This is a genomic window from Mycobacterium sp. ITM-2016-00318 (genome assembly GCF_002968285.2).
Lineage (GTDB): Bacteria > Actinomycetota > Actinomycetes > Mycobacteriales > Mycobacteriaceae > Mycobacterium.
On the sequence record NZ_CP134400.1, the window covers coordinates 2,901,762 to 3,127,217 of the forward strand.

Here is a 225,456-nt window from a genome sequence, read left to right on the forward strand (position 1 = left end):
AGGCGCAGATCCAGCGGGTTGATGAGCTGCTGGGCGTCGGGTGTGCGGACCTCGACGTCGGTCAGCTGCACGGTGCCGTCGACACAGGGCGTCGTCGTGATCTCCGGGAGCTCACGACCTTCCTCATTGGCGGTGACCAGTCCGTGCAGCCGGATGATGGCGGCCCGGTAGCCCGCGAAGGTGTCGTACACCTGGCGGAAGAACGAGAGGCCGTCCATGATCGCGCCGAACGCTGACGCGGACTGTGTCATTGCGCCCAACGGGATCTCGCCGTTATAGAAACGCGGGAACTGCAGCAGGTAGGGCAGCGGGACTATGAGCTGGCTCATCGACCAGTTCCAGCCGTTGAAGCCGAGCGATCGCAGCACATAGCGCTTGTAGTTGCTGACCACCGGCGCGAACAGCTTGCGCAGCCCGGTCCGCTCGGCCGCCTCTCCCCGGTAGAACGCGACGGCCTCTGACGCATCGCGCAGTCGCACAAGAGCGTACCGGAACGCCGCGTTGAACTTCTCGTTGCGGAATGACAGCCAGATGATCGGCCTGCCGATCCAGAACGCGATGACCGATGCGAAGAGCACGAAGACGATGCCGATCCAGAACATCGCCCTCGGCAACTCGTAATCCATCATCGGGATCATCATGGGTCCGGACAGGTTCCACAGGATCGCGGTGAACGAGATCATCGAGGCGACCGCGTCGATTGCGCCGAACAGCAGCGTGTTCTGAGAGTAGTAGTAGGGCACATTGGGCAGCGGACCGTTGCCCGCGGTGAAGATGTCGATGTCGGACTGAATGCGCTGGTCCGGGTTGTCGATCTTGTCGTCGATGAACCGGGCCCGGTAGTAGGCCTTGCCGTCGAGCCAGTCACCGGTGAGTCGATCGGTCAACCAGGCGCGCCAAGCCAGACAGAAGCGTTGCACCAGGAACATGTCGAGCAAGAGCCGGGCGATGAAGATGGCGGCGAGGATCGAGAAGACCGAGATGGACATGTAGAAGCCGTCCGACCCGGAGCGCTTGATCGTCTCGTCACCGGCCGCCGCCGCTTCCCGGCCCGCCTCGATGACCTGGAAGCTGGTCAACATGTCGTTGCTCTGGAAGCTGAGAAGCACGGAGAGCCGCACACCGATGAGGACCAGGAGCAGAATCACCGCCAGCCACAACCAGACCCTCACACTGTCCGCGCCGGTGAAGTAGTCGCCGGTGATGCGCCAGAACTGCCTGCCCCAGACCGTGTATCTGACAAGCAGTACACAGATGATCAACGTGGCGATCGCCGCGATCGTCCAGGCCTGGGCCAGCCACGACAATGACGCCCACAGCTCGTTGCCCCAGTCCCGCGTCGGGGTGAACCCGGCCGATTCCGATTCCATTCCGGCAAAATACCCTGACAAGCTGCGCGCAGCGCCGTGGACGTCTCAACTGCCTGTGGTCAGCGTGTCCAGCCGCCACTCGCCATCGCCGACGAGCGCGAGTTGGCGGGCGTGGAACTGCTCAACGGTGGCGCGATGACTCACACTGACCAGAATCATGCCCGGCAGCTCCGCGCGGAGGAGTTCGTAGAGCGTGAGCTCGAGACCTTCGTCGAGCGCTGAGGTCGACTCGTCGAGAAACGCGGCCTTGGGCTTGGTGAGCAGGATGCGGGCGAACGCGATGCGCTGCTGCTCTCCGACCGACAGCACCTTCGCCCAATCTCCGACATCGTTCAGCCGGATCGCCAGTTGCGGAAGAGCAACCTTGATCAGGGCCCGCTGTATCTCCCTGTCACCGATCGCGCCCTCCTCGTTCGGGTAGGACGCGACGGCGCGAAGGTCGCCGAGGGGTAGATAGGGCAGCTGCGGCACGAACATCGCGGCCTGCCTGCCCGACGGCAGCGCAACGCGTCCCGACACGAAGGGCCACAGCCCGGCGAGACTCTGCATCAGCACGGTCTTGCCGATTCCGGACGATCCGCTGACCAGCAGCGTGTCGCCCGGTTCGAGGCGCAAGTCAAGCGTCCGAACGAGATTCGCACCGTCGGGGGTTCGGACCTCGACGCCGGCCACCGTCAACGAGCCGTCGGCGGTGTCCGCCGTCGTCACCTGGCCGAACGTCCGGGCACGCGCGTTCTCCTCGACAAGACCGTCGAGCCGGATCGCCGCCGCGCGGTAGCTCGCGAACTCGTCGTAGGCCTCCCGAAAGAACGACAAGGCGTTGTGGATGGTGACGAAGGCGGTCGCCGACTGGATGACGTCACCGAAGGAGATCCTGCCCGCGAACAGGCGCGGCGCCTGAACCACGTACGGCAGCGGGTTGATCGCCTGGCTCACGGTCAGATTCCAGCCGGTGAGCCTCAGCATTCTCATCAGCCAGTTGCCGTAATTCGTCATCACCTCCGACAGGCGGCCGCCCAGCAACCGGCCTTCGACGTGCTCGCCGCGGTACAACCCGATGGCGGCGCCTGCGTCGCGCACCCGCACCAGGGCGTAGCGGAAGCCTGCGTTGCGGAGCTCGTTGAGGAAGCTCAGTTCGATCAGCGGTCTGCCGATGACGAACGCGATGACGGTGGCCGCCAGCACGTAGGCGATGACAATCCAGAACAGTGCGCGCGGAAGGGTGAGCCCGCCGAGCGTCAAGGCACCCGACAGTCGCCAGAGGATCGCGCCGAAGGCCATCACCGACAGCACTGCCCCGACGGCACCGAACAACAGTGTGTTACCCGAGCCGTACGCCGGGTTGTTCGGCTGTCCGCCGACTCCCGTGGTGAAGATGTCGATGTCCTGCTGGATCCGCTGGTCGGGGTTGTCGCCCGCCCGACGGAGGAATTGCCTGCGGTAGTAGGCGAAGTCGCCGAGCCAGTCATCGATCAGTCTACGACTCAACCATATTCGCCATCGCATGATGAACCGCTGCATCAGGTACATGTCGGCCAGGCTGAGTACGACGTGAATGACGGCGAGGATCAGGAAGATCCCGATGGTCACCCAGAAGCCGTGCACACCGGAGTCGGTGACATCGCCTCGGCCGGTGGCGATTCCCTGCAGAGCGACCTGCAACGACGTGAAGACGTCGTTGGTGTAGTAACTCAGCAGGACCGAGAGGCGAACAGCGATGATCGTCGATACCAGCAGCAGCGCGAGCATGCCCCACACCACAAGGCTCTGACCGCCGACGAAGTACGGACCGGTGATCCGCCAGAACTGGCGGCCCCACTCGGTCGTTCGTCGGATCAGCGAAAGGGTCACGATCAGGCACGGCGCGGTGATCGCGAATGCCACCAGCACCCACACGCTCGAGGTGAGAAGTTCGCGTCCCCAGTCGATCGAGGATGTGAACGTACCGGTGTCCACCGCGACACCTCCCTCCGCCGGAGCCGGCCTGCGGCGAAGCTACCGCAGGCCGGCCGCCGCAGGTGTCGACACGCTTGCGCCGAAGGTGCCCAGCAGATGGGCGACCAGGGCGGCGGTGTCGATTAAGGACGACACGAACGAGGTAGCCGTCGGGCCGCACGACGTACACGCCAGACCCGCCTGCGCCATACATCCGAGCGAAATCCCCTGCGCCGTCGCGGATGACCGGTAACACGCATGCGCTCACGTCGGCGCTCGGTGCGGCAACGAGGTAGGCCTCGATGTGCTCGCGTCTGCGATGAGCACGTCGGTGGGTCCATGGCTGAGATTATGCTGCGGCCATGACCACCGATGCTCCCTCGAGCAACAAGATAGGCGCCGGACATCTGATCGCCCGCCGGCTGCGCGCCAGTGGTATCGACACGGTATTCACCCTCTCCGGTGGGCATCTGTTCTCGATCTACGACGGCTGCCGCGCCGAGGGTGTCCGGCTGATCGACACCAGACACGAGCAGACCGCGGCCTTCGCCGCCGAAGGCTGGTCCAAGGTGACCCGGGTGCCCGGGGTGGCAGCGCTGACCGCCGGGCCCGGCGTGACCAACGGCATGAGCGCGATGGGTGCCGCCCAGCAGAACCAGTCCCCACTGCTCGTGCTCGGCGGCCGGGCGCCGGCGCTGCGCTGGGGCCAGGGTTCTCTGCAGGAGATCGATCACGTGCCCTTCGTCGCTCCGTTGACCCGCTTCGCGGCGACCGCACAGTCGGCCGACGCGGTCGGGGGACTCATCGACGATGCGTTGCGCGCCGCCGCAGGGTCAGGAGGGCAGCCGACGGGCGTGGCGTTCGTCGACTTCCCGATGGATCACGTCTTCGGCGAGACAGGCGATCGCGACGACCCCGGCGCGCTCACAGTGCCTGAGGAATTGGCGCCCGCCGACGGCGACGCACTCACGGTGGCAGCCGGTCTGCTCGCCGGGGCGAAGCGGCCGGTGATCATGGCGGGCACCAACGTGTGGTGGGGACACGCCGAGGCGGCACTGCTCGGGCTGGCAGAAACGCTGCGCATTCCGGCGCTGATGAACGGCATGGCCCGAGGGACCGTACCCGCCGATCACGAGCTCGCCTTCTCCCGCGCCCGGTCGAAAGCGTTGAAAGAGGCCGATGTCGCCTTGGTCATCGGCGTGCCGATGGACTTCCGCCTCGGCTTCGGCGGCGTGTTCGGCGAGCAGACCGAGCTGATCGTCGCCGACCGCGTCGTCCCGGAGCGGCCGCATCCGCGACCGGTCGCCGCCGAGCTGTACGGCGATCTGACGGCTTCCCTCTCGGCCCTCGCCGTCGGCAGGCCTGCCGACCACGAAAGCTGGATCGCCTATCTGCGTGCCGTCGAGTCCGCCGGCAGGGCCGCCGAGCACGGCGAGCTCACCGATGAGCGCAGCCCGCTGCACCCGATGCGGGTCTATGCGGAGCTGGAGCCGCTGCTGGACCGCGACGCCATCGTGGTGATCGATGCAGGCGACTTCGGTTCGTACGCCGGGCGGGTGATCGACAGCTACGTGCCGGGCGCATGGCTGGACAGCGGACCCTTCGGCTGCCTCGGCTCGGGTCCGGGTTACGCGCTGGCCGCCAAGCTCGCCCGGCCCGACCGGCAGGTGGTCCTGCTGCAGGGCGACGGCGCATTCGGTTTCAGCGGCATGGAGTGGGACACGTTGGTGCGCCACGGTGTTCACGTCGTCTCGGTCATCGGCAACAACGGCATCTGGGCGTTGGAGAAGCACCCGATGGAGATGCTGTACGGGTATTCCGTCGTTGCCGAACTGCGGCCGGGGACGCGCTACGACGAAGTGGTCAAGGCGCTCGGCGGACACGGCGAACTGGTGTCGGCGCCCGCGGAACTCCGCCCTGCACTCGAACGGGCCTTCGCAGCGGGAGTGCCCGCGGTGGTGAACACGTTGACCGATCCGCAGATTGCGTACCCCCGCCGCTCGAACCTCGCCTGAGCGTCGGTTCGGTGTGAAAATCCGGCTGCATCGGTCCGCCGACGACTTCCGCGACATCGCCGAACCGCTCTACCGGCGCGACCCGGTGGGCAACACGATCGAGCTGACCCTGCTGCGGTCCAACAGGTTGGGTGACGACGCGCTTCTCGTCACGATCGCCGACCACGGCACGCCCGTGGGTGCTGCGCTTCAGACACCGCCGTATCCGTTGGCGTGCAACGGTATACCGAACGCAGCCAACGGCGCACTGGCGATCGAGGTGGCACGCATCCGCCCCGAACTCAACGGCGCTCGAGGCTCGCGCGACGCGACGATGCCATTCGCCGAGGCGTGGCATGCGGTCACCGGGCAGCGCGGACGTGTCACGACCGAGGAGCGGCTGTACCGGCTGGGTGCTCTGCAACGGCCTTCGGGAGTTTCCGGCGGATACCGCGACGCCACCGATGCCGATCTCGAGGTGTTGATCGACTGGGTCGAGCGCTTCTTCGTCGAGACCTTCAGCCATCACCGCGATCGGGCCGCGGGTCGGCGGTTCGTCGAGAGCGCGAAGGCGGCCGGTGACCGCTTCGTGCTGTGGGACGACGGTGGCACGCCGGTGAGCATGGCGATGCTGCGCGCTCCCGCCGCAGGCGTGTCCCGTATCGGCCCCGTGTTCACGCCGCGCGGTTCGCGTGGGCGCGGCTACGGCTCGGCGGTGACCGCCGCCGCCTCGGAGCTGGCACGCCGCGACCGCGTCGGCGAGGTGGTGCTCTTCGCCGACCTGGCCAACCCGATCTCCAACGGCATCTATCAGGCCATCGGATTCGAAGCGGTGACCGATTCGGTGCGGGTCGAGTTCTCGACGGAACACTGACCGCACGCCGGCGGGGGAGTGGCCGCGTACCGTAGCTCTCGTGGCGAAGACGAAGACCCGCACCTCAGGTGGTGTCAGCAACCGATTCTGGAAGCTGCTCGGAGCAAGTACCGACAGGGATCAGGCGCGCTCTCTCGCGCAGGTCAGCGCGTCGGCGGAGTTCGACGAGAAGGCCGCCGACCTCGACGAAGACCAGCTGCGCAAGGCCACCCAACTGCTGCACCTCAAGAATCTCGCCGAGTCGAAGGACATCCCGCAGTTCCTGGCGATCGCTCGCGAAGCCTCGGAGCGCACCACCGGGTTGCGCCCGTTCGACGTCCAACTCCTCGGCGCGCTGCGGATGCTGGCCGGCGACGTCATCGAGATGGCCACCGGTGAGGGCAAGACGCTGTCCGGCGCGATCGCGGCCGCTGGGTACGCCCTGGCGGGGCGGCGTGTGCACGTCGTCACGATCAACGACTACCTGGCCAAGCGTGACGCCGAATGGATGGGCCCGCTGCTGAAGGCAATGGGATTCACCGTCGGCTGGGTCACCGCCGAATCGACCGCCGACGAGCGCCGCGCCGCCTACCAGTGCGACATCACCTACGCCTCGGTCAACGAGATCGGCTTCGACGTGCTGCGCGACCAGCTCGTCACCGACGTCGACGATCTCGTCTCGCCCAACCCGGACGTGGCGCTGATCGACGAGGCCGACTCCGTTCTGGTCGACGAGGCGCTGGTGCCGCTGGTGCTTGCAGGCACGTCGCACCGGGAAACCCCGAAACTCGAAATCATCCGGCTGGTCGGCGAATTGATCGCAGGCGTCGACTACGACACCGATCTCGACAGCCGCAACGTGCACCTGACCGAGACCGGCGCCCAGAAAATCGAGGCCAAGCTCGGCATAGCCGACCTGTACTCCGAGGAACACGTCGGCACGACGCTGACCGAGGTGAACGTCGCCCTGCACGCGCACGCGCTGCTGCACCGCGACGTGCACTACATCGTTCGCGACGACGCGGTTCACCTGATCAACGCCAGCCGCGGGCGCATCGCGCAGCTGCAGCGCTGGCCCGACGGGCTGCAGGCCGCCGTCGAAGCCAAGGAGGGCATCGAGCCGACCGAGACCGGCGAGGTGCTCGACACCATCACGGTGCAGGCGTTGATCAGCCGGTACCCGACGGTCTGCGGTATGACAGGCACCGCGCTGGCGGCCGGCGAGCAGCTGCGGCAGTTCTACAAGCTCGGGGTCTCGCCGATACCGCCGAATGCGCCCAACATCCGCGAGGACGAAACGGACCGCGTCTACATCACGGCCGCCGCCAAGATCGACGGCATCATCGAGCACATCGCCGAGGTGCACAAGACCAGACAGCCGATTCTCGTCGGCACCCGCGACGTCGCCGAATCCGAGGAGCTACACGAGCGGCTGGTGAAAAGCGGTGTGCCGGCCGTCGTGCTGAACGCCAAGAACGACGAAGAAGAGGCGCGGGTCATCGCCGAGGCGGGCAAGCTCGGCTCGGTGACGGTTTCGACGCAGATGGCTGGCCGTGGTACCGACATCCGGCTCGGCGGCTCCGATGAGGCAGACCACGACGAAGTCGCCGAACTGGGCGGCCTGCACGTCATCGGCACCGGCCGGCACAGCACCGACCGGCTCGACAACCAGCTGCGCGGTCGCGCCGGCCGCCAGGGCGACCCCGGTTCGTCGGTGTTCTTCTCCAGCTGGGAGGACGACGTCGTTAGGGCGCACCTCGAGGCGGAGAAGCTCAACAAACTGCCGACCGAGACCGACGAGGACGGCCTCATCGTCAACAAGAAGGCCGCCGGCTTCCTCGACCATGCGCAGCGCGTGGCCGAGGGCAGGCTGCTCGCCGTGCACGCCAACACGTGGCAGTTCAACGAACTCATCGCACAGCAACGCGCAATCCTGGTCGAGCGGCGAAACACCTTGTTACGCACCCCGACTGCCCGCGAGGAGCTGGAGAAGAAGTCGCCGGACCGCTACCGGGAACTTGCCGAGGACCTGACCGAGGAGCGGCTGGAGACGATCTGCCGGCAGATCATGCTCTACCACCTCGACCGTGGCTGGGCCGATCATCTGGCCTACCTCGCCGATATCCGCGAAAGCATCCACCTGCGCGCGCTGGGACATCAGAAGCCGATCGACGAGTTCCACCGGATGGCCGTCGACGCCTTCGCCTCGCTTGCCGCCGACGCCATCGAAGCCGCCCAGCAGACCTTCGAGACCGCGAACGTCCTCGGGGAGGAGCAGGGCCTCGACCTGTCGAAGCTGGCCCGCCCGACGTCGACGTGGACGTACATGGTGCACGACAATCCGCTGGCAGAAGACTCGATGTCGGCACTCAGCCTGCCGGGGATATTCCGCTAGGTTTAACGCCATGAACCGCGCAGCGGGGGATGTGCGCGATCGCGTGGTCACGGTGCCCAACGCGCTGTCGGTGCTGCGCCTTGTCCTGGTGCCCGTCTTCCTCTACCTGTTGTTGGTCGCCCACGCCAACGGCTGGGCCGTTGCCGTGCTGATGTTCAGCGGCTTCTCCGATTGGGCCGACGGCAAGATCGCGCGATTGGTCGACAACCAGTCGTCTCGGTTGGGTGAACTCCTCGATCCGGCGGTCGACCGGATCTACATGCTCACGGTGCCGCTCGCCTTCGGCGTCGCCGGGATCGTGCCCTGGTGGGTCGTCATCACGTTGATCGGTCGCGACGCACTCCTTGCGGCCACCCTTCCGCTGCTGCGCACCCGCGGGCTGACAGCGTTGCCCGTCACCTACATCGGCAAGGGCGCGACGTTCGCGCTCATGTCGGGCTTCCCACTGATCCTGCTCGGGCAGTGGGATGCCTTGTGGAGCCGCGTGATCCTGGCGTGGGGCTGGGCGTTCGTGATCTGGGGTCTGGCGCTTTACCTGTGGTCGGCCGTCCTGTACCTGATTCAGGTCGGGATGGTGATGCGCACGATGCCGAAGGCGCACTCCCGTGGATGACCCCGAAGCCGCACGGCCGGCGACAACGGATCGAGGTCGCGCACTGGGCGGCTACGACCCCGATGCCGGGCGCAGTCAGCACCAGGCGAACGCACCGACGCTGATCCCGGTGCCGTCGCTGCTGCGATCGCTGTTATCCGATCACCTCGACCCCGGCTACGCCGCGGCGGCCGCCGCGCGCGACGGTGGCAGATCACGCAGTCGGCTGGCCACCGCGAGCTGGCAGGTGCTCGCGGCCCTGGCCATCGCGACGGTGTTCGCGTTCGCCGTCGGGCAGGCCCAGGCCACCGCGCCCGGTGTGCGCGAATCCCAGCAGGTGCTCTCGGCCAGCGTGCTGTCCGCGGAGGAAAGGGCGAACGCCGCCACCGCCCGCCGCGATGCGCTGGCGCGAGAGCTCGACACCGAACGACGCAGCCGACTCGAAGGTGACGCGCTCGGCAGACAACTGCTCGGCGGCCTCGACGTCGCCAACTTCTCCGCCGCGGCCACCGCCGTGACCGGCCCCGGGCTGACGGTGACGGTCACCGACCCAGGAGTGACGAAGGACCTCAGCGATGTGTCGAAGGAACGCGTCGAGGGCAGCAGGCAGGTGATCCTCGATCGCGACCTGCAGCTGGTGGTGAATTCGCTGTGGGCCAGCGACGCCGAAGCGGTCTCGGTGGGGGGCGTGCGTATCGGACCCAACGTGACCATCCGACAGGCGGGCGGCGGCATCCTCGTAGACAACCAACCGATCGCCAGCCCCTACGAGATCCTGGCGATCGGTCCACCGCACGCCATGGCCGATGCATTCGACCGCAGCCCCGGTCTGCACCGGCTTCGGCTGTTGGAGGCCAGTTATGGCGTCGTGGTCACCGTCAGCGCCACCGACTCCGTGACCGTGCCCGCGGGCTCTGTGCGAGACGTCAACTTCGGCAAGGAAATCGGAGACAGATGATCGGAATCGCCGCTCTTGTCATCGGAATCGTGCTCGGCCTGGTCTTCCATCCCAGCGTGCCCGAATTAGTGGAGCCGTATCTGCCGATCGCGGTGGTCGCCGCACTGGATGCGGTGTTCGGCGGCCTCCGGGCTTATCTGGAGCGGATATTCGACTCGAAGGTCTTCGTGGTGTCGTTCGTGTTCAACGTCCTTGTGGCCGCCCTGATCGTCTACGTCGGTGATCAACTCGGCGTCGGTACCCAGCTGTCGACCGCGATCATCGTCGTCCTCGGTATCCGGATATTCGGCAACGCCGCGGCGCTGCGCCGCAGGCTCTTCGGCGCCTGACCCATGAGCGACACCCACGACACCACGGGAGCCCACGAGGCCGGCTCGGGGGGGCGCCACGAGCTGCCTCCCGACGAACCCGCGCAGCGGATCGGCGGCTTGGCGGGTGTTGGCGCGATGCTTCGGCGGGGACGGTCGCAGCTGGTGTTCGGGGCGCTCGGCGCACTGCTGTGCGTGCTGCTCGGCGTGGCCATCGTCACGCAGGTCCGGCAGAACGTTTCGGGCGACTCGCTGGAGACGGCGCGACCCGCCGATCTGCTGGTGCTGCTGGACTCCCTTCAGCAGCGGGAGGCCGCGTTGAACACCGAGGTCACCGACATGCAGCGAACGCTGGCGTCTCTTGAGGCGTCGGGAAGCAGCGACCAGGCGGCGATCGAGAACGCCCGGGCCCGGCTCGCCGCGCTCTCGATCCTGATCGGCACGGTGTCCGCGACAGGACCCGGCGTGACGCTGACCATCGCCGATGCCGCAGCGGGGGTGGCGCCGGAGACCATGCTCGACGTGATCAACGAGCTTCGCAACGCAGGCGCCGAGGCGATCGAGGTGCAGGGCGGCGCCGGCGATCCCAAGGTCTCGGTGCGGGTCGGCGTCGACACCTGGGTCGTCGGGGCGCCCGGTGCGCTAAAGATCGACGGCCAGACCCTCAATCCGCCGTATACCGTTGTCGCGATTGGCGATCCGCCGACGCTGGCCGCGGCGATGAACATCCCCGGCGGCGCGATGGACAGTGTTGAGCGCGTCGGCGGCACGATGGTGGTACAACAATCCGACCGGGTCGACATCACCGCCTTGCGGCAACCGAAAGCCCGCCAATACGCTCAGCCCGTGAAGTGAGCCCCAGATGCGAAGAGGAGCACCGTGAGCGAAATTCCGCCCGACCTGAACTACACCGCGGAGCATGAGTGGGTGCAGCGCGTCGGAGATGACACGGTGAAGGTCGGCATCACCGACTTCGCCCAGTCGTCGCTGGGCGACGTGGTGTTCGTCCAACTGCCCGACGTCGGCAGCGATGTCACGGCGGGGGAGTCGTTCGGCGAGGTGGAGTCGACGAAGTCGGTGTCCGACCTCTACTCCCCGGTCACCGCGAAAGTGGTTGCGGTCAACGGTGATCTGGAGGGCAACCCGCAGCTGGTCAACTCCGATCCCTACGGCGGGGGCTGGCTGGTCGAGCTGCAGGCAGACGCCGACGCGCTGGGCAGCGAGCTAGACGGGCTGCTGACCGCGGACGCCTACCAGGCTCTGGTGACCGAGTGAGATGTTGTTAGGGTGCCAGCGATCGGTTCCACCGTCTGACCCGGCGGTCTTCACGTTGATCCGGCGGGGGTGGACCCAACGGCGACCGCAGCGCGGTACGGTCGACGCAAGACGAAAGACGGCTGGAGAGGGGACCCACAGCGGGCCCGGCCAGATATCGCCACAGCAGCCAGTGAGGAGCAGCGGGTGACGGACAAGGATCAGAGCTCTGGGCCAGGCCAGACGTCTGACGATCTCACCGTTGAGACGACATCGGTGTTCCGCGCCGACTTCCTCAACGAGTTGGACGCGCCGCCGGCGGCAGGAGCCGAGGGGGCGGTCTCGGGCGTAGAGGGTCTGCCGGTCGGATCGGCACTTCTCGTCGTCAAGCGGGGGCCCAACGCGGGCTCGCGCTTTCTGCTGGATCAGCCCACCACATCGGCGGGGCGACATCCGGACAGCGACATCTTCCTCGACGACGTGACCGTGAGCCGTCGCCACGCAGAGTTCCGGCTGGAGAACGCGGAATTCCAGGTCGTCGACGTGGGCAGCCTCAACGGCACCTACGTCAACAGAGAACCGGTCGACTCGGCCGTGCTCGCCAACGGCGACGAAGTGCAGATCGGCAAGTTCCGCCTGGTCTTCCTGACTGGCCCCAAAACGGATGACAGCGGCCCGGGCACCTAAGTGACCGCCCCCGACACGCCCGCGCTAGCCGGGATGTCGATCGGAGCGGTGCTCGACTCGCTGCGACGAGACTTCCCGGACGTGACCATCTCCAAGATCCGTTTCCTGGAGGCCGAGGGACTGGTCACGCCGCAGCGGTCGGCGTCGGGATATCGGCGGTTCACCGCCTACGACTGTGCTCGGCTGCGATTCATCCTGACCGCGCAGCGCGACCAGTATCTGCCCCTGAAAGTGATCAAGGCGCAACTCGACGCCCAGCCCGATGGCGAGCTACCGCAGACCGGATCCGCTTACGGCGTACCGCGTTTGGTGCCGGTGTCGGGCGAGCCGGCCCAGAGCGACGCCGCCGTCGCGCCCACCCAGGCGCGGCTGAGCCGCGAGGACCTGCTGTCGCGTTCGGGCGTCGACGACATGCTTCTCACCTCATTGATCAAGGAGGGCGTGATCACGACGGGGCCCGCCGGATTCTTCGACGAGCACTCCGTGGTGATCGCCCAGTGCGCGCGTGCGCTCGCCGACTACGGGGTGGAGCCGCGCCATCTGCGCGCGTTCCGTTCGGCGGCCGACCGGCAGTCCGACCTGATCGCTCAGATCGCCGGGCCGGTGGTCAAGGCGGGTAAGGCCGGTGCGCGCGACCGTGCCGACGACCTGGCTCGCGAGGTGGCCGCGCTCGCGATCACGTTGCACACGTCGCTGATCAAGTCGGCCGTCCGCGACGTTCTCGACAGGTGAGGATTAGACTCGTCGTAAGTGGCTTCAGCGTGCGGAGGGCAGGCACAGATGGGTGAGGTTCGGGTGGTCGGCATTCGCGTGGAGCAGCCGCAGAACCAGCCAGTTCTGCTGCTGCGCGAGTCCAACGGTGACCGGTATCTGCCGATCTGGATCGGCCAGTCGGAGGCTGCGGCGATCGCGCTCGAGCAGCAGGGCGTCGAGCCCGCTCGTCCGCTGACCCACGACCTGATCCGAGATCTCATTGCCGCGCTTGGCCATTCGCTCAAAGAAGTGCGCATCGTCGACCTCCAGGAAGGCACCTTCTACGCCGATCTCATCTTCGATCGCGACATCAAGGTGTCGGCGCGGCCGTCGGACTCGGTGGCCATCGCGCTGCGGGTCGGGGTGCCGATCTACGTCGAAGAGGCCGTGCTCGCCGAGGCCGGGCTGCTGATACCCGACGAGAACGACGACGAGGCCACCGGCGCCGTTCGCGAGGACGAGGTCGAGAAGTTCAAGGAGTTCCTGGACAGCGTGTCGCCCGACGACTTCAAGGCCACCTGAACCCCGTCCTCTCAGGCTCCTCCCGCGCGTGTGCCCAACATCACGGATGCGTCTCAACTGATCGTTCCGGCTCGACACGCGGCTCCGGTTTCCCGGAACGGGGATCGGGGCAGCCATACTTTGATGGACGCGACGAGCAGTCAGGGTTCGTCGGGGAGCGTATGCTCGACACACTCGGGCTTTGGCAAACGTGCCGCGGTGCAGGTCACAGCCGCGAGTTGGATCGGCGAGAGGATTCTCAAGTGGTAGACAAGCCACGTCAGGAGCAGCTGGATCTCACGCCGAGCGACGGCGCACCGCAACCGCCCGCCACAGCTCCCAGCGAACCGGTGCAGGCCGGACTCTTCCCCGATGACTCGGTGCCGGACGAGCTCGTCGGCTACCGCGGGCCGAGCGCCTGCCAGATCGCAGGCATCACCTATCGCCAGTTGGACTACTGGGCCAGGACCTCACTGGTCGTGCCGTCGATCCGCAGCGCTGCGGGGTCCGGCAGCCAGCGGTTGTACTCGTTCAAGGACATTCTGGTCCTCAAGATCGTCAAGCGTCTGCTCGACACCGGCATCTCACTGCACAACATCCGGGTCGCGGTCGATCACCTTCGCCAGCGCGGCGTACGCGATCTGGCCAACATCACGTTGTTCTCCGACGGCACCACCGTTTACGAGTGCACCTCGGCCGAGGAGGTCGTCGACCTGCTGCAGGGCGGTCAGGGAGTGTTCGGCATCGCGGTGTCCGGCGCGATGCGGGAGCTGACCGGGGCCATCGCCGACTTCCCTGGCGAGCGGGCCGACGGGGGCGAATCGATCAGCGCCCCCGAAGACGAGCTGGCGAACCGGCGCAAGCACCGCGACCGCAAGATCGGCTGAGCACGGCTGCGCTCCGCTCCGCTACTGGATGACGGTAGAATCGGCAGCGCATCGCCCCTGTGCGGGAGAGATCCGTTGCGGCCAGCCACGGACGCCGAAGGAGCAATACCTCTCCGTCAAACTCTCAGGCACCCGGACCGCGCAGGGCCCCGAATGCCTCTGGAGCGCCCACACGGGGTTGACGACTGAGGGAGAGGAAACCTAGCGGGTTTCCTGCTTCCGACCTCAGGAGAGAGAGATGTTCTCCCACGATCAGCCGAACTTCGCCGACCGCCACATCGGGCCGGACGCGGACGCTGTCGCCGTCATGCTCAAGACCATCGGGGTGGGTTCGCTGGACGAACTCGCCGACAAGGCACTCCCCGCGGGCATCCTCGACAGTTTGTCAGCCGACGGTGTCGCGCCGGGACTCGACCGGCTGCCGCATGCTGCGACCGAGGAGCAGGCACTGGCGGAACTGCGCGCCCTCGCCGACGCCAACACCGTCGCGGTGTCGATGATCGGACAGGGCTACTACGACACGCTCACCCCGCCGGTGTTGCGCCGCAACATCCTCGAGAACCCCGCCTGGTACACCGCGTATACGCCCTATCAGCCGGAGATCAGCCAGGGCAGGCTCGAAGCGCTGCTGAACTTCCAGACCATGGTCGCCGACCTGACGGGCCTCGAGGTGGCCAACGCGTCGATGCTCGACGAGGGCACCGCCGCCGCAGAGGCGATGACGCTGATGCACCGGGCAGTGCGCGGTACCTCGAACCGGCTGGCCGTCGATGTCGACCTGTACCGGCAGACCGCCGCCGTGCTCGCCACAAGGGCCCAGCCGCTCGGCATCGAGATCATCACCGCCGACCTGCGCCAAGGTCTGCCCGACGGCGAGTTCTTCGGCGTCATCGCCCAGCTCCCCGGCGCCGGCGGGGAAGTGGTCGACTGGACCGACCTGGTGGGTCAGGCGCACGAGCGGGGCGCGCTGGTCGCGATCGGCGCCGACCTGCTGGCGCTGACGTTGATCATCCCGCCGGGTGAGGTCGGCGCGGACGTGGCCTTCGGCAGCACCCAACGCTTCGGTGTGCCAATGGGATTCGGCGGCCCGCACGCCGGATACCTTGCCGTGCACAGCAAGCAGGCACGACAGCTGCCCGGCCGGCTGGTCGGGGTGTCGGTGGACGCCGACGGCTCACCGGCCTACCGGCTGTCTCTGCAGACCCGCGAACAACACATCCGAAGGGACAAGGCGACCAGCAACATCTGCACGGCGCAGGTGCTGCTTGCCGTGATCGCCGCGATGTATGCCAGCTATCACGGGGCCGACGGGCTGACCGGCATCGCCCGCCGCGTGCACGACCGGGCCCGCGCGCTGGCGGCCGGCCTGACCGCCGCGGGCGTCGACGTGGTGCACGACAGGTTCTTCGACACCGTGCTGGCGCGGGTGCCCGGCCGGGCGGCACAGGTCAGGGACGACGCCAAGGCACGCGGCATCAACGTGTGGGTCGTCGACGACGATCACGTCTCCGTGTCGTGTGACGAGGCGAACACGCCCGAGCATGTCGCCGGTGTGCTCGCGGCGTTCGGAGCCGCACCGGCGGCGACATCCAGCAGCGGAGCCGCACCGGCGGCGACATCCAGCAGCGGAGCCGCACCGGCAGGCCAGTTCAGCGGACCGGACATCGCGACCCGGACATCGGAGTTCCTCACCCACCCCGCGTTCACCCGGTACCGCACCGAGACCGAGATGATGCGCTACCTGCGCTCGCTGGCCGACAAGGACATCGCGTTGGACCGCAGCATGATTCCGCTCGGCTCGTGCACCATGAAGCTCAACGCCGCCGCCGAGATGGAGCCGATCACCTGGCCCGAGTTCGCCCGCCAGCATCCGTTCGCCCCCCATTCCGACGCGCCTGGGCTGCGGAAGCTGATCGCCGACCTCGAGACCTGGCTGTCGCAGCTGACCGGTTACGACGCGGTGTCGCTGCAGCCCAACGCGGGCTCGCAGGGCGAGTATGCGGGGCTGCTGGCGATCCAGGCCTACCATGCCGAGCGCGGAGAAACCGATCGCGACGTGTGTCTCATCCCGTCGAGTGCGCACGGCACCAACGCGGCGTCGGCCGCGCTGGCGGGCATGCGGGTGGTGGTGGTTGCCTGCCGGGCCAACGGCGACGTCGACCTCGACGATCTGCGCGCCAAGGTCACCGAGCACGCGGACCGGTTGTCGGCCCTGATGATCACCTATCCGTCCACCCACGGCGTCTACGAGCACGACATCGCCGAGATCTGCGCGGCGGTGCACGACGTCGGTGGTCAGGTGTACGTCGACGGCGCGAACATCAACGCGCTCGTCGGGCTCGCGCGACCGGGGAAGTTCGGCGGCGACGTCAGCCACTTGAACCTGCACAAGACGTTCTGCATCCCGCACGGCGGCGGCGGACCGGGTGTCGGACCCGTCGCCGTCCGCGCGCACCTGCAGCCCTACCTGCCCGGCCATCCCATGGCCGAGGAAATGTCCGATGATCACACGGTGTCGTCGGCGCCCTACGGGTCGGCGTCGATCCTGCCGATCACCTGGGCGTACATCCGGATGATGGGTGCCGACGGGCTGCGCGCGGCATCGCTGACCGCGATCGCGTCGGCCAACTACATCGCCCGCCGCCTCGACGAGTACTACCCGGTGCTCTACACCGGGGAGAACGGCATGGTGGCCCACGAGTGCATCCTCGACCTCCGCGGCATCACGAAGTCGACCGGCGTGACCGTTGACGATGTCGCGAAGCGGTTGGCCGACTACGGCTTTCACGCGCCGACTATGAGTTTTCCTGTGGCGGGCACCCTGATGGTGGAGCCGACCGAGAGCGAGAGCATCGAGGAGGTGGATGCGTTCTGCGAGGCGATGATCGCCATCCGCGGCGAGATCGACCAGGTCGGCTCCGGCGCCTGGCCTGCCGAGGACAACCCGCTGAGGGGCGCCCCGCACACCGCGGAAAGCCTGGTCGTCGAGGACTGGTCTCATCCCTACAGCCGCGAGCAGGCGGCATATCCGCTGGGTAAGGGGTTCCGGCCGAAGGTGTGGCCACCGGTTCGACGTATCGACGGCGCGTATGGTGACAGGAACCTGATGTGCTCATGTCCACCGGTGGAGGCGTTCGCCTGATGTCCCGCATCGCTGCCGCGGCCGTACTGCTGATCGTGGGCATGTCTGCGTCGACCCCGCTGGCGTATGCCGATCCCGCACCTCCGCCACCGCCGCCAGGTCCGAAGACCAGCTTCGGCGACGGCACCTACGCGGTGGGAACCGACATCGTGCCAGGCGTGTACCAGTCCGCCGGTCCGGTCGAGGGCGGCGTCTGTTACTGGAAGCGCTCAAACGGCGACGGGACCGTCGCCAACGCGATGACGAAGAAGCCGCAGACGGTCCAAATCGAGGCGGGCGACACGACATTCAGGTCCAGCGAATGCCAGGACTGGCAGAAGACGGATGCCGCACCTCCCGCGGCTCCGAGCCCGGTGGACGTGATCGGGCAGTTGGGCAGTCTTATCGGAGTGGGCGCTGCCCCTGGCGGCAGTTGATGACGTCGGTAGCGTGACCCCCGCGAGCGTTGTCGCGTGGCGGGACGGCGGCCGCTTCCTCGAGACGAACGCCGGCTCGATCTTCGTTCGGTCCGGCGCGGGGGACGGCCCGACCATCCTTCTGCTGCACGGTTATCCGTCCAGCTCGTTCGACTACCGGCGGGTGGTGCCGCATCTGGTGGGCCGCGCCTGGCTGACGCTGGATTTCCTCGGGTTCGGCCTGTCGGACAAACCGCGGCCGCACCGCTACCGCCTTTTCGAACAGGCTGATCTGGTGCAGCGAGTGGTCGCCGATGCGGCCGAAGGGCCCGTCGAGTTGATCGCCCACGACATGGGGACGTCGGTGGCGACGGAACTGCTCGCCAGGGACCTGACCGGAGCGCTGCCCTTCGAACTGCAACGCGCCGTGCTCACCAACGGCAGCGTGCTCCTCGAACGTGCCAGCCTGCGGCCGATCCAGAAAATTCTGCGCAGCCGACTCGGCCCCCTTGTCGCACGATTCGCCAACCGCGCGATGTTCACCCGCGGCTTCGCCCGACTGTTCTCCGACGCCCATCCGCTGACGGCGGAGGAGGCCGATGCGCAGTGGGCCCTGATGTCAGCCGACGACGGCGCCAGGATTGCGCACCTGCTGATCTCCTACCTCGACGAGCGGGTGCGGAACGCGTCGAGATGGCATGGTGCCGTGCGTGATTGGCCGAAACCGCTGAGCTTTCTGTGGGGGCTGGAGGATCCGGTCGCCACCACGGAGGTGCTCGACGGCCTCCGGCAACTGCGACCTCGCGCGGAACGTCATCGAACTCCCCGGCGTCGGCCACTACCCTCAGGTCGAGGTACCGGACGAGTTCACCGCCGGTGCGCTGCGCCTGCTCGACTCGTCGCGCTAGCCGAGGAACTTGGTGAGCGCCGACGCGAGTTCAGGCGACGCCGACGTCGACAGGTTCTGGTAGGCGCCGCCGGTAGCTTGTGCGACCGCCTCCCACGTCGGGCGGTCGGGGTCGCCGCCGAAGTCGATCACGTTGATGGCGACCGGCTTTCCCGAGTCGAAGGTGCGGCGCACATAATCCTGCAGACCGCTGCCGTCCAGGCTCTGGTCGGTGTGTGGGCCCGCGGTGATCACCAGGACCGAGTTCGGCTGTCCCTGGCGGAACTTCTCGAGCGCGTCGTCGTAGATCATCCGTAACGTCGTGAACGACACCGCACCGCCGCTGGATGCGGTCTGTTCGTCCAGCGTCGCAGCGAGTGCGGCCGAACGCGGCCTGCCGTCGACGGGGTCGGCCAGCGGACCCGTCGGCACCTCGTTGCGGCCCTCGATGCCGTCGAATGTCCACAGCCCGACCGCAGCTGCCTGCGGCATCGACTGCAGCTGGGTGTCCAGGGCCGCAATGACATTGGCGAGCCGTGACTTGCCACCCTCCTGGGCGTTCATCGACTGGTCGAGCATGATGGTGACCGCTGGATTGCCGGTCGCGACGCTGCCTGCCGGAGCCGTCAGGGCGTTGGCCAGCGTCGCGCGCATCGCCGAGTCCCCGACCGAAAGAGGAGCCGAAACCGGTGCGAAGTTGGTGACGTCGCTCTTGGGGGTGTCGCCGCCATCGGTGCGGAAGCCCACCTTCGCCAACTCGCCGAGTTGTTCGGGCTTACGCAGGAACCGGGAGAATTCGCTGGCAGCGGTGATCTGCTCCTGTGACAGCCAGGTGCCCTTCAAAAGCACGGTCGGGTAATCGGCGGTGGCGGTCGGACCCGGCGGAATCCACGACGTGACGACGTTTTTCGCGTCGGGCAGCGACGTGCCGCGCTGAAACAACCGCTGCTCGGTTGTCACGACGGCGTGCACCGGCGCCGCGGCGGGGTCTGTCGCATTGAGCAGGGCATCGAGCGCGGTGGCCGACTTGTTGTCGGCGAGCTTGGGTTGAGCCGACATCAGCGTGTTGACTGCACCCGTGCCCGCACTGGCCGGCGATCCCGCCGGGGCCGACGCCGCCGCGACCGCTTCCGCGGCGAGGTAGGACGCGTCGCTGTCGCCGCTCAGCGGAAGCGCGAGCCGAAGCGACCCCCAGCCGGGCAGATTCATGGCGTTCAGCGAGTTCGGGTTGCTCTGAAGAGCGGGCAGCGTTCCCCAATTCTGCTGTCCGAGAGCACTCTTGAGTTGCGGTCGGATCGCCAGCACGACCGGCGAGCTGACCAGCGAACGACTGTCGTCGACGGTTTCCTCGCCTGCCACCGCCTCGAGCCGAGCCTGCGAGATCGAGCTGCCGGGGATCCACAGCGCAGGGCGCTCACCGAGTTCCGCGGGCCATGTGTCGACGAAGCCGTCGATCACCTGGTCTGATTCGGCCGGTTTCACGTTGAGCGCGACGCAGCTGTCGCCGACCGGGTTCGCCGTTTCGTTGAATTTTTTGGCAAGCGTGGCGATCTCGCCGGATATCGCCGGGTCGGCGATGACGGCCACCGATTTCTCGCCGTCCACGCATCGCGCGGAAGCGATTGTCGATCGGTCCGACAGCGCGTCGCCGAAGAAGCGCCACAGGATGAACGCCGCCACCACCACGACAACGGCGACAAGGGCGCCGATGACACCCCAGCTGACACCCCTGCGGCCGGTTTGGATCGCGCGGTGGCTGCCGGTCCATTCGCCGCCCTCCCAGTCACCGGAGTGCTGGGCGCGCGGCGGCGCCTTGGGCTCCGGCGTCCGTGCGCCGTAGGCCTGTCGTTCGGCGGCGGGCCGCCGATATCCGGGCTCGTCGGATTCCTGGTCGCGATAGCCGGTCTGCAGATAATCGGGCAGGTCGGACTGATCGGAACGCTCCGGGTACTCGGACTCGTAGCCCTCGTCGTAGGTCGCTCCGTACTCGGAGTCGAACTCCTGCTCACCGGCCTGCGGGTACTCGGGTTCGGAGTAACGCGGCTGCCGGTGGGTCGGTTCGTCGTAGTCGCCCTCGTCGTAGCGCGGGGAGCCGGGCTCCGGGGGAGACTGCCGATAGGCCGGGTGGTCGTAGGGCGGCACCAACGGCTGATCGAACTGCTCGGTCGCATCGCCGGCGCCGTGCGGGGGACCGCCTGAAGACTCCTCGGGGTCGGGAATGCTGTGCCTACCCACTCGTACGCCTGCGCCCTCTCAGTCTGCGGGTCATTGCTGGCCGTTCACTGCCACGCCGAAGTCTATCCAAATCGCGAAACATGCCGGTCAGCCGGCGTTGTTGGGATTCGCGGCTTTGAACTCCCTCCTGCGCCGGTGCAGGATCGGCTCGGTGTAGCCGTTCGGCTGTTGGCCGCCTGACAGGATCAGCTCCTGGGCGGCCTGAAACGCGATGCTGGCGTCGGGGTCCGTCGCCATCGGCCGGAACTCCGGGTCCGCTTCGTTCTGCTTGTCCACCACGGCGGCCATCCTGCGCAGGCTGGCCTTGACGTCCTCTTCGGTGATGACTCCGTGGCGCAGCCAGTTGGCCAGCAGCTGGCTGGAGATGCGCAGCGTGGCGCGATCCTCCATCAGCGCGACGTCGTGGATGTCGGGCACTTTGGAACACCCCACGCCCGCGTCGATCCAGCGCACGACATAACCAAGGATGGACTGGCAGTTGTTGTCGACTTCCTCGCGGATCTCCTCCGGCGCCCACGCCAGCTCCTTGGCGAGCGGAATGCTCAGCAGCTCGTCGATCGTGGTGCGGGACTTGCCCTGGAGCCCCTTCTGCACCTCGAACACGTCGACCTCGTGGTAGTGCATGGCATGCAGGGTGGCCGCCGTCGGCGACGGCACCCACGCGGTGGTGGCGCCCGCCTTCGGTTGGCCGATCTTCTGCTCGACCATGTCGGCCATCAGTTCGGTCATCGCCCACATGCCCTTGCCGATCTGCGCCTTGCCCGAGAAGCCGGTGGCAAGACCCGCGTCGACGTTGGCGTCCTCGTAGGCCTTGATCCATGTGGTGCCCTTCATCGCACCCTTGCGGATCATCGGACCGGCTTCCATCGAGGTGTGGATCTCATCGCCGGTACGGTCCAGGAAGCCGGTGTTGATGAACACCACCCGGTCGGCCGCGGCCTTGATGCAGGCCTTCAGGTTGAGGGTGGTGCGCCGCTCCTCGTCCATGATGCCGACCTTGATCGTGGTGGGCGGCAGCCCGAGAACGTCCTCGACACGGGCGAACAGCTCGGCGGTGAACGCCACCTCTTCTGGGCCGTGCATCTTCGGCTTGACGATGTAGATCGAACCCGCGCGGCTGGCGATCAGCGGCCCGTTGCCGTCGCCGGACTTCAACCCGTGCATGGCGATCACGCTGGTTAACAGCGCATCCTGGATGCCTTCCGGCACCTCGTTGCCGTCGGCGTCGACGATGGCGTCGTTGGTCATCAGGTGGCCGACATTGCGGACGAGCAGCAAGCTGCGGCCGGGTAGCGTGAGTTCCCCGCCATCCGGGGTCTTGTAGGTGCGATCGGAGTTGAGCACGCGGGTGAAGGTCTTGTCGCCCTTGCTGACGTCCTCGGACAGGTCGCCCTTGTTGAGCCCGAGCCAGTTGCGGTAACCCAACACCTTGTCCTCGGCGTCGACCGCGGCCACCGAGTCCTCGAAGTCGAAGATCGTGGTGATCGCCGACTCGACCACGACGTCCTTGATGCCCGCCTTGTCGGTCGAGCCGACTGGGGACTCGGGGTCCACGAGGATCTCGATGTGCAGGCCGTTGTTGACCAGAAGCACCGACCAGGATGGCGAGCCGAGCTCACCGGTGTAACCGATGAACTTGTCCGGGTCGGCGAGGCCGACCGACGAGCGCTCGCGAGAGTCGTCGACATCTCCGGACCCGTCGGCGGTCGACAGCGCCAGGCGGCCGTCGTCGACGCTCAACCCGGTGATGTCGGCCCACGAACCCGACTCCAGCGGCGCAGCCTTGTCGAGGAAATCCCGTGCGTAGGCGATGACCTTGTCACCGCGGACCTTGTTATAGCCCGCGGTCTTCTCGGCGCCTCCGTCCTCGGAGATGACGTCGGTGCCGTACAGCGCGTCGTACAGGGAACCCCAGCGCGCGTTCGCGGCGTTCAGCGCGAAGCGTGCGTTGAGCACCGGCACAACGAGCTGCGGGCCTGCGGTCTTGGTGATCTCGTCGTCCACGCCGGAGGTGGTGATGGTGAAGTCGCCGGGGTCGGGCTGCAGGTAGCCGATTTCGGTGAGGAACTCCTTGTAGGCCTTGAGGTCAAGCGGCTCGATGACGCGATGGCGGTGCCACCTGTCGATCTGAGCCTGCAGATCGTCCCGATGGGCCAGAAGTTCCTGGTTCTTGGGTGTCAGATCGGCGACGACCTTGTCGACTCCCGACCAGAAGGTGTCGGGAGCGATCTCGGTACCCGGCAGCGCCTCGTTGTTGACGAAGTCGTACAACGTCTGGGCGACGCGCAGGTTTCCCACCGTCACGCGATCGGTCATATTCTTCCTCCCTCGGCCACACGGCGCCGCTTGGCGCGCTGGCGTCGATCCAGTTTACCCGCGAGTAGCTGGGCTAATTCCTGGCGGCGGCCATCACCGCCACCAGCAATTCGTCGCACCGACCGGCAATCGCTGCCCGCAGCGGCACCGCCCGCCCGGCGATGTCCTGCTGCGCGCGGATATAGGCGGCCCGCCCCGCCGGGGTCTCGATGGCCATCGGTTCGAATCCGTAGTCGCGGAGATCATAGGGGCTCGCCCGCATATCGACCTCGCGGGCGTCGGCGGCCAGCCTGAGGCAGTCGAACAACAGCTCGGATTCCACGAGCGGACCCAGCTTGTAACACCACTTGTAGAGGTCCATGTTGGCGTGGACGCAGCCCGGTTGCTCCCACCCGGCCTGGTCGCGGCGCGACGGCCTGCCCGCGTTCAGCGCCGCTGCCGGCTCGGTGAAGAACCGGAACGCATCGAAGTGGGTGCAGCGCAACGGCATCGATTCCACCACCGCGTCGGTCTGCGCCGCGCCGAGCCGAAGCGGCACCTGGCCGTGGCGCACCGTCGGTGACCGGTACACCATCGCCCACTCGTGCATACCGAAGCAGTTCAAGCGGGCGGAGCGACTTGCGGTGGCCCGCAACAGCTTTCCAATGAACTCGACAGTTTCGATGCGGGCGCGCAGATGCTCGAGGGTCACCGTCACCCCGTCGGGGTGGGGGCCGTAGCCGGCGCGGTCCAGGTAGGGTCGAGCGGCTCCGCCGAGCACGACGCCGAACCCGGGATGCCAGACACGCAGTTGTCGTGGCCGCAGGCTGTAGTAGCGAAACAGGAAGTCCCACACCGGATGCGCTTCTCCGGCGCGCACGCGACGCAGATGCGGCTTCAGGAATTCCTCGACGCGGCGCCGATAGGCCTCCGCCCTGCCGGTCCAGTCGGCCTCGGGCAATAGCGCCTCAGCCGCCATGGGTCCGATGCCGCATGGCGCCGACGAGGTCCTCGACGAGGTCTTCGAGAGCCACCATCGCCGCGACATCGCCGTCGTCGCCGGTGACGAGCGCGAGGTGGCTGTTGCTGCGGCGCAGCCGGGAGAGCGCATCGGGCAGCGGCGCGGACGCGGCGACCTCCGGCAGCGGCCGGATCATCGAGAGGTCGATCACCGCGTCCGTGTCATCGACCAGCCTGAGCACGTCCTTGATGTGGATGTAGCCGATGAACCGTCCGCTGCCGTTGGTGATCGGAAAACGCGAGTAGCCGCTTTCGTCGAGCGCCTGCTGGATCGCGCGCAGCGTCGGGCCGGTGTCGTCGCCTGCCGCGGACACCGCATGCACCTCGCGCAGCGGTATGGCCACATCGGCGACGACCCGGGTGCGGATCTGCAGCGCCCGCGACAACCGGTTGTGCTCCTCGGGGTCGAGCAACCCCTCGGACAGGGACTCGGCGATCATCTCGGACAGCTCGACCGACGAAACCGTGTTCTCCAGTTCGGGTTTGGCCTTGATCCCGACGGTGCGAAGCGCCATGTGCGCGCACCAGTCGTAGACCGCGATGACCGGCCGGGCCATGCGGACCCACGCCAGATACGGCGGAACGAGCAGCATGGCCGCCGATTCCGGCCCGGCGATCGCGATGTTCTTCGGCACCATCTCGCCCAGCAACACGTGCAGCACCACCACGATCGTGATGGCGATGACGAACGACACCGTGTGCAGGAGCGCATCCGGCACGCCGACGAGTTCGAACGGTTTCTCCAGCAGGTGCGCCACCGCGGGTTCGCCTACCCGGCCGAGAAGGATCGAACAGATGGTGATGCCCAGCTGCGCACCCGCCAGCATCACCGAAAGGTTCTGACCCGCGCGGATCACCGTGACCGCGCGGCGCTTGCCCTGCTCGGCGAGTGCCTCGAGGCGGTCGCGACGCGCCGAGATCAAAGCGAACTCCGCACCGACGAAGAACGCGTTCGCCGCGAGCAGCAGCACGGTGAGCAGCACTCCGAAGATGTCACCCATCAGCGCTCACCCGTCGGGTCTTCGGACTCGCCGCGGCGGCCGAGCTTCGTCAGTTCCAGCAGGTCGATGCGACGTCCGTCCATCCGCACGACCGCGGCCAACCAGCGCACCGGATCGTCGATGGGGCCGTCGGGGTCGAACGCGGTCAGCTCGACCGCCTCACCGGGCTTCGGAATATGCCCCAGCTCCTGCATCACCAGGCCACCGATGGTCTCGTATTCGCCTTCCGGCGCCCGGAAGCCGGCATGCTCGGCGACTTCGTCGATGCGCAACAGCCCCGATACGCGCCAGCTGTCGCGGCTCATCCGCAACACGTCGGGTGTGACGTCGTCGTGCTCGTCACGAACGTCGCCGACGATCTCCTCGATCAGGTCTTCCATCGTCACCATGCCCGCGGTGCCGCCGTACTCGTCGGCGACCAGCACGGTCTGCAGCGAGCTGGCCCGCACCTGCGCCATCACATCGTCGCCGTCGAGGGTCGACGGAACGACGGGCACCCCCGACGCCAGCCCGGCCAGCGTCGTGCGCCGCCGCTCGTCGGACGCGACGTCGAAGATCTGCTTGACGTGCACCAGGCCGACGGTCTCGTCGAGGTCGCCTCGCACGATCGGGAAGCGTGAGTAGCCGGTCTCCATGGCCATCACCACCAGGTCGGCGACATTCTGGTCGGCCTGCAGGACCTCGATCTTGGAGCGCGGCGTCATCAGCTCCTCGGCCGTTCGCGAGCCGAATTGAAGCGACCGGTCGACCAGCGCGGCCGTGGTCGGGTCGAGTGCCCCCCGGCGCGCGGAGTTGCGGACCAGTGAACCGAGCTCCTGAGGCGAGCGTGCCGACCGCAGCTCCTCGGCGGGCTCGATGCCGAGTCTGCGGAGGATCCAGTTCGCGGTGCCGTTCGTCAATCTGATCAGCGGCGTGAAGAACATCGAGAACAGCACCTGGGGGCCTGCCACCATGCGGGCCGTTTCCAGCGGTTTGGCCACCGCGAGGTACTGCGCGACCAGTTCGCCGAAGACCATCGACACTGAGGTCGCGATCAGCAGCGAAAGCCCGAGGGCCAGCCCTCCCGCGATGCTCTCGGTCAACGACAGCGCCGCGAACACGGGCTCCAACAGCCGCGCGATCAGCGGCTCGGCGAGGTAGCCGGTGATCAGTGTGGTCAGCGAGATGCCGACCTGCGCTCCGGAGAGCTGGAAAGACAGCGTCTTGTGGGCGCGCTGCACCATATGGTCGCGCCGCCCGCCGGTGCGGGCGTTGGCGTCGACGGTGCTGCGCTCAAGGGCGGTCAGCGAGAACTCCGCCGCGACGAACACCGCCGTCCCCATCGTGAGGACGATGAAGGCCAGCAGGGCCAGCACGGTGTAGATGGGGCTCATCGCGTTGTCTCTAGGTGGTCGCCGGACCGCGAGCCCGGCCGACTAGAAGAGGGTTCGGCGTCGGACTCGACTTCAGTCACCTTTCCCGGCATCCCCGGGGCCGACCCCCCGGCCCGGAAGCTCGAGGCCTCAACGGGTGCCTGCGGCACGCAGTTGCCTTTCTGTGAGGGGCGTGGTCAAACCCTCATGCTAGCCGGTCGGACCGGATGGCCTGGGTCACCAGCCCGTCGGCAGCGGATGACCTTCGGCGAAGCCTGCGGCCGATTGCACCCCCAGCACGACCTTCTCGTGCAGCTCGGCGAGGTTGTCGGCCCCGACGTACGTGCACGTGCTGCGGACCCCGGAGGTGATGTGGTCGAGCAGGTCCTCCACTCCGCCACGCGACGGGTCGAGGCCCATCCTCGATGTGGAGATCCCCTCCTCGAACAGCGCCTTGCGCGCCCGGTCGAACGCGCTGTCGCCCGCGGTCCTGGCGGCGACGGCCCGTTTGGACGCCATGCCGTAGCTCTCCTTGTACGGCTGGTCCTCGCGATCGCGCATCAGGTCGCCCGGCGATTCGTATGTGCCGGCGAACCACGAGCCGATCATCACGTTGGCCGCGCCCGCCGCCAGGGCCAGCGCGACGTCACGCGGATGACGCACTCCGCCGTCCGCCCAGACGTGTGCACCGAGTTGCCTTGCCGCCGAAGCGCATTCGACTACTGCCGAGAATTGGGGTCGGCCGACTCCTGTCATCATCCTCGTCGTGCACATCGCGCCGGGTCCGACGCCGACCTTGACGATGGACGCCCCGGCGCTGATCAGGTCGCGAGTGCCCTCGGCCGACACCACGTTGCCCGCAGCCAGCGGAAGGCCGAGGTCGAGCGACGACACCGCCTTGATCGCGTCGAGCATCCTGACCTGGTGCCCGTGCGCGGTGTCGACGACGAGCACGTCGACACCGGCGTCGGCAAGCGCCCGCGCCTTGGCGCCGACATCGCCGTTGATGCCCACCGCGGCGGCGATCCGCAACCGCCCGCGGGCGTCGACGGCGGGGGAGTAGATGCCCGCCCTGATCGCGCCCGTGCGGGTCAGCACGCCGGCAAGCGCGCCGTGCGCGTCGGTCATCACAGCGACGTCGACCGGAGCATGTTCGAGCAGGTCGAAGACCTTGCGCGGGTCCGTGCCCACCGGCGCGGTGACGAAGTCGCTGATCGCGACGTCGCGCACGCGGGCGAAGCGATCGACGCCGAGGCAGTGGGCCTCGGTGACCAGCCCGATCGGCCTGCCTTCGGAAACCACGACGGCCACACCGTGGGCGCGCTTGTGGATCAGCGCCGTCGCATCGGACACCGAGTCGTCTCCGACCAGCGTCACCGGGGTGTCGACGACGAGGTCGCGGCTCTTGACGAAGTCGACGGTCTCCTCGACCGCCTCGATCGGAAGGTCCTGCGGGAGAACGACGATGCCGCCTCGACGCGCCACCGTCTCGGCCATCCGCCGACCGGCGACCGCCGTCATGTTGGCCACGACGATGGGGATCGTGGTGCCCGACCCGTCCGACGTCGAGAGGTCGACGTCGAAGCGCGATGCCACGTCCGACCGGCCAGGAACGATGAACACGTCGTTGTAGGTCAGGTCATACGGTGGCTTCTGGCCGTCGAGAAATCTCATCGCTGAACAGTCTAGGTTTCTCCCGAAACTGCGGTGAGACCGCGCAACGGCGCAATTTCACGATCTGCCCGCAGTCTCGGGGTTGGTGGGGCGCTCAGGTCGGCATTCCCTGCACGAGTTCGATGCGGGTCCCGTCCGGGTCCTTTACGACAACCAGTTTGATCGTGTCGACCAGGGTGGTCCGGGTCTCCTCGATGACGGTGCCACCCAGCGAGACGAGACGAGCCGTGGCCTCGTCAAGATCGTCCACCTGGAATGCGAGATGGGTGAGCCCGATCTGATTGCGATACCTCGAGGCCTCGCCGCGCACGCCGGGGCGCCGCCACGCGAGCAGTTCCAGACGCGTGCGGTCCTTCACGATGAACTGGGCGAGCATGTCGACCGGCGGTGTCACTTCGGCGAGCTCAGCGACCTCATCCTTGGACGGGATTTGCTCCTGTACCTCGAAGCCGAGTCCGTCGACGTAGAACCGCAATGACTTCTCAATGTTCGATACGCACAGCCCGACGTGCGAGATCCGCGTCGCCACTAGGCGGGCACTTCACTCCGGTCGCCGCTCCACAGCGTGTGGAACCGCTTGGCATGGTCGTCGTCGATGCGGCCGTAGGTGTGCGCACCGAAGAAGTCACGCAGACCCTGCGTCAGCGCGGCGGGCAGGCGCTCGGTGCGCAGCGCGTCGTAGTAGGACAGCGCAGAGCTGAAACCGGGGATGGGGATGCCGAGCCTGGTGGCCGTGACCACGACGCGGCGCCAACTGTCGATCGACGCCTCGATGGCCTCGCGGAAGTAAGGAGCGACGATCAGCGTGGCGAGGTCGGGCTCGTCGTCGAACGCCTCCTTGAGCCGGTTGAGGAACTTCGCGCGGATGATGCACCCGCCGCGCCAAATGGTCGCCATGTCACCTGGCGTGATGTCCCAGTCGTACTCGTCGCTGCCCGCCTGGATCTGGTTGAAGCCCTGCGCGTAGGCGATGATCTTCGACGCATACAGTGCCTTGCTGACATCGTCGGTGAACTGCGCTGCGTCGCCGGGCTTCTCGCCGAGCCCACCCGATGCCAACCCAGTGGTGGCCTTGCGCTGGGCGACAGATCCGGACAGCGCGCGCGCGAACACGGCTTCGGCGATGCCGGTGACGGGGACGCCCAGGTCAAGCGCCGACTTGACCGTCCAGCGACCGGTGCCCTTCTGCTCGGCCTCGTCGAGGATCACGTCCACCAACGGCTCACCGGTCTTCGCGTCGGTCTGACGCAGCACCTCCGCGGTGATCTCGATGAGGAAGCTGTCGAGGTCGCCCTTGTTCCACTCGGCGAAGATGTCCGCGATCTCGGGGGCGGTCTTGCCGAGACCGTCGCGCAGCAGCTGGTAGGCCTCGCCGATGAGCTGCATGTCGGAGTATTCGATGCCGTTGTGCACCATCTTCACGAAATGCCCTGCGCCGTCGGGGCCGATATGGGTGCAGCACGGCACACCGTCGACGTGGGCGGAGATCTCCTCGAGCAGCGGGCCGAGCGACTTGTACGACTCGACGGGCCCGCCGGGCATGATCGACGGACCTTTCAGCGCGCCTTCCTCACCACCGGAGATACCCGCCCCGACGAAGTGCAGGCCGCGTTCACGCATCGCCTTCTCGCGCCGAATGGTGTCGGTATACAGGGCGTTGCCGCCGTCGATGATGATGTCGCCCTCTTCCATCGCATCGGCGAGCTCGTTGATCACGGCGTCGGTCGGGTCGCCCGCCTTGACCATGATCAGTACACGGCGGGGCTTCTCCAGTGCGGCAAGGAATTCCGGGATGGTCTCGCTGCGCACGAAATTGCCCTCGGACCCGTGCTCGCCGAGCAGCGCATCGGTCTTGGCGACCGAACGGTTGTGCAGTGCGACGGTGTAGCCGTGGTGGGCGAAGTTGCGCGCGATGTTGGACCCCATGACGGCAAGACCGGTCACGCCGATCTGGGCGGTGCCGGAGGACTGGGAGGACTGAGCGGATTCAGACAAGTGAATGCAGCCTTTCGTTGTTTTGTTGTCGCACCGAGAGTTTCGACAGATTCGTCTACGCGATGAAGAGCCGGTGGAGTTCGGTCAGCCACGGCACCGCGAGCGCGACGGTGGGAACCATGAGCACGGCCGCGGCGGCCAGGTACGCGGTCATCGCCAGCACAAGGCTGTTGCCGCGACCGGCGAGACGGCGCACGCGCAGAACCGTGGTCGGTCCGCCGGCGGCCAGCGCGCCCGCGGGAGTCCGGCCTGCGGCACAAGCGACAAGGGCACGAGCCAGGGGAGTGGGGCCGGTCGCCCGCACCGCGGCGTCGTCGGCGAGCAGCTCGATGAGCACCCGGACCGCGTCCAGCGCGCTCGCGCTTCGGACGAAGCGGGGGAAGGCCGCGTGCACGGCGGTGAACATCTCGAGCACCAGATCGTGGCGGGCCCGCAGGTGTGCGCGCTCGTGGGACAGGATCGCCGTGACCTCCCTGCCCTCCAACGTCGTCAGCGTGCCCTCGCTGACCACGACGCGACTGCGCACGCCGGGCAGGCAGTAGGCCAGCGGCTGAGGCACATCGAGGACGCGCAGCCCATCCCCGGCTCGCGCGTGGGCCCACTTCTGCGACTTGCCGACGAGGTCGACGACCATCCGGTGATGTGCCCGGCGGCGGCGCGTCGCGATCGCGACCTGCACGACGGAGATCACGAGCCTGGCGCCGATGAGCAGCGTCAACGCGAACACCAGGACGTAGGCGACCCACAACGGCCAGCCGAGGACCTCGATTTCGCTGGTGATCGTGGCGGTCGGTCGACCGTCCGGGCCGGGGACGAACAGCCGGCTCGCGATCGCGATGCCGGCGCTGAACGCCGAAAGGACGGCGGCCAGCGCGATGGACTGCCACAGCACGATCGAGGCGCGGGGCGCCCGCATCGTCCACGTCGCGCGGGCCAGCAGTGCCGGAACCGGTCCGACCAGCAGAAGCGCCACGAGAGTGAAGGCCAGGGCTGACACCCTGTCAGTCTCCCCTAGGGAGAGCCCGGACCGCCACTGGTTGGGGGCATTTCGCCTGCTGTCCTGCTCCTCGCGTGCGCAGCGTTGGTTTCCAACTCCGCCAGCGCACGTCGAAGTGCGGCCGCCTCGCCTGCGCCGACGCGCTCGACGAAGTGCACAAGCGCGGCTTCCCGGCTGCCGGGGCCCGCTTGGTCGAGTGCGTCGACCATCAGTCCCGCGACCAGCTCGTCGCGACCGTGCGTCGGTGCGTAGCGGTGGGCCCGGTCGTCGCGATGCTGCACGACGAGGTTTTTCTTGGCCAGCCGCTGGAGCACGGTCATGATCGTGGTGTAAGCCAGGTCGCGCTGAGCCGAAAGGGCTTCGTGGACCTGGCGCACAGTCTGAGGCTCGCGGGTTGACCACAGGTGGTCCATCACCGCGCGTTCAAGGTCCCCTAGACGCGTCAACTTGGCCATTTTTCGTTCATCTCCACAACAGCGATTCACTAAGGGTACTACGGCGTTACTACGGTGCGTCGTAACCAAGCCGGAACCTCCGTTTCACGATTTCAGCATGGCGCATTCACGCCGCTCATCGGCCTCTGCATACGTCCTTGTGACTCCGGTCACAGGTTCTGGCCGCGTCGCTCCCCAATGACTATAGTAAGCCTAACCTAAGTTATTGGGAGGTGTCATGACTATAGTGGCGGACGACCCGCTGATCGCGGGCATGGCGATCGCACGGGAGCTGCCGTTGCACGAATCCAGCCGGCGTCTGCGCGAGCTGTATCCCGAATGCCCTCGGGTCTATGGCGTCGCGGTGATGTCCGATCTGACTCGGCGGCGATGGTGGCCCCTGAAGGAGGCGCTCAGCACGGACCGGTTGGCCGGGATGTTCAGCATGGGCGCACTCGAGATGGACAGCCCGGTAGCCGCCGCCCAGCAGCTCGCGGCCACCCTCGCCCATGTCGTCATCGGCCGCGTGATCCCGCTGCTGGTCCTCGAGGGCAGGGCGTGGGACACCGGCATGGAAAACCTCTGGGTCCATGTCGATTCGGAGGGTGTGATCGATTGGGTCGGTGTGGTCGATCCGACACTGCGAGCGCTGCCCGACGACGTGTTTTTCCGCGCACGTGAGGAGCAGAGAGGCGGAAGCGCACGTGAGGAGCAGGTGGGCCCAAGCGCACGTGAGGAGCGGACCGCCGCTTTCGCGAGGGACGGGATGGTTCGCCTACCGAGCGAGGCCGCGCTGACCACCTGGGTCGCCCATCGGAGCCACCGGGCGCTGCAGCCGCTGTTCGGAAAGATCCACGATGTCAGTGGGGGCGCCATTTCGATGGCGTCGATGTGGCACATCGTCGGGGCGGCCGTCGTCGGCGCCGCGACGCACGTTCCGCTGCTCGCCGGGTCCAGCGAGTTGACGAGCATGCGCCGCGGGCAGGCCGTGCTCGACGCGTTGGTGAGCTTCGGGCTGCCGGTACGGGGCGGCTCTCGGCTGGGCCAGGGGAAGGGCTTGCTTAATTAGGCAAGCCTTGCCTATTCTGACTAACAGTTGGGCCGAGTAGGAGTCCTGAGGGCTGCAGAGACCCCCGGTCCACCTCCAGGGCGGGTCCCGTGCCATCGGTGCGGGGCCCGCCCGCTGCGTTCAAGCGTCTCTAGGCCTTCTCGACCTTGCCGCCGCTGTCCGCCCAGTCGTTGAAGCCACCGAGGTTGTAGACCTCGTCGTAGCCCATCTCCTTGAGCGCGTGGCCCGACAACGCCGCTCGCCCGCCCGAAGCGCAGTACACGACGACGGGCCTGTCCTTGGCGAAGTTCTCGTCGTAGTACGGCGTATCGGGGTCGGCACGAAACTCCACCATTCCGCGCGGGATGTGAACGGCGCCCGCGATCTTGCCGCTCTGCGCGACTTCGGCGGCGTCCCGCACGTCGACGACCAGAGCACCGTTGGAGATCTTCTGCCGCGCTTCCTCCACCGTGATCCTCGGCACGACGGCGTTGGCGGCAGCCACCAGGTCCTTGACACTTTTGCCCATGTAGCGACGGTAACGCGAGGCCCACGCGGCGCGTCGGGACTTCGCCGTGTAGACACTCCTTGTGTCATCTGTGCCCATGGAGGATCTCGGTAAGGGATTCGACAGCGAACTCGGTCTCAAGTACATCGACGTCACTCCCGACGGCGGACGCGCCGAGCTGGTGATCCACGACAAGCTGCTGCAGCCGTGGGGGATCGTGCACGGCGGTGTGTACTGCTCGATCATCGAGAGCCTCGCCAGCGTGTCGGGTGCCGTCTGGTTCGCCGAAAAGAGAGAGGGCGGCACCGTCGTCGGCGTCAACAACAACACCGACTTCCTGCGCGCGATCTCCTCGGGCACCGTGACTGCCGTGTCGACGCCGATCCACCGCGGTCGGCGCCAACAGCTCTGGCTGATCGAGGTCACCGACAACGAGGGCCGCATGGTGGCGCGCGGACAGGTGCGGCTGCAGAACATTCAGGAATAGCGCGCATCGAGCGCTGCGGACACGCGCCACCCGTGGCAGCATCCCCGCTATGCGTCTGACCCCGCACGAGCAGGACAGGCTGCTGCTCTCGTACGCGGCCGAGCTTGCCCGCCGCCGGCGAGCACGCGGCCTGCGGCTGAACCACCCCGAGGCCGTCGCCGTCCTCACCGACCACCTGCTCGAAGGTGCCCGCGACGGCCGCACCGTGGCCGAGCTGATGGTCAGCGGACGCGAGGTACTCGGCCGCGACGACGTCATGGAGGGGGTGCCGGAGATGCTGCTCGACGTGCAGGTAGAAGCCACGTTCCCGGACGGCACGAAGCTCGTCACCGTCCACCATCCGATTCCATGAGCAGCGAGAATCCGGAGGCGGATCGCGCATCATGATCCCAGGGGAATTCGTGTACGGCGACGGTGAGGTCGAGATCAATGCGGGCGCGTCGCGGCTGGCCATGGATGTGGTCAACACCGGTGACCGTCCCGTCCAGGTCGGCAGCCACGTCCATCTCCCGCAGGCCAATTCGGCGCTCGACTTCGACCGCGCCGCCGCTCACGGCCACCGTCTCGACATCCCCGCAGGAACCGCCGTACGGTTCGAACCCGGTGTCGTGCAGCATGTCTCGCTGGTGCCGCTGAGTGGGAGGCGGGAAGTGCACGGGCTGAGTCTCGACGCGCCCGGAGCGCTGGACCTGCCATGACCGAACTGTCGAGGGCGCGCTACGCCGCGTTGTTCGGGCCGACCACCGGCGACCGGATCCGGCTGGCCGACACCGATCTATTCGTCGAGATCACCGAGGACCGCAGCGGAGGTCCAGGGCTGGCAGGAGACGAGGCGGTGTTCGGCGGCGGCAAGGTGCTGCGCGAGTCGATGGGGCAGGGGCGCGCCACCCGCGCCGACGGCGCGCCGGACACGGTGATCACCGGCGTGGTGATCATCGACTATTGGGGAATCATCAAGGCCGACATCGGTATTCGTGACGGCCGGATCTCCGCGATCGGCAAGGCGGGCAACCCGGACACTATGTCGGGTGTACACCGTGACCTTGTCGTCGGCCCGTCGACCGAGATCATCGCGGGTAACGGGCGGATCGTGACGGCCGGCGCCATCGACTGCCACGTGCACCTCATCTGTCCGCAGATCATGCAAGAGGCACTCGGCGGCGGAATCACGACGATCGTCGCGGGCGGCACAGGTCCCGCGGAGGGCAGCAAGGCCACCACGGTGACACCCGGCGCGTGGCATCTGGCCCGCATGCTGGAGGCCACCGACGGCTGGCCGCTGAACGTCGCGCTTCTCGGCAAGGGCAACACGGTCAGCGAAGAGGCGATGTGGGAGCAACTACGCGGCGGCGCAGCGGGTTTCAAGCTGCACGAGGACTGGGGCACCACGCCGGCAGCGATCGACGCCTGCCTGAAAGTGGCCGACGGATCGGGAGTGCAGGTCAACATCCACACCGACACCCTCAACGAGATGGGGTTCGTCGAGAACACGCTCGGCGCCATCGGTGGCAGGTCGATTCACGCGTACCACACCGAGGGGGCGGGCGGCGGCCATGCACCGGACATCATCACGGTCGCCGCCGAGTCCTATGTGCTGCCGAGTTCGACGAACCCGACCAGGCCGCACACCGTCAACACCCTCGACGAGCACCTCGACATGTTGATGGTGTGCCACCATCTCAACCCAAGCGTCCCAGAGGATCTCGCTTTCGCCGAGAGCCGGATCAGGCCGTCGACCATCGCCGCAGAAGACCTGCTGCACGACATCGGTGCCATCTCTATGATCGGCAGCGACGCCCAGGCGATGGGCCGCATCGGCGAGGTGGTGTTGCGCACCTGGCAGACCGCACACGTGATGAAACGGCGCCGCGGGGCGCTCGAAGGCGACGGCGCCGCGGACAACCACCGCGCCCGCCGCTACGTCGCGAAGTACACCATCTGCCCGGCTGTCGCGCATGGGCTGGACAACAAGATCGGCTCCATCGAGGTGGGCAAGCTGGCCGACCTGGTGCTCTGGGAACCGGCCTTCTTCGGAGTCCGGCCGCATGCCGTGGTCAAGGGCGGCATGATCGCCTGGGCCGCGATGGGGGATGCCAACGCGTCCATCCCGACACCGCAGCCCGTCCTGCCGCGGCCGATGTTCGGCGCGGCGCCTTCCGCCGCCGCGGCCACATCGGTGCATTTCGTGTCGCCGCAGGCGATCGAGGACAGGCTGGCCGATCGACTTGCGGTCAACCGCCGGCTGGTGCCGGTCGGCAACGTCCGCGACATCGGCAAGGCGGATATGCCGCTCAACGACGCCACACCGCGGATCGAGGTGGAGCCCGACACATTCACGGTGCGCATCGACGGCGACGTCTGGCAGGAACAGCCCGCGGCCGAACTGCCGATGGCTCAACGGTATTTCCTGTTCTGATGACCGGTCTGACGACGCTGCTCGCCTTGGCCGACTCCCGGTTGCCCACCGGCGGGCACGTCCATTCCGGTGGCGCCGAGGAGGCGGTGACCAGCGGAGTGGTCGTCGACCTTGCCACGCTGAGGGCGTTTCTGCGGCGGCGGATCGCGACTCAGGGTCTCGTGACGGCCTCGATCGCAGCGGCAGTGCACGCGCGGTCACTGCCGGTCGCGATGGCCGACCGCGAAACCGACGCCCGCACACCGGCTCCCGCCGCCCGGCTGGCATCGCGCGCGCAAGGGCGGGGGCTTCTGCGGCTGGCGCGCCGGGTGTGGCCCGCGCAGGACTGGGACTGCCTCGGCGCCACCCCGCACCTGGCCGTGGCCGCGGGCGCCGCGGGCGCGGCCAGCGGTGTGTCGGCGCAGCACACCGCGCTGGCCATCGTCTACACGACGATGACCGGATCGGCGACCGCCGCCCAACGGCTGCTCGCGCTCGATCCCGGCGACGTCGCGGCGCTGACGTTCGAACTGTCCGCGTTGTGCGACCAGACCGCCGAGTTGGCGGGCAAGGAACTCGCCGACCTTTCCGATCCGCTGCTCGATGTGCTGGCTCAGCGGCACAGCGACCGCGAACGCCCGCTGTTCGCTTCCTGAAGGGCCGAAACACTCACCATGGCACCGCATTTCATCGACGGCGAGCCGCACCGTCATCAGCCCGACCGGCCGAAGCGGATCCGGAAGGAGGGGGAGCCGTTACGCATCGGGGTCGGCGGTCCTGTCGGGTCAGGTAAAACCGCACTGGTGGCGGCGCTGTGCCGCGAGCTGCGCGACGAGCTGTCGCTCGCGGTGCTGACCAACGACATCTACACCACCGAGGACGCCGACTTTCTGCGCAGACATGCAGTGCTGCCCGACGACCGGATTGCGGCGGTGCAGACCGGCGGGTGTCCCCACACCGCCATCCGCGACGACATCACGGCGAACCTCGACGCGATCGAGGACCTGACAAGTGTCCACGAGGACCTCGACCTCATCCTGGTGGAGTCCGGCGGGGACAACCTGACCGCGACGTTCTCGTCGGGATTGATCGACGTGCAGATCTTCGTAGTGGATGTCGCGGGCGGCGACAAGGTGCCGCGCAAGGGCGGTCCCGGCGTGACCTATTCCGACCTGCTCGTGGTCAACAAGACCGACCTGGCACCGCTGGTCGGCGCCGATCTCGGCGTGATGCGCCGGGATGCCGCGGCGGCGCGCGGCGACCGGCCCACGGTGCTGATCTCGCTCACCGAGGACCCGTCCGCCGGACCCGTGACGTCGTGGGTGCACGATCAGCTGCGCGTCGCACAGGTGATATAGGTGCACTCCGATGTGTTGATCGTCGCGCGGCCCGACCGGCGACCGACGATCGAATCCACAGGCGGTATCGCGGCACGACTCACCGAGCCGGACACGGTGCATCTGGTGTCCACGGCGGCCACACCGCTCGGCGGCGACACCATCGCGATGCGGGTGATCGTCGAAGCCGGCGCCCGGTTGCGGATACGAAGCGCCGCCGCGACCGTCGCGCTACCCGGTCGCGGCACCACGGAGTCGACCGCGCACTGGCATCTCGAAGTCGCGGGGGACTTGGACCTCGATCCGGAGCCGACGGTGGTGGCGGGTGGATCCCGGCACTCGATGTCGACGCGACTCTCGGTCGAGGACTCGGCACGCGTCAGGCTGCGCGAACGGATCCAGATCGGCAGAACCGGTGAGCAACAGGGTTTCTGGTCGGGCGCGCTGTATGCGGACGTCAGCGGCAGGCCATTGCTGCGGCACCGGGTCGAGATCGGTCAGGGATCGGCGACTCACGACGTCATCGGTGCGCCGCTGGCGTCGGTGAGCGAACTCCGCTACCCCGACGTCGCTCACGACGCCATGGGCACCGTGCTCGCACTCGCCGACGGCGGAAGCCTCACGACGTGGCAGGGAAACCGACTCAGGTAGTCAGCTGGCCGCTTTCTCGCCTTCGACGGCCGCCGCGATCTCCTCGAGTTCCTCGATTCTGGTGCGGGCGTATGCCTGTTGCTCGGTGATGTAGAGGTTTCCGCGAGCGCGACCGAGGAAGGTCACCGTCCACGACAGCAGCGTGGCGAGCTTGCGCCGGAATCCGACGAGGTAGACCAGATGCAGCAGCAGCCACGCCAGCCAGGCGATGAACCCGCCGAACTCGAGCGGGCCGATCTGGGCCACCGCGGAGAACCGCGACACCGTGGCCATCGAGCCCTTGTCGAAGTAGTCGAACGGTTCGCGCTCGAACGGGTCGGCACCCCGCAACTCGGCCTTGATGGTGTTGGCGACGTACTTGCCGCCCTGGATCGCGCCCTGCGCCATGCCGGGGACGCCTTCGACCGCGGCCATGTCGCCGATGACGAACACGTTGGGGTTCCCGGGAACCGACAGGTCCGGCAACACCTTGACCCGGCCCGCCCGGTCGACCTCGCCACCGCACTGGTTCGCGATCTGTTTGCCAAGCGGGCTCGCTGACACGCCCGCCGACCACACCTTGGTTGCGCATTCGATGCGGCGAGTGGTGCCGTCGGAATCCTTGACCGTGATGCCGTTGCGGTCGACATCGGTGACCATGGCGTTGAGCTGGATGTCGACACCCATCTTCTCCAGCCGGGCCTGCGCCTTCTTGCCGAGTTTCTCGCCCATCGGCGGCAGCACGGCGGGCGCGGCGTCGAGCAGGATCACCCGCGCCTTGGTGGAGTCGATGTGCCGGAACGCACCCTTGAGGGTGTAGTCGGAGAGCTCGGCGATCTGGCCTGCCATTTCCACGCCGGTCGGACCCGCCCCCACCACGGTGAAGGTCAGCAGCTTCTCGCGGCGTACCGGATCGCTGGACCGCTCAGCCTGCTCGAAAGCACCGAGGATGCGGCCACGAAGCTCGAGCGCGTCGTCGATGGACTTCATGCCCGGCGCGAACTCGGCGAAGTGGTCGTTGCCGAAATAGGACTGTCCGGCGCCCGCGGCGACGATCAGCGTGTCGTAGGGGGTGACGTAGGTGTGCCCGAGCAGTTTCGACTGGACGTTTCTCTTGGCCAGGTCGACATGGGTGGCTTCGCCGAGGAGCACCTGCGCGTTCTTCTGCTTACGCAGGATCATGCGGGTGGGCGGCGCGATCTCGCCCGAGGAGATGATGCCTGTCGCCACCTGGTACAGCAGCGGCTGGAACAGGTGGTGGGTCGTCTTGGCGATGATCTTGATATCGACGTCGGCGCGTTTGAGAGCCTTGGCGGCAGTCAACCCGCCGAAGCCCGAGCCGATGATGACGACCTTGTGCCTGTCAGAGGGGGTGGCTCCGGGGTGGCTCATCAGCTGTCGCTCCTCGAAGGGCTTCACGTTTGGTACAGCGTCTACCGTAGCTGCCCACATCCCGGCAGAAGCGGGCGACTAGGTGAGATTTGCCACGTTAGAGCGTGTTCAACCGTCGAGGAGCGGCTTCAACTTTTCCGCGACCGCGGTGATGCCCCCGGGATGGTAGCCAGACAGGCTGGTGATGGGGCTGAGTATGACCCCATCGACACCCGCGTCGAGCACCTTGGTCTTGATCTGGTCCACCACCTGCTCGGGGCCGCCGAACACCGCCTGCTGTTTGAAGTCGTCGGGGATCTGGTCGGCCGTGACGGTCTCGTCGATGATCGCTATCACGAGCATGCTGGTCTCCAGCGTGCCCGGGTCGCGGTCGATCTTCTCGCAGCTCTCCTTGACGACGCGAACCTTGTGAGCCAGCTGATGGAAGCCGGCGATGATGTTGAGATGGTCGAAGTGTTCGGCCGCCAGGGGAATCGTCTTCTTCTCGCCGCTTCCGCCGATCATCAGGGGGATGTGGTCGCGGAAGCGGGGCTCAGCCATCGCTTCTTTGGTGCGGTAGTACTTGCCGGAGTATGTGGGGCGCTCGCCCGCGAGCATGGGCAGGATTATCTCGAGCGATTCGTACAGCCGGTTGAACCGGTCGGTGAAGGTGCCGAAGTCATAGCCCAGCGAGTCGTGCTCCAACTCGAACCAGCCGGTGCCGATGCCGAGGATGGCGCGGCCCTGGCTGATGACGTCCAGCGTGGTGATCGCCTTGGCCAGCAGGGTCGGATTGCGATACGTGTTGCCGGTGACCAGCGTGCCGAGCTGCACGCGCTCGGTGGCGGCGGCGAGGGCGCCCAGCGCGGTGTAGGCCTCCAGCATGGGTTGATCGGGCGTGCCGAGGCCGGGGAGTTGGTAGAAGTGGTCCATCACGAAGACCGAGTCGAACCCAGCCGCTTCGGCTTCCTTCGCCTGCGCGATGACGGTGGGGAACAGCTCCGCTACGCCGGTGCCGTAGCTGAAATTAGGTATCTGAAGTCCGAGTTTTATGGTCACGCACTCACGTAACCACAACTAAGCGGGGCGGTCACCCCGCTTTAGCTTCGGGCGAACGCGGGAATATCAGGCCGGGTGAGCGAGCGCGCCGTTGCTGACGTGCATCGTCTCCCCGGTGATGTGGCGAGCGGCGGGCGTCGCGAGGAACAGCGCCAACCTGGCGATCTCCGCGGCAACCGGCGCTGCGCTGCCTAGGCCGGCGTAGCCCTCCTGCGCGCTGCGGCCGGATGCCACCGCGTTGACGGTGATGCCCCGGGTACCGAAGTGAGTGGCCTGGCCCTGGGTCCAGTTCGACACCGCGGCCTTGATCGCGGCGTCGGCGCTGCCTTCGCGCGGGTTCTCGGGAACGACGCTGATGATCGAGCCACCGGAGCGCAGATGGTCGCCGACGACCTGGACGGTCAGCACGGTCGAGAGCATCGTCGCGTCGAGAGCGTTGCGCCACGCCGCGGCGTGGTCGGCGAGCGTGAAGGTGCGGGGATCGCCCGACTCCCACAGCGGCGCAGGCACGTTCACAATCGTGTCGAGGTGTTGGGGGAACAGGGTCCTGGCCTCTTCGAGGCTGGCCGCGTCGGTGTTGTCGCACACAATCGCATCGACGTCGAGTTCCTTGGCTGCCACCTTCAGATCCTCGCGGCGGGCGCCGGTGATGACCACTCGGTGGCCCGCGTCGCGAAAGCTTTCCGCGATCGTGCGGCCCAGATTCGTATCGCCGCCGGTGACAAGCACCTCCATCGCCATGACCTCCTGTTAGCGCGGGATCAACGCCGTCGTGGCGGCGATCCGCCGACGATGTTACTGGACGGTAGCTATTAGGCGAAACCGACGCGCATATCCGTGGCTAGGTTGATATCGACCTGCGATGCTCCGCCTAACCTAGGGTTTCGTTGGTGACGACCGCGCCCGCGCTGCCGCGCTGGATCTACCTCCCGGCCGCGGTCGGGGCGCTGTTCGTCGTGCTGCCCCTCGCGGCCATCGTCGCCAAGGTCGACTGGCCGCAGTTCTGGTCGCTGATCACCAGTGACGCCGCCCGCGCGGCCCTCGTGCTGAGCGTAAGGACGGCGACCGCAAGCACGCTGCTGTGCGTGCTGTTCGGTGTTCCGCTGGCCCTCGTGCTTGCCCGCAACGACGGCAGGACGGTGCAGATTCTGCGGCCGCTGCTGCTGCTGCCGCTCGTGCTGCCACCGGTGGTCGGCGGTATCGCTCTCCTGTACGCGTTCGGCCGGCTCGGTCTGGTCGGCCAGCACCTCGATGCCGCGGGCGTCCGGATCGCTTTCACGACGACGGCGGTCGTGCTGGCGCAGACCTTCGTGTCGCTGCCGTTTCTTGTCATCGCGCTCGAGGGCGCGGCGCGAACGTCCGGGCGCGAGTACGACGTCGTGGCGGCGACGCTGGGCGCGCGGCCGACAACGGTGTGGTGGCGGGTGTCGCTTCCGCTGCTGGCGCCCGGTCTTGTCTCGGGAGCGGTGCTCGCGTTCGCCCGCTCGCTGGGGGAGTTCGGAGCGACGCTGACGTTCGCAGGCTCACGGGAAGGGGTGACCCGGACGCTGCCGCTGGAGATCTACCTCCAACGCGAGACCGACGCCGACGCCGCCGTCGCCCTTTCGGTGTTGTTGGTCGCGGTGGCCGCTGTCGTGGTGCTCGGCCTTGGCACCAGGGCGCTGCGCTCTGGTTCGGCGATGACGGGAGGAGCGCCGTGACCGGTATGCATGTGCGCGCCGTTGTCCCCGCTCGCGGCGTCGACATCGAGTTCTCTGTCGCCGAAGGAGAAGTGCTGGCGATCCTCGGCCCCAACGGTGCGGGTAAATCGACCGCGCTTCACGCGGTCGCGGGTCTGGTGCGACCCGATCCGGGAGTGGTACGGCTCGGCGACCGAACGCTGACCGATACTGCCACGGGCGTCTTCGTGCCCACCCATGCCCGGCGGGTCGGCATGCTTCTGCAGGAAGCTCTGTTGTTCCCGCACCTGAGCGTCGTGGCCAACGTGGCGTTCGCGCCGCGCAGCGGCCATCGCAGACGCCACCGGCGGGAGGCCCGCGCAACGGCGGCGCACTGGTTGAGCCAGGTCGACGCGGGCGAGCTTGCCGACCGCAGGCCCAAAGAGCTTTCCGGCGGTCAGGCCCAGCGAGTCGCGCTCGCACGTGCCCTGGCGGCGGAACCCGATGCGTTGCTGCTCGATGAGCCGCTCGCCGGTCTCGATGTCTCGACTGCCTCAGCCATGCGAAAGCTATTGCGCCACAAGCTGACACAGGACGGACGAGCAGCGGTCCTGGTGACCCACGATGTGATCGACGTGCTGACCCTCGCCGATCGGGTTCTGATCATCGAATCCGGCCGCATCGCCGAATCCGGCTCGGCGGCATCGGTTCTGGCTGCGCCGCGAAGTCGTTTCGGCGCACGATTCGCCGGCGTGAACCTCGTCAGCGGCATCGCGGGACCAGACGGTGCGCTCGTCACCAGGTGGGGTGCCACCTGGCATGGCACGCCGGCACCCGACGTCGTCGTCGGACAAGCCGTCGTCGCGGTCTTTCCGCCGTCGGCCGTCTCGGTCTACCGGGACAAGCCGCACGGAAGCCCACGAAACACCGTCGAGGTCGTGGTGGCCGAACTGGACAGCAAGGGGCCCGCGCTTCGCGTACGCGCCGACGAACAACCCGACGGCGGGCCCGGTCTCGCCGCCGACATCACCGCCGAGTCCGCGACCGAACTTCGGGTTGTGCCGGGGGAGAATGTTCACTTCTCGGTCAAGGCGCAGGAAGTCACCGTTCACCCCGTTGCGTAACGGGAGGCGCACACGCGTCGATCAAATGAACGAACCCCGCGCGGGACCGCGCGGGGCGCTCGGCGTGCCAGCAACTTATCGCCAAGGGGCTGGCTTGCGCTTTCACTCTGCCAGCAACCTCACAGTTAACCACTTTGTGACCGCCCCGCACTTGCGTCACGGCAGCAACACTGTAGTTTCGTCTGCATGCATGAGCCGGATGCCATTCCTGAACACCGCAAGCGTCGCGCGAAGTCGTTGACGATGGCCGCGGTGGCCGGTGCCGCGGTGGTGGCCCTCGCGCTGCCGTCCGTGGCCCAGGCCGACCCGGAGCCCCCGCCGACCCCCGGGCCTCCACCGCCCTCGGGCAATACCTTCATGCAGGCTCCTCCTGGCGACCCGAATGCACCGCCGCCTCCGCCCCCCGATCCCAACGCACCGCCGCCTCCGCCCCCCGATCCCAACGCACCGCCGCCTCCGCCCCCCGATCCCAACGCACCGCCGCCTCCGCCAGCCGATCCCAACGCGCCTGCGCCTGGTCCCGCGGCCGAGCCAGGCCGCATCGACAACGCCGCGGGTGGCTTCAGTTACGTGTTGCCCGCAGGCTGGAAGGTCTCCGACGCCACGCAGCTGTCGTACGGTCAGGCGCTGCTGACCAAGGCGACTCCCGAGGGAACACCCCCGCCGCAGCCCGGACAGCAGCCCCCACCGCAGCCCGCCAATGACACCAGCGTTCTGCTCGGCAGGCTGGACATGAAACTGTTCGCGGGCGCCGAGGCCGACAACGGCAAGGCGGCTACCCGGTTGGCTTCCGATATGGGCGAGTTCTTCATGCCGTTCCCCGGTACCCGGATCAATCAGGCGAGCGGGGCGCTCGGCTCCGAGTCGATGCCCGGCGCCTTCTCCGCGTATGAGGTGAAGTTCACCGACACGAACAAGCCCACCGGCCAGATCTGGGCGGGCGTGGTCGGCAACGCGACGCCCACCGTGGCGCCGGGCCAGCCGATGACGCCCCGCGGCCAGCGCAACGAGCGGTGGTTCGTGGTGTGGCTGGGCACCGCCAACAACCCCGTCGACAAGGGTGCGGCCGTCGCGCTGGCCAACTCCATCCGGCCGTGGGCACCGCCCGCACCGCCGCCGGACGCAGTGCCGCCCGCGGATGCCGGTGCTCCGCCACCGGATGCCGGTGCTCCTCCGCCGCCGGAGAATGCACCAGGGCGCCCGCCGGTCGGCGTTGGTGTCCCGGTCGACCCGGCCACCGCACCGGGAATGACGCCCGGGGGCTGACGACACGACCGTGTTCGCGAAGCGGCCGACCCACCCGGGTCGGCCGCTTTCGTTCCATCTGCTTCTTTGATCTTGTTCGTATCCGATTCGACGATTGAATCGTTACGCTTCGGGCGTATACCGGAGGTTGACCCAGCGGCCGAGTTGGGCGCCGACAGGCAGGAGATCGCACAGATGGATGCCCTTGCAGCGGCCGAGTTGCTCGCTCGGTCAACGACTCTGACCAGCGTCGGCTGGATCGGTTACATCATCATCGGAGCAATCGCGGGTTGGATTGCAGGCAAGATCGTGAAGGGCGGCGGCTCAGGGATTTCTGATGAACATCGTCATCGGCATCATCGGTGCGCTGATCAGCGGCTTCCTGCTCAGCTTCTTCCTCGACACGGCCGGGGGCGGTTGGTGGTTCACGCTGTTCACCGCGGTCCTCGGATCGGTGATCCTGCTCTGGATCGTCGGGATGGTGCAGCGCAAGAACTGACACCGCAGACGGCTGAACACCCCTAACCGTTGACACCTGGTCGTTTTCCCGACCGGTAGAAATCGTTCGTCGCATATGAAAAGCACGTCGATGACCGCGTGGCGGGTGAGACATCCCGGTCGGATGGCCACCCACCCGCTGGAGCGTGTGACTGTGCCCGTCCCTTCGCCCGCTCCGGGCGAGCTTCTCGTCGCGGTACGCGCCTGCGGGGTGTGTCGCACGGATCTGCATGTCGCCGAAGGGGATCTGCCGGTTCATCGGCCGGGCGTGATCCCCGGGCACGAAGTGGTGGCCGAGGTCGTGGCGCTCGGCGAGGATGTCGGCGACGAATTCGGCATCGGCGATCGCGTGGGCGTCGCATGGCTGCGGCATACCTGCGGCCGATGCGTCTTCTGCGCTCGGGGCCGGGAGAATCTCTGCCCCGATTCGCTCTACACCGGTTGGGACGCTGACGGTGGATATGCCGAATACACAACGGTGCCAGCAGCTTTCGCCCATCCGCTGCCTGCGGGGTACACCGACACCGAGTTGGCTCCGCTGCTGTGCGCGGGGATCATCGGCTATCGCGCCCTGAGGCGGGCCGAGACACCGGCCCGCGGCAGGCTCGGGATCTATGGATTCGGCGGCAGCGCGCACATCACCGCGCAGGTGGCGCTGGCCGAGGGCGTCGAGGTCCACGTCATGACGCGCGGCGCGGCCGCGCGCGAGCTGGCGCTGTCGCTTGGCGTGAGTTCGGCGCAGGGGTCCGATGAGGCACCGCCGGTGAAGCTCGATGCCGCAATCCTTTTCGCGCCCGTCGGCGAGCTGGTGTTGCCCGCGTTGGAAGCCCTCGATCCCGGCGGCACGCTGGCGATCGCGGGCATCTATCTGAGCGACATCCCGGCGCTCGACTACGACCGGCATCTCTTCCTCGAGCGCCAGGTGCGCTCGGTGACGTCCAACACCCGCGCGGACGCCCGCGATTTCCTTGCCTTCGCGGGCAGTCATCGCATCGAGCTGACCACGCCGGAATATCCACTCGCCCGCGCCGATGACGCGCTCACCGACCTGGGTGCGGGGCGCGTCTCCGGCGCAGCCGTTCTGCGGTTGTAGCGGTCTACAGCGCGGCGAGGGCCGCGCCGAGCCGGCCCTCGAGGTCGCCGTGGCCGTAGCGGTACATCGGCCCGACGCCGTCGGACAGCAGCACCCGCAGGCGCGCGACTCCGCGCGGCGTGACGGGCCTCGGGGAGTGCAGCCGCAGGGTGATCTCATCGATTCGATCCTCGGCCGCGATGATGTTGGGGACGTTCAGCGGTACGGCAGATGACAGCCGGACATTGCGATTGTGCGCGTTCTCGACCGACCGGCGCAGGGAGCGCGCAAGGGCCTCACGCTCTGCCACCGCCGTCAGCCGGGCCGCGTGCACGGCGAGCGCGCTGCCGTCCGGAGCGGGAGCGCCGACGGCGAGCAATCGATCGAGCTTGTTCGCGAACAGCTTGGCCCTCACGCGCGCGCTGAGCGGTGCCCGAGGCATCGCGTTGCGCCGCGACGCGTCCTGGAACTGGGCCGATGTGAGAAAACCCATCGAAAGCCTGCTCTCGCTCATGGTTCGCACTCCCTCTTTCCATTCGACACCGTTTCAAACTAGTGACCGTCAAAAACACTACACCGGTCATGCATGACTAGTAAACTGGCTTTACCGGTCACGTCGCTCTACACTGGCTCTCATGTCGTCGCCCTCTCCGCACTGGCTCGGCGATATCGAGGCCAAACCGGCGCCCGATCCACTGCGCCGCGTTCAGGCGCTGGTCAACACCATCGAACTGCCAGAAGGCCGGGACCGTCTCGCTGACCCGACGGAGGCCGACCCCTGGCTGATCTCCGCCGGGCTGCTCGCTCCCCAGACAGATCTGCGACCCGACGACCTCGATCTGGTGCGCGGCGTCCGCGAGGGTCTGCGCGCAATGCTCGTGCAGAACGCGGGCGGACCGCCGCCGACGGATGCCGCATTCGCGCCACTACGGAAGGTCGCCGCCGTCCAGACTGCGCACGCAGATCTCACCGAAGTCGGCGAAATCCGGCTGAGGGCGGGCGGCGACTCAGTGCCTGCCCGGCTGATCGAACTGCTGCTGATCATTCGTGACGCGCAGCGCGACGGCACGTGGACGCGACTCAAGGCGTGCGGTAACGACGAATGCCATTGGGCCTTCTACGACCGCTCCCGCAACCACGGCGGCACCTGGTGCGACATGTCCTCGTGCGGAAACAAACTTAAGAACCGCGAATTTCGCGCCCGCAAACGCGGAAACTAGGTCGACAGGTGCCACACAAGCGCGGCCGCTAGCGCGCCGAGCCCGTTCAGCGACCAGTGCAAGGCGATCGGCGCCAACAGGCTGCCGCTGCGGCGCCGCAACCAGGTGAAGACGAAGCCGGCTACTCCGGTGGCGGCCACCGCCAGCACCACACCGGCGATCGTGCCGAGCAGGCCGCCGCCGAAGATGCGGGTGAACCCGACGTTGCTGCTGGTGAGACCGAGCGAGGTGGCGATATGCCAGAGACCGAAGAGCAGTGAGCCCGCCGCTGCCACGCCGCGGAAGCCCCAGGCCCGGTTCAGCGCGCCGTGCAGCACACCCCGAAACGCCAACTCCTCGGGAATCACGGTCTGCAGCGGGATGATGATCATCGATGCGATCAGCGCACCCGACACGGTCGCGTAGTTGTTGTTCATGAACATCGGCCGGGTCCACGGCAGCAAGGCGCCGATCGCGACGACCGTCATCACTACGCCCACGGCCGCCAGCGCGTAGCCCGCGCCGGACTTCCAGTGGTCGCGGCCGAGGCCGAGTTCGGTCCAGCCGAGCCCGCGCGACCTCACCAGGATCAACAGGCCCACAGCGGCCGCGGGGACGGTCGCGATGCTGGCCCACGAGGTCGTGAAGTGCGCGACGAGGTTGGTGATCGCCAGTACGACGACAACCACCGCGATATCGATGTAGGTGCGGAGATGTTGGAGGGCCGATAGCTGCCCTACCAGCGGGTCGGGGTGCGTGGCGACCTCGGCCTGCTCGGACATTCCACCGATTCTACCTGCGACGTCGAGTTACTCCGGTTCGTTGACCGGCCGCTGGTCGGAGCCGCTGCCTCGGCGGTAGTCGGCGTCCCACGTCCAGTCGGAGATCGCGGGATCGTCCTCGCCGTGTTCGCGCGTATAGCGTCGTGCCGCGAGTCGGGCGTCGGCCATCCGCTGTCGCAGCGACGCGGCCTTGGTCGCCAGACCGCCGACCCGATCGATGACATCCATTACGAGGTGGAACCGGTCGAGGTCGTTGAGCATCACCATGTCGAACGGCGTGGTGGTGGTGCCGCGTTCCTTGAATCCCCGCACGTGCATCTGCGCGTGGTTGGCCCGCCGATACGTCAACCGGTGGATGAGCCACGGATAGCCGTGGTAGGCGAAGATCACCGGCTTGTCGGCGGTGAACAGTGCGTCGAACTCGCGATCCGAAAGGCCGTGCGGATGTTCGCTATCCGGTTGCAGCCTCATGATGTCGACGACGTTGACCACCCGCACCGCCAGGTCGGGCAGTTCACGACGGAGGATGTCGGCGGCGGCTAGTGCTTCGAGCGTCGGTATGTCGCCCGCACACGCCAGCACCACGTCGGGTTCGCCTTCGGCATTGCCCGCCCAGTCCCAGATGCCGAGGCCCCTTGTGCAGTGCGCGATCGCCTGATCCATGTCCAGGTAAGTCAACGCCGGCTGCTTGCCCGCGACGACGACGTTGACGTACTGGCGACTGCGCAGACAGTGGTCGGCGACCGACAACAGCGTGTTGGCATCCGGCGGAAGGTAGACCCGCACCACTTCGGGCCGTTTGTTGGCGACGTGGTCGATGAACCCTGGATCCTGATGTGACGCACCGTTGTGGTCCTGGCGCCAGACATGCGACGTCAGAAGATAATTGAGAGACGCTATCGGCCGGCGCCACGGCAGTTCCGAGCTGCTGGTCAACCACTTCGCATGCTGGTTGAGCATCGAGTCGACGATGTGTACGAACGCCTCGTAGCAATTGAAGAGACCGTGTCTGCCAGTCAGCAGGTAGCCCTCAAGCCAGCCTTGACACAGATGCTCTGAAAGGACCTCCATCACACGGCCGTTCGGCGCGAGGTTCTCGTCACCGGGCTCACCTTCGGCGACCCACACTTTGTCGGTGGCCTCGAACACCGCGCTGAGCCTGTTGGACGCCGTCTCGTCGGGACCCATCAGACGGAATCTGTCGGGGTTTCGTGTGATGACGTCACGAAGGAAAGTGCCGAGCACCCTGGTCGCCTCAGCCGTTTTGGCGGCGGGCCTGTCGACGTCGACGGCGTAATCGCGAAAGTCCGGCAGGTCGAGGTCGCGCAGCAGCACGCCACCGTTGGCGTGCGGGTTGGCGCTCATCCGGCGGTTTCCCGCCGGCGCGAGCGCGCGCAGCTCAGGACGCAGTGCGCCGTCGTCGTCGAACAGCTCTTCCGGCCGGTAGCTGCGCAGCCATTCCTCGAGCTGCGCCAGATGCTTCTCGTTGGTCCTGGTTTCCGACAGCGGAACCTGGTGGGCCCGCCACGTGCCCTCGACCTGCTTGCCGTCGACGTCATGGGGGCCGGTCCACCCCTTCGGTGTCCGCAGCACGATCATCGGCCAGCGCGGGCGGGCCTTCTCGCCGTCGACCCGAGCCGCCTGCTGAACGGCGGCAATCTGGTCGAACGCCTCGTCGAGCGCGACGGCGAGCTGCTGGTGCACGTTCGCCGGGTCGTCGCCCGCCACCGTGATCGGCCGATAGCCGTACCCGGTCAGCAGCGATTCCAGCTCCTCCTGTGGGAGGCGGGCGAGCACGGTGGGGTTGGCGATCTTGTAGCCGTTGAGATGGAGGATCGGCAAGACCGCTCCATCGGTGACGGGGTTGAGGAACTTGTTGGAGTGCCAGCTGGTCGCCAGCGGCCCCGTCTCGGCTTCACCATCGCCGATGACGCAGGCCACCACCAGGTCCGGGTTGTCGAAGGCAGCACCGTAAGCGTGTACGAGCGCATAGCCGAGCTCACCGCCCTCATGGATTGATCCCGGTGTCTCGGCCGCGACGTGGCTTGGTATGCCCCCGGGAAACGAGAACTGCCGGAACAACTTTCGAAGCCCGGCGATATCCTCTTCGATGCCGGAGTAGACCTCGCTGTAGGTGCCCTCGAGATAGGCGTTGGCCACAAGACCGGGTCCTCCGTGACCCGGTCCGGTGATGTAGATGACGTCGGCGTCGCGGTTGCGGATGATCCGGTTGAGGTGGGCGTAGATCAGGTTGAGCCCGGGTGTGGTGCCCCAGTGCCCGAGCAATCGCGGCTTGACGTGTTCAGGGGTGAGGGCGTCCCGCAGCAGCGGATTGTCCAGCAGATAAATCTGTCCGACGGACAGGTAGTTGGCTGCCCGCCAGTATGCGTCGGTAAGGGCGAGTTCGTCGTCGGACAGTCGCGGCGCGGTCGGGGAGTTCGTGGAGGTGTCGGTGCTCATCGAAACCATTGTCGTCGTGGTGGGTGAACAGCAAGTGAGGTAGTGGTACCCGGGTCGCACCGGGCTAAGCACTAACCTGACGGGCGTGCTGCTGTCGGAACTGCGGGTGCTCGACCTGTGCGACGGCGAGGCCGACGCGGTGACCAGGCTGTTCGCCGACCTCGGCGCCGATGTGCTCAAAGTCGAATCGCCCGGCGGGAATGCGGGCCGTTCGCAGCCACCGCACGTGGCGGGGGCCAGCGTCGCCTTCGCACTGAACAACGCCAACAAGCGGACATGTGCGCTCGACCCCGGCCACACAGCCGATCGGGAGCTGTTCGTCGAGTTGGCCGCGGTCGCCGACATCGTGGTCGACAGTGGCAGCCCCGGCCGAGCGGCAGCCTTCGGAATGCCGTGTGCCGAGCTGTGGAGGCGCTACCCGCACCTTGTCGCGATGTCGGTCACGGACTTCGGTGCAGAAGGCCCACGGTCGTGGTGGACGGGCACAGATCCGGTGTTCTATGCGCTGTCCACGGCGCTGTCCCGGTCGGGCCCGACAACGGGACGGCCGGTGCTGCCACCCGACGGGATCGCCTCCGCCACTGCGGCGGCGCAGGCCGCGTGGGCGGCGTTGACCGCCTACTACCATCGAATGCGTTACGGCACAGGCGACTACATCGACTTCTCTCGGTTGGAAGCGGTCGTGCAGGCGCTCGATCCGCCGTTCGGTTCGGAAGGTCAAGCCGCCGTCGGGTTGAAGCGGTCCGGCGAATTGTGGCGGGGAAGACCCCGAAACCAACAGATCTACCCGACGTTTCCGTGTCGAGACGGTCACGTCCGCGTCTGTCTGCTCTCGCCGCGCCAATGGCGCGGCATGCGGGCCTGGCTGGGCGAGCCTGCGCAGTTCGCCGATCCGAAGTTCGACACGATCGCCGCCCGCTACGCCGCATCCGGCGAGATCAACACGTTGATGGCCGACCTGTTCGCCACGCAGACGATGGCCGAACTGGTGACGGCCGGTCAGTCGAGGGGCGTGCCCATCGCCGCTGTGCTCAGCCCGGCGCAGGCGTTGGACTCTGAGCATTTCCGTTCGGTCGGCGCACTGGCCGAAGCGGCAATCGCGCCAGGCGTCGACGTCACCGTGCCGGTCGGCCCGTTCGTCGTCAACGGGCGCCATGTCGGCTTCACTCGGCCGGCCCCGTCCGTCGACGCGCACGAAGCCCGATGGCGCTCAACACGATACGAACACCCGCCCGCATCCGACGCCGTGACGACGAATCGCCCGTTCGACGGACTGAGGATCCTGGATCTCGGCGTCATCGTCGCGGGCGGCGAACTCGGCAGGCTTTTCGCAGACCTCGGCGCGGAGGTCATCAAGATCGAGAGTGCCGCTTACCCGGACGGTCTACGTCAAACGCCGCCGGGGCAGGCGATGAGCAGGTCCTGGGCGTTGACCCATCGCAACGAGTATGCGCTCGGTCTGGATTTGCGCAGCGCCGACGGCGCAACGATCTTCGCCCGTCTGGTCGCCGATGCCGACGCGGTGTTCGCCAATTTCAAGCCGGGAACCCTTGCTTCACTGGGCTTCTCGTACGAGCGGCTGCGGGAATGCAACCCGCAGATCGTGCTGGCCGAAAGCAGTGCATTCGGCGCAACGGGACCGTGGAGCGCTCAGATGGGCTACGGGCCGCTGGTGCGCGCCACCACCGGCGTCTCCAAATTGTGGACATCCGAGGAAAGCCGAGGAGGCTTGTCCGCCAGTTTCTTCGATGCCACCACGGTCTTTCCCGATCACGTCGTCGCCCGCCTCACCGCGGTTGCGGCGTTGGCGTCGCTGCTCGGCCGGGACAGCGTCGGAGCCGGTGCGCACGTGCACATCTCGCAGGCCGAGGCGGCCGTCAACCAGCTCGCCATAAGCTACGTCGTCGACGCCGCAAGGTCCGCCGGCCTGCCCGTCGCCGACGACACGGGCCTGCACGGCGTCTACCAGTGCGCAGGCGAGGACGAATGGTGTGTGGTCTCGTTGCGTTCCGCCGCCGATCGCGCAGCGCTGGCCGCCGCGATGGGAGGTGCCGAACTGCCCGGCGACCGCCCCGGCCTCATGGCTGCGGTATCCGCGTGGACAGCCGGCCTGGACAAGACCACGGTCGCGGACATGCTCCAGCGGCTCGGGGTGCCCGCAGCACCGATGAACCGCGCCGTCGACGTGCTCGCCGACCCCACCCTCGTACACCGGAAGTTGTTCACCGACATGGTTCATCCGCTGTTCGAACACCCGATGCCAACCGAGACCAGCCCTGCACTGTTCGCCCACATCCCGCGGGCCGAACTGCGACCCGCCCCGATGGCTGGCGAGCACACCCGTGAGATCTGCCAGAAGCTCCTGGCCCTGGACACCGATGAGATCGACCGCCTGATCGCCGACGGCGTGCTGTTCACCGCCGCCGACTCCGCCGACACATCGAGGACGCAACCGTGACACCACCACCCAGAACGCCGGTGCTCGTCGGCTACGGACAGGTCAACCAACTCGAGGAGAACCCCTCAGTCGAACCCATCGGCCTGATGGCCGATGCCGCCCATGCCGCTGCGTGCCCTCGGGTGCTGCAGGCCGTCGACTCGGTGCGCATCGTCAACATCCTGTCGTGGCGCTACCGCGACCCGGGTCGGTTGCTGGCACAGCAGATCGGCGCGGACAACGCGTCGACCCGGTACACGGGGGTTGGCGGAAACGTCCCGCAGACCTTGGTGAACCAGGCGTGTCTGGACATCCAGTCGGGCCGCGCCGACGTGGTGCTGATCGCGGGCGCCGAAACATTCCGCACCAGAACCCGATTGCGTAACCGCGGCGTGAAGCCGGACTGGACTAGCGAGCCGGAATCGGTGCCGTTTGCCGAGGGCGCCAATGAGAACCTGCCGATGGTGGGACCGGCGGAGCTGCGCATCAACCTGGATCGGCCTGCCTACGTATATCCGCTCTTCGAGCAGGCGTTGCGCATCGCAGCGGGCGAGTCACCCGACGAGCACCGCCGACGCATCGGCGCGCTGTGGTCGCGGTTCAGCGAAGTGGCACAGGCGAATCCGCACGCGTGGAGTCGGTCGGCGCTGTCCGCCGACGACATCTGGCAGCCCAACGAGAGCAACCGGATGATCAGCTGGCCGTACACCAAGCTGATGAACTCCAACAACATGGTCGACCAGGGCGCGGTGGTCATCGTGGCCTCCGCCGAGAAGGCGAACCGACTGCAGATTCCCACCGAGCGCTGGGTGTTCCCATACGCGGGCACCGACGCGCACGACACCTATGCCGTGGGTGAGCGGCTGGAACTCAGCGAATCACCGGCGATACGGATCGGTGGCAGCCGGGCGCTCGAACTCGCCGGGGTAGGAGTCGACGACATCGACCTGATCGACGTCTACTCGTGCTTCCCGTCGGCGGTTCAGGTCGCCGCAGCCGAACTGGGGCTGGCGCTGAGCGACGCAAACCGTCCGCTGACCGTCACCGGCGGCCTCACGTTCGCAGGTGGCCCATGGAACAACTACGTCACGCATTCGATCGCCACGATGGCGCAACGGTTGGCAGGCAATTCCGGTCAGCTCGGCCTGATCACAGCCAACGGCGGCTATCTGACCAAGCACAGCTTCGGTGTCTACGGTTCGGAACCGCCGGCGCACCAATTCCGCTGGGAAGACGTGCAATCCACTGTCGACGCCGAGCCGACGAGGGTCGCCGAGGTCGAATGGTCCGGCGTCGGAACCGTCGAAGCGTGGACGACGCCGTTTGATCGCGACGGTGCCGCCCAGAAGGCCTTCCTCGCGGTTCGCACCCCCGACGACTCGAGGACGCTCGCGGTGATCAGCGACGCCGGACAAGCCGACGTGACCGTGCGCGAGGACATCGCGCGAGCGAAGGTGGCGGTGCATCCCGACGGCACCGCCACGCTCGAATGACGCTGCGCCGCTAGGGTGCGTCGAGCGGCACTTCGCTGTAATGCAGATCGAATCCGTCCGCGCTGAACGTGAAGCCCTTGCCGCTTGCCTCACTCAGGCACGAGACCCCCTTCGACTCCTGGAGGTTGCACCGGAAACGGGCAACGGCCAGCGTCCGGTTGAACGGCAGCACGGTGGCGGGCGACGGCGGAGCGAACGCAGCGGCGTCGACGGCCGCGAAACGGGCATCGCCCTGTGGGCCGACGACGATCGCGTTGGGCGGTGTCTGCTGACCGTCCGCGTCCGGCACGGTTTCCGGTGCACCGGTGATGGCAAGGGCGTCGGTCGTGCCTCCGCAGCCCGCCATGTCGCCCGGCAGTATCGCGCACTGCCAGCGACCGCTCGGCGTCGAGAAGTAGTAGGCCGATCGACCAGCAGTGTTCTGGGCGAAGTCGCGCCCATTGGCCAGCAGCGCGGGGTTGGTCGGCGGCAGCGGCGGCGCGGCCGGGGCGGCCTGGGCGGCGGTCGACGAGGTGTCTGTAGCCCACTCGCCGGTGTTGACGACACGTTCGGCTGTGCACCCCGTGAGAACTATCAGCGCCGCAAAGGTCAGAGTTATGGCTCGCATTTGGTTCCATAGCGTGCCAAACGCAGATTTCTCTCGACGCACCGGGGCAGCAAACGCTGAAACCACCCAGCGATGGCGATGGCCGCTTTCGCTAGCCGGATAACGGTCACCGATACGCGAGCTAGGGCGTGTCGAGCGGCACCTCGGTGTACTGCGGGCGGAACTCATCCGAGCTGAAGGTGAATCCCCTCCCGCTCTGCTCGCTCACGCACGAGACCCCCGTCTTCTCCTGAATGTTGCACCGGAACAGGGCTGCGATCAGAGTCCTGTTGAACGGCAACACCTTAGCGGTCTCCGGCGGCGCGAATCCTGGCTCCGCCAACGCGGCGAAATACGGGTCGCCCTCCGGTTCGACGACGATCGCGTTGGGCGGCACCTCTTCGCCTTCGGCGTCGCGCACCGTGTCCGGCGCACCCGCGATGCTGAGTGCGCCCCCGCCCTTGGCCTGGCATCCCGCCTTGTCGCGGGGGAGGATGGCACATTGCCAGCGACCGCTGGGTGTGGCGAAGTAATACGCGGCCTGATCCTGCGTATACCCGACGAAATCGAACGCGTTGGCCAAGTGCACGGAATCGGTCGGCGGAAGCTGTGGCGCGACCGGCCCCGCCGATGTCGGAAACGTCGCCCACTCGCCAGTGTCGACGACGCCTCCGCCCGAGCAACCCGCCACGAGCAACAGCGCCGCAGAGGTCAAAGTGATGGCACGCATTCTGACCCAACAGCGTGCCCGAACCCGATTTCGGCGGATCAACCGGGGGTCATCAACTCCTTGAGCCGACGCGCGTTGCGCACGGCGTGGCCGCCGAGATCGTTGTTGAAGTACACGTCAACGCGCCTGCCCTCCTGCTGCCACGCGACGAGGCGGTCGGCCCACCGGCGCAGGTCGTCCTCGGAGTAGGAGCCGGTGTACAGCGAGGCAGGCTCGGGGCCGTGCATGCGGACGTAGACCAGGTCGCTGGTGGCCCGGGGCACACAGGGCAATTGCGCACCGCTCATCACGACGTACGCGGCGCCGTGACGCTCGAGCAAGGAGAACACCGCGGGGTCGTTCCACGTCGGATGACGCAGCTCCATCGCCACGGGGATCGACTGCGGCATCAGGCCGAGGAAGTGATCCAGTCGCGCATCGTCGCGTTCCACCCCGGGATGGAGTTGGACCAGCAGCGCTTCGGCCCGGTCGCCGAGTGCGGTCCAGCATCGCTCGAACCGCTCGACCCACGGCTCCGCCGACTTCAGCCTGCGGTAGTGCGTCAGTCCGCGGTGCGCCTTGACCGCCATCGTGAAGCCCGCAGGCAGCCGCTGCCGCCATCCGGCGAACGCGTCGTCGCGGGGCCAGCGGTAGAAGCTTGCGTTGAGTTCGACGGTGTCGAACTCCTCGACGTAGCGGGCCAGCCGTTTCGCAACCGGCATCCCGGCGGGATACAGCACGTCGGTCCAGTGGTCATATGACCACCCCGAGGTCCCGATCCGGATCACGCCACCAGTTCGGCGCGCACGTCGTCGTCCAGCGAGACGCGCACCAGCGCCGCGGCAAGCGTCGCGGTCCTGCGCGGCGCGAGCGCGCTCAGCGAGGCGGGGTCGGCGGGCAGGCCGATTTCGCGCGCGGCGTCGGCGGCGCGCTGGTCGAAGTGTGGTCGCACCCACGTCCACACGTCCTGTATTTCGCGAAGGAAAATCTCAGCGCCGGTGTCTCCGATTCCTTTGAACCGCTTTAACAGTCGCTTCGCCTCCCCGACGTCGTGGTTGCTGGCGGCGGCCAGCCGGCGCAGGTCGCCGCCGTAGTCGTCATTCAGCATGGTGGCGATGTCAGCGAGCCGGGTGGCCGAGCTCTCGTCGTAGCGGACGTAGTGCGCCCGCCCGAACGCGGTGATCAATGTGTGGCGATCGGCGGTCAGCACCGCCTTCGGGGACCTCAGACCGGCCGCGAAAAGCTCCCGCGCAGCCCTCGTCGCGATCGTCGCGTCGATCGGCTTGCTCGCGAGCATGCACAGCGTGAGGAGCTGGAACAGCGGCATCGGCTTGTCCCGCAACGTGATGCCGGCTTCATCCGCATAGGTGGTGCCCGCGACCTTCATCAGGCGACCGACGAGGTCCTTGTTCGATGACCGTGCCACCCGATACGGCTACCCGTAGGCCGGCAACGGAAACGTCACTTCGGCGGCAGCGACTTGGCGTAGTCCACGCCTCGGGCCACCCACGACTGCAGTTGGCGTTTGGTGTTGACGCCGTCACCGGACACCCGCAGCCATCCGCGGGTCTCCCGTCCTGCCATCACCATCGGTTCGACGTGCTCGCGAGCGAGCAGCTTCTCGGTCTCGGCCGGTGGTACCCGGACCATCAGCCCGCCGCGGCCGCTCGCTGCCACCGACATGTTGCCGTTGACCAAGAACGCCAACCCGCCGAACATCCGCTTCTCTTCCACTCCCTTCTCCGCGCCGAGGAGTTCGCGGATGCGGTCGGCGAGGTCTTGGTCGTACGCCATGGCACGACGGTAGACCGGGTTCGGATGCTTCAACGCGAACAGACGCAAAAGTCCCGACAACACCGGCGTGTCGGGAGCTTTTGCGTCTGCTCGCGCTATGTGGTTGTCAGGCCGCGCTGGTCGCCAACGCCTCCACCGGTTCCAACGCCTGGGCGACGATGTCGGCGACATCGGTCATCGGCCGCACGTCGAGCACCTCGAGCACCTCGGCAGGGACGTCGTCCAGGTCGGGTTCGTTGCGCTGCGGGATGAAAACCGTTGACAGGCCTGCACGTTGGGCGGCCAGCAGTTTCTGCTTGATCCCGCCGATCGACAGCACCCGACCGTTGAGCGTCACCTCACCGGTCATTCCGACGTCGGAGCGGACCTGACGTCCGGTGGCCATCGACACCAGGGCGGTGACCATGGTGACACCCGCCGAGGGACCGTCCTTGGGCACCGCACCCGCAGGCACGTGCACGTGGATCTTGCGGTCCAACGCCGTCGGGTCGACGCCGAGCTGGTCGGCGTGCGAGCGGACGTAGGACAGCGCGATCTGCGCCGACTCCTTCATCACATCGCCCAGCTGACCGGTCAGCTGCAGGCTCGACTCGCCCTCGGTCGACCCGGCTTCGATGTAGAGCACGTCGCCGCCGAGGCCGGTGACGGCCAGGCCGGTCGCAACGCCGGGCACCGCCGTGCGTTCCTGGGACTCCGGGGTGAACCTCGGGCGGCCAAGGTAGCCAACCAGGTCCGGCTCATCGATGGTCAACGGATCCGCGTTCTCGGCGAGCTTGGTGGTCGCCTTGCGCAGCGCCTTGGCCAGCAGCCGCTCGAACTGGCGCACACCTGGTTCGCGGGTGTAATCGGCGGCGATCTTACGCAGCGCGGCGTCGGTGACCGTGACCTCGTCGTCGGTCAACGCCGCCCGCTCGCGCTGCCTCGGCAGCAGGAAGTCGCGGGCGATGGCGACCTTGTCGTCCTCGGTGTAACCGTCGATCTGGACCAGCTCCATCCGGTCCAGCAGCGCCGACGGAATGTTCTCGATGACGTTGGCCGTCGCGAGGAACACCACGTCGGACAGGTCCAGGTCCAGATCAAGGTAGTGGTCGCGGAATGTGTGGTTCTGCGCGGGGTCGAGCACCTCGAGCAGTGCCGCACTCGGGTCCCCGCGGTAATCGGAGCCGACCTTGTCGATCTCGTCGAGCAGCACGACGGGGTTCATCGAACCTGCCTCGCCGATCGCGCGCACCAGACGACCTGGAAGTGCACCGACATACGTCCGACGGTGGCCACGGATCTCGGCCTCGTCGCGCACGCCGCCGAGGGCGACGCGAACGAACTTGCGACCCAATGCGCGTGCCACGCTCTCACCGAGCGAGGTCTTGCCGACCCCGGGAGGCCCGGCCAGCACCATCACCGCGCCGGAGCCGCGGCCGCCGACGACGGCCATGCCGCGCTGAGCCCGCCTGGCTCGCACCGCCAGGTACTCGACGATGCGGTCCTTGACGTCCTCCAGCCCGTGATGGTCGGCGTCGAGGACTTCCCTGGCGAGCGTCAAATTGGTCGAGTCCTCGGTGGTGACATTCCATGGCAGCTCCAGAACGGTGTCCAGCCAGGTGCGGATCCACCCCCCCTCCGGGCTCTGCTCGCTCGACCGTTCCAGCTTGCCGACCTCGCGAAGCGCTGCCTGGCGCACCTTCTCGGGCAGGTCGGCGGCCTCGATGCGGGCCCGATAGTCGTCGGATCCGTCGGGTTCGCCCTCGCCGAGTTCCTTCCGGATCGCGGCGAGCTGCTGGCGCAGCAGGAACTCCTTCTGCGTCTTCTCCATGCCCTCGCGGACGTCCTCGGCGATCTTGTCGTTGACCTCCGTCTCGGCGAGATGGTCACCGGTCCAGTCGATCAGCGCTCGCAGCCGCTCGGCGACGTCGGGCGTCTCCAGCAACTCGCGCTTCTGCACGTCGGTCAGATACGAGGCGTATCCGGCAGTGTCCGCCAGCTGCGACGGGTCCGTCAGCTTGTTGACGAAGTCGATGATCTGCCACGCTTCGCGCCGCTGCAGCATGGCCAGCAGCAGCTTCTTGTACTCGGCGGCGAGCGCAAGAGTCGACTCGGGGGCCGGGCTCTCATCGATGACCTCGGTCACCTCGACCCACAGCGCAGCGCCGGGGCCGGTCGTACCGGTACCGATGTGAGCGCGACGCTCGCCCCGGACCACCGCGGCCGAGCCGCCGCCACCCGGGATGCGCCCGACCTGGACTATCGAGGCGAGCACGCCGTAAGTGGGGTAGCGGTCATCGAGCCGCGGCGCGATCAGCAGCTTTCCGCTCTCGCTTGCTTGCGCGGCGTCTACAGCAGCGCGGGCGGCGTCGTCGAGCTCGATGGGCACCACCATGGTCGGCAGCACGATCGGCTCGCTGACGAACAGCACCGGCACTGAGATTGCTTCAGGCATCTAGTCCTCCAAAGTTCAGCCTGATGCGCTCAACCCTGGCGGGCGCTCCTTTGTTCCCAGCGCGCCCCCAGCCGTCGGCCGACGACGATCGTCGCCGCGATGAGCAGGCCATCGTCCCCCAGGAGATGACGGAAAACACACCGTCGGCGACGTCGACCGATACCTGGTAGATCAGGCTGACACCGGCCGACATAGAATTCGCAGCACGGAAGGGCGCTCAGTGCGCCTTCGAGCGCGAGGTCGAGTTCCGGTGTGGCGAAACCGCTCGCACCGACGACTATCTGACCGCCATCGCCGATACCCGTCCGACGTTGACTGACGCGATGCTGTCCGAGTTCGAAGAGGACATTGCCCTGCGCACTCGGCTGTGACCGTCAGCGGGGCGGCGGGGTCGTCCGTCGGGAACAAACCCTCGAGGAGATAAGCGGCGCAAAACAGTGAGCCTGCCGCCGGGGCAGGCGACAGGCTCACTGGAGGGGAGGTGCTGTTACGCGGAGGTGGGTGACGCGCCCAGCACCTGTTGGAGGTCGGGCTTCATCTGCTCGAGCTGCTGTCCCCAGTAACCCCAGCTGTGCGTCCCGTTCGGGGGGAAGTTGAACACCGCGTTCTTCCCGCCTGCGGCCACATAGGTGTCCCGGAAGGTCTCGTTCGTCCGCAACGTGAACCCTTCGAGGAACTGAGCAGCCATCAGATTGCCGCCATTGCTTCCGGCGTCGAGGTCGGCGGGAGTGCCGTTGCCGCAATAGATCCACAGCCTGGTGTTGTTGGCGACCAGCTGGTTCATGTTGACCATCGGGTCGTTGCGCTTCCAGGCCGGATCGGAGGACGGGCCCCACATGCTCTCGGCGTTGTAGCCGCCCGCGTCGTTCATCGCGAGACCGATCAGCATCGGCCACCAACCCTCAGACGGGTTGAGGAAGCCGGACAGCGACGCGGCGTAAATGAACTTCTGCGGGTAGTAGATCGAGTAGGTCAGCGCGGTGGCGCCGCCCATCGAAATACCGACCACGGCATTACCGTTCGGCGAGACGCCCTGATTAGCCTCGAGATGTGCGGGCAGTTCCTGGGTCAGGAACGTCTCCCACTTGTACGTGTAGTCCTGACCGTTGCCCGACGACGGCTGATACCAGTCGGTATAGAAGCTCGACTGGCCGCCGACCGGCATGATGGTCGACAATCCCGAACCGTAGTACCACTCGAACGCCGGGGTTTCGATGTCCCAGCCGCTGAAGTCGTCCTGCGCCCGCAGGCCGTCGAGCAGGTACACCGCGTGCGGTCCGCCGCCCTGGAACTGCACCCGGATATTGCGGTTCATCGACTGGGAGAACACATCCAGGTACTCGACGGGTAGGCCCGGCCGAGAAAAAGCGCCTGCGGTCGCCGCGCCCCCGGCGAAACCGACCAAACCGGGCAGGGCTGCCGCCACGACGGCGCCCGCCGCCAGCCGGCGTCCCCACTTGCCTCGAATCTTCTCAATCCACTTCATAACGGCAACAAACCCACCTTTCCAATTACGTGCTTTCAAGCAATTGCCGTTGCTTGTGTGCGTCAGTGAATCACCGGTCACATATGTCACACGGGTACCAACACGGCGATGGGATATCGCGAATGGCTAACGATTGCGACTCGGCGCCGATACCAACAGCTCGAGCTGGCACGACGCCCCTGACTACCCGTTGAGCCCAGACATCCGGGTGACGTGCCGCGGCGTCAGCTCCGCCAGGCTTGTCACGCCGAGAAGTCGCATGGTGCGGGCCACCTGGTCGGACAAGATCGCGATGGCGCGGTCCACACCGGCCTCGCCGCCGGCCATCAGGCCGTAGAGGTAGGCACGCCCGACGAGGGTGAAGCGCGCGCCGAGAGCTATGGCGGCGACGATGTCGGCGCCCGACATGATCCCGGTGTCCAAGACGATCTCGGTCTCACCGCCGACTTCGCGAGCGACATCGGGCAGCAGATGGAACGGAACGGGAGCTCTGTCCAGCTGGCGGCCGCCGTGATTTGACAGCACGATGCCGTCGACACCGAGGTCGACAACCGACTTGGCGTCGTCGAGGGTCTGAATCCCTTTGACCACCAGTTTGTTCGGCCACTGTGACTTGATCCAGGCCAAGTCCTCGAATGTCACCGTCGGGTCGAACATCGAATCGAGGTATTCGGCGACGGTGCCCGGCCAGCGGTCGAGCGAGGCGAACGACAGCGGTTCGGTGGTGAACAGGTCGAACCACCAACGGGGGTGGGGCACCGTGTCGAGCACCGTACGCAAGGTGAGTGCGGGGGGAATCGACATGCCGTTGCGCGTATCCCGTAGCCGGGCACCCGCGACCGGGACGTCCACCGTGACGAGCAGAGTGTCGAAGCCGGCCGCGGCAGCACGCTCGACCAACGCCATCGAACGGTCCCTGTCTTTCCACATGTATAGCTGAAACCAGTTGCGACCGTTCGGGTTCGCCGCCTTGACCTCTTCGATGGATCTGGTGCCCAGTGTCGAAAGGGAGAAGGGGATGCCCGCCCTTGCCGCCGCATGTGCACCGGCGATCTCACCCTCGGTCTGCATCAGACGCGTGAATCCCGTCGGGGCGATCCCGAACGGCTGGTCGACCCGACCTCCGAAAACGTCCCAGCCGGTGTCGATGTCGGCGACATTGCGCAGAATCGTCGGGTGGAACTGGATGTCGCGAAACGCCTGCCGCGCCCGCCCCAGCGACAGTTCTTCCTCTGCGGCACCGTCGGCGTAGTCGAAGGCGGCTTTCGGCGTGCGTCGTTTGGCGATCCGCCGCAGATCATCGATCGTCAGAGCGGCAGAGAGCCTGCGTGCCGTCGGGTTAAACCTCGGCTTCTTGAATTGGATCAGAGGGGCTAGTTCGCGCGGCCTCGGTACTCTGCGGTCCATCGGCGTTCCCTAGTCGGCCGCCGCCGAAATCGCGCGCCGGACGTCGGCCCGTCGATCGTCGATCGCACGCCCGATTTCCTGCAGCAGCACCGGCTTCCGGCCGACGAGTTCCTCGATCTGGTCGCGTTCTAGTTGAAGCACGGTCACTTCGTTGAGTGCGCGGGCCGACGCGATGACCGGCTCGCGGGTCAACGTGGTCTGGCCGAGGAAGTCACCTTTCTCGAGCGTGCGCACCGCGATGACCGCCCCGTCTTCTCCCGGTGCCTCCAGCCGAGCCCTGCCATTGACGATGAAGTTCATCCGCGTGGGCACCTCGCCGGCGGACTGGATGTACTCGTCGGCGCCATATCGCGCGAGCCGGGCGTGGGGGAGAAGCTCCTCCATATCGTCCTGGTTCAACCGCAAGGTGGGCGCGATGATGGCAAGCGAGCGGTTCATCCGCTCCGTTGTCTCGAAGTCGTCCTCCGCCTCGTCGAGGTGCAGTCCGGCACGCCGGGAGGCATACCAAACCCAGCGCAGGAAGGTGGCTTTCGCGCCGAAGTCGTCGGCGGGTGTACGCAGCGGTATGGATGTGGTGTAGTTCAGACCGCCCGCAGCGACACTCGACGGCGCCGCGTCGGGGCGCAACTGGGGCAGAGCCATTGCGACATTGGTCAACATCCGGCATACATCGTCGGGTGGGTCGTCCAAGGAGAATATCGTCTTCACGCCGAGCGAGTGACTGCCCGGCGGACGGCTGAAGTTGGTGAACGATGCGGCGGCCAACACCGAGTTCGGCATGATCTGGAGCCCACCGCCGGTATCGATATGTGTTGCGCGCCAGTTCACCTCGACCACACGCCCTTTTGCTGACGGCGTCTCGATCCAGTCGCCGATTTGAAACGGTTGCTCGAACAGCACCAGCAGGCCGGAGATGATCTGACCGACCGAGTTCTGCAGCGCAAGGCCGAGCACGATCGACGATATGCCGAGCGCCGTGAACAGTCCTCCGACGTTGGCGCCCCAGATGTAGGCGAAGATCAACGCGATGCCTACCGCGATAAGGGCAAAGCGCGCGACATCGAGGAATATCGTCGGAATGCGCTTGCGCCATGTGCCCTCCGGCGCACCCTGGAAGACAGTCGCATTCAGCCCGGACAGCAGCAAGACGAGCACCACGACGAAGAACACCGTCGACACGATGCGCACCGGGGTCGCTTCACCGGAAACCTGGATCGCACCGATGAGCAGCAGCAGCAGTGCGCCCAGCGGCAGGATATAGGTGCGGAGAAGATGAACTGGCCGCACCAGGAAACTGTTTCTGCGACGCAACGCATTCTGTAGTTCTGTCAGTGCGACCAGTGCGATCGGAAAACCGACGGCGACCCCGATTGCCCAGTAGAACCAGGGCGCGTCGAACAAGCCGGTCACGGTTCGCGCTCCGTCAACCGCCAGATCGGCTCTGCGCTGTCGTCGCCGCTCACTTCGCCGGCCGAGGTGAAGTCGCGGGTATCGCGCATGACGTCATACACCCGCGACGTGACGTAGATCCCGGCCCGCGGAGATCCGCTCTGCACCTGATACGCGACGTTGACCGCCGAACCCCACATGTCGTATGCCAGGGTCGACCGTCCGACCAGACCACTGGTGACAGTGCCGGTGTCGATCCCCGCCCGCAGGCTCAGTTCGTTACCTGTTTCGACGGTGAAGCGGTCGACGATGCGCTGCATCTCGATGGCGAAGTCGACGGTGCGACGCACGTTGTCGAGTCGCGGGACGCTCAACCCACAGCTGGCGAGATAACCGTTGTGCAGAGTCCGCACCTGCTCGACGCCGAGACTTTCTGCGGCCGCGTCGAATTGGCGGGTCAGCTTGTTGACGATGCTCAGCAGCTCGTCGGAGCTCAACTCAGCGGTGAGCTGGTCGAGGCCGACGATGTCGGCGTAGACGACGGTGACGTTCTGGTGGTCCTGCGCGATCGTCTCCTCGCCTTCGCGATAGCGCTGCACGAGCGGCTCCGGCATCAGCGACAGCATCAGGCGGTCGTTCTCGCGCCGCTGCTCGGCGATGAGGTCTTCCTTGATGGCGAGGTTTCGGCTCATGTCGTTGAAGGCCACCGTCAGATCGCCGAACTCGTCGCGGGATTGCACCGGCAACGTCACCTTGTAGTCGCCTGCGCTGATCTGTTGCGCGCCTGCCTCCAGCCGGCGGATCGGCCGCACGAACAGCCGGGCGAGCAGCATCGCGGCCAGGCAGACCACGAAGATGATTACCGCCGTCGAAAGCACCAGCGTCCTGGTGAACGCGGAGACCGGCGCGAAGGCCTCGGACGTGTCGATCTTGGCGATCACCGACCAGTTCAGCCCAGGCAGGTCAACCGGCGCGTAGGCCTGAAGCGACTCATGTCCGAGGTAGTCGGTGGCGGTCAGCGTGCCCTCCTGGCCGCGTTGCGCGCGCCGGGTCGCCTCGGTCTCGACGGGCTGGACCAGTGTGGTGCCGCCCTGCAAAAGGGACTCCTCGGCAACGGACGGCGGTGTGCCCGCCTCGATCACATCGCGCTTGAACTGCTCCGGGTCCTCTAGGAACTTCCGCGAGTCCGAGCGCATCAGGTTGTCTGGTCCGACCAGAAAAGTCTCGCCGGTCTTACCCATGCCCGCGGATTCCCATTGCTTGTCCGCGGTCATCAACCGGTTGATCTTGGAGATCGGGAACTGCAGCGCCAGCACGCCTTCGACCCGGCCCGCCTGCCCGACGGGCGACATCAACCACGCCGTGGGTTCGTCGGCGGGCTGATAGTCGCCGAAGTCGGTGACGCCGACGTAGTTGACGGCGTTGGATGACAGCGCCTTCTCATAGGCCTCGCCGAGCTCACCCTCCCGGTACGGACCGGTGAGGACGTTCGTCCCGAGGTCGACGCCCTTGTAGGCGGAGTAGACGACGTTGCCACGGGTATCGAGCAGCAACGCATCCTCGAACTCGAACCGTTTGACGATTTCCCGGAAGAAGTCGTTGTACTGCGCGTTGGCCGCCGACCACGGGCTGCCATCACGCGCATCGTCGAAGGCGAGCGCCTTGTTCCAGTCGTTGAAAGGCGCGGTGTAATACGCCTGGAGATACTTCTGCGGATTCGACCTCGGCAACAGCGCTGCGGTGTCGAGACGGTCGCCGGTCTGGTCTTCTTCTGCTTTCTGAAACTGGTTGTTGTAGTAGTCGATTATCGACTGCCACTGTGCTGGACTGATCGTCGAATCGTTGAGCTGGTCGAAAGCTCCGGTGAATGCCCTGACCGCTTCGGTCGTGGTGGCGCCGCGGGTATATATGACGAGCGAATTCTTGAGGTCGGAAAACTGCGCCTCCAACTGACGCGTCTGTGAGGCCCTTATCTCGGTGAGCCCTTCGAAAACCGAAGCGCGCAAGGACGACCGCCCCGACTGGTAACCGATCGCGCCGACGACGGCGGCCGATAACACGCTCGTCACCAGCAACATTGCCAGCAGTTTTGATTGGATGCTGAGCCGGGACAGCACTCGGCGGCGGAAACTTCTGGATTTCGCCGCGGGCGCAGAGGGCGCCGGGCCATCTGAGTCATTCGTTATCGTCATTGAAACCCGAAGACTAGCTCGCGAAACTTGCAAACGAAATGAATGTGGGCAAATTGTTGTGACGAACCGACCGGACCCATTCGACCTTCGGCGCTTCGTGGATGCGCAGGCCGGAGTCTATGACTCCGTACTCGCCGAGCTGCGCGCCGGGCGCAAGCGAAGCCACTGGATGTGGTTCGTTTTTCCGCAACTTCGCGGCTTGGGCAGGAGTCCGACAGCGGTCCGGTTTGCGATCTCCTCCATCGACGAGGCCCGCGCCTACCTTGCCCACGATGTGCTCGGCCCGCGACTCAGGGAGTGCGCCCGCCTGGTTGCCGCGATCGACGGCCGCACGGCGGAGGAGATCTTCGGCTGGCCCGACGACATGAAGCTGCGGTCCTCGATGACGCTTTTCGCCCGTGCCGCCGCCGACAACCGCGACTTCGTCGCGGTACTCGAGAAGTTCTACGGCGGCGAAGAAGACCCCGCGACGCTGACGCGGCTCTGCTGAATCAGCTGCGCTCGACGATCAACCAGCCGTGCGGCTCGACGTCGGCGGATGAGATCACGTCCTGCGGTGGCGCACCGGAGCCGGCGACGATGCGGCCTTCGCCGTGGCCGAACTGGCCCAGCTCGACCGACATCGGCACATCATCGATGTTGAGCGCCACCAACAGCGCATCCGAGTCGTGGCGGACGCGGTAGACGTACTGGGTGTTGGTCAGCTTCTCCGCCGATGTTCTCGCCGTGTGCAGCCACGGATGCCTGCGTCGCAGCCCGATCAGATACTGATGCAGTCGGTAGACGTCGCGGCCGCGCTCGTCGACGCCGACGAGCGGAGAGGTGAATTCAGGCCGGACGGCATCGTCGCCGCCGACACGGTCCTCTTTGACGCCGCGATAAGCGAATTCGTCGCCTGCGTACAGGCTCGGCGTGCCGCCGATGGTGAGCAGGATGACCAAGGCGTGCTCGAGATGCCGGGTGTTCTCCAGCTGGCTCGCGATTCTGGTCACGTCGTGGTTGCCGACGAAGGTCATCGGAACGAAGGCGTCGAGAAATGCGTCGTGTCGCTGCAGCGCGTGGTCGAGCTCGTGGAAGTTCCCGTCGTTCAGGCTGCTCCAGATCGCCTTCCACAGCTCGTACTGAGTGACCGAGTCGAATCCGGCGTCGCGGGCATGCGCGGAGTAGTCACCATGGATGACCTCGCCGACGAACCAGGCGTCACCGAACGCCTCCCGGACGCGCGGCAGCACCTGCGCCCAGAACCGGTCCGGTACCGCGTATGCGGCGTCGAGACGCCAGCCGTCGGCTCCGCGCCGGAGCCAGTGCGTCATCACGTCGACGGTGTAGTCGACGACGTCGGGGTTGTCGTGGTTCAGCGCGATGAGCTCGCCGTGGCCCTCGAATGTCTTGAACTCGCCGCCGGTTCGGCGGAACCACGATGCGTCGTGGCCGGCGACTGCGTCTCGGTAGCGGGGAAAGTCGGTCCCGACGTGGTTGAAGACACCGTCGAGTAGGACGCGCAGACCGCGGCGGTGCGCCTCGGTGACGAGTTCGTCGAAGTCGGCGTCGTCACCGAGCCTGGGGTCGATCCGGTGGTGGTCGGTGGTGTCATAACCGTGGGTTCTGGACTCGAAGATCGGCCCGAGCGCGATACCCGACGCGCCCAGTTCGACGGCTTGATCGAGCCATCCGACGATGCGCCGCATCCGGTGCTGGTCAGCACGCGGCGGCGTATCGGCCGGGAACGCGCCGACGAAGCCGAGCGGATAAACCTGCCACCAGATCGCGTGCGCGACCCACGCTGGTTCACTCATGGCCGGAACTTCTTCTCGTAGAGGGCTTTCATGGTGTCGGCCAAAGCGGGGGCGGGTCCGTCGACGACGACTCCCGGCGCAATTACGGTGATCGGCACGGGCGCCACCGGCGGTGGCGGCGCTCCCCATTCGGTGAGCCACTGGGTCAGCTGTGCACTCGAGGCGGCGTACACGATGCGCCCCAGCCCGACCCACGCGTGCGCGGCGGCACACATGGCGCAGTGCTCGCCGGAGGTGTACACGGTCGCCTCGGCGCGCTCGGCGGGCGACAGGTTCTCCGCAGCCCAGCGGGCGATCGCGAACTCGGGATGGCGGGTGGCGTCGCCGCCGGCGACGTGGTTGTGGTCTTCGAAGAGCGTGCGACCATCGGCGCCGACCAGGATCGAGCCGAAGGGCTCGTCGCCGGCTTCGAGCGCCGTTTGCGCGAGCTCCACGCAGCGGCCGAGCCGGGTCAGGTCGTCGTCGTGCAGGGCCACGGGCGGTGAGTTTACGCAGCCCGCGCGCCGATGCGTTGTGACCCGCCTGGTGGAGGTAGGTGAGGCGCCGCGCTAACCGGTCTCGAGCCGGCATGCGCACGACGCAGCGATCGGCACGTCTGCGCGCGCCATGGCCAGCGCGAGCTGCTGGCCGATGATGCCCGCCTCGGCCGTTCGGCCGAGACGATTGAGGCACTCGTGATAGCCGTGCAGGCTCCACACGTTGCCGGGATGCTGGCACGGTCTGCTCAGCGTCGGATCGAGTCCGAGATCGGCGGCGTACACCTCGGCCGCCTCCTCGACGCGCCCCTGCTCGAGCAGTAGGGCTCCGTAGGCATGGCGGGTGGGTTGCATCCAGCCCCACGGCTCGTCGTAGGGCAGCGCATCGTCGAGTTCGACGGCCCTTCGCAAGTGGACGAACGCCTCGTCGAAATTCCCTTCGCGGTAGGCGATTTCGCCGTCAAGCATCTCCGCGGCCACCGCGAGTATGTCGCGCGCGGTGTTGTTGAACAGATAGCGGGACTCCGGGATGCGGTCGTACGCGGCGGCGAAGGCCGCGCGCTCGGCATGTGCCTGCGGAAGCCGGCCTTTGGCGGCGTGCGCGACACCCCGTCCGTAGTGGATGGTGGCAGCGGTCGTGCAGTAGAGATCGGTGTCGTCGGGGATGGCGTGTGCGATTAGATCGTCCCAGCGCCCGAATCGAACCAGTACGTGAATCCGCAACGGCACGAACGCTTCCAGCCAGTCCGCCATCGGCGGCGACTCGATGGCGAGCAGTTCGGGAGTCAACTGTTCGGCGAGTTCGTCGGCGGCCGCAAGCGCGGTGGCCGAGTTGCCCTCGAACATCGCCGAATAGACGACGAAGTGGAGGTTGTGCGCGCGGTAGAGCGAGTAGAAGTTCAGCGGGCCTTCGCGTTCGACGAAAAGCCGGTCCGCAGCGACGGCAGTCAGGTTCGACACCACCGAGTTCCGGTAATCGCCGCACAGCACGTCGATGTGGCTGGCCATGTGCTGCAGGTGGCCTGCATCAGGCACAAGACCGCGCAGCAGATCGGCCGCGGGCAGGGCGTCCTGTGGGGTGGCCGACATCTCCATGGTGTGCAGATAGAGGTGCAACACGCCTGGGTGTGCGCGGCCAACGTCCGTGGCCAGCGCATCGTCGAGGATGCGTTTGGCCTCGACCACCCGCGAACCTGCCGCGGGTTCGCCTGTGCTGGTGTCCCACAACGCCCACGCCGTGACATTGACCAGGGCGTCGGCGGCGAGCGCCTGCACGTCGATGTCGTCGGGATATGCCTGGGCGAGCGCCACCATGGCGTCGGCGTAGTCCGCGTGTCCGGCGTGCAGTGCGTCGGTGTCGTCGGGGTCGTCGGTGGGGAACCGGGCCGCCAGCGCGTCGATCAGCCCGCGTTCGACCGCGGAAGCCCGCCCGTCGGTCGCCAGCCGAAGTTCCATCCGCGCCCGGGCCAACGAAACTGCCAGATCGACGGGATCGAAGGCCTCCCAGGCCTTGTTGTAGTTGGGGCCGACGGAGTATGCGATGCCCCAGCGCGCGATCGCGAGATCGCGATCCAGTTCGAGCGCGCGCTCGAAGCAGCGGATCGCCTCGTCGTGGTTGAACGCGTACGCCCACACCAAGCCGCGGTCAACCCATACCTGAGCCTGCGCCGATTGTGTGTCAATCGACCGGTGATAGGTGCCGAGGTTGTAGTACGGCTCCACTATGCCCGGCGAAACGCTCATAGAGGGCACGATAATTCACCCGTCGTGCGGTGGCGAGGACTGCGAGCAGACAGCCGGCCGCCCCCCATGCTGCGAGCGTCAGCAAGGGAGCCTGGGCGCCATTGCCGTCGAAGTAGGAGATGCTGCGCAGAAGCGAGACGCCCGAGCCCTGCGGAACAATCGCGGTGAAGGTGGAATAGAAGGGCGACAGCAACGGCCTGCCGACGGGCCCCGCAGCCGCGGCGTTGCCGACGACCACCAGAAAGAGCGTGAGCAGAGCCGACGCGGCCGTTCCCAATGCCGCTGCGGCGCCCGTCACCGCACCACCGACGGCCATGGCATAGAGCCAGAGGACGCCGAAGACCAGCCACGTGTGTCCAGTCAGGGCGCCGAGGACGGCGTCGACGTAGAGCGTCACCACCCCGGCAAGCAGCGCCGAATAAGCCGTCAACGTCATGGCGCGCAGGAAGATCGTGGCCGGCCTGTGCACGCTGCCCATCAAATAGCCGAATACGGTGGCGCCCAGCGAGGCTCCGATCGAGATGAAGATGATGGCGTAGAACTCAACGGTGCCGGACGGGTCCGCTGCCGACGTCGGCGCGACGTCTTCCACTGCCGTGGTGAAGCCGCCTTGCGCGGCAATCTCCCGACCGACGGTCTCGGACGCGCTCGCGACACTCTTCCCGCCGCCGCCTGCGACGTAGATCTTCATCTCACCGGCAGGGAGACGACGAAGGCGGCGTCGGCGGCGCGTTCGCGAACCTGTTGCCGCGCGTGCGCGTCGTCGCCAACTGCGTTGACCGACAACACTTCCTGCGCTCTGAAACCGTCCACTATCTGGTCGGGTGCTGCTACGGCGACGGTGAGGTGGTGCAATGTCGGCCTGGCGAAGGCTCCGGAGTAGCTGGCGATCATCGCGACGACGAACATCGTCAACGCCGTCATCGCGAGCACCATGTTGCGGATTGCGCTTGTCGTCACGGTAGGTGACGCGTGTCGTGCCATGGGATTGTCCTTCGGAGATCGTGGATGTGATTCAGAGCTTCGATGCCGCGGGCGAACTCAGCAGCACGTCGACGGTGTGGAGCGCGGCGATGACCCGTCCGCGCAGATCGGACGCGTTCGGGTCCTCCATCCAGGAGCGCAGCACCTCGATGAACCCGCCGAGCAGGAACCGGCCGACGGAGGCGGGGGTCAGGCCAGCGATGTCGCCGGCTGGTCCGGCCGTCTCAGCGGCGATCTGTTCGCATGCCGGGGCGAGCTCGGCGCGGAAGGCGGCGACCACACGCAGGGTGACAGCGCTCGGCACGACGTTGCGGTACATCGTGCGGTGTTCTGCGGCGAAATCGAACAGCGCAAGGATGCGGATGCGGGGCTCTCCGTCGAGGTGTGCGGTGGCCGAGGCGAACGCGACGGCGACCGCATAGGCGACCGCGTCGTCACGGTCGGTGAAGTGTTGGTAGAAGACCTGTCGGCTGACCGCGGCGCGATCGACGATGTCGCCCACCGTGAGCTGGTCCACGGGACGCTCGTGCGCGAGCGCGAACGCGGCGTCACGGAGTTTGGTGCGGACGCGCTCGGCCCGCGGGTCGACGCTGTTGATGCGTGCTGCCATACCTACACCGTACTCGCTGTCATAGACAGGTGACCACGAAAGGTTAGGTAACCTAAGACACCGCGTGGGCTCCGGTGTGACGGCCGTGACGTCAGGCGGTGCGCAACCGGGCGGTGGTGGCGCGTGGTGCGACGCCGGTCACGGTCGGAACCCGACGGCCCCCTCGGGTTGGAGCACCGTCAGTCAATCGGAATGCCCCAAGATCGGCTGGTGCTGGGCGGGTAACCGGCACACCAGGCTGGGGTTCGCGTCGGCCGGTAGCCGCGATTCGACTTCAGACTAGAAACATGTTCTAGTTCTGACGTGCTCGAGTTCACCCATATCGGCGACCTGACGTCGCAGGATGTCGATCGGATGCGCGCCGTGTACCAGCCGCTCGCCGAGTCGGTCCGCGATCTGGTCGACGCGACGATCCGGACCGAGGCCGACGCCGACGAGGTCGCCGCGATCAAGGCCGAGATCGATGCGGCCACCGCGCGGCTGCGGTCCAAGCAGATCGACGGCGCGTTCGGCGTGCGGTACACGACCGGCGGCGACCGGATGGCGTGGGGCAACCCCGTCGTCGGCATCCGCAATCCGATCGCCCCGCCACTGGAAATCAACCGCGACGAATCCGGCGGTGCATACACCGATTTCTTCGTTGGTGCGCCCTACGAGGGACCGCCGGGCCACGTGCACGGCGGGATCTCGGCCTTGGTACTCGATCACGTGTTGGGCGAGGCGGCCAGCGACGGGATCATGCCCCGGTTCACGGGGACCATCACGCTGCGGTACCTGCGCACCACGCGACTCGGCCGCCTGCACGCCGAAGCCAGAATCGACCGCACCGAGGGCGTGAAGACCTACGTCGTCGGCCACCTCGCCGACGAGGAGGGCATCACCGTGGAGGCCGAAGGCGTGTTCATCACGCCCAGATGGGCCCGCGACGAGAACTGACGCGCCCGTTCAGGACGTCGTGACATCGCGGGCGTCGGCCCCGGTGCCTGCGATACCCGCGAGGCTTCGGGTGATCGTGCCTACCTCTCCCACAAGCACCCGCACCGAGCCGTCGTCGGAGATGATGTGCGCTGCGGCGTCCCGTAACTGCTGGTCCGCTCTGGCCATTGCACCCGTGTCGATGCTCCACGGTGTGGCAGGCGTCGGCGGGTCGCCACGCAGCACCTCGACATAGTCGTCGACGGCGAGCACGAACTCGCGGCTCAACGCCGTCGACGGGTGGGGCGGCAGGCTGTGTTCCAGCGAGGTGCATGAACTGGTGACCGTGTTGAGCGCCGCGCGGAAGGACCTCAGCCAGAGCCTCAGCTCCTTGGACTCCACACGGGTCGCTCCCGTGGCGGCCTCGAACGCGGACCGCGCCCGGACCGCGCGCTGCCAGGCGGCGGCGAGCGTGTCGGAAGGGTTGTCGAGGTCGTGCACGAACGCCTTGATGACGGCAGCGGCGTAGTCGATTTCGGTTTTCAACAGCTCGCCTGCGCGCTGCCGGAGTCGGATCAGCGCGTCGTCGGGAATGACGACATGGAACAAGACTGCAAGCGCGGCGCCGATGACGACCGCGAGCAGCAGATCGCCCACCGGCGACGAGGGATCGGTGATGTCGAGAAGTAGCACGATCGTCGCGCCGAACGCCGCCGTCACCGCGATGTAGCCGAAAATCGACACCGCATAGGTGATGCCGAGCAACAGCACGGCCACAACCGCGGCCGCCAGACCGGTCGGTTGCCAAATCAGCGTCAGCGCCGAGGCCACGATGACACCTACGCAGACGCCTGCGGCGCGGCCGACACACCGCGTGTAGGTGTGCGCGGTCTCCGGTCTCATGACCAGCAACACCGTCAGCGGAATCCAGTAACCCGCAGGCACATCGGCGAAGCGCGCGATCGCGGTTCCCGAGGCGGCCGCGCCCGCGACGCGCGCGGCATGCCGCGATATCGGCGAGGTCGGATTGAGGTGGCGACTGGCCATGCCGAACGCCGTCCTGAAGGCGGCCATCCAGTCCGACACGTGGCGCCGGCCGAACCGCAGCGTGTCGGCGCGACGTAGTTGGCGGGAAAGGCGCTGCGCGACCGCGGAATCCGAGACAGCCACCGTCGTGACCGCTGCGTCGACGCGCTTGAGGGCGTACTCGGCGTCCCTGCGCGCCGTCCGGGTCTGCGTGGCGATCGCGGCGAGCATATCGGCGGCCGCCGCCAGCAGATCCGCGATCTGTTCGCTTCCGTTGGCCTTGCCGCGAAACGCCATCAACGTTTTGGCGATCTGTTCGGGCAGCGCGTGCCAGTCGCGGTAGGCGGGCGAACGACGGGCGGACGGTGTCTCGTTGCTGCTGAACGCCTCCTTGCAATCCAGCAGCTGCGATGAGTCGACCGCCGCCGCCTCCTCCGCGGCCAGCAGCCGGGCGTCGGCGCTCAGCGAGCGGTACACCTTGGTCAGAGCGTCGCGCTCGCGTTGCCACCGCCGCGGCGGCCACACCGCGATCAGCGCGGCCTGAGACAACCCGGCGACGACCGCGAAGAGCGCGGATGCCAGGGCCGCAAGGGCGGGCTGCGGATGCTGGATGACCAACAGCAGACCGGACGCTCCGGCGAGCAAACCCGCTGGCGCACCGACCGCCCACTGCATGCCCGCCATGAAGCACCACAGCGCGATCGCGATGACGAAAGCGATGCTGAAGCCGGAGGTCAGCCCGCCCACGAAGACGGCGATGCCCAGCTCAACGGACACGGCGAGCACGATCGGGATCCGGCCGATGGGGTTGTCCTGCAGTGCGATAGCACCCGCGATGGCACCCGCGGCGGCCGTCGACGTCGCCGCGCCTGCGGGACCCCACAACAGCGCAGCCGTCGTCAGCCCCAGCACGCCGAGCAGGCTCCGGGCGACGGCACCGTTGTCCGGCAGGTGCATTCGCAGGCCCAGACTCTTGCGCACCCGATCATTCTCACCCCGCCGGGGCCGCATTCGGGTCAGACGGGCACGTCGGGTGCGCGGAAAGGCGTTTCCGCTAGGTTCGGTGAGTGGAGAAAGTCATCCTCACCCTTCGGGGAGTCGACGCCGACGACGCCTGGTGCGCACGTCTGCGCGCGAAGGTGGCTGCCGACCTGCTCGACATCGGCCTGCCGGGTTTGGCGATCAATGTCCGAGATGCCGAGGTGCGGGAGTCGTTGATGACGCTGACGACGATGGACCCGCCGGTGGTGGCGCTGGTCAGCGTGTGGGCCCAGCAGTCCTACGGCCCACAGCTACAGGCTGCGACCACGCTGCTGGCAAAGGAATGCGACGAGGTCGCGGCTTATCTGGTGACGGAATCCGTGCCACTGGCACCGCCACAGACTGTGCCCGGTCAACGCACAACCGGGCTGGCCAACGTGGCGCTGCTGCGCCGACCCGCCGACCTCGACGAGCAGACGTGGTTCTCGCGCTGGCATATCGACCACACACCGGTCGCGATCGAAACGCAGTCGACGTTCGGCTACGTACAGAACGCCGTTGTGCGCGCCCTGACCTCGGACGCACCAGTCCTTTCGGCGATCGTGGAGGAGCTTTTCCCGATCGAAGCGGTCAGCGATCTGCACGCGTTCTTCGGGGCGGCAGATGATGATGATCTGCGCGACCGGATGCAGCGGATGATCGCGAGCACCTCGGCCTTCGGGGCGAACGAGAACGTCGACACCGTGCCAACCAGCCGGTTCGTCTACCGCAGTCCGTTCGACGGCCAGAAAGGAAAGGTGAGCAGATGACGACCCTCGCCGAAGCGGTGGCCCTGGCACGGGGTGAGAGCGGGCTGACGGTGGTGTCCACGCTGCGCGCCGACAACACCATCCAGGCGTCGCTGGTGAACGCCGGGGTCTTGCCTCATCCTGAAAGCGGCAGGCCGGTCCTCGCTTTCGTCACCTACGGCCGGGTCAAGCTGGCGAACCTCCGGGCCCGTCCGCAGCTTGCGGCGACGTTCCGCAACGGATGGCAGTGGGCGACCGTCGAGGGCACAGCCGAGATCGTTGGGCCCGACGATCCCCGGCCCTGGCTCTCCGACACCGAGGGGCTGCGGTTGCTGCTGCGAGAGGTGTTCACCGCGGCAGGCGGCACCCACGACGATTGGGCGGCCTACGACCGCACGATGGCCGAACAGCGCCGCGCGGCGGTGCTCGTCGAACCCACTCGCGTGTACAGCAACGGCTGAGCCTTAGTCTTGCGCGGTGACCCTCACGATCACCGACGCCAACCGGGTACGGACAGTCACCCTCGACCGCCCCGAGGCGCTCAACGCCTTCAACGAAGCGCTCTACGAGGCCACCGCACTCGCGATCCGGGAGGCCGCCGAGGACGCCGAGGTCGCGGTTCTGCTGCTGACGGGCAGCGGCAGGGCGTTCAGTGCGGGCAACGACCTCAAGGAGATGCAGTCGCGCATCAGCGACCCATCGCTCGCCGACAAGGGCAGCCATTTCACGTCGATGATCGACGCGTTGACCGACTTCCCCAAGCCGTTGATCTGCGCGGTCAACGGGCTCGGAGTGGGGATCGGCACAACCATTCTCGGGTACGCCGACCTGGTCTTCATGTCATCGGAAGCACGATTGAAGTGTCCATTCACCAGCCTTGGCGTCGCACCGGAGGCCGCGTCGTCGTACCTGTTGCCTCAGTTGATCGGCAGACAGAATGCGGCGTGGCTGCTGATGTCTTCGGAGTGGGTGTCCGCCCAAGAGGCGCTGCAGATGGGTTTGGTCTGGAAGGTCTGTGCGCCCGACGACCTACTGGCCGATGCTCATCGACACGCCGAAATCCTTGCCGCACGGCCTATTTCGAGCCTGATCGCGGTCAAGCAGACGATCGCGGAGCCGTCGCGACCGGGGATCAGGGCGGCCACCGAACGCGAGAACGCTCATTTCGCGGAGCTGATGGGCGCCGCCGCCAACGCTGACGCCCTTGCCGCATTCACCGACAAGCGGGGGAGAACGGACTAGCGGCTCGCCGCTCCAGCCGGACTAGCGGCTCGCCGCTGAAGAGGCGCCGTTGTTCGCGAAGTGCGACTCGATGATCGCCCGCACCGTCCGCCTGCACCGTCCGCAGTCGGACCCTGCCCCACAAGCCGCCGCCACTTCCTTCGATGTCGAGGCGCCCTTGGCGACGCACTCGCTCACCACGTGGCTGGTGGCTCCTGTGCAGAGGCAGACGAACATCGATCTTCCCCGTCAGTTCTTGCTGTCGATGGACATGAGATGGGCGAACTTGCCGACGAATTGCGTCGGATAGGCGCCGAGCCCGGCGTTGGACATCCACTCCGCGGCCGCGTCGGGGTGGTCGATCCACTGTCGCGCGCTGATCTCGTTGTCGATCTCCTGCAGGATCATCACTTCCTGGCCGTCGTCGAGCGCGCCGTAGACCCAGATCTTGCGCACACCGCCGCGCTTGAACCGGTCGAGTCCTTCGTGCACCTTCGCCATCAGGGACGCGACGTCGTCGACCGACGACATCACTCCGACCACGATGCGTCCGACGTGTTCTTCGGACGACGGCGGGTCCAGATCGATCTTCTCGACGACCTGACCGCCGAAGATCGGCGGAATGTCATCGAGGCCGGCGATGTCGAACCACTCGAATACGGCGGGAGAGCCGATGATGTCCCGTATCGAGCTGGAATGCCGAATTCCGATCGTCACCAGCACCCGGCCGGGTTCCCAGATCGAGGTGTACAGAACTACATGATGCGCACCGATCGATGCCAGATTGTCGCGACGACGTTTGAGCCAATTCCACATCCGGTCGACATCGTCCACACGAAAATCGCAGGCGAGAATCAGTGAGTGCAAATTGAACTCACTCATCGTGATCCTTCGTTCCGCTGCGCTCGCAATCATGTTAGCGCAGTCTAACCTTACTAAGCCTAGCCAGTCCACAGGCCGGGGGTGTTCTTAGCTTAGGCAGACCATCTGCCAACCCTCATCTTCGTCCTTGGCGCCGAAGTTCGTTGCCGCAAACCAGGAAACACGCATCGCGGCCTGCGGAAATTGTGCCGGTCATGCTGCCGCGTGCACTAGATTGAAGGGTGAAGCACAGCCCACCGACCTGATCGCGCGACCGGCGCCAAGGAGCCAGCATGCAAGGGGACCCCGACGTTCTGAAATTGCTCAATGAGCAGTTGACGAGCGAACTGACGGCAATCAACCAATATTTCCTGCACGCGAAAATGCAGGAGAATTGGGGATACACCGAATTGGCCTCTCATACGCGGGCCGAATCCTTTGATGAAATGCGGCATGCCGAGACGATCACCGACCGCATTCTCCTTCTCGACGGGCTGCCGAATTACCAACGGCTCTTCTCGCTCAGGGTCGGCCAGACGGTCAAGGAGCAGTTCGAGGCCGACCTCGCCATCGAGTACGAGGTGGTCGCGAGGTTGAGGCCGGGCATCATCATGTGCCGCGAGAAGGAAGACGCGACCTCGGCGAACATCTTCGAGGCGATCCTCGCCGACGAGGAAAACCACATCGACTACCTCGAGACTCAGCTCGAGCTGATGAACAAGCTCGGCGAAGAGCTCTACCTGGCTCAATGCGTGTCCCGGCCGCCTGGTAGCACCGCAGGCTAGGCTCATCGGACCGCGGCGCGTTTCGCCGTCGGCCACGCGTGTAACCCCTGCCGAAGTCATCCGTAACTTTTGTAGCCTGTCTAACGATATGGCTCACGGGACGGTTGTCGACGGAAGGCAGGTATGACGAGCCAGGCATCGACGGCCGCTGTCTCGGACCCCGATTCCAGCAGCGCAGGCATCAGCCTCCGGCGCCGCAACTTCATCTTCGTTGCGGTGCTGCTCGGCATGCTGCTCGCCGCACTCGACCAGACCATCGTGGCCACCGCGCTGCCCACGGTCGTCGCCGATCTCGGCGGGGCGGGCCATCAAGCCTGGGTCGTCACGAGCTATCTGTTGGCGTCGACGATCGTCACCGCGATCGTCGGCAAGCTCGGGGACCTCTTCGGCCGCAAAGTGGTCTTTCAGGTGTCGGTGTTGTTCTTCCTCGCGGGATCGGTGCTCTGCGGGCTGAGCGATTCGATGACCATGTTGGTCGCGTCCCGCGCCCTGCAGGGCATCGGTGGCGGGGCGCTCATGGTGACGGCGATGGCCGTCATCGGCGAGGTCATCCCGATGCGGGAACGGGGCCGCTATCAGGGCGCGCTGGGGGCCGTGTTCGGCGTCACCACCGTCATCGGCCCCTTGCTCGGCGGATTCTTCACCGATCACCTCACTTGGCGCTGGGCCTTCTGGATCAACATCCCGGTCGCGGTCGTGGTGCTGCTCGTCGGGGCGGCGGCCATCCCCGCCCTCGCAAGAACGACGAAACCCGTCATCGACTACGCAGGCATTCTATTCGTCGGGCTGGGCGCCTCGGGGCTGACGCTTGCCACCAGTTGGGGTGGCGGCGAGTATGCGTGGGGATCCCCGATGATCATCGGCCTGTTCGCCGCGTCGGCTCTGGCGCTCGCAGTATTCGTCTGGGTGGAATCCCGTGCGGCTGAGCCGATCCTGCCGATCCGGCTGTTCGCCAACCCGGTCTTCACGGTGTGTTGCATCCTCGGCTTCATCGTCGGCTTCGCCATGCTCGGAGCGCTGACTTTCCTGCCCACGTTCATGCAGTTCGTCGACGGTGTCTCCGCGACGACTTCGGGGCTGCGGACCTTGCCGATGGTGGCAGGCATGCTGATCACCTCGATCGGCAGCGGCAACATCGTCGGGCGCACCGGCAGGTACAAGATCTTTCCCGTCGCGGGGACCGCGATCATGGCCGTCGGGTTCGCGCTGCTCTCCACGATGGACGCCGCCACACCGACATGGCAGCAGTCGGCGTACCTGTTCGTGCTCGGCTCCGGAATCGGACTCTGCATGCAGGTGCTTGTGCTCGTCGTGCAGAACACCGCCAGCTTCGACGATCTCGGTGTTGCGACGTCGGGTGTCACCTTCTTCCGGACGATCGGAAGCTCCTTTGGCGCAGCCATTTTCGGTTCGCTGTTCGCCAACTTTCTGGCCAGCCGGATCGGGCCTGCGCTCGCCGCAGGCGGCGCGCCACCGCGTGCGGCGGAATCGCCTCAGGCACTGCACGCGCTGTCGGCCCAGGCGGCTGCGCCGATAGTCAACGCCTACGCGGAGTCGCTCGGCACGGTGTTTCTGTGCGCGGTTCCCGTCGCGGTCGTCGGCTTCATCGTTTCGCTTTTCCTCAGGGAGATGCCGCTCCGCGAGATGGAAGCGGCGTCGGCCACCGATCTGGGCGAGGGCTTCGGCATGCCGAGCAACGAGTCTCCGGACAAGATCCTCGAGGTGGCGATCGGGCGACTGATGCGCCACTCGCCGGAGATCAGACTGCGCAACATCGCGGGACAAGCCGGATGCGAATCCGATATCGCCTTGTTGTGGGGATTGATCCAAATCTACAGGCAGAGCCAGGTGTTCGGATCAGCGCGGCTGTCCGACATCGCCGAGCGACTGCGGGTGCCGCCGGAAATCCTCGAGTCGACGTTCGACCGGCTTGCCGAAAGCGGGTACGCGCTACGCACCGGCGATCAACTCTGGCTCACCCAAGCCGGAGTCGCTCAGGTGGGCTGTGCATCGGCGGCGCTCGCCAACCGCATCGTCGAAAAGCTCGCTGCGTCGTCAGCATTCGAAGGGCGACCGGATCGTGCACAGGTGGAGGAGGCGCTCGAGCGGATCGGCCTGCGCGTCCTCGTGCAACGTGAATGGGGAGATGACCGCTTCGCTCCGGCTGCAGCGGCCGCGAAGTGATCTAGCTGGAACAAAAGCGCTCTTTCTAGAACGTGTTCCACTTTTTCGGCTGTCGGCGTACGATTCCGCCCATGAGCCGCATCGGAGACTTCGCCGACGACGACGCCGCCGCCTGGGCGGTGAAATCACCCGACATCGGAACGGGCATGGCAGGCTTCGTCAACGCGGTGTACCACAAGAACCGGCTTCCGATGCGCGTCCGCGAACTGGCCAGGATGGTCATCGCACTCGACAACGAATGCATGGTGTGCCAGAACACCCGCGACTCCGAGGGCATCGCCGCAGGGGTCGACGAGGACCTCTATGACCACGCCGCGGTGTGGCGGTCGTGGTCCGGCTACAGCGATCAGGAACGAATCGCCGCGGAGTTCGCGGAACGCTTCGCCAGCGACCACACCGGCCTGCGTGACGACGACGAGTTCTGGGAGCGTGCGCGCGAGCACTTCAGCGACGAGTTGATGACCGACCTTGCGCTGTCCTGCGCGATGTGGCTGGGCATGGGCCGGATGCTGCGCACGCTCGACATCGGCCAAAGCTGCAAGATCACCCTGTAGGTCTGCGCCGCGACAGCGCAGAATGGCGGGCATGGCAGCCAAACCCCTCGCCGCAGCGGCCATCGCCCAACTCGAGTCCGACGGAGTCGCCACCCTGATCGGCACCGTCGTCAACTCAGCCGGTTTGACTCAGGCCAAGACCATTCCGCTGCGCAAGATGGGCGCCTTCGCCGATCCGGGTCTTGGTGCCAGCCCCGTATGGCACGTCTTCACGATCGACCAGACCGGCATCGCGTTCGCGGCAGGCCTCGGCGTGGTCGGCGATCAGCGGATCAGGATCGACCTGAGCGCGTTACGCATCCTCGGCGACGGATTGGCCTGGGCGCCAGGAGCTTTCTATGGCCAGGACGGTGAGCCGGATCCGTACTGCTGTCGCGGGGCGCTGTCCCGCATCGAAGCCGAGCTTGCCCAAGCCGGCATCGACGCGCTGGTCGGGCACGAGATGGAATTCCTTCTGGTGGGACCCGACGGTGCTGCGCTGCCTGCCCGCGTGTGGGCACAGTACGGCCTCGCCGGCGTGCTCGAGTACGAGGGCTTCGTGCGCGATGTGACCAACGCCGCGACGGGGTCGGGCGTGTCGATCGAGCAGTTCCATCCCGAATACGGCTTGAACCAGTTCGAGATCTCGCTGACCCCACAGCCGCCGACCGCGGCCGCGGACCAGCTGATGCTGATCAGAATGATCGTGGGCAGGGTCGCCAGGCGGTACGGGCTGCGGGTCAGCCTCTCACCGGTGCCGTTCGCCGGAAGCGTGGGTTCGGGTGCCCATCAACATTTTTCACTTCACAGAAACGGTGACGCGCTGTTCTCCGATGGATCCGGTGCCCGCGGCATGACAGCGGAGGGCGAGTCGGCGATCGCCGGTGTGCTTGCAGGCCTTCGTGAAGCGGAGGGCGTGCTCTGCGGTTCCATTCTGTCCGGTCTGCGCATGCAGCCAGGCCACTGGTCGGGTGCCTATGTCTGCTGGGGCACCGAAAACCGTGAGGCCGCAGTGCGTTTCCTCGTGGGCGGCGCCAGCAATCCGCTCGGCGCGAACGTCGAAGTCAAGGTCATCGATCCGTCGGCGAATCCGTACCTCGCGTCAGCGACGATCCTCGGGTTGGCGCTCGACGGCATCGAGCAGAAACGAAGCCTGCCGTCCGAGACCGCCGTTGACCCGTCCACGCTGACCGACGAACAGCGCGCCGGTGTCACGCTGTTATCGACCAGCCAGAGCGAAGCCGTCGACGTTCTCGACGGATCGGCTCTCCTTCGCGGCATCCTCGGCGATCCGGTGGTCGACGCCACCGTCGCGGTGCGTCGTTACGAGCAAGAGACATACGGACATCTGGGCGAAAACGAGCTGGCCGACAAGTTCCGGTTGGCCTGGAGCGTCTAGCGGTTCGTCAGCCGGCCCTGCTCAACTGGACGGGGAAGGTCCCCCTCCCGCAGCAAATCTCGCAGCTTTGCCAGCCGCTGCTTGCGATCGAAAGAACCGAAGACGTGATCACACGAGTTCGCTGGCGTCGTAGACCCAGGAAGTATCGACGGAGCCGAGCTTTTCCACATAGGACGGCGGCGCCGCGGACAACAGCGTGTTGAAGTCCGAGTAGTCCTTCCACAGGGTGATCTTGCCGTTCTCGACGCGATGGACAGACACAAACGGCAACCGGACGGATTCACCGCTGGACCAGCCCCAGGTCTCGGAATGCTCGTAGACGACGTCGGCGCCGTTGCTCAGTAGCAGCCCGTCGTGGTTGACATACGACGACAGCGAGTCGAGGCCGATTCTGAGGCGGGTAACGATGTTCTCGGGGCCGCGTGCCGATACCGCGGGCATCGGCATGTCGACGTAGAGACAGTCGTCAGACAGGTAGGTTTTCAACCTGTCCCATTCGCGATCCGACAACGCCTCCCACATGCCGAGAACGATCTGCTCAACGGACACCGGCCAACTCCTTGTCGTCGTGTGCCTGGGCAATTTTCTGAGCGGCCCGCAGGAAGCGGCCCGTGCGCTCCGCACCGACGATCTCGGTCAGCGAGCCGTCGAGGAGAACCGCACGCCCACCGACGAATACCGCACAGACGGTGTCGTCGTTGCGGTTGACCATCCGGGACAGGCCGCCGTACTGCTCGACGCTGTCCTCGGCATAGCCGACCAGGGTCTCGTCGAGCTTCTCCTGGTCGATGACGACGACGTCCGCGCGGTCCCCGATTCGGAGGTGGCCTGCGTCGATGCAGTACCAGTCGGCGAGCTCACCCGTCAGCCGGTGCACGGCATGCTCGACCGACATGAACGGCGCTCCGGCACGCTCGGCATCGCGGACATGGCGCAGCAGCCGCAGGCCCATGTTGTAGAACGCCATGTTGCGCAGATGCGCGCCCGCGTCCGAGAAACCCATCTGCACACCCGAATCCCGCGCCAGTTTCTTCAGCACCTCGGGCCGGTGATTAGAGATCGTGGTGCGCCACCGCAGCGCTCTGCCGTGCTCGAGCACCAGGTCAAGGAAGGCGTCGACCGGATGCAGGCCGCCGCGCTCGACGCCCACCTGCCCGAACGACTTGCCGATCACCGACGTGTCCGGGCAGCCGACGATCTCGGCGTCGAAGAAGTCGCGCTGCCACACCCGAAGGCCGAACCTGCTTTCGTAATGCTTGCGGAACGTGCGGCGGTAGGACTCGTCGCGCAGCATCGCCTTGCGTTCGACTTCGTCCCGCAGATGCAGCGCCGCCGCGCCAGCACCGAACTCCTCGAAGACGACGAGGTCGATTCCGTCTGCGTACACCTCGAACGGCACGGGGAGGTGCTGCCACCGGAAGTCGCCGCCGAGCCGGTTGATCAGTCGGGCCGCCGGACCCATACCCAGCACCGCATACGGGTTGGACTTCACGTCGGCGGCCGACAAGAGGCTGGTCTTCAAGGGCTTTCGCAGAATTCCGAGCGACTGGACGAGCTGCGAGCCCAGGTTGAGGGGGTTCTGAATATCTGGCCCGGACTGCAGTACCCGGCCCGCACGACGGAGCATCGATTTCAACCGGCGCAGTTCCTTCGGCTTGGCATAGGTCGACGGCAGCGTCCGCGACCGGCAGACGTCGCCGTCGAGTTTGTCGAAAAGTAGTTGCTGAGAGGACATTCCGAGGAAGCCCGCCGCCAACGCCTCGGAGAGCATGCGCTCCATGCTCTTCTGTTCGGCCTTGGTCGGGCGGACCCGCTTCTGCGTTGAACGATCCAAACCCATGACGGCTGCCCGCATATCGGAGTGTCCGATGAAGGCGGCGACGTTCGGTCCGAGCGGACGGTTCTCCAATGCCTGGATGTACTCCTCGCCGTTCGACCACGTCTTGTGTTCTTCGACAGCGGAGATGACGTGGTCGCGGGGAATGGCCTCGACGCGGCCGAAGATGTCGCCTGCATCGGCACTGTCGACGTAGACCGTCGAGAGCGAGCAGGATCCCAGCAGAACCGTGGTCACGCCGTGGCGCAGCGATTCCGACAGTGATGGACCGTTGAGCACCTCGACGTCGTAATGGGTGTGGATGTCGAGAATGCCGGGCAGTACCCACTTGCCCGACGCGTCGACAACGGCCGGACAGCCCGTCTCGTCGAGGTCCTCAGGTGTCACCGCGGCGACACGTCCGTCGCGGATGCCGAGGTTCCGCATCGCCGACGGGGCGCCTGTGCCGTCGAACCAACGCCCGTTGCGAATGATCACGTCGAATGTCACCCCGCCATAGAACAGCCCGCAACATAGAGGTGTCAATGGAAACGGTGAACAGATTCCACAATTTGTCTACCCGACGACCTCGGCGCGCTGACCTGGAATTTGTTCAGGACCACCCGTCGGGTTGCCGACCGTCGATATCGGTGAAGCCGTATTCACGCGCCAATTCGGCCGAGGTCACCGAACACTGATTCCACCGTGCGCGGTCCTCGTCGGCGGCGACCGCGGCGACACCCCGACCGACGAATCGCGGAGATTCCGACTCCACGAACGCCGGCGGCGCGGTCGGCGAGCCGTCACGGCGGTCCGGTTCGAGCGCCGTGCGCCAGTTGGCCTCGGTGACACCCCAGTTGTCGAGCATCATCTCCGAACGCAACCAGCCAGGCGTCACGGCCAGCGCGGTGGCGCCGTAGCTCTGCAACTCGTGCCCGTGGGCGAACGCCAGCCGATTCACGGCGGTTTTGGCCAGGTCGTAGAACACCGATAGGCGGAAATTCGCCTCGTTGTATTCGCGCGTACCGTCGGTCACCTCCACGAGCAACCCGCCGGGCCGTTCGATCAGCAGCGGGTGCAGGCAGTGCGACGTGATCAGGTGCGTGTCGACACCCAGCCGCAGAATCCGCAGGCCGTCGTCGAGGTCGTGCTCCCAGATCGGCCTGTTCCATGTCGGGGGTGGACCCTTGAGCACCTCCGCACCCCAAATGTCGTTGACGAGGATGTCGATACCGCCGTAGTCCCCGCGGATCCGGTGCGCCAACGCGCGCACCTCGCCCGGCTCGAGATGATCCGCCGCGATGGCGACGCCTTCACCACCCAGTTCGTCCACGAGGGCGGCGGTCTCCTCGATGGTTTCCGGCCGGTCGTAATCGGAGACCTTGGCGCCCGAGATCGAACTGCGGCCGGTGCACACCACCGTCGCGCCCGCCTCGCCGAGCGCGGCTGCGATACCGCGGCCCGCACCGCGCGTCGCTCCCGCGACCACAGCGACGCGTCCGCGCAGAGGCCGGCCGTCCGGTGTCGATTCCATTACCGTCAGTATTGCGCGAAATCACAAGCGTCTACCCGACTTCGGTATTCAGGCGCATACTCGCGAAGGTGACTCCACTACAGCGCTACATCGCAGAGGAAATCGCAACCGACCATGTCGACGGGCTGTTGTCCCGGCGCGAGGCTCTGCGCAGGCTGGCGCTCCTCGGGGTGGGCACCGCTGCGGCGACGACCTTGATCGCCGCGTGTGGCGAGAACAAGAAGCCTGCCACCGACCCTCCGGCGACCTCGACCGGCGCGGTGACGTCGACCGAATCCACCAAGGCCGAGGCGCCGGCGCCAGGGTCCGGCACGGCCTTACCGACGGCGCCGATCAAATGGCAGGGGCCGCAGGGTGAGATACAGGCGGCGTGGGCAGAGGCACCGAACGCCCGCGGCGGTGTGCTCGTCATCCATGAGAACAAGGGCCTCAACGACTGGGTCAGGTCGGTGGCCGGCCGGTTCGCGGGAATCGGCTACTCGGCCCTGGCCATCGATCTGCTGTCAGCCCAGGGAGGCAGCGCCACCTTCGCCGATCCCGCCGAGGCGACGGCGGCGCTCGGCAAGATCGGCAATGAGCAGTTCGTCGGCGATCTCAAATCGGGCATCGGCGAGCTGCAGCGGCGCGTGCCCGACAAGAAGGTCGCGGCCGTCGGATTCTGCATGGGCGGGGGACTGGTGTGGCGTCTGCTCGCCGCGGGCTCGCCCGAACTGGCGGCGGCCGTGCCGTTCTACGGCCCGACTCCTGACAATCCGGACTTCGCCGGGTCCTCCGACGTTGCGGTGCTCGGCTTCTACGGCGCGCTCGACGACCGCGTGAACAAGACGGAACCAATCGCCAAAGCCGCGTTGGAGAAGGCCGGACTCGTACACGAACTCGTCACCGAGCCCGACGCCGACCACGCATTCTTCAACGACACCAACGCCGACCGCTACAGCGCGACAGCCGCCGAGGACGCATGGCGGCGGGTACAGGACTGGCTCGGCCGCTACCTGAGCTGACCTCGTCGCGCGTCGGTGATCCTTTGGTCACGAGGCGTTAAGACACCTGACGTTGCGGCGTCGACGACGGCGGCCGGCCATGACGTCTACCTTCCTGGATCAGCAGCCGCAGACAACCGGATTCCCGTCGGGGTGTCACGCGGATTTCGCTGCCCGCCAGACTGATTCGGGTTTCGCGAACCGACGAACGGCCGCCAACTACGACGCCGTGGTGTGCACTGCCGCATTCTCGACGCGATAGGCGCGGGGTAGGAGACCGCTCGGTCCAGCCGCTACGTTTGCCTGGTGACGGATCCGGTGCGCGGTCCCCGAGGACGCCGAGCGGTCGGCCACCCTGTGGTTCGCCGTGCTGCTGACCCTGACCAACGGCTTCCTCGACGCCCATACCTATATCGCCCGCGGGCATGTGTTCGCCAACGTGCGGACCGCCAACGTCATCTTCTCCGCGATCCATGTGTCCGATCGGCAGTTCTCCGCGGCGTTGGCCCACATGTGGCCGCTGCTGGCATTCATTGCGGGCATGCTGCTGGCATCGCACATCAAATCCGGACGCGTCGAGCAGGTGGTGCCGCACTCGCTGCGCTGGACCATCGCCATCCAGTCGGTCGTGCTCGCGGCCATCGGGTTCGTGCCCGCTTGGGTGGACCACAACTTCGTCACGGTGCCGATCTCATTTCTCGCCGCGGTCCAGATCGGTCTCTTCCGCAAGATAGGCGACCTGGCGTACCTGCCCGTGGCCACGACCGGCAATCTGATGCGCTTCATGGAGTCGGGTTACGACAGCCTCGTTGACAAGCGCGCCGAGGCTCGCCGCCCCCTTGTCGTCTACGGCACGTTGATCCTGGCGTTCGCCAGCGGCGCACTCGTCGGCGCATACGCCACCGGAGCCTGGGGTGTGCACGCCATCTGGTTGCCCGCAGGCTTTCTGGCAATCACACTGTGCCTGTTCCTCGTCGAACAGCGCGAGTGGATGCGATGATAGGAATCCGATCCGCTGAAACCGATCGGCCCTCCGTTCGTGTCGGAGACAGGTCGAGAAAGTTAGGGGTCACAGTGAAGAACATTCATGCGTTGCTTGCGGCGATGGCTGTCATCGCGGCGGTCGTGACGGCTTGCGGCGGGTCGGGCAGTTCAGACGGGAACGCCACGACCGCAACCTCAGGCGAGCAGAGCTCGAGCGCTGTCGCGGGCCCGACGCTGACGATCGCGAGCATGGCGTTCGGTCAAGCACTCACCGTCGCGCCGGGAACCCGGATCGACATCGTCAACAACGACACCGTCGAGCACTCCGTAACGTCAAAAACGGAGGGCGCCTTCGACGTTCACGTCGACGGCGGAAAGCGCAAGACGCTCACCGCACCGGCTGCGCCGGGGCAATACCCGTTCTACTGCGTATATCACCCGTCCATGACGGGCACACTGACCGTCCGGTAGCCGGCGTTTAAGGGCGGCCCCGCGCGGGCATCCCCGGGCGATGGCCAAACCGCCCGCAGTGCTGTTCGACATCGATGGAACCCTCGTCGACTCCAACTATCTGCACGTGCATGCCTGGGCCACGGCCTTTGACGACGTCGGAGTCGCGGTGGAGTCGTGGCGAATTCACCGGTCGATCGGCATGGACGGTGCCCGGCTCCTCGAGTCGTTGGCCGGCGACGCCGACGACGACGTGCAGCAGCATGCCAAAGACCTGCACCTGCGTTACATGCGGGAAGCGGCACCTCTCATGCGGCGTCTTCCCGGCGCGCATGAGCTGCTTGAGCGGATCCGTTCACTCGGCCTGCAGATCGTGCTGGCGAGCTCGTCGAGCGAAGACGAGCTGGCGTTGTCGCTGCCCGTTCTCGACTGCGACGACCTGGTCTCGGCGAGGACGTCATCGAAGGACGTCGATGTCGCCAAGCCGGAACCGACGATCATCGAGATAGCGATGGATCGGGCCGGTGTCGATGCCGGGCACGCCGTGTATGTCGGTGACGCCGTATGGGACATCATCGCGTGTGGCCGTGCCGGGGTGCCCGCAATCGGCCTGCTCAGCGGCGGCGTGTCTCGAGCGGAGCTCGAAAAGGCCGGCGCTGAAGCCGTTTTCGACAATCCACGCGATCTGTGCGATCACCTAGACAGCACCGCCGTCGCCAGACGGAGCGGCTGATCACGTCACCGAATACCGAAGAATGGCGCCGACGCCGTCGGCCGGCTTGATGCGTGCCGCCGCTGGGACCAGCGATGCACCGGTCGATATCGCGACCATCGGCAGGGCCTCATCGGCGCGAAGCGTCTGACTCGGGGCCTGGCCGAGCTGTGAGAGGACGTCCGCGTTGGGAGATACCGTCGCCAGGTCGTCACCGGCCACGACGGTCGCTTCGCCCATCTCGCCGATGATCAGAGTCTCGACGGCGCCACCGCGAAGGGCCGCGGTGACCCCGGCGAGCCCCTCGGTCGCAAGCCCGGAACCTCGACCCAGTTCGGCCGTGAACCGGTCTGCGACGTCGTCGACCGCGGCGAAGTGTCTGCGCTCGATCTGATCTGAGATCGCTTGGTGCAAGTGGCGTTCGTCGATGCTCGTCCTGGCGCCGGCGTTGACCTCGATACACCGGTCGGCCACACGTTCGGGCAGGTCGGTCAGGAGGTCACTGCGCGATTGCACCTCCCCGACGATGAACACCACCTCCGGTGACAACTCGTCGACCAGAGCCGCCACTCGATGTGCCACCGAGGCAACGTTTTTCCCCCGGGCGTTCTCCGCGGCGCGTTGCGGGTCGCCGTAGCCCGACGTCTCGGCTCCCGAGGCCTTGTGGACCGGATAGCCTTCGCCGTCGACCGTCTCCTTACGGACCCGCCCATCGTGGTGGATCTCGATGTCGGCGCCCGCGTGATCGACCGCGACCACAGCGAACGCCGGGCGCTGGAAGCTGTACTCGACGATCGGTACGACGTAGGGCAGGTCCGAGACCCTGACGACGGGTGACGATGCGGGCCGAACGAGCGCCTCATCGAGCACCACCGAGTCGCTGCCAAGGACAATGGCTCGTCCACTCTTTCCGACCGGTGGGCTCGAGCCTCTGACCGCGCGCTCGAGGCGCTCGGTCACACTGGCGTCGGCGCCCTGTTCGTCCAGCTGACTGCGCAGCTCACGCAACTTGATGTCCAGTTGGGCGGCAGCGTCCTCGGTATCGTGCGAATCGTCGAAGTACACCGACGCGTACGGTCCCTTCGAGCTCAACAGCTGCCGAAAGCGATCGGCTTGCATGATCCTCCCCGTCGTCAGGCGTTCGTCGCTTACGCGCCTTGGAGTGCCCGAAACTGACGACGTCAACCGTCTAACGGGGTGTCCACGCCACCGGAAGCCGTTTGATGCCGTGGATGAAGGCGGAGTGCAGTCGATCCGGCTCCTCGGTCGCGATGAGGTCGGGCAACTGCCGGTGGAGTTCTTCGAAGGCGACGGTGATCTCGCGGCGGGCGAGGTTGGCGCCGAGGCAGAAGTGTGCGCCTCCGCCACCGAAGCCGACATGCGGATTCGGATGGCGGCGAACGTCGAACCTCCACGGATCGGCGAACTTCGTCTCGTCTCGGTTGGCCGATCCATACCAGAGCGTGACCTTGTCGCCCGCAGCCATTGTGACGCCGCCCAGTTCGACATCGCGCGTGGTCGTGCGTCGCATGTAGGCCACGGGCGACGCCCAGCGCACGATTTCCTCCACAGCCGTCGGCGCGAGCGCGTCGTAGTCGTTCCACCAGTTGTCGCGCTGCTCGGGATAACGGCTCAGCGCCAGCACGCCATGGCTTATCGCGTTACGCGTCGTCTCGTTCCCCGCGACCACCAACAGAATGAAGAACGAGGCGACTTCCGCGGAGGTGAGCCGCTCGCCGTCCAGTTCTGCCTGTACGAGGCTTGTCGTCAAATCGTCGCCGGGTGTACCCCTTCGGTCCTCGGCCAGATCCTTGGCGTATGCGCCGATGTCCACCGCCACCTGATAGAACTCGTCGAAGTCGGTGGCGATGTCGGGGTCACCGAAACCGAGAATGACATTGGTCCAGTGGAAGATTCGCTCGTGGTCCTGCTCGGGAATGCCCATCATGTCGCAGATGATCTGCAGGGGCAGGGGACCGGCGAGATCGGAGACGATTTCACCCTTACCGTCGGGATGGTCCCTGCGCATCGCGGACACGAGCCGACGGGCCCGGTCACGAACCGAATCCTCGACCAGCGCAAGCACGCGCGGGGTGAATGCGCTGCGGACGATGTTGCGCAGCCGGGTGTGCCGCGGATCGTCCATCGCGATCATCGACCCGAAGTACTCCGCCAGCTCGGGGGTCTGATCGCCGATCGTGATCCCGTCCGCGGAGCTGAAGATTTCGGGATGGCGGCTGGCGTAGAAGACGTCGTCATGCCGCGTCAATGCCCAGTGCCCGGCGCCGGGTGTGAACTCCTCGCCGACGAACGACTCGTGATACGAGATCGGCGCCTCCCGGCGCAGGGTGGCGAAGGTGCCGTCGCGTATGTCGTCGTCGAGGCCCCAGAAATCCCACGACCCGAGGTCGATGTCCGACAGCGGAATCTCGGGAGGAACGGCGCCGTTCACCCTGGTCGCAATGCCCATCTGGGCAAGTCTACGGGCGGGCCTCGTGGCCGGCCCGACCCTTGGTGCGCCGCCTCTCCTTCATCTCCGCCTCGAAGACGTGGCGCACGCCGTGCTGCAGGTCGTCGCGGATCCGTCGCTCGTGATCGTGAAGCACTTTCCAGTAGCTGTCGTCGAACTCCTCGACGATCTGAAAGGTCCATCGTCCGTACAGCACGTTGCGGCCCACCATGTCGGTTTCCAGCCGGTCGGCCTCCTCGTCGTGGCCGGCAGAGCGCAGTTTGTCGCAGGCCTCGCCCAGCAGCAGATCGGCCCGGCCCATGAGCTGATGGAACGAGTACAGGTGGCCGCGGGCCCGTTCGACGTACTCGACCGCTTCGGACATTGTGCCGACCGCGTCGACCGTCTCATCGCTCACGCCGTCGGGGCGGCGGCCGAAGTCGCCGTTCTTCTCCTCAGAATCCGTCACGGCGTGCAGATACCCAGGTTCGGCAGGCCGCAATCGCCTGCGCCGCTGAATCCGCGCGTGGTAGCACTTCAGTCGTGCGCAACCCACATGCCGGACAGCCATTTACGACGCCGGACCAGGAGATCGCCGAGGCCCTGCTCGACGTCAGCATTCCGACGCTGATGCTCTCGCTGGTGCACATGTCAGGGAACGCCGAGTTGATTCGTGGGCCTCTCAAGCCCGCCGGGCTCTTCCTCAACGAGGTCCAGGGTTACATGTCCGAGGAGGACAAGGCCGCCGTCCGCAAAATCGCACTGGACGTCATCACCGACTACCGCGACCGCGGCTGTCCGGAACCCGAGCCGGTCAGCGTGGGACTGTTGCACGAGATGATGCAGTGGCTGGTGTGCGAGCCGGTTCCCGACGAGTACGTTCCGATGCTGCTGGAGGAGATGGAACTCGACGGCCGCGACGCGCGATCGGTACCGCCTGCGAGCAATGCGGACGACTTCCCGGTCGTCGTCATCGGATGCGGCGAGTCAGGACTCCTGGCCGGAATCCGGCTCAAGGAAGCCGGCATCCCCTTCGCCATCGTCGAGAAGAACGCGGGCGTCGGCGGCACCTGGTACCAGAACACCTATCCCGGCGCGCGGGTCGACGTGCCCAACCACTTCTACTGCTACAGCTTCGAGCCGACCGATCAATGGAAACACTTCTTCGCCGAACAGCCGGAACTGCAGGCGTATTTCGAGCGCGTGATGGACAAGCACGATATCCGCCGCCACGTGCTGTGGGAAACCGAGGTCACCGAGGCGTCGTGGGACGACGACGCCTGCGCATGGACGGTTCGCACCCGCGACCGCCGCGGACAGACGGCAGAACTGCCTGCGCGCGCGGTGATCACCGCGGTGGGCCAGCTCGATCGGGCGCACATCCCGACCATCGAAGGGCACCAGGACTTCGCGGGCCCTGCGTTTCACTCCAGCGCCTGGGATCACTCCGTTGAGCTGGCCGGCAAGCGCATCGTCATGATCGGGGCGGGGGCCAGCGGTTTTCAGATCGCGCCGACGATCGCACCAGAAGTCGTGCACCTCACCGTGTTTCAACGCACGGCGCAGTGGATGTTCCCCAACCCGAGTTACCACGACGAGGTCGGCCCCGGAGTGCGGTGGGCGTTGAAACATCTGCCGTTCTACGGCCGCTGGTACCGCTTCCTGTTGTTCTGGCCGTGGTGCGACAAGGGACTCGACGTGGCCCGCGTCGACCCGGACTATCCCGACCAGCAGAGGGCGATCAACGAGATCAGCGAAGTAACCCGGATCATGTTCACGGACTGGATTCTCAGCCAGGTCGGCGATGACCCCGAGTTGCAGGCCAAGGTCGTGCCGGACTATCCCGCGACCGGTAAACGCACGCTGCAGGACAACGGGAGCTGGCTCAAGACGCTGACTCGTGACAACGTCGAACTCGTCCGCACAGGCGTCGACCGCATCGAGCCGAACGCCGTGCTGGCCGAAGACGGCACTCGGCATCCCGCCGACGTCATCGTGTACGCCACCGGGTTCGAGCACACCAAGCTGTTGTGGCCCATGACGATTCGCGGCAGGGGCGGCGAAGTCCTCAGCGAACGCTGGGGGGAGCGACCGTCGGCCTATCTGGGCATCACGATTCCCGGCTACCCAAACTTCTTCTGCATGAACGGCCCCGGCACCTGGCTGGCCAGCGGCGGCAGCTTGATCTTCCATTCCGAGTGCCAAATGCGTTACATCACACAGTGTTTGGAGATGTTGATCGCAGGCGGACACCGGACCATGGAGCCGACTGTCGAGAAGACGAAGGACTGGCACGAACGCAGCCAGGCCGAGATGGCCACCATGGTGTGGTCACAGCCGACGATCAAGCACTCGTATTTCAAGAACAGCTTCGGCGAGGTGCACACGCTGAGCCCGTGGCGGCTCGTCGACTACTGGACCTGGACCCGCGAACCCGATCCCGACGACTTCGTGTTCTCCTGAGGATCAGTCCAGCGCCCAGCCCATGTTCTTGGCGAAGGTGCGGCCGTCGTCGGACAGCGTGCCGAGTTGATGACTGCGAGTGACGTACTCCTGCACCATCACCAGGAAGTTCATCGGGTTGTACGCGTCTTCCTCATAGCTCCACTTACCGTCTCCTGCGTACTTGAGCACCGTGATCACCGGCGACTCGTGGACGCTGCCGTCGCCGGGATCCTTCATCCGGTTGGGGATTCTGGCGATGACCCAACCCTTCTCCTCGTCGATCGCATACCACTCGCAGGGGAAGGTCGGCATCTCGCTGCCGGGGAACATGTTCATGGTCGAGCTGATCCATTCGCGAATCTCTTCCCGGCCGGTCCTGTTACCCATGCCGTGCTCGACGTACTCGGCGTCCTCGGTGAAATGGTCTGCATAGCTGGCCCAGTCCCAGCTCTTGCCGATCTCGGCGACGGCCCGCTCGTAGTTGTGGAACGCCTCCTCGAGCTCTGCGCGTGACCATCGACCCTGTGAAGACCCCATCGCGCTCACTCCTTGGCTCGCCGCTGAAACGCCGACCTCGTTCTACCAAAAGCGGGCCGGTGCCGGGCCGGAATCAGAACAGGGCCAAGGTGCGCTGGTCGCGCCCGCGAAGGGGCGACCGGCCGGTCGGTCGACGTCTCGTCGACGGCGGATGGTCCGTACCGCCACGATACTGTCGGCCCATGACCCTCCGCCTTGATCCTGCGGTGAAAGCGAAGATGAGGGCGCTTTCGGACGCCCTGGGAGAGAACGAGGAAGCGCCGGTCGGTGACGTCGAGGCACGGCGAGTCAGCGGCCACCGGATGATGGACCACATCGCCGCCACCACGGCGCCGATCGACGGCGTCGACACCAAGCCGCTCACGGTGCCCGGCAGTGGTGGCGCTGAGCTCGAGGCGACCTGGTACCGCAGTTCGGCGGCGGAGCAGCCGGGCAGTGCGGTGCTCTACCTGCACGGTGGCGGCATGATTTTCAGCCTCGCCGAGATGGGGAAGATGTACGACCTCGCGGCGCGGCGGTATGTCGCGGCGTCGGCGGTGCCGATGCTCGTCGTCGACTACCGCGTCGCACCCGAGCATCCGCACCCCACCCCGGTCGAGGACTGCTACGCCGCGCTCGAATGGCTGTCCCGGCAGGCCGATGTCCTCGGCTTCGACCCGAACCGGCTCGCGGTGATGGGCGACAGCGCGGGCGGGGGGCTTGCAGCGGGCGTGTGCTTGATGGCGCGCGACCGCGGGGGACCGGCTCTCGCCGCGCAACTCTTGATCTACCCGATGCTCGACGACCGCACCGCCGCCCCCGATCCGGCCATCGAGCCCCTCCTGACTTGGACTTACGACGACAATCTCACCGGCTGGGGTGCGCTGCTCGGGCAGTCGGCCGGCCACGACGGCGTTTCACCGTACGCGGCTCCTGCACGCGCGGCCGCGCTCGCCGGACTTCCTCCCAGCTACATCGATGTGGGAGACCTGGACCTCTTCCGTGACGAGGACCTCGACTATGCGCGCAGGCTGTCGGACGCCGGGGTCCCCACCGAATTCCATCTTCACCCCGGCTGTCCGCATGCATTCGAGGCCCTGGCCTACGGAACGGACGTGGCGTCGCGCACGCTCGATGACCGCATCCGCCGACTTCGTGCGGTGTGACCGCGTCGAGGTAACGGACAGTTAGGGCCGCTCGATAACCCGCAGGGGTCATGGCTTGCCGCCTACGCCACGTCAGGCAGGCCACGGGAATGAACAGTGGCGCACCAGGCGTCGGATAGAGGGAACTTTCCGACGTCCGCGTCACCCCGACTAGGAGTTGAGGATGAAACTCGCGAGAACAGTGGTCAACGCGATGGTCGTCGCCGCGCTCGGCTTTGGAGCCGCGGGGCTGGGCACGGGTGTGGCGTCGGCCAAACCAGGGCACGACATCGACAGGCCGTGCTTCCCGTTCTGTGAGAACCAGCAGAACCACGACGAGTGGAACGACTTCGACCGCGGCGACTTCAACCGCGGTCCCGGCGGTCCCGACCATTGGGACAAGGGTCCCTGGTGGGCCAACAACCGCCACGACTGGTGGGACGACCGCCAAGGTCCGCCGCCGTGGGGGTGGGGCCCGCCGCCGGCATACCGGTGGGCAGGCGGCCCGCCGCGGCCGTTCAATTACTGGGGCTACGACGTCACTCCCGTATGGGACGACGGCTTCCGCGAGTGGGGCATCTGGTTGTTCGGCCTGTGGATCCCGATCATCGGGATCGGAGTCGGCTAGGCACACCGTGCTGTGAAGACTGCCGCCCTGCCACGTGCAGGGCGGCAGTTCTCACTTCGCCTCGACGACAGCCTTGATCCGTTCCAACGTCTTGCGCATGTCCCGCTTGTTCCGGCGCGTGCGCAGCTGACCGCCGAGGACGGCGAAGAGCTTGGTGAACGCGCTGTCGGTCATCCTGAAGGACTCGGTGACGTCGGTGCCGCCGTCAGTCGGGGTGAAGCGGTAATGCCAGTTGTTCACCGGCCTGTCGCCGACGAGCACCTCGAAGCCGAATTCCCGGCCCGGTTCGCAGGCAGTCACTCGGCAGACCGTCCAGTAGACGGGTCCGATCTCATTGCGCTTCACGTGTCCGCGGAACCGTGCGCCCAGCGCGGGTTCGGTGACGCCGTCCAGCCATTCGGCCTCCATCACCTCCGGCGAGAACTTCCCGGTGTTGCGGACGTCGGCGACGATGTTTCACATCTCGTCCGCCGGCGCCGCCATCGGAACAGTCACCGATGCCTGCATAACGACCTCCTTGAGTGGTGCCTTCACGTTAACTGTGCGGGTGGCCGACTGGAGCGGCGAGGACTACGCGAAGATCAGCAGCCTTCAACGCGCGATGATCGAGGAGGCCAAGGTCGGCCTCGACCTCGGCGCATCCGACCGGGTGCTCGACCTCGGATGCGGGGACGGCTACCTGACCCGGGCGATCGCGCGGATGGTGCCTCGCGGATACGTCGCGGGCGCGGACCCTTCGCGGCGCATGATCGCCACCGCACACGCCGCGGCGGCGCCGACGGCCTCTGGTCCGTGGTTCGTGCTGGCCGACGCGCGGCTGCTGCCGTTCGGCGAGTGCTTCGACCTCGTGGTGTCGTTCAATGCGCTGCACTGGGTGCCCGAGCAGCGGCAGGCGCTGAGTCAGATCGCGGCCGTCCTGAGACCGCGTGGGCGCGCGCTGATCCAGGTCGTCTGCGCCGGGGAGCGCAAGAGCCTGGAGACGGTGGCCATGGAAGCCTGTCGCGATCCGCGCTGGGCAGAGCGTTTCAAGGGATTCGCCGCGCCGTTCGTCCACGTCGATCCGGCCGACTACGGTGCGTTGGCGTCGTCAGCGGGCTTGACGCTGGAAAACCTCACGGTGAGCGATCGCGAATGGGATTACGGCTCCCGCAGTGCCTTTCGGCAGTGGTGTGCGGTCGGAACAACGGCGTGGACCGACCGGTTGCCCCCTGCCGACCGTGAACGGTTCGTCGACGGACTCGTCGATGCGTACCAGGATGTCGTCGGTGGGCCCGGCCTCTTCCGCTTCATGCAGATGCGGGCCGAACTGAGGCGTTAAGACGTCACGACCTCGTCGTACAGCAGCGCCATCCGATCGAGGAACCAGAGTTTGCCGAGCATCTGCACCGCGACGCCGAACGCGGTGATCCACGGGTCGAGCAGGATCAGGCCCCATACCCAGAACGGCACGCCCGCAGCACTCATCGCGCTCAACACCAACGGTGCGACAGTGTGCCGCTCGGGGATCGGCGCCTCCTTGCGAGCCGTCCAGTACTCCTCGCCGAGTACCGACCTCGACGCCCAGCTGGTGACCGCCTGCGGCGGGGGGAACACCCGCGGGTTGAGCATCGTCCACACCGCGACGGCGGCCACCGGCAGAAGCGACCACCAACCGATCCAGGTGTGCGACCATATCGCGGCGGTCAGCAGCAGAGGGATCGGAATGCGGGTGTAGACGCTCCACGGATTGGCGTGGCGCCGCCAGGCGTCCGCACCGGTGAGGCCGAATGCCTTGATCATTCGATTTCGGCCGGTCAACGCACCCCCCGTTCGGTTTGCGCTGCAATGAACCAGGGAACGACCCAGCGCGTGTAACCAGTGTCACCCAATTCGTGCGTCCGGCGTAGTCGGTCTCAGGGAGGAGCCTCATGTTCCGTCGTTTACTCCGTATGTCGAGGTCACTGACCGTCGCATTGGCCGCTGCGATCGTTGCGCTGTCGCTGAGCAGCCCGCCAGCTGCTCTCGCCGACGATCGCATCGGGTTCACCGGCACCACCTTGAGCGGCGCACCGTTCAACGGTGCATCGCTCGCGGGAAAGCCGGCCGTGTTGTGGTTCTGGACGCCCTGGTGCCCGTTCTGCAACGCCGAGGGGCCGTCGGTGAGCAACGTTGCGGCTGCGAACCCCGGGGTGACGTTCGTCGGGGTCGCCGCGCGTTCGGACGTCGCCGCGATGCAGGGATTCGTGTCGAAGTACAACCTGAACTTCACCAACCTCAATGACGCCGACGGCGCCATCTGGGCGCGCTACAACGTGCCGTGGCAGCCGGCATACGTCTTCTATCGGGCCGACGGCACATCGACGTTCGTGAACAACCCGACCTCGGCGATGTCGCAGCAGGAACTGGCCGACCGGGTCGCGGCGCTGCGCGGCTAGCCGCCACGAGCGTGCAGCAGGACCTGGTCGGGCTGGCGTTCGCCGCCGGACTGGTGGCTGCGCTCAACCCGTGCGGCTTCGCCATGCTGCCCGCCTACCTCGCGTTGGTGGTGCGCGGCAACAACGACGAGGCCAAGAGTCCACCTGCCGCAGTCGGTCGCGCCGTGGCTGCGACGGCGGCCATGACGCTGGGCTTCCTCGTCGTCTTCGGCGCCTTCGGGGTCCTGACCGTCTCCCTGGCCTCGACGGTCCAGCGGTACATGCCCTATGTGACGATCGTCATCGGCGCCGCGCTCGTGGTGGCTGGACTGTGGTTGCTAGCCGGACGCGAACTCACTCTGGCCCAACCGAATCGGCTGGCGCGCAGCACTTCGCGAGCCCCTACGCGCGGGCTCGGCTCGATGTTCGGCTACGGCGTCGGGTACGCGATCGCCTCGCTGTCCTGCACTGTGGCTCCGTTTCTCGCGGTGACGGGCGCGGGCATCGGCGGCAGATCCGCCGCCGAGCGCCTAGCGGTTTACGTCGCCTACGCCGCAGGCTTCGCCCTCATCGTCGGCGCGCTTGCCGTCGCGGTGGCGCTGGCGGGTTCGGCTCTGGTCGACCGGCTGCGCCGAATCCTGCCCTTCGCCAACCGAATCGGCGGTGCCGTGCTGACGGTGGTCGGCCTGTATGTCGCATATTACGGCTATTACGAGGTCAGGCTGTTCACCGCAGGCGGCAGCCCGGCCGACCCGGTGATCGCGGCGGCCGGGCGGCTCCAGGGCGCCATCGCGGGCTGGGTCCACCAGCACGGCGCATGGCCGTGGGTGGTGTTACTTGTCGCGCTGACGATTCCCGCGTTCACCTGGGCTTGGTTATCGAAACGGTCCCGTGCAAGTCGGGCCACGGCGGTCGGCGAACCATAGCCAGCGTGCCGAAGGTCGCCGCGATCAGACCCTTCAGCGCTCCCACCAAAGCGATCCGGGTCGAATCGAGCGCGGGCACCCAGGTCGCTTCGCCGTCCTTGATGACGAAAACGCCGACCGGTCTTGCGGCCAGCCGCAGATCGGTGTCCTGCACGCCCGGCCGCGTCCGGCCACGCACCCGCGCCACCGGCAGCACAGTCACACCGTCTGCCGTCTCGTACGGCTGGCCGTAGACCCGGGCGGCCGAAGGGTCGGGCACGATCGAGTCCAGGGCGTCTTGCAGCTTCATCGCTTCCTTTCAGTTCGTCCTCGATGACTTTCCCGACCGCGCATGGTCTGACTTCCACGTGATCGTCGAGTAGGTGGAGGAGAGCGACATGGTGATCGTGGCGGGACATCTCATTGTCGGCCGGGAGGTGCGGGATGACTACCTGGCCGGCTGTGCAGAGGTCGTCCAGCTCGCCAGGTCGGCACCCGGCTGTCGGGACTTCGCGATCTCGGCCGACCTGCTCGATCCGGCCAGAATCAACGTTTTCGAGCGATGGGACTCTGCGGTGTCGGTCGAAGCATTTCGGGGAAGCGGTCCAGGCCGGGACCAGTCGGCGATGATCATCGCGGCGTCGGTGTCCGAGTACGACGTCACGGGGCAACGCAAGCTGAGCTAACGCCGGCAATGGCCGAGACGACGCAACGACCGGTTCCTCGAATCCGCGCCCCGTGCCGGCAACCGCGCTCTACACTCAATTGACAGCGGCGTCAGACATTTACGCCACCGGGGCGCCCACGTCAGAGGACCGGAGACAGCCATGACCGTCTCGTTTTCACAGCCCGAAACCGTGAGCACGCTGCTGCGGGAACTCGGCATGTCCCACGCCTGCGTCAGGAAGACCAGGGCCGCCCTCGAGACGTGGCTGACATCCCACGAGCCTGGGCGACCGCTGCGATTGAGCCTTCGGGAGAACGGCTACGGCGGTCTGCTGCAGGGCGTCGACGACAGGCATCCGAAGCGGGACCGTCGAGTCTGACCGTCGAGCGCTCAGCGATCGAAGTCGTCGTCCTTGATGGGGACGACCGTCGCCTGCTCGATCAGATCCGCCTCGTTCGCATCCGACTTGCGCGCCGCGCTGACCTCTGAGGGGTCGAGGCCGGCTTCCTCATCGTCGACGTCGACCGGAATGTCGTCGGGTTGAGTCATGAACTGATTGTCTCCCTTCATGGATAGGGATGTAACTGCGCGTTCGCGGTAGGCGATATCCAATTTGTCGGGGATTTACGCACGACGGGAAGTAATCGCCATGGAAATCCTCCGCCGCTTATTTTCCGCCGCGTTCGCGGCCACTCTGCTGGCCGGCTTGATCAGCGTCCTCGGTGGGACACCCTCTGCGACCGCGGCACCCGAGACACTGAGTGTGCCTTCGGCGGCGATGGGCCGCGACATCCAGGTCCAGTTCCAGGGTGGCGGACCCCACGCCGTCTATCTGCTCGACGGTCTGCGCGCGCGGGACGACCGGAGCGGCTGGGACATCGAAACCGGCGCGTTCAGCTGGTTCGACGGTTCCGGAGTCGCGGTGGTGATGCCGGTGGGTGGCATGTCCAGCTTCTACACCGACTGGTACCGACCCGCCGTCGGCAACGGCACCACGCAGACCTACAAGTGGGAGACCTTTCTGACGTCCGAGTTGCCGGGCTGGCTCGCGGCCAACAAGGGCGTCAGCCCGTCCGGCAACGCCGTGGTGGGCGTGTCGATGTCCGGGGGAGCGGCGCTGGTGCTTGCGGCCTACCACCCGGGCCAGTTCGTCTATGCGGGATCGCTTTCGGGCTTTTTGAATACCTCGGATCGACTGTGGCCGGTGCTGATCGGGATAGCCATGGCCGATGCGGGCGGGTTCAACGCGCTCGACATGTGGGGTCCCTACGGCGGTGGCGCGTGGCAGCGTAACGACCCGATGCTGCAGATCTCGCGGCTGGTGTCGAATGGCACCCGAATCTGGGTCTACAGCGGTAACGGCAATCCGACCGACCTCGACGCCGGGCTGGGAAATGCCCAGATTCCCGCGCAGTTCCTTGAGGGCCTCACGATCAACACCAACAAGCAGTTCCAAGCCCGCTACCTTCGCGCGGGCGGGAGCAACGGGGTATTCAACTTCCCGTCAGGCGGAACTCACAGCTGGGGTTACTGGGGCGGGGAGCTGCAGGCCATGAAGACCGATATTCAGCGCGTTCTCGGCGCCGCGCCGGTCGCCTGATCAGAGGTCGCGCGACCAGTACTCGCCGACGATGTCGTGACCGAATTTGGTCTCCGGCTCAGAACGGTCGAGCGAGAAGCCCGCACGTTGGTAAATCCTGCAGGCCTGCGTTTGAAGGTCGGTGGTCCACAACATGATTCGGGTGTAACCGGACCGCCGGGCGAAATCCAGGCACTGATCGACCAGGCGGGTGCCGACGCCCGCACCGCGCGCCTGCGGCTCGACGAGCAGCAGCCGTAGCTGCGCGGTGTTGGCGTCGTCGGCCGCAGTGCAGAAGATGGAGCCGACGCGGTCGCCGCCGAGTTCGGCGATCCACGCCCCTTCGCGCGCGTTGTCACCGCGGTCGACGAAATCGGCGACGACGCGCGCGACGAGCCCCTCGAATCCCGCACCCCAACCGTGCTCGGCGGCATATCTGGCGCCGTGCCGCGCAACCACCCAGCCGAGGTCACCCGGCGCGGGCGGCCGCAGAACGAGGCCGCCGACGCCGTCTCGATCGTCGTCGAGCACACGGCGGATCCGGCCCATCGCCGACCCGAGCTGACAGCGTTGGTCCTCGTCCAGCCTGGCGACCAGGCGGTCGATCGCTTCCGCCTGCAGCGAGTCGGCCTCGACGAACGCGGCATGCCCCGCAGGCGTCAGACGAACGACGTGACGGCGCCCATCGGTCGCCGACGGTTCGCGTTGGACGAGGCCGTCGGCGATGAACCTGGACAGGATGCGGCTCAGATACCCGGCATCCAGGTCCAGGTCGCGCCGCAGATCCGTCACGGCCTGCTGGTCGCTGTGCGCCAGCTCGAACAACACCCGAGCCTCGGTCAATCCGAAGGCGGAGCCGGCCAACTTGGGCCGAAGCAGCCCAATGATGCGGGTGTAGAAGCGGTTGAATTCTCGAATCTGCGTCACGACCGCCCTCGGCATAGTTGACAGAGTCAACTATTTACTTGACCTTGTCAACAATTGCCCGTTTCGGGATATGCCGGCTGCACCCGTTATCCTCTACGAACCAGCATCGGCCGAGACCACCGCGCCGACCATGCCTGGAAAAAATCGTCGAAACGCCGAAAGGCCCTACCTTGTCAAAGACACCGGCAGGCACCCCGAACCTGGAGCCGCACTTCGAGGACGTCCAGGCGCACTACGACCTGTCCGACGACTTCTTCCGGCTCTTCCTCGACCCGACGCAGACTTACAGCTGCGCCTACTTCCAGCGCGACGACATGACGCTCGAGGAAGCCCAGATCGCCAAGATCGATCTGTCCCTCGGCAAGCTCGGACTGCAGCCCGGCATGACACTGCTCGACGTCGGCTGCGGCTGGGGTGCCACCCTGCGCCGTGCCATCGAAAAATACGACGTGAATGCCATCGGGTTGACCCTGAGCCGCAACCAGCAGGCACATGTTCAGAAGAAATTCGACGAGCTGGACACCACGCGTTCACGGCGGGTGTTGCTGCAGGGTTGGGAGCAATTCGAAGAGCCGGTGGACCGGATCGTGTCGATCGGCGCCTTCGAGCATTTCGGCTTCGACCGCTACGACGACTTCTTCACCATGGCCTACAACGCGCTTCCCGCCGACGGTGTCATGATGCTGCACACGATCGTGCAAGCCAGCAAGCAAGAGGTCGAAGAGCGCGGACTGCCGATCACGATGCGCCATCTCAAGTTCTTCAAGTTCATCATGGACGAAATCTTCCCCGGCGGCCGGTTGCCGTCGGTCGACCTGGTGAAGGAGCGCGCCGTCAAGGCCGGTTTCGACGTCCAACTGGTCCAGCCGCTCCGGCTGCACTACGCCCGCACTTTAGATAACTGGTCGGCGGCCCTGGAAGCCCACAAGGACGAGGCGATCGCGATTCAGTCGCAGGAGGTGTACGACCGGTACATGCGCTACCTGACCGGTTGTGCCGACCTTTTCCGCGATGGCTACACCGACGTCTGTCAGTTCACGCTGGTCAAGAGCTGACGACGGTTCTGGCCGCACACCTCAGGGTGGCTGCCGAAACCTCCGCCACAACCGCAGCGGCAACAACCTCATCAGCGGTGCGCGCTTACCCAGATCATCGGTGTTGCGCGGATTGAGCGCTGCGGCATAGTGTTTCGAGTCGTCGGCCCTCGGCCTTCACACCCCACATCATCTCGACGACGCCGCCGATCGCCATCACCGCCGCGCCGATGAGAACGACAGCATAACCTGACCGCGCACACCGGATTCAACCCACGGCGTACTTTGACTCGTATGAGCGGTGGGGACCCTGGTTGGCTTCGGTCCTCTCCGGCGAGAGCGCTGATGCTCGCCACGTTCGTCATGTCGTTGGCGTTGGGCACCGGTTTCCTGCTGTTGACCGGTCCGGACGGCGACCCTACGGGGACGCTGACTGGTGCCACGCCGATGACCGACGAACAGGCGGCGGGTCAGGTGGTCGACTCGGCACGGCAGATCGTCGACAGCGCGACGCTCAAAGGAGTGAGCGGCAGCTACATCTTCATGTCGTGTACGAGCCTGCACGATCCGCCCTACCAAGCGGCCGTGTACCTCAATTTCGCGCTGCCCAAGACGAATTCGGCCAAGCGAATCCGCGAGGTCGCCGAGGCGATGCTGGCCAGCGGCTGGCAGGAGGCGCCCGCGATGGGTGAACACTTCGGCATGAAGTTGACGAAGGACGGCGTGACGACGACCTTCCACGAGAACCCGGACGATCCGGCGTTCGCGACCGTGCGTATCTACGGGGAATGCCGTGTGACGTCCGATCACCGTAATGACAACCCGGCCTTCACCGACATCACCGACCGCCTCGGTTGAGGGTCCGCTGCAACAACACCGTGTCCAGCCAGCGGCGGGCCGCGACTCCATTGCGCGCAATAGGCGTAGCCCGCGATGTCGCCGTTGCGTTCGGCGGCGAGGAAAGGCAGCCCGCTGTCGAGCACCGTATCGAACCGTCGTCGCCATTCCCGCGCATCGGGAGGTTCGATTTCGAACGTCGCCACGCCGGTTCGCACATGGTGGGCATAGATGTCGGCGACGCGTCGAGGTCATCTGCCACGGCGCGCCGGACGGTCGGTCCAGTCATACCGACTCCGTCAGCAGGCGACCGGATGCGATTCGCAGTAGGGCGTCTTGCCGGGAAAGCGGTAACGATGCTCGGCGACCCACCGGTAGATCGCTTCCTGCGCCGGCCTCATCCCGGGAATTCGGTAGACCAGTAGCGGAAGCCGGGTGCCCAGTGCCGCCGAGACGGCAGCGTTGACGGCCTCCGCGCCCGCGTACACCCGGCCTGAGGAATCCAGCCATCGCACACTGTCCATCAGGCGCTCCGGCGCGATGCCGAGTCGTTCCGCGGTGCCTGCGCCTTGCAGCGGTTCGGTCCGCAGATCGCCCGTGCGGTTCAACGTGAGCAGGAAGTCCCTTGACCGCGTGCACATCCCGCACGCGCCGTCGAAGAAGAGGACTCCGGCCATATTCTCATTGTCCCCCCGCGAGAGGTCCGCGACAGCTTGCCGGGCCGATGTGACCGACGTCATCCGGAGCGCACTCTCGCCGGCGTAGCAGGCCGCGCGGTCGACCGTGGACGCAGGCATGCCCGCAGTCGGCGCGATCGGTGAGAACACCGGCAGCCTCGGATTCTGCAGTTTACGGCCGCAGTCGTCGCAGGCAGCTTTGCCAGGATCGCGCTGCCCCGCGTGATCGCCCGTGTGACCGCCTTGGCCGTCCCGTCCGGATGACACCACCGCTCTGTTGCGGCATTGGGGATCACCCGGTGCGGCGCGGGCCACCCGAGCCCGAACAACGTCGTCGAAAACGTCCTGTCGGCGGTCAGAACCCGGCGTTGGTACTCGGGGTGTGCCCGCGACTCGGTAGTGAGCAGGAAACGGGTCCCCGCGACGACGCCGCTCGCTCCGGCGGCCAACGCCGCTCGGGTGTCGGCGCCGCTGGCGACACCGCCCGCGAGCAACACCGGCCTGCCGTCGGCGACTGCGATGGCGCGCGGTAGGAACTGCAGCGCCTCGGTCGTCCCGCTGAGATGACCGCCCGCCTCCCGCCCTGCGCGATGAGTCCGTCGGCGTTCCAACCGATCGCGCGTAGGGCCTGCTCGTGCGTGCCCACCATCACGAAGACGAAATCCCTGCCGCCCTCAGCTCGTCGACCAGTTCCCGGCACCGCCGAACGCCACCACGGCCACATCGATGCGTTCGCCTACACACGCCGACACATGGCTGCGCCGCAGAAACGGAGTGAGCAGGTTGACGGCGACCGCCCGGTCCGGCGCGACTTCGCGCACATGGCTTATCGACTCTCGCAGCTCGGAGACAGGGGCGAGGCCGAGCGTGCCAAGGCCGCCCGCGTCGGCGACCGCGGCGGCGAGCTCGGGGCCTACGAGACCGCCGCCCATCCCGGCCTGGGCGACGGGAACGTCCAGGCGCAACCGGTCAAGCAGGTCCATACGCAGGAGGACCGGGCGGAGTCGGGTTGGCCGCCGAGTCGCGGCGACGGGCGGCCATCCCGGCGAGCGCCTCGAAGACCACGCGGTGCGCGGCGTTCACGGTGAGTTCGGCGTGGTCGTAGGCGGGGGCCACCTCGACGACGTCGACGCCGACGACATCGTGGTCGTAGCAGAGCTGGCGCACCATGCGGAGGAGGTCGGCGCTGGTGATGCCGCCTGGTTCCGGTGTCCCGGTTCCCGGGGCGTGCGCGGGATCCATGACGTCGACGTCGACAGAGACATAGAGCTTGTCCGCCTTGGCCAGCGCCTCGGCGACCGCGTCGCGAAGCACCTCCTTGAAGCCGCGCTCCCAAATCTCCTGCATGGTGTGCCACGTCATGCCTTGTTCGAGCATCCACTCGAAGGTGTCCTGCGGAGGCCAGTAGCCGCGCAAACCGACTTGAACGAAGTGGGTACCGGGTACCGCACCCGACTCGATCAGCCGGCGCATCGGGGTGCCGTGGCTGGCGAGGTTCCCATCGATGATGTCGGCGGTGTCGGCATGTGCGTCGAAGTGCACGATGCCGACGTTGCCATAACCGTGTACGTCGGCGACGGCGGTCGCCGCGGGCCAGGTGATCGAGTGGTCACCGCCGAGAATGACCGGCACGATCCCGCGCGACGCCACGGCGTGGACGCGCTCGCGGATGTTGTTGTGCGACACCTCCGTCTGGCCGTGGGGGCAGAACGCGTCGCCGAAATCCACGACCTCCAGCCAGTCGAAGATCTCCAGCCCGTAATCGAGGTGGTAGGTACCCGGCTCGTAGGCGGTCGCGCGGATGGCACGAGGGCCGAATCTGGCGCCGGGCCGGTTCGTCGTGGCGATGTCGAACGGTGCACCGACGATCGCGACGTCGGGTCGCCAAGAGTCCAGCTGTTCGGTCTCGGTCAGAAACGGCCGGTGGCCGAACGACGCGAGGCCCGAGTAGGACAGGTCGAGTTGCTCGGCCATCCCCGGCGGCAAGTCCCGCTGCGGCACGTGGTCGTGCTGATCGCCCATGGGCGTGACAGTACCGCCCGCTCAGGCCCGATTCCGGCGATACCGGAACCGAAGATCACAACCCGGCGAACTCCGCGAACTTCGTCAGACCCGCACCCCAGCCATCGGCGGCGCCCACCGCATCGGCCATGCCTTGACCGCCTTCGCTCATCCGCCAGAAGTCCTTGTGTACCACGGTGACTCGGGTACGGTCATCCTCGGCGGCGAACGTCACCGTCACACGTGAGGCCTTCTCGACATCGCTCTCCAGCTGCCAGGTCCCGTTGATCATCCACGCGAAGGTGAACCCGGCGGGCGGGTCCCATTCGGTGACCTGGCCCCACACCGATTGGCTGCCGTCCTCGCTGGTGTCGTACAACCGCCCGCCGATCTGCGGTTCGACGGTTATCGCCACAACGGGGGACGTCGCAAGATGGTGCTCGGCGGGCCACCATTCGCCCATCCGTTTGGTGAAGAGGTCGAACGCCCGCTGCGGCGTTCCGGCTACGGTGACCTCGCGGCGGACATCGGTGATCGTGGTCATTGATTTGCTCCTGATTCGTTGGGCTGGTTGTCGGCGAATGCGGCGAAAGCAGAAAGCGCGTCGCGCCACATGACATCGAGCCACTGCCTGAGCACCTCGAAGCCATCGGTGGTCACCGTGTACACGCGACGCGTTCCGACGGGGTGGGATGTCACAACTCCGGCGTCCTTGAGGATCTTCAGGTGCTGCGAAACCGCAGGCCGACTGATCGGCAGTTGGTCCGCGATCTCCTGCACCGACGACGGCTTGCGGCGCACCAGGTCGAGGACGTCTCGCCGAGTCGGGTCGGCAAGCGAGTCCAGAACCGTTCCGTAAGTGAGCACTTACCGTTTGTATCAGCTTACCGACGCGTGGTCAAGCAGCACCGGTCGACGCCGACGGGACGACGATCAGACGCGGGAAGCCGTAGCCCGCCGCAACAGGTAGGGGCCGACCCTGCGATGGACCGGCCCGACGGCCGCCCAGACAAGCCGGGCAACGAGCGGTCGCCGGTAGGTGACCGACGTTTCCAGAGCCGCTGCCGACCGGGTCCGCCGCGCCACCAGGACGCCCTCGATGAGTGGGCCCTCCGCGCCGAGCCTGATGCTGTCATGGTCGGCGTCCACGATCTTCCAGCCCATCAGATGGTCAGGCGTGCCGATCGGGGACAGTCGAAGCCGCAGCACGCACCGGTGCGCGATGAGCACCACGATCCCGACCCAGGCGGGTGTCGACTCGACGCCCGCCAGAAAGAGCTCCTTCGCCGAACGGTCGTCTCCGGGTGTCAACGGGACCTCGAAGGTGTCCGAGTAATCGGAACCTGCCACCGCTAGGTTCATCGGCGTGCTGTGAAAGCCATTTCCGGCCAATCCGTTTGAGCATTTGCGGGTAGACGATCAGGTATCGGAACGGCATGATCGCCGCCATGTAACCGCGGCCGAGCGGGCCGTTCGGCTTCACCAGGATCGCCATCTGGCCGCGGTAGCCGCCGTTTTCGCTCGGCACCCAGCCCAGATGGATGACGCCGTGCACAGTCCGGTTGATCAGCTCGGCCGCCCACTCGTCGTCGAGCTGATACAGGGGAGTGGAGCCCATCGCAGGTGTCACCGCCGACGGGGAGTCGCGCAGGTCTTCGGGCAGCCGCTCCCGAAGGCTCGGCCGCATCGGGTCGTCTCCGTCTTCATCCCAACCCAACAGGTTCCCGAGGATCTTCCGGATCCCGAAAAGCAACCCGGTCGCCGACAACCGTCGCGGCGCGTCGTCGAAGGAGGTGACCATCCGAATCAGCCGCGGGAAGTCGTCAGGACCGCCGGGGGTGGGCAGCGCCCACACGTCCTCGAGCCGGAAATCGCGGGTGAGTTCGTGAATACGCCATGACTGTGAAAAGTGTGCGCCGCTCGGAAGTTTCATCTCCACCCTCCTCGGCCCTACGTTAACATACATATATGCACGTATCTAAGTCGGGATCTGCCCGAAGGCCGCGAACGCAGGCCGAGCGTCGCGCGCGCACCCGCGCCGCCCTGCTCGAAGCAGGTGCACAGGCCTTCTCGCGATACGGATACGGCAATGTGATCCTCGAAAAGGTCGCTGCCGAAGCCGGTTACACGCGCGGCGCGCTCTACCACCAGTTCGCCGGCAAGGAGGGACTCGCGGTCGCTGTCGTCACCTGGGTCGCCGAGACCTGGGAGCGAGAAGTGTGGATACCCGCGCAGGCCCGCCGGGCGCCGGTCGACATCCTGGTGGCACTCGCGCGCGGGCACATGGTGTTCTGCCGACGTGACGTCGCACGGGTGATGATGGCCCTGCGGGTGGAGTTCGACGGCCGAGAACATCCGGTGGGCACCAAGGTCGCCGACATCGGCCGCGATCTAGCGAAGCGGTTCGGCGCAGTGGTCGCCGCCGGCAGACGGGACGGATCGATCCCACCCGGGCCGCCGGCCAAAACCCTCGGTGCGGCGATCACCTCCGCCGTCGAGGGCATGGCGATCCACCTGGCAGGAGCCCCGCACGATGAGTTGATGGCCGAACGGATGGTGCGCGGTCTGCTCGGGGTGAACTCCGCCGGCTGACGGTGACAGGCACACTGAAGCCGTGCAGCTGATCAGCCTCGAGGACATTGAGTCGGCAGCCGACAGCATCTCCGACAGCGTCGTGCGCACCCCGTTGATACCGGCGACGTGGGCCGATCCTGCGCGGCCGCTCTGGATCAAGCCGGAGAACCTGCAGCCGATCGGTGCCTTCAAGATCCGGGGCGCCTTCAACGCTCTCGGCAACCTTTCGGACTCCGAGCGCGCGCGGGGGGTGGTCGCGTACTCCAGCGGCAACCACGCACAGGCGGTCGCCTACGCCGCAGCGGCGTACCGGACCTCCGCCCACATCGTGATGCCGGTCGAGACTCCCGACGTCAAGGTGCAGGCAACCCGCGACCACGGTGCCCACGTGGTGCTATGCGGCGCCGGCGAACGCGAGAAGGTCGCCGCAGAAGTGCTGGAGCAGACCGGCGGCGTGCTCATACCCCCCTTCGACCATCCCGACGTCATCGCAGGGCAGGGCACAATCGGCCTGGAGATCGCCGATGACCTGCCAGACGTCGAGAACGTGCTGATACCCGTCAGCGGCGGCGGCCTGGCCTCCGGCATCGGCACCGCCATCAAGGCCAGATGCCCGAAGGCCAGGGTTTTCGGGGTCGAACCCGAGCTCGCGGCCGACACTGCAGAGGGGCTGAAGCGCGGTGTACGGGTGGACTGGTCGATAGAGGATCGCAATCGCACCAGCGCCGACGGCCTGCGCTCACAGCCCTCGGAGCTCACTTTCGCGCACCTGCGGGAGGTGATCGACGACATGATCACAGTGTCGGAGAACGAGATCCGCGCCGCAGTTCGTGAGCTCGCGCTGCGTGCCCACCTGGTCAGCGAGCCGAGTGGGGCGGTCGCGTTGGCGGCATACCGGCACGGTGGCACGCCGCCCGGTCGCACGGTGATGATCCTGTCGGGCGGAAACGTGGAAGCCTCGACGCTGGCCGACATCCTTGCCGGATGAAAATGGATCAGCAACTTTCCGACATTTGCTGTTGACGAGTGTTCTGCGGTGTCAGCTGAAGGCACATTTGCTCGCCGCGTAGATCCGGCTGAAGGGGACCGCCGGGGGGCATGCCCCCGGAGAGATCGAGGTAGTCTCACCCGGATAGGTGACCAAGACCACGCCCATTTCTAGATTCCAGAGGGGGTGCGGATGGACGCGGTCCTCGGACTGTCCATGACGCCGACCACTGTTGGGCTCGTCCTCGTCGAAGGCCAGGAAGCTGACGGCGCCACCATGGACAAGGACGAGTTCGCGGTTCACGACCGCGGCCTTGCCAGCGCGGTCAACACTTCGGAGAAGGCGGCTGCGGCCGTGATGCGCACAGAGGCAATCGCCGCTGCGCGCGGCCACCGACTGCATTCCATTGGCGTCACATGGAGTGCGGACGCCGATACCGAGGCCTCTCTGCTTCTCGAGTCGCTGTCGGAGTCCGGGTTCGACAACGTCGTGGCCGTGCGGCTGCCCGAGGCCACCGAAGCGCTGGCCCGCGGAATCGCCGACGTCATCGGCTACGAGAGCACCGCGGTCTGCGTCATCGAGCCCGACGCCGTCGTCGTGCTCATCGTTGACACCGCCGACGGGGCTGTGCAGACAGCGGTAAACCATGCCGTCACCACCGATGAGGACCTCGCCCGCTGGCTGAGCTCCATCTTCGCCCAGGCCGACTGGCGACCCGAGGCCTTGGTGTTGGTCGGCTCCGGCAGCGACCTCGAGGCGATCACCCCGCATCTCGAGGACGTGCTGGCTGTGCCGGTGTTCGTCCCCGCGGAGGCGCAGCTGGCGCTCGCCCGCGGTGCGGCCATCGCCTCGACCCTCGGATCCGACGCCTTCATCGATGAATCGGGCCACGATTCGGGTCGGGTCAAGACCGTTCCACAAAGGTCGTCGCTGTTCCCGAGAATCGGCGCAGCCGGCGCCATGCTCGGTGTCGGCGTGGTGACCTTCGTCGTGTCGGGCTCGCTCGCCATCGGCATGCAGCTCACCGGGAACGAAAGCGCCAATCCCGCCGAGACCCCCGCGGCGGCGAGCGATTCCGAGAAGCCCGCCGCGGTCAAGGCCGCACAGCCCGCACCGGCCGCCCCGGCGCCGACCGTCGAGGCAGCGCTGCCAGCGCCGCCACCGCCGGCCGAACTGCCGCCGCCGGTGTATGACACAGAGCCCGTGCCGATCTCAGAGCCGCTGCCGCAGGACGCGCCCGCGCTCATCCCGGTCGACGGGACCGTTCCCCAGGGTGCGGTGGCCGCCAACGGTGTGCCGCTCCCTCCTGGGGTCACGGATCCGGCGCCCGGCCTCGTGCCCGCGGAGGTGACACCGGTTCCTGAGCGGAGCGGCGGATTCCTGGGACGTATTCGCGACAGGATCTCGGGCATCGGACGGCCGGACGAACCGGCCCAGGCGCCGGTCGACGTGGCTCCGCCTGCGCAGGATCCACTGCTGGTGCCCCCGCCTGCAGATGCACCCCCGCCGCCACCGCCTGGATAATGACCGTGTGCGGGTACTGCTACGCCTCCTGATCGTCGCGGCGGTCGTGATCGCACTGATCGCGGTCGAGACGTCCTCGCGATCCGGTGTGCTCTGGCGCCTGACCACCTTCACCTATCAGGCCAATGTGCTTGCCGCCGCTTACTACTCGTGGACGCTGTTCTCTGCGCGCGCACATGAGCGTGGCGGTCTCCGGGGGGCGGTTGTCCTCTATGTCGTCGTGGCCGGAATCCTCTGGAACCTGCTGCTGACCACCTACAGCATGGGCTATACACCGGCCAACATCCTGTTGCACATCGTGGTGCCCGTTCTTGCGGTCGTCGACTGGGTCATCGTCGGCCGCACTAACGTGCGCTGGTGGCAACCGCTGGCCTGGCTCGTCTACCCGACGCTGTACGTGGTGGTCGCCCTTCTTGTGCTCAATGAGGCGGGCCGCCGCGCTCCGTACTACTTCCTGGATCCCGACTCGGTCGGTATCGCTGTGGTCGCCGCGAACATGGGCCTTCTCGCGTTGTTCGTTCTTGTTCTGGGATATGGGATCTCAGCGGTGGGGCGACGTCGCCCGTAATCATCCTGGCCGGTTAGACTTCGAGCGCGTGCAGATTCTTCGCCGTTGGTGACGTATCGACCGATGCCGAATCGGGACAGGTGCCCAGCATGCGGTCGGCTGTTCCGGAACTGGTGACGGTGAACCAATAATGCTCGTTCTTGAAATGGTGCTGGCGGTGGTTGCGCCAGATCGCCCGGTAGAAGCGGGTCTTCGGCTTGTAGTCACTGTGAATGAGGTAGTGGCACCACTCGTAGCAGAGCCCGAGCACGCCGAAGAGCGTCAAGAATGTCAGACTCAGGCCGGTTCGCGGAAAGGCAAGCAGGGCAACGGCAACGGCGAGTGCAACCACCCATATCAGTGCCTTCCACGGAATGAAGATGACCGGGATGTCGCGTGGGTCGACGTGGTGGCGGCGGTGCTCACGCGCCAGCAGCGGGTCGATGGTCAGGCGCCCGACTCGCTTCGGCCGCCAATGCAGGATGAACACGTGGACGACCCACTCGAAGAATGGGAACACCGCGAGTATGACCAAGGGGACGAGCGCGTCGGTGTACTGCCAGTCTCCGACCACGACGCGGGCCGTCAGGGCACCGACAAGGACGGTGCCAATCATCCAGGGCGACGGGTGTTTCAGGAATTCGCGCTGGGCATCACGCAGGGTGAAAATCTTTCGCGGTGGGCGTGTGATCAAAATCGTCACTTCTGTTCCTCCAGGTGGGTGATGACGGCGAGCATCGCCGCGGTGGCGGGTTCGAGAAGATCGACCGCCGCAAGTCTGGCGGCACCGGGATCGCCTGCCGCAATCGCGGCGGCAAGCGTCCGATAGGCCTCGGGGCGGCCGACTTCGGCGGCCATCACCGCGGCGAGCGCGGGCAACGCGGGTTCGTACGTGGCGCGCAGAGTGTTGTACATCAGCCGGAACACGATGGAGTCGGCTCCGTCGACGACGTGGTCCCAGAACGTCAACGCATTTCGCTGCCGTTCGATCGGGTCGGTTTCCGACTCCAGGTTCTCGATGGCCTCGTTCAGCAGTGCAGCCAGACCCGGCCGGCGTCGCACCGCGGCGAGTTCGGCAGTCTTCGGTCCGTTGTGTAGTCGGGCCTCCAGAATGCTGCGCACCACCGACAGATCGAGTTCACCCGCATGAAGGAGCAACCGGGGAAGCAGATCCAGGCCGGCATGCCTGCGAAAGTCGCGAACCGTGGTGGCGTCGCCCTGGCGCACCTCCACCAGGCCGGCGGCCGACAGTCGCTTGAGTGCTTCCCGGACCGCAGGTCGAGAAACACCGAGAACCTCGGCGAGGCGCCGTTCGCTGGGCAATGACTCGCCGGGCTGCATCTCACCGCTGAGCACGCCGGAGACGATCTGATCGAAGACGTCCTCCGGTACGGAACGACGGTTCACCGGCTGCAGGTCCATGCCTCTACCATGGCGCACAACTGGCCAGAGGTCAAGTGGTCAGACCAGTTGCCCAGACGCGCTCGGCAGTCCAGTTAACGTCGCATGCCGCTCGCCATATGTGTCGTTTGTTGCGGCGCTCACTCGCACTTCGCCGCAACAAACGCAGCAGTTTTTGGCACGCGAGAGTTGGGCGGAGTCGTTACCTCGCAGGTAATTGCGCCCGTGACTTGCGCAGGGCACCGTTGAGTATGTCGCCGGAAGGGAGAACGGCCATGACGACCAGTCCGAGGAAGCCTTCGTCGATTCCGCGGTGGCTCCGCTTCGTGCTGATGTCCGACCGGGCGGGTTCGGCGTGGTTCATCGGCGCCGGCTTCTTCTTCGCGCCCGTCCTCGCGGTGGTGTCGCCGTGGCCGACGATCACCGCCATCCTGTGGGCGGTCATCGCCATCACCGGCCTCTGGCTGGGCCTGCTGGGTATCGCCATGGCGACCGGGCTCGCAATGGTGCTGAAATCGGGGGAGGAGATCGGCGAGGAATACTGGCGCTCGATCATCGACTACCCGAAGCCCACCACGGCTACGTCGCGGTCGCGGTCTTACCCGTGTAGTCGACCTGCCAGTGCTTGATGCCATTGAGCCATCCCGACCGCAGCCGCTCGGGGTTCGAAATCGGCTTCAAATTGGGCATCTCATCGGCGATGGCATTGAAGATGAGGTCGATCGTCATCCTGGCCAGGTTCGCGCCGATGCAGTAGTGCGCGCCGGTTCCGCCGAATCCCACGTGCGGGTTGGGGTCTCGAAGAATGTTGAAGTTGTACGGGTCGTCGAAGACTTCCTCGTCGAAGTTGGCCGAGCGGTAGAAGATCACCACTCGCTGATCCTTCTTGATCTCGACGCCGCCCAGCTCCGTGTCCTCCAGCGCGGTGCGCTGAAACGAGGTGACCGGCGTCGCCCACCGGACGATCTCGTCTGCGGCGGTCGCCGGCCGCTCGCGCTTGAAAAGCTCCCACTGGTCCGGGGATTCGGTGAACGCCATCATTCCCTGCGTGATCGAGTTCCGAGTGGTTTCGTTTCCGGCCACCGCCAAGAGAATGACGAAGAAGCCGAACTCGTCGTCGGTGAGCTTGTGCCCTTCGACGTCGGCCTGCACCAGCTTGGTGACGAGGTCGTCGCCCGGGTTCTTGCCACGATCCGCGGCCATCTGCATGCCGTACATGATCAGCTCGGCCGCCGCGGCCGTCGGATCGTTCCTGGTGTACTCCGGGTCCTGGTCTCCGACCATCTGATTCGACCAGTGGAACAGCTTCTTGCGGTCATCCTGCGGTACGCCCATCAGACCCGCGATCGCCTGCAGCGGCAGTTCGGCGGACACTTGCTCGACGAAGTCACCGGAGCCCTCGGCCGCGGCCTCCTTGACGATGTTGTGCGCGCGCACGCGCAACTCGTCGCGCAGAGACTCGATGGCGCGGGGCGTGAACGCCCGCGAGATGATCTTGCGTAGGTGGGTGTGGTGCGGTGCATCCTGGTTGAGCAGCACGACCTTGCCGCCCTCCAGTGACGCGGGGTCGGCGTCCTCGCGGTAGCGCGGCAACGCCGTCTTGCGGTTGCTGGAGAACACGTCGCTGCGGCGGGACACCTCCTTGACGTCTGCGTGCTTGGTGACCACCCAGTAGCCGTCGTCACCGAACGCGAGATTGCCCTTCTCCTGTTTCTGCCACCAGATCGGCGCCACCTTGCGCATCTCGGCGAGTTCCTCGACCGGTAGCCGCTCGGCGTACATGTCAGGGTCGGTGAAGTCGAACCCGGGTGGGAGGTTCGGAGATGGCATGGATGGACTCCTCTTACGACGTTGTCTAGTGCCCTTAAGGCATTGCTACACCACAGATGGGACACGGTGAAGGGGGTTCCGGAACTTGGCGAAAAGTCGCAAGTGAAACGTGTTCCGCCGCATTTCTCATGAAAGACACCTTGGTCACACATTGCACAGGTGTAACAATCGGAGTACCAAGACTGAAGACCCCAGTAGCACCGTGACGAGAAGCAGAGGGGGCATCGGTGAGGAAGTCCGACAGAGTCAAGACGCTGTCCGCGGCGGGCGGAATGCTCGCAGCGTTCGCGGCGCTGACGGTCGCCGCGCCCATCGCGCATGCCGACCCCGCGCTGCCCCCGCCCCCCGACCCCGCGCTGCCCGCGCCGGCACTGCCCGGACCGCCGCTTCAGCCGGGACCGGAGCAGGAGCAGTCGATCTCGACCCAGGCCGCGGCGGACGATCCCGCGCTGCCCGCCCCGCCGCCGGCCGAGGTGCCGCACCTGCTGAGCCCGGAGAACCTGCCGCCGGGCACCTCCGACGTTCCGGTCGAGCCTCCGCAGAGCCGCGGTGCCTCCTACCTGCGCGACCTGTGGCACGCGGTGCAGACCCAGGACATCAGCGGCCGCGATGCGCTGCTTCTTCTGACGCAACGCCCACTGGACGCCAACGCCATGCCGACGAACGGATTGCCCGCAGGTCCGCAGGCGCCGGCAGCAATCCCGCAGGGTGAGCCGCTCGCGCCGCCACCTGATGCGGCGCCGCCCGAGCCCGTGCTCCCCGGATCACCATCGCCGCCACCGGGTCCGGCGCTTCCTGAGGCTCCGCCGCCGGCGCCCTAGATCACACCGAGGCAGCCTCGTTGAGTTCGTCGAGCCGGTTCGTCGCCTCGAGGTACTCCTGCACCCAGCGCTCAATGACCACCGAGGTCTTCTCCACTTTGGTGAACTGACCGACAACCTGGCCGACAGGGTTGAACGCCACGTCGACGCTCTCGTTCGGATACTTGTGCGTCGCGGCGACGGCCATCCCGGAAACCATGTACTGCAACGGCATTCCGAGCGGCTTCGGGTTTTCCGGATTCTCCCACGCCTCGGTCCAGTCATTGCGCAGCATGCGGGCCGGCTTACCGGTGAACGACCGGCTGCGCACGGTGTCGCGGCTGGACGCCTTGGCGTACGCGGCGTGCTGCACCGGCGTGTGTTCCGACTCCTCGACCATCACCCACTGCGAGCCCGTCCACGCACCCTGGGCGCCGAGCGCGAGCGCCGCGGCGATCTGCTGACCGCTGCCGATACCGCCTGCAGCCAGCACGGGAACAGGAGCCACCTCCTTGACGACCTGCGGCCACAGCACGATCGAGCCGACCTCACCGCAGTGCCCGCCCGCTTCGCCGCCCTGGGCGATGATGATGTCGACACCGGCGTCGGCGTGCTTGCGCGCCTGCGACGGCGATCCGCACAGCGCCGCGACCTTGCGGCCCTCGGCGTGAATGTGGGCGATCATGTCCGCGGGCGGCGTCCCGAGCGCATTGGCGATCAGGGTGCACTTCGGGTGCTTCAGCGCGACTTCGACCTGCGGCGTGGCGGTCGCCTCTGTCCAGCCGAGAAGCTGCAGGGCGTCGTCGTCACTGTGCTCGACAGGGACGCCGTGGTCGGCGAGGATTTTGCGGGCGAACTCCAGGTGCTCGTCGGGCACCAGCGCGTTGAGCTGCTTCTTGAGCACCTCAGGCTCCAGGTCGCCCGCGTCCATGCCCTCGTACTTGTTCGGGATGACGATGTCGACGCCGTAGGGATGATCGCCGATGTTCTCGTCGATCCAGTTCAGCTCTATTTCCAGCTGCTCGGGAGTGAAGCCGACCGCGCCGAGCACGCCGAACCCACCGGCCTTGCTGACCGCGACCACCACGTCACGGCAGTGCGTGAAGGCGAAGATCGGAAACTCGATGTCGAGGTCGTCGCAGATGGCGGTATGCATGCGAGCTCCTTTGGCGCGAGGGGCGAACTGGAACGTGTTCTAGTTTAGTACGCGCCGACACCAGGGATTCAAGCAGGCCTGCAGAGACCGTAACGGCCGCCTAACCTTGTTTCTTAGCCTCGTCGCTCTTGGCCGCCTCGTCGCTCTTGGCCGCCTCGTCGCTCTTGGCCGCCTCGTCGCTCTTGGCCGCCTCGTCGCCCTTGGCCGCCTCGTCGCCCTTGGCCGCCTCGTCGCCCTTGGCCGCGTCGTTGTCTGCCTCGTCGTCCTGCGCCTCGTCGGCCTGTGCCTCCTCGTGCGCTTTCCGAATCCTCTCGTTTCTTTCCTTGTCATCCGCCACCGTGTCGCCATATGACTTGTCTTCGTCGGTCCTGCCGGTTTCTGCGTCATCGTCCGACGTGTCGGCCGCTGACTCCGACTCGTCCCCGAACTTCGGACTCCCGTCGTCGTCGAGCCACTCGTTGACGGCCGTGCCCGACACGGTGCCACCACTACCCGGCATGATCACCGTGGGGCGTTGTTCCACGTACTCCTTCCGCATCTCCTTGGCTTTCTCCTGGTGCTCCTCTTGCACCTCTGGCTTCTCGGTGCGCGGCCGGTCGTCCTGCTGATCGCTTTTCTGCTGATCGCTGTCCTGCTGCTGCGCTTGTTGCTCGTCGCTGTCCTGCTGCTCTGTTTGCTGCTGATCGCTCGACACCGTGCGCCCCCTTTTGGCTGAATGATCCCGACGTGCTTGTAGGACTGCCCGGAAGTGTGATTTACGAAACAGCGCGCGATCGCGGCGCCACAAACGAGCCGGCAACCACCAGGAGGCCGACGACGGCAAGCGGAATGGACCACGACCGGCGGCTCGACACCGCATGCTGGCACTCCGCCACGTAATCGGTGTGCGGGACGATCTCGTTCAGGATCGGCACGCCGGCGACGGTCTGACCGTTGGCCGCCTCCGCTTCTGACGAATCGGCGGCGATGGCCGTGCCGCAGCCGATCGACTTGCCGTTGCCGGTGATGGACACCGGGACGAGCAGGGCGATCACACCGGCGATCAGGACGGCCGCACCGGCGATCAGGATCAGGCGTCGTGCAGTCATCGTCTGTGCCTCGTTTCTCCACGAAATTGCGGGGGGTGACCCCCTGAACGGCTCAGGGATTGCCCGCCGGAGTCTTCACCAAACCGCCCAGAGCCGGAGGAGGAGAAACGCCGAGATCGCAGCGAAGCACACGAGGTGGTCCCGGTAGATCGACCGAGCGAGCCCCGACCGATCGGCGAGGCCGTCCTCCCGGCCGCCGAGTCGGACGGCATTCGGCACCGTTCTGCTACCGGCGAGCACGATGGGAGCCGCGGCGAGCGCAGCCGAAACCGCGGTCAGCCAAATTGGGTCGTCCCCGGTCACGCCCTGAAGCACCGATGCGGCGAGCAGGATCACCATCACGGCGGCGATCAAACGGCTCATCGGTCGCGATGTGGTTGTCGCGCGTCGGTAGTACTGCGCGATGGATGCCAGCACCGGCGCGGGTAATTGTCCGTCCGGGATACCGCGGACCTGGCTATCGAAGATCAGGTCCATCCACAGCACCGCGAGGAGGAAGCCGCCGCAGGCGAGCATCATGCCCTCCGCGACGCTCGTCACACCGGTCGCGCCTTTCGGCCGGCAACCGCGACGCGCAGGACGGGCCAGCCATTGGCCGCCGCGGCCGCAGCCAGCCCGGCGCGCGGATTCACCGGCCGGGGGTGCCCGATCACCGACATCAGCGCCACGTCCTCGTCACCGTCGGCATAGAAGAAGCTGCGCGTCAGATCGACGCCGTTGTCCTCACAGAACCGCTGTGCCGCATCCGCTTTCCTGGCACCCCAGATGATCGGCCTCTCGATGTCGCCCGTCAGCAGTCCGTCGCCGTCGACTTCGAAGTGGTTGCACAGCAGGGTGGTGATGCCAAGGGCGCGAGCGACCGGCTCGGCATGAATCGTCAGCGCCGACGAGCACAATGCGACGGTGTGGCCGCGCGCCTGGTGGGCCGCGACGACCTCGCGCATGAGGGGGTAGACCCTGGATGCGATGTGGCTGACGAACAGCCGCTTGCCGAGCTCGTCGAGTTCGCGCAGTGATTCACCCTTCAGATAGCCGGCAGCACGCACGATGAGCCGCTCGAACTGCATCCGCCCGAGCCGGTATCGGATCGAAGCCTCCAGCACCCCGAGGACCTCGCCGATCCGCGCCTGTCGGCGCCGGATCCGGTGGCCTGCATGCGCTGTCGCGGTGAACCCCGAGACCAGCGTCCCGTCCAGGTCGAAGAAGGCGCCCACCTCTGCACCCTGCGGACTGGTGACGATTTCGGAGACCCGACCCGAGGGCTCGACCATCATGAATCGAGACTACGGTTCTTATCCAACAGCGACCGATAGGAGAGGGCCATATCGACCCGGCGCCGCACCGTCCTCTCCACGATCCTCATCGTCTTGTTGCTGCTGAGCTGCGCGGGCTCGTTCGCCACCTTCGCGCCGCCTCAGCAGCCGCCCGAGAAGATCGAACTGTCTGACGGCTGGCAGCTCGCTTCGGCCACCCGCGTGGGTTCCGACGGCGCGACCGTGTCGCGCTGGGACTATGCCACAAAAGAGGGCTGGCACACCGTCCGCACGATGCCGTCGACGGTCCTCGAGGCGCTGCAGGACGACGGCACCTACCCGCACCTCTACTACGGGAAGAACCTTCTCGACGAGGTGCCGCAGGACCTCTACAAGCAGAACTGGTGGTATCGCACCTCGTTCCCGGCCCCTGCGGGCCACTCGACTTACCTACTGGAACTTCCCGGTATCAACTACCGCGCCGAGGTATGGCTGAACGGCCGCCTCGTCGCGGGCAACACCCAGATCGTCGGCATGCACAACGCCCACGAACTCGACGTGGGGCGCTGGCTGCGACCTGGTGAATCGAACACCCTCGCGATCAAGGTGACACCCGAGCGCGCCCTGCAGGACATCAACGGGGTGGAGCTCGCGGACAGCTGGTGGGACTGGATCAACTGGAACTATCTGGGTTATCGGGGCCCCGACAAAGACGTCGACCGCGGCAATTCCTTTGTCTCGGACCGTAATGCCGGCATCTGGAAGCCGGTGTATCTCAAGGTCTCCGGCGACGTGGCGCTCGGCCCGACCGTCGTCAACACCGAATTGCCCCTTCCGCGCACCGATTCCGCACGGCTGACCGTTCACACGTCCGTGCGCAACTACTCGACACGACAGCTCCGCGGCGTGCTGAAGGGAACGATCTCGCGGCCGGGCAAGCCGAGCATCGACGTCGAACAGGCGGTGACGCTGCTTCCGGGCCAGCAGCGCGAAGTCACGTTCAGCCCGGACGAGTTCGACGAGCTCACGGTCGCGAACCCCGACCTGTGGTGGCCATACACCCTGGGCGAACCGAACCTCTACGACGTGCATCTGCAGTTCACCTCGTATGGACAGGTATCGGATACCTCCGATCTTCGCTTCGGCGTACGCACCGTCACCCAGCACCGCGACTCCGACGGCGACTTCCCCGACCTGGGCAAGGGCGGCAACTTCTATCTGACCGTCAACGGCAGGGATCTGTTGGTCAGGGGCGCGGCCTACACACCCGACCTCCTCTTCGCGCACTCCCCGGACCGCGAGGACGCGATCCTTCGTTACGTCAAGGACCTCGGCCTCAACATGATCCGGCTGGAAGGCAAGTTCCCGGGTGAGCACATCGTCGAGAAGGCCGACGAACTCGGCATCCCGTTGATGTTCGGCTGGATGTGCTGCAACCAGTGGGAGAAGTGGTCACAGTGGGACGACGAAGACCGAAGAGTGGCCACCGACAGCCTGCGGTCACAGATCCTGATGCTTCGTTCCCATCCGTCGGTATTTCTCTGGGCCAACGGCAGCGACGGTAAGGCGCCCCCCGATGTCCTCGCGAAATACCATGCGGTGTTGGATGAGTCGCACTGGCAGAATGCCACCGTCGACACCGTCTCCTCACTGGCACGCGACGCGACGGGGGACCGCGACTGGGACGGGATCCACATGGCGGGCCCGTACAGCTGGCGCCCGCCGGGGTACTGGTTCAGCGGCCGGTACGGCGCCACCCGCGGTTCGACCGCCGAGCAGGGCGACAACGAACACATCCCGCCGTTCGCGAGCCTCAAGAATTTCATCCCGCCCGACAAGCTGTGGCCGATCAACGACACGTGGTACTTCCACGCCGGGTCGAACCCGAAGAATGCCGCCCTGCAAAGCATCAAGCGGGCGGTCGACCGCCGCTACGGACCGTCCGACGATGCAGAGGAATTCGCCCGCAAAGCCCAGCTGGCGCACTATGAGTCGACCCGGGCCCAGTTCGAGGTCTTCGCCGCCAACGGGTGGGCGAGCCACAAGATGACCATCTACTGGATGCTCAACAACCACTGGCCGTCGTTCTTCGGCAACATCTTCGACTACTACCTGCGGCCGGGCGGGGCGTATTACGGGGCGAAGAAAGGCCTTCGGCCGATTTCGGCGGTCTTCGACTCCTATGCCACCGGTGATCACTCGAAGGCCAACGTGACGCTGGTCAACCAGACCCCCGACGACCGGTCCGATCTCCGGGTCCGCGTCCGCGTGTACGACCTACAGGGTGACGTGCGCGAGGACCGCTTGACCGACAAGCTCACCGTGGCCTCTGGCGGAAGCGTTGCGGCCATGACGCTGCCGAGGGTTGCCCGGAACTCGGGTGTCTATTTCGTCCGCTGCGAGGTGGTCGACGACGACGGATCCGTTCTCGCCGAGAACGTCTACTGGCAGTCACAGCAGCGAGACGACCTCGGTGACCCGACGAACGACTGGGCGTTCGAACTGAAGCAGGTGAGCTGGGCCGACATGACCGCACTGAACTGGATGCCGCGCGTTCCGCTGCAGGTGAGCGCACAGCGAACCGATGCCGAAGGAGAGAACGGGGTCACCATCCGACTGCACAACCCGACCAGGCGAGTGGCCTTCTTCCAACGCGCCGAGATCCTCAATTCGAAGGCCGGCGACGAGATCCTGCCGATCGAGTACAGCGACAACTACGTGACGGTGTTTCCGGGCGAAACCGTCGAGGTCCACGGCGTCGTGCCAACCGATCGGACCGAGGCCAACTGGGTGCGCGTCGCCGGATACAACTCGGCGCCTGTCGTCGTGCCGATTCAGTAGCGATCCGGCCGCTTGTCGCCGCTACCGCAGTGCGGCCGCGATACGCCTCCACTGCTCGAGGGGATACTCGCTGAGGTCGGATGTCAGGACCTGCACACAGACGTGGTCGGCGCCGGCGGACAAGTGCTCGTTGATGCGGCCGATCACCGCGGTCTCGTCGCCCCAAGCGATGATCGCGTTCAGCAGCCTGTCGCTCACCGAGGCGACGTCGTCCGCCGAGAACCCCTGCCGCAGCATGTTGTTCGCATAGTTCGGCATCGCCAGGTACATCTTGATCCAATGAGCCCCGATCTCGCGAGCATGCGCGGCATCCTCGGTCAGGATGACGGTCTGCTCGGGTAATAGCAGCGGGCCGTCACCGAGGAGCTCACGCGCGTGTCGGGTGAACTCGGGGGTGACCAGGTACGGGTGGGCGCCCCGGGTTCGCGTCGCCGCGAGCTCGAGCATCTTCGGTCCAAGCGCTGCGAGCGCCCTGGCGCCGACCGGCACCGGCGGTTGCGCTGCGTCAAGCGCATCCAGGAATGACTCGGTGGCCGCAAGCGGTTTGCGGTATCGGCCCGGCGCCGTCGAGTCGATCAGCGGTGCGTGGCTGACGCCGATACCCATGAGGAACCGATCTCCGTGGGCGGCGAGGAGCGACGCGTAGGACGCGGCGACGTCGGCGGGCTCGTTCATCCAGAGATTGAGGATCCCCGTCGCGATCACGATGTCCTTCGTCGCAGACAGCAGGTGGTCCACCGACTCGAGCACCGGCGTCTGGCCGACATCGGGTATCCACAACGCCGAGTAGCCGAGATCTTCCAATTCGGCCGCGGCATCGGCAGATCGGGCTTTGTCGCCGTAGCGCAGCTGGTGGCTCCAGACTCCCACACCCGAAAGATCCATGATCGCTCCTATCCGACTGCGGCGAAGTTGACTGTTGCCGTGGCACCGAGTTCGCCGTCGTCGCCCCGATATATGTCGACCTGGATGACCACGGACCGCTTTCCGGTGCGCAGGATCCGCGCGACGGCACGGGCGGCCCCGTTGCGGACCTTGATCGGGCGCAGATAGCGGATGAAGAGATCGGTGGTGGCGATGGCGTGACCGAAAGGCGTGCTCCGTGCGGCGAGTTGACCCGCCGTCACATCGGCCATCGTGGCGATCAGCCCGCCCTGCAGTCCGCCCGCGGTGTTGGTCACCCGTTCGTCGACCGGCATCTCCATGACGACCGAGTCGTCTGTCGACGGCACCTCCTCGAGCCCGATCTGGTCGAACAGCTCACGCAAGGATTTCGGCGCCGTCACGGGAATGACCTTACGGTAGCCGGGTACTCGTGCCCTGTGACAGCCTGCGAACCTCTGACCAGCGGATCGGTGTGCCTGATGTCGGCCTCCGCGCTTTCCCGGTGTCTCGACGCGGACGCAGCGGCGTGGAGCGAGTTCGCGTCGCATTGGGACGAACTGGAGCCCGACGCCTACGCCGCGGAACTCGGCACGACGCGGCTGCGCCGGTACGGCCACTTCGCATTCACGCCCGCCGACGGCTCGGCCCGGCGGTTGCCACACGATGCGTTCGTCCAGCCGGACGACTCCAATCCGCTCTACATCGGCCGCGACCGCAATTTCGAACCGCTCACCGAAGCGTTCGGCGGCGATGCTCTGCTTGACCGACTGATCCGGCTCCTCGGCGGAGTGGCCACCGTGCTGGACGACGCTGCGGAATGGAGCGTCAAGGTCACCCCGTTCCGAGTGCTGGCCGCCCCGGGCAACGCCGGTGAACCCGCCCCGGAAGGACGCCACCGCGACGGCGTCACTCTCGTCACGTCGCTCCTCATCGGACGCGAGAACGCCGTCGGCGGTGAAAGTACCGTCTACGACCTCGCGGGCACGCCGCTGCTCACCACAACCCTGGCCGAGCCAGGCACCTTGCTGCTCAGCGACGACCGATCGACCTTGCACAGCGTCACGGCGATCCGGCCAATGGATCCGTCGCGCTGCGCGCGCAGGGACGTCCTCGTCATCACCTTCGCACCGTGTCAGTGATCAAGTCGTCCACCACCCCGGTCAGCACGCCGTGCCTGGCAGCAGATGCGCGCTGGCGCTCCGCCCCCGTTCCACCCGCCGCGAGGCGGTCGAGGAAGGCTCTGACGACATCGACGTCACCGTGCTCATCGAGCGCAGGGCCGATGTGGTCGACCAACCGCGTGGCCTGAATCGGGACGGGGACGACCCGCCCGGTCAGCGCATCGACTCCGCAGCCCGACCAGCCATCTCTGGCCGCCCGCCAGTACGCCGCGCGCAGCAGTTCGCTGGGTGGTCGCGGACCGGGTTCTCCCGCAGCGACTTTGGCCTCCGCCGTCGTCACAAGCGCCCGGATCAACACGGCCATGGCGACAGCGTCGTCGACGTCCGCGGCGACGGACATCGAGCGGATCTCCAGCGTCGGCAGTCGCGGGTTCGGCCGAATGTCCCAGAACGGCATGTGCGCGTCGAGCATCGCGCCCGATTCGGCCATTCGCACCGCGAGTTCCTCGTGTTGTCGTAGCGATTCCGCGTATGGCGGCGGCCCGAGGCACGGAAATCGGCTCCTGATCACTGTGCGCCAATCCGCGTAGCCGGTGTCCACGCCATGATGGAACGGTGAATTGGCGCCCAGCGCCACCAGCAGCGGCAGCCATGGCCGCAGGTGATTGCCGACCAGGACGGCGCGCTCACGATCGGGGAGATGAACATGGACGTGCTGCGCACAAACGGCGAAGTCATCGAGCATCGCCCGGTACTGTGCGACTCCGGCCCGGTAGCGCGGATTGTCACCGAGCACCCACGGCTCCCGGCCAGCGACCACCGGCGTTCCGGAAGCGCAGAGCCGGACGCCTTCTGCCACCGCCGCCTCGGCTGCGCCGGCACGAAGGCCGACCAGTTCGTCGCGCACCGCCGCGGCGTCAGCACAGGGCCGGGTATGCACCTCGATCTGGAATTGGGTGAACTCGTTCGTCACGCTGTCGCCCAGACCTGTGCGGGCCCGTGCGACAACCGCCTCGGCGGCTGAGCGCGGCGCGCGGCTGACAGGATCGACAAGGAGGTATTCCTCTTCGACGCCGATCGTTTTCACAACGGTCACGGCGCTTGTGTGCCCACCTTCACGTGCGGGTACTCGTAAGGCGATGCAGACCTTCCTCCCGTGCCCTGGGTTCACGGACTCGGCGCGGGTGCTCGACCCTAGGCGACTGGGCAAGCAGCGCGTCGAGACCATTCAGGTGCTGCGTGCGCTGACCGTCGCGGGCTACGGGTGGCGGCATCACCCCGCTGCGGCGATGTGGGCCGAATACGAGGAGGCGCTCGTTCGATACGGGCTTGCGGTGTGTGGCGTCTGGTGCGACATCGGCAACGCCGACACCTGCGCCACTACCCTCGTCGACGATCTGACCAGAACGCTCGGGCAGCGCTCGGTTCGCACCGAGGAGGAGTTATCGGCGGCCGGCGAGCTGCCGCCCTGGCTGGGGGCGGAGGCGTTTCACCGCAGCCACCAGGCGGCGTTGGTGCGCAAGGATCCCGAGCACTACCGCCGCTACTTTCCCGACGTCCCCGACGATCTTCCCTACGTCTGGCCGGAATCCGACCGGATGCGCCGCGTGCCCGTCTGATCTCGTTTCGACGCGCGAAGCGGCTCGTATGCTCAACTGATGGGTGACACCGAGCACGCCACACTGCCTCCCGGGCCCCGACTACCGGCCCCAATGCAGGCCGCACTGATGGCCCGTTACTGGCCGCGTTTCATCTCCGCGTGCAGGCGGCGCTACGGCCGTGTCTTCACGATGCACATCGCCACCATGGGAACTCTCGTGTATCTGGACGACCCCGCCGAGATCAAGAAGGTGTTCGCAGGCAGCCCCGACGTGTATCACGCCGGTGAGGCGAACATGATGCTGGCCGGCCTGCTGGGTAACGGCTCGGTACTGGTGATCGACGGCGACGTGCACAAGGAGCGAAGGCGCCAGATGCTTCCTGCGTTCCACCGCGACGCCGTCGGCCGCCAGACCGCGCTGATGGCGGAGATTGCAGCGGCCAACATCGCGACCTGGCCGCTGGACGCCGACGTTCCTGTCGCACCGAAGATGTCGGAGATCACGCTCGAGGTGATCCTGCGGACCGTCATCGGCGCATCCGACCCGCAGCGGCTTGCCGCCCTGCGCGCGGTGATGCCCAAGCTACTCAACGTGACGCCATGGGCCTCGCTCGCGATCGCCAAGCCGGGTCTGCAGCGGCTCGGCCCGTGGCGTTCGCTGAGACGCAACATGGACGAGGCGGATCGACTGCTGTTCGCCGAGATCGCCGACCGGCGAAGCGATCCCAACCTTGCTACGCGTACCGATGCGCTCGCTATGCTGATCCGCGCCGCCGACGAGGACGGCGGCACGATGACCGACCGCGAACTGCGCGATCAGCTCATCACGCTGCTCGTCGCCGGCCACGACACGACGGCGACCGGGCTGTCCTGGGCATTGGAACGGCTGACCAGACATCCCGCAGTCCTGGCCAAGGCGGTACACGCCGCTGAGGCGAGCGCGGCGGGCGACCCCGCCGGCGACGAGTACCTCGACGCGGTGGCGAAGGAGACCCTGCGGATCCGGCCTGTGGTCTTCGACGTCGGCCGCATCTTGAAGGAACCGGTCGAGCTCGCGGGCTATCGACTGCCTAGCGGCATCATGGTCGCACCGGGAATCGGTCTGGTGCACAGCAATTCCGAGCAGTACCCGCACCCGAACGTTTTCGATCCCGACCGAATGGTCGGCGCCACACTTGGTCCGGCGACCTGGCTGCCGTTCGGCGGGGGCAACCGGCGCTGCCTGGGTGCGACGTTCGCGATGGTGGAGATGCGCATCGTGCTGCGGGAGGTGCTGCGTCGAGTCGAGCTGTGCACCACGACGGCGAGCGCCGAGCGACAGAAGGTAAAACACGTCATTCTGACGCCGCATCGCGGCGCGCGCATCCGTGTGCGCGCCCGCAAGGACGTTCCGCCTGTGGCCGCTGCGGCCGCCGAGGCGTCGCCGTGTATGCATAGCTCGTGAGTGCACGCGCAGGCATCGTCGTCACCGGTACCGAGGTTCTGACCGGGCGGGTCCAGGACCGCAACGGCCCGTGGGTCGCCGACCGCCTCCTCGAACTCGGCGTCGAGCTGGCACACATCACCATCTGCGGGGATCGGCCCGATGACATTGCCGCGCAGCTTCGTTTCCTCGCTGACGAGGGTGTCGATCTGATCGTCACGAGCGGCGGTCTCGGTCCGACCGCCGACGACATGACGGTTGCGGTTGTCGCGGAATTCTGCGGACGCGAACTGGTTCTCGACGATGCGCTCGAGGAGCGGATCGCCGAGATCCTCAAGCGGCTGCGGGCCCGCTACACCGACTTGGATTTCGAAGCGGTGCGGGCAGCCAACCGGAAGCAGGCGATGGTGCCTGCCGGTGCGACTATCCTCGATCCGGTCGGCACGGCGCCAGGCGTGGTGGTACCTGGGAAACCCACGGTTCTCGTGTTACCGGGACCGCCCCGCGAACTGCAGCCGATGTGGCGTACCGCGGTGCAGACCCCCGCGCTGCAGGAGGCGATCGCGGGTCGCACCGAATACCGGCAGGACATGGTCAGGATGTTCGGCCTGCCCGAGTCGGGGCTGGCGGAGACACTGCGCGAGGCAGAGGGTCGCGTCGACGGGTTCGACCGACTCGAGATCACCACCTGTCTGCGTCGCGGTGAACTCGAGATCGTCACGCGGTACGAACCGGACGCGGCAGGCGCGTATGCGGGTCTACTGGACGTGCTACGGAAACATCATGCGCGGCAGATCTTCTCCGAAGATGGTGCTCTTGTCGACGATCAGGTGGCCGCCCTGTTGGCGGGCCACCGTATCGCGACGGCGGAGTCCTGCACGGCCGGACTCGTCGCGGCGCGGCTCACGGACGTTCCGGGTTCATCCGACTACGTGGCGGGCGGGGTGGTGGCCTATGCCAACGAAGCCAAGGCAGGGATGCTCGACGTCGACACGGCGTTGATCGAGACGCACGGAGCGGTGTCCGAACCGGTGGCGGAGGCAATGGCGCGGGGTGCGCTGCATCGATTCGACGCCGACACTGCTGTCGCGACAACGGGTATCGCGGGCCCCGGCGGTGGTACCGAGGACAAGCCGGTCGGGACGGTGTGCTTCTCGGTGATGCTCGCCGACGGCCCGACCTTGACCAGGACGCTTCTCCTGCCGGGGAACCGCTCAGATATCCGGGAGCGCTCGACGACCGTCGCGATACACCTGCTCAGGCGGGTTCTGCTCGGCGCGAAAGACCCTGCGGCGCTCGAAGACTGACGTGAACGGCTATTCGTCGTCGGTCACCGTGAAGCCGGCGAGCCAGTCCTCGTGCATCTCGTCGTCGATGGATACCCGCCACTGATACCGCTGACCGGGGGTGAGTTTGAGCGGCGGGATGGTCGCGGTGAACGGAATGGTGACCGGTGTGCCCTCGGGATGAACGGGTTTGTGTTTGGCCTTGATGACGCCGTGCTCGGTGTGGGCGACGCGCACACCGTCGCTGTCGACGAGCTCGGCGCGGATGGGGAATGACTTGTTCAGCTCGGCCCACTCGACTTCGACGAAAATGACCAGCGCGTGCTGCGGGACAGGGTTGGAGCTGGCCGTCCAGCCCAGCCCGAGCGCGTGAACCGTACCCGCCTGGTCCAGCGCCGCGCTCTGGGCGAGAAGCACGATCGCTCTCATCGGTCAGTCGGTGGTGTCCCACACTTCGAGCATCGAGCGCAGGATCTCCTCGGCGCGCCCGAGCCCACCGAGGTGGCTTTCGCCGGGCATCGGAAACAGTTCGGCGTCGGGCAGCCTCGACACCACATGCTGACCGTGCGCGTAGGGCACGATGTGGTCCGCGTCGCCGTGCCACCAGCGCACGTGGACCTTCACCTCGTCGAGCCGGAACCCCCAGTCGTGGGCGAAGGCGACGACGTCGTAGAACGGCGCGGCCATCTGCCGACGGCTGCCGTTGAGCAGATCGTCGAGGAACATGCCCTTGATTTCGGGCCGCGCAAGCAGCGCGCGGTCGGCGGGCGGTGACACCAGGCCGTAGAGATCCGCGGCCGGCCCTGCCACCGGACGGATGAATCGGATCAGCGTGGCGGCCACCACCCCTATCGGCACCTTCGCCACCCTGAGCAGCGGGGCGACGCGTATTCCGAGGTTGCCCATCAAGCCGCCGTCGATACCATCGGGTCCTGACGGCGGCGCGACACCTCCGACGACGCCTGCCGCTACCACGCGGTCGGGCATCGCGGCAGCACATGCCAGCGTGTAGGGGCCGCCGCCGGAGAGACCGACGACCGCCATCTTGTCGATTCCGAGCGTGTCGGCGATCGTTCGGAGGTCGTCGCTGAACGCGAGAACGTTCTCGTACTGATGCGGCGTCGACGAGCCGATCCCCGGTCGGTCGATGCCGATCAGCCGGATGCCCGCCTCTGCGGCATAGGCCCGCGCCTCGGTGGGAATCTGTCTGCGGGCGCCGGGGGTGCCGTGCAGCCAGAAGATGGCGCGGCCCTGAGGGGCACCGAACTCGGCGAACCCGATCTGCCTGTTCTCGCCGACGGCGATGTTTCCCTCGAGCTTCGGGCGATCGATTGCGACAACCATGCCCAGAGTGTCGCATGTCCGCCGTGGTCGCCTGTCGGCCTACCGACTTCTGGCGCATCATGGCGTCATGCCCGGTGACGAGCTCGACAGACTGTACGGCGCCAGGCCCGAGGAGTTCACCGGGTTGCGCACCGCACTGGCCGCTGCCGCCAAGAAGCGCGGGGACACCGCCGCGGCCAAGCTGATCTCGGGCGCTCGGAAGCCGACGACGGCGGCATGGGTGGTCAACCTGCTCGTGCACACCAATGCAGACGTCAAGGGATCGCTGACCGATCTGAGGGAGCGGCTTCGTGCTGCGCACGCCGCGATGGATGGCGCCGCGATCCGTGAGTTGTCCGCGGAGCAACGGTCCCTTGTCGACCAGCTCGCACGCGCCGCTTTCGAGGGCGCGGAGGTGAGCAACCCGTCGGCAACACTGCGCGAAGACGTTGTCGGAACGCTGCAGGCCGCGGTCGCCGACCCCGACGGGGCCGACCGGCTCGGCCGGCTGGCCAAGGCCGAACAGTGGTCCGGCTTCGGGGACTTCGGCGCCAGCGCCGTCGTCTCCACCACCGCGCGCAGCAGCAAGGGCGGCGCCAAGTCGGACAAGACGCGCACGAAGCCCCGACGCGACCAACCCGACCACGATTCCGAATCCGCCCGCAAAGTGCAGGAGGCGAAAGCGGCGTTGGTCGCGGCCGAGCAGACAAAGGACGACGCCGACAGTCAATTATCGGACAGGCAAACGGATCTCGCGGTGGCGCGCCTGCGACGCGACGAGATGCGGCAACGCCTCGACGAGGCCGAACGTAACCTCGCCACCGCAGAGGACGCCTATGGAGAGGCGAAACAGGCCAGCCGTGATGCGGCAGAGCTCGTCAGGGATGCCAAGGCACGCCTCAAGCAATCGCCGCGCACCAAATGAATCAGCCGACAGCGGCTTTCGCCTCGGCGAGATTGTCGGCCCCCAGAACCAGTCTGGTGTTGGTGGCGAGGTAGGCGAGCGTGAGGTTGACCCGCGACGCCCCGAGCTCGTGTGCGACTTCCCCGAGCGCCCCCGGCCGGTCCTCGATCGTCAGCACAAGCACCTCCTGTTCGGCGGCGATCCTGATGCCGGCGCTCTGCAACGCTTCGAAGGCCGCGGTCGCATCGTCGACGAGGATGTGGACCTCTGCCTGTCCTCCGCCGCTCGTCACCGCGCACAACCCCGCGATATTGGCTCCGGCGCTGCCGAGAACGTCACCGATGCGGGCGAGTTCGCCCGGTTGGTCGTTCAGGTAGAGCGTCAGGTCTGTGGGCATGACCGACTCCTTTCGCACCGACGATCATCCTCCGACGGACGGAGCCTTGTTGCCGGTTCGGGAGTGCTGGTCGCGTTTCTACTGATCTGCAATACTGCGTCGATGCGACGCCCATTGCTGCTTCTGGCGGTCTTGTCGGTTGGACTCCTCGGTGGTTGCGGCTCCAAGATCGATCCGGACGGCGCGGCGAAATCGGTTGTCGACGTCGTGTCGGGCCAAACGAAGTTCAAGCCGAAGGACGTGACGTGTCCGTCGGGGGTGGACGCGGAGGTCGGTACCGAATTCGACTGCAAATTCACCGGACCCGAGGGTAAGGAATACACGGCCCACATGAAGGTGACGAAGGTCGAGGGCGACAACGTCGAGTTCTACGTCGAGTCAAAGCCGAGCTAGTTCTGCTGCCGGGGCACCTCGCGTACTCGGTCATCGGTTCTTGTTTTCCGCGCGAGAAATGAACGCGTCGAAGCGTTTTGGGTGTTCGTGGGCATCACCGTGGCACCGCGAATGCGTGCTGGCTTGCCGGGCACCGCGCCGATGAATCGATGAGACCTCTGTCAACGATGGTCACCACGGCGGCGACCACACCGGTGGACAACAGCCGCATCACCGAAACGCATTGCTGTAATGCTTTGCGTGCAGCATCATCACGCCATTTCAGCTACACGTCGGGAATCAGCCGCCCGCCCGCTTACGCGACGAGGGGCGACGGGGGCAGCTCGCCGCCGGACGGCGGCGGAAGCGGCGCACCGGGTGGCGGGGGCTCGGCTCCCGTTGGAGGAGGCAGCGGCGCACCGGGCGGCGGTGGCTCGGCTCCAGGGGGAGGAGGCAGGGGAGCACCGGGCGGCGGCGGAAGCGGTGCGTCAAGGCCGACCGGAATGACGGCGCCTTCGGGCGGAAGCGGGGCTCCCGGGGGTGGCGGCAGCAGCTCGGGCGGCAGCGGCGCGTCGGGCGCGGGCGGTGTGTCGGCGGGAGCGATGTCGAGATACATGTGCCGGTAGAACTGTGTCTGGTAAGCGCCCCCGCCACCGATCTTCACTCCGCCGCCCTCACCGGACGACACGGGTGTCCCGTCGGGCAGCGTCGCGGCGGTGTGACGGCCGTTCCACCCGACGTTGAGGGCCCCGGGCTTGGTTCCGTACTGGAAGCCTCGCGCCTTCAAGGCGCCTTCGATATTGCCGGTGTTGAACCGGTCGCTGTAGACCGGACGGCCGGCGGCGGCATTGCTCACGAAAGAGACCAGGCCCGAGCAGTCAGTGCCGGCAGCGGAGTTACCACCCGTGATGTAGGGCGTTCCCGACAGCTGCTGCACGAGCGTCAACAGAGATGCGGTAGCGACAGCAAACATGACGACGGACACTAACAGAGCTGTGATCACACGCTGAACTTCTGTGACAGCCTTCACAATTCAGCTAGGTAGTGGGCCCTTTCGCTTTGTGCGATAAATGAACATAGTTGCAGCACAATTGGTTTCGCGAAACGCGATGCGTGCCTTGATGGCCGAACGATAGCCTACTACGCTGAATTCGGAGATACACAACGTCTTCCAGATATGTGCGGCCCCATTGCAGAGTCATCAACGGCGAGCCGCTGCGGACGATCGCGCGCGGTGGACCGACCAGTACAGCGATGCGCCCGCGCCGCCGTCACATCCACGGACGCACCGGTACGCCTGGCTCCCTCAGCCGTAGGCCAGTAATAGGGGAATGCGCTGCTCAGCGCTCGTGAGCGAGCCGTGGTGGCCGACAAGCGACGACTCCACCGGCTCGACGGCTCGCCGCACCATCGTCGCTGTGCCGGTGGCAGCAGCTACGACATCGCCGATTCTCGATCGAACGTCGTCGCGCACCGGCCCGCCGAACCAGCCCGCGGCAATCGCTTCCTCACGCGAAGCCACCCATGCGCGCCCGGCAAGCGTCTCTCGCCACGCCGCGAGCACGGTATCGATCGCGCCATCCTCTATATAGATGTGGCGGGCCCGCGGCTCGCCACCGATCGCCGCGACTCCGTCGAGCAGTGCGGCGCACTCATCGATGTCCACGACGTCGTCACCGGTTTCCACCATTCCGTGGTCTGCGACGACCGCCAGCAGACCGCCGGGCGGAAGATCGGAGACCAGCGACTCGATCAGTCGGTCGACCTCCCGTAACTGCAGCCGCCACGCCTGCGACCCGGGGCCGTAGAGGTGCCCGAGCAGGTCCACGTCACCGTGGTAGCCGTAGCAGAATCCGCCGTCGGCGACGGCGGTCCGCACACTCGCGCCGAGGTCGCCGAGCGCCTGCACCCCGACGTAGCGTCCGCCGCGCAGCACCGCGCGGGTCAGCCCTGAGCCACTGAACTCCGCCCCGGAGACGACGCTCACCGAGATGCCTGCCAAGGCCGCCCTCTCGAACGTGGTGGGTAGCGGTTGTACCTGTTCCGGCGGTGCTTCCTCGCGAAGGTCGTCACCCCGGGGGTGCGGCCGCCAACGCAGCGAGTTCATCACCCCGACACCGGGCAGCCGGAACGACATGCCGACCAAGCCGTGCTCGCCGGACCGGCAACCGGTGCCGACGGCGGCCAACCCGGCCACCGTGGTCGACGGGAAGCCGGCCTGCAGTGTCCGACCGCGCAACTCCGCCATCACCGGGGCGTCCTTCGCGTGGGCGTCGAGCAGTTCGGCCCCGAGACCGTCGATCAGGAGTACGCATGCCCCGCGTATGTCGCCCGCAATTTCGATCCGGGATTCGAATCCGGCCACACCCATCGCCGCCAGCACCGATGGGACGACGTCGGCCAGATGGGGGGTGCGCGGGTCCGGCTGCGGCAGGTCCACATCGCGAGCCTGCCATATCCTTTGCGCTATGCCGCTGCGGATGATGACGGTCGCGGGCGTCGGGCTCTCTGTGCTGCTCGGCGCGTGCGCGTCGCCGCACCCGACGACGGTGTCGATGCAGGTGGGGAGCACCAAAGCCATGACCGCGCCGGCGGCCCAACTGACGAACGGGCCCGCCCCCGAGGACGCAGGATTCTCGATCGGACCCGCCGCCACCGACACCATCGGCGGCTACCTTCCCGATGGCCAGACCGTTTCGCCGTTCGATGCCACCAACCCGGTGATCGCATGGCTGGATCCGCCGTTGCTCACCGCGATTCAGAACGCGGCCCGCAGTGCCGAAGACGACGGCATCGACGTGGCGATCACGTCGGGCTGGCGGACCAAGGGATTTCAGCAGCGGCTGTTCGACGACGGCGTGCGAACCTACGGAAGCGTGGAGGCGGCCCAGCAGTTCGTCGACTCACCGGACACCTCACGCCATGTCCTCGGCAAGGCTGTCGACATCGGCCCGGTGGAAGCCGACAACTGGATGATCCGCAACGGTCCGCGATTCGGGCTGTGTCAGATCTATGCCAACGAGATTTGGCACTTCGAGCTCGCGGCGGACAAAAACGGCATCTGTCCGGTCTTGAAGCCCAATGCCGCCGGGTGACACCCTGTCAGCCGAGGACTGCTGCGATCCGGGACGCCACTTCGGTTGCAATGCTTAGAGTTTCGGGATCGTCGGCGGCGAAATAGCGATCCGCGACGGGATCGTAGACGGCACCCGCGATCGACGCATGATCGGCGTTGAGCTCGGCGACGTCGACCTGCCAGCCATGACGCGACAGCGCATCGGCGAAGTCGCGGCTCGCCGCGATCGGTACGACATCGTCGCCGATGCCGTGCAGAAGTGTGAACGGTGACCGGTCCTCGACACCGGAGAGGCTTCGTGCAGGCACCTCGGCAGAAATGGGATCGGTCGCCATGAAGGCCCCGGCCAGACACACCGTGTGCCTCACTCGGATGCCCAGCCGAGCAGCGTTGATCGTCAGCCCCGCCGCGGCGAGTCCGCCCATTGACCAGCCCACGACCACAAGGCCGTCCCCTTGCGACGACAGATCGTGGGCGAATCGCGCCGACCGCAGCAGGTCGTCGCGGCCGTTGTCGTCGACGTGGGAGTCCCAATCAGCCGCAACTACCGACAACCCGCGCTCGGCGACGAGCCCGGCGAGCGGTCCCACGGCCGCGCGAGCGTTACTCTGCATTCCGTGCCAGAGCAGAACGGTTGGTTTCGCCGTGTCACCGAACACGTCGGCCAGCCGGCCGGGTGCATATTCGATTGTGTCCATTCCTCCGAGGCTACGAGGCCATCGAGGGAAACTTGTACCACCGCCTGTACCATCTCGGCATGCCGAGAGAGGACAGCCTCTCGAGTCGATTCGACTATCTCTTCGAGCCCCTCGACGTCGAAGAGTCGGTGCCTGACGCCGCCGACGCATCGTCCAAGGGTGCCGACGACGGCGGCCAAACTCCCACCGCGGCGCCGGTTCGGATGGCTTTCGCCGCATTCGTTCTCGCCACGCTCGGTGTCGTCGCGGTGATTGCGGTGCTGCTCCTTCAGGAGCCCAACGCGCCGCAGAGCCCACTGAACCTTCCCGTCCAGCCGTCCCCGCCTCCGATGTCGGTGGCCAACGTGCCTTCCCAGGCTGACACCGTTGCGCCGCTCCCGCCCACGATCGCGGACGACCCCACGCCGCGAACGATCGAATCCATACCCACACCACAGGTGCCGCCGTCGGTGCAGCAGCCCGCATTAACGCCCGCGCCCCGCGGACCGCAGGGCGGCGTCTCGAATTCCCCGACGACTCGGGCGCCGATAAGTGTCGCGCCCGAATCGCGTCCGCCGTTCCCCAACGAAGGACCGCCCCCTGGTGAGAACGGTGGCGGTGGCCTTCTCGGTGGACTGTTGTGACCGACGCGCGGGAATCGTATGAGCGCCTACGTGCCGCCCACGTCGATGCCGTCAGCGCCGCCCTCGAAGATCACGTCGACCGAATCGATTGGACGCGAGTCCAGATCGAACACCACCAGACCCAGCGGTTGCGCTCTCTGCTGGCCTACGCCAGGGAGCGGTCGCCGTTTCACGCTCGGCGGCTCAGCGGCATCGATCCATCCGTGGTGACGGCGGCGGATCTGGCCGGGGTGCCGATGATGACCAAGACTGAGGCGCAGGACGAGTGGGATGACATCGCCACCGTTTCCGACCTCACCCGCGGTCAGGCCGAACGCATCCTTGCTCGCCAGCAATGGTTTTCGTATACACCGAGCGACCAGCAGGTCTTCAGTTCGGGCGGATCGAGCGGTGTGCGCGGCATCTACGTCTGGGACTGGCACTTCTTCGTGTCCATCGCGTGCTTGGCGTGGCGTCTGCAGGCGCGCGAAGAGCGGCGCGCACCGCGCTCACCGACGAGGCTCGCCGTGCTGGCCGCAGGCTTGCCGCCACACGCAAGCACGCCGTTGTTCGACGTGCCGACGGCGCCCGGGATGGAAACCGTCGTGATCGCGGCAGGCGCGCCGATCGAGGAGACCATCGCGGCGGTCGCCGCAGCCGATCCCACGCATCTCGTCGGCTACGCCACCGTCGTCGGACAACTTGCGCGCGCGTCGGTGGCGGGGCGCCTCGACATCCGGCCGGTACGGGTGAGCACCAACTCCGAACCGCTCCTCGACGAAGACCGCCAGGCGATCCGCGACGCGTGGGATGCTCCCGTGCACAACCTGTGGGGATCGACCGAGATCGGCGTGCAGGCGGTCGGCTGTGCCCGAGGTGAGGGCCTGCACGTCTGCGAGGACGAGGTGATTCTGGAACGCGTCGACGAGAGCGGCGCACCTGTCGCTCCGCATGAGCCCGCCGCCCGTACGCTGGCGACCGGCCTCGCCAACCGCACTTTCCCGTTCATCCGTTACGACCTCGGCGACCAGGTCAATTGGCTTGAAGGACAATGTGAGTGCGGAAGCGCGTTCGCACGAGTCGCCGATATCGGCGGCAGGCGCGATGACGACTTCCGCTACGACACCGCGACGATACCGGCGAGTGTGTTCCGCCATGTTCTCGGCACGGATGCCCGCGTCTCCGAGTATCAGGTGAATCAGACCGCGCATGGCGCCGACGTTTCCGTGGTGGGAGATCCCGACGCTGACGCCTTGGCATCCGCGGTTGCCACGGCGCTGAGCAGGCACGGGTTGGCGAGCGCGCAGATCACCGTTCGCGTCGTCGACAGATTGCAGCGCCACGAGTCGACGGGAAAACTCAAGCGCTTCGTTCCGCTGGCTTAGTCGCACGGAAGCGGGCAATCGCCGAATCCAGACGTTTCCCGCATGTTCACCCCGCTAGCGTGGAATCCATCGCAGAGAACCGGCGGAAGGAACCATCTCCATGCCCGACGAATTGACGGGGCAAGCGAAGCTGTTCGACGCACTGACGACCAAAGGCACCGCGTTCACCCACGAGGAGCGCCTCCGATACGGGCTGCTGGGCCTGCTTCCGACCGCAGAGAAGACACTCGCGCAGCAGGTTGCGCACAGCTGGCACGAGTTCTGCACCCGCCGTGACGATCTCGACAAGCACATATACCTGCGCGCCCTCCAGGACCGCAACGAAACCCTGTTCTATCGGCTGCTTTACGAGAACATGATCGAAACCATGCCGATCGTGTACACGCCTACCGTCGGTGTGGCGTGCGAGCGCTTCAGCGAGATCTATCGGCGCCCAAGGGGGTTGTTCGTCTCCTACCCCGACCGGCACCGGCTCGCCGAGGTGATCGACAACCGTCCTCACCGCGATCCCGACGTGATCGTCGTAACCGACGGTCAGCGCATCCTCGGCCTCGGCGATCAGGGAATCGGCGGGATGGGCATCCCGATCGGCAAGCTGTCCCTGTACACGCTCATCGGTGGCATCAATCCGGCGCGCACCTTGCCGATCGTTCTGGATGTCGGCACCGACAACGTGGAACTGCTGGAGGACCCGCAGTACCTCGGCTGGCGGCACCGCCGGATCAGCGACGAGGACTACTACGCCTTCATCGATGAATTCGTCGCCAACGTACGCGACCGGCTCCCGAATGTGTTGCTGCAGTGGGAGGACTTCGCGACCGCGCACGCGCAGCCGATCCTCGAGCGCTACCGCGACCAACTGCTGACATTCAACGACGATATCCAGGGCACCGCTGCAGTGACTGTCGGTGCCCTGCACGGGGCGTCGAAGGTCGCGGGCAGACCGCTGTGCGAACAGCAGGTGGTGATGCTGGGAGCCGGGTCCGCGGGCATCGGTGTGCTGGACATGGTGCAGCAGGAGATGATGGCCCAGGGCCTCTCCGCCGCCGACGCCGCGGCGCGGATCTGGGTGGTCGACGTCCAGGGACTGCTCACCGACGACCGCACCGATCTGTCACCGGGGCAGCAGAATTTCGCGCAGCCGGCGGACCGTGTCGCAGGGTGGGGACTGTCCGGCCCGGCTCAGCTCGCCGAGGTCGTGCACCATGTGGATGTCGGGATTCTGATGGGACTGTCCACTGCTGCGGGTGCCTTCACCGAGAACATCGTTCGCGATCTCGCCGGAAAGACCGAGCGCCCCATCATTTTTCCGCTGTCCAATCCGACGAGTCGCGCCGAGGCGCACCCTGCCGAGTTGGACGAGTGGACCGGGGGGCGCGCGCTCATCGCCACCGGTTCGCCGTTCGCGCCGTTGCAACGCAATGGAATCGAGCGCCCGATCGCACAGTGCAACAACGTCTACATCTTCCCCGCCATGGGGCTGGCAGTGACCGCGGCGCAGGCCACCCGCGTCACCGACGCGATGATGAGGGTGGCGGCCGCGACACTCGGCGACGCGTCGCCCGCCTTGTCGAATCCGGATGCGCCGCTATTGCCCGCGTGGTCCGAGCTTCCCGACATCGCCATACGCATCGCCCATGCCGTTGGCCGCCGGGCGATCGCGGAGGGCGTCGCTCCGCCGCGCAGTGACGACGAGCTGGCCGCGCGCATCTCCGAAGTGCACTGGACGCCGGAGTATCCGGAGTAGCGGTCGGTTACCTCGGCCGGATGTAGCGCCCCACGAACCGTCGCAAGATCGTGGGCGGATATTCGATATGCCGTTGTCGTGCCGCCGCTTTCAAGGCGTCAGCGGATTCGGGTTCGAAGTAGCCGTAGTTCTTGTAGACGTCGATCCTGGTGAGGATGCCTGCCAGGTCCAACTCGGGGTGGAATTGCGTTGCGTACGTGTTGGCGCCGACCCGGAATGCCTGCACGGGACAGTCCGGCGAGGAGGCGAGGCGCACCGCCTCGGGCGGCAGGGAACTGGCCGCCTCCTTGTGTCCGCCGAACGCGTCGAACACATCCGGCAACTCGGCGAACAGTGGGTCCTCGCGACCCGCTTCGGTGAGCGTGACCGTAACGGCGGCAACAGGTTCCGGATAGCTGCGGTCGACGGTGGCACCGATGACCGTACCGAGCGTGCCAACGCCGTAACAGCACCCGAGGAATGGAAAATCCCGATCGACGATCTCCTCGACGAGTGTGAGCAACTCAGACTCGGCGCGCTGTTGCGTTTCGCTCTTCGACTCCGGTGGATCGCTGACGTTGTACGGTCCGCCACCGAGAATGACACCGGACCAGTCGTCGAGATTGACTGGCCCCAAAGGCCGGTGCGTGAGGCGGATACGGTGCATACCGCTCTCGTCGAGGCCTGCGAAGCGCATCATCGCCTGGTATTCGTTGTCCGCCGCTGCATCTTCGCCGCGTATGGAGAGCAGCAGGAACGGGGCGAGTTCGGCGTCTGTCGGCATTGGGTTCCCGGTGAGAAGTGTCAGCAGAAACCGAAGCACCCGCGGCGGCGCGGTTTCTCACCCGGCGCGTCGCCGGGAGTGTTGGAATCGCTGCCGGGCACCGGCTTCGGTACCGGCGCGACGCTCATCGGCGCCCGGGTCACGTCAACTCTGGGCTTCGCGGCGGGAGACGGTTCGCTGTACCTCGGCTGGTACTGACGTTGCGGTGCGGAGTACGTCGGCTCCGCCGGACGAGGAGGTGGGGGCGGCGGAGGCGGAGGCGGAGGAGCCGGTTTCGGCTCGGGTCCGGGGGCACCCACCACCGCCGGGGCAGCCTTGGTCGGCGCGGGTGGGGCACTGGTCGCACCGGTGAGCGACTGTTCGGCCGCTGTGCTTGGACTCCGCAGGACGAACCAGCCGCCGCAGATCACCGCGGCGATGAGCGCCACCGCGAGGACCGCAGCCGCCGGCTTCGTGCGGTACCAGTGCCATTCGCGATAGTTGGCGGCCGCGAAGTCATGTTCTGGTCGCACATACGGAGCCGACACCAGAGGCGGTTGCAGCGGGCTGTCGAAAAGATGGATCCACTCGGGTTCGGCGGCCTGCTCCGGCACGACGTCATAGAGGTCGGTGGGATCAAAGGCCGCCCGGTCCTCCCACGGAGGCACGGATTGCGGTAGCACCGGCGTGGGCACGTCGACGATGGGGATCGGCGCGGTCACCGGGTCGTGGTCGTGAATCGGGGGGACATCTTCTGCGGGGCGAGGCTGCTCACGAGCAGGATCGGAATACGTGAAGTCTTGGTCTGGGGGGCCACCTGCTTGGCTCGACGCCGAACTAACCAACGATGTGAGGAGCGCCTGATCGGCCGCCCGACGAAGGGCGCGGCGTTCCATCAGCCGATTTACCCGCCCCATACGGATAAGCCTAACCGGGACACGACCATGCCGCGTGCGCCTGTTGCCTCACGTGTCAGCCCGGCGAGGGTGCGTCATCCGCGCCGAGAAATGGGGTCGACACCCGATACTCGGCCCCTCTCACACGCTTGCCGAGCGGCCTTCAGCAAATTTTTGTCCGGTCAGTCGAAAAGCGCTTACCTCGACAACTCCCATCAATATTCGACGCTGAAGTTAATTAGATCGGCGACATTGTGCCAGCGTGGCGCCGTCAAGCGAGGCTTTCGGCAGAAAATTTTCTGTTGATCTTGATGATCGTTGGGTACTCGCTGGACACGAAAAGTGACGGCTATCACTGGGCTGGTTAAGCCGGTGCGATGAACAGGAGAGAGCAATGAGTCAACAAAGTCTCACCCCCGAGGAGCTGATGGCGGAAAGCGCGACCGCACTTCCGGACAAGGAAGTGATCTCGATTCTCGACCTGAATGTCGACGTCGACGTCTTCATCGACGCCGCCGCGCCCATTGACCTTGCCGCAGCCGCCCAGCTGAACGTGGCGGCGCCGATCGACGCCGCGGCCAGTGCCAACGTGTTGTCGACCAATTCCGATGCGCTCTCCCAGGTCACCCAGAACGGCACCCTTACGCAGATTCTGGATGGCACCGCAACCGCCACGGCCGATCAAGTCAGCGTCATCGACCAGTCCGATGTGGCCGACGGCGATCCCGAGGATACGGATCCGCCTGATGACGGCGGCACCGTTGAGGTCGGCGACCTTGCCACGCTCAGTGGTCCGCTGCTCAATGTGGACGTCAACGTCGACCTCGACACCGACCTGGCGGCTCCGATCGCCGGGGCAGTTGCGGCCAACGCCAACGTGGCCGCGCCGATCAGCGCCAGCGTCGCCGCCAACGTCCTGTCCACGGATTCCATCGCCAGCGCGGTGTCGAACCAGGAAGTAGAAATCTACCAGTCGCTGACTGGCGATTCACTGGCTACGTCGACACAGGACGCCGAGATCACGCAGGGCACCTCGCAACCCGCTCCCACTGGTACGGCGTCGACCGCAACCGAAGCGGCTTCGGCGAGCACTGCGACCGGTGACGCCGGCGGTAGCGCATCCGGTGATGCCGGCGGTAGCACGTCCGGTGACAGCGGAGGCACCTCTGGCGGTACCTCGGACGGATCGAGCGGTTCGGGTAGCTGACGGGGTTAACCACTGAATCGCTGACACCACAGGGAGCAATGCTGTGACCATCGAGGCGCTAGGTAATGAGCGCACGGCACCGGCGCAGGCGAAGCTGCGCCGGGCCGACGGTGTTGAGCTGATCGGGGAGATGGCGGGATCGGGCTACCGGGTCCCGCCTTCTCTCGCCCGGCGCACCGACGGGCAGACGATCCAGCTCACTCCGCTGCTCTACGCGCTCCTCCGCGAGATCGACGGTCGCCGCTCCCCGGCCGAGCTCAGCACCGCCGTTTCCGAGTCGACCGGGCGTCCTGTGAGCGAGGAGAACGTTCACCAGCTCATCGAGCAGAAGCTGCGACCCCTAGGTCTACTGGCCAACAAGGACGGCAGCCAACCCGAGCTGAAGAAGCGGAATCCGTTGCTGGGACTCCGCTTCCGCTATGTCGTCACCGGCGCCGAGCGGACCCGGCGGCTCACCGACCCGTTCAGAGTCCTGTTCCGGCCCCTGGTGGTCGTGGCGCTTCTCGTCGCGTTCTGCGTCGTGTGCTGGTGGGTGTTCTTCCGTAAGGGTCTGGCCTCGGCCGCGTACGACGCTTTCGAGCGACCGGGACTGCTGCTGCTGGTGTTCGCGGTGACGGTGGTCAGCGCCGGGTTCCACGAATTCGGGCACGCTGCGGCGGCGAGATACGGCGGCGCCACGCCCGGCGCCATGGGCGTCGGCCTGTATCTCGTCTGGCCGGCTTTCTACACCGATGTGACTGACTCGTACCGACTCGGCAAGGCAGGACGGCTGCGGACCGACCTCGGCGGCTTGTATTTCAATGCCATTGTCGCGGTGGGGATTTCCGGGCTGTGGTTGTGGCTGCAATACGACGCCCTTCTGCTGGTCGTAGCCACGCAGATCATCCAGATGCTGCGTCAACTTGCACCGCTGGTGCGGTTCGACGGCTACCACGTGCTGGCCGACCTCACCGGTGTGCCCGATCTGTATGGCCGGATCAAGCCCACCCTGTTGAGCATCCTGCCGTGGCGCTGGGGTGACCCGCACGCGCGGTTGCTGAAGCCGTGGGCACGCATCGTGGTGACGCTGTGGGTGGTCATTGTGGTTCCACTTCTCGCACTGGCGCTTTGGACGGCAGTCGTGGCGCTTCCTCGCCTGATCGGCACCGCATGGGCCAGCCTCAACAAGCAGCAGGACGTGCTCGCCACCGCCTGGGCAGACGGCGACATGATTCAGGCGACCGCCCGTGTGCTGGCGATGACCGTCGTCGTGATCACGGTGGCGAGCGTTCTTTACATGGTGACTCGATTCACGCGCCAAATCGTGGTCACTGTGCGGCGGGCCACCGCCGATAAGCCGGTGAAGCGCATCCTCGCCGGCATCGTGGGCGCCGCTGTTATCACCGCGATCGCCTGGGCGTGGTGGCCGAACGACGAGAATTATCGCCCCATCCAGGCATCGGACCGCGGCACGATCGGCGACATCTTCTACGGCTTGCAGGTCTCCTCGCTGAGCGAATCCCGGACTGTCAGGGACGCACCACGCCCGGTTGCTGCTTCGAGCAACCTTGTGCGGGGACAACACGGTGTCATGCAAGCCCTCTGGGATATGCGCACCCCGCCGCCCACGAAGGAGTCGCCGCAACTGGCAGTCATCCTGGTGCCCCGGGCCGGGTCGGTCACCGTGGCCGGTGGTGGCGGTGGGTTAGTGGCCACCCCGTCGACCTCGGCGAAGGCCGGCTGGGTCTTCCCTGTCGACAAGCCGCTGAAGCCGGAGAAAGGCGACAACCAAGCACTAGCGGTGAACACCAGAGACAACTCGATGGTGTACGACGCCGCGCTCGCCATGGTCTACGTCGAGGGCTCCGAGGCGATGAACGTCAACGAGGCCCATGCCTACGCGTCATGCAATTCGTGTGGCGCGGTCGCGGTGGCCTATCAGGTGGTCATCGTCCTCGACACCGACCCGACCGACGACAACGTGGCCGTGCCGCAGAACCTCGCCGGTGCCCTCAACTACGACTGCGTCAACTGCATGACCTACGCGCTCGCACAGCAGCTGTTCATCACCATCGACGAACCGTTGACCCCGCGGCAAAAGTGGGAACTCCAGAGGATCATGTGGGAGATGAGGCTCTACGAAGTCCGAATCAAGGCGGGGACCGAGGATCCGGAGGAGATCCAGGCCAAACTCGACGAGTTCGATACACGCATTCTGGCCGTCGTCGAGCCAAACCTGGCGCCGTCACTGACTCAGACCCCGACCGCTCCGACCACAGCACCGACCACCGCCGCGCCGAGCGCGTCGACAGCGCCCTCGTCGTCCGCGCCATCGGAGACTGCTACCGCACCACCCTCGCCGAGCAGCGAGCCCACCGCATCGACGGAACCGACGGCGTCCGCTGACACCACAACCGGGAACGTCATATCCACCGACCCGACCACGTCGGGGGACAACACCTCGGTGGCGAGCACCCCAGATGGATCCACTTCGACCGACCCCACGACATCAAGCGGAACGGATGGCTCGACGTCGACCGATTCCACCACGGACGGCACGGCGACGACCGACTCCACGACCGACTCCACGACTGATGGATCGGCCACGGACGGCACTACCTCGCCGTAGCTCAGTCCTCCTTGCGAATCAACCGCATCAGCGCTTCGCGGTCGGGCGCCAGCAGATCCTCGATGCGCGGCTGATTCACCTCGGCGACGATGACCTCACCGACGTCCTTGTTGACCTCGCTGAAAATGCCGTGCGACTTCATCTTCTCGGTCTGATAGATGTTGTCCTCGGTCGGCTTGATGTAGTACACCGCGTCGGCCTTGAACCGGTGGATCAGCCACAGATGAATCAACGTCATCAGCCGCTTCTGCCGCAGTTGCGATGCGAACGTGTTCTGGTCGCGCACCGTCAGAATGCTGCGCCCGTTCCTGTCCTTGATGGGATCGACGAGGACATTGGCGAGCTTGTCGTCGCCACCGGCCCCGCCGTAGATGCCGAGCTCGAGCACTTCGCCACCTGGGCGCAGCGGACGGAACTGGAGGCGCAGCTTCTCGCCGAGCTGGTAGTGCTCGCCCCACATCGCCAGCCACTCCTCGAGCAGCTTCTTGGGTACCTCGGTCTGCACGAGGTGCTGATGCTGTGTTGAGCCTTCGCCCATCGACTTCGTGGTGGCCGTCCGGCCGGAGGACGCTGCCAGGGCGGCGTCGCTACGCGGCCCCCCGACCAGAGTCTGCGGAGTGCGGTACGGCGACTCCACTAGACGCATCTTGCGCTGAAGGCGGGCCAGCGAAAGCATCCCGTCCTGCTTGAGCGCCCCGGCGAACTCTTCGGCTGCGACGCCGTCGATTTGGTGGCCGCCGTAGGTCATGAAGTTGAAGACGAAGCCCATCTTGCCGATTTCCTCTGGAAACCGGCGCATCTCGTCATCGCTCATACCGGTGGTGTCCCAGTTGAACGACGGGGAGAGGTTGTACGCCAACATCTTGTCGGGATACACGGCGTGGATGGCGTCGGCGAACTGCTTGGCGTCGGCCAGGTCCGCGGTCTTGGTCTCCATCCACAGGATGTCGGCGAATGGCGCCGCGGCAAGGGACTTCGCGATCGCGTACGGGATGCCGCCGCGCAACTGGTAGTAGCCCTCGGGAGTCTTCGCCCGCTCACAGTCCCAGCCGGCGTCGGCCCGCAGCTCCCGCGCCTTCTGGCGAGCCTCGTAGAGTGGCGCCGTCGCGGCGAACGTGCGCCAATCGGCGGCGCTCATCTCGAGAGCTTCGCCCTCGCGTTCACGGAACTCGAGAAGATCCGCGACGGCCTCACCGTAGGTCTCCAACCCCGCATCGTTCTGCCATGCCTCGACAAAACGTGATTCGACCTTGTCGAAGAGGGCGTCGACCGCCTCGTCGCCGTCCTGTTGCCATGTCGCCACGGCGTCGGCAATGAGCGCCAAGATGCCTTGCCGCTCAAGCCAAGCGATGGCCGCCGCGTACTCGCCCTCAGGCAGGGCGTAGAGCAGATGCCCGTTGAGGTGTGTGATGCCCGACTCGTAGAAGCTTCGCACCATCGCCAGAAAGCACGACTTGTAGGAGGGGATCCTGAGGTTGGTGACACCGAGCAGGAACGGCTGGTCGCGCTCGTCGGCGCGGCTGTCGATCAGGTTGGCGGCCTCGGCATCGGTGCGCGCGACGATGATCCCTGCGACACCCATGATGTCGAGCTGGAAGCGGGCGGTGTTGAGCCGCTTGATCTGTTCGTCCGACGGGACGAGCACCTTGCCGCCCTGATGACCGCACTTCTTCGTGCCGGGACGCTGGTCTTCGATGTGGTAGCCGGGCACGCCCGCCTCGACGAACCGCCGAATCAGGTTGCGCACGTGCGGGTCTCCGCCATGGCCGGTGTCAGCGTCGGCGATGATGAACGGCCGGAAGTCGACGGCGGGGGTTGCCGCGCGCTGGTCGTCGGTCATCCGCAGGCGCAGGTACTGCTGGTTGCGGTCTGCGGTCAGCAGCGCGCGCACCAATCCGGCGGCCTCATCGGGAACCTGGCTCAGCGGATAGCTTGCGAGATCGGGTCCGGGATCCTCGGTCGTCGACCCCTTTGCCGATGTCGCCCAGCCGCCGAGATAGATGCCCTCGATGCCCATCCGCTTCATCGTGACCGCCTGGCCGGGGGAGTAGGGCCCGAAGGTGGTGATGCTCTTGTGCTGGGCGAAGAGCTCGCGCAGCCGGTCGTAGAAGGCTGCCGCCGCCTGGCGGGCTACCGGGTAATCAGTGCCGATCGTGCCGCGCTGCTCTACTACCTGGCGGGCCGAATAGAGGCGGATGATGCCCTCGAAGCGAGGACTGTCGAAATACCGCTGCATCGCGGCGACATCCTGCTCGAACGGGGTCTGGGGCGCTGCATCTGTTTCGACGATGGCCATGAATCAACACTACGGCCCACGTTTCTCCCGTAGTGCCGATTCCGCAGCCACTGCGCCTGAGGTACTACTCGGTGTAGTCGGCCACCAGCGGAGGCCGCGACAACTGTGAACGCACCGTGCGCGTCAGCTCATCGGCCAGGATCTCGGGCTCGCCCGCGAACAAGCCGTCGAGAGCCTGAGCGGCAACCACCGCCGGATCGAGCTTCTGATCGGCGGGAACGAACTCCGCCATGTCGGTGTCCATGAAACCGACATGCAGCGCCGCCACGTGGATGCCGAGCGGTGCGAGCTCCTCCCGGACTGCGTCGGTCATCGCCCAACCCGCGGCCTTGGCCGCCGAGTACGCGCCGAACTGGGCGGCGTGCACCCAGGAGAGGACCGAGAGGACGTCGAGGATCGCCCCGCCGCCGTTGCCCTCGATCACCGGCACGAAGGCGCGGATAGTCTGCAACGTGCCGAAGTAGTGGGTTTCCATTTCCAGCCGGATGTCGTCCACGGGGCCCGACAGCAGGTTCGACTGCGTCGACACACCGGCGTTGTTGACGAGGACGTTCACATCTGCTGCGATCTCGGCGGCGCGGCGCACCGATTCGGGGTCGGTGATGTCCAGCGCGACGGGCACGACACCGGGAATGTCGATCGTCTCGGGCCGTCGCGCCGCGGCGTACACCGTGGCTCCCCGCGCGACCAGTTCGGTGGCGAAGCGCTTGCCCAGGCCTCGGTTCGCACCCGTGACGAGCGCGACGATCTTGTCGTCCCGCAGATTGATCGTGGTCATGTCGACGCCTCCGTTGCGCTATCCGGCAATTCTGTACCAACCGGTCAACAACGCGGGCGCGACGCTATTCCCGGCCGCCGTCCAGCAGCGCCCCGAGTGCCTGCGGATCGGCGACGGTGACGGTGAGCGCAGAGTGGTCGCGGAACCCGATGACCCGCTTGATCTTCTCCCGGAAGTGAATGCACAAACCGCTCGCCGGATTCGTGCCGAACGTCAGACCGTCGTCGGCCAACGAGAGTCGGGGACCGACCGCCGTCCACCATCGATAAGGACCGGCGACGTGGGTCTCGGAGATGTTTCCCACCGGCGTGTCGACGCGCAGCAGACCGAAGGTGGCGACGAAGCGGCCGTCGTCGGTGATGGTGACGCCGTCGCGCCACGGCAACGCGCCTGCGGCAAGCCACATCGGCGCGAACCGCTTGTCGAAGCGGTAGGGGAAGAACTCGCTCACCTCGTTATGCAAGCACGCCGATCACCGTTTCGTCACGTTACGGCCTCTCATTGGCGGATGTGCCGTGCGGCGGATGGCCCCTGGCGACGCCAGGTTGTACAAGTAGCTGAGGTGATTTCCGTCCACCAACGGGTCGCCCATTGTGGTCGCGGTGAACTGAAGGAAGAGAAAGTTCGACATGAAACGCATCTACGCCTTGGTGGTCGGTGTTGCCGTGTTGATGGCGACGCCCGGTCTGGCGCTCGCCGACGTCACCCGACCGCTCAGCAACCAGCAGTTGATCCAGTACGTGATCGCTCGAGGCCTCGCGCAGCGTGGGGTCCCGTTCTCCTTCGGTGGCGGCGACGTCAACGGCCCGACCCGGGGTAGCGGACCGACGGACAACGCCCTTGGCCTCGACCGGCAAGGCCATGTCGTCGGGCTGGACCCGATGGCCAGCACCGTCGGCTTCGACGCATCGGGTCTGATGCTGTATTCCTACGCCGGTGTGGGCGTCAAGCTGCCGCGCTCGTCCGGCGCGCAGTACAACGCGGGCCGCAAGGTGCTGCCGCAGCAGGCGCTGCCCGGCGACCTGATCTTCTACGGCCCGAACGGAAGTCAGAGTGTGGCGATGTACCTGGGAAACAACCAGATGCTGGAGGCCGGCGATCCGGTGGTGACGGTTTCGCCGGTGCGGACCGCCAATATGGCGCCCTACCTCGTTCGGGTCATCACCTGAGCCGATGCGGTCATGCGCCCGCGAGCGCTCACCGATGTACGGTTTCGGCCCAGGAATCTGTACCGCAGTGAGCGCTCGGCGGGCACCGGCTGGAGGCGGCGATCGCCGACGCTGGTGAGCGGTCGACGATTCAGATCGTCGTACGCACAAGGTTCTGGGACGAGGCGCTGCTGCGGGCCGCCGCAGTCGCCAGCCAGGTGGTGGGCGCCGATGCACCACGGGTCTATTTGTCGAGGCCACCCTGCCGTAGGCCGAAAATCGCGCGACTTTCGCCGGCTTCGCTCCGTAACGTCACGCCCATGGCGGTGCTGACCAGTCAGCAGGACGACTTTCCCCGGTGGTACCAAGAAGTGCTCACCAAGGCAAAGCTCGCCGAGAACGGGCCTGCGCGCGGCACGATGGTGATCCGCCCGCACGGCTACGCGATCTGGGAGCGGATGCAGGCGGAGGTCGACCAGCGGATCAAGGCCGCCGGGGCGAGCAATGCCTACTTCCCGCTGTTGATGCCGTTGAGCTTCTTCGAGCGGGAGGCAGAACACGTCGAGGGGTTCAGCCCCGAGCTCGCCGTCGTGACACACGGTGGCGGCAAGGAGCTGGCCGAGCCACTTGCCATCCGGCCGACCAGCGAGACCGTCATCGGCGAGTACATGGCCAAGTGGATCGACAGCTATCGCGACCTTCCTTTGTTGCTCAATCAGTGGGCGAACGTCGTGCGATGGGAAATGCGGCCGCGAATCTTCCTGCGCACCACGGAGTTCCTGTGGCAGGAAGGCCACACCGCGCACGCCAGCGAGTCCGACGCACGACAGTACGCCCGCAAAATACTTCGCGAGGTGTACCAGGATTTCATGCGCAATGTGCTCGCCGTGCCGGTGATGTCGGCGTCAAGACCGCACGCGAACGGTTCGCTGGAGCCGCCAACACCATGACTTGCGAGGGCATCATGAGAGACGCGAAGGCCCTGCAGATGGGCACCTCACACGAACTCGGTCAGCGATTCAGTACCGCTTTCGACATCACCTACTCCGATGCCGACGGCACAAGGCGGCTGTGCTGGACGACGTCGTGGGGATCGTCAACCCGGATGCTCGGCGGCCTGATCATGTGCCACGGCGACGACGCGGGCCTGGTCCTGCCACCGGCGGTGGCGCCGATTCAAGTGGTCGTCCTCGTCATCAAGGACGCCGACGGCGCCGTCAGCCGCGCTGCGTCGACGCTGGTTGGCAACTCGAGCGGCGCGGGCTGCGCGTACGTCTCGACGACGATGTCGACCAGAGCTTCGGTTGGCGGGCGACGGAGTGGGATCTGCAGGGCGTGCCGATCCGGGTCGAGATCGGCCCGCGCGAAGTCGCCGCCGACAACGCCGTCCTGTACCGCCGGGACACGCGTGAGAAGAGCACGCGGGCTCTGCACGCCGTCGCCGAAGAGGCACAGAGACTGACCGCCCGCGTCCAGACCGACATGCTCGGCGCGGCTACGCAGCGACGGGACTCGGTCGTCTCCGACTGCGCGACACTCGCGCAGGTCCGCGACGTCGCGCAGACCGGCGTGGCACGCGTGCCGTGGAGCGTGGTCGGGTCTTCGGGGGAGCAGGAACTCGCCGCAGCCGGCGTGACAGTGCGATGTCTGCAGTCCGGCGGCGGAGCACTACCCGACGATGATGAAGGTGCGATCGCCTACATTGCCCGGGCCTACTGAAGCCGATTCGCAGCGAATCTCGGCGGGCTAATCGTGCAGCACGCCGCCGATGACGAGCGCATGCAGACCCTTTCGGTTCACCTTGCCACTGGGCAGCGTCGGTATCTGATCGCTCGTCGCGCGCACCCACCTAGTCGGCACCTTGTAGGCCGACAACTGCTCGCGCGTGCGGGCGGCGATCGAATCCATGTCGATGCCGTCGCGCGCAGGCACCACCACCGCGCACACCTCCTCGCCGCGCACCGGGTCGTCGATCCCGATGACCACGCACTGTGCGACGTCGGCGAACTGTTCGATCACTGACTCGACCTCGAGCGGTGACACGTTCGCACCGGCGGCTTTGATGAGCTCGCTTGTGCGCCCGACGTAGAACAGGCGCGGATCGCCCTGCTTGCGGTAGACACGGTCGCCGGTGTGAAACCAGCCGTCGGCGTCGAACGTCTCGAACCGTTCGCGCTTGTTGTAGCCCGACATCACCCCGATGCCACGGACGAGAAGCTCACCCATTATTCCGTCGCTGACCTGTTCGCCGTGCTCGTTCACGATCCTCATCTCGGTGTGCGCAAAGCTGCCCGCGGTCTCAGACATAGTGCGGTGCACCGGGAATCCGTCAGGGACGTCGGTCATCGCGATGTCCAGCGGACCGTCGCGGAGCATCGGTGCGCTGGCGAGGTCACGACCGGCGAATGACGGGTGCTCGCGCAGCCGCTGGGTGAAAGCCGGCCAGCCGACTATCCCGGTGGCGCGTTCCTGCTCGATGAGATCGAGTGCCGCCTCGGCGTCGAGCCGAGGCAGGATGAGCAGCGTGACGGGGTCGTGCAAAGCCCCCGTGGCGGCAAGCAGCCCGCCGATCCAGAAAAACGGCATTGCACAGAGAATCCTGGCCGAGCCCGTCGAACGTGTCACGGTTCGGATGGCAGCGGGCCACGTCGATGTCTGCCGAACCAGGGTGCCGTGCGTGTGTAGAACGCCCTTCGGGTCCGCGGTGGAGCCGGAGGTGTGCACCATCACGGCCAGATCCGCGGGTGACACCTCCTCTTCGACGGCAGCCAACATGTCTTGCGGCGCAACCTCATCCGGATCGTCGCGCCACGGGGTCGCCCACGACGCGGGGTCGGCGGTCAGCACGATGCGTCGCAGATAGGGTGCTGCCCGCACGAACAACGCCGCGCCTGTCTGGCCGGGCAGCTCCGGCAGGGCGGCCTCGAGCCGCTCGACGACGTCGATGTCGAGCACGGAGGCCGGGGCGACCAGCGCACCGATGTCGGCGAGCCGCAACACCTTCGCGAGTTCTGCGGAGGCGTACATCGTGCTCAGCGGCACGGCCAGCGCGCCGACGCGGGACACCGCCAGCCACCACACGATCCACTCGACACCGTTGGCGAAGAACAGACCTACGCGAGTGCCCTTGCCGACACCATGAGCCAGCAACCAGCGCGCCGCGTCGGCCGACCGCTGTTCGGCCTGTTGGTATGTCAGCCGATCGGTGGGCGTGACGACATAGGTCTGCGAACCGAAGTCGGACACACATCGTCGGAGAAGTGCGGGCACCGTTGGCCGGGGATCGCTCACCCGCCGATCTTCGCCGATGGCAGTGGCCATGACCACACCGCCCGGTTAGTGCAACTGGTGGTAACAGTAAACTATGATGAGCGCATGGCAGTCGACGCACGGGTCGAACCCGCAGTCCAGCAGGGACTATGGCAGATAGAGGACGTCCTCGACGGGCACGGCAACATCGCGTTGCCGCCGGAGATCACCCTGATCTCACTCATCGAACGCAATATCGCCAACGTCGGCGATACCGTGGCGTACCGCTATCTGGACCACACCCGCTCCGAGGGCGGGCACGCCGAAGAACTCACCTGGGCCCAGCTCGGTGTGCGGATGCGCGCCATCGGCGCGGAGGTCCAGCGATTCACGTCCCGAGGGGATCGGGTGGCGGTCCTTGCCCCGCAGGGCCTGGACTACGTCGCCGGATTCTTCGCCGCCATCAAGGCGGGAACCGTTGCGGTGCCGTTGTTCGCACCCGAGATGCAGGGCCACGCCGAACGGCTCGCGATCACGCTGCACGACTCACGGCCCGCTGTCGTCCTGACCACGTCGTCAGCGTCGGCGGCTGTCGAGGCGGCGCTGACCTTGATCGGATTGAAACCGAGGCCGCATGTCATCGTCGTCGACGAAGTCCCCGATTCGGTCGGGGATGCGTTGGTGCCGGTGCCCTTGGACACCTTGGACATCTCCCACCTGCAGTACACATCGGGCTCGACGCGCGACCCGGTGGGCGTGGAGATCACGCACAGGGCGGTGGGCACCAACCTGACACAGATGATTCTGTCGATCGATCTGCTCGATCGAAACACGCACGGCTGCAGCTGGTTACCGCTCTACCACGACATGGGCCTTTCGATGATCGGCTTTCCTACGGTGTACGGCGGGCACTCCACGTTGATGTCGCCCGCGGCGTTCGTTCGCCGACCCGAGCGCTGGATCCACGCGCTGTCGGTCGAGTCGCGAACCGGGCGCGTCGTCACGGCCGCACCGAACTTCGCCTGCGAATACGCCGCGCAACGTGGTTTGCCTACCGGCGGGGAAGATGTCGACCTCAGCAATGTCGTACTGATCCTCGGGTCGGAACCGGTCAGCACCAAGGCCATCGACGCTTTCACCACCGCCTTCGCGCCGTACGGATTGCCGCCGACGGCGATCAAGCCGTCCTACGGCATCGCCGAGGCGACTCTGTTCGTCTCGACCATCGCACCGACCGCCACCCCGACGGTGACCCATTTCGACCGCGACAGGCTGGAGAAGGGTGAGGCGGTGCGCGTCGACGCCGAAACTCCTGGCGCCGCCCCACACGTCTCATGCGGTCAGATCGCCCGAAGCCAATGGTGCGTGGTCGTGGATTCCGATGACCGCGTTGAATTGCCCGACGGCCGACTCGGCGAGCTCTGGGTGCACGGCGACAACGTCGGTCGCGGCTACTGGGAACGTCCCGAGGACACGCAGCGGAGTTTCGGCGCCGTCCTGCGTTCCCGTACCGCCGATAACAGCCACGCCACCGGTGCCCCGGCCGACGCGACCTGGTTGCGCACCGGCGATCTGGGCTTCTACCTCGACGGCGAGCTCTACGTCACCGGACGCATCGCGGATCTCATCGTCGTCGACGACCGCCGGCTGTTCCCGGAGGACGTCGAGACCACAACCGCCGACGCCTCCCCGATGGTGCGCCGTGGCTATGTCGCCGCGTTCACCGTGCCGTCTGCCGACGGCCAGCGACTGGTGATCGTCGCCGAGCGGGCTTCGGGCACCCGCCGCGCTGACCCCGGTCCCGCCGTCGAGGCCGTGCACACAGAGGTGTCGCGCCGACACGAACTCAGCGTCGCCGACGTTCGGCTCGTTCCGGCGGGCGCCATCCCGCGGACGACGAGCGGCAAGCTGGCGCGGCGGGCGTGCCGGGCCGCATATCTAAGTGGCGCGTTCGGGAACTAGTGACACGGTCCCGCCGCTAGGGTCAGGCGGGTGACGTCGATAGCCGAAGCCCCCAGCCGGATTGTCGGATTGGCACGCGACATGCGTGAGCTGGTGGCGGCAGAAGCCGCCGAATCCGAGCGCAGCCGCACTCTCACCCCGGCGGTCGTCGAGGCGATGTGGAACGGCGGGCTGATGTCGGCGTTCAACCCGATCGCGGCGGGCGGTGACGAGCCGTCCTTCGCCGAGATGATCGAGACCTGGATCGAGATGGCTTGGCAGGACGGGTCATTCGGTTGGGTCGGCATCGCCAACCTGCCGTCCGCATTCGCCGCAGCGGCCTATCTGCCCGACGCCGGTTTCGCCGAGGTGTTCACCGACAACGACAACCGGGTCACGATGGGCGGTCAGTTCTTCCCCAACGGTCAGGGCACGGTCGTCGACGGCGGCTACCGGTTGAGTGGATCGTGGAGTTTCGGCTCCGGCACCGGGCACTCCGAGTACGTCGCCGCCGGCTTTTTCCCGATGGACGACGGGGAGATGCGCTGGATCGCCGAGGGCATCCCCGACATGCAGGTGGCGGTCGTACCGCGAGAGCAGATCGCGTTCAATGACGGCTGGTTCGTCCAGGGCCTCAAGGGAACCGGCTCCTACGACTACAGCGCCTCCGACGTGTTCGTGCCCGCGCACCGCACCTTCGCGCTGTTCTCGCGCACGCCGCGGCGGGGAAGTTCGCCCGCCACGCGGATGGGGCTGATGTCCGTCACCGCAGCGGGACACGCGTCGTGGGCGCTCGGCGTGGCCAAGAGCATGCTCGATGACGTCACCGAGCTGGCGGCCACTAAGTTCCGGATGAGTGACATGGCCTCACTGGCCAGCCGCCCGACCTTCCAGAAAGGTCTGGCGCACCACGTCTCGGCCTGGCGGGCCGCACACCTCCTGGTGCTCGACGCGTTCACCACCGCCGAAACGGCGGTCGCCGCGGGCGACGACCTGACTCCGATGCTGCGCGCGGACATGCGCGCGGCCGCGGTGTACGCCACCGATGTGGCACGCGAGTGCGCCGAGTGGGCTCATCTGGTCGCGGGCACCAGCTCGATCCGGGAAGGCAGCAGGCTCGAGCGGGCGTTCCGCGACGTCTACACCGGCACCCAGCACGCGTTCATCAGCGAGAAGGTGGCGATCGACGCGGCCCAGATCTGGCTCGGCGTGATCGAGGACCAGTTCGGGCTGTAACGCCCCCGCAGATAGGGTTTTCCATGCGCGATCGCACCGCAGGGCTGTCCGTAGCCGCGCAACACGCACAGGAGTTCCTCGACGGTCTCGACGATCGCCCGGTGGCCGCCCGCGTCGACGCGGCGGGGGTGCGCGAGGTGCTCGGCGGCCCGCTGCCCCAACAGGGCGAGGATCCGCAGACCGTCATCGCGGCGCTGGCCGCCGGTGCAGAGCCCGGACTGGTGGCCACGGCAGGCCCACGCCACTTCGGGTTCGTGATCGGCGGGGCGCTGCCCGCCGCGCTCGCCGCGGACTGGCTGGTGTCGGCGTGGGACCAGAACGCGGCGTTTCACGCCCTGTCTCCTGCGGCCGCCGCGATCGAGGAGATCACGTCGGCGTGGGTGGTCGATGTGCTCGGACTGCCCGAGCACGCCAGCGTCGGATTCGTTACAGGGGGCCAGGGCGCGAACACCACATGCCTGGCCGCCGCGCGGCACGCGGTACTCGCAAAGGCCGGCTGGAACGTCGAGGACGACGGGCTCATCGGCGCCCCGCAGATACGCCTCTTCTGCGGCGAGCAGGCCCACGCGACGATCGACACCGCCCTGCGCCAACTCGGCCTCGGCGGCAATACGGCGGTTCGGGTTGCCGCCGATGATCAGGGCCGGATACGTCCCGACGCGCTGAAAGAAGCGCTGGCTCTTTCGGCCGGTCCGGCGATCGTGTGCGCGCAGGCGGGCAACGTGGCGACCGGCGCGTTCGATCCCTTCGAACCCATCGCCGATGCCTGTGCCGCCCATGACGCCTGGCTTCACGTCGACGCTGCCTTCGGGCTGTGGGCGGCAGCGGCGCCCAGCCTCCGCCACCTGACGACCGGCGTCGACCGCGCCGACTCGTGGGCGGTGGACGCGCATAAATGGCTGAACGTGCCCTACGACGGCGCGATGGCCATCGTCGCCGACCCGGCTGCCCATGTCGCCGCGATGAGCCTGGCGGGCCCGTACCTGGTGGCCGACGCCGGGCAACGCGACAGCACCAACTTCGTGCCCGAGAGCTCCCGGCGCGCACGCGTGGTGCCGATCTACGCGGCGCTGCGGTCGCTGGGCCGGGCCGGGGTGGCCGAGATGGTGGACCGCAACTGCGCTCAGGCTCGGCGGATGGCCGACCGGCTGGCGACGATCCCCGGCGCGCACGTCGTCAACGACGTCGTGCTCAACCAGGTGCTGGTAGCTCTGCCGGGCGGCGACGACGCCAACAGGGCCGCAGTCGCCGCTGTCCAGCGCGACGGGACCTGCTGGCTGGGCGGCACCACATGGAACGGCCGGTACGTCCTTCGGGTGTCGGTCTCCAACTGGGCGACGACCGACGACGACATCGACCTTTCGGCCGACGCGATCACGCGTGCGGCACAGTCGGCGACGGCGGCGTCCTAAGCTGCTGCCATGCCCATGGACCGCGCCGCGCTCGTCGTCGGCGGTATTCGCCTCGCGTCAGGAGTGTCGTTCCTCGTCGATCCGCTTCGCGCGAACCGGCTGTGGGGCGATCCCGACGAGCCGGCCCCGACCGCGCGCCTGCTGTTGCGTTCGATGGGTTACCGCGACGCGCTGATCGGCGGACTGCTGATGTCGTCGGCGCTGCGCGGGAAGAACACGCGCGGTTGGTTTCTCGCCTCGGGCGGGGCCGATGCCGCGGACCTGCTCGGCGGGATGAGCGTGCACTCCGAGATGAAGCAATCGCAGCAGTTGATCGGCCTCGGAGGCGCGGTCGTGGGTATCGGTGTCGGACTGTGGGGCGCTACCCGGCGGCGCCGCGCTTCCTCAGCGGCGCAAGAAGCGCGCTGAGGCCGTATTCGAATACGGCGTCGTAGTCGGTCGGTGCCTGCAGCGCCTCCACGAGCGACCGGTCGGGCCAGTCCTCGCTCCACAACGAAGGGTCCTCTTCGTCATGCTTGGCGCCGCGAACCGCCGAGAACTGCATGACGGCCGACGAGATGACATGGACCTGAATCGCGCGCAGAATGAGCGCGGCATCGGTTCCGGTGATGCCGACTTCGGCCAGCTGCGCAGCCAACGTCTGCTGAATCGGTAGAAACAGCAACGGTGTTCGATCGCGCTCATGCGCAATCGCCAACAGATGCTGTCGTTCGATGAGTACCTTCCGCTGCGAACGGGCGAGTGAGGCAATGCGATCGACAGGTGTCTCGCCATCGGCGGGCAGATGGGCCATCTGGCTCAGTAGCCGGTCGACGAGACTGTCGAACAGCTTGTCGCGGCCGCCGATGTGCCAGTAGATCGAGGTCGCTGCCACCCCGAGCTCCTCGGCGAGATTACGCATCCTGAAGGCATCGACACCGTGAAGCTCGATCAGGCCGGCCGCGGTGTCGAGGATCGTTTCCGCGTCGACGGATTCCTTCATGGTGTCTCACCCCCCGTCATCCGCTGCGCCGCCGGCAGATCCAGATAGCCCTCGAGGTTCCTGTGCATGCTGATCACGCGACGCTCCTCGCCTGACAGCGTCAGATGCGTCAAACCGGGCTGATGCAGGCCGCGCTGCAGGCCCGCGAGCACGGCGATGTCCTGGCTCAGCACCAGGCCGGGGTGCGCCTCGCCGGCTGTCATCCGCATGTCGGCCGGCTTCATCCGTGGCGCGCTTGGTGGCATCCGGGCCCACAGAATCATCACCAGTTCGCCGTGATCCGGGTCGGGCCCGGGGCGGGCGGCCAACACCGTCAAGTGATCGGCGTTGGCCAGAAGCGACATGTTCGGGAAGACGTTGTACTGATGCAGCCGCATGATGTGGTCGGTGGTGGTCCAGCTCAGGTCGACCCCGCGTTGGGCGGCGAATTCCCTTGTCCGCTCGGCGATCACATCGGAGACCGATTGACCAGGCTGTCGGTCGTCGGGAAACGGGGTGCCCTCCTCGACCCCCATCAGCGCGCCCTGGGTGCTCACATACGCCTCCCATACGTCGGCGTCCGAGAGTGGTTCCTTGATCTGTGGGCTCGGCACGCCGTAGACCTGCTCGGACTTGCCGGTCCGTCCCCAGATCACTTGCGGCGCATGCACATCGTCCATGCACCTGTGCAACTCGGGATGCAGTGTCTGGATGTGGTAGGTCTCGCTGAACCCGTCGGCGATCGTCTTCCAATTGGCATCGACCTCGACGGTGATGGTGGCGTAGCACCGGAAGTCGCCGAGGCCGCACCACGCGATGTCAGCCGGCACCGCCTCGAGCCATTCGTTCAGCGGCATCGCCTCGACGTCGAGGTTGACGAAGACCAGCCGCTCCCACGTGTCGACGTTGGCTGCGAACAGCGGAACCTCCGACATCCGCAGCGTGCCGAAGCCTTTGCGGTTGGGCACGCGCTTCAGCGCTCCGGACAGGTCCCACGTCCACCCGTGATATCCGCACTTGAGCTCCCGCAGCTCCGAACCCGCCCCCGAACACAGCGAGTTGCCCCGGTGTCTGCACACGTTCTGGAATGCGCGAAGCCGGCCGTCGTCACCGCGGACGACCAGCACCGAGTAGGGACCGCACGTGTATTCGAAGTAGTCGCCGGGTTCTGCGACATGGTCGACGGTGCAGGCGACCTGCCACACCTTCGGCCACATGCGGCCGCGTTCGAGCTGCGCAAAAGCCGAGGAGTGGTAGCGGTCAGCGGGGACCCGCGTCGGGCTCGTCGGCGGAGTGCCGATGGCGTCCTCGCGCTGGCTGGGCGCTTGCACGGTGTCCGTCACGATTGGCCCTTCTATTCGGCGCCACCGGTCTGTAACGGTGTTACATTGGCCACCGTAGCCCTCCGGACCGCCTCGCTAGGGAGTAATCGTGTTCGATCTCAAGATCACCAACGGGACCGTTGTCGACGGAACGGGTGCGGACCGCTTCGCAGCCGACGTGGGGATCAGCGACGGCAAGATCGTCGAGGTCCGCCGTCGCGGCGCAGGCGACACGGCGCTCGAAGGGGAGGCCGCAGAGACGATCGATGCACGAGGCAAGATCGTCGCGCCGGGCTTCGTGGACATCCATACGCATTACGACGGCCAGGTCAGCTGGGACAGCCTGCTGGAACCGTCGAGCGGACACGGCGTCACGACCGTCGTCGCGGGCAACTGCGGAGTCGGCTTCGCGCCTGTGCGGCCGGGCCGGGAGGACTGGCTGATCGGGTTGATGGAAGGTGTAGAGGACATTCCCGGCGCCGCGCTCACCGAGGGCATTTCCTGGGGCTGGGAGAGCTACCCCGAATATCTCGACGTCATCGAGAAGCACGACCTGGCCATCGATGTCGGCAGTCAGATCGCCCACGGTGCGGTGCGCGCTTACGCGATGGGGGATCGGGGCGCCCGCAACGAGCCGGCCACCCTAGAGGACATCGCCGCCATGGCGCGCCTCGTGCAGGAGGGCATCGAGGCCGGCGCGCTCGGCTTCTCGACATCGCGCACGCTCGGCCATCGCGCCATCGACGGCGAACCGGTGCCTGGCACGTATGCCGCCGAGGACGAGCTGTTCGGCCTCGGCCGGGCGATGGCCGCGGGCGGGCGGGCGGTGTTCGAGCTGGCGCCGCAAGGCGTCGCGGGGGAGGACATCATCGCGCCCAAGAAGGAACTCGAGTGGATGCAGCGCCTCGGCGCGGAGATCGACCGGCCGATCTCATTCGGCATGATCCAGGTCGACGCCGCTCCCGATCTCTGGCGCGAACAGCTGGACATCTCGGCTGCGGCGCACGAAGCGGGCAGTGAGCTGTACCCACAGATCGCGGCGCGTCCGTTCGGGATGCTGTTCGGCTTTCCCGGTCACCACGCCTTCACGCATCGTCCGACGTTCCGACGCCTCAAGGCGGAGTGCAGCCGGACGGAGTTGGCGCAGCGGCTCACCGAACCTGCCGTCAAGGCCGCGATCCTCGCCGAGGACGACCTGCCGCCCGACCCGAAGTTGTTGTTCGACAACATGTTCGCGCTCGTTCAATACTCGCTTGGACGCATCTACGCCCTCGGTGATCCGCCCGATTACGAGCCCACCGTCGAACGCACCGTCGAAAAGATCGCCGGCGAACGCGGTGAGGACCCGTTGACGACCCTGTACGACCTGATGCTCGAGGAGAACGCGACCTCGATGTTGATGCTGCCGTTCTACAACTACTACTACGGCAACCATGACGCGATTCGCGAGATGCTGATGCATCCGGCGGGTGTGGTCGGGCTTTCCGACGGCGGCGCGCACTGCGGCATGATCTGCGACGCGTCCTACCCGACGTTCCTGCTGACGCACTGGGCGCGCGACCGGTACCGGGGCGACAAGCTGCCGCTGGAGTATGTGGTGCGCAAGCAATCCCGCGACACCGCGCAGTTGTTCGGTCTGTCGGACCGCGGTGTCGTCGAGGTCGGCAAGAAGGCCGACCTCAACGTCATCGACATGGATGCGATCACGCTGCATCCGGCGCGAATGGCCTACGACCTGCCGGCAGGCGGTCAGCGCTTGGTTCAGGGTGCGTCGGGGTACTCCGCCACGATCGTCAACGGAGTCGTGACCCGCCGCGACGGCGTCGACACCGGGGCACGCCCAGGCCGCCTCATTCGCGGGGCGCGCTGACCGAGGCGAGCAGCATCCCGGCTAGCCGGGCGCTCGCAGGTCCGAGATGCGGCGCGGACCGCCCATCTCGCACCATCGTCACGATCGCCGAGCCACCCAGAATGCACCCCGACGGTGGGCGCGCAGTGTTCTTCATCGTCGAACCCAACCGCGATCAGCTCGTGGCGCTCGAGCAGAAGCTGCGCGACAGCCTACTGAAACCCGTTGTCGGAGCGGTGTTCTCCCTCACCGAGGCGCTGGCTGCGTTCGATCCCGCCCACCGCTCACCAGGCAAGACGGTCATCCGCGTCGTGGAGCCGTAGCCAGCCTGGCTGATGCCCTACCCGATTGCTTCTGGGTCGCTCCGGAGGTCGTCGGAGCGTCCGGCTTGCAAACGCGACCACTGGGGGATGGGCCTGCCGTCGATGCGGGTGTTTGAGCCGTCGACGAGCCACTTCTGCGGCCAACCAGCGGGGGAGTCCTCCCATGGTTCCTGGCGTCCGTAGACGGTGAGATCCATCAGCGCGAGGCTGTAATCCATTGCCTCGACACCTCTTCTCGTCGTCCAGTACGTCTCGAAGACGCGATCATCGTCGCGCAGATAGCTGACGATGTGCATCATGCCGGCGATGCGACCGACGAGCAGCGCGTCGAGCGAGGGCAGCGCCGAGTACCACGGCATGCGCCAACCCATGAATTCGCGGTATCGGGCGCTTTCGTCGTAGGGCCCCTGACAGAACACCGCGTACGTGATGTCGCGGGAGTGAAGATAACCCAACTCCTGCACCTGGGTGGTCACCCACGTGCACCCTTCGCACTGTTCCGGCGCAGGCCTACGTGGATGCCACATGAAGTAGTACGCCACAAGCTGCCTGCGTCCCTCGAAGGCATCGAGCAAGGTGACTGGTCCGTCGGGCCCTGTCAGCTGCAGACCCGCATCGACCTCGACCATGGGCAGGCGTCGTCGCGCCGCGGCGATGTCGTCGCCTTGGCGAATGTGCGCCTTCTCGCGGGCGCGCAGTCTGTCGATCTCGGCTTCGAAGCGCGCTCGGTCGACGACAGCGGGCGTCGGCGCCTCGTGGACGGAATCTCGGTGCGGAGACTCGTTTCTCATGTTTTCCCCTGAAGCGCTATTCGACCAGATCGGTCTGGGCGGGGCCGAACATGCAGAGCTGGTCGAGCACCGGCTCCGGGTCTGCCGACCAGTCCATCGCCGCGAGCTGCGCGCGGCTGCGACGCCCGGTCCGCCATCGCAACGCCTCGAATCGTGTGGTGCGAAGCCGTAATTCGGGTCCGTCGTCGGGACCGGCGCGGTACTCGCCATCCTCCACAGCCACGCGCAGCGGAACCGGCGTCCGAAGACTTCTCAGCAGCAGATCAGCCGAATATCGCACGGCGTCGGAGTCGCGCATGCCCGGCCTACCGATCGCTGCGCGGATGTCATGCTCATGGCTGACGACGTCACCGACGGGCGGTGCCAACCCGGCGGTTTCGGCCAGTCGACTCAGCTGCTCAGCGGCCTCCGACCAGGCCGCGAGCACCTTGCCGACATTCGCACCGTCGAATCGGGCGACCTGGGCCGCCGTCTCCTCGTCGGTCGGCGGGCCGGTCAGCCGGCCCTGCCCGATGTCCTCGGCGACCGCGGCCAGATGGGCCACCACGGCCAGGACCGACCAGCCAGGACAGGCCGCTACCGCGGTGTTCAATTCGGTGTCGTCGAGGTGTGCCACCAACGCGGCGACGCGTTCTCGCGAGTCCTGGTAGATCCGCGCGACGTCGCGCGGGTCGGTGTTCGACATCGCGGTCACGCCTTCGGAGAGGAGTCGCTGTCCTCGTAATCGTCGTTCCAGCGCCACCATTCGTAGGGTTTGGTCTGCGGATAGCCGTCGGGGGAGTCCTCCCAGGTCTCCTGTCGGCCCAGTGCCGTCATGTCGAGGAAGTGGAAAGTGTTGTCGAACACCTCGTCGCCGCGGTTGTCGATGAAGTACGTGCGAAAGATTCGATCGCCCTCGCGGATGAACGCGTTGGTGCCGTGCCATTCCTCGACGCCGAAGTCGGTGTCGAACGCGCCGTTCGGCCCCGGCACGATCGTGTACCACGGGTGCTTCCAGCCCATCCGCGACTTGATGCGCGCCAGATCCGCCTGGGAACCGCGGGAGACGTACACGAGGGTGGTGTCGCGGGCGTTCAGATGCCCCAGGTTGCCGATGTGATCGGCCATCAACGAACAGCCCGTACATCCGTGCTCGGGCCACCCGTGCACACCGGGGTCGAGAAACGCGCGGTAGACAATCAATTGGCGTCGCCCGTGAAACAGGTCGAGCAGGCCGACCCTGCCGTCGGGGCCATCGAATTCGTAGGTCTTCTCCACCGCCGTCCACGGCATCCGCCGGCGTTGCGCGGCCAGCGCATCGCGTGCCCTCGTGTGCTCCTTCTCCTTGACCAGCATCTCCTGTCGCGCAACGTCCCACTCCTGCGCCGACACGATCGGAGGCGTCTTCATGCAATCTCCCGTCGTCGGACAACCCAAACGTTCAACATTCCAGTTGAACAACTTTCCTCCAGCACAGCATGTCCGATCGCTATAGTCAACAGAATGGTTGAAGATCAGGTTCTGGACCGTGCGTATGGCGCGCTTGCCGATCCGACCCGCCGATGGCTGTTGCAGACACTGCGCGCAGGCGATGCCCGCATTTCTGACCTTGCCGCGCCGCTTCCCATGACGTTCGCCGGCGTTTCGCGTCACGTCGGTGTGCTCGAGGCGGCCGGATTGGTACGACGTGAGATACGCGGGCGAGAACACTGGCTATCCCTACAACCGGACGGACTGACGATGGCCCAGCAGTGGATCAACGAGCAGTCGGAGTTCTGGTCGACGCGTGCGGACGCGCTCGCGGCTCGACTGCGCAAGAAGAGGCACCGCCGATGACCGACATGGCGACCGTTCGGGTCGAACGCGTCATGCCCGCCGCGCCGGATGTGGTGTTCGACGAGTGGCTCGACCGGGAGTCGTTGCGGGAGTGGATGTGTCCTCGTCCGGTTCAGGTGCTCGACGTCACGGTTGAACCGCATGTGGGCGGAATGGTGCGCTTCGACATCGACGATGAGGGCACCCGCGTCCTGATCACCGGCCAATTCATGACCATCGAACGTCCGCGGCTGCTGCGGTTCACGTGGAGCAACTCGAACTGGTCCGACCCGACGCGGGAAAGCGTCGTCAATGTCGCGTTCGAACCGGTCGGCGATGAGGAGACCCTCATGTCGATCGAGCACTCTCTGCTTCCCCCAGAAGAATTCGACAACTTCCACAGCGGTTGGATCCTCACCGTCGACCAGCTCGCCGGTCGGCTACCCGCGCGATGACACAGCGCTGGATCGTCGATGCGATGAACGTGATCGGCAGTCGGCCAGACGGCTGGTGGAAGGACCGCCGGGCGGCGATGATTACGCTGGTCGACCACCTCGAACAGTGGGCCTCGCCGGGCCACCAGGTGACGGTGGTGTTCGAACGGCCGCCGTCGCCACCGATCGGCTCAACGATGATCGGGATAGCGCACGCACCGCAGGCCGCCGCCAACTCAGCCGATGACGAGATCGTTCGCCTTGTCAACGCGGATCAGGATCGGCAGAACCTCACGGTGGCGACATCGGATGACGCACTGGCCGAACGCGTTCGGGACGCAGGCGCAACCGTCTTTCCGTCCGCGCGATTCCGCGATCTGATCGATCCGCGTTGACGGCAGGCCCGGAGCGCTGATCGGGGCCGTGACGACCGAGGCTGGACTCGACGCGCTGAGGTGCGCCTAGCGCCGCGGGATCAGCCGTTCTGGGCCATTCCGTAGCAGACCGCATAGTGGTCAGGGGTGCAGGGCACGCCGTTGACGGTGTCGAAGCCGTTCGGGTTGTTGACGATCTTCGCGCCGCCGCCTGCTGGGGGTGGGACTGGAATGATTGGCGCACTGCCACCACCTGCACCGCTGATGCACACGCCTTCGAAACGGGTCTGCTTCGTGCCCCACGGGCACTCGGCTTGAGCCGGTGAGGCCACTACCAGGGGCGCGGCGACGAACGCCACAGCGGAACCGACAACCAGCACTCCGCGTTTCCAATTCACCATCTAAGCTCTCCGAACCTTTCACCCGACCGCGACCAGCCTAACCCGCGAACTGCTAGCTTGCGGCCGTGCACCTGTTTTCTCAGAATTGGCGGCGCTCCTGGCAGCGGTCGCCGACCTGCCCGACCAGGCCTTCGACGTGCTGATAACCCTGGCGAGGCCGGCGCAGGGCCACTGACGAAGAGACCGCAGTGCTGGGCGAGCTGGCCGACGCCCTTCCGGTCTTCCTGGGCTGAACCGCGCTCAGCGGGGCAGGAGCGAGATCTTCTGCCAGATCTTGTTCGACAGCTCGGTCGTCAGCGTCTCGATCGTGGAAATCGTGTCGAGCACGACTGCGTCCGTACTGTGTTCGGCGCACAGGGCCGCCGTCTTGGCCGTCAGGCTCAACATCTCGGAACAGTAGGTGAGGTAGTGGTGCAACTGCTCGGCGTCGAGCCCGTGCAGGACGCTCTCGGCGGTGGGGGTGTAGCTCGGGCTGATCTGTTCGGGATCCTTCGAGAGCTGATGCATATCGATGACGTGGGCCAGCGACCGCAGCCGATACAGAAGTCGCAGCAGTGAGCGACGTTCCAGTCGTTCGGGGAACGCCCACAGAAACACCACCGCGATCGCCGCGAACACCAGATCGTTGATCGCGCTCTCGACCAGCGGCACCCAGTCGGTGGTTTTGGCCAACCCCTCGAGGACCGCCGAACGCAGGCTGAACGCCAGCGCGATCACCGTGGCCCCGACGATGGCGACGCTCGCGATTCGCGCGCCGATCGTCATGCGTCGCAAGCGGTCTCGCGACTGGCCGGCTTCGTCGGACACCATGACGACGAGTTTGCCGAGGTCGCGGACGGCCTTGGTGAGACCGCGTTCGCCGAATCGCGCCCGGATTCGACGCTCGAGCTGGGCCACCGTGCCCCCGACGATCTCAGCAGCTAGCTGGATGGTGTCTCCGGCTGGGCTGGTCCGCGCCACATGACGACTGTAAACCGCAGATCAGCCGGGCACGCCGGCTACGTCAGCAAGCCTTCCTTGACCAACCAGTCACGCGCAACGATCGCGGGGTCTTCACCGCCGGTGTCGACCTTGGCATTGAGCTCCAGCATGACCTCGTTGGTCAGCTTGGGGCTGAGCTTCGCGAAGATGTCGGCCACCTCCGGGTGCTCCTCGAGGACCTTCGAATTGACCACGGCGGACAGGTTGTAGTGCGGGAAGAAGGCCTTGTCATCCTCGAGCACGCGCAGCTTGAGGCCCGGTATGCGACCGTCGGTGGTGAAGACCTCACCGAAGTTGCACTGGCCGTCGGCCGTGGCGGTGTAGATGACGCCGGTGTCCAGGTTGGTGACCCGCCCGAGCTGCTGTCGACTCAATCCGTACGTCTTCAGCATCGGGATGAATCCGTCGTTGCGATTGGCGAATTCGCTTTCGATGCAGAAGGTGAGGTCGGCCTTGTTCAGCTTCACGAGGTCGGACAGCTTGCTGATGCCGAGCCGCTGGGCTTCTGACTCACGGATCGCGAAGGCGTACGTGTCGTCCATCGGCGCGGGCGGCAGCCAGGTCAGTCCGTTCTTGGCGTCGGCTTCCTTGGTCGCCAGATACTGCGCCTCTTCGCCTTTGACCGGGTTCTCGTTGCCGAGGTAATTGATCCAACCGGTGCCGGTGTACTCGGGCGAGACATTGGCCTCGCCGCTTGTCATCGCGTGTCGTGCGCCGAAACTGCCGGGGATGTTGGTCAGGTTGGTGACGTCCGCACCCGCCGCGGACAGCACCGTCGAGAACATGTTCCCGAGAATCAACTGCTCGGTGAAGTCCTTCGCCGCGACGGTCAGCTTGACGTCCTTGAGCGAGTCGTAGTGGCCGATCGTGCCCGGCCGTGCCTCGAGGATCGCGCCGCTGGCCGACTGCAGACCGCAGCCGACGAGTACACCGGCGAGCAGCACACTCGCCACCGTGAGCGCGCGTCCAGGTCGGATGGTGGTCATGGCGCTACAGCCCTTTCGGCGCGGCGACGATCTCGGCGACCCGTGCCAACCAGTCGATGAACAGAGCAAGCGCCGCGACGAGCACCGCGCCGACGACCAGCGTCACCGTCTGCTGCAGCTTGATGCCGGTCGTGATCAACTGCCCGAGCCCACCGGCACCGGTGAACGACGCGAGGGCTGCGGTTCCGACGATGAGGACAAGAGCGGTACGGACACCGGCCACGATCACGGGAAGTGCCAGGGGCAGCTCGATCCGGAGGAGGGTGGACCAGGCCGACATCCCCATACCGCGGGAGGCCTCGACCAACCGCGGTTCGACGCCGTCGAGACCGGTGACGGTGTTCGCGACGATCGGCAGTGCGCCGTAGACCGTGAGCGCGATGATCGCACCGATTTCACCGATGCCGAACAGCACGGCGCCCAGTGCGATCAAACCGATCGCCGGTGCGGCCTGTCCGAAGCCGGCGACGGTGATGATCGGCTGCGAGTAACGGCGGAATCGCCCGCGGGTCAACGCTATTCCCAGGGGGATGGCGACCACACACGTCAGCAACGTGGCCGCAAGGCTGATGGTCATGTGCTCGCGGAGCAACGTGAGCAACTGCGGCACCGCGAGTGAGCGCCGTTCGGTCTCCGACACGTCGGCGTTGTAGACGTAGAGAAGGGCACCCACGACCACCACGATGCAGAGCACGGGCTGAAGGACCAACCGGCCGAGGCCAAGCCGACGACCCTGGCCACGCGACTCGGAATCGCCTGTGATGCTCTCGATTTCGGTGATGACCACTGTCACGAGGGTGCCCCTGACGGCTGCTCGCTGCGCCGGAGGTCGCTCATCGCGTCCATGATCGTTTCGATACTGATGACGCCTTGATAGCTGTTGCGTCTGCCGGTCACCACCACCACCCCGTGCGATGAGGTGAGCATCACGTCGAGAGCGTCATTGAGCGTCGAGGCGACGTTGACGACCTCGAGTTCCTCGTCCCGTGCGACATTGTCCAGCGCATTCGCCTGCTCGAGTTCGGTGAGCGACAACCACCGTTGCGGCCGGTCCTGGTCATCGAGCACGATCACATGCTCGCGGTCGAGCGAGCGGGCCGCCGCAATGGCTTCCGCGGCGTCGCCGCCTACCCGCGCCACGGCGGCCGCGTGCAGATCGACGTCGCGCACCCTGGTCAGGGTCAGCTGTTTGAGCGCAGCGCCTGCGCCGACGAAGCCGCGCACGAAGTCGTCGGCGGGTTCGGCGAGAATCCGTTCGGGGGAGTCGTACTGCACGATCTTGGAGCCGGCCTGAAGTATCGCGATCCGGTCGCCGAGCTTGACCGCTTCATCGAAGTCGTGAGTGACAAAGACGATGGTCTTGCGTAACTCGTCCTGCAGCCGCAGCAACTCGTCCTGCAGCCGTTGCCGGGTGATGGGGTCGACCGCGCCGAACGGTTCGTCCATCAACAGCACCGGCGGGTCGGCGGCCAAAGCCCTCGCAACTCCGATGCGCTGCTGTTGGCCGCCCGACAGTTCGCGCGGGTAGCGGCCGCGGTACTGCGACGGATCGAGGCTCACCAGTTCGAGCAGTTCATCGACACGGGTAGAGATGCGCTTCTTGTCCCACTTCAGCAGGCGGGGCACGATCGCGATGTTGTCGCCGACGGTCAGATGGGGGAACAGTCCCGCACCCTGGATCACGTAGCCGATGTGGCGCCGCAGCTGGTCGGGATCGCGCTTGGTCACGTCGTCATCGCCGATGAGGATGCGTCCACTCGTCGGCTCGATGAGCCGGTTGATCATCTTCATGGTGGTGGTCTTGCCGCATCCCGAAGGCCCGACGAGCATGACGATCTCGCCGGCCGGGATCTCCATGGTGATGTTGTCGACAGCCGCCTGCGATTGCGCGGCGTACTTCTTGGTCACGCCATCGAGCAGGATCCTGGCGCCGCCAGTGGTTTTAGATTCAGACACGTATCCCCCTCGGGACGGTGAGGCGGGTGAAGAAGTTCAAGACTGTGTCCAGGATGACCGCCAGGATAAGGATGCCCACCGTCGCGGCGACGATGGAGTTGGTCGCGTTGGCCCCGCCCATGCGGGAGATGCCGGAGAAGATGTAGCCGCCGAGGCCAGGTCCGAGCGCGTACGCCGCAATGGCGGCGATGCCCATCAGCATCTGCGCCGAGATGCGCACGCCTGTCATGATGACCGGCCAGGCCAGCGGCAACTCGAGCCGGATGAGAGTGGCGAAGCGGCTCATCCCCATCCCGCGTGACGACTCGATCAAGGTCTTGTCGACGCCGTTGAGGCCGACGACGACGTTGCGCAGGATCGGAAAGATGCCGAAGAACACCAGCAGGATCACTGAAGGTACGACACCGAGTCCGACGATGCCGACCAGTACGCCGAGTAGCGCATAGGAGGGGATGGTCAGGCCGATGGCGGTGAGGCTGTTGCCGAGCGCCACGCCGACCGGCGACCGATAGATCAGCACGCCGATGGCAAGAGCGATGACTGTAGCCAGGATGAGGGTCTGAACCACGAGGCTCATGTGCTGGTAGGCGAGGAACGACAGAACCGGCCAACGGTCCTGAACGAACTCGACGAAGCCCATGACTTGATAAGCCCCCGGGTGGGTATGCGTTTGTTGCCTCGGCTTTTCTCCGAGCCGCTGATCGCTAGTTCCCAAAACGAACCCTGACGAAACCTCCTTCGTTGAACGGCGGACGCGCGGCCCGAAAGACACCGCCGCCGAGCGGGATGGCCGGAAACGCCGACCGCATGCCACAACGGAGCGGCGGCCCGGCGAAAACAATTGCGCTGGGTGAGAATACGTACAACACCTCTGTTTTGGCCTCTGCTGCGTTCATCATGTGCCCACCCGTGTGAATTCGGTATTGGCAGAATCTACTACCGAGCGTAGTATTCGCGATAAGCCCTACCGAAACGCACCCGGAGGTGCCCGTGAAGTGGAGTTTCGCCCAAGTCGCGCTGCTGATCATCGCCGCGTTCCACGTCATTCAGTCGATCGTCGGCTTCATCATCGAGCCGAGCTTCGCAACCGGCCCTGACGCACCGACCGCACAGGTGTGGGGGATGGACTACAACGGCTGGCACGCAGTGGCAGGGCTGGCGTTGTTCGCTCCCGGACTGGTGTTCGCACTTCGCAAGTCGTGGTCGGTGCTCTACCTTCTCCTCGCCGCTGTCGGCGGGGCGCTACCCGGCATCTGGGCGTTCTTCTCGAACCAGGTCGCCTACGTCTTCGCCTTTCCCAACAACATCACCGACGCGGTGGTCCACCTTGTGACGTCGGCGGTGATGATCGGCGTAGCGCTGATACAGATCCGGCTCGATGGCGGCTTGAAGAACACGCTCGCCGATCTGCGATCGACGGGGAGGAGCGCTGAAGAGCGATCAACGCTAGAGGGCTAGGAGACTGCTGAATTATTGCGGCGTGGCGGGGGTGCTTGTGCTGGGGTTTTCGGGATCATTAGATGGTGCTGGGTCGATCTGATGATCAGCGAGAGTTGTTGGATGCCGAGTCGGTGGCCGGGCATCTTCTGAAGTCCGACAGTGTGTTTGCGTTCCTGTCCGCACATCGGAGTGAGTTGTTTCCTGAGGAGATGTTCGCCGATCTGTTTCCCTCGCGGCGGGGTCGGCCCAGTGTTCCGGCTGAGGTGATGGCCAGCGTGATCACCCTGCAGGCGCTGCACGGCCTGTCGGATAACGAGACCGTCGACGCGGTCACCTTTGACCTGCGGTGGAAGGCGGCCTGCGGATTGCCGATCACCGCACCGGCGTTTCACTCCACGACGTTGACCTACTGGCGGCGCCGACTGGCGGCCTCAGCTCGGCCGAACCGAATCTTTGAGGCGGTCAAAGCCGTCGTCACCGAGACCGGCGTGTTGGCCAAGAAGACGCGGCGGGCGTTGGATTCCACCGTCCTCGATGATGCGGTGGCTACTCAGGACACCGTGACTCAGTTGATCGCCGCGATCCGGCGGGTCCGCCGCGAGGTTCCCGCCGCCGCGGCGGTGATCGAACAGCACTGCACTGCTCACGATTACGACGACCCGGGCAAGCCCGCGATTGCCTGGAACGACAAGGCCGCCCGTGACGCATTGGTAGATGGCCTGGTCAGTGATGCTCATCGAGTGCTCGGGCATCTACCCGAGCACGAACTCGATCCTCGGGCTGCTGAGGCGGTGGCGTTGTTGGCGCTGATCGCCGGCCAGGACGTCGAACCGGTCGAGGGCTCCGATGGCACCGACGGGCACTGGCGTATCGCGCAGAAGGTCGCCCCGGATCGGGTGATCTCCACTGTGGATCCCGACAGCCGCCACGCCCATAAGACGGTGCACCGCCGTCAGGACGGGTTCAAAGCCCACCTCGCGATCGAACCCGACACCGGGATCATCACCGACTGCGCGCTGACCAAAGCCAGCGGATCTGACAACCACGAAGCCGTCATCGGGTTGGCCCTCCTGGAGGACGAGCCGAGCCCGGTGCGAGTGCTCGGCGATTCGGCCTACGGCACCGGTGCGACTCGCGCTGCGCTCGCCGAGGCCAAGCACACCACGATCATCAAACCGATACCCCTGCGCTCCCCGGTACCCGGCGGATTCACCACCGATGACTTCACCATCGATTTCGACGCCCGCACCGTCACCTGCCCGGCCAACCACACGCTGCCGATTCCGCCCAGCGGCGGAGTCGGTTTCACAACACGTTGCCGCTCATGCCCTTTAGCGTCTCAATGCACTACCGCGGTTAACGGACGCAAACTCACCCTCAGTGAGTACGAACCGCTGCAGCGCGCAGCCCGCAGTCGAGCACGCGACCCCGAGTGGCAAGCCGAGTACCGCCAGCATCGGCCCATGGTCGAACGCTCCATCGCCTGGCTCACCCGCAACAACCGCAGAGTCCGCTACCGCGGCGTCACCCGCAACGACCACTGGCTGCACCACCGCAGCGCCGCACTCAACCTGCGTCGCCTCATCTCACTGGGCCTGACTCACACCGGAACTACCTGGGCTATCGCCTAACACAGTTGGATTCCGGCCTTGCCGACCGCGAGATCCAGTGTCACGCTCGATTTCGGCGGGGCGACCTCTTCTGTCGACCCACGGGTCTGACTTCACACCGCCGCACGACGGCTCGAGGCGCCCCGCCCCAACGCCACTAATTCAGCAGTCTCCTAGGCGGGCCGGGCCGTCACGTTGCGCTCGCGCCTGCGCGGCGACGCGCGTAGGCCTTGAGCTCTGCGGATAGCGCATCCGCCTGCAGCAGGTGCGGAAGCAGCTTTCGATCCGACATCCTGGCACGGAACACAAGGTCGATGGTGACGTTGTGGTCGGGCCGGGATTCGATGAATATCGCATCTCCCGCGCGCACGGTTCCCGGTGTGATGACCCGAAGGTATGCACCTGGTTTCGCCGCGCGGGTGAAGGTCTTGATCCAGTTGCCGATCTCGAGGAATGCCGAGAACGTGCGACATGGTGTCCGAGGGGCGGATACCTCCAACAGCGGACCGTCGTGCCCGATGCGCCATCGTTCGCCGATCACCGCGCCGGTCACCTCGATTCCCGACGTCGTGACATTCTCCCCGAACATGCCATTGCTCAGCGGCCGTGCGAGCTCGGTCTCCCAGTGATCGAGATCCTCACGGGCATACACGTAGACGGCCTGATCGTCGCCACCGTGCAGCTTCTGATTGCCGATCGTGTCGCCGACAAGGCCGCTGGCGAGGCCACTTCGCATGGGGCCCGGCGCCCGCACCATGACCGCTTCGTCTGTCGACACCTTGTCGATGCCGGTACGCCTCGACGGCGCGTCGGGGTTCGGGCGGACTCGTGCGAGGTTGACCGACAGGACTGATGCCACGGGGACAGGGTATTGGTCCACGGTGACGCGCGCTCTCGCGGCGGTAGACCGACGCCCAGGCACAAACGGCGCCCGGCCCGTGTTGCGATGGGAGTAGACCCCTGAGGCGAGGAGGCACGTGTGAAGGTCCGGTTCGGAGTAGGGCTGGGGGCCGATCGAGGTCCCGACCAGCTGGCCGAAGTCGTCGATTACCTCGAGGCCGCCGACGTCGACTCACTCTGGTTCTCCGAACTCGTCTACTCGGACCTTGTGGACCCGTTCGTCGGCATGGCGTTCACGTTGGCGCGCACGACACGGATGAAGGTGGGCACTTCGGTGGCGGTACTGCCGGGCCGTCACCCGGTGCTGGTCGCCAAGCAGCTCGCATCGCTGGCCGCGCTCGCTCCCAAGCGGGTGCTGCCGGTCTTCGGTCTGCGTTCGGCGTTACCGGCCGAGCGCGACCTCTTCGTCGTGCCCGACGGTAAGCGCGCGGCAGTCTTCGACGAGTCGCTGAAACTGCTGCGCATCGCGCTGCGGGAGGACAACGTCGACTTCTCGGGAGACTACTTCAGCGTGCGGGACGCGCAGGTACTCCCAAAACCGGCTCCGCCGCTGGATATTTGGATCGGCGGAGCGACGGACGCCGCCTTCCGGCGGATCGGAACGCTCGGCGACGGCTGGTTGGGCAGTTTCCTGACCCCCGCCGAGGCGGGCCTGGCGCGACAAGCGATCATCGCCGCCGCGCAGGAGGCAGGCCGCGAGATCGAACCCGACCATTACGGAATCAACCTGGCAGTCGGCGACGGTGAACTACCCGCTGCGGTGCTGGCGGCCGTTCGCAAACGCAGGCCCGATCTGGATCCGGCCGAGCTCGTCGCGTCCGATTGGCCGACCCTGCACCGGCGACTCGACGACTACATCGCAGCCGGCTTGACGAAATTCGTCATCAGGCCTGCGGGAGGTAGCGACATGGAGACCTTCCTCGAGACGTTCGTCTCCGAACTCATGCCGCGCCAGAACTAGAAGCGCGCCACGAGTTCTGCGCGAGGGCTGCAATTCGACCACGACCGCGACCGATATGCAGATCTCGCGTGCCTGTGCCTCAGAGAGCAGGCCAAGGAGTGGGCAGCAGGGGTATAGCGCCTATCGTTTTTGGAGTGGCCGAACCGTCCGTTGCACAATTGCGCAAGCGACTCGACGGTCTGACCATCAGGGACGCCGCGCGGCTCGGCAGGCGGCTGAAGAACCTCCGCGGCGCGGACCCGGACAAAGTGGCACGGATCGCTCAAGAGCTCGCAGCTGCCGAGGCGCTCATCGCCACACGGGAGGCCGCCCGGCCCGCGATCACCTACCCGGACCTTCCAGTCAGCGAGCGGCGCGACGACATCGCCGAAGCGATACGCGCGCACCAGGTGGTCGTGGTGGCGGGGGAGACCGGGTCCGGCAAGACGACTCAGCTGCCCAAGATCTGTCTCGACATCGGTCGCGGGATTCGCGGCACGATCGGACACACCCAGCCCCGTAGGCTGGCCGCCCGCACCGTCGGCCAGCGCATCGCCGACGAACTGGGCACGCCGCTCGGCGAAACGGTCGGCTACACCGTGCGGTTCACCGATCAGGTCAGCGATCGCACGCTGGTCAAGTTGATGACCGACGGCATCCTGCTCGCCGAGATCCAGCGCGATCGCCGGCTGCTGCGGTACGACACCCTCATCCTCGACGAGGCCCACGAGCGCAGCCTCAACATCGACTTCCTGCTCGGATACCTTCGCGAGTTGCTACCGCGTCGACCGGATCTGAAGGTGATCGTCACGTCGGCGACCATCGAACCGGAACGCTTCGCGGCGCACTTCGGCGGAGCCGAACATGGGCTCAGCGGCGGAGCCGAACATGGGCTCAGCGGCGGAGCCGAAAATGGACTCAGCGGCGGTGCTCCGATCGTGGAGGTGTCGGGGCGCACCTATCCTGTCGAGATCCGTTACCGCCCATTGGAAGTGACTGTTCCGTCGACCAACGACGACGACCCCGACGATCCAGATCACGAAGTGGTGCGCACCGAGGTGCGCGACCCGACCGAAGCGATCATCGACGCTATCGAGGAGCTCGAGAAGGAACCGCCCGGCGACGTCCTGGTCTTCCTGTCCGGTGAACGCGAGATCCGGGACACGGCAGAGGCTCTGCGACATCTCAAGAACACCGAAGTGCTGCCGCTATACGCCCGGCTGCCGACCGCCGAACAGCAGCGGGTCTTCGCCCCGCACACCGGCCGCCGGGTTGTACTCGCCACCAACGTCGCCGAGACGTCGCTGACCGTGCCGGGGATCCGCTACGTCGTCGACCCCGGCACTGCCCGGATCTCTCGCTACAGCCGCAGGACGAAGGTCCAGCGGCTGCCGATCGAGCCGATCTCACAAGCGTCGGCCGCACAGCGGGCGGGCCGCTCCGGCCGGGTGGCGCCCGGCGTATGCATTCGACTGTACTCCGAGGACGACTTCGCAACGCGACCGCGCTACACCGACCCCGAGATCCTGCGGACCAATCTCGCGGCGGTGATCCTGCAGATGGCCGCGCTCGCGCTCGGCGATATGGAGAGCTTTCCGTTTCTCGATCCGCCGGAGCGGCGCAGCGTTCGTGACGGGGTGCAGCTGCTGCAGGAGCTCGGCGCGTTCGACGGTGACGGTGCGCTCACCCCGCTCGGCCGCAGGCTTGCGCAGTTGCCCGTCGATCCGCGTCTGGCCCGCATGATCGTGGCGGCCGAGTCGGAGAACTGCGTGCGCGAAGTTCTGGTGCTGGCCGCGGCGCTGGCCATCCCGGATCCGCGCGAGCGGCCCGCGGACAAGGAGGAGGCGGTCCGCCAGAAGCACGCCCGGTTCGCCGACGAGAACTCCGACTTCCTGTCCTACCTCAACCTATGGCGCTATCTGCGGGGGCAACGAAATGAGCGCTCCGGCAGCTCATTTCGGCGGATGTGCCGCGAGGAGTTCCTCCACTATCTGCGCATCCGCGAGTGGCAGGACCTCACCGGCCAGTTGCGCAGCATCGCCCGCGACATGGGCATCCGCGAGCAGGACGAGCCTGCCGACGCCGCACGCATCCACGCCGCGGTGACCGCAGGCCTGTTGTCGCACATCGGGATGCGCGAGGGCGATAGCCGCGAATTCCTCGGCGCGCGCAACTCGAAGTTCGTGCTGGCGCCCGGTTCGGTGCTCACGAAACGTCCACCGCGCTGGATCGTCGTCGCCGACCTGGTCGAGACCAGCAGGCTCTATGGGCGCACCGCCGCGCGGATCCAGCCGGAGGACGTGGAACGCGTTGCCGCACATCTGGTACAGCGCACGCACAGCGAGCCGCACTGGGACGCCCAGCGCGGTGCGGTGATGGCCTACGAACGGGTGACGCTGTACGGCTTGCCGCTCGTGACGCGCCGCCGCGTGAACTACGGGCAGATCGACCCGCCGCTCGCCCGCGAGCTGTTCATCCGCCACGCGCTGGTCGAGGGGGAGTGGCAGACCCGTCATCACTTCTTCCGCGACAACACCCGCCTGAAAGCCGAGCTCGAGGAGTTGGAGGAGCGAGCCCGGCGTCGTGACCTGCTGGTCACCGACGATGACATCTATGCGCTGTACGACGCGCGGGTGCCCGCGGATGTCGTGTCCGCGCGGCATTTCGACGCGTGGTGGAAGAAGCAGCGGCACAAGACACCGAACCTGCTCACCTTCGCCCGCGACGACCTGCTACGCACTGACGACGGGGCGGGGGCCGACCGGCCGGACACGTGGCAGACCGGCGATGTCGCCCTGCCGCTGACATATCGCTTCGAGCCAGGTGCGGCCGACGACGGCGTGACGGTGCATGTTCCGATCGACGTTCTCGCCCGTCTCGGCGGTGATGTATTCGCATGGCAGGTGCCCGCGCTGCGCGAGGAACTGATCACCGAGCTCATCCGCTCACTACCGAAGACCCTGCGCCGCAACTTCGTTCCCGCCCCCGATACGGTGCGCGCGGTGATGGCCGGGATCGACCCGGCCGCCGAGCCCCTGCTGGAGGGCTTGCAGCGCGAATTACGCCGTCGCTCCGGTGTTCTGGTGCCCATTGACGCGTTCGACCTGGGCAAGCTGCCGCCGCATCTGCGGGTGACGTTCGCCGTCGAGTCCGCCGACGGCGCCGAGGTCGCAAGGGGCAAGGACCTCACCCTTCTACAGGAGGAGTTGGCGACGACGGCGCAAAGCGCTGTCGCCGATGCGGTCGGCGGCGAGCTGGAGCGCACAGGACTGCGCGGGTGGCCCGATGATCTGGTCGAAGTTCCGCGGATCGTCGAACGCTCGGTCGGTGGTCGAATGGTGCGCGGCTATCCCGCGTTCGTCGACGCGGGCAACTCGGTCGACCTGCGGGTGTTCGCGACATCAACCGAGCAGGACGGCGCGATGCGGCCCGGTATTCGACGGTTGCTGCGGCTGAGTGTGGCGTCACCGGTGAAAGCGGTTGAGCGGCAGTTGGATGTGCGGACCCGCTTGACACTCGGCACCAACCCGGACGGCTCGCTGCGCACACTTCTCGACGACTGCGCCGATGCCGCGGTGGATGCGCTGGTGTCGCGGCCGGTATGGACTGCACGCGAGTTCGCCACGCTGCTTGACGACGTGGCGGACAGGTTGGCCGCGGTGACCGTCGACCTCATTGGCCATGTCGAGAAGGTGCTCGTTGCCCTGCACGAGGTGAATCTGCTGCTGCCTGAACGACCGTCGGCCACGCAGGCCGACGCCATCGATGACATCCGCGCACAGCTGGACCGGCTGCTGTCTCCGGGCTTCGTGACAGCGACCGGGCGAGCACGTCTGAGGGACCTGGTCCGCTATGTGACCGCCATCCAGCGACGTCTCGACCGGTTGCCCCACGGGATCGAGGCTGACCGGCAGCGCATGCGGCAGGTGCATTCCGTCGAGGATGCCTACGACGAACTCCTGCGGGCACTCCCGAGCGCGCGACAACAATCGAATGCCGTCCGCGACATCGCTTGGCAGATCGAGGAGTTGAGGGTGAGCCTGTGGGCCCAGCAGCTCGGTACCCCGCGCCCGGTCAGCGAGCAGCGGATCTACCGGGCGATCGACACGGTTGCGAGCGGGGGATGAACGAGCCGGCCAAAGCGGATGACGGCCACTACGTCGTCATCAACGGCCGCCGATGGCGCGCGACGGACCCCGCGATACCCGAGGAACGACGTGAAGAGCTGACCAAACTCCTGATGGCTTGGCGCCGCGAGGTGCGCCGCACGAAGGGAACAGTGGGGGAATCGGCGGCCCGCGCGGGTGTTCAGGCGGCCAAGGTCGCGCTGGGCGAGCGGGGCTCGCCGCCGTGGTGGGAGCAGAGCGATAGCGAGCGTCAGGCGCGGTGGCAGAACAAGGTGAACGAGCCGGGCGACGGTGACACCGACTGATTGTTGGGATCGGTAGCGATAGGCCTCCTGTGCAGTTACCCCATCGACGCCACAGGCGTGGCACATGAGCGAAGGATTACGTCATGAACAAGGGAAAGAGGATCCTGGCCGGGACGCTGCTATCGGTAGGCGTCGCTGTCGCCGGGGTGGGGCTGGCCGAGGGCACCGCCACGGCCGGACCGATCGCCCCGCTGCCGCAGAGGGGTGCCTGGCCCGGTTGCCCCGAGGACAGCCCCGAGGGGCCGTGCACCTGGTGCCCGGGCGACCCACCCGTGGAGACCGGCAACAAGGCTGTCTACCCCGTGGTCTGGATGAAAGCGTCTGCCACACCTACTGGTACGTCTACAGCGGGCAGGGCAACGTGGCTCACAACATCTTCGAAGGCGAGGCGCCGCCTCCGCCTCCGCCGCCTCCGCCGAACCTGACTCCGCCGCTGCCGCCGGGGTGGTGCTGGTCGCTGTTCCTCCCGACGACGAGCTGCCCGAACGGCTGACCGGAAACGAGGACCTGTCCGCTGTGGCCCGTTACCATCACCGGATGTTCCGAATCGATGGGATAGATGGCGAAAGCATTGTCGTCGACGGCAACTGGGTCGAGAAGCTGCGCACCAACACCTCGCGTGGCCGCAACCCGGCGGACAGGTACTCCGGAACTCAGGTCAAGGAGTTCAGCCGACGCAAGAAGCTTTTCGGCGGCCAAAAGGAGAAGTTGCTTCAGGTCATCGTCAACGTCGGCACGTTCTACTCGCTGAATGTGCCCGCCGAGCGCCGCGCCGAAGTCGACGCGCTGATCGCCGAACTCGAGAAGGCACGAGAGAGCGCGACGTCTTAGCCGGCGGAGTCACGCCGGTAGTCGGCCAGCGTGTAGGTCTGTCCGAGACGCCGTCTGCGTTCGGCTTCTCGGACTACGCGTTCGCGCTCTTCTGCCGGCGCGTGGATCAGCTGGCGGTACAGCTCGTTGTCGACGGCATAGATGCCGTCGATCGGCTCGCGCAGGTGCTCGAGATAGATTCTGTCGGCGTAAGCGAGCGGGTCGGCGCCGTCATTCTGGCGCCGAGCGAACTCGTCGCCGAGTCGTTTGAGCGCTTCGCTCTTGGTGCTGCCCGATACCGACCAGTCCGCTCCAGGGTAGAACGCCGTCCAAACGCCGCCGTGGGTGGTGATTTGCGGCTCCATGTGAAAGGCGTACTGCTGCAGCTGTTCAAGAGCCGCGTCATCATCGTCATGGCTGTTCACTATGACCTCCTGAGCAACCGGGCCGTCTCATGCCGATCCGTTGGTGTCGTCGGTCGGACTCCAGTACGTGCTGACGCTGAGGTCGGGATAAAGAATAGAGCATCGATACGAACCGAACGTCCCGCGTGGCCGCAGACACCAGACGATCGGTCCTTGCGGAAGCGGCTGCTCCAGAGGTGTTGGCGCATATGGGAATTCGTAGTCGAGACCTTGGATGCGCCCGGCCAGTTCGGCGCTCTGCCGGCTGATCGAGTCGACGACTCCCTTCGCACGGGAGAGCTGCAGGCGCAGGGCGGCCAAGATGGCGCGCTGAGCCGCCGGTGAGATCGCAACTGCACCCGCTTGCCGCGTCGCTTGCGTCTGACCGGCGATTGCGTCGAGCCGCAGTACACCGCGTTGGGCGGCTGCTGCCGCCACAGTCATCTGTTCTTGCAGCCCATGGTCGGTTCGCCCAGCCAACCTCAGCGAGGCCGCGTTCCGAGTCGCGAACCTCCTGTGTGCAGCGATGGATGCGCCAGAAGAATCACCGACCATCTCGGTAGTCATTGCCGTCGACCCGGCCGCTACAGCGATATCGCCGAGCGTGACCGCTCGCGGTCGGGGGACGTGCGGCGACACCAAGGACTTGACCCGCTCGATCGCCGCCTTGACGAGTGCGCATTCGGCCACCACCGACATCATTCAAGTATCGGCGCTGCGAGAGGTCGTCCCATCACCAATTGGTCGAAAGCGTAAAACGGCCCGGTACTGTCGCGCGGGTGACGGTCTATGCGCTCAACCTCTTCGACCTCGCCAGCCGCGACGAGTACCTCGCATACTCGAAGCGATCGCCGGAAGAGGTGGCCAAGCACGGCGGTCGCGTCGTCGCGCTCGGGCAGTTCCGTGAGTCCGTCCTCGGCGACATCGAACCGCGCACCGTCCTCATTCTCGTCGAATGGGACTCGAAGGACGCCTTCGATAGCTATTGCAATGATCCCGAGCTCGCCGATCTGCATGTCCATCGGGAGAACGGCTCGTCCTCCTACGTCTGGCATCTGTTCGACCGGTTGGATGATTTGCGGCCGCTCCTGAAGCCGCACTGACAACAACAACCGGAACGAGCCTCCCGACCGACAATCTTGGGATCGGTAGCCGGCCAACGCGTATTGACTCGGCGGCACAGGCAACGCCAACGGGGCGACGCCCGATGGAAGGAAGCGTTAGCGTCGGCTACCTCGACGCGTCGAGGATCTTGATCGCGAAGACGAGCGAGTCTCCGGGCTGAATCCCGGCTCGGGGCTCGCCTTCGGGGTACCCGTCGGCTGAGGCCATCGCGACACCGACCGTGGATCCGACCTTCTGTCCCGCGATGGCCTTCTGGAAGCCCTTCACGACGCTGTCGAGTGAGAAGTCGACGGGGGTTCCACGCTCCTAGCTGTTGTCGAACACCGCCCCGTCGCGTCCGTTGACGCCCATGTAGCAGACCAGGACCGTGGCGTTGTCCGCGACGACGGGCCCGTCGCCCGGCTTGAGGGTCTGCACCTGGGTCTCGGTCACGCTGAACGGAGCCTGCACGTCGACGCGTGGCGCCGCCGTATCGGTGGAGCCGGTCACCGCGACACTGCCGGTGGAGCCGGGCACTGTCCATTCGGGTGTGCCGCCGCCCGCAGGCGCGGCAGTGGGGCACGTGCTGTCCGGGGTGGGGGATTCGGGGACCGAGAACGGGTTCGCTTCAATCGAGGACGAAGTGGTGGTCGACGAAGCCGCCGTATCCGAGTCCGATCCGCATGCCGCGGGCATCATGAGCAGGGGAGCCGCAGACGCTACGACCGCGAGAGAGGACATTCGAGTGAAATTCACGGTCGCAACCGTACAGCGGCATTGCTGCTTAAACGCGTTGCCGCGGGGGAATCCCGGTTTGTTATGAGACAAAGCGGCTGGGATTCAGATAAATCCCGACCGGCCACAGGAGGGCGACACCGTGCCGATGGCCGGTCGATCGGCCGTTCGTCGCGAGTCTCGGTCAAGGCGCTCGGGGGATTGGTCGTGAGCGTGATAGTCGTTCTCGCCGCGATCGCATGGAACACCTACCACGACGTGTCGGAAGGGATCACCACCTCGACGGCATTGGACGGTGCCTCGCCGTCAACGGGAGCCGAGCAGAACATCCTGCTCATCGGTTTGGATAGCCGCCGCGACCAGCAGGGCCGGCCGCTCGACGAAGACATTCTCGGGGCGATGCACGCCGGCGACGAGACGTCGGGCAGCTATGACGCGGACGTGCTCATCGTGGTGCACGTACCGGCGGGGGATGGGCCCGTCACCGCGATCTCCGTTCCCCGCGACGACTACGTCGAACTGCCCGACTGCCCGACGCCGGATTGTCAGGGCAAGATCAAAGCGGCGTACCGGCTCGCGTACGAGAGTGTCATTGACTCTCAGACCACTGACGACAGCCAGTCGTCGGCTGCGTCGACCGATATGGCGGCGCGTGAACAAATGGCGCGGGAGGCCGGCCGCAAGGCGCAGATCAACGCGGTGAAGGATCTGCTGCAGATACCCATCGATCACTTCGTCGAGATCACCCTGGGCGCTTTTTTTCAGATCGCGCGCGTGGTGGAGCCGATCACGGTGTGCCTCAGCGAGGACACGTCCGACCAGTACTACTCCGGCGCCGAGTTTCATGCGGGCACTCAACAGATCGACGCGGCGCAGGCGATGTCGTTCGTGCGGCAACGACGCGACGCCAACGACGTTCTGTTCACCGACCTCGATCGAACCCGCCGACAGCAGGCCTTCATGGCGTCGGTCGTCAATGCAGTACGCCACGGGGGTACGTTGTGGAACCCCGTCAAGCTGCACGCCCTGCTGGACGTCGCCAAGCAGAACCTTGCCGTCGACGCAGGCTTCGACCTGGCAGAACTGGTTCCGTTCGCGTCGGCGGCGATCGATAGGTCGGTCGAGTTCTATACGTTGCCCGTCACTGATTTCCGCACCCTGCCGGACGGCGAAGACGTCAACATCGTCGACGCAGAAGCTATCCGAACCATCACTCAGCAGCTGTTATCCGGTGAAGACCCGTCCACCGCCCAATCTAGGACAGAGAGCGACCGCGCCTCCGCACAGCACGTCACCCTCGACGTGGTCAACGCCGCCGGCCTAGACGGGGTGGCGGCCGGTGTCCAGAAGGCGCTGGCGAAGGACGACTTCATCGAAGGATCAGTCGGCACCGCCGACTCCGTGAGCGCGGCGAGCAGCATCACCTATGGCAGTGGAGCGCAATCCGCCGCCGAGTCACTGGCCGACGAGACAGGCCTGAGCGCCGTCGCCTCCGATGCCGTTGCACCCGACACCGTGTTGCTCACCGTCGGCACCGACTTTCCCACGTCCGAGTACGTCGACGGGCTGGCCTCCACAGCGGACGCCACCACAACGCAGATACCGAGCCCGACCACGGTGGCCGCGACAGCCATTGGTGAGGCAGCTCCGACGCCGACGAATCTCACCGTGATGAGCACCGGCAGCGTCCCCTGCGTGAGATGACCTACGACGGGTGAAGCAGGGCGATGAGGAACTCGGAGTCTTCAGTGAACGGCCGCAGGTCCCAGGTTGACAGCAGCAGATCCGGTGTGAAGCCAGCCTCTGCTGCGTCGTCGAGGAACTGGCCGAAGGCGTAACCGCGACCCGCGCCGAAGCCGATCACCGCTCGACCGTCGGCTGCGAGGTGGGCACGGAGCCGGGTCAGAACCTGCACGCGGGTACTCGGGGCGAGGAACGACATGACGTTGCCGGCCGACACAATGAGGTCGAACGGCTCAGTGATGCCCCGCGCGGGCAGGTCGAGCTCGGCGAGGTCGCCGACAAGCCACCGGGGTCCTGGGTGGTCCTGTTCGGCCGCCTGGATCAGCACCGGGTCGACGTCGACACCGACCACGTGATGACCGGCCGCCGCGAGATGTCCGCCCAACCGGCCGGGGCCACAACCGGCATCCAGAATGCGGGCGCCGCGGGACGCAACCGCGTCAACCAGACGAGCCTCGCCGGCCAGATCCTCCCCGGCGCGCGCCATGGAACGGAAACGTTCGACGTACCAATGCGAATGTCCCGGATTGGCTGCGACCTTCTGCATCCACTTGCTCGGCTCGACCACGTAACCATTGTGGCGAGCCAAGCACGCACGCGCTGCACGGGGCGCTCCATAGGCGTACTCCCGCACGAGGATCGCAACTCCGGTCATCTAGCCGAGGAACCACTCGAGCGCGCGCCGCGTCCGGTCGCCGGGCACCACGTGGCCCCCCGCGAACTCCTCGTAGGTCAGCGGATAACCCGCCCGCTCGAGCCGGGGGCGCAGCCGGCGGCTGGTCTGGTCGATCGGCAACACTCGGTCATCGACACCGTGAGTGATGAAGATGGCCGGCTCACCGACCGGTTCCCCGGGAGCGGCGAAACCGGGGGAGAAGGCAATGACGTGGCTGAACAGGTCGCCGTTGGTGAGCCCTAGCGACAATGCGTACGAGGCGCCGTCCGAGAAGCCCGCGACGGCCAGATGTCGGGGGTCCACCGCGTAGCGGTCGAACATATGGGCCAGTGCCGTGTCGACTCGCGCCACGTCGGTCCCGAACGACTCGACAATCACGTCCCAGGTCGCGTCCGCGCTCTCGACGGCCACCAGCAGCAGGCCCGCCGCGTCGGCGAGCGGCAGGAACGGGTCGATTCCTCCGCGGGCATCGCCGCCGGCGCCGTGCAGCATCACGGCCAGCGGCGTCGGGGTGTCCGGGCGGTAGCCGGTGGGGACGTAGAGCAGCGCATCGGTCAGCTGGTGGAATCCTGGCGCGGCGGGTGCGGCGGTCGGCGGGCGAGGCCGCGCATGTAAGCGGCCGCCCGAGGGGTCCATCGGAGCCGTCGCTGGGGCGGCCGTCTCTAGTAGGTGATTGCCTGTGGGACCGCCGCCGTTCGGCGCCTCCATCGCGCACGCCGCCGCCGTGAGGATCAGCAGTGCCATCGCCGGAGTTCTCCCGAGCACCCTACGGTGCTACCCGGACGGCGTGGGGTTATGCGTCGTCTCGGTGAACGCCACGACCGGAATGCGCCGTCGGCCGGCCATTTGTTCGTAGTCGGCATAGTTTGGAACGAACTGCTTCGCGAGGTCGAACAGCCCGTCGCGTTCAGCACCGGTCATCTCCTCGGCGACGAAGGTGCCGGTGTAGCCACGCGCCGACAGCGTGACGCGGGGATTCGCCTTGATGTTGTGGTACCAGGCGGGATGGCGCTCGCCGCCGTAGTTGGATGCGATCGTGATGACCCGGCCGCGGTCGGTGAAGTAGGTCAGCGGGGTGCTGTGCTGCTTGCCCGTCTTGGCGCCGGTGTGAATGAGCAGTACCTCGGGCAGCACCAGCGACATCGACAAGTGACCGTTCGTCAGCTTGATGACGGCGCGGTCGATGCGCCAGCCGTAACGCTTGAGGAACCGGCGCGCGGCGTCCGCGCTCATCAGCTTGGCGCCTGCCTTGAACAATGGCGACGGTGCTGTCGGTTCGACCTCGGGGATGCCCATGCTTGGCGACGGTATCTTAACGACTTGGGCGTGGCGACGAACGTGAGTTGACATAATGTGGCTTATCGGCATTTTCTCGACCTCGGTGAAGGGCGGTGGCGGCCCGTTCCGTCCGCAAATGGCACCACGTCTTTTGCTCCGCGAATGATCGTCGCATTTGAGCACCGAGTTCGACACAGTCACCGTGAGCACAGATGACCGCGAGGTGGGCGCAAATATCTCGCTTGCGGACCGGGCGCCGCCGACTCCGTACCGGTGCCCCTTGAGGTCCTCTCCAAAAGCTTACTCCCGCAGAGGGATACGTCACTGTGACGGAACGATGTGGGCCGGGGCCTCTACTCGACATCGCGCATCTGGATGCGATCCGGTATCCAATCGCCTGGACACCAACGTCCACGCCAGCCCATAGCCCACAACCAATGGGCAGTCGGTCGGCCCGCGGCACATGGCGTTGATTGCCGCTGACCACTCAGTCGGAGTCGACGTGACCGCAGACGAGCTTTTCTATTCCCCACCGCTACCCTGTCTCGCGTCTATTTACGTCACAGTGACGATAGACCACAGGGTGGCTGTATGCGTGAAACACGTTGGTGCGCAAACATTTTATGGGTTGGCTCCCGATGGGCCGTTCATGTCGGCGCGACCACGGCCGAGCGCTCGGCAAATTGGTGCTCGCCGGCACCATCCTCAGCTGAATGCTGCTGACCGTTCTCGCTGTAGCGTGCAGCCAGGCCCGCCGTTCGGCGCAAGCTCTCCCGCGGAATGATCGCCTATCGACAACCGGCTGACAGCGCAGGCAACCGTGCGGCACAGTGATCCTTATGACCAGCCGAAAGACGCCGGGGCCCAAAGAGGTCAAGGCCGCAGCACAAGCGGCCGCAGAGACCGCGCAGTCGATCGCCGGCGGTGCGATGCGGATCCCGCCCGCAACCCTTCAAATCGCCGCTCAACTCCCGGATATGCTCGAGAACATAGCGACCGCCACCGAACGCCTGAACGAAGCGATCGATCGTGCCGAACGATTCCTGGCGCTGGCTGATCCCATGATTCGGACCATGGATCACCTGCTACCCCAGCTCGAGTCGCTTGTCGCGACAAGCGATGAGGTCTTCAAGACCGTTTCATCGCTTCCCGGTGTCTCGACAATCGGTCGGCTTGCAGGCGGCCCTACGCCATCAACGCGAAAGCGCTCAAGTCCTAAAGGGCCTTAGATGACCGCCGCCGACCGACCCGCCGAGACGGCGACGATCAGACCACCACCACCGCCGGGCCCCCGGGCGATCGCGCCGCTGCGCCCGTTCGTCGCCGCCGCCTGCGGTGCTGGCTATCTGGTCGCGGGCGAATGGTTGATACGTCGACTCTTCGCGCGGTACGGACCAATGGTGTCGATCCCGCTACCCGGCATCCCCGTGGTTCTCATCAAGGACCCGCAATTGGTCAAGCAGGTGTTCACCGAGAAGCCCGACGTCCTCCTGGGCGGCAAGGGAGTGCGCCCGTCGGCGCTCATCTACGGAACGGGCTCGATGTTCGTGCAAGAGGAGCCTGAGCATCTTCGCCGACGAAAGCTGTTGACGCCGCCGCTGCACGGCAAGGCACTCGAGAACTATCGGCCCATCATCGCCGACAGCACGCAGGAGGCACTGACGTCGTGGCCGGCGGACAAGCCGTTCGAGATGTTGCATGCAGCCCGTGATCTCGCGCTCGACGTGATCGTCCGCGTCATGTTCGGAGTCGAAGACCACGCCGAACGCAGCCGTCTCGGGCACCCCTTCGAGACACTGCTCGACCTGGGATCGTCGGAACAGCTGATCGTGCGGGTCGCACTGCACTCGGTCGGCGGACTCAAGCGCTGGCCCAAGCTCGACCGCGCCAACCGGGGCATCGACGATCTGCTGACGCCGATGATCGCGGCCCGCCGCGAGGACCCTGGCTTGGAGAACCGCACGGACATCATGTCGCTGTTGCTCACCGCCCGCGGTGAGGACGGAGAGCATCTGAGCGACAAAGAGGTTCGCGACGATCTCGTGACGCTGGTGCTCGCGGGCCATGAGACGACGGCGACGACGCTGGCCTGGATGGTCGACCTGCTGCTGCATCACCCTGACGCGATGGCGAAGGTACAGGCGGAGGCCGACGCAGCCGAGTCGACCACGTACACGCAGGCGGTGATCAACGAAACGCTCCGCATCCGCCCACCCTCGCCCTTCACCGGGCGCTACACAGTCGGCGACTATCAACTCGGCGGATACACGGTGCCGGCCGGGACCCGAATCGTTCCGCATATCGGCGAAGTGAATCTCGACGCCACGACCTACGACCGACCACAGGAATTCCGGCCTGAGCGTTTCCTCGACGCGAACCCGCCGACGTACGCCTGGATCCCCTTCGGCGGCGGCATCAAGCGTTGTCTCGGTGCGAGCTTCAGCATCCTGGAGCTGACCGTGGTCCTGCAGACGCTGCTGAGTTCCGGCCGATTCGAGGCCGTACATGACCGCGGGGACCGTCAGGTCCGACGCGGGATCGTTTTGCTGCCCCATCGCGGGGTTCGCGTCCGCTACCAATCCTGACGGGTCATAATTCTGCGAGCCTTTTGCCGAAGACGAAGGAGTCGCCGATGGAGATCGACCCGGCCGCGACCGCCTGGGTGCTCGCCTGCACAGCACTGGTCCTGTTGATGACACCCGGTCTCGCCATCTTCTACGGCGGTATGGTCCGGTCGACGGGCGTGCTCAACATCATCATGATGTGCTTCATCTCCATCCCCGTCGTGACGATCGCGTGGTTGTTCGCCGGCTATTCGCTCGCCTTCGGTCAGGACGCCGGCGGTGGGCTCATCGGCAACCTCGACCACTTCGGCCTGCTCGGAATCGATCCGACGACCGTCCGGTCCGGTATCCCCGAACTGCTCTTCCTCACTTTCCAACTCGGCTTCGCGATCGTCACCGCCGCACTGGTCTGCGGTGCGATCGCCGACCGCGCCCGGTTCTCGGCATGGATGATCTACGTCGCCGTCTGGACCGTGGCCATCTATGCGCCCGTCGCGCACTGGGTCTGGGGCCCCGACGGCTGGCTGGCCTCGTTCGGAACTGTCGACTATGCGGGCGGCCTGGTCGTCGAGATCGTGTCCGGGGCGTCCGCGCTGGCGCTGGCGCTTGTGCTCGGCCCGCGGATCGGGTTCAAGTCCGAGGCGATGCGTCCGCACAACCTTCCGTTCGTGCTGCTCGGTGTGGGGCTGCTGTGGTTCGGCTGGTTCGGCTTCAACGCGGGCTCGGCGCTCGCCGCGGACGGCAAGGCCTCGGTGGTCTTCCTCAACACGCTGATCGCCGGCTGCCTCGGGATGCTGGGCTGGATCTTCGTCGAACGGCTTCGGGACGGGCGGCCGACGACGTTCGGCGCGGCCTCCGGTGTGGTCGCTGGACTGGTCGCCATCACACCGTCGTGCGGATTCGTCGCGCCGATAGGCGCATTCGTCGTCGGACTGGCCGCAGGCGTGGTGTGTTCATTCGCGGTCGGCTGGAAATTCAAGGCCGGCTACGACGACTCGCTCGACGTCGTCGGTGTGCACTTCGTCGGCGGGGTCGTCGGCACCTTCCTGATCGGGCTCCTCGCCGCCGAAGTCGTGTCCGGTGGCGTCGAGGGCCTGTTCTACGGCGGCGGACTGTCCCTGCTGGGCAAGCAGGCGCTGGCGATCCCGGTGGTCGCGTTGTTCGCGTTCGTCGTGTCGTTCCTCATCGGCAAGGTCATCGACGTGACATTCGGGTTCCGCATCGAGCGCGAAGACGAGATCTCCGGGATCGATCTCGCCCAGCACGCGGAAACCGCGTATACCGAAGGCGTGCACGGCGCGGCGCAGAAGCGGCCGGGCCTCAACTGATTCACACTGCGGCGGCGCTCTTTACGGCCTCGATGCGGGCAGGCACGTGCTTGTGCCACGGCGTGCCTGCGTAGGGGTCGCGCCACTCCGTCGACGTGAGCGCGTTGGGAGCGACACCGGGCACCTGCACCTCGCCTTGCTCGTTGACGTACTCGAGCCCGAGCCCGTTGGGTAACGACGCGTGCCCGGGCAGCATCGCCTCGCTGATCTCGACGCTCGCCTCGGCACTGCCCGCCGCGGTGGTGATGCGCGCGCGTCCACCGGCCACCAGGCCCAGAGCCTGGGCATCCTCGACGCTGACCCGCAGCGCACCGTCGGTGTCGCGCTTACGCCAGGTCGGGTCGCGGAAGATGTCGTTGGCGGTGTATGCGCGACGTTCGCCCGCCGAGAGCACGACGGGAAACTCCGACGTCGTCAACGCAGACTGGGCATCACGCAATCCCCGGATCTCGTCGAGCATTTCGCGCATCTCCAGCGCAATCTTGTGATCGGGATGCGCGATCAGCGCGAAGTCGTCCGCGTACTCGTGCGCGGTGAACGTCACGCCCGAACGGCTTTCCAGAATCGCCTCGAACAGGGCATTGCCGTCGGCGTGGCCGGCGCGCCGCACCGCGTCGGGATAGGTCATAGCCGTCTTCTGCGCCAGCCCCCACAGCGCCGCAGCGCCCCTCAGATGCTCGGGCAGTGTCGAACCCAGCGTCTCGTAGAGAATGAACGGGAGCACCCGCGACATCGCCGGGTTGGCGCTGACCGCCCCCAGGAACGCCTGCGCGTACGCGTCCAGGCCCTTGTCGGCGGCGTCGCGCAGCGGCTTCAGGTCGACCTCGTCGACCACATCGAGCGCCCGCACCAGCCGGGCCCAGATCTCGGGCTCCGGCAGTGTGCCCGGCAGCGGCGCCATCAGCGGATGCCGGAAATGAAAGGTGTTGTGCGGGAACTCGAGATTGAAGAACGTCGCCTCGGGCTTCTCGAACTGGCTCGCCGCGGGCAGCACATAGTGGGCGAGCCGGGCCGTCTCCGTCATCGCGACGTCGATGACCACCATCAACTCCAACGATTGGAACGCCTCCCGGCACGCCGCGGAGTCGGCCACCGAATGCGCCGGGTTGCTGCTCTCGACGATCATCGCCCGAAAGCGGTCCGGATGGTCGGTCAGAATGTTTCGCGGCACAACGTTCGACGGCACCAGACCCGAGATCACCGGTGCACCGGTCACCGGCGTCCGCCCGACACCTCCGAAGGTGAACAAGGGCGCGAATGCCGAATGCAGATGCTGGCTTCCACGTTTGGCGAAGTTGCCGGTGAGAATCCACAGCAGCTTGTTGAGATAGGAGCACAGGGTGCTGTTGGGTGCCTGCTGGACGCCGAGGTCTTCGAAAACCGCCACTGAGCTCGCACCGGCGATGCGCCGCGCCGCCGCGCGGATCAACTCTTCGTCGACGCCACACCGCTGCGCGTAGTCGCCGACGGGCACGTCGCGAAGCGCATCCCGAACGGCGTCGGTGCCATTGACGTGGTCAGCCAGAAACCTTTCGTCGCAGAGGTTTTCTCCTACGAGCACCGCAGCCATCGCCGCGAGGCACCACGCGTCGGTTCCGGGCCGCACCCGAAGGTGCATGTCGGCCATCTTCGCGGTGTCGGTGATGACGGGATCGATGACGATCATCGCGCGGGCGGGGTCCTTGGCGATGTCGTTGAGCACCGTGCGGGCCCTCGGGAAGCTCTGCGACATCCACGGGTTCTTGCCGACGAACACCGACACCTCGGCGTGTTCGAATTCTCCTCGTGTGTGCCCGCCGTACAGATGAGCGTCGACCCAGGCCTCACCGGTCTTCTCCTGTGCCAGAGCGTTCGACCGGTACCGCGCGCCGATGGCTTTGAGGAAGGCCCCCGAATAAGCGCCGCCGAGGTGGTTTCCCTGGCCGCCGCCGCCGTAATAGAAGACCTTGTCGCCGCCGTAGGTGTCCCGTATACGTGTAAACCCCTCGGCGATCTCGGTAATCGCGGTGTCCCAGTCGATCTCCTCGTAGCTGCCGTCGGCACGCCGTCGCATCGGGGAGGTCAGCCTGGCGCGGTTGTTCTGATAATGGTCGAGCCGCAGCGCCTTGTTGCAGGTGTAGCCCTTCGACGCAGGGTGTTCCTTGTCGCCGCGGATCTTGGCGAGCGTGCGCCCCTCCAGTTGCACGGTGACGCCGCAGTTGCACTCGCACAGGATGCAGGCGGTCGCCTGCCAGTCGTTGGTCATCGGGATTTCCCTTCGGCGGTCGCGGCATTGAGAAGGCCGCGGAGCTGACGCTGGACGAGGTCGAGTGGTTTGACGTCTCGGGACGCGCGGGCGACGACGATCGCGCCCTCGATCGATGTGGTCACCAGCATCGCCAGTTCTTCGGCGTGCGCCGAGTCGACACCTTCGTTGACCAACCGCTGACCGATCAGCTCGGTCCAGAGCGCGAACGCGGCCGCCGCGCGTTCGATGACCTTCCCTGTGCGCTCAGGATTGTCGGGATCGCCCGCCTCGACCGTCACCGCGACGATCGGGCAGCCCGCGCGGTAGTCGCTGGCGGCCAGCTGTTGGCGGTACATCCCGATCAGCTCGTCCAACAGCTCGACGGAGCTTTCGGCGGCCTCGATCTTGGCCGCGATGTATGCGCCCGCGTAATCGGTCGCCTCTTCGAGCAGCTGCATACGGCCGCCGGGGAAATAGTGATAGGCCGATCCACGCGGCGCGCCGCTGTGCTTCAAAACATTCGATATCGCGGTGGCCGCGGCACCGCGCTCGCGTATCAACAGGGCGGCGGATACGACCATGCGCTCCCGCGGATTGCTGACCACGCTATATATGCTGGCATACATAACCGCGAGCGCGCAGCCGTGTACGGTTTCGGTCGCAGAATTTGTACGTGAGTGAGCGCTCGCCGCCCACGAAGTCAGGACTTAGAGGGCTGCTTTTCGTCCTCGTCGCAGTCCTCGCCGACGTCGTTGGTGTCGCGGCGGCGCTCACGCAGCACGAAGGCTGAAAGAGCGAGTGCCAGGACGACGCCGGCGAGAACGCCGATTTCCACGACCGCGCGCGAGAAGGCCGGGCCCTTCTCCAGGAGCGTCGCGGCTTCCACCGAGAGCACCACGATCTCTTTGATGCCTGCCAGGATGCCGACGATGAGGAAGGGCTCGGCGACGATCTCGTGTGACCGGAGGCAGGCCCGCACGGCGTAGAGCAATTCGACGAAAATGAAGATGAGCAGCAGCCCGTCGAGAATGTCGAGCATGACGGCCTTGGCGGGGGCATTGCGCAGCGTCAACATCGTGTTGAATTGCGCGACCAGCAAGGCGACTGATCCGACGATCAGAACGACGGCTATCCCCCAGTAGACCGCGTCTTCCAACCGCCCGAGAACCCGGTCAGCGAGGCGCTGGCGTTCTTCGTCGCCCTCGGATTCAGATTTCTCGGCCATCAACGGTTCAGCATCCAGATGCGGGTGGACAGTGCCGTTGCGAAGGCGCACCACAGCGGATAAGGCGTCAGCACCACTCCCCGGCTCGGCTTGAGCTTCGCGGCCCGCCTCGCCAGATCGGCACTACTCACGGTCAACGCCGCTGCGGCGACGGCCGAGGTGCCGAGCATGCGGCGGTTGAAGAACAACCATGACCAGCTGCCGTTTAGCAGCAGGTTGACCGCGAGGGCTTTCCGATACGCGCTCGCCTTCTCTGGCTGACGCTGCTCCTCGAACTGGTTTACCGTCGAGGCCGACACAGCGGCGATGTCCGCATAGAGGATGGGCCAGACGATCGGGAATGCCTGCCGCGGCGGCTGGAAGGACGGTTTACGCAGCTTGGCATACCATTTCGAGTCGACCGCGGGTCGGCTGGCCAGGCTCCCGGCCGCCGCCGTGACGAAAACAGCCGATGCCGATTTCGCAAGTGTGCCAGGACGCATGATCACTATTTAACCCCGGCGCGGATTTCACAAACGCCGTAGCGACGTTAGCGTGACCGGATGGCACCGGCGTGGCAGCTGCGGGTAGGTAGCGCAGCCGACCTGGACCTCGTCGAATCCTTATGGGTGGCCGTCCATCCCGCCACATCGAATCCATGCCGGAAATGGCGCCCTATGTCGACGACACCGAGACCTGGCGGGCCCGCAGGAAGCTCTACGAAGAACTGCTGGCCAAGTCGGACACCCTGCTGATGTTGGCGATCGTTGATGACGAGCCGATCGGATACGGCCTGACGCACCTGATGCCCGTCGCCGGCTCATGGCTCGAGGACACCTGGCGCACCGGCGACCGCGTCGGTGAGATCGAGTCGCTCAGCGTGCTGCCCGCCTATCGCGGAACCGGGCTCGGCTCGGAGCTTCTCGAGCGACTGGAAGCGCACCTGCACGAACTCGGCGTCGACGACATGATTCTCGGCGCGCTCGCGGGCAACACCGACGCCATCCGGCTGTATCAACGGCACGGATATCGACCGACCTGGCTTTACCTGTCCAAGTTGGCCGGGCGGGACCGCAGAAGCCGATAGCCGCCGTAAAGTGCCGCCGCCACAACGAAGTTGACGAAGTAGGCGACATCGGCGCCGTGCCAGGCCGCCGCGACGGGGCCGGTGAACAGTGAGGTGTTCATGAACGGGACGGCGGCGGCGTAGGCCGCTACGAAAGCGACCACAGCGGCGATCGCGTCATCACGCTCGGTGTGTTCATCGGCGGGATTGAACGACACCCGGCCACGCACACGCAGCGCCCAGTCGGTCACCACCACCGCGACGAATGCCGGAATCCAGTAGCTCACCAGTAGGAGCATGTGCTCGAATCGGGACGCCGTCTCGCCGCCGTGCAGCCACAGAATCAGCGCGAACGCGATCGCAGTGACGACCACCGCCGATATCGGCCTGCGCACACGCACCCCGATGGTCTGCAGCGCCAGCGATCCGCTGTAGTCGTTCATGACGCCGGAACCGATCGACGCGAGTGCGATGATCACCAGTGCAAGCGCCCCGAGGACGCCCCCGCCCATCACCGACCTGACGCCGTCGGCGGTGTGCTCGGATACTAGATCGCCTGCTGCGATGCCGATCCCCTGCACGAAGATGTACGCCGAAACGATTCCGGCGAACGTGCAGCCGAACACCCGCAGCCGCGACGAGTCGGCGGGCAGGTACCTGCTGAAGTCCGCCGCGTAGCTCGCCCACGAGATCGACAGGCTCAGCGCGATGGTCACCTCCAGCACGAAGGCGCCCGCGAGATCGGCGCCGTGCACGCTTGCAGGGGTGACGATCTGGTGTCCCGCGGCCAGCTTCGTCGCGAACACGACGAAGGTGACCAGCAGAACCACCGTCAGCACGGCTTGGATGCGGTGAATCATCTCGTAACCGAAGAAGCCGACCACACCCTGTACGGCCAGGACGATGAGGACCGCACTCCAGAACGGAATGCCGAGAAGTACGGAGAGCGCTTCCCCGCCGAACAGCCCGACCAGCGCATCCCATGCGTTCGACGAAAGCCACTGCAGCACACCGGGAAGCACCACTCCACCGCCGAAGGCCATCCGGGAGTTCGGCAGCTGCGCCGTGCCCGTGCGGGGACCCCATGTGGACAGATATCCCACGACGAGTGAGCCGAGCACCGTGCCGATCACCATGGCGAGCAGGCCGAGCCAGAATCCGAGGCCCAGCGCGATCGCCAGCGCGCCGGTGAAGACGCCGGTCATATTGACCTGTGGCGCGAACCATACGGTGAAGAGTCGCCACGGGCTGCCGTAACGCTGGTCCTCCCGGATCGGCGCGATGCCGTGCGTTTCGACCGACAGATCCCCCGCGCCGGACGGCGTGCGGCCGCTGAACGTCGGCGCTGTCAGCGCGCTCGATGACTGGCCCCCTTGTGTCATGGGATCTATTCGATCATGACGGGATCAGTTGGCCGACAGCACCGCTAAATTCGTGCAGAGACCGGGACCCATACCGAGGACGGCAGACCACAGGCGCGGGCGCTGGGCATCGTCCTGCGCGGCAATCCGGGTCCGCTCAACGGCAATGGCGAGATGACCGGCACCAAGTGGATCGACGAGGCCGGGTCGTTCAATCTGCCTGTGGTGCTGTCGAATACGCACTCGGTCGGCGTCTGTCACACCGGTGTCATCCGCTGGGTAACCGGGTCAATCCTCGACTGGCCCCAGTGGCTGCTACCGGTGTGCGCGAAACATGGGACGGCTACCTCAATGACATCAACGGCGGCCATGTGCGACCCGAACACGTCGAAGCCGCACTCGACGCCGCCGGACCGGGACCCGTCGCCGAAGGTTCCGTCGGCGGCGGGACCGGCATGAAGTGCTACGAGTACAAGGTCGGGAGCGGCACCACGGGCAGCCACTTCTCCGGCGACATCTTCCTGGCCTTCTCCACCGCCGACGCGCCAAGGCTGGCCAGCGCGTTCCCGATCGGACCTGTGGCGGCCGACGAATTCGGCACCATCTCTTTCATTCCGTGGGGCCGGATGGACGACCTCTATACCGCGGTGGTGCAGTCGGTCGAGGAAGCGGTCCTCAACGCGCTCGTCGTCAACGACGACATGGTCGGTCGGGACGGGCACCGGTCACCGCGCCTGCCGCATGATCGATTGGTGGCGCTACTGGATGAAAGACATAATCGATAGAACCAAAGATGAGCTAACGATCGGAGCATGGAGTGGTCAGGGCGGAACCGACTCGCTCCGCAGCTTCCCATCAGCCGATTCGACGACCACGGGCGCTGATCGTCGGGCTGAGCATCGTGGTGCTGACCGTCGCCGTGCTGCAGACCGCCGTGGTACCCGTACTCGGCATCATCGCCGACCAGCTCGACGCATCCACCGTCGGGGTCAGCTGGGCGGTCACCGCGAACCTGCTTGCCGCCGCGGCCGCCACCCCGCTGATCGGCAGGCTCGCCGATCTGCACAGCAAGAAGCGGGTGCTGCTGATCGTGCTGGGCGTCGTGCTGGCGGGATCGGTGCTGGCCGCCACCACGTCGTCGCTGCCGCTGCTGATCGCCGGCCGGATCCTGCAGGCCGCCTCGTTCGGCCTCTATCCCGTCGGCGTCGCGATCTTGCGTGAGGAACTGCCCGAGGGCCGGATGGTCTCGGCGATGTCGGTGCTCTCAGGAACTCTCGGTTTCGGCGGTGGCACCGGCCTCGTGGTGGTGGGACTGCTGGTGGACCACGGCGCCAACTACCACCGCGTCTTCTGGCTCACCACCGCATTCACCGTCGTCGTCATCGCCATCGTGATCCTCGTGGTGCCCTCCCGCCCGCGCAGTGCGACGGGATCGATCGACTGGCTCGGCGCCGTCGGCCTGGCCGCCGGCCTTTCGGCGATGCTGTTGGCCATCACCCAGGGCAACACCTGGGGCTGGACGTCGCTTCGCACGCTGGGCAGCGCGGTCGTTGGAGTCCTCATCACGGTCGGCTGGTGGCTGTGGGAGCGGCGGGCCAGGCAACCGCTGGTCTCGACGAGAATGCTGAGCCGGCGCCCGATCATGCTGACCAACCTGGCCACCATCTTCGTCGGCATGGGGCTGTACTTCGCGTTCCTCGGGCTGACGTTGTTCGTCCAGATTCCCCCCGAGGCAGCGGGATACGGTTTCGGCGCGACCGTGCTGGAGGCCAGCGTCATCTATCTGCTGCCCGGTGCCCTCACCGGCTTCATCGTCGCCCTGGCCAGCGGCCGGTTCATCGACCGCTTCGGCGCCCGGCCGGTCCTCGTGGTCGCTGCCGCCGTCGGCATCACCGGCTTTCTGTTCATCGCGTTCATGCATTCGGCCCCGTGGCAGGTCATCGTGGCCTGCATCCTGGCCAACGCGTACATCAGCCTCGGCTACGGCGCGCTACCCGCGCTGGTGGTCAGCGAGGTCACCGCAGGCGAAACGGGTGTCGCCACCGGCATGAACGCCATTGCGCGCACCATCGGCAGCTCCATCGCCGCCGCGCTGGTCGCCGTCCTGCTCGGACGGACAGGAGGCGACCCGGCTGTGCCCTTGGAGAGCAGCTTCGTCGCGATCTTCGTCGGGGGCGCGGTGACCGGCGTGCTGGCGATGGTGCTCATCGCGCTGTCGCGGGTCCAGGCGGGCGGTAACGAAACCGTCGAGGCACGCTACGAATCCCGTGCCATGAACCACGAATGGGGTTAACGCAGCGCGGCCAGATTGGTGACGGACTGCGCAACCTCTGACTTGACGAATCGAGCCACCAGCCGACCCACCGGTGTGCTGAGCACACCGCCCGACAAGTCAGCGACAACGTGGAACTTGGCGCCTTGCTTCCTGGGCTGGACCTCGATCGTCAAGCCGATCCTGATACCGCCGCGACCGGCACCGCTCATCTCGATCAGGTTCGGCTCGTCGTATCGGGTCACCCGCCAGTGGATGATGTTGCGGACACCCTTGAGTCTGATGCACGCGGACACGCAGGTGCCGACCTCGATCTCCGACGGCACCTCGCTGCGCCAACCGCCGAATATGGTCAACCACTCGTCGAAGCGGTGCAGATCCGAGGCCAGTTTCCAAGCCTGTTGCGGAGCCAGGTCGGTCGGCACTGCCACATCAACGTTCGCCATTACGTTCACCTACCCCCGAGGACCCGACCCCGAAACTAAGCTGACAGTTCTGGAGGACGCGTGCACTCCCCGGCTGGCGACTGCCAGCCGTTGTTCGTTTGCGACCGCACCCGCGAAATCTGTCCCCTGCACCGCGCACCGGCGAGTGATTCCATCGTGAATGTGTAAATTCGTTGCGGAATCGCTTGCGAAGGGCGACGCAATCCGCGATTGTTTACCCCGAAAGCTACGGGGGCTTTAGGGAGGAACCGCCCTGACCGACATACACACCACCCAGTCGGACCAGACGACGGGACGGGACCGGACCGCGCGCGCCAAGGGCAGCCCGGTCATCGAGATCGACAACGTCACGAAGCGCTTCTCCGATTATGTGGCTGTCAACGAGGCCGACTTCGCGATAGGTTCCGGCGAGTTCTTCTCGATGCTCGGTCCGTCGGGTTGCGGCAAGACGACCACGCTGCGGATGATCGCCGGCTTCGAGACCCCGACCGAGGGCGCCATCCGGTTGGAGGGCCGGGACGTTTCGCGGGTGCCTCCGCACAAGCGCAACGTCAACACCGTGTTCCAGCATTACGCGCTGTTTCCGCACATGACGGTGTGGGACAACGTCGCGTACGGGCCGCGCAGCATGAAGAAGGACAAGGCGGAGGTCAAGCGACGCGTCGACGAACTGCTCGAGATCGTTCGGCTCACCGACTTCGCCAAGCGCAAACCGGCCCAGCTGTCCGGCGGGCAACAACAGCGAGTGGCGTTGGCGCGCGCGCTGGTGAACTATCCCAGCGCGCTGCTGCTCGACGAGCCGCTCGGTGCGCTCGACCTCAAGCTTCGCCAGGTGATGCAGTTCGAGCTCAAGCGGATTCAGCGCGAGGTCGGCATCACGTTCGTCTACGTCACCCATGACCAAGAGGAAGCGTTGACGATGAGTGACCGCATCGCGGTCATGAACGCAGGCAACGTGGACCAGATCGGCAGCCCTACCGAGATTTACGATCGGCCGTCGACGGTCTTCGTGGCCAGCTTCATCGGACAGGCGAACCTGTGGGCGGGCAAGCAGACCGGACGGGCCGACGGTGAGTTCGTCCAGGTCGAGGTGCTCGGCAGCTCGCTGAAGTCCAGGGCGGGCGACACGACCATCGAGCCCGGCGGTCAAGCCACGCTGATGATCCGGCCGGAACGGGTTCGGGTGTCCATGGAGGCGCCGACCGGTGACGTCGCAGGAGTTCCCGCGACGGTCACCGACCTCACCTTCCAGGGGCCTGTCGTGCGGTTGCTGCTTGCCGCGCCGGACGACTCGACGATCGTCGCGCATGTCGGGGCCGAGCAGGATTTGCCGCTGCTGCGTCCCGGCGACAGCGTCCATGTCAGCTGGGCACCCGAGGCGTCGTTGGTGCTTCCCGCCGCCGACATTCCCACCACCGAGGACCTCGAGGAGATGCTCGACGACTCGTAGCGGATGCGCACGCGAGGAGCAATGACGACTCCGCATTCGATCCCTTCCCTTTCTCCCCGGAATCCACGAAAGGCGCACCTGCTATGCCCAGCGAAATCGATCCCCGGCTCCTGTCCCGCCTCGCCACCAACCGCACCTCGCGTCGCCGCTTCATGGGTGGTGGCGCCGCCGCGGCGGCCGCGGCCATCCTCGGCCCGTCATTCCTCGCGGCGTGCGGATCCGACTCGGGCGGCGGCGAATCGCCGTCGGCGTCCGCTCCGCCCGACGACGGCGCCCCAGCATCGGGCAGCCTCCGCGTCTCGAACTGGCCGCTCTACATGGCCGACGGATTCGTCGCCGCCTTCCAGGACACGACCAAGATCACCGTCGACTACAAGGAAGATTTCAACGACAACGAACAGTGGTTCGCCAAGGTCAAGGAACCGCTGTCGCGCAAGCAGGACATCGGCGCCGACCTGGTGGTGCCGACCCAGTTCATGGCCGCCCGCATCCTGCAACTCGGCTGGCTGAACGAGATCCGCGAAGCGCGGTGGACCAACAAGAAGAACCTCCGCGAGGACCTGCTGAACACCAAGGTCGACGCGGGCCGCAAGACCACCGCTCCCTACATGACCGGCATGGTCGGGCTCGCCTACAACAAGGCGGCCACCGGAAAGGACATCAAAGGTATCGACGACCTGTGGGATCCCGCGTTCAAGGGCCGGGTCAGCCTGTTCTCCGACATCCAGGACGGGCTCGGCATGATCATGCTGTCCCAGGGCAACTCCGTCGAGGATCCCACCACCGAAGCGGTCCAGAAGGCCGTCGACCTCGTGCGTGAGCAGAAGGAGAAGGGTCAGATCCGCCGCTTCACCGGCAACGACTACGCCGACGACCTGGCGGCGGGCAACATCGCTGTCGCGCAAGCCTATTCGGGCGACGTGGTGCAGCTGCAGGCGGACAACCCCGACCTGAAGTTCATCATCCCCGAATCCGGCGGTGACTGGTTCATCGACACGATGACCATCCCGTACACGACGCAGAATCAGGCCGCTGCCGAGGAGTGGATCAACTACATCTACGACCGCGCCAACTACGCCAAGCTGGTCGCCTTCGTGCAGTACGTCCCCGTGCTATCGGAGATGAACGACGAACTGGACAAGATCGACCCGGCGTTGGCGAAGAACCCGTTGATCGTTCCGCCGGCGGCCGACGCCGCCAGGCTGAAGTCCTGGGCGCCGCTCACCGACGAGCAGACCCAGGAGTTCAACACCATGTACGCCGCAGTCACCGGAGACTGATCCGATGGCACTGCGGACGCGAGGAGCATAGATGGCAGGTGTCGCCAGCAGCAGTCGGCAACGGAGCAAGATCGCTCCGTACCTGATGATCCTGCCCGCCCTCGTTTACCTCGGGATCTTCTTCGTGGTGCCCTTCGTCTCGTTGGCACGCACCTCGCTGTCATCGACGGGCGGTTCGATCTATCTGCCGACGCTGACGTTCTCGTGGGACTTCGGCAACTACCTCCAGGCGTTCAGCACGTACAAAGACCAGATCATCCGGTCGTTCACCTTCGCAGGAGTCGCGACGGTGCTGTGCGTGCTGCTGGCATTCCCGCTCGCCTACGTCATAGCGTTCAAGGCGGGCCGCTACAAGAACCTCATTCTTGGTCTGGTGATCCTGCCGTTCTTCGTGACGTTCCTGATCCGCACGATCGCCTGGAAAACGATTCTCGCCGACGATGGTTGGGTGGTCGGCGCGCTCGGTGCGATCGGCCTGCTGCCCGACGAGGGGCGCCTGCTGTCGACCAGTTGGGCCGTGATCGGCGGCCTGACCTACAACTGGATCATCTTCATGATCCTGCCGCTGTATGTCAGCCTGGAGAAGATCGATCCGCGACTGCTCGAGGCGTCGAAGGATCTGTACTCCAGCAACACCCGCGCTTTCCGGAAGGTGATCCTCCCGCTGGCGATGCCCGGCGTACTGGCGGGCAGCATGCTCACCTTCATCCCCGCCGTAGGCGACTTCATCAACGCCGACTATCTGGGCAGTACCCAGACGACGATGATCGGCAATGTCATTCAGAAACAGTTCCTCGTGGTCAAGGACTACCCCGCCGCCGCCGCCCTTTCCATGGTGCTGATGGTCATCATTCTGGTCGGCGTGCTGCTCTACACAAGGGCGCTGGGTACGGAGGACCTGGTATGACGACTCAGGCAGGTGCCGCCGTCGCCAACGCCGCGGAGCAAATCGACCGGCCGCCGAAAACCATCAAGGGCACGCCGAAGTGGGGCGACTGGATCCTGCGGATCGTGGCAGGCCTTGTACTGCTGTACCTGTTCCTGCCGATCTCCGTGATCATCCTGTTCTCGTTCAACGATCCGAAGGGCAAGTTCAACTACTCGTGGCAGGGCTTCACCCTCAAGAACTGGGCCGACCCGTTCAAGTATCCCGCCCTGACCGACGCATTGAAGCTGAGCCTCAACGTCGCCGCCGTATCCACGTTGATCGCTCTTGTCCTCGGTACTCTGGTCGCCATAGCGCTTGTGCGACAACGATTCCGCGGCTCGACAGCCGTCGACACCTTCCTGGTGATCCCACTCACCGCTCCCGAGGTCGTGATGGGTGCGGCCCTGCTGACGCTGTTCCTCGACTTCGGCTGGGCGGCCGGCTACACCACGATCCTGATCGCCCACATCGCATTCGAGGTCAGCTTCATCGCGATGACGGTGCGCGCACGGGTTCGTGGCTTCGACTGGACGCTCGAAGACGCCTCGCTGGACCTCGGCGCGAGCCCGATCCGGACGTTCTTCAAGGTCACATTGCCGCTGATCGTTCCTGGAATCATCGCCGCCGCGATGCTTTCGTTCGCGTTGTCGCTCGACGACTTCATCATCACGTACTTCGTGAGCGGCTCGACGGTCACCTATCCCCTGTATGTGAACGCATCCGTCAAGGCCGCCGTACCGCCGCAGATCAACGTACTGGCGACCGCCATCCTGGTGATCAGCCTGGTATTGCTGGCTGTCGGAACCTTGGTCCGCCGCAAGCGATTCGAGGCCTGAGCGATCGCTAGCTTTCGAGCCGAACGGTGACCGACACCCGGCCGTTGACGTCTCGTTCGGCGACGGCGTGTCCGCTTCGGTCGTGGCCGTCGAGGTTCAGCAGGGTCAACGGTGCGCCGTCACCGAGGAAGTTGCGCCACCAGTTCTTCGAGTCTGCTCCGACGATGTTGATTTTCACGGTATCGCCCGACCGCCGGTAACCGACGGGTGTTTCGAACGTCTTACCCGAGCGCCGACCGGTGTAGCGGATCACGACCAGACCCCGGCGGACGATCGCCCCGATGCCGGGCACGTTCATCAGCCTGACGAACACCCCGTTGACGATGCCGACCAGCGGCGAGTTGAAGAGACCGCGTGCCATGTCGTTTAAGTTACCAACGGCCTCTGATCCGCTGTTACGCTCGCGCGGTGGCGAATACGGGAGTGCGGCCGTGGTGGCAGATCGTCGCGATCCTGATCGTGGTCGCTCTCATCATCGGACTCGTCGTCGGAGTGCTGAGCAGCGTGCTGGGCTTCTCGAGTTCGTGGTCGGCTCCCGCGATCGGCGCGGCGCTCGGCATCACCGCCGCTGCGCTTGTCGGTCGTCGGCGCAGAAGCGAATAGCCCTCAGCCCACCTCGACGGGTACCGATGGTGGCGCCGCGCGCGCTCCCGTGCGGGCCGCGCCGATGCCCGCAGCGACCACGAGACAGATGCCGACAACCCCGAATGCGCCCGGCACCTGATGCAGGATCATCAGCCCGACGATCATCGCGAACCCCGGTTCCAATGCCATCAACGTCCCGAACGCTGCGGTGGTGAGCCTGCGCAGCGCCATCATCTCCAGCGCGAACGGCACAACCGGCAGCAAGATCGCGAGGCCGATCCCGATCAGCAGGATCTCGGGGGTCATCCGGTCGAACACACCCGGTCCGACCACCACCGTCGCCACCAATCCGGCCACCGGCATCGACACGGCCAGCCCGTTGATGCCGGCGACCTCATCGCCGACCCGCTGGGTGAGAAGGATGTAGCACGCCCAGCACACCGCCGCGCCCAGCGCATACAGAACACCGATCGGGTCGACCGCGCCCGCCCACGGCTGGGTCAACAGAACCACGCCGACGGCGGCGAAGCCCGGCCACAGCACCCGACCGCCGCCCTTGCCGTTGGCGACGGCCACTCCCAGAGGCCCAAGGAATTCCAGCGCGCTGGCGGTGCCGAGCGGGATCCGACCCGCCGCGGCCATGAACAACATGGTCACCGAAGCGGTGACGACACCGAGCAGCACGCACACTCCGAATGTCTTCCTGGTGAAGGCTGCAGGCCGGGGCCTGACGATCACCAGCATCAGAACGCCTGCCCAGGCCAACCGCAGCCAGGCAGCCCCCTCGACGCCGATCTCGTCGATCAGGGTGACCGCGATCGCGAGCCCCACCTGTACGCAGGCCATCGACCCCATTGCCATGAAGGCGCCGGTGCGGGCCTGGTCGTCGGTCACCTCTGCATTGAACGGCACCCCATCCGTTCGCGTCCACGTAATTTATCTGGACATACCGTTCGGCATATCAAAACAATCGTTTCTAGCGTGGGTTGGCCTCGGCGCTCAGCCGATGCATGACATCCCTTGTGGCCGGGTACAACTCGCGCCACGTCTCATACTGGTCCTGATAGAGCGCGCGCTTACCGGGGTCGGGTGCGATCTCCCTGGCGATTGTCGCCCAATCCGTGTCCGGGGACACCAGCCCCACCCCGATCGCGGCGAGCAACGCGTCACCGTAGCTGGCCCCGATGGCCTGCTCGGGAATCAACTGGGTGCGCCCGGTGACGTCGCTGACCGCCTGCGCCCAGACCGGGCTGCGCAGCCCTCCGCCCACCGCGACCGTGCGCTGCGCGGCGTGCGCATCGCCGAACAGTTCCAGGATCTGCCGGATTCCGAACGCGATCCCCTCATAGGCCGCGCGGAACACGTGGCCGCGACCGTGTCGCATCGTCAGGCCGGCGAGCACTCCCCTCGCCTGCGGGTCGAACACCGGCGTCCGCTCGCCCGCCAGATAGGGCAACATGATGAGCCCGTCGCTGCCGGGCGGCACCTCCATCGCCTCTTTCGTCAGGTCGTCGAAGGATGGGCCGCCGGTGATCCCCTGCAGCCAGCCGATCAGGCTACCGGCCGTCGAGGTGCCCGCGGCGAGGGCAAGGCTGCCTTTCTCGACCCCCACCGTCGTCCATAGCGTCGGATAGCTGTAGTAGTCGGCGATGATCTGCACCAGAAACATCGTCGAGCCGTACATCAGCATCTGATCGCCGGGACGCCGCACCCCGACCGAGAACGCCTCTGCGTAGGCATCGACGGTTCCCGCGGAAACCGGTGTGCCGACCGGAATCCCGGTGGCCGAAGCAGCCTCGGCGGTGACGCTGCCGACGACATCGCTTGGCCACGCCAGGCGCGGGAGCGGGAGATGACGGCAAATCCGATTGGCCCACTGCCGGTTCCAGTCGAAGTCACGCGTGGCGTAGAGCGGGTCGCATTGGCTGGCGGTGTGGTGATCCATCACGTACTCACCCGTGAGCTTCGCCGCGATGAAGGAGTTCGACCCGTACCACCCCGTCGCGCGCTCGAACACGTCGGGCTCGTGGGAGTACACCCACTCCAGCTTCGGGCCGACCGCCTGACTGGACAGTGCGGCGCCGGCCTGCTGCAGAATGTTCTCTTCGCCGAACTCCGCTGTCAGCGATGCGATCTCGGCGGCGGCGCGCGTGTCGACGCCGTAGAGGATCGCAGGGCGCAATGGGCGAAGATCGTCTCCGCAGAGGACGAGGCACGGACCGACGCCACTAACACACACTCCGGTCAGGCGGCCACCGGAGGGCAGTTCGGCCATCAGCGAGGTGCCGATGGCGCAGATTTCGCGCCACCAGACCGACTCGGCGTCCACCTCTGCCCAGCCGGGTCTCGGCAGGTCCATCGAATGCGGAATGGTCTCGGTCGCCAATACCGACCCAACGACGGCGTCCACGAGAACACCCTTCGTGCTCCCCGTTCCCATGTCGATGCCGAGCAACACGTTCACCCGATCACCCTAAAGCGCGGCCAAGCCGGTGTCCGTCAAATGTGAATGCTCTGGACAGAACGTTCACCGATCACGAACAATCGGTTCGTGCAACTCTGGGAGATCATGGTCAGGGAGTCGGTCCGGCAGACGCTGGCCGACTACACCACGGGAACGGACCGCAACCGGCTCGAGGACATCGCGGCATGCTTCGCGCCTGATGGCGTACTGAAGATCAGCGCAGGCGATCCGATGATCGGGCCGGACGCAATCGTCGCGGGACTGGGAGGGCAGGTCAGTCGCTTCGCCGCAGGCCCTGTCCCCTTGACCCATGTGCGTCACCATGTTTCGAGCATGAGGTTCGGGGTGGTGACCCGCGATCGTGTCGAGGTGAGCAGCTACTTTCTCGCGGTCACGAACATCGGCGTCGACCACTGGGGCAGGTACCGCGACGTGCTCGTCCCCGTGGGTGACCGGTGGCTGTTCGCATCGCGCGAGGCGAGCGCGGACGGCTTCTCCCCCGACAGCCTGATGCGATAGCCATGGACACACGCCGGCTGCAGCTGCTCCTGGCCCTCTCGCGACTGGGCTCCATGCGCGCGGTCGCCGACGTCCATCATCTGACGACATCGACGGTGTCTCAGCAGATCGCCGCTCTCGCAAGGGAAACCGGCGCCAAGCTGATCGAGCCCGAAGGTAGACGGGTGCGATTGACCCCCGCCGGACAGCGCCTGGCCGATCATGCCGTCACGATCCTGGCTGCCGTCGACAGCGCCCGCCTCGACCTCGATCCGGACGCCGAACCCGCCGGAACCGTCCGCGTCGGCGGGTTCGCCACCGGACTTCGCGTCTCGCTGCTGCCGATGATCGCCGATCTCGCCGAGCATTATCCGAAGGTCGAGTTCGTGATCAGTGAGTACGAGCCCATCGAAGTGTTCGCACTGCTCACCAACGACGACCTCGACCTCGCGCTGACCTACGACTACAACCTCGCGCCCGCCTCCCCTGGTCCCGCGTTGGAGACCGTCCCGTTGTGGTCTGTCGAATGGGGACTCGCCGTGCCTGCCGAGTCCGCGGCGCACGGGGCTTCCGATATCAGCGCCTTCGCCGATCGAACGTGGATCGTCAACTCGCGCAACACCGCGGACGAAGACGCGGTCCGTACGCTGGCATCACTCGCGGGCTTCACCCCGCGGATCGCCCACGAGATCGACAGCCTCGACCTGGTCGAGGATCTGATCGCCGCCGGCTACGGCGTCGGTCTGCTGCCGATCGGCAGGCCAACACATCCCGGCGTCGCCGTGCTGCCGCTCGCGGACCCGAAAGTGGTGCTGACCGCCTACGCCGCGACCCGGCGCGGCAGATCCACCTGGCCCCCGCTGCGTGTCGTGCTCGACCGGCTGCGGCCGCCGAAGGGTGAGCCGTTGCCGTGGCCTGCATGGCCGCGGCCGATCGCCTGAGCAGGTCAGGCGGCCTTTCGCTGCCGGCCCGTTCGTCGGCGCGTTTCGGTCGACCAGAGATGGGCGCAGGTCGGGCACTGCAGGTGGACCACCGTGCCCCTGTTGCTCAACAGGTACTGCCAGTGTGTCGCGCAGTTAGCGCTGCTCTGGCAGTCGGCGCAGGCACGGCCGTGCTCACAACGCGGGCATTCCAGCCAGGCGCGGCGGGACCGGTCGGCGGTCGGGTCAATCGGCAACACGGTCGCGGTCCCGCTCCGGCAGCACGCCTGCGCTGACCAATTCGTCGTAGATGCGTTGCTGTTCATCGTCGAGGTTCGAATAGAGCAATTCGTAGGCCTCGTTCTCTTCGGCGAGGACCGCAACCGGGTCCCATTCATCACCGATCGCCTCGAGCACAGCGGTGCGCCTTCGTGCCTCGTCCAACGTCAAGTCGTAGGCGAAGTCGAGGTCGGCCATGGGCACCTCCCATCGTCAAGTACGCGCTTCAAGGAAGTTAGGGTGCCCTATGAAAGCCGTCGGAAGCAATAAATAACGTCACGTCGATGGTGCGAAATTGGTCACATTCGCGGGCTGTCGGCGCTCAGATCTGCCCCAGGGTCAGCGGTTGGGCGGTTCGATACGCCTCGACGACCTCCGGGGTCGGCGCGCCGGTGAACATCGTCGTGATACCGAACGACCAACTGGGCGGCGAATCCGATTGCGACAGCATCCATGCCGCTTGACGGGCCGCCCCGAGCGCCACGTACTCCGCGGGCGTCGGCACCAGCACCGGCTTCCCGAAGATCGAGGGTGCGATGACACGGACCGCCTCGGACCGCGCGCCGCCGCCCACCAGGATGATCCGTTCGGCGTCGACCCCGTGTGCCGAGATCTTGTCGAGGCAGTACGCCAACGAGCACAGCAGCCCCTCGACTCCGGCGCGGGCGATGTTGGCCGAGCCGAGGTTACGGGCCGTCATCCCCTGCAACGCCCCCGATGCGTTGGGCAGATTCGGCGACCGTTCACCCTCCAGATAGGGCACCAACGTCAGACCCTCCGCACCCGGGGGCGCCGACAACGCCAACCGGTCGAGTTCGTCGTAGTCGACGCCGAGCATCGCCGCTACGGCGGCCAACACCGGCGCACCGTTGAGCGTGCATACCAGCGGTAGTTGTCGTCCCGTCGCATCGGCGAACCCCGCGACGATTCCCTCGGCGTCGTGCGGCGCCACATGGCCGACGGCACTCACCACGCCGGAGGTGCCGAGCGAGACGATGCAGTCGCCGGGTCGGGCATTCAGGCCCAGCGCGGCGCCCGCGTTGTCGCCTGCGCCGGGACCGAGCACCGCACCGCTCGGGGTTCGGCCGGCACTGCCATGCGGGTCGAGCACCGTTGGCAACACCGGCCGCCGCCCCCGCATCGCCAATTCCAGGAGGTCCTCCTGATAGCTGTTCGACTCGGCGGAGAAATACCCGGTTCCGCTGGCGTCGCTGCGGTCGGTGCACAGTGCGCCGAGATCGGCCGAGCCGGTCAGGCGCCAGGTGAGCCAGTCGTGCGGCAGGCATACCGCTGCGGTCGCGGCGGCGTGGTCGGGTTCGTTGTCGGCGAGCCACCGCAGTTTGCTCACGGTGATGGCGGCGACCGGAACGACGCCTATGCGCTTGGCCCACTCCGCTGCTCCGCCGAGCTCGCAGACGAGTTCGGCTGCCGCGGCACTGGACCGAACGTCGTTCCACAGCAACGCATCTCGAACGACCTCACCGCCTTCGTCCAAGCACACCATGCCGTGCTGCTGCGCTCCCACCGACACGGCGGCGACGTTGTCGAGACCGCCTGCTTTCTCGACGGCAGCGGCAAGGGCTTCCCACCAGCGTTGCGGATCGACTTCGGTGCCGTCGGGGTGAGCAGCCGTGCCGGATCGCACGATCTCACCCGTCTCCGCGTCGCACACCAGCACCTTGCACGACTGCGTGGACGAGTCGACACCGGCGACGAGGGTCATTATTGCGAAGCTACCCGCAATAGAAGCGATGAGTTCCGCACTGTGGGTGTGTCTGTTTGAGTATGCGAAAACTCGTGATCACCCAGAACATCACGCTCGACGGGTCGATCGAGGTGCTCGACGACTGGTTCGACCCGCATCTGCAGGACGACGAGCTGCTGGCCGAGACCCACCACCAGGACGCGGAGTGCGACGCGATGCTGCTCGGTCGGCAGACGTTCGAGGACTTCCGCGGCTACTGGCCGGTGCAGAGCGACGATCAGACCGGCATCGCCGGCTATCTCAACGACGTCGCCAAGTACGTGGTGTCGGCGACGATGACCGACCCGCGATGGACGAACTCGACGATTGTCGGCGGTGACCCGGTAAACCGGGTGCGCGAGTTGAAGTCGCAGCCGGGCAAGGACATCGTGCTCACGGGCAGCATCAGCCTCGCTCACAGCCTGATCGCGGCCCGCGTCGTCGACGAGTACCGACTGTTCGTCTATCCCGTCGTGCAGGGGCGAGGCCGCAGGCTGTTTCCCGACGGCGTGTCGATGTCAGGTTTGACCTCGGTCGAGCCGCCGAAGTCGTTTCCGTCCGGCATCGCCCTGCTGCGCTACGCCGCGAACTGAAACCGCCGATCGCGCCATTGGTGACCTCTCCCCTGCCAGAATGAGCTTCGTGGACACCGAGCATCCGGAAGCGAACAAGCGGTGGGATGCCGATCGCGACGAAACGGAAGCTCAACGGCTGGACCGGAATTGGTCGAGTCTGCTGCAGGAGCTCAGGGTGACCCAGACCGGGGTGCAGCTGCTCACCGGATTCCTGCTCACCATCCCGTTCCAGCAACGCTTCACCCAGCTCGACGGCACGATGAAGACCGTGTATCTGGTGACCGTCGGATGTTCGCTCGGCGCCACCGTTCTGCTGGTCGCGCCGGTCGGCATGCATCGTGTGCTCTTTCGCAGGCACCGTTTGGATGCAATCGTGTCGGTGTCCCACGCGTGCGCGGTCGCCGGGTTGGTACTTCTCGGCTTCTCCCTCGCAGGCGTAGCCACAGTCATATTCGACACGGTGGCGGGGCCTGCCGCCGGGTGGACCGCCGGGGGGTCCACGCTGGCGGCATTCATCGTGTTCTGGTTCCTGATACCGCTGCCACTTCGCCGCAGAGCCGACCGGTCCTACTAGGGTTTGTGACGCGCTGCGCTTGGGAACCCCTGGGCCATGTTGATCCGACGTATCGCGCGCCCGCTCCTTTCTGTGGCTTTCATCGGGCAAGGGGTGGATGCAATCCGAAACCCCAAGACCGCCGCCGACGCGGCCCGCCCCGCTCTCGACGGCATGCGTAAGCTACCCGACTCGATCGGCACGAAGGTGCCGTCCGACGCCGAGAACTTCGCGCGGGTCAATGCCGCCGTGCAGATCGGCGGCGGACTGCTGCTGGCAACCGGCAAGATGCCGCGATTGGCCTCCGCCGCACTGGCATTCACTGTCATACCGGGCAGTCTCGGTGGCCACATGTTCTGGAACGAACCCGACCCGCAACGCAAGGCGGACGAACGCCGGGCCTTCATGACCGACCTGAGCCTGCTCGGAGGGCTGATCATCGCGGCCGTCGACACCGAGGGCAAACCGTCGCTCGGGTGGCGCGGCCGTCGCGCGGCCCGGGCGGTCACCGCCGCGCTGCCTGTCGGAGCCGCCTCCGGCGGAGCGCTTTCCGACAGCGCGTTCGCCGAGAAGCTGGGCCACGGCCTGAGCGCGGCGCGAGAGCGAGGCGCCGAACTTGCCGACGTCGCCCGCGACCGGGCGCCCGAGATAGCCGAAGCCGCTCGCGAACGAGCCGCCGGGCTGGCCGAGATCGCGCGTGAGCGCGGACCCGAGCTGGCCGAGGCCGCGCGGGGACGAGCCGCCGAGTTGGCCGACGTCGCGCGCGAACGGGCACCGGAGTTCGCCGACGCTGCGCGCGGGCGCGCCGCCGGGTTGGCCGAGGTGGCGCGCGAACGCGCACCTGAGCTCGCCGAAGCTGCCCGGGATCGGGCAGAGGCCGCCCGCGACCGCGCAAGCACTTTCGCCGACACCGCACGGACTCAGACCAAGCAGACCAAGCGCGAGGCGAAGAAGCAGCGCCGTCGTCTGAGCTGAGTACGCCTGGCGGAAGCGTCGGGCCGGTAAATTGGCGATCATGACCACCGATCCGACGTACGGCAGCGATCCCAGAAGCTATCCGCCACCGTTTCCCGCCGGTCTCGAGCGGGGCGGCGTTGTCGTCCGGTTCTTCGCCAGGCTCATCGACGGCATCGTCGTCGGTATCGTCAGCTTTCTGCTCAGCTTCTTCACCGACACCCTGTCCAGCGTCTGGGTGACCGGGTTGTTCACCGGCCTGCTGATGTTCGCGTACTTCGTCGCGTTCGAAACCGCCCAGGGCTGGACGCCCGGCAAGCGGGTGCTCGGCCTGCGTGTGCACGGTCCCGGCGGCGCACCGAAGCCGACGGCGCAACAGGCTGCGATCCGCAACTTGTGGACGCTGTTCCCGATCATTCCGTTCGTCGGCGGCCTGCTCGCCTTCGTCGCGATGATCGTGATCGCGGTGACCATCAGCGGTAGCCCGACCAAGCAGGGCAAGCACGACGACCTCGCGGGCGGAACCCAGGTCGTCAAACGCTGAGCGTCAGATCACCAGCCCGAGTAGCAGCACCAGGATGAGCCCGGTCACCGACAGCACCGTCTCCATGATCGACCACGACTTGATGGTCTGACCCACGCTCATCCCGAAGTACTCCTTCACCAGCCAGAAACCGGCGTCGTTGACGTGGGAGAAGAACAGCGAGCCTGCGCCGACGGCGAGCACGATCAGCGACACCTCGCCGGTGCTCATCCCCTCGACCAGTCCGAGCATCAGCGAGGACGCGGTGATCGTGGCGACCGTCGCCGAACCCGTCGCGAGGCGGATCAGCACGGCCAGCACCCAGGCCAGCAGGATGACCGAGACGTTGGCCGCCGTGGCCCATTCCGCCAGCTTCGTTCCGATACCGGTGTCGACGAGCACCTGCTTGAACCCGCCGCCCGCGGCGACGATGAGGATGATGCCCGCGACGGGCGGCAACGATGTCTCAATGCACTTCGTAATGTGATCGCGGGTCATCGCGGCGCCGCGACCCAGCGTGAACATGCCGACGATGACGGCGATCAGCAACGCCATCAGCGGACGCCCGAGAATGTCGAAAGTCTGTCGGAGAAGGTTGTTCTCGTCTTCGATGAAGATGTCGACCAGCGCCTTGCCCATCATCAGTGCTACGGGAAGGAGCACCGAGAACATCGTGATGCCGAAGGAGGGTCGCTGTCGCTCGGTGCGCGTGGCCGTCTGCGTTGCCGCACGGGTGCCGTCGGCTTCCACCTCCCCCGCCGCGGCCCCGACTCCCCCGTTGCCGTCGAAGTCATCGGCGTCGAACCGATCGGGCACATCGAGGACGACCCACTTTCCGGCGAGTCGCCCGAACAGCGGGCCTGCCACGATCACCGTCGGAATCGCCACCGCGACGCCGAGCGCAAGCGTGATACCGAGATCCGCGCCGAGGAGGTCGATCGCGGTGAGCGGTCCCGGGTGCGGCGGCACAAGCCCGTGCATGGCCGAAAGCCCTGCCAGCGCCGGAATTCCGACCGTGATCAGCGACAACTGCGAACGCTTGGCCACCAGGTAGATGACGGGCATCAGCAGCACCAGCCCGATCTCGAAGAACATCGGCAGCCCGATGATCGAGCCCACGAGCGCCATCGCCCACGGCAATGCCCTCGGCGACGCGTGACCGACGATGGTGTCGACTATCTCGTCGGCGCCGCCGGAGTCGGCCAGCAGCTTCGCGAACATCGCGCCGAGGGCGATCAGAACGCCGACGCCCGCGGCCGTGGTGCCGAACCCGTCGGCGAACGATTCCAGGACGTCGCCGATGTTGACCCCCGCAACGATGCCGACGGTCAGGGCGCCGAAGATCAGCGCAAGGAACGGATGCAGCTTGGCGACAGTGATCAGGACGACGATCAGCGCGATGCCCGCCAGCGCGGCGAGCACGAGCTGCCAGCCGGCGGCAACTGGCTCGGCCAACTCGGTATCGGCCGCAAGGACAGTGAGTGCCGGGGTCATGTGTTCTCCTGTTCGGTTGCGCGCGAATCCATAAGGGCCAGATAGGTTTCGATAACCGAATCGATGTCCTGGTCGACGTCGATTGTCACGCCACCTTCGTCCTCGGCGAGCGGCTCGAGGGTGGCGAATTGCGACGCCAGCAGCGAGGCGGGCATGAAATGGCCAGGGCGGCTGGACTGCCGCCTGCTGATCACCTCAGGCGATCCGGCGAGGTGGAGGAAGATCACGTCACCGCAGTGGCGCCGTAGTTGGTCGCGGTACTTGCGCTTCAAGGCCGAGCAGCTCATCACACCGCCGTCGGTGCTGCGCGCGGCGAGCCAGGCACCGATCGCCTCGAGCCAGGGATACCGGTCGTCGTCGTTCAGCGGTTCACCTGAGGTCATCTTGGCGATGTTGGCGGGTGGGTGGAAATCGTCGGCGTCGGCGAACGGCACGCGAATGCGCTGTGCAAGCGCCGCGCCCACGGTCGACTTACCGGAGCCGGAAACGCCCATCACCACGATCGGTGACCCCATCAACCCCACCTACCCTTTTGTGCCGGACGTCACACAGATTGCCTCAATAGTCATATGATTGCAAGCCTGCAACAAAAAGATCTGTTCTTAGCAGGCACTAGCAAACGTATGACAGCATGTATGAGTGGCATCGCCCTCAAACGTCGGCGCCTTGCATCGCAATCTGCTGGCCGCACTCGGCACCGGAATCGCGTCCGGGAGGTACCCGGTGGGCCAGGTGCTCACGCTCGAGGGGGTCAGCGCGGAGCACGGGGTCTCCCGCAGCGTCGCCCGCGAGGCGATCCGAGTGCTCGAGTCGATGGGCATGGTGGCGTCGCGCCGCAGGGTCGGAATCACGATCCAGCCGTCGGACAGGTGGAACGTCTTCGACCCGGTGGTGATCCGGTGGCGGCTGGAATCCGACGACCGCGCGGCCGTTCTGGTCTCGCTGTCGGAGTTGCGGCGGGGCTTCGAACCCGCCGCGGCCGCACTGGCCGCACGCCGCGCCGACCCACATCAGTGCCGAATCCTGGCAGCCGCGGTTTCGGACATGGTCATTCACGGGCGAGCAGGCGATCTCGAGTCTTATCTTCTGGCGGACAAGGTCTTCCATCGCACACTGCTGGAAGCCAGCGGCAACGAGATGTTCCGGGCCCTCAACGACGTGGTAGCCGAGATCCTGACCGGCCGGACCCATCACCACATGATGCCGACGACACCCAATCCGGTGGCCATCGAATTGCACGACGAAGTCGCCCGCGCGATCCGGCTCCGGGATGAGGCCGCCGCCGAGCATGCGATGCGCGCGATCATCGACGAGGCCGTCGCCGCCGTCGCCGACGAGTCCACCGCCGAAGCCGATCATGATGCGGCCTCACCGCGCTAGCCGGTCGTCGCGTTGTGCCATGTCCTCCTGCAACGCCTGCCTGGAGACCGTGGGTACATTCGAGCCGCTGCAGCCGTGCAGTCGGATAGCGCCGCAGCACAGCATTCCGGCCGCAGCCAGCACGGCAGTGGAGGAATACACCGAGCCTGCTGGTATTTGATAGGAGTCACTACTGTGCAGCATTGCCGTGAGCCGCGCCTGGCGCGTCGATTTTTCGATCGGTTCGAACCGGTGCATGCCGTCACGTACTTTTCGCCGGAAAGCAGGGCGTCGTTCGACGGTCTCGGATACCGCGGTTTCTGGATGGGGTACTTCGCGGGTCGGTCCGCGCCGCTGGGAATCGTGCCCAACGAAGTCGTCACCGCAGCGTTCTACAACTTCGCCGCCACCCGGGTGGCCAAGGCACTGCCCGCGGCATGGGAAGTGGCTCCACCCGACGCAGCGCTTCGCGCGCGGCAGGTCTCCGCCGTGGCGACTCTGCGCCGTTACGGGCTGACCGACGACAGTGTCGAAACGGCGGCCGACCTGGCCGCCAAGGCCGCACGCAGTGCACCCCTCGACGGCAGGCTTCTTTTCGCCGCCAACGCGGCGCTGCCGTGGCCCTCCGAACCGCTGGCCGCGCTGTGGCACGCGACCACACTGCTGCGCGAGCACCGCGGCGATGGCCATGTCGCGGTGCTGACGTCGGTGGGACTGTCCGGACGCGAGTCCAACGTTCTGCACGCCGCGGCCGGACGGGTGCCGAAGGAGATGATCATGCGCAGCCGGGACTACGACGAAGCGCAGTGGCACCATCTCTCCGACCGGCTGGCCCAACGTGGTCTGCTGACTTCAAACGGCGAACTGACGGATGCCGGACGCGGCCTCAAGCAGCGCATCGAAGACACCACCGACGAGTTGGCGCTGAGCGCACTGGACGGGCTCGACGACGCCGAGGTCGAACCGTTGTTTCAGGCGCTCACGCCGATCGCGAGAACGGTCGTCGCGGGTGGCGACGTACCGGCTGCCACTCCAATGGGCCTGCGCCGAGACGAACTGGACGACGGCAGCGCCGGGCTCTAGCCCCTACTCTTGACGGGATCGTGTCCCCAGTTCATCAACGAGTACCGCCACGCGCTGTCCTTCACGTCCCCCGACGGACGTTGCGCGAGATGACGTTTCGTGTAGCCGACGGTTGTCGTCGGACACCGGTCACTTCTTCTTCAACGCATCAGGCTTGTGGACGGCGTCACCGCCGCGTGTGTCGCTGCGCACCTTGTATTGCGGCGACTCCTTCGACGCTTTCACCTTGCGGCCCGCTTCCTCGGTGTTCGAGGTGATCTTCTTTTCGACCTTGCCCTCGGCCGTGCTGCCGTGGCTCTGCCAGGTGACCTTGTCGCCCTTCTTGAATTCTTTTTCGCTCATGGCACGCGGGTTACCCGGTGTCGGCGAGAGCATTCGTCTTGGACCGAACGTTGCATAGATGTCAGATTTTTCAGCGGGTAGGCGGCGACCAATCGACTTGGCAGCCGTCACCGTTGGTTACGGTTCCACTCCAGCCACCCGACCCCGGTGCGGCCGTCGGCGGTCCTGACCGTCGCCCATGCACGCGGGAAGCGGCTGAGGCGGCCGTCGGGTGACGTCAGCAGTACCGGCGCGTTTCCCATGATCTCTGCCGTGGCCCTGACGTCTGTCGGCTCGAGTGTCAGCTCGGTCGCGACAGGAAGGTCGTCGGCACCGAAGGTTTCCCTAGCCGTGACCGACTGGAGTTCGATCAGCTGCGCACCCGGCGGCTGGACATAGCCGACACCCATCGGCGGCGCCCCGGGAATCCGCAGGTCGACACCGTGCAGATGGGTTCCGTCGTGCAGGTGCAGGGCGCTCCACACCCACTCCATGCTCCACCAGTCACGCACACCCCACGAGTGGTCGCGTTGTCCGGCGACGTCAGTCACCTCGATCGCCGTGTCACCGAAGCTGACGGTGCCCGACACCGTGCACGGAATCTCGTACCGCGGAGTCAGGCGGTACTGGTACGGGATGCCGACCGTGGTCCAGAGCAGATCAAGCGACACCTCGACGGGTCGGCCCGGCTCGTCGCGCAGCAGCGCCGACGGATCGTCGTACGCCTGACCGCTGCCCGTCAGCCGAACGCGGTAGACCTGCAAAGGCGCGGTGGCCTCATGGGTCAACTCAAAACCGTCGGTCCGAACCGCGGCCGGATCGCCGGGCAACGCGACCTCGAAGTCGTTCACCGCGACGGTCGGCATGTCCGGCCCGCACAGCAGCGCGTTGACCCATGCGACCTTCTCGTTGGGCATCAGCCCCAGCCGGAACCAGCCGCCGATTCTCTGCACCTCGTCGACGAAGTCGGCGTACCAGCTCTCGCTCCACAACGGTTCGGCGCCGGGCGGGTGCGCTCCCTCGTCGTCGGCGGTGGGCTGCAGCGCCACCGTAGGCGCCGCCGCAGGCAACGTCGACAACGCGTCGGTGTCGAGCACGTGCTGACTGTGTCGTCGCAACATGGTCATGAACATCTCATCGCCGCGTTCGGTGCGCTCCACGAGCATCGACGAGACGATCGCCATCATCACACCGAAGAAGGACTGGCGGCGCACGCCCTCGCGAACGTCGTCGAGGCTCAGCGCCGCATCGGGTCCGAGCGCATCGTGGTACGCACGCAGCAGCGCTTCGTAGTTGTCGCGCCGCACGTCGTCGGGTAGCGCACAGCCGAGGAAGTAGGCGACGTCCATGGTCGCCGGGCCCCAGGTGACGGTCTGCCAGTCCACCACGGTGAGCGGCCGGTCGGCACCCGGCTGCCCGAACAGCATGTTGTCCAACCGGTAGTCGCCGTGCACCAGGCCGTGCACGAGGTCCGGCGCTTCGGCGACGTACGCGTCGAAGCAGGCGACCAATCGCTCGCACACTTCGCGATGCGCGGGCGCGATGCGGTCCGCGTAGCGTTCGGCGAACCCGGCGTACAGCGCAGCGATCAGCGCCTGGTTCATCGGCGATTCGCGGTTCAACCACTCCACGTCGGCCATGGCCGTCTGACCAAGCAACGGCGCGTGCACGTGGCCCAGCTCGGACATCGCCAGCATGGCCTGTTCGACTGTGGCACCGCGGATCTCATCGCCGACCGACGCCGGAGCGGCATCGCCGAGCAGCAGGTGGAACACCCCCGTTTCGGCGTCCAATCCGGAGCTGTAACAGGGCGCGACCGGCCCGCCGATGCGCGGCGCGATGTCGGTGTAGAACCGCACCTCGCGTTCGTAAAGACCCAGCGCAAGACCCGTCTGCCTACTTGCCGGATCGGTGGCGGCGACCTTGAGCACCACCGAGGCCGGTCCGGTCTGGCCCTCGGCATAGGTCAACGTGACGCGGTAGCACTCGCTCATCTGTCCGGTGCCGATCCGCTCGGTGCGGAAGTCCGCGACGGTGCCCGCACCGAGGGCAGCCGTCAGCCAGTCGGCGGTCAGGTCGTCCGGCCGCTCGATGTCAGTGTCCGGCACTCGTGCTCTCCGTGTGGCAGGTGTCAGGCGGGGTGCCGACGACGTCGAGGGCCGGGTTCCGGTCGAAGAAGCCGTACGGCTTTAGCCAGAACGACACTACGTCGACCGGCATCACCGGCCAGTCCTCGGGTCGGGTGATGTGGTGGATGCCGAAGACGTACCAGAGCACGACGTCGGTGTTCTCGATGTTCCTGTCGGCCTTGGTCCATTCCGCGAGCCCCGTGTCCCTCGCGGACTGATTGACGAATTCTCCTGCCGGCCAACGTTCAGCTCGGCTGTTGGGTGTCACCCACAGCGTGTGACCGATCACGTTCGCGCGCTTGAAGACCGGTGAGTTCTCGTCGAACATCATCGGCAGCGCGCCGCTGGGCACCAGCTTGTACGACGGATGCGTACCCAGCCCGTTGACCACGTTGGTGTTGACGACCTTCCACGACCGCTGTGTGTAGAAGTCGACGTCCTGCATGCCCTCGCTCTCGGTCTTCAACGCGACGTTGCGCAACACCACCGAAAGGCCGTACGGATTGTCGGGGCCGATCGGCTCGGCGTAGGACTCCGACATGAAGACGGTGTTGTCACCGCCGTCGACATCCATATCGAGGCGGGCCACCAGAAAGTGTTGATGGAAGGGCGCATACGTGCGTTCGTCGACCAGCGTCCCGTTCGGGTGCGGCTGTCCTGCCGCCACCGGTGTGGTCACCATGATGCCGGTGGCGCGGATCTCGCACTCGATGTTGCCGTCCTGATAGAGCCGCCAGTAGACCAGATACTCGTAGTTGGCGACCGTGACGTGGAACGAGATCGTCAGCCTGCGCATCCGGCGCACCTCGGCGCCCGCATCGTGGTCGACGTGCTTCCACAGCACGGCGTTGTCTTCCTCGTGGATGCAGATGGCATTGGTGATGGTGTACGGCTCGCCCTTGCTGTTGTGCAGCACGGCGTCCAGATAGCGGATCTCGCCAAGGCAGTCGCAGCCGAGCTCCAGCGAGGTCGTCATGAAACCGAGGCCCCATTCGCCGATGTCGAATGCGGTGCGCCGGTAGTGGTCCTCCGAGGAGTCGCGGTAGGGCACGATCATCTCCGCGAGCGAGATCCGATGTGCCACAGAGCGGTTGCGGTCTCCGTCCCGATAGCGGATCGTGTGGAGCGTCATCCCTTCGCGGTGGTTGAACCCGATCCGCAGCGACCAGTTCTGCCACGCCAGCAGGTTGCCGTCGAGCGTGAACGACACCCCTTCTGGCTGCGTGAGGTGCAGCGGCTTGAGCGGCTCGCGCCGCGACGCAGCGCGAATTCGCTCAGGGATGTGTTTGGGCACGTATTCGCCCATCACGGTCGGCTCGTCCACGCCGCCGTTGTCCTCGACGCGCAGCACCTCCATCGAGTTGACGTCGATGACACAGTGCAGCCCGCTGATCGGGTGGGCATAGGGGCTCTGGCCGGGCCCGTCCTTGCGCCAGGTGTCCGACCAGCCGATCCGCCGGTCGCGGAATTCCGGCGGAGCGACCGCATCGCCGTAGGTCCAGGTGTCGACGAACACCAGGTCCATGTCGGTGATGCCGCGCCTGGCAAGGGCCGCGATGAACTCCGGATGCTTACGCACCAGCTCATCGCATTCGAGAAACTCGTCGACGGTGAAGTTGGCCTGGACACCGGGGATGTGGTCGAACGACTCGACCCGGTCGTCGTCCAGCGAGACCACGCCCTTGTAGGTGGCGTTGTTCGCGCGCTGAAGGCAGACCGCTTCCGCGCGGCGCGGCGGAGTCACTCCGCCGCCCTCGAGATCGGCCAGTTCGGCCTTTGTCGGCTCGACGAGTTCGATCGAAGCGATCCGCCAGCCCAAGTCTGATGTCGCCGGCCCCCCGGCTCGGGGGTCTGATGTCGCCGGCCCCCCGGCTCCGGCCCCCACCCCGCGTTCGCGCCCGAGGATCGCCGCCACCGCCGCGAACTCGTCTGCCGACAACGGATCCAGTGGATGGTTCACCCGATCACGCAATCACATGGGGTGATCGCGCGCAGGCGGTTTCGCTCACCGTGTCGCGAGCGTGAAGCCTTCCCAGGCGATGCGACGTTCGGCGTGCGGGTCGTGGATGACGCGGGACTTGCGGTCGAAGACCATCACCGCACGGTCTGCATGTGTATAGACGGGCCAGTCGGGGCCCGGCACGCCGGTGCGGCTGAACTCACGCCAGCGGGTCTGGACATCGTCGGAGACCCGGCGCGCAGACCGGCCGTCGGCTGCCGCCGTGAGCAGCGAGCCGAACCTTGTCCGGTACACATCGAAGACGGCGAACAACTCAGTCGCGTGGGTGGCGCCGAGCCCAGCCAGGTGCAACGCGCGCGGCGCGTAGTCGTAGCGGTAGCGGTAGGTCGGGGCATGGGTGCTGTGCGCCTCGGCGATCTGCCATGCGGCGGTGCCGAACGCGAAATCACCGCCGAGCCGGACGCACGCGCCCTCGTTCGGATAGCCCGGATAAGCAGAGGTGATGCGGTCGCGGCGTTCGGCGTCGAGATCGCCAAGCAGGGCCTCGATCATCGCCGCGTTCGTTGGCAGCAACTTGAGCCACCGGGTGAACAGCCTGCCCTCATGGGCGTTGTTGCCGATGATCAGAGGTACGGGGTGGGCCGCGCCGGTCCGCATGGCCTCGAACGGGTCGAGCGGTAGATAGTCGGTGCCAGTGGTCGGGCCGAGCGCGAAGGCGCCGAGCTTGCTCTTTTGTGATTGCTTGATCAGTGTGTCGAGGGCCTTGACCAGATCGGCGGGCCTGGCCGCCATCAATGCGCGGGCCGCGTCTGTTTCGTCTCCCCGCACCAGCGCGGCGAACTGCTCGGCGTATTGTGCCCTGACCTCTTTCGTGCCCACCATGCCGCTGGCCGGGCTCTCCGAGATGGCACGCGCGAACAGCCCTTTCGCGGCGGGCACGGCCAGCAGTGTGGCGACCGCCTGCGCGCCGGCACTCTCGCCGAAGATCGTCACATTGTCGGGATCCCCGCCGAACACCGCGATGTTGTCGCGCACCCAGCGCAACGCCATCACGAGGTCGCGCAGAAAGAGGTTATCGTCGATCGGCACCTCACGGGTGGAGAGTGACGACAGGTCAAGGCATCCGAGCGCACCGATCCGGTAGTTGACCGACACGTACACGCAGCCCTTGCGGGCCAATGCCGCGCCGTCGTAGATCGGCGTCGCCGAGCTGCCGAGGAGGTAGCCGCCGCCGTGGATGAAGACCATCACGGGCATCGGCTCGTCGCGCTTACGCTTCGGAATGGTGACGTTCAGCGTCAGGCAGTCCTCCCCCATCGTCTGGTACTTGCCGACGCCGAGCGCGGTGTACATGCGCTGCTGCGGAGCGCAGTTGCCGAACGCGTGGCAGTGGCGAACGCCACGCCACGCCTGCACAGGCCTAGGCACCTGGAACCGCAGCGGGCCGGTGGGCGGCTGCGCGAACGGAATCGACCGCCAGCGGTGCACGCCGTCGCGGGTGAAACCCTCGACGGTCCCGGACTTGGTCGTGACACGGACAACGTGTTCGTGCATGAATCGACGGTATCCAATCAACTCGCCGCGCCGCGCCTCGCCCGTATCCCGACGTGGGTTCGCTAGCCTGGCCGATATGCGGATTGCCGTGCTCATCGCCGCGTCTGTGCTGGTCGCGGGCTGTTCACAGGGGGTAGGCAGAGACGCCGAGCAGACGAACCCAGCCTTGTCGGCCCCGCAGAGGTCGGCAGCGTCGACACCATCGACGACCACGCCCACCACCGCGACGACCCCGCCGAAACCGCCGGAACCGGGTGCGCAGATCGCCGACGTGATCGCGTTCGTCGAGTCCGGCCAGACCGCCGACGCGGCGCAGTTCCACACCGCGACCCGGGAGGGCACCGTGACGCAGTTGGGCGAAGACGTCGCGTTCACCACGCCATCGGGCAAGTCGCAGTGCATGACCGACTCGAAGAACTTCGACGGCGCCCTGGCATGCCTTGTCGACCTCACCATTCCGCCGCTGCAACCGCCCGACGTCTACGGGCAGTGGAAGGGCGGATGGGTCGACTTCGCCGGCCCCAGCATCGAAATCGGTTCGGCCCACGGTGATCCCGGCCGGTTCGCCAACGGCATGGGGCCGCAGTTGCCCTACGGTCAGACGCTCGCCTTCTCCGATTACCGCTGTCGCTCAGACGAGGCGGGGCTGTACTGCGTCAACTACGCCAATCAGTCCGCCGCCAGGTTCAGTGACGCGGGCATCGTTCCCTTCGGGTGTCTGCAGAAGGTGGCCCCACCCGCCGGTATCGGCGCGAAATACAGTTGTTGAGTCTCAGGCGACGCCCTTCTGGCGCAGCAGCGGCAGCACGCCTTCGGCGAACCAGTAGGCCTCCTCGAGGTGCGGGTACCCCGACAGGATGAACTCATCGAACCCGACCGAGTGGTACTCGTAGATCAGGTTCGCGACCTCTTCGTGACTGCCGACCAGCGCGGTACCGGCCCCGCCGCGGACCAGGCCGACACCCGCCCACAGGTTGGGGTAGATCTCCAGATGGTCGATGCGGCCGCCGTGCAGCGCTGTCATCCGCCGTTGCCCTTCGGATTCCGACTTGGCATGCAGCTCAGTCTGTTTGGCGATCTGCTCTCCAGACAGCTCGGCCAGTAATTCGTCGGCCACCGCCCACGCGGCCGCCGAGGTGTCGCGGCTGATGGTGTGCAGCCGGATGCCGAAGCGCACCGCGCGACCGCGCTCCTCGGCGAGCTTGCGTACCCGCTCGATCTTGGTGGCGGCCGCCTGCGGCGGCTCACCCCAGGTGAGGTAGACGTCGACGTGCTCGGCGGCGATCGGAAGCGCGGCGGGCGACGACCCCCCGAAGTAGATCTCCGGCAGCGGATCTGGCGGCGCGGAAACCCGCGCGTCGGAGACCGTGTAGAACCTGCCCTCGTAGTCGAGCGACTCCTTGCGCCACAGCGTGTTCACGATGTGCAGGAATTCACCGGTGCGGTCGTAGCGCTCGTCGTGGTTCAGCCAGTCACCGAAGCGCTGCTGCTCGGCGTCGTCACCGCCGCTCACGATGTTCAGCAGCACCCTGCCCTCCGAGAACCGTTGCAACGTCGCGGTTTGCTGCGCTGCCAGCGTTGGCGGCACAAGGCCTGGCCGAAACGCGACGAGGAACTTCAGCCGTTCTGTTTCGGCAAGCAGCGCCGACGCGGTGAGCCACGCATCCTCGCACCATGTGCCGGTCGGCGTCAGCACGCCCTCGTAGCCGAGCCGGTCGGCGGCACGGGCCACCTCAGCGAGGTAACGACGGGTCGGTGGCCGGTAGTTCGGCGGCAGCACATGACCCGACGACGCGTGCGAGGCGCCGACGATGGAGCGGCTGTCACCGTTGGTGGGTAAGAACCAGAAGAATTTGGCGGATGGCATATCGCTCCTACCGGTCGATCAGCAAGGGGTTGAGCGCGTCGCTGAAACGCCGGTCGACCCAGTCGTCGAATTCCGGCGCGGTCGCGATCTGCTTCGATTCGGCGAACAGGTCGGCCAGCTCCTGTTCGGTGCCGACCAGTTCGTCGGACAGTGCGGTCGGCAACCGCAGGCTGCGTCCCTGTGCGGCGGCGGCGACCTTCGGGTCCAGACCGACGTCGGAGGCATACTTCTGCGCCCACTCGTCGGGATGGTCTTTCGCCCATCGGACCGCCTTGGCGTACCGGACCAGCAGGTCGCCGACGGCGGTGTTCCGTTTCGGATCGGCCAGCGCCTCGTCGGACGCGACGCCGAAGCCCGCGCCGTTGGTGATGCCGGTGGCCTGCGCGATGCTGCGCACCGGGATGTCGGCTTCCGCCTGGGCGGTGTAGGGGTCCCAGACCGCCCACGCATCGACCTGTCGATTGGCGAACGCCCCGAGCGCGTCGGCGGGCTGCAGGAACACCAACGTGACGTCGGACGGCGAGAGGTCGACACGGTTCAACTGGGCCAGCACGTTGCCGTGCGCCGAGCTGCCCTTGCCGACGGCTATCCGCTTACCGCGCAGGTCGGTCACGGCGCGAACCGGCGAATCGGCGTGCACCAGGATCCGATCGCCGCGGCCGCTTCCGTCGTATGCCGACACCACCTTGACCTTCGCGTTGGACGCGGCGCCGAAGATCGGCGGGGTATTGCCGGTGATGGCGAAATCGATCTTGCCCGCCGTCGCCGCCTCGATCTGCGGCGGTCCCGACGTGAAGGTGGAGAACGCGATCTTGTACGGCAGGTTCTCGAGTGCGCCCGCCGCGGTCAACAACGCCTCAGTCCCACCCTTCTGATCGCCGACCTGCAGTGTGAGACCGGACAATTCGGACAGCGGCACGGTTGCGGGCGCCGCTTCGACGCCCGAGCTGTCCTCACGCGAAACGCACGCTGCGGTCAGGCCGACGAGCATCGCCAGCACGGCGAAGCGAAACGTCAACGACCGCCGGGATGCGGACATGGGAATCCTTCCTGGGATGTTCTTCGTCAGATGTGCACGCCGAGCTTGTCCAGCAAGTCGGCGCGGTAGTGCTCCGAATCGGCGGTGGTCTTCCCTGCCGCCGGGCGGGGATCGTCGATGGTGAGTGGGTAGGCCACCCGGCCCTCGTCGAGAACCAGCACCCGGTCGGCGAGCGCGACGGCCTCGTCGACGTCATGGGTGACAAGCAGCACGCCGAATCCGTGTTCGCGCCACAACTCGAGCAGCAGACCGCGCATCGTCAGTCGCGTGAGCGCATCGAGTGCGCCGAACGGCTCATCCAGCAACAACAATTCGGGTTCG

General features: G+C 66.4%; 230 protein-coding genes, 8 pseudogenes and 1 riboswitch (2 of these 239 running past the window's edge). Of the genes and pseudogenes, 119 read left to right on the forward strand and 119 right to left on the reverse strand.

From position 1 onward, the window contains the following. The 3 genes in view from C6A82_RS14225 to C6A82_RS14235 are tightly spaced (at most 45 nt apart) and all read right to left on the reverse strand, a layout consistent with a single transcriptional unit that may run on beyond the window. Positions 1-1,370, reverse strand: the 5' portion of a protein-coding gene (locus C6A82_RS14225; protein ID WP_105342519.1) for an ABC transporter ATP-binding protein/permease. 580 nt of this gene lie to the left of the window's left edge; 1,370 of the gene's 1,950 nt are visible here — the first part of the coding sequence; its start codon is at positions 1,368-1,370; its stop codon lies off the left edge, out of view. A gap of 45 nt (positions 1,371-1,415) precedes the next feature. Further along, positions 1,416-3,326 carry an ABC transporter ATP-binding protein/permease gene (locus C6A82_RS14230; RefSeq protein WP_105342522.1) on the reverse strand — a complete coding sequence of 637 codons (1,911 nt, stop codon included), beginning with the start codon at positions 3,324-3,326 and terminating at the stop codon, positions 1,416-1,418. A gap of 39 nt (positions 3,327-3,365) precedes the next feature. After that, entirely contained in the window at positions 3,366-3,515 is a 150-nt protein-coding gene (locus tag C6A82_RS14235; RefSeq protein WP_158261594.1) for a hypothetical protein, read from the reverse strand. A gap of 152 nt (positions 3,516-3,667) precedes the next feature. Here C6A82_RS14235 and C6A82_RS14240 point away from each other — a divergent pair, with 152 nt between their 5' ends. From C6A82_RS14240 to C6A82_RS14310, 15 genes and pseudogenes are all read left to right on the forward strand, one after another. Beyond that, positions 3,668-5,320: an acetolactate synthase gene (locus tag C6A82_RS14240; RefSeq protein ID WP_311101345.1), complete on the forward strand. Its 1,653-nt coding sequence runs from the start codon at positions 3,668-3,670 to the stop codon at positions 5,318-5,320. 13 nt (positions 5,321-5,333) lie between these two features. Beyond that, positions 5,334-6,173 carry a GNAT family N-acetyltransferase gene (locus tag C6A82_RS14245; RefSeq protein ID WP_105341732.1) on the forward strand — a complete coding sequence of 280 codons (840 nt, stop codon included), beginning with the start codon at positions 5,334-5,336 and terminating at the stop codon, positions 6,171-6,173. Positions 6,174-6,213: 40 nt separating this feature from the next. Continuing rightward, entirely contained in the window at positions 6,214-8,547 is a 2,334-nt protein-coding gene (gene secA2 / locus C6A82_RS14250) for an accessory Sec system translocase SecA2 (RefSeq protein WP_199193580.1), read from the forward strand. A 10-nt stretch (positions 8,548-8,557) separates the two neighbouring features. After that, positions 8,558-9,160, forward strand: a complete 603-nt coding sequence (locus C6A82_RS14255) for a CDP-alcohol phosphatidyltransferase family protein (protein ID WP_105341736.1) — start codon at positions 8,558-8,560, stop codon at positions 9,158-9,160. Then, positions 9,153-10,097: a DUF881 domain-containing protein gene (locus C6A82_RS14260; RefSeq protein WP_311101346.1), complete on the forward strand. Its 945-nt coding sequence runs from the start codon at positions 9,153-9,155 to the stop codon at positions 10,095-10,097. The genes C6A82_RS14255 and C6A82_RS14260 overlap by 8 nt, the downstream gene beginning before the upstream one ends. Then, positions 10,094-10,426, forward strand: coding sequence for a small basic family protein (locus tag C6A82_RS14265; RefSeq protein WP_105346205.1), 333 nt, complete (start codon positions 10,094-10,096; stop codon positions 10,424-10,426). Before C6A82_RS14260 ends, C6A82_RS14265 begins: the two co-directional genes overlap by 4 nt. Positions 10,427-10,429: 3 nt before the next feature. Then, the gene (locus tag C6A82_RS14270) at positions 10,430-11,260 is read left to right on the forward strand and encodes a DUF881 domain-containing protein (protein WP_105346203.1); all 831 of its coding nucleotides are present in this window, start codon (positions 10,430-10,432) and stop codon (positions 11,258-11,260) included. Between the two features lie 24 nt (positions 11,261-11,284). Further along, positions 11,285-11,680: a glycine cleavage system protein GcvH gene (gene gcvH, locus C6A82_RS14275; protein WP_105346201.1), complete on the forward strand. Its 396-nt coding sequence runs from the start codon at positions 11,285-11,287 to the stop codon at positions 11,678-11,680. Between the two features lie 186 nt (positions 11,681-11,866). Next, entirely contained in the window at positions 11,867-12,346 is a 480-nt protein-coding gene (garA, locus tag C6A82_RS14280; protein ID WP_105346199.1) for a glycogen accumulation regulator GarA, read from the forward strand. Continuing rightward, positions 12,347-13,078, forward strand: a complete 732-nt coding sequence (locus tag C6A82_RS14285) for a MerR family transcriptional regulator (protein ID WP_199193815.1) — start codon at positions 12,347-12,349, stop codon at positions 13,076-13,078. A gap of 48 nt (positions 13,079-13,126) precedes the next feature. Next, the gene (locus C6A82_RS14290; protein ID WP_105346197.1) at positions 13,127-13,621 is read left to right on the forward strand and encodes a bifunctional nuclease family protein; all 495 of its coding nucleotides are present in this window, start codon (positions 13,127-13,129) and stop codon (positions 13,619-13,621) included. Between the two features lie 242 nt (positions 13,622-13,863). Beyond that, positions 13,864-14,487, forward strand: coding sequence for a MerR family transcriptional regulator (locus tag C6A82_RS14295; RefSeq protein WP_105346195.1), 624 nt, complete (start codon positions 13,864-13,866; stop codon positions 14,485-14,487). A 52-nt stretch (positions 14,488-14,539) separates the two neighbouring features. Then, positions 14,540-14,637: riboswitch (glycine riboswitch) on the forward strand. Between the two features lie 88 nt (positions 14,638-14,725). Beyond that, positions 14,726-17,629 carry an aminomethyl-transferring glycine dehydrogenase gene (gene gcvP, locus C6A82_RS14300; protein WP_105346193.1) on the forward strand — a complete coding sequence of 968 codons (2,904 nt, stop codon included), beginning with the start codon at positions 14,726-14,728 and terminating at the stop codon, positions 17,627-17,629. After that, positions 17,629-18,045, forward strand: a complete 417-nt coding sequence (locus tag C6A82_RS14305) for a hypothetical protein (RefSeq protein WP_105346208.1) — start codon at positions 17,629-17,631, stop codon at positions 18,043-18,045. The genes gcvP and C6A82_RS14305 overlap by 1 nt, the downstream gene beginning before the upstream one ends. 13 nt (positions 18,046-18,058) lie before the next feature. Next, a pseudogene (locus tag C6A82_RS14310) lies at positions 18,059-18,932 on the forward strand (alpha/beta fold hydrolase). On the opposite strand, the gene C6A82_RS14315 reads toward C6A82_RS14310, so the two are convergent. The 10 genes from C6A82_RS14315 to C6A82_RS14360 all read right to left on the reverse strand — a co-directional run bounded on the left by C6A82_RS14315 (position 18,929) and on the right by C6A82_RS14360 (position 31,934). Continuing rightward, positions 18,929-21,145, reverse strand: a complete 2,217-nt coding sequence (locus tag C6A82_RS14315) for a hypothetical protein (protein ID WP_105346192.1) — start codon at positions 21,143-21,145, stop codon at positions 18,929-18,931. The pseudogene C6A82_RS14310 and the gene C6A82_RS14315 overlap by 4 nt on opposite strands. 87 nt (positions 21,146-21,232) lie before the next feature. Then, positions 21,233-23,461, reverse strand: coding sequence for a malate synthase G (locus C6A82_RS14320; protein WP_105346190.1), 2,229 nt, complete (start codon positions 23,459-23,461; stop codon positions 21,233-21,235). 73 nt (positions 23,462-23,534) lie between these two features. Further along, the gene (locus C6A82_RS14325) at positions 23,535-24,419 is read right to left on the reverse strand and encodes a 3-methyladenine DNA glycosylase (RefSeq protein ID WP_105346189.1); all 885 of its coding nucleotides are present in this window, start codon (positions 24,417-24,419) and stop codon (positions 23,535-23,537) included. After that, positions 24,409-25,461, reverse strand: a complete 1,053-nt coding sequence (locus C6A82_RS14330) for a hemolysin family protein (RefSeq protein WP_105346187.1) — start codon at positions 25,459-25,461, stop codon at positions 24,409-24,411. Before C6A82_RS14330 ends, C6A82_RS14325 begins: the two co-directional genes overlap by 11 nt. Further along, positions 25,461-26,834 carry a hemolysin family protein gene (locus tag C6A82_RS14335; RefSeq protein WP_105346186.1) on the reverse strand — a complete coding sequence of 458 codons (1,374 nt, stop codon included), beginning with the start codon at positions 26,832-26,834 and terminating at the stop codon, positions 25,461-25,463. Before C6A82_RS14335 ends, C6A82_RS14330 begins: the two co-directional genes overlap by 1 nt. Positions 26,835-27,050: 216 nt before the next feature. Then, a complete protein-coding gene (locus tag C6A82_RS14340) occupies positions 27,051-28,487 on the reverse strand; it encodes a GuaB1 family IMP dehydrogenase-related protein (RefSeq protein ID WP_105346184.1) in 1,437 nt (478 codons plus the stop codon). Between the two features lie 94 nt (positions 28,488-28,581). Further along, complete coding sequence (locus C6A82_RS14345) at positions 28,582-29,016, reverse strand: VOC family protein (protein ID WP_105346182.1); 435 nt, start codon at positions 29,014-29,016, stop codon at positions 28,582-28,584. After that, complete coding sequence (gene gndA, locus C6A82_RS14350) at positions 29,016-30,482, reverse strand: NADP-dependent phosphogluconate dehydrogenase (protein WP_105346180.1); 1,467 nt, start codon at positions 30,480-30,482, stop codon at positions 29,016-29,018. Before gndA ends, C6A82_RS14345 begins: the two co-directional genes overlap by 1 nt. A gap of 55 nt (positions 30,483-30,537) precedes the next feature. Next, on the reverse strand, positions 30,538-31,479 hold the full coding sequence (locus C6A82_RS14355; RefSeq protein ID WP_105346178.1) for a M56 family metallopeptidase: 942 nt from the start codon (positions 31,477-31,479) through the stop codon (positions 30,538-30,540). Between the two features lie 14 nt (positions 31,480-31,493). Continuing rightward, complete coding sequence (locus tag C6A82_RS14360) at positions 31,494-31,934, reverse strand: BlaI/MecI/CopY family transcriptional regulator (RefSeq protein ID WP_105346177.1); 441 nt, start codon at positions 31,932-31,934, stop codon at positions 31,494-31,496. Between the two features lie 217 nt (positions 31,935-32,151). On the opposite strand from C6A82_RS14360, the gene C6A82_RS14365 reads away from it, so the two are divergent. Next, positions 32,152-32,982, forward strand: a complete 831-nt coding sequence (locus tag C6A82_RS14365; RefSeq protein WP_311101347.1) for an iron reductase — start codon at positions 32,152-32,154, stop codon at positions 32,980-32,982. A 130-nt stretch (positions 32,983-33,112) separates the two neighbouring features. On the opposite strand, the gene C6A82_RS14370 is transcribed toward C6A82_RS14365, so the two are convergent. Then, complete coding sequence (locus C6A82_RS14370) at positions 33,113-33,490, reverse strand: rhodanese-like domain-containing protein (RefSeq protein ID WP_105343394.1); 378 nt, start codon at positions 33,488-33,490, stop codon at positions 33,113-33,115. A 76-nt stretch (positions 33,491-33,566) separates the two neighbouring features. Here C6A82_RS14370 and C6A82_RS14375 point away from each other — a divergent pair, with 76 nt between their 5' ends. From C6A82_RS14375 to C6A82_RS14405, 7 genes are read left to right on the forward strand one after another with little or no spacing between them, the layout of a single operon-like run. Then, entirely contained in the window at positions 33,567-33,956 is a 390-nt protein-coding gene (locus C6A82_RS14375) for a PaaI family thioesterase (RefSeq protein WP_105343392.1), read from the forward strand. Positions 33,957-34,005: 49 nt separating this feature from the next. Beyond that, on the forward strand, positions 34,006-34,308 hold the full coding sequence (locus C6A82_RS14380; protein ID WP_105343390.1) for an urease subunit gamma: 303 nt from the start codon (positions 34,006-34,008) through the stop codon (positions 34,306-34,308). Between the two features lie 31 nt (positions 34,309-34,339). Beyond that, a complete protein-coding gene (locus C6A82_RS14385) occupies positions 34,340-34,654 on the forward strand; it encodes an urease subunit beta (RefSeq protein ID WP_105343388.1) in 315 nt (104 codons plus the stop codon). Then, entirely contained in the window at positions 34,651-36,372 is a 1,722-nt protein-coding gene (locus C6A82_RS14390; RefSeq protein WP_105343387.1) for an urease subunit alpha, read from the forward strand. The genes C6A82_RS14385 and C6A82_RS14390 overlap by 4 nt, the downstream gene beginning before the upstream one ends. Continuing rightward, positions 36,372-37,007 (forward strand): urease accessory protein UreF, encoded by a 636-nt coding sequence (locus tag C6A82_RS14395; RefSeq protein ID WP_105343385.1) that lies wholly within the window; start codon positions 36,372-36,374, stop codon positions 37,005-37,007. The genes C6A82_RS14390 and C6A82_RS14395 overlap by 1 nt, the downstream gene beginning before the upstream one ends. A gap of 18 nt (positions 37,008-37,025) precedes the next feature. Continuing rightward, positions 37,026-37,709, forward strand: coding sequence for an urease accessory protein UreG (ureG, locus tag C6A82_RS14400; protein WP_105343384.1), 684 nt, complete (start codon positions 37,026-37,028; stop codon positions 37,707-37,709). Then, positions 37,710-38,339, forward strand: a complete 630-nt coding sequence (locus C6A82_RS14405) for an urease accessory protein UreD (RefSeq protein WP_105343382.1) — start codon at positions 37,710-37,712, stop codon at positions 38,337-38,339. Here C6A82_RS14405 and C6A82_RS14410 read toward each other — a convergent pair whose 3' ends face one another. From C6A82_RS14410 to C6A82_RS14420, 3 genes are all read right to left on the reverse strand, one after another. Continuing rightward, the gene (locus C6A82_RS14410) at positions 38,340-39,710 is read right to left on the reverse strand and encodes an NAD(P)/FAD-dependent oxidoreductase (RefSeq protein WP_105343380.1); all 1,371 of its coding nucleotides are present in this window, start codon (positions 39,708-39,710) and stop codon (positions 38,340-38,342) included. It lies immediately after the preceding gene. Positions 39,711-39,818: 108 nt separating this feature from the next. Beyond that, a complete protein-coding gene (locus tag C6A82_RS14415; protein ID WP_105343379.1) occupies positions 39,819-40,748 on the reverse strand; it encodes an LLM class F420-dependent oxidoreductase in 930 nt (309 codons plus the stop codon). A gap of 66 nt (positions 40,749-40,814) precedes the next feature. Beyond that, positions 40,815-41,489 (reverse strand): SDR family oxidoreductase, encoded by a 675-nt coding sequence (locus C6A82_RS14420; protein ID WP_199193664.1) that lies wholly within the window; start codon positions 41,487-41,489, stop codon positions 40,815-40,817. 149 nt (positions 41,490-41,638) lie between these two features. On the opposite strand from C6A82_RS14420, the gene C6A82_RS14425 reads away from it, so the two are divergent. The 5 genes and pseudogenes from C6A82_RS14425 to C6A82_RS14445 all read left to right on the forward strand — a co-directional run bounded on the left by C6A82_RS14425 (position 41,639) and on the right by C6A82_RS14445 (position 46,366). Then, entirely contained in the window at positions 41,639-42,448 is an 810-nt protein-coding gene (locus C6A82_RS14425) for an ABC transporter permease (protein ID WP_105343377.1), read from the forward strand. Next, a complete protein-coding gene (locus C6A82_RS14430; protein ID WP_199193663.1) occupies positions 42,445-43,530 on the forward strand; it encodes a sulfate/molybdate ABC transporter ATP-binding protein in 1,086 nt (361 codons plus the stop codon). The genes C6A82_RS14425 and C6A82_RS14430 overlap by 4 nt, the downstream gene beginning before the upstream one ends. Before the next feature lie 186 nt (positions 43,531-43,716). After that, positions 43,717-44,796 (forward strand): APA family fibronectin-binding glycoprotein, encoded by a 1,080-nt coding sequence (locus C6A82_RS14435; RefSeq protein ID WP_311101348.1) that lies wholly within the window; start codon positions 43,717-43,719, stop codon positions 44,794-44,796. A gap of 174 nt (positions 44,797-44,970) precedes the next feature. After that, positions 44,971-45,274, forward strand: a pseudogene (locus tag C6A82_RS14440) (GlsB/YeaQ/YmgE family stress response membrane protein). Between the two features lie 75 nt (positions 45,275-45,349). Then, positions 45,350-46,366 (forward strand): zinc-binding alcohol dehydrogenase family protein, encoded by a 1,017-nt coding sequence (locus C6A82_RS14445; protein ID WP_105343363.1) that lies wholly within the window; start codon positions 45,350-45,352, stop codon positions 46,364-46,366. Between the two features lie 4 nt (positions 46,367-46,370). Here C6A82_RS14445 and C6A82_RS14450 read toward each other — a convergent pair whose 3' ends face one another. Further along, positions 46,371-46,859 (reverse strand): hypothetical protein, encoded by a 489-nt coding sequence (locus tag C6A82_RS14450; RefSeq protein WP_105343365.1) that lies wholly within the window; start codon positions 46,857-46,859, stop codon positions 46,371-46,373. 121 nt (positions 46,860-46,980) lie between these two features. On the opposite strand from C6A82_RS14450, the gene C6A82_RS14455 reads away from it, so the two are divergent. Next, positions 46,981-47,565, forward strand: coding sequence for a CGNR zinc finger domain-containing protein (locus tag C6A82_RS14455; protein ID WP_105343366.1), 585 nt, complete (start codon positions 46,981-46,983; stop codon positions 47,563-47,565). Here the strand turns inward: C6A82_RS14455 and C6A82_RS14460 are convergent. Continuing rightward, on the reverse strand, positions 47,562-48,326 hold the full coding sequence (locus tag C6A82_RS14460) for a CPBP family intramembrane glutamic endopeptidase (protein ID WP_105343368.1): 765 nt from the start codon (positions 48,324-48,326) through the stop codon (positions 47,562-47,564). The two genes, C6A82_RS14455 and C6A82_RS14460, sit on opposite strands and share 4 nt — an antisense overlap. 27 nt (positions 48,327-48,353) lie before the next feature. Further along, positions 48,354-50,786, reverse strand: a complete 2,433-nt coding sequence (locus C6A82_RS14465) for a phosphoketolase (protein WP_105343375.1) — start codon at positions 50,784-50,786, stop codon at positions 48,354-48,356. A gap of 76 nt (positions 50,787-50,862) precedes the next feature. On the opposite strand from C6A82_RS14465, the gene C6A82_RS14470 reads away from it, so the two are divergent. Both C6A82_RS14470 and C6A82_RS14475 read left to right on the forward strand, forming a co-directional pair. Next, entirely contained in the window at positions 50,863-53,244 is a 2,382-nt protein-coding gene (locus tag C6A82_RS14470; protein WP_105343369.1) for a CoA transferase, read from the forward strand. Beyond that, entirely contained in the window at positions 53,241-54,716 is a 1,476-nt protein-coding gene (locus tag C6A82_RS14475) for an acetyl-CoA acetyltransferase (RefSeq protein WP_105343371.1), read from the forward strand. Before C6A82_RS14470 ends, C6A82_RS14475 begins: the two co-directional genes overlap by 4 nt. Before the next feature lie 10 nt (positions 54,717-54,726). Here the strand turns inward: C6A82_RS14475 and C6A82_RS14480 are convergent, their stop codons facing one another. The 6 genes from C6A82_RS14480 to lon all read right to left on the reverse strand — a co-directional run bounded on the left by C6A82_RS14480 (position 54,727) and on the right by lon (position 60,239). Beyond that, entirely contained in the window at positions 54,727-55,323 is a 597-nt protein-coding gene (locus tag C6A82_RS14480; protein ID WP_311101349.1) for a hypothetical protein, read from the reverse strand. A 121-nt stretch (positions 55,324-55,444) separates the two neighbouring features. After that, the gene (locus tag C6A82_RS14485; RefSeq protein ID WP_105345641.1) at positions 55,445-56,032 is read right to left on the reverse strand and encodes a hypothetical protein; all 588 of its coding nucleotides are present in this window, start codon (positions 56,030-56,032) and stop codon (positions 55,445-55,447) included. Positions 56,033-56,070: 38 nt separating this feature from the next. Further along, a complete protein-coding gene (locus C6A82_RS14490; protein ID WP_105345639.1) occupies positions 56,071-56,799 on the reverse strand; it encodes a DUF72 domain-containing protein in 729 nt (242 codons plus the stop codon). Continuing rightward, positions 56,796-57,398, reverse strand: coding sequence for an endonuclease (locus C6A82_RS14495; RefSeq protein ID WP_105345644.1), 603 nt, complete (start codon positions 57,396-57,398; stop codon positions 56,796-56,798). Before C6A82_RS14495 ends, C6A82_RS14490 begins: the two co-directional genes overlap by 4 nt. Positions 57,399-57,472: 74 nt before the next feature. Beyond that, positions 57,473-57,805, reverse strand: coding sequence for a TfoX/Sxy family protein (locus C6A82_RS14500; RefSeq protein ID WP_105345642.1), 333 nt, complete (start codon positions 57,803-57,805; stop codon positions 57,473-57,475). A 106-nt stretch (positions 57,806-57,911) separates the two neighbouring features. Beyond that, entirely contained in the window at positions 57,912-60,239 is a 2,328-nt protein-coding gene (lon, locus tag C6A82_RS14505; protein WP_105345638.1) for an endopeptidase La, read from the reverse strand. 23 nt (positions 60,240-60,262) lie between these two features. On the opposite strand from lon, the gene C6A82_RS14510 reads away from it, so the two are divergent. Next, positions 60,263-60,409 carry a hypothetical protein gene (locus C6A82_RS14510; protein WP_158261639.1) on the forward strand — a complete coding sequence of 49 codons (147 nt, stop codon included), beginning with the start codon at positions 60,263-60,265 and terminating at the stop codon, positions 60,407-60,409. Between the two features lie 9 nt (positions 60,410-60,418). Continuing rightward, a pseudogene (locus C6A82_RS14515) lies at positions 60,419-60,610 on the forward strand (AAA family ATPase); the annotation flags it as partial. Between the two features lie 116 nt (positions 60,611-60,726). Here the strand turns inward: C6A82_RS14515 and C6A82_RS14520 are convergent. The 4 genes from C6A82_RS14520 to C6A82_RS14535 all read right to left on the reverse strand — a co-directional run bounded on the left by C6A82_RS14520 (position 60,727) and on the right by C6A82_RS14535 (position 66,713). Then, positions 60,727-61,725, reverse strand: coding sequence for an esterase family protein (locus C6A82_RS14520; protein ID WP_105345636.1), 999 nt, complete (start codon positions 61,723-61,725; stop codon positions 60,727-60,729). Between the two features lie 183 nt (positions 61,726-61,908). Beyond that, positions 61,909-63,132, reverse strand: coding sequence for an alpha-hydroxy acid oxidase (locus tag C6A82_RS14525; protein WP_105345634.1), 1,224 nt, complete (start codon positions 63,130-63,132; stop codon positions 61,909-61,911). Between the two features lie 9 nt (positions 63,133-63,141). Next, positions 63,142-64,542 carry a mechanosensitive ion channel family protein gene (locus tag C6A82_RS14530; protein ID WP_105345633.1) on the reverse strand — a complete coding sequence of 467 codons (1,401 nt, stop codon included), beginning with the start codon at positions 64,540-64,542 and terminating at the stop codon, positions 63,142-63,144. After that, positions 64,539-66,713, reverse strand: a complete 2,175-nt coding sequence (locus C6A82_RS14535; RefSeq protein ID WP_199193790.1) for an adenylate/guanylate cyclase domain-containing protein — start codon at positions 66,711-66,713, stop codon at positions 64,539-64,541. Before C6A82_RS14535 ends, C6A82_RS14530 begins: the two co-directional genes overlap by 4 nt. A 58-nt stretch (positions 66,714-66,771) precedes the next feature. Between C6A82_RS14535 and C6A82_RS14540 the strand changes: the two genes are divergently transcribed. Continuing rightward, positions 66,772-67,203, forward strand: coding sequence for a DUF1810 domain-containing protein (locus tag C6A82_RS14540; protein WP_105345630.1), 432 nt, complete (start codon positions 66,772-66,774; stop codon positions 67,201-67,203). Between the two features lies 1 nt (position 67,204). Here the strand turns inward: C6A82_RS14540 and C6A82_RS14545 are convergent, their stop codons facing one another. The 5 genes and pseudogenes from C6A82_RS14545 to C6A82_RS14565 form a co-directional block, all read right to left on the reverse strand. Continuing rightward, positions 67,205-68,509 carry an alpha-amylase family protein gene (locus tag C6A82_RS14545; protein WP_105345628.1) on the reverse strand — a complete coding sequence of 435 codons (1,305 nt, stop codon included), beginning with the start codon at positions 68,507-68,509 and terminating at the stop codon, positions 67,205-67,207. Then, positions 68,506-68,985, reverse strand: coding sequence for a nucleoside deaminase (locus C6A82_RS14550; RefSeq protein ID WP_105345626.1), 480 nt, complete (start codon positions 68,983-68,985; stop codon positions 68,506-68,508). Before C6A82_RS14550 ends, C6A82_RS14545 begins: the two co-directional genes overlap by 4 nt. Positions 68,986-69,057: 72 nt before the next feature. Continuing rightward, entirely contained in the window at positions 69,058-70,728 is a 1,671-nt protein-coding gene (locus C6A82_RS14555; protein ID WP_105345624.1) for a tetratricopeptide repeat protein, read from the reverse strand. Next, positions 70,664-71,712, reverse strand: a pseudogene (locus tag C6A82_RS14560) (hypothetical protein). The gene C6A82_RS14555 and the pseudogene C6A82_RS14560 overlap by 65 nt, the downstream one beginning before the upstream one ends. A 31-nt stretch (positions 71,713-71,743) precedes the next feature. Beyond that, the gene (locus tag C6A82_RS14565) at positions 71,744-72,322 is read right to left on the reverse strand and encodes a TetR/AcrR family transcriptional regulator (protein WP_105345622.1); all 579 of its coding nucleotides are present in this window, start codon (positions 72,320-72,322) and stop codon (positions 71,744-71,746) included. A gap of 85 nt (positions 72,323-72,407) precedes the next feature. Between C6A82_RS14565 and C6A82_RS14570 the strand changes: the two genes are divergently transcribed. Together C6A82_RS14570 and C6A82_RS14575 are read left to right on the forward strand one after the other, a co-directional pair. Continuing rightward, complete coding sequence (locus C6A82_RS14570; protein ID WP_233216948.1) at positions 72,408-72,605, forward strand: DUF5701 family protein; 198 nt, start codon at positions 72,408-72,410, stop codon at positions 72,603-72,605. Between the two features lie 20 nt (positions 72,606-72,625). Then, a complete protein-coding gene (locus C6A82_RS14575; RefSeq protein ID WP_105345619.1) occupies positions 72,626-73,258 on the forward strand; it encodes a PaaI family thioesterase in 633 nt (210 codons plus the stop codon). Positions 73,259-73,267: 9 nt separating this feature from the next. Here C6A82_RS14575 and C6A82_RS14580 read toward each other — a convergent pair whose 3' ends face one another. Continuing rightward, complete coding sequence (locus C6A82_RS14580; protein WP_311101350.1) at positions 73,268-75,244, reverse strand: FUSC family protein; 1,977 nt, start codon at positions 75,242-75,244, stop codon at positions 73,268-73,270. An 86-nt stretch (positions 75,245-75,330) separates the two neighbouring features. On the opposite strand from C6A82_RS14580, the gene C6A82_RS14585 reads away from it, so the two are divergent. Genes C6A82_RS14585 through C6A82_RS14595 form a run of 3 tightly spaced genes read left to right on the forward strand, consistent with a single transcriptional unit; the run spans position 75,331 to position 77,274 of the window. Beyond that, complete coding sequence (locus tag C6A82_RS14585; protein ID WP_311101351.1) at positions 75,331-76,053, forward strand: hypothetical protein; 723 nt, start codon at positions 75,331-75,333, stop codon at positions 76,051-76,053. Next, positions 76,050-76,493 (forward strand): TIGR03618 family F420-dependent PPOX class oxidoreductase, encoded by a 444-nt coding sequence (locus C6A82_RS14590; RefSeq protein ID WP_105348923.1) that lies wholly within the window; start codon positions 76,050-76,052, stop codon positions 76,491-76,493. Before C6A82_RS14585 ends, C6A82_RS14590 begins: the two co-directional genes overlap by 4 nt. Positions 76,494-76,509: 16 nt before the next feature. After that, on the forward strand, positions 76,510-77,274 hold the full coding sequence (locus C6A82_RS14595) for an enoyl-CoA hydratase/isomerase family protein (RefSeq protein WP_105348922.1): 765 nt from the start codon (positions 76,510-76,512) through the stop codon (positions 77,272-77,274). 21 nt (positions 77,275-77,295) lie between these two features. Here the strand turns inward: C6A82_RS14595 and C6A82_RS14600 are convergent, their stop codons facing one another. Then, positions 77,296-77,490 carry a bacterioferritin-associated ferredoxin gene (locus tag C6A82_RS14600; protein ID WP_105348920.1) on the reverse strand — a complete coding sequence of 65 codons (195 nt, stop codon included), beginning with the start codon at positions 77,488-77,490 and terminating at the stop codon, positions 77,296-77,298. A gap of 12 nt (positions 77,491-77,502) precedes the next feature. Continuing rightward, positions 77,503-78,135: a fatty-acid--CoA ligase gene (locus tag C6A82_RS14605; protein WP_105348918.1), complete on the reverse strand. Its 633-nt coding sequence runs from the start codon at positions 78,133-78,135 to the stop codon at positions 77,503-77,505. Positions 78,136-78,407: 272 nt separating this feature from the next. On the opposite strand from C6A82_RS14605, the gene bfr reads away from it, so the two are divergent. The 4 genes from bfr (at position 78,408) to C6A82_RS14625 (ending at position 83,015) form a co-directional block, all read left to right on the forward strand. Then, positions 78,408-78,899 (forward strand): bacterioferritin, encoded by a 492-nt coding sequence (bfr, locus tag C6A82_RS14610; RefSeq protein ID WP_105348916.1) that lies wholly within the window; start codon positions 78,408-78,410, stop codon positions 78,897-78,899. 123 nt (positions 78,900-79,022) lie between these two features. After that, positions 79,023-81,083 (forward strand): MDR family MFS transporter, encoded by a 2,061-nt coding sequence (locus tag C6A82_RS14615; RefSeq protein WP_105348915.1) that lies wholly within the window; start codon positions 79,023-79,025, stop codon positions 81,081-81,083. Positions 81,084-81,154: 71 nt separating this feature from the next. After that, positions 81,155-81,637, forward strand: a complete 483-nt coding sequence (locus C6A82_RS14620; protein WP_105348913.1) for a carboxymuconolactone decarboxylase family protein — start codon at positions 81,155-81,157, stop codon at positions 81,635-81,637. A gap of 22 nt (positions 81,638-81,659) precedes the next feature. Beyond that, positions 81,660-83,015: a glutamine synthetase family protein gene (locus C6A82_RS14625; RefSeq protein WP_199193962.1), complete on the forward strand. Its 1,356-nt coding sequence runs from the start codon at positions 81,660-81,662 to the stop codon at positions 83,013-83,015. A 108-nt stretch (positions 83,016-83,123) separates the two neighbouring features. On the opposite strand, the gene C6A82_RS14630 is transcribed toward C6A82_RS14625, so the two are convergent. The 3 genes from C6A82_RS14630 to C6A82_RS14640 all read right to left on the reverse strand — a co-directional run bounded on the left by C6A82_RS14630 (position 83,124) and on the right by C6A82_RS14640 (position 86,365). Next, positions 83,124-83,564, reverse strand: coding sequence for a limonene-1,2-epoxide hydrolase family protein (locus C6A82_RS14630; RefSeq protein WP_255419277.1), 441 nt, complete (start codon positions 83,562-83,564; stop codon positions 83,124-83,126). Beyond that, positions 83,554-85,341, reverse strand: coding sequence for an amidohydrolase family protein (locus C6A82_RS14635; protein WP_199193961.1), 1,788 nt, complete (start codon positions 85,339-85,341; stop codon positions 83,554-83,556). The genes C6A82_RS14630 and C6A82_RS14635 overlap by 11 nt, the downstream gene beginning before the upstream one ends. Before the next feature lie 103 nt (positions 85,342-85,444). Next, positions 85,445-86,365, reverse strand: a complete 921-nt coding sequence (locus C6A82_RS14640; protein WP_105348911.1) for an SDR family oxidoreductase — start codon at positions 86,363-86,365, stop codon at positions 85,445-85,447. A 68-nt stretch (positions 86,366-86,433) separates the two neighbouring features. Here C6A82_RS14640 and C6A82_RS14645 point away from each other — a divergent pair, with 68 nt between their 5' ends. From C6A82_RS14645 to C6A82_RS14660, 4 genes are all read left to right on the forward strand, one after another. Further along, complete coding sequence (locus tag C6A82_RS14645; RefSeq protein ID WP_105348937.1) at positions 86,434-87,366, forward strand: dienelactone hydrolase family protein; 933 nt, start codon at positions 86,434-86,436, stop codon at positions 87,364-87,366. Between the two features lie 346 nt (positions 87,367-87,712). After that, complete coding sequence (locus C6A82_RS14650) at positions 87,713-88,345, forward strand: YoaK family protein (RefSeq protein WP_233217164.1); 633 nt, start codon at positions 87,713-87,715, stop codon at positions 88,343-88,345. Between the two features lie 74 nt (positions 88,346-88,419). Further along, the gene (locus C6A82_RS14655) at positions 88,420-88,800 is read left to right on the forward strand and encodes a cupredoxin domain-containing protein (protein WP_233217163.1); all 381 of its coding nucleotides are present in this window, start codon (positions 88,420-88,422) and stop codon (positions 88,798-88,800) included. A gap of 40 nt (positions 88,801-88,840) precedes the next feature. After that, on the forward strand, positions 88,841-89,512 hold the full coding sequence (locus C6A82_RS14660; RefSeq protein WP_105348908.1) for an HAD family hydrolase: 672 nt from the start codon (positions 88,841-88,843) through the stop codon (positions 89,510-89,512). Here the strand turns inward: C6A82_RS14660 and C6A82_RS14665 are convergent, their stop codons facing one another. The 3 genes from C6A82_RS14665 to C6A82_RS14675 form a co-directional block, all read right to left on the reverse strand. Beyond that, complete coding sequence (locus C6A82_RS14665; RefSeq protein ID WP_105348906.1) at positions 89,513-90,610, reverse strand: hypothetical protein; 1,098 nt, start codon at positions 90,608-90,610, stop codon at positions 89,513-89,515. Between the two features lie 70 nt (positions 90,611-90,680). Beyond that, positions 90,681-91,961: a cytochrome P450 gene (locus tag C6A82_RS14670; protein ID WP_105348904.1), complete on the reverse strand. Its 1,281-nt coding sequence runs from the start codon at positions 91,959-91,961 to the stop codon at positions 90,681-90,683. 10 nt (positions 91,962-91,971) lie between these two features. Continuing rightward, positions 91,972-92,409, reverse strand: a complete 438-nt coding sequence (locus tag C6A82_RS14675) for a hypothetical protein (RefSeq protein ID WP_105348902.1) — start codon at positions 92,407-92,409, stop codon at positions 91,972-91,974. Positions 92,410-92,483: 74 nt separating this feature from the next. On the opposite strand from C6A82_RS14675, the gene C6A82_RS14680 reads away from it, so the two are divergent. Continuing rightward, complete coding sequence (locus C6A82_RS14680) at positions 92,484-94,403, forward strand: NAD(P)/FAD-dependent oxidoreductase (RefSeq protein ID WP_105348901.1); 1,920 nt, start codon at positions 92,484-92,486, stop codon at positions 94,401-94,403. A 3-nt stretch (positions 94,404-94,406) separates the two neighbouring features. Here the strand turns inward: C6A82_RS14680 and C6A82_RS14685 are convergent, their stop codons facing one another. Next, a complete protein-coding gene (locus tag C6A82_RS14685; protein WP_105348899.1) occupies positions 94,407-94,922 on the reverse strand; it encodes a nuclear transport factor 2 family protein in 516 nt (171 codons plus the stop codon). Positions 94,923-95,104: 182 nt separating this feature from the next. Here C6A82_RS14685 and C6A82_RS14690 point away from each other — a divergent pair, with 182 nt between their 5' ends. After that, entirely contained in the window at positions 95,105-96,067 is a 963-nt protein-coding gene (locus C6A82_RS14690) for an alpha/beta hydrolase (protein WP_105348898.1), read from the forward strand. A 163-nt stretch (positions 96,068-96,230) separates the two neighbouring features. Further along, the gene (locus C6A82_RS14695; RefSeq protein WP_105348896.1) at positions 96,231-96,674 is read left to right on the forward strand and encodes a hypothetical protein; all 444 of its coding nucleotides are present in this window, start codon (positions 96,231-96,233) and stop codon (positions 96,672-96,674) included. A gap of 51 nt (positions 96,675-96,725) precedes the next feature. On the opposite strand, the gene C6A82_RS14700 is transcribed toward C6A82_RS14695, so the two are convergent. Then, the gene (locus tag C6A82_RS14700) at positions 96,726-97,127 is read right to left on the reverse strand and encodes an SRPBCC family protein (RefSeq protein ID WP_233217165.1); all 402 of its coding nucleotides are present in this window, start codon (positions 97,125-97,127) and stop codon (positions 96,726-96,728) included. A 94-nt stretch (positions 97,128-97,221) separates the two neighbouring features. On the opposite strand from C6A82_RS14700, the gene C6A82_RS14705 reads away from it, so the two are divergent. Then, positions 97,222-97,992 carry a class I SAM-dependent methyltransferase gene (locus C6A82_RS14705; protein ID WP_105348934.1) on the forward strand — a complete coding sequence of 257 codons (771 nt, stop codon included), beginning with the start codon at positions 97,222-97,224 and terminating at the stop codon, positions 97,990-97,992. Here C6A82_RS14705 and C6A82_RS14710 read toward each other — a convergent pair. After that, entirely contained in the window at positions 97,989-98,471 is a 483-nt protein-coding gene (locus C6A82_RS14710; RefSeq protein WP_105348895.1) for a DUF6653 family protein, read from the reverse strand. The genes C6A82_RS14705 and C6A82_RS14710 overlap by 4 nt on opposite strands. A gap of 110 nt (positions 98,472-98,581) precedes the next feature. Between C6A82_RS14710 and C6A82_RS14715 the strand changes: the two genes are divergently transcribed. Both C6A82_RS14715 and C6A82_RS14720 read left to right on the forward strand, forming a co-directional pair. Then, complete coding sequence (locus tag C6A82_RS14715) at positions 98,582-99,088, forward strand: protein disulfide oxidoreductase (protein WP_105348893.1); 507 nt, start codon at positions 98,582-98,584, stop codon at positions 99,086-99,088. An 11-nt stretch (positions 99,089-99,099) separates the two neighbouring features. Beyond that, a complete protein-coding gene (locus C6A82_RS14720; RefSeq protein WP_105348892.1) occupies positions 99,100-99,993 on the forward strand; it encodes a cytochrome c biogenesis CcdA family protein in 894 nt (297 codons plus the stop codon). Here the strand turns inward: C6A82_RS14720 and C6A82_RS14725 are convergent. After that, positions 99,929-100,282 (reverse strand): hypothetical protein, encoded by a 354-nt coding sequence (locus tag C6A82_RS14725; protein ID WP_105348890.1) that lies wholly within the window; start codon positions 100,280-100,282, stop codon positions 99,929-99,931. The two genes, C6A82_RS14720 and C6A82_RS14725, sit on opposite strands and share 65 nt — an antisense overlap. A gap of 73 nt (positions 100,283-100,355) precedes the next feature. On the opposite strand from C6A82_RS14725, the gene C6A82_RS14730 reads away from it, so the two are divergent. Continuing rightward, positions 100,356-100,658 (forward strand): putative quinol monooxygenase, encoded by a 303-nt coding sequence (locus C6A82_RS14730; RefSeq protein WP_396836078.1) that lies wholly within the window; start codon positions 100,356-100,358, stop codon positions 100,656-100,658. Positions 100,659-100,799: 141 nt separating this feature from the next. After that, on the forward strand, positions 100,800-101,018 hold the full coding sequence (locus tag C6A82_RS14735) for a hypothetical protein (RefSeq protein ID WP_105348888.1): 219 nt from the start codon (positions 100,800-100,802) through the stop codon (positions 101,016-101,018). 11 nt (positions 101,019-101,029) lie between these two features. Here C6A82_RS14735 and C6A82_RS14740 read toward each other — a convergent pair whose 3' ends face one another. Then, the gene (locus C6A82_RS14740; RefSeq protein WP_158261672.1) at positions 101,030-101,188 is read right to left on the reverse strand and encodes a hypothetical protein; all 159 of its coding nucleotides are present in this window, start codon (positions 101,186-101,188) and stop codon (positions 101,030-101,032) included. Positions 101,189-101,288: 100 nt separating this feature from the next. Here C6A82_RS14740 and C6A82_RS14745 point away from each other — a divergent pair, with 100 nt between their 5' ends. Continuing rightward, positions 101,289-102,239 carry an esterase family protein gene (locus tag C6A82_RS14745; protein WP_105348885.1) on the forward strand — a complete coding sequence of 317 codons (951 nt, stop codon included), beginning with the start codon at positions 101,289-101,291 and terminating at the stop codon, positions 102,237-102,239. On the opposite strand, the gene C6A82_RS14750 is transcribed toward C6A82_RS14745, so the two are convergent. Beyond that, on the reverse strand, positions 102,240-103,160 hold the full coding sequence (locus tag C6A82_RS14750; RefSeq protein WP_199193960.1) for a helix-turn-helix domain-containing GNAT family N-acetyltransferase: 921 nt from the start codon (positions 103,158-103,160) through the stop codon (positions 102,240-102,242). 155 nt (positions 103,161-103,315) lie between these two features. Between C6A82_RS14750 and C6A82_RS14755 the strand changes: the two genes are divergently transcribed. After that, complete coding sequence (locus C6A82_RS14755) at positions 103,316-104,200, forward strand: cyclopropane mycolic acid synthase family methyltransferase (protein WP_105348883.1); 885 nt, start codon at positions 103,316-103,318, stop codon at positions 104,198-104,200. Positions 104,201-104,473: 273 nt separating this feature from the next. Continuing rightward, positions 104,474-105,037 carry a hypothetical protein gene (locus C6A82_RS14760; protein ID WP_105348881.1) on the forward strand — a complete coding sequence of 188 codons (564 nt, stop codon included), beginning with the start codon at positions 104,474-104,476 and terminating at the stop codon, positions 105,035-105,037. 278 nt (positions 105,038-105,315) lie between these two features. Here the strand turns inward: C6A82_RS14760 and C6A82_RS14765 are convergent, their stop codons facing one another. The 7 genes and pseudogenes from C6A82_RS14765 to C6A82_RS14795 form a co-directional block, all read right to left on the reverse strand. Beyond that, on the reverse strand, positions 105,316-105,693 hold the full coding sequence (locus tag C6A82_RS14765; protein ID WP_105348928.1) for a thiol-disulfide oxidoreductase DCC family protein: 378 nt from the start codon (positions 105,691-105,693) through the stop codon (positions 105,316-105,318). 18 nt (positions 105,694-105,711) lie between these two features. Further along, positions 105,712-106,676: pseudogene (locus tag C6A82_RS14770) on the reverse strand (NAD(P)H-dependent flavin oxidoreductase); the annotation flags it as partial. Then, the gene (speB, locus tag C6A82_RS14775) at positions 106,663-107,715 is read right to left on the reverse strand and encodes an agmatinase (protein WP_105348880.1); all 1,053 of its coding nucleotides are present in this window, start codon (positions 107,713-107,715) and stop codon (positions 106,663-106,665) included. The gene speB and the pseudogene C6A82_RS14770, both read right to left, overlap by 14 nt. A gap of 55 nt (positions 107,716-107,770) precedes the next feature. Then, positions 107,771-108,238 (reverse strand): SRPBCC family protein, encoded by a 468-nt coding sequence (locus tag C6A82_RS14780; RefSeq protein ID WP_105348878.1) that lies wholly within the window; start codon positions 108,236-108,238, stop codon positions 107,771-107,773. Continuing rightward, positions 108,235-108,561: a helix-turn-helix transcriptional regulator gene (locus tag C6A82_RS14785; protein WP_105348877.1), complete on the reverse strand. Its 327-nt coding sequence runs from the start codon at positions 108,559-108,561 to the stop codon at positions 108,235-108,237. The genes C6A82_RS14780 and C6A82_RS14785 overlap by 4 nt, the downstream gene beginning before the upstream one ends. A gap of 66 nt (positions 108,562-108,627) precedes the next feature. Next, the gene (locus tag C6A82_RS14790) at positions 108,628-108,858 is read right to left on the reverse strand and encodes a hypothetical protein (RefSeq protein ID WP_105348875.1); all 231 of its coding nucleotides are present in this window, start codon (positions 108,856-108,858) and stop codon (positions 108,628-108,630) included. Between the two features lie 7 nt (positions 108,859-108,865). Further along, positions 108,866-109,627, reverse strand: coding sequence for a DUF2867 domain-containing protein (locus tag C6A82_RS14795; RefSeq protein WP_105348874.1), 762 nt, complete (start codon positions 109,625-109,627; stop codon positions 108,866-108,868). A 35-nt stretch (positions 109,628-109,662) separates the two neighbouring features. Between C6A82_RS14795 and C6A82_RS14800 the strand changes: the two genes are divergently transcribed. The 4 genes from C6A82_RS14800 to C6A82_RS14815 all read left to right on the forward strand — a co-directional run bounded on the left by C6A82_RS14800 (position 109,663) and on the right by C6A82_RS14815 (position 113,348). Next, positions 109,663-110,286, forward strand: a complete 624-nt coding sequence (locus tag C6A82_RS14800; RefSeq protein WP_105348872.1) for a TetR/AcrR family transcriptional regulator — start codon at positions 109,663-109,665, stop codon at positions 110,284-110,286. A gap of 22 nt (positions 110,287-110,308) precedes the next feature. Further along, the gene (locus C6A82_RS14805) at positions 110,309-111,256 is read left to right on the forward strand and encodes a threonine/serine dehydratase (protein WP_105348871.1); all 948 of its coding nucleotides are present in this window, start codon (positions 110,309-110,311) and stop codon (positions 111,254-111,256) included. Positions 111,257-111,448: 192 nt separating this feature from the next. Beyond that, entirely contained in the window at positions 111,449-112,780 is a 1,332-nt protein-coding gene (locus C6A82_RS14810; RefSeq protein WP_105348927.1) for a hypothetical protein, read from the forward strand. After that, positions 112,752-113,348 (forward strand): Pr6Pr family membrane protein, encoded by a 597-nt coding sequence (locus C6A82_RS14815; RefSeq protein ID WP_105348869.1) that lies wholly within the window; start codon positions 112,752-112,754, stop codon positions 113,346-113,348. The genes C6A82_RS14810 and C6A82_RS14815 overlap by 29 nt, the downstream gene beginning before the upstream one ends. A gap of 13 nt (positions 113,349-113,361) precedes the next feature. Here C6A82_RS14815 and C6A82_RS14820 read toward each other — a convergent pair whose 3' ends face one another. Beyond that, positions 113,362-114,030 (reverse strand): sterol desaturase family protein, encoded by a 669-nt coding sequence (locus tag C6A82_RS14820; protein WP_233217158.1) that lies wholly within the window; start codon positions 114,028-114,030, stop codon positions 113,362-113,364. Continuing rightward, entirely contained in the window at positions 114,027-114,749 is a 723-nt protein-coding gene (locus C6A82_RS14825; RefSeq protein WP_105348868.1) for a FadR/GntR family transcriptional regulator, read from the reverse strand. The genes C6A82_RS14820 and C6A82_RS14825 overlap by 4 nt, the downstream gene beginning before the upstream one ends. Positions 114,750-115,003: 254 nt before the next feature. Here C6A82_RS14825 and C6A82_RS14830 point away from each other — a divergent pair, with 254 nt between their 5' ends. Then, positions 115,004-115,357 carry a hypothetical protein gene (locus C6A82_RS14830; protein ID WP_105348866.1) on the forward strand — a complete coding sequence of 118 codons (354 nt, stop codon included), beginning with the start codon at positions 115,004-115,006 and terminating at the stop codon, positions 115,355-115,357. Here C6A82_RS14830 and C6A82_RS14835 read toward each other — a convergent pair. Continuing rightward, complete coding sequence (locus tag C6A82_RS14835) at positions 115,308-116,558, reverse strand: cytochrome P450 (protein ID WP_105348864.1); 1,251 nt, start codon at positions 116,556-116,558, stop codon at positions 115,308-115,310. The two genes, C6A82_RS14830 and C6A82_RS14835, sit on opposite strands and share 50 nt — an antisense overlap. A 227-nt stretch (positions 116,559-116,785) precedes the next feature. Between C6A82_RS14835 and C6A82_RS14840 the strand changes: the two genes are divergently transcribed. Next, entirely contained in the window at positions 116,786-117,379 is a 594-nt protein-coding gene (locus tag C6A82_RS14840) for a hypothetical protein (protein WP_311101352.1), read from the forward strand. Position 117,380: 1 nt separating this feature from the next. On the opposite strand, the gene C6A82_RS14845 is transcribed toward C6A82_RS14840, so the two are convergent. The 5 genes from C6A82_RS14845 to C6A82_RS14865 form a co-directional block, all read right to left on the reverse strand. After that, positions 117,381-118,514 carry a nitronate monooxygenase gene (locus tag C6A82_RS14845; RefSeq protein WP_105343777.1) on the reverse strand — a complete coding sequence of 378 codons (1,134 nt, stop codon included), beginning with the start codon at positions 118,512-118,514 and terminating at the stop codon, positions 117,381-117,383. A 100-nt stretch (positions 118,515-118,614) separates the two neighbouring features. Then, entirely contained in the window at positions 118,615-119,208 is a 594-nt protein-coding gene (locus C6A82_RS14850; protein WP_233216849.1) for a hypothetical protein, read from the reverse strand. A gap of 61 nt (positions 119,209-119,269) precedes the next feature. Further along, complete coding sequence (locus C6A82_RS14855; protein ID WP_105343775.1) at positions 119,270-119,602, reverse strand: aminopeptidase; 333 nt, start codon at positions 119,600-119,602, stop codon at positions 119,270-119,272. A gap of 75 nt (positions 119,603-119,677) precedes the next feature. Continuing rightward, positions 119,678-120,121, reverse strand: a complete 444-nt coding sequence (locus C6A82_RS14860; RefSeq protein WP_105343792.1) for a hypothetical protein — start codon at positions 120,119-120,121, stop codon at positions 119,678-119,680. A gap of 17 nt (positions 120,122-120,138) precedes the next feature. Beyond that, positions 120,139-120,876, reverse strand: a complete 738-nt coding sequence (locus C6A82_RS14865) for an HAD family phosphatase (RefSeq protein WP_105343774.1) — start codon at positions 120,874-120,876, stop codon at positions 120,139-120,141. A 93-nt stretch (positions 120,877-120,969) separates the two neighbouring features. Between C6A82_RS14865 and C6A82_RS14870 the strand changes: the two genes are divergently transcribed. After that, the gene (locus C6A82_RS14870) at positions 120,970-123,696 is read left to right on the forward strand and encodes a glycosyl hydrolase 2 galactose-binding domain-containing protein (protein WP_233216847.1); all 2,727 of its coding nucleotides are present in this window, start codon (positions 120,970-120,972) and stop codon (positions 123,694-123,696) included. Between the two features lie 21 nt (positions 123,697-123,717). Here C6A82_RS14870 and C6A82_RS14875 read toward each other — a convergent pair whose 3' ends face one another. Both C6A82_RS14875 and C6A82_RS14880 read right to left on the reverse strand, forming a co-directional pair. Beyond that, complete coding sequence (locus C6A82_RS14875) at positions 123,718-124,581, reverse strand: LLM class F420-dependent oxidoreductase (RefSeq protein WP_105343772.1); 864 nt, start codon at positions 124,579-124,581, stop codon at positions 123,718-123,720. A gap of 8 nt (positions 124,582-124,589) precedes the next feature. After that, positions 124,590-124,982, reverse strand: coding sequence for a PaaI family thioesterase (locus C6A82_RS14880; protein WP_105343771.1), 393 nt, complete (start codon positions 124,980-124,982; stop codon positions 124,590-124,592). Between the two features lie 78 nt (positions 124,983-125,060). On the opposite strand from C6A82_RS14880, the gene C6A82_RS14885 reads away from it, so the two are divergent. Then, positions 125,061-125,720: a 2OG-Fe dioxygenase family protein gene (locus C6A82_RS14885; RefSeq protein ID WP_105343770.1), complete on the forward strand. Its 660-nt coding sequence runs from the start codon at positions 125,061-125,063 to the stop codon at positions 125,718-125,720. Here the strand turns inward: C6A82_RS14885 and C6A82_RS14890 are convergent. Further along, the gene (locus tag C6A82_RS14890) at positions 125,698-126,798 is read right to left on the reverse strand and encodes a glutamate--cysteine ligase (RefSeq protein WP_233216845.1); all 1,101 of its coding nucleotides are present in this window, start codon (positions 126,796-126,798) and stop codon (positions 125,698-125,700) included. The two genes, C6A82_RS14885 and C6A82_RS14890, sit on opposite strands and share 23 nt — an antisense overlap. Before the next feature lie 43 nt (positions 126,799-126,841). Between C6A82_RS14890 and C6A82_RS14895 the strand changes: the two genes are divergently transcribed. Genes C6A82_RS14895 through C6A82_RS14905 form a run of 3 tightly spaced genes read left to right on the forward strand, consistent with a single transcriptional unit; the run spans position 126,842 to position 130,032 of the window. After that, a complete protein-coding gene (locus C6A82_RS14895; protein ID WP_105343788.1) occupies positions 126,842-127,321 on the forward strand; it encodes an MSMEG_6728 family protein in 480 nt (159 codons plus the stop codon). 39 nt (positions 127,322-127,360) lie between these two features. After that, positions 127,361-128,746 (forward strand): cytochrome P450, encoded by a 1,386-nt coding sequence (locus C6A82_RS14900; protein ID WP_105343768.1) that lies wholly within the window; start codon positions 127,361-127,363, stop codon positions 128,744-128,746. Then, positions 128,743-130,032 (forward strand): competence/damage-inducible protein A, encoded by a 1,290-nt coding sequence (locus C6A82_RS14905; protein ID WP_311101353.1) that lies wholly within the window; start codon positions 128,743-128,745, stop codon positions 130,030-130,032. Before C6A82_RS14900 ends, C6A82_RS14905 begins: the two co-directional genes overlap by 4 nt. A gap of 9 nt (positions 130,033-130,041) precedes the next feature. Here the strand turns inward: C6A82_RS14905 and C6A82_RS14910 are convergent, their stop codons facing one another. After that, the gene (locus C6A82_RS14910; protein WP_311101354.1) at positions 130,042-130,428 is read right to left on the reverse strand and encodes a DUF6941 family protein; all 387 of its coding nucleotides are present in this window, start codon (positions 130,426-130,428) and stop codon (positions 130,042-130,044) included. A 15-nt stretch (positions 130,429-130,443) separates the two neighbouring features. Continuing rightward, a complete protein-coding gene (locus C6A82_RS14915) occupies positions 130,444-131,355 on the reverse strand; it encodes an alpha/beta fold hydrolase (protein WP_105343279.1) in 912 nt (303 codons plus the stop codon). A 67-nt stretch (positions 131,356-131,422) separates the two neighbouring features. Here C6A82_RS14915 and C6A82_RS14920 point away from each other — a divergent pair, with 67 nt between their 5' ends. After that, complete coding sequence (locus C6A82_RS14920) at positions 131,423-132,259, forward strand: hypothetical protein (RefSeq protein WP_105343288.1); 837 nt, start codon at positions 131,423-131,425, stop codon at positions 132,257-132,259. A 1-nt stretch (position 132,260) separates the two neighbouring features. Here the strand turns inward: C6A82_RS14920 and C6A82_RS14925 are convergent, their stop codons facing one another. Continuing rightward, entirely contained in the window at positions 132,261-132,635 is a 375-nt protein-coding gene (locus C6A82_RS14925; RefSeq protein WP_105343290.1) for an amino acid-binding protein, read from the reverse strand. 102 nt (positions 132,636-132,737) lie between these two features. On the opposite strand from C6A82_RS14925, the gene C6A82_RS14930 reads away from it, so the two are divergent. Continuing rightward, complete coding sequence (locus C6A82_RS14930) at positions 132,738-133,028, forward strand: DUF4333 domain-containing protein (protein WP_105343298.1); 291 nt, start codon at positions 132,738-132,740, stop codon at positions 133,026-133,028. A 295-nt stretch (positions 133,029-133,323) separates the two neighbouring features. Here the strand turns inward: C6A82_RS14930 and C6A82_RS14935 are convergent, their stop codons facing one another. Further along, on the reverse strand, positions 133,324-133,980 hold the full coding sequence (locus C6A82_RS14935) for a glycoside hydrolase (RefSeq protein WP_105343300.1): 657 nt from the start codon (positions 133,978-133,980) through the stop codon (positions 133,324-133,326). Between the two features lie 333 nt (positions 133,981-134,313). Continuing rightward, positions 134,314-135,447 carry an alkaline phosphatase family protein gene (locus tag C6A82_RS14940; protein ID WP_105343281.1) on the reverse strand — a complete coding sequence of 378 codons (1,134 nt, stop codon included), beginning with the start codon at positions 135,445-135,447 and terminating at the stop codon, positions 134,314-134,316. Between the two features lie 28 nt (positions 135,448-135,475). Between C6A82_RS14940 and C6A82_RS14945 the strand changes: the two genes are divergently transcribed. Further along, positions 135,476-136,102, forward strand: a complete 627-nt coding sequence (locus tag C6A82_RS14945) for a M15 family metallopeptidase (RefSeq protein WP_396836092.1) — start codon at positions 135,476-135,478, stop codon at positions 136,100-136,102. A gap of 7 nt (positions 136,103-136,109) precedes the next feature. On the opposite strand, the gene C6A82_RS14950 is transcribed toward C6A82_RS14945, so the two are convergent. After that, positions 136,110-136,781: an alpha/beta hydrolase gene (locus tag C6A82_RS14950; RefSeq protein WP_105343282.1), complete on the reverse strand. Its 672-nt coding sequence runs from the start codon at positions 136,779-136,781 to the stop codon at positions 136,110-136,112. Between the two features lie 59 nt (positions 136,782-136,840). Here C6A82_RS14950 and C6A82_RS14955 point away from each other — a divergent pair, with 59 nt between their 5' ends. The 3 genes from C6A82_RS14955 (at position 136,841) to C6A82_RS14965 (ending at position 140,515) form a co-directional block, all read left to right on the forward strand. Then, positions 136,841-137,404, forward strand: a complete 564-nt coding sequence (locus tag C6A82_RS14955) for a hypothetical protein (protein ID WP_105343283.1) — start codon at positions 136,841-136,843, stop codon at positions 137,402-137,404. Next, on the forward strand, positions 137,401-138,768 hold the full coding sequence (locus tag C6A82_RS14960; RefSeq protein ID WP_105343285.1) for a phenylacetate--CoA ligase family protein: 1,368 nt from the start codon (positions 137,401-137,403) through the stop codon (positions 138,766-138,768). The genes C6A82_RS14955 and C6A82_RS14960 overlap by 4 nt, the downstream gene beginning before the upstream one ends. Positions 138,769-138,868: 100 nt before the next feature. Continuing rightward, positions 138,869-140,515 carry an NAD-dependent malic enzyme gene (locus tag C6A82_RS14965; RefSeq protein WP_311101355.1) on the forward strand — a complete coding sequence of 549 codons (1,647 nt, stop codon included), beginning with the start codon at positions 138,869-138,871 and terminating at the stop codon, positions 140,513-140,515. A gap of 7 nt (positions 140,516-140,522) precedes the next feature. Here C6A82_RS14965 and C6A82_RS14970 read toward each other — a convergent pair whose 3' ends face one another. Further along, the gene (locus C6A82_RS14970) at positions 140,523-141,278 is read right to left on the reverse strand and encodes a glutamine amidotransferase (protein ID WP_105341628.1); all 756 of its coding nucleotides are present in this window, start codon (positions 141,276-141,278) and stop codon (positions 140,523-140,525) included. Positions 141,279-141,298: 20 nt separating this feature from the next. Further along, positions 141,299-141,979 carry a hypothetical protein gene (locus C6A82_RS14975; protein ID WP_105341627.1) on the reverse strand — a complete coding sequence of 227 codons (681 nt, stop codon included), beginning with the start codon at positions 141,977-141,979 and terminating at the stop codon, positions 141,299-141,301. 568 nt (positions 141,980-142,547) lie between these two features. On the opposite strand from C6A82_RS14975, the gene C6A82_RS14980 reads away from it, so the two are divergent. Both C6A82_RS14980 and C6A82_RS14985 read left to right on the forward strand, forming a co-directional pair. Then, complete coding sequence (locus C6A82_RS14980; protein ID WP_105341625.1) at positions 142,548-143,360, forward strand: peptidoglycan-binding protein; 813 nt, start codon at positions 142,548-142,550, stop codon at positions 143,358-143,360. A 43-nt stretch (positions 143,361-143,403) separates the two neighbouring features. Further along, on the forward strand, positions 143,404-145,968 hold the full coding sequence (locus C6A82_RS14985) for a hypothetical protein (RefSeq protein ID WP_311101356.1): 2,565 nt from the start codon (positions 143,404-143,406) through the stop codon (positions 145,966-145,968). Between the two features lies 1 nt (position 145,969). Here C6A82_RS14985 and aceA read toward each other — a convergent pair whose 3' ends face one another. The 3 genes from aceA to C6A82_RS15000 form a co-directional block, all read right to left on the reverse strand. Further along, positions 145,970-148,264 (reverse strand): isocitrate lyase ICL2, encoded by a 2,295-nt coding sequence (gene aceA, locus C6A82_RS14990; protein WP_311101357.1) that lies wholly within the window; start codon positions 148,262-148,264, stop codon positions 145,970-145,972. A gap of 64 nt (positions 148,265-148,328) precedes the next feature. Further along, the gene (locus C6A82_RS14995) at positions 148,329-149,042 is read right to left on the reverse strand and encodes an SDR family oxidoreductase (RefSeq protein WP_105341602.1); all 714 of its coding nucleotides are present in this window, start codon (positions 149,040-149,042) and stop codon (positions 148,329-148,331) included. 64 nt (positions 149,043-149,106) lie between these two features. Beyond that, positions 149,107-149,493 (reverse strand): hypothetical protein, encoded by a 387-nt coding sequence (locus C6A82_RS15000; RefSeq protein ID WP_233216712.1) that lies wholly within the window; start codon positions 149,491-149,493, stop codon positions 149,107-149,109. Between the two features lie 178 nt (positions 149,494-149,671). Here C6A82_RS15000 and ripD point away from each other — a divergent pair, with 178 nt between their 5' ends. The 3 genes from ripD to C6A82_RS15020 all read left to right on the forward strand — a co-directional run bounded on the left by ripD (position 149,672) and on the right by C6A82_RS15020 (position 151,909). Then, positions 149,672-150,211, forward strand: coding sequence for an NlpC/P60 family peptidoglycan-binding protein RipD (gene ripD, locus C6A82_RS15005; protein ID WP_105341603.1), 540 nt, complete (start codon positions 149,672-149,674; stop codon positions 150,209-150,211). Between the two features lie 299 nt (positions 150,212-150,510). Then, positions 150,511-151,140 (forward strand): aminoacyl--tRNA ligase-related protein, encoded by a 630-nt coding sequence (locus C6A82_RS15015; protein ID WP_311101358.1) that lies wholly within the window; start codon positions 150,511-150,513, stop codon positions 151,138-151,140. Positions 151,141-151,261: 121 nt separating this feature from the next. Next, positions 151,262-151,909: a His/Gly/Thr/Pro-type tRNA ligase C-terminal domain-containing protein gene (locus tag C6A82_RS15020; protein WP_233216689.1), complete on the forward strand. Its 648-nt coding sequence runs from the start codon at positions 151,262-151,264 to the stop codon at positions 151,907-151,909. A gap of 27 nt (positions 151,910-151,936) precedes the next feature. On the opposite strand, the gene C6A82_RS15025 is transcribed toward C6A82_RS15020, so the two are convergent. Continuing rightward, positions 151,937-153,511 carry a class I adenylate-forming enzyme family protein gene (locus tag C6A82_RS15025; protein WP_311101359.1) on the reverse strand — a complete coding sequence of 525 codons (1,575 nt, stop codon included), beginning with the start codon at positions 153,509-153,511 and terminating at the stop codon, positions 151,937-151,939. A 54-nt stretch (positions 153,512-153,565) separates the two neighbouring features. On the opposite strand from C6A82_RS15025, the gene C6A82_RS15030 reads away from it, so the two are divergent. The 4 genes from C6A82_RS15030 to C6A82_RS15045 are packed head-to-tail and all read left to right on the forward strand — an operon-like array spanning position 153,566 to position 158,436. Then, positions 153,566-155,401 (forward strand): fatty acyl-AMP ligase, encoded by a 1,836-nt coding sequence (locus tag C6A82_RS15030; protein ID WP_105342042.1) that lies wholly within the window; start codon positions 153,566-153,568, stop codon positions 155,399-155,401. 30 nt (positions 155,402-155,431) lie between these two features. After that, positions 155,432-156,616, forward strand: a complete 1,185-nt coding sequence (locus C6A82_RS15035) for an acyl-CoA dehydrogenase family protein (RefSeq protein ID WP_105342040.1) — start codon at positions 155,432-155,434, stop codon at positions 156,614-156,616. Positions 156,617-156,639: 23 nt separating this feature from the next. Continuing rightward, positions 156,640-158,028 (forward strand): aminotransferase class V-fold PLP-dependent enzyme, encoded by a 1,389-nt coding sequence (locus tag C6A82_RS15040; protein ID WP_105342038.1) that lies wholly within the window; start codon positions 156,640-156,642, stop codon positions 158,026-158,028. Between the two features lie 9 nt (positions 158,029-158,037). Then, positions 158,038-158,436 carry a DUF4267 domain-containing protein gene (locus tag C6A82_RS15045; protein ID WP_105342037.1) on the forward strand — a complete coding sequence of 133 codons (399 nt, stop codon included), beginning with the start codon at positions 158,038-158,040 and terminating at the stop codon, positions 158,434-158,436. Here the strand turns inward: C6A82_RS15045 and C6A82_RS15050 are convergent. Then, positions 158,390-159,010, reverse strand: a complete 621-nt coding sequence (locus tag C6A82_RS15050) for a TetR family transcriptional regulator (protein WP_311101360.1) — start codon at positions 159,008-159,010, stop codon at positions 158,390-158,392. The genes C6A82_RS15045 and C6A82_RS15050 overlap by 47 nt on opposite strands. Continuing rightward, the gene (locus C6A82_RS15055) at positions 159,007-160,332 is read right to left on the reverse strand and encodes an SRPBCC family protein (protein ID WP_105344003.1); all 1,326 of its coding nucleotides are present in this window, start codon (positions 160,330-160,332) and stop codon (positions 159,007-159,009) included. Before C6A82_RS15055 ends, C6A82_RS15050 begins: the two co-directional genes overlap by 4 nt. Positions 160,333-160,420: 88 nt before the next feature. On the opposite strand from C6A82_RS15055, the gene C6A82_RS15060 reads away from it, so the two are divergent. After that, the gene (locus C6A82_RS15060; RefSeq protein ID WP_105344005.1) at positions 160,421-162,181 is read left to right on the forward strand and encodes an amidohydrolase family protein; all 1,761 of its coding nucleotides are present in this window, start codon (positions 160,421-160,423) and stop codon (positions 162,179-162,181) included. 101 nt (positions 162,182-162,282) lie between these two features. Further along, positions 162,283-162,483, forward strand: coding sequence for a hypothetical protein (locus C6A82_RS15065; protein WP_105344007.1), 201 nt, complete (start codon positions 162,283-162,285; stop codon positions 162,481-162,483). A 17-nt stretch (positions 162,484-162,500) separates the two neighbouring features. On the opposite strand, the gene C6A82_RS15070 is transcribed toward C6A82_RS15065, so the two are convergent. From C6A82_RS15070 to C6A82_RS15080, 3 genes are read right to left on the reverse strand one after another with little or no spacing between them, the layout of a single operon-like run. Next, a complete protein-coding gene (locus tag C6A82_RS15070) occupies positions 162,501-163,274 on the reverse strand; it encodes a DUF899 family protein (protein WP_105344009.1) in 774 nt (257 codons plus the stop codon). Positions 163,275-163,290: 16 nt separating this feature from the next. After that, positions 163,291-163,959, reverse strand: a complete 669-nt coding sequence (locus C6A82_RS15075) for a maleylpyruvate isomerase family mycothiol-dependent enzyme (protein WP_105344027.1) — start codon at positions 163,957-163,959, stop codon at positions 163,291-163,293. A gap of 5 nt (positions 163,960-163,964) precedes the next feature. Beyond that, positions 163,965-164,663, reverse strand: coding sequence for a DUF899 domain-containing protein (locus C6A82_RS15080; protein WP_105344011.1), 699 nt, complete (start codon positions 164,661-164,663; stop codon positions 163,965-163,967). Between the two features lie 93 nt (positions 164,664-164,756). Here C6A82_RS15080 and C6A82_RS15085 point away from each other — a divergent pair, with 93 nt between their 5' ends. From C6A82_RS15085 to C6A82_RS15095, 3 genes are read left to right on the forward strand one after another with little or no spacing between them, the layout of a single operon-like run. Then, positions 164,757-165,089, forward strand: coding sequence for a helix-turn-helix transcriptional regulator (locus C6A82_RS15085; RefSeq protein WP_105344013.1), 333 nt, complete (start codon positions 164,757-164,759; stop codon positions 165,087-165,089). Continuing rightward, positions 165,086-165,523 (forward strand): SRPBCC domain-containing protein, encoded by a 438-nt coding sequence (locus tag C6A82_RS15090; RefSeq protein WP_105344015.1) that lies wholly within the window; start codon positions 165,086-165,088, stop codon positions 165,521-165,523. The genes C6A82_RS15085 and C6A82_RS15090 overlap by 4 nt, the downstream gene beginning before the upstream one ends. Then, the gene (locus C6A82_RS15095; RefSeq protein WP_105344017.1) at positions 165,520-165,897 is read left to right on the forward strand and encodes an NYN domain-containing protein; all 378 of its coding nucleotides are present in this window, start codon (positions 165,520-165,522) and stop codon (positions 165,895-165,897) included. Before C6A82_RS15090 ends, C6A82_RS15095 begins: the two co-directional genes overlap by 4 nt. Positions 165,898-165,977: 80 nt before the next feature. Here the strand turns inward: C6A82_RS15095 and C6A82_RS15100 are convergent, their stop codons facing one another. The 6 genes from C6A82_RS15100 to C6A82_RS15125 form a co-directional block, all read right to left on the reverse strand. Further along, the gene (locus C6A82_RS15100) at positions 165,978-166,277 is read right to left on the reverse strand and encodes a hypothetical protein (RefSeq protein WP_105344019.1); all 300 of its coding nucleotides are present in this window, start codon (positions 166,275-166,277) and stop codon (positions 165,978-165,980) included. A gap of 240 nt (positions 166,278-166,517) precedes the next feature. Further along, positions 166,518-167,237: a hypothetical protein gene (locus C6A82_RS15105; RefSeq protein ID WP_199193689.1), complete on the reverse strand. Its 720-nt coding sequence runs from the start codon at positions 167,235-167,237 to the stop codon at positions 166,518-166,520. A gap of 38 nt (positions 167,238-167,275) precedes the next feature. Further along, positions 167,276-168,244, reverse strand: coding sequence for a glycine betaine ABC transporter substrate-binding protein (locus tag C6A82_RS15110; protein ID WP_105344020.1), 969 nt, complete (start codon positions 168,242-168,244; stop codon positions 167,276-167,278). Between the two features lie 4 nt (positions 168,245-168,248). After that, positions 168,249-169,016 (reverse strand): ABC transporter permease, encoded by a 768-nt coding sequence (locus tag C6A82_RS15115; RefSeq protein ID WP_396836813.1) that lies wholly within the window; start codon positions 169,014-169,016, stop codon positions 168,249-168,251. Between the two features lie 17 nt (positions 169,017-169,033). Further along, positions 169,034-170,200 carry a betaine/proline/choline family ABC transporter ATP-binding protein gene (locus tag C6A82_RS15120; RefSeq protein WP_255419222.1) on the reverse strand — a complete coding sequence of 389 codons (1,167 nt, stop codon included), beginning with the start codon at positions 170,198-170,200 and terminating at the stop codon, positions 169,034-169,036. Then, positions 170,193-170,840, reverse strand: a complete 648-nt coding sequence (locus tag C6A82_RS15125; RefSeq protein WP_105344024.1) for an ABC transporter permease — start codon at positions 170,838-170,840, stop codon at positions 170,193-170,195. Before C6A82_RS15125 ends, C6A82_RS15120 begins: the two co-directional genes overlap by 8 nt. A 350-nt stretch (positions 170,841-171,190) precedes the next feature. On the opposite strand from C6A82_RS15125, the gene C6A82_RS15130 reads away from it, so the two are divergent. Both C6A82_RS15130 and C6A82_RS15135 read left to right on the forward strand, forming a co-directional pair. Further along, positions 171,191-171,658, forward strand: coding sequence for a DUF4383 domain-containing protein (locus tag C6A82_RS15130; protein ID WP_311101361.1), 468 nt, complete (start codon positions 171,191-171,193; stop codon positions 171,656-171,658). A 65-nt stretch (positions 171,659-171,723) separates the two neighbouring features. Beyond that, complete coding sequence (locus C6A82_RS15135) at positions 171,724-173,271, forward strand: IS1182 family transposase (protein ID WP_311101894.1); 1,548 nt, start codon at positions 171,724-171,726, stop codon at positions 173,269-173,271. 169 nt (positions 173,272-173,440) lie between these two features. Here C6A82_RS15135 and C6A82_RS15140 read toward each other — a convergent pair whose 3' ends face one another. Continuing rightward, the gene (locus C6A82_RS15140) at positions 173,441-174,109 is read right to left on the reverse strand and encodes an MOSC domain-containing protein (RefSeq protein ID WP_311101362.1); all 669 of its coding nucleotides are present in this window, start codon (positions 174,107-174,109) and stop codon (positions 173,441-173,443) included. 120 nt (positions 174,110-174,229) lie between these two features. On the opposite strand from C6A82_RS15140, the gene C6A82_RS15145 reads away from it, so the two are divergent. The 5 genes from C6A82_RS15145 (at position 174,230) to C6A82_RS15165 (ending at position 180,353) form a co-directional block, all read left to right on the forward strand. After that, complete coding sequence (locus C6A82_RS15145; RefSeq protein ID WP_105344239.1) at positions 174,230-175,111, forward strand: TIGR03854 family LLM class F420-dependent oxidoreductase; 882 nt, start codon at positions 174,230-174,232, stop codon at positions 175,109-175,111. Positions 175,112-175,245: 134 nt separating this feature from the next. Then, positions 175,246-179,217 (forward strand): ATP-dependent RNA helicase HrpA, encoded by a 3,972-nt coding sequence (hrpA, locus tag C6A82_RS15150; RefSeq protein ID WP_105344241.1) that lies wholly within the window; start codon positions 175,246-175,248, stop codon positions 179,215-179,217. After that, positions 179,214-179,522 carry a hypothetical protein gene (locus C6A82_RS15155; RefSeq protein ID WP_105344243.1) on the forward strand — a complete coding sequence of 103 codons (309 nt, stop codon included), beginning with the start codon at positions 179,214-179,216 and terminating at the stop codon, positions 179,520-179,522. The genes hrpA and C6A82_RS15155 overlap by 4 nt, the downstream gene beginning before the upstream one ends. 253 nt (positions 179,523-179,775) lie before the next feature. Continuing rightward, positions 179,776-180,015 (forward strand): hypothetical protein, encoded by a 240-nt coding sequence (locus C6A82_RS15160; RefSeq protein ID WP_142405927.1) that lies wholly within the window; start codon positions 179,776-179,778, stop codon positions 180,013-180,015. Between the two features lie 44 nt (positions 180,016-180,059). Continuing rightward, entirely contained in the window at positions 180,060-180,353 is a 294-nt protein-coding gene (locus C6A82_RS15165) for a hypothetical protein (RefSeq protein ID WP_105344259.1), read from the forward strand. On the opposite strand, the gene C6A82_RS15170 is transcribed toward C6A82_RS15165, so the two are convergent. Both C6A82_RS15170 and C6A82_RS15175 read right to left on the reverse strand, forming a co-directional pair. After that, positions 180,350-180,757: a hypothetical protein gene (locus C6A82_RS15170; RefSeq protein ID WP_105344245.1), complete on the reverse strand. Its 408-nt coding sequence runs from the start codon at positions 180,755-180,757 to the stop codon at positions 180,350-180,352. The genes C6A82_RS15165 and C6A82_RS15170 overlap by 4 nt on opposite strands. Before the next feature lie 27 nt (positions 180,758-180,784). After that, positions 180,785-181,435 carry a hypothetical protein gene (locus C6A82_RS15175; protein ID WP_311101363.1) on the reverse strand — a complete coding sequence of 217 codons (651 nt, stop codon included), beginning with the start codon at positions 181,433-181,435 and terminating at the stop codon, positions 180,785-180,787. Positions 181,436-181,515: 80 nt separating this feature from the next. Here C6A82_RS15175 and C6A82_RS15180 point away from each other — a divergent pair, with 80 nt between their 5' ends. Then, positions 181,516-181,839: a DUF1330 domain-containing protein gene (locus tag C6A82_RS15180; protein WP_105344249.1), complete on the forward strand. Its 324-nt coding sequence runs from the start codon at positions 181,516-181,518 to the stop codon at positions 181,837-181,839. A gap of 127 nt (positions 181,840-181,966) precedes the next feature. Here C6A82_RS15180 and C6A82_RS15185 read toward each other — a convergent pair. After that, a pseudogene (locus C6A82_RS15185) lies at positions 181,967-182,581 on the reverse strand (FKBP-type peptidyl-prolyl cis-trans isomerase). Between the two features lie 78 nt (positions 182,582-182,659). Between C6A82_RS15185 and C6A82_RS15190 the strand changes: the two are divergent. Continuing rightward, the gene (locus C6A82_RS15190; protein WP_105344251.1) at positions 182,660-184,279 is read left to right on the forward strand and encodes an LCP family protein; all 1,620 of its coding nucleotides are present in this window, start codon (positions 182,660-182,662) and stop codon (positions 184,277-184,279) included. Position 184,280: 1 nt separating this feature from the next. On the opposite strand, the gene C6A82_RS15195 is transcribed toward C6A82_RS15190, so the two are convergent. From C6A82_RS15195 to C6A82_RS15205, 3 genes are all read right to left on the reverse strand, one after another. Further along, entirely contained in the window at positions 184,281-184,886 is a 606-nt protein-coding gene (locus C6A82_RS15195; RefSeq protein WP_105344253.1) for a bifunctional 2-polyprenyl-6-hydroxyphenol methylase/3-demethylubiquinol 3-O-methyltransferase UbiG, read from the reverse strand. Positions 184,887-184,973: 87 nt separating this feature from the next. Then, positions 184,974-185,738: an alpha/beta hydrolase gene (locus tag C6A82_RS15200; protein ID WP_199193703.1), complete on the reverse strand. Its 765-nt coding sequence runs from the start codon at positions 185,736-185,738 to the stop codon at positions 184,974-184,976. A gap of 30 nt (positions 185,739-185,768) precedes the next feature. After that, the gene (locus C6A82_RS15205; protein ID WP_105344255.1) at positions 185,769-186,290 is read right to left on the reverse strand and encodes a nitroreductase family deazaflavin-dependent oxidoreductase; all 522 of its coding nucleotides are present in this window, start codon (positions 186,288-186,290) and stop codon (positions 185,769-185,771) included. Positions 186,291-187,111: 821 nt separating this feature from the next. On the opposite strand from C6A82_RS15205, the gene C6A82_RS15210 reads away from it, so the two are divergent. Genes C6A82_RS15210 through C6A82_RS15220 form a run of 3 tightly spaced genes read left to right on the forward strand, consistent with a single transcriptional unit; the run spans position 187,112 to position 190,164 of the window. Further along, a complete protein-coding gene (locus C6A82_RS15210; RefSeq protein WP_311101364.1) occupies positions 187,112-187,501 on the forward strand; it encodes a hypothetical protein in 390 nt (129 codons plus the stop codon). Next, positions 187,502-188,857, forward strand: coding sequence for a cytochrome P450 (locus C6A82_RS15215; RefSeq protein ID WP_105345682.1), 1,356 nt, complete (start codon positions 187,502-187,504; stop codon positions 188,855-188,857). A 47-nt stretch (positions 188,858-188,904) separates the two neighbouring features. After that, a complete protein-coding gene (locus tag C6A82_RS15220) occupies positions 188,905-190,164 on the forward strand; it encodes an ammonium transporter (RefSeq protein WP_105345684.1) in 1,260 nt (419 codons plus the stop codon). A 1-nt stretch (position 190,165) separates the two neighbouring features. Here the strand turns inward: C6A82_RS15220 and C6A82_RS15225 are convergent, their stop codons facing one another. From C6A82_RS15225 to C6A82_RS15240, 4 genes are all read right to left on the reverse strand, one after another. Further along, a complete protein-coding gene (locus C6A82_RS15225) occupies positions 190,166-192,409 on the reverse strand; it encodes a molybdopterin-dependent oxidoreductase (protein ID WP_105345685.1) in 2,244 nt (747 codons plus the stop codon). After that, on the reverse strand, positions 192,406-192,972 hold the full coding sequence (locus C6A82_RS15230; protein WP_105345715.1) for a TetR/AcrR family transcriptional regulator: 567 nt from the start codon (positions 192,970-192,972) through the stop codon (positions 192,406-192,408). Before C6A82_RS15230 ends, C6A82_RS15225 begins: the two co-directional genes overlap by 4 nt. 119 nt (positions 192,973-193,091) lie before the next feature. Beyond that, a complete protein-coding gene (locus C6A82_RS15235; RefSeq protein ID WP_105345687.1) occupies positions 193,092-193,616 on the reverse strand; it encodes a phosphate-starvation-inducible PsiE family protein in 525 nt (174 codons plus the stop codon). After that, complete coding sequence (locus C6A82_RS15240; RefSeq protein WP_105345717.1) at positions 193,616-194,098, reverse strand: TspO/MBR family protein; 483 nt, start codon at positions 194,096-194,098, stop codon at positions 193,616-193,618. Before C6A82_RS15240 ends, C6A82_RS15235 begins: the two co-directional genes overlap by 1 nt. Before the next feature lie 155 nt (positions 194,099-194,253). Here C6A82_RS15240 and C6A82_RS15245 point away from each other — a divergent pair, with 155 nt between their 5' ends. Then, on the forward strand, positions 194,254-194,682 hold the full coding sequence (locus C6A82_RS15245) for a GNAT family N-acetyltransferase (protein WP_158261640.1): 429 nt from the start codon (positions 194,254-194,256) through the stop codon (positions 194,680-194,682). Here the strand turns inward: C6A82_RS15245 and C6A82_RS15250 are convergent. Next, entirely contained in the window at positions 194,640-196,043 is a 1,404-nt protein-coding gene (locus tag C6A82_RS15250; protein WP_105345691.1) for a cytosine permease, read from the reverse strand. The genes C6A82_RS15245 and C6A82_RS15250 overlap by 43 nt on opposite strands. Positions 196,044-196,196: 153 nt before the next feature. Here C6A82_RS15250 and C6A82_RS15255 point away from each other — a divergent pair. The 3 genes and pseudogenes from C6A82_RS15255 to C6A82_RS15265 all read left to right on the forward strand — a co-directional run. Then, a pseudogene (locus C6A82_RS15255) lies at positions 196,197-196,250 on the forward strand (hypothetical protein); the annotation flags it as partial. A gap of 80 nt (positions 196,251-196,330) precedes the next feature. Continuing rightward, positions 196,331-196,807: a P1 family peptidase gene (locus C6A82_RS15260; RefSeq protein WP_255419246.1), complete on the forward strand. Its 477-nt coding sequence runs from the start codon at positions 196,331-196,333 to the stop codon at positions 196,805-196,807. 32 nt (positions 196,808-196,839) lie between these two features. Then, positions 196,840-198,315 carry an MFS transporter gene (locus C6A82_RS15265; RefSeq protein ID WP_199193796.1) on the forward strand — a complete coding sequence of 492 codons (1,476 nt, stop codon included), beginning with the start codon at positions 196,840-196,842 and terminating at the stop codon, positions 198,313-198,315. Here C6A82_RS15265 and C6A82_RS15270 read toward each other — a convergent pair. Next, positions 198,312-198,740: an SRPBCC family protein gene (locus tag C6A82_RS15270; protein ID WP_105345693.1), complete on the reverse strand. Its 429-nt coding sequence runs from the start codon at positions 198,738-198,740 to the stop codon at positions 198,312-198,314. The genes C6A82_RS15265 and C6A82_RS15270 overlap by 4 nt on opposite strands. Before the next feature lie 421 nt (positions 198,741-199,161). Between C6A82_RS15270 and C6A82_RS15275 the strand changes: the two genes are divergently transcribed. The 4 genes from C6A82_RS15275 (at position 199,162) to C6A82_RS15290 (ending at position 203,234) form a co-directional block, all read left to right on the forward strand. Next, positions 199,162-200,190, forward strand: a complete 1,029-nt coding sequence (locus C6A82_RS15275; protein ID WP_396836814.1) for an ABC transporter ATP-binding protein — start codon at positions 199,162-199,164, stop codon at positions 200,188-200,190. A gap of 83 nt (positions 200,191-200,273) precedes the next feature. Then, complete coding sequence (locus C6A82_RS15280; protein WP_105345697.1) at positions 200,274-201,470, forward strand: spermidine/putrescine ABC transporter substrate-binding protein; 1,197 nt, start codon at positions 200,274-200,276, stop codon at positions 201,468-201,470. A 31-nt stretch (positions 201,471-201,501) separates the two neighbouring features. Continuing rightward, on the forward strand, positions 201,502-202,377 hold the full coding sequence (locus tag C6A82_RS15285; protein WP_105345699.1) for an ABC transporter permease: 876 nt from the start codon (positions 201,502-201,504) through the stop codon (positions 202,375-202,377). Further along, positions 202,374-203,234, forward strand: coding sequence for an ABC transporter permease (locus tag C6A82_RS15290; protein WP_105345701.1), 861 nt, complete (start codon positions 202,374-202,376; stop codon positions 203,232-203,234). The genes C6A82_RS15285 and C6A82_RS15290 overlap by 4 nt, the downstream gene beginning before the upstream one ends. A gap of 7 nt (positions 203,235-203,241) precedes the next feature. Here the strand turns inward: C6A82_RS15290 and C6A82_RS15295 are convergent, their stop codons facing one another. Then, positions 203,242-203,595, reverse strand: coding sequence for a hypothetical protein (locus tag C6A82_RS15295; RefSeq protein WP_105345703.1), 354 nt, complete (start codon positions 203,593-203,595; stop codon positions 203,242-203,244). Positions 203,596-203,642: 47 nt separating this feature from the next. Here C6A82_RS15295 and C6A82_RS15300 point away from each other — a divergent pair, with 47 nt between their 5' ends. Beyond that, positions 203,643-203,837: a hypothetical protein gene (locus tag C6A82_RS15300; RefSeq protein WP_142405972.1), complete on the forward strand. Its 195-nt coding sequence runs from the start codon at positions 203,643-203,645 to the stop codon at positions 203,835-203,837. A 3-nt stretch (positions 203,838-203,840) separates the two neighbouring features. Here C6A82_RS15300 and C6A82_RS15305 read toward each other — a convergent pair whose 3' ends face one another. Then, the gene (locus C6A82_RS15305; protein WP_199193797.1) at positions 203,841-204,713 is read right to left on the reverse strand and encodes a DMT family transporter; all 873 of its coding nucleotides are present in this window, start codon (positions 204,711-204,713) and stop codon (positions 203,841-203,843) included. Between the two features lie 82 nt (positions 204,714-204,795). Further along, on the reverse strand, positions 204,796-206,283 hold the full coding sequence (locus C6A82_RS15310; protein ID WP_199193798.1) for an FGGY-family carbohydrate kinase: 1,488 nt from the start codon (positions 206,281-206,283) through the stop codon (positions 204,796-204,798). Between the two features lie 87 nt (positions 206,284-206,370). Between C6A82_RS15310 and C6A82_RS15315 the strand changes: the two genes are divergently transcribed. Both C6A82_RS15315 and C6A82_RS15320 read left to right on the forward strand, forming a co-directional pair. Beyond that, the gene (locus tag C6A82_RS15315; RefSeq protein ID WP_233216951.1) at positions 206,371-206,802 is read left to right on the forward strand and encodes a nuclear transport factor 2 family protein; all 432 of its coding nucleotides are present in this window, start codon (positions 206,371-206,373) and stop codon (positions 206,800-206,802) included. A gap of 2 nt (positions 206,803-206,804) precedes the next feature. Beyond that, a complete protein-coding gene (locus tag C6A82_RS15320; RefSeq protein WP_105345710.1) occupies positions 206,805-207,722 on the forward strand; it encodes a LysR family transcriptional regulator in 918 nt (305 codons plus the stop codon). A 225-nt stretch (positions 207,723-207,947) separates the two neighbouring features. Here C6A82_RS15320 and C6A82_RS15325 read toward each other — a convergent pair whose 3' ends face one another. Together C6A82_RS15325 and xylB are read right to left on the reverse strand one after the other, a co-directional pair. After that, on the reverse strand, positions 207,948-208,178 hold the full coding sequence (locus C6A82_RS15325; protein WP_105345713.1) for a DUF6400 family protein: 231 nt from the start codon (positions 208,176-208,178) through the stop codon (positions 207,948-207,950). Positions 208,179-208,302: 124 nt separating this feature from the next. Further along, entirely contained in the window at positions 208,303-209,703 is a 1,401-nt protein-coding gene (gene xylB / locus C6A82_RS15330; RefSeq protein WP_311101365.1) for a xylulokinase, read from the reverse strand. Between the two features lie 62 nt (positions 209,704-209,765). Between xylB and C6A82_RS15335 the strand changes: the two genes are divergently transcribed. From C6A82_RS15335 to C6A82_RS15350, 4 genes are read left to right on the forward strand one after another with little or no spacing between them, the layout of a single operon-like run. After that, the gene (locus tag C6A82_RS15335) at positions 209,766-210,317 is read left to right on the forward strand and encodes a dihydrofolate reductase family protein (RefSeq protein WP_105343723.1); all 552 of its coding nucleotides are present in this window, start codon (positions 209,766-209,768) and stop codon (positions 210,315-210,317) included. A 40-nt stretch (positions 210,318-210,357) separates the two neighbouring features. Further along, positions 210,358-210,873 (forward strand): DUF6328 family protein, encoded by a 516-nt coding sequence (locus tag C6A82_RS15340; RefSeq protein WP_105343726.1) that lies wholly within the window; start codon positions 210,358-210,360, stop codon positions 210,871-210,873. A 36-nt stretch (positions 210,874-210,909) separates the two neighbouring features. Further along, complete coding sequence (locus tag C6A82_RS15345) at positions 210,910-211,827, forward strand: DoxX family protein (protein WP_105343728.1); 918 nt, start codon at positions 210,910-210,912, stop codon at positions 211,825-211,827. A gap of 40 nt (positions 211,828-211,867) precedes the next feature. Next, positions 211,868-212,350 carry an RDD family protein gene (locus C6A82_RS15350; protein ID WP_105343731.1) on the forward strand — a complete coding sequence of 161 codons (483 nt, stop codon included), beginning with the start codon at positions 211,868-211,870 and terminating at the stop codon, positions 212,348-212,350. Positions 212,351-212,353: 3 nt separating this feature from the next. Here C6A82_RS15350 and C6A82_RS15355 read toward each other — a convergent pair whose 3' ends face one another. Both C6A82_RS15355 and C6A82_RS15360 read right to left on the reverse strand, forming a co-directional pair. Further along, complete coding sequence (locus tag C6A82_RS15355) at positions 212,354-213,823, reverse strand: GntP family permease (protein WP_105343733.1); 1,470 nt, start codon at positions 213,821-213,823, stop codon at positions 212,354-212,356. Continuing rightward, the gene (locus tag C6A82_RS15360) at positions 213,820-214,338 is read right to left on the reverse strand and encodes a gluconokinase (protein WP_105343745.1); all 519 of its coding nucleotides are present in this window, start codon (positions 214,336-214,338) and stop codon (positions 213,820-213,822) included. Before C6A82_RS15360 ends, C6A82_RS15355 begins: the two co-directional genes overlap by 4 nt. A gap of 124 nt (positions 214,339-214,462) precedes the next feature. Here C6A82_RS15360 and C6A82_RS15365 point away from each other — a divergent pair, with 124 nt between their 5' ends. Beyond that, the gene (locus C6A82_RS15365; protein ID WP_105343735.1) at positions 214,463-215,203 is read left to right on the forward strand and encodes a FadR/GntR family transcriptional regulator; all 741 of its coding nucleotides are present in this window, start codon (positions 214,463-214,465) and stop codon (positions 215,201-215,203) included. Between the two features lie 174 nt (positions 215,204-215,377). Next, positions 215,378-216,265: an SCO6745 family protein gene (locus C6A82_RS15370; RefSeq protein ID WP_105343739.1), complete on the forward strand. Its 888-nt coding sequence runs from the start codon at positions 215,378-215,380 to the stop codon at positions 216,263-216,265. On the opposite strand, the pseudogene C6A82_RS15375 reads toward C6A82_RS15370, so the two are convergent. From C6A82_RS15375 to C6A82_RS15395, 5 genes and pseudogenes are all read right to left on the reverse strand, one after another. Further along, a pseudogene (locus C6A82_RS15375) lies at positions 216,262-216,366 on the reverse strand (DNA-binding protein); the annotation flags it as partial. The gene C6A82_RS15370 and the pseudogene C6A82_RS15375 overlap by 4 nt on opposite strands. A 28-nt stretch (positions 216,367-216,394) precedes the next feature. Further along, complete coding sequence (locus C6A82_RS15380) at positions 216,395-216,607, reverse strand: DUF2945 domain-containing protein (RefSeq protein ID WP_105343741.1); 213 nt, start codon at positions 216,605-216,607, stop codon at positions 216,395-216,397. Between the two features lie 107 nt (positions 216,608-216,714). Continuing rightward, positions 216,715-218,694, reverse strand: coding sequence for a phosphotransferase (locus tag C6A82_RS15385; protein ID WP_105343743.1), 1,980 nt, complete (start codon positions 218,692-218,694; stop codon positions 216,715-216,717). After that, positions 218,681-220,675, reverse strand: coding sequence for a primary-amine oxidase (locus C6A82_RS15390; RefSeq protein WP_311101366.1), 1,995 nt, complete (start codon positions 220,673-220,675; stop codon positions 218,681-218,683). The genes C6A82_RS15385 and C6A82_RS15390 overlap by 14 nt, the downstream gene beginning before the upstream one ends. Before the next feature lie 45 nt (positions 220,676-220,720). Continuing rightward, the gene (locus tag C6A82_RS15395) at positions 220,721-222,229 is read right to left on the reverse strand and encodes a carboxylesterase/lipase family protein (protein ID WP_105344165.1); all 1,509 of its coding nucleotides are present in this window, start codon (positions 222,227-222,229) and stop codon (positions 220,721-220,723) included. Between the two features lie 76 nt (positions 222,230-222,305). Between C6A82_RS15395 and C6A82_RS15400 the strand changes: the two genes are divergently transcribed. Then, positions 222,306-222,998, forward strand: coding sequence for a hypothetical protein (locus tag C6A82_RS15400; RefSeq protein WP_105344167.1), 693 nt, complete (start codon positions 222,306-222,308; stop codon positions 222,996-222,998). Positions 222,999-223,001: 3 nt separating this feature from the next. Here the strand turns inward: C6A82_RS15400 and C6A82_RS15405 are convergent, their stop codons facing one another. The 3 genes from C6A82_RS15405 to C6A82_RS15415 form a co-directional block, all read right to left on the reverse strand. Beyond that, a complete protein-coding gene (locus C6A82_RS15405) occupies positions 223,002-224,096 on the reverse strand; it encodes an LLM class flavin-dependent oxidoreductase (protein WP_105344169.1) in 1,095 nt (364 codons plus the stop codon). A 7-nt stretch (positions 224,097-224,103) separates the two neighbouring features. After that, positions 224,104-225,096 carry an ABC transporter substrate-binding protein gene (locus tag C6A82_RS15410; protein ID WP_396836815.1) on the reverse strand — a complete coding sequence of 331 codons (993 nt, stop codon included), beginning with the start codon at positions 225,094-225,096 and terminating at the stop codon, positions 224,104-224,106. 65 nt (positions 225,097-225,161) lie between these two features. Further along, a protein-coding gene (locus tag C6A82_RS15415; protein WP_105344173.1) for an ABC transporter ATP-binding protein crosses the window boundary here: on the reverse strand, positions 225,162-225,456 show its 3' end. Its footprint extends 443 nt past the window's final position; 295 of the gene's 738 nt are visible here — the last part of the coding sequence; the start codon falls outside the window, past its right edge — the gene reads right to left on this strand; its stop codon occupies positions 225,162-225,164.

Bases quoted from the DNA above. Each gene is read 5' to 3' on its own strand.
- C6A82_RS15345 (WP_105343728.1), top strand. From the start codon at position 210,910: ATGTTGATCCGACGTATCGCGCGCCCGCTCCTTTCTGTGGCTTTCATC.
- C6A82_RS15205 (WP_105344255.1), bottom strand. From the start codon at position 186,290: ATGGGCATCCCCGAGGTCGAACCGACAGCACCGTCGCCATTGTTCAAG.
- C6A82_RS14320 (WP_105346190.1), bottom strand. From the start codon at position 23,461: ATGACCGATCGCGTGACGGTGGGAAACCTGCGCGTCGCCCAGACGTTG.
- C6A82_RS14935 (WP_105343300.1), bottom strand. From the start codon at position 133,980: ATGTTTGCTGTCGCTACCGCATCTCTGTTGACGCTCGTGCAGCAGCTG.
- C6A82_RS14980 (WP_105341625.1), top strand. From the start codon at position 142,548: ATGAGTCAACAAAGTCTCACCCCCGAGGAGCTGATGGCGGAAAGCGCG.
- C6A82_RS14740 (WP_158261672.1), bottom strand. From the start codon at position 101,188: ATGACTCAACCCGACGACATTCCGGTCGACGTCGACGATGAGGAAGCC.
- C6A82_RS14510 (WP_158261639.1), top strand. From the start codon at position 60,263: ATGCGCTCAACCCTGGCGGGCGCTCCTTTGTTCCCAGCGCGCCCCCAG.
- C6A82_RS14545 (WP_105345628.1), bottom strand. From the start codon at position 68,509: ATGAGTGAACCAGCGTGGGTCGCGCACGCGATCTGGTGGCAGGTTTAT.
- C6A82_RS15075 (WP_105344027.1), bottom strand. From the start codon at position 163,959: ATGTCGAACACCGACCCGCGCGACGTCGCGCGGATCTACCAGGACTCG.
- C6A82_RS14930 (WP_105343298.1), top strand. From the start codon at position 132,738: ATGCGACGCCCATTGCTGCTTCTGGCGGTCTTGTCGGTTGGACTCCTC.
- C6A82_RS14950 (WP_105343282.1), bottom strand. From the start codon at position 136,781: ATGGACACAATCGAATATGCACCCGGCCGGCTGGCCGACGTGTTCGGT.
- C6A82_RS14745 (WP_105348885.1), top strand. From the start codon at position 101,289: ATGGAAATCCTCCGCCGCTTATTTTCCGCCGCGTTCGCGGCCACTCTG.
- C6A82_RS14495 (WP_105345644.1), bottom strand. From the start codon at position 57,398: ATGAAGGTCGCGGGCACCACCTATGCGGATGAAGCCGGCATCACGTTG.
- C6A82_RS14760 (WP_105348881.1), top strand. From the start codon at position 104,474: ATGAGCGGTGGGGACCCTGGTTGGCTTCGGTCCTCTCCGGCGAGAGCG.
- C6A82_RS14435 (WP_311101348.1), top strand. From the start codon at position 43,717: ATGCATGAGCCGGATGCCATTCCTGAACACCGCAAGCGTCGCGCGAAG.
- C6A82_RS15200 (WP_199193703.1), bottom strand. From the start codon at position 185,738: ATGGCACTGCTGATCCTCACGGCGGCGGCGTGCGCGATGGAGGCGCCG.
- speB (WP_105348880.1), bottom strand. From the start codon at position 107,715: ATGGGCGATCAGCACGACCACGTGCCGCAGCGGGACTTGCCGCCGGGG.
- C6A82_RS14360 (WP_105346177.1), bottom strand. From the start codon at position 31,934: ATGGCCAAGTTGACGCGTCTAGGGGACCTTGAACGCGCGGTGATGGAC.
- C6A82_RS14625 (WP_199193962.1), top strand. From the start codon at position 81,660: ATGGCGGGCATGGCAGCCAAACCCCTCGCCGCAGCGGCCATCGCCCAA.
- C6A82_RS14845 (WP_105343777.1), bottom strand. From the start codon at position 118,514: ATGCATACCGCCATCTGCGACGACCTCGACATCGAGTTTCCGATCTTC.
- C6A82_RS14330 (WP_105346187.1), bottom strand. From the start codon at position 25,461: ATGGGTGACATCTTCGGAGTGCTGCTCACCGTGCTGCTGCTCGCGGCG.
- C6A82_RS14525 (WP_105345634.1), bottom strand. From the start codon at position 63,132: ATGGACCGCAGAGTACCGAGGCCGCGCGAACTAGCCCCTCTGATCCAA.
- C6A82_RS14665 (WP_105348906.1), bottom strand. From the start codon at position 90,610: ATGCAAGCCGATCGCTTTCGGCAGCTGTTGAGCTCGAAGGGACCGTAC.
- C6A82_RS15400 (WP_105344167.1), top strand. From the start codon at position 222,306: ATGCGGATTGCCGTGCTCATCGCCGCGTCTGTGCTGGTCGCGGGCTGT.
- C6A82_RS14340 (WP_105346184.1), bottom strand. From the start codon at position 28,487: ATGAGATTTCTCGACGGCCAGAAGCCACCGTATGACCTGACCTACAAC.
- aceA (WP_311101357.1), bottom strand. From the start codon at position 148,264: ATGGCCATCGTCGAAACAGATGCAGCGCCCCAGACCCCGTTCGAGCAG.
- C6A82_RS15220 (WP_105345684.1), top strand. From the start codon at position 188,905: ATGGAGATCGACCCGGCCGCGACCGCCTGGGTGCTCGCCTGCACAGCA.
- C6A82_RS14735 (WP_105348888.1), top strand. From the start codon at position 100,800: ATGACCGTCTCGTTTTCACAGCCCGAAACCGTGAGCACGCTGCTGCGG.
- C6A82_RS15355 (WP_105343733.1), bottom strand. From the start codon at position 213,823: ATGACCCCGGCACTCACTGTCCTTGCGGCCGATACCGAGTTGGCCGAG.
- C6A82_RS14390 (WP_105343387.1), top strand. From the start codon at position 34,651: ATGACCGAACTGTCGAGGGCGCGCTACGCCGCGTTGTTCGGGCCGACC.
- C6A82_RS15110 (WP_105344020.1), bottom strand. From the start codon at position 168,244: ATGACCACCATCCGACCTGGACGCGCGCTCACGGTGGCGAGTGTGCTG.
- C6A82_RS14590 (WP_105348923.1), top strand. From the start codon at position 76,050: ATGACGACCCTCGCCGAAGCGGTGGCCCTGGCACGGGGTGAGAGCGGG.
- C6A82_RS15240 (WP_105345717.1), bottom strand. From the start codon at position 194,098: ATGCGTCCTGGCACACTTGCGAAATCGGCATCGGCTGTTTTCGTCACG.
- C6A82_RS14455 (WP_105343366.1), top strand. From the start codon at position 46,981: ATGTCGTCGCCCTCTCCGCACTGGCTCGGCGATATCGAGGCCAAACCG.
- C6A82_RS14305 (WP_105346208.1), top strand. From the start codon at position 17,629: ATGTCCCGCATCGCTGCCGCGGCCGTACTGCTGATCGTGGGCATGTCT.
- C6A82_RS15325 (WP_105345713.1), bottom strand. From the start codon at position 208,178: ATGGCCGACCTCGACTTCGCCTACGACTTGACGTTGGACGAGGCACGA.
- C6A82_RS15340 (WP_105343726.1), top strand. From the start codon at position 210,358: ATGAGCTTCGTGGACACCGAGCATCCGGAAGCGAACAAGCGGTGGGAT.
- C6A82_RS15270 (WP_105345693.1), bottom strand. From the start codon at position 198,740: ATGGCGAACGTTGATGTGGCAGTGCCGACCGACCTGGCTCCGCAACAG.
- C6A82_RS14795 (WP_105348874.1), bottom strand. From the start codon at position 109,627: ATGAAACTTCCGAGCGGCGCACACTTTTCACAGTCATGGCGTATTCAC.
- C6A82_RS14235 (WP_158261594.1), bottom strand. From the start codon at position 3,515: ATGGCGCAGGCGGGTCTGGCGTGTACGTCGTGCGGCCCGACGGCTACC.
- C6A82_RS15335 (WP_105343723.1), top strand. From the start codon at position 209,766: ATGCGAAAACTCGTGATCACCCAGAACATCACGCTCGACGGGTCGATC.
- C6A82_RS14375 (WP_105343392.1), top strand. From the start codon at position 33,567: ATGGAGGATCTCGGTAAGGGATTCGACAGCGAACTCGGTCTCAAGTAC.
- C6A82_RS15210 (WP_311101364.1), top strand. From the start codon at position 187,112: ATGACCAGCCGAAAGACGCCGGGGCCCAAAGAGGTCAAGGCCGCAGCA.
- C6A82_RS14500 (WP_105345642.1), bottom strand. From the start codon at position 57,805: ATGGCGTACGACCAAGACCTCGCCGACCGCATCCGCGAACTCCTCGGC.
- C6A82_RS14835 (WP_105348864.1), bottom strand. From the start codon at position 116,558: ATGCCATCTCCGAACCTCCCACCCGGGTTCGACTTCACCGACCCTGAC.
- C6A82_RS14290 (WP_105346197.1), top strand. From the start codon at position 13,127: ATGGGTGAGGTTCGGGTGGTCGGCATTCGCGTGGAGCAGCCGCAGAAC.
- C6A82_RS14520 (WP_105345636.1), bottom strand. From the start codon at position 61,725: ATGAAGTGGATTGAGAAGATTCGAGGCAAGTGGGGACGCCGGCTGGCG.
- C6A82_RS15165 (WP_105344259.1), top strand. From the start codon at position 180,060: ATGTTCCGAATCGATGGGATAGATGGCGAAAGCATTGTCGTCGACGGC.
- C6A82_RS15050 (WP_311101360.1), bottom strand. From the start codon at position 159,010: ATGAAGGAATCCGTCGACGCGGAAACGATCCTCGACACCGCGGCCGGC.
- C6A82_RS14465 (WP_105343375.1), bottom strand. From the start codon at position 50,786: ATGAGCACCGACACCTCCACGAACTCCCCGACCGCGCCGCGACTGTCC.
- C6A82_RS14450 (WP_105343365.1), bottom strand. From the start codon at position 46,859: ATGAGCGAGAGCAGGCTTTCGATGGGTTTTCTCACATCGGCCCAGTTC.
- C6A82_RS15095 (WP_105344017.1), top strand. From the start codon at position 165,520: ATGACACAGCGCTGGATCGTCGATGCGATGAACGTGATCGGCAGTCGG.
- C6A82_RS14865 (WP_105343774.1), bottom strand. From the start codon at position 120,876: ATGATGGTCGAGCCCTCGGGTCGGGTCTCCGAAATCGTCACCAGTCCG.
- C6A82_RS14860 (WP_105343792.1), bottom strand. From the start codon at position 120,121: ATGATGCTCGCCTGCGGCGGCTTCCTCCTCGCGGTGCTGTGGATGGAC.
- C6A82_RS15030 (WP_105342042.1), top strand. From the start codon at position 153,566: ATGGCAGTCGACGCACGGGTCGAACCCGCAGTCCAGCAGGGACTATGG.
- C6A82_RS14925 (WP_105343290.1), bottom strand. From the start codon at position 132,635: ATGCCCACAGACCTGACGCTCTACCTGAACGACCAACCGGGCGAACTC.
- C6A82_RS14800 (WP_105348872.1), top strand. From the start codon at position 109,663: ATGCACGTATCTAAGTCGGGATCTGCCCGAAGGCCGCGAACGCAGGCC.
- C6A82_RS15225 (WP_105345685.1), bottom strand. From the start codon at position 192,409: ATGACCAACGACTGGCAGGCGACCGCCTGCATCCTGTGCGAGTGCAAC.
- C6A82_RS15015 (WP_311101358.1), top strand. From the start codon at position 150,511: ATGGCGGTGCTGACCAGTCAGCAGGACGACTTTCCCCGGTGGTACCAA.
- C6A82_RS15290 (WP_105345701.1), top strand. From the start codon at position 202,374: ATGACGACTCAGGCAGGTGCCGCCGTCGCCAACGCCGCGGAGCAAATC.
- C6A82_RS14265 (WP_105346205.1), top strand. From the start codon at position 10,094: ATGATCGGAATCGCCGCTCTTGTCATCGGAATCGTGCTCGGCCTGGTC.
- C6A82_RS14660 (WP_105348908.1), top strand. From the start codon at position 88,841: ATGGCCAAACCGCCCGCAGTGCTGTTCGACATCGATGGAACCCTCGTC.
- C6A82_RS15065 (WP_105344007.1), top strand. From the start codon at position 162,283: ATGCACCCCGACGGTGGGCGCGCAGTGTTCTTCATCGTCGAACCCAAC.
- C6A82_RS14725 (WP_105348890.1), bottom strand. From the start codon at position 100,282: ATGAAGCTGCAAGACGCCCTGGACTCGATCGTGCCCGACCCTTCGGCC.
- C6A82_RS15350 (WP_105343731.1), top strand. From the start codon at position 211,868: ATGACCACCGATCCGACGTACGGCAGCGATCCCAGAAGCTATCCGCCA.
- C6A82_RS14370 (WP_105343394.1), bottom strand. From the start codon at position 33,490: ATGGGCAAAAGTGTCAAGGACCTGGTGGCTGCCGCCAACGCCGTCGTG.
- C6A82_RS14995 (WP_105341602.1), bottom strand. From the start codon at position 149,042: ATGACCACGATCAATCTGCGGGACGACAAGATCGTCGCGCTCGTCACG.
- C6A82_RS15285 (WP_105345699.1), top strand. From the start codon at position 201,502: ATGGCAGGTGTCGCCAGCAGCAGTCGGCAACGGAGCAAGATCGCTCCG.
- C6A82_RS14810 (WP_105348927.1), top strand. From the start codon at position 111,449: ATGGACGCGGTCCTCGGACTGTCCATGACGCCGACCACTGTTGGGCTC.
- C6A82_RS14565 (WP_105345622.1), bottom strand. From the start codon at position 72,322: ATGGCAGCACGCATCAACAGCGTCGACCCGCGGGCCGAGCGCGTCCGC.
- C6A82_RS14885 (WP_105343770.1), top strand. From the start codon at position 125,061: ATGTCGGCCTCCGCGCTTTCCCGGTGTCTCGACGCGGACGCAGCGGCG.
- C6A82_RS14875 (WP_105343772.1), bottom strand. From the start codon at position 124,581: ATGGATCTTTCGGGTGTGGGAGTCTGGAGCCACCAGCTGCGCTACGGC.
- C6A82_RS14620 (WP_105348913.1), top strand. From the start codon at position 81,155: ATGAGCCGCATCGGAGACTTCGCCGACGACGACGCCGCCGCCTGGGCG.
- C6A82_RS14325 (WP_105346189.1), bottom strand. From the start codon at position 24,419: ATGGCGGCTGAGGCGCTATTGCCCGAGGCCGACTGGACCGGCAGGGCG.
- C6A82_RS14615 (WP_105348915.1), top strand. From the start codon at position 79,023: ATGACGAGCCAGGCATCGACGGCCGCTGTCTCGGACCCCGATTCCAGC.
- C6A82_RS15380 (WP_105343741.1), bottom strand. From the start codon at position 216,607: ATGAGCGAAAAAGAATTCAAGAAGGGCGACAAGGTCACCTGGCAGAGC.
- C6A82_RS14690 (WP_105348898.1), top strand. From the start codon at position 95,105: ATGACCCTCCGCCTTGATCCTGCGGTGAAAGCGAAGATGAGGGCGCTT.
- C6A82_RS15045 (WP_105342037.1), top strand. From the start codon at position 158,038: ATGCCCATGGACCGCGCCGCGCTCGTCGTCGGCGGTATTCGCCTCGCG.
- bfr (WP_105348916.1), top strand. From the start codon at position 78,408: ATGCAAGGGGACCCCGACGTTCTGAAATTGCTCAATGAGCAGTTGACG.
- C6A82_RS15235 (WP_105345687.1), bottom strand. From the start codon at position 193,616: ATGGCCGAGAAATCTGAATCCGAGGGCGACGAAGAACGCCAGCGCCTC.
- C6A82_RS14605 (WP_105348918.1), bottom strand. From the start codon at position 78,135: ATGAGTGAGTTCAATTTGCACTCACTGATTCTCGCCTGCGATTTTCGT.
- C6A82_RS14535 (WP_199193790.1), bottom strand. From the start codon at position 66,713: ATGACGATAACGAATGACTCAGATGGCCCGGCGCCCTCTGCGCCCGCG.
- C6A82_RS15230 (WP_105345715.1), bottom strand. From the start codon at position 192,972: ATGGTCGTATCCGCCGCCCTGTTGATACGCGAGCGCGGTGCCGCGGCC.
- C6A82_RS14900 (WP_105343768.1), top strand. From the start codon at position 127,361: ATGGGTGACACCGAGCACGCCACACTGCCTCCCGGGCCCCGACTACCG.
- C6A82_RS15250 (WP_105345691.1), bottom strand. From the start codon at position 196,043: ATGACACAAGGGGGCCAGTCATCGAGCGCGCTGACAGCGCCGACGTTC.
- C6A82_RS15190 (WP_105344251.1), top strand. From the start codon at position 182,660: ATGAGACAAAGCGGCTGGGATTCAGATAAATCCCGACCGGCCACAGGA.
- C6A82_RS15070 (WP_105344009.1), bottom strand. From the start codon at position 163,274: ATGAGAAACGAGTCTCCGCACCGAGATTCCGTCCACGAGGCGCCGACG.
- C6A82_RS14780 (WP_105348878.1), bottom strand. From the start codon at position 108,238: ATGACCACGATCACCGATGTCCGCCGCGAGGTCACCGTAGCCGGAACG.
- C6A82_RS15085 (WP_105344013.1), top strand. From the start codon at position 164,757: ATGGTTGAAGATCAGGTTCTGGACCGTGCGTATGGCGCGCTTGCCGAT.
- C6A82_RS14485 (WP_105345641.1), bottom strand. From the start codon at position 56,032: ATGCGTGCCATCACTTTGACCTCTGCGGCGCTGTTGCTCGTGGCGGGT.
- C6A82_RS14815 (WP_105348869.1), top strand. From the start codon at position 112,752: ATGCACCCCCGCCGCCACCGCCTGGATAATGACCGTGTGCGGGTACTG.
- C6A82_RS14855 (WP_105343775.1), bottom strand. From the start codon at position 119,602: ATGACTGCACGACGCCTGATCCTGATCGCCGGTGCGGCCGTCCTGATC.
- C6A82_RS14410 (WP_105343380.1), bottom strand. From the start codon at position 39,710: ATGAGCCACCCCGGAGCCACCCCCTCTGACAGGCACAAGGTCGTCATC.
- C6A82_RS14445 (WP_105343363.1), top strand. From the start codon at position 45,350: ATGAAAAGCACGTCGATGACCGCGTGGCGGGTGAGACATCCCGGTCGG.
- C6A82_RS14420 (WP_199193664.1), bottom strand. From the start codon at position 41,489: ATGGCGATGGAGGTGCTTGTCACCGGCGGCGATACGAATCTGGGCCGC.
- C6A82_RS15175 (WP_311101363.1), bottom strand. From the start codon at position 181,435: ATGTCGGTGGTGGCCGAATGCGCACTCGTCAAGGCGGCGATCGAGCGG.
- gcvP (WP_105346193.1), top strand. From the start codon at position 14,726: ATGTTCTCCCACGATCAGCCGAACTTCGCCGACCGCCACATCGGGCCG.
- C6A82_RS14825 (WP_105348868.1), bottom strand. From the start codon at position 114,749: ATGGACCTGCAGCCGGTGAACCGTCGTTCCGTACCGGAGGACGTCTTC.
- C6A82_RS15275 (WP_396836814.1), top strand. From the start codon at position 199,162: ATGCTCGGTCCGTCGGGTTGCGGCAAGACGACCACGCTGCGGATGATC.
- C6A82_RS15215 (WP_105345682.1), top strand. From the start codon at position 187,502: ATGACCGCCGCCGACCGACCCGCCGAGACGGCGACGATCAGACCACCA.
- C6A82_RS14270 (WP_105346203.1), top strand. From the start codon at position 10,430: ATGAGCGACACCCACGACACCACGGGAGCCCACGAGGCCGGCTCGGGG.
- C6A82_RS15155 (WP_105344243.1), top strand. From the start codon at position 179,214: ATGAACGAGCCGGCCAAAGCGGATGACGGCCACTACGTCGTCATCAAC.
- C6A82_RS15280 (WP_105345697.1), top strand. From the start codon at position 200,274: ATGCCCAGCGAAATCGATCCCCGGCTCCTGTCCCGCCTCGCCACCAAC.
- ripD (WP_105341603.1), top strand. From the start codon at position 149,672: ATGAAACGCATCTACGCCTTGGTGGTCGGTGTTGCCGTGTTGATGGCG.
- C6A82_RS14460 (WP_105343368.1), bottom strand. From the start codon at position 48,326: ATGTCCGAGCAGGCCGAGGTCGCCACGCACCCCGACCCGCTGGTAGGG.
- C6A82_RS15405 (WP_105344169.1), bottom strand. From the start codon at position 224,096: ATGCCATCCGCCAAATTCTTCTGGTTCTTACCCACCAACGGTGACAGC.
- C6A82_RS14830 (WP_105348866.1), top strand. From the start codon at position 115,004: ATGACGACCAGTCCGAGGAAGCCTTCGTCGATTCCGCGGTGGCTCCGC.
- C6A82_RS14240 (WP_311101345.1), top strand. From the start codon at position 3,668: ATGACCACCGATGCTCCCTCGAGCAACAAGATAGGCGCCGGACATCTG.
- C6A82_RS15090 (WP_105344015.1), top strand. From the start codon at position 165,086: ATGACCGACATGGCGACCGTTCGGGTCGAACGCGTCATGCCCGCCGCG.
- C6A82_RS14790 (WP_105348875.1), bottom strand. From the start codon at position 108,858: ATGGGCTGGAAGATCGTGGACGCCGACCATGACAGCATCAGGCTCGGC.
- C6A82_RS15040 (WP_105342038.1), top strand. From the start codon at position 156,640: ATGCGCGATCGCACCGCAGGGCTGTCCGTAGCCGCGCAACACGCACAG.
- C6A82_RS14765 (WP_105348928.1), bottom strand. From the start codon at position 105,693: ATGGCCGGAGTCCTCTTCTTCGACGGCGCGTGCGGGATGTGCACGCGG.
- C6A82_RS14600 (WP_105348920.1), bottom strand. From the start codon at position 77,490: ATGTTCGTCTGCCTCTGCACAGGAGCCACCAGCCACGTGGTGAGCGAG.
- C6A82_RS14555 (WP_105345624.1), bottom strand. From the start codon at position 70,728: ATGAGCGTTTCGCCGGGCATAGTGGAGCCGTACTACAACCTCGGCACC.
- C6A82_RS15125 (WP_105344024.1), bottom strand. From the start codon at position 170,840: ATGGGCTTCGTCGAGTTCGTTCAGGACCGTTGGCCGGTTCTGTCGTTC.
- C6A82_RS14750 (WP_199193960.1), bottom strand. From the start codon at position 103,160: ATGCCGAGGGCGGTCGTGACGCAGATTCGAGAATTCAACCGCTTCTAC.
- xylB (WP_311101365.1), bottom strand. From the start codon at position 209,703: ATGACCCTCGTCGCCGGTGTCGACTCGTCCACGCAGTCGTGCAAGGTG.
- C6A82_RS14895 (WP_105343788.1), top strand. From the start codon at position 126,842: ATGCAGACCTTCCTCCCGTGCCCTGGGTTCACGGACTCGGCGCGGGTG.
- C6A82_RS14255 (WP_105341736.1), top strand. From the start codon at position 8,558: ATGAACCGCGCAGCGGGGGATGTGCGCGATCGCGTGGTCACGGTGCCC.
- C6A82_RS14965 (WP_311101355.1), top strand. From the start codon at position 138,869: ATGCCCGACGAATTGACGGGGCAAGCGAAGCTGTTCGACGCACTGACG.
- C6A82_RS15025 (WP_311101359.1), bottom strand. From the start codon at position 153,511: ATGGCCACTGCCATCGGCGAAGATCGGCGGGTGAGCGATCCCCGGCCA.
- C6A82_RS14685 (WP_105348899.1), bottom strand. From the start codon at position 94,922: ATGGGGTCTTCACAGGGTCGATGGTCACGCGCAGAGCTCGAGGAGGCG.
- C6A82_RS14920 (WP_105343288.1), top strand. From the start codon at position 131,423: ATGCCCGGTGACGAGCTCGACAGACTGTACGGCGCCAGGCCCGAGGAG.
- C6A82_RS15100 (WP_105344019.1), bottom strand. From the start codon at position 166,277: ATGGTGAATTGGAAACGCGGAGTGCTGGTTGTCGGTTCCGCTGTGGCG.
- C6A82_RS14385 (WP_105343388.1), top strand. From the start codon at position 34,340: ATGATCCCAGGGGAATTCGTGTACGGCGACGGTGAGGTCGAGATCAAT.
- ureG (WP_105343384.1), top strand. From the start codon at position 37,026: ATGGCACCGCATTTCATCGACGGCGAGCCGCACCGTCATCAGCCCGAC.
- C6A82_RS15320 (WP_105345710.1), top strand. From the start codon at position 206,805: ATGGACACACGCCGGCTGCAGCTGCTCCTGGCCCTCTCGCGACTGGGC.
- C6A82_RS15360 (WP_105343745.1), bottom strand. From the start codon at position 214,338: ATGGGGTCACCGATCGTGGTGATGGGCGTTTCCGGCTCCGGTAAGTCG.
- C6A82_RS14695 (WP_105348896.1), top strand. From the start codon at position 96,231: ATGAAACTCGCGAGAACAGTGGTCAACGCGATGGTCGTCGCCGCGCTC.
- C6A82_RS14640 (WP_105348911.1), bottom strand. From the start codon at position 86,365: ATGGAATCGACACCGGACGGCCGGCCTCTGCGCGGACGCGTCGCTGTG.
- C6A82_RS14670 (WP_105348904.1), bottom strand. From the start codon at position 91,961: ATGGGCATTGCGACCAGGGTGAACGGCGCCGTTCCTCCCGAGATTCCG.
- C6A82_RS14380 (WP_105343390.1), top strand. From the start codon at position 34,006: ATGCGTCTGACCCCGCACGAGCAGGACAGGCTGCTGCTCTCGTACGCG.
- C6A82_RS14915 (WP_105343279.1), bottom strand. From the start codon at position 131,355: ATGGTTGTCGCAATCGATCGCCCGAAGCTCGAGGGAAACATCGCCGTC.
- C6A82_RS14715 (WP_105348893.1), top strand. From the start codon at position 98,582: ATGTTCCGTCGTTTACTCCGTATGTCGAGGTCACTGACCGTCGCATTG.
- C6A82_RS14945 (WP_396836092.1), top strand. From the start codon at position 135,476: ATGCCGCTGCGGATGATGACGGTCGCGGGCGTCGGGCTCTCTGTGCTG.
- C6A82_RS14365 (WP_311101347.1), top strand. From the start codon at position 32,152: ATGACTATAGTGGCGGACGACCCGCTGATCGCGGGCATGGCGATCGCA.
- C6A82_RS14480 (WP_311101349.1), bottom strand. From the start codon at position 55,323: ATGCGAGCCATAACTCTGACCTTTGCGGCGCTGATAGTTCTCACGGGG.
- C6A82_RS14335 (WP_105346186.1), bottom strand. From the start codon at position 26,834: ATGAGCCCCATCTACACCGTGCTGGCCCTGCTGGCCTTCATCGTCCTC.
- C6A82_RS14395 (WP_105343385.1), top strand. From the start codon at position 36,372: ATGACCGGTCTGACGACGCTGCTCGCCTTGGCCGACTCCCGGTTGCCC.
- C6A82_RS15295 (WP_105345703.1), bottom strand. From the start codon at position 203,595: ATGGCACGCGGTCTCTTCAACTCGCCGCTGGTCGGCATCGTCAACGGG.
- C6A82_RS14970 (WP_105341628.1), bottom strand. From the start codon at position 141,278: ATGCCGACAGACGCCGAACTCGCCCCGTTCCTGCTGCTCTCCATACGC.
- C6A82_RS15245 (WP_158261640.1), top strand. From the start codon at position 194,254: ATGCCGGAAATGGCGCCCTATGTCGACGACACCGAGACCTGGCGGGCC.
- C6A82_RS15395 (WP_105344165.1), bottom strand. From the start codon at position 222,229: ATGCACGAACACGTTGTCCGTGTCACGACCAAGTCCGGGACCGTCGAG.
- C6A82_RS15080 (WP_105344011.1), bottom strand. From the start codon at position 164,663: ATGAAGACGCCTCCGATCGTGTCGGCGCAGGAGTGGGACGTTGCGCGA.
- C6A82_RS14955 (WP_105343283.1), top strand. From the start codon at position 136,841: ATGCCGAGAGAGGACAGCCTCTCGAGTCGATTCGACTATCTCTTCGAG.
- lon (WP_105345638.1), bottom strand. From the start codon at position 60,239: ATGCCTGAAGCAATCTCAGTGCCGGTGCTGTTCGTCAGCGAGCCGATC.